The following is a 221048-nucleotide window of genomic DNA, read 5'->3' as shown; positions in this document are numbered from 1 at the left end:
CATGGGTGTCGTTCTCGGCGGCATCCGTTCGTCGTCCCTGTGACGGCGCCATCCGGGTGCCAGGGGAGGCGCGATGCGAGCGATGCCGCAGCTCACCGAATCGGCCGTGGAGTCCGCGGAGGTCGCGTGGCTCGTGAGCAAGCGCGCGGCGGCGATCCGATCGCGCGACGCCGAGTACCTCGCGTCGCGCTACGCTCCCGACGCGGTGACCTTCGGGGTGGCACCGCCCCTGAGCCCGTTCGCCGACGAGGCACGTCGGATCGCGTGGATCCGCGCCTGGTTCCGCCGCTTCCCCGATGCCATCGACCATCGCGTGCTCGAACTGACCGTGAGTGTCGCCGGCGACCTCGCGTTCTGCCACAGCCGGGACGTGCTCGTCACCGGGCCGCCGTTCCGGCCGCGACGTGCGGTGCACTTCGAGACGGTGCTCGGTCTGCGCCGGGTGGACGGCGTCTGGCTCGTGGAGTGCGAGCGGGTCGTGCCGGCGACCGAGGCCGTCGGCACGACATCCGTCGGAGCTAGGAGGCGATGGCCTTGGCGATCTTGTCGCCGCCTTCGTTGATCGCCTTCTCGAGCTGCTCGTAGTCGTCGCGGTCGATGGCCTTGTTCACGTTCTTCACGGCCTTGCCCAAGGCCGCGTCGATACGGTCGAGATAGCGGTCGTCGATCACGGCGACGATGGCGGAGGAGCCCTTCGGCAGGTACTCCTCGAGCTCGAGGCCGACCTGCTTCTCGTCGCGCTTCTTCGCGATGTTGCCGGCGATCGCGCCGACGCCCGCACCGATCGCGGTCGCCGCCAGCAGCGGCGGGGCGAAGAGCCCGAGCACGAGTCCGGCGGCGCCGCCGATCCACGCGCCCTTCGCGACGTGGCCCGTGCCATGCTCGTCGACCTCGACCCCGCCGTCTTCGCCGCGATGCATCACGACCGACGACACCACCTCGAGGTCGGACGCCGACTCGGCGGCCTTGAGCGACTTGTAGTCCTCGGTGGCTGCGTCGGCCGTGTCGTAGGTGGCCACGTACAGCGCCAGGTTGTCCATTCCCATGGTGGTTCCCCTCGTCGAGCGCTCCCCGATACCGCCCCGGGAGCTGGTGATGGCTCCCACCATATGGAGGCCCTCCCATGGCGGCAAGGACGCGCCGGTTTCCGATCGGAATACGCTCGGCGGCGACGGGGTTACAATTACTTGTGACTACAACCAATGGTGCGGCGCCGAACGCCGGACTCCTCGCGGCCGACACCGGGATGGGCGCCGTGACGCTGCGCGTGGGCGACCTCGACGGCATGATCCGCTACTACCGCGACGGCGTGACCCTCGACCTCCTGAGCCACGACGGCCCCGTCGCCGTGCTCGGCCGGGGCACCACGCCGGTGGTGATCCTGCAGCACGCGCCAGAGCTGCGGCACGCTTCGCCGCGAGAGGCCGGCCTGTTCCACACCGCGATCCTCTTCGACACCCGCGAGGCGCTCGCCACCGCGATCTTCTCCGTCGCCTCCAAGTACCCGGGCACCTTCACGGGCAGCGCCGACCACCTCGTGAGCGAGGCCTTCTACTTCACCGACCCCGAGGGCAACGGCGTCGAGCTCTACTTCGACCGCGACCGCTCCACGTGGAGCTGGACCCACGGGCAGATCGAGATGGCCACCATCTTCCTCGACCCCAACGCGTATCTGCGCGACCACCTCACCGAGGGGGCAGCGGATGCCGCGGCATCCGGCCTGGGCGTCGGCGACGCCGTCGTAGGGCACGTGCACCTCTCGGTCGGCGACATCGCGAGCGCGCGCGAGTTCTACGTCGACCGGCTCGGATTCGAGACGACGGCGAGCCTGGGCGGCTCGGCGCTCTTCGTCTCGGCCGGCGGCTACCACCACCACATGGCCATGAACACGTGGAACAGCGCCGGCGCCGGCCGACGCGGCCTCGCGCTCGGGCTCGGCAAGGTCGAGATCGTCGTCCCCGGCGGCGACGACCTCGGCGAGCTCGGCGAGCGGATGACGCACTACGGCGTCCCGGTGCGCCACGACGGTCGCGTGCTCGCCTTCGACGACCCGTGGGCGAACCTCGTCGAGGTGCGCGCCGCCGCGGCATCCGGCGCCTGAGCCCCCGTATTTCCGCCACGACGCGCAGGAGGCGGTCGGCGCAGGCGGGGAGTCCGTCGGTGCCGGCCGCGGGTCACTCGCGAGGCGTCGAGCGTGGACCCTTCGCGTGCGACATGTCGTGGAACTCGCCGAACGCCTGGCCGTCGCCCGGCAGCGGCGTGAGATCGGGACGCGCGCGCAGGCCGTCGAGCACCACGGCGAGCTGTCGGCGCCAGTAGGGCAGGTAGGCGCCGCCGTACTGGCCGACCGATCCGAGCATGTCGACGAGCACGCTGATGTCGACTGCGGTGACGTCGGGGCGCAGCGCACCCTCCGCCTTGGCCCGTGCGACGATCCCGTCGATCACGTCGGCGAACTCCGCGCCGGGCTGATGGCCGGGGTCGAGTTCGGCGACGCGCCGCATCACGCCAGGCAGGTACGGCGATTCGGCCACCCACGAGCCGAGCCGCTCGAGCCAGAGCTCGATCGAGCGCCATCCGGTCTCGGCGCCGAGGATCTCGGGCGCGAAATCGTGCAGTTCGCCGATCGCCGTGTCGTAGAGCTCGCGGATGAGGGCATCGCGGTTGGGGAAGTGCCGGTAGACGGTGCCCGCGCCGACGCCGGCCCGGGTGGCCAGTTCGTCGAGCGGGGCGTCGATGCCGCGCTCCGAGAAGAGGATCCGGGCCTCGGCGAGGAGTCGTTCGTGGTTGCGTCGCGCGTCGCGACGCGGCGACGCCGTCGGGTTCACGAGTTCACTGTACGCCCTGGGTGGGCTATCATTCGGAGAGTCGACTCCGTTTCCTTGCGGTTCGGAGTCGGCTCCTCTTGGGGGAGAGGGATGCGGCGCGGCGGGCAATGGGCCGGTCTGACCGGCGGGGATGCCCGCCGCGCCCGCTCCGCGCGCTGGCATGATGTCGGAATGGACCAGGACGAGATCTGGGATGCCGACACGGCGCGCCGCTACGACACCCCGGGCGTCGGCATGTTCGCGCCCGAGGTGCTCGATCCGACGGTCGACCGTCTCGCAGCGCTCGCCGACGGCGGCACGGTCGTGGAGTTCGCGGTCGGCACGGGTCGCGTGGCGATCCCGCTCGCCGAGCGCGGCATCCACGTGGCCGGCATCGAGCTCTCCACCGCGATGATCGAGCGGCTCCGCGAGAAGGCCGACGACGACACCGTTCCCGTGATGCAGGGCGACATGACGACGGTGCGCGTACCGGGCGAGCACACCCTCGTCTACCTCGTCTTCAACACGATCTCGAACCTGTTGACGCAGGACGAGCAGGTCGAGTGCTTCCGGAACGCGGCGCGCCACCTGTCGCCCGGTGGCCGGTTCGTCATCGAGCTTTGGGTGCCGCAGTTGCGCACGCTGCCGCCGGGACAGGGCGCCTCGGTGTTCGCGATCGAGCCCGGCTACATCGGCCTCGACACCATCGACGTGCTCGAGCAGCACGTCGTCTCCCACCACTTCCACTTCGGCGAGGGCCACGAGGCCCGGTTGGATCGCAGCCCGCACCGCTACATCTGGCCGTCGGAGCTCGACCTGATGGCGCGTCTCGCCGGTTTCGAACTCGAGACCCGGCACGCAGACTGGGCCGGGTCGCGCTTCACCGCGGAGTCGACCTCGCACGTGTCGGTCTACGTGCTTGCGCACCGAGAAGAGTGAGTGTACAGTCACTCATATGCGAACGAAGCTCTCCACCGCCGAGGAACGGCGCCCCCATGTCACGAGTGCGGCCGTGGCCGCGTTCGCGCGTACGGGCTACCGCGGCACCACCGTGGCGGATGTCGCGCGCGAGGCGGGCATCTCGTCGGCCTACGTCTTCAAGCTCTTCCCGAGCAAGGAGCAGCTCTTCGTCGGAGCGCTCGACGCCTGCTTCGACGAAGTGGTCGACGCGCTCGGCCGCGGCGCAGAGGCGACGTCCGACCACACTCCCGAGGGCGTGCTCGATGCGATGGGCCTCGCCTACGCCGAGCTCATCGCCGATCGCTCGCTCCTCATGCTCCAGGTGCACGCGCAGTCGGCCGCCGAGGTGCCCGAGATCGGCGCGGCCCTGCGCCGCGGCTACGCCCGGGTCACCGAGTTCGCCGCCACGCGATCCGGTGCCTCGGATGCCGCGGTGCAGCGCTTCATCGCATTCGGGCAGCTCTGCCATCTCGTCGTGACGCTCGACCTCGACGACGCACCCGAGCACTGGGCTCGCACGCTCGCGCTCGGAATCCGTCACCCCGAGTTCGGCGCAACCACGCCCGCCGAGATCACGGAAGGAGGCGACTCGTGAGACCGTCGGGCCTGGTGCCCTGACCTCGACGCCGGCCGCCTTCGGTCGGCGATGCTTTTGGCCAATTTGGTGACTGACCACTCACTCACACTATCGCCGCGCGGCAGCGACCGCGCAGAAGAGGAACACGCTCATGACTCCCATCTCCGTCTCCACTGCTCCGACGCCCACCGGATCGGCGCCCGCCGTACCCTCCGCACCGCCCTCCCGGCGCTGGTGGGCGCTCGCCGCGCTCGCCCTCGCCCAGTTCCTCGTGGTACTCGACGCCTCGATCGTGAACATCGCCATCCCCACCCTCGGCGCCGACCTCGGGCTCGGCCCGGGCGCGCTCGCCTGGGTGATCACGGCCTACGTGCTGCCGTTCGGCAGCCTGCTCCTCTTCGGCGGCCGCCTGGCCGACCGGTTCGGGCACCGCCGCATCTTCCTGATCGGCACCGGATCGTTCATCGGCGCATCCGCCCTCGCCGGCCTGGCGGTGTCTGGAGAGATGCTCCTCACCGCCCGCGCACTGCAGGGGGCCTCCGCCGCATTGCTCGCCCCGGCGTCGCTCGCCCTCGTCACCCGCCTCTTCACGTCGACCCGCGACCGCGCCCGGGCGCTCGGCATCTGGGGCGCCGTCGCCGGCGCCGGCAGCGCTGCCGGAGTGCTGCTCGGCGGCGTGCTCACCGCTGCCTTCGGCTGGCAGGCCGTGTTCTTCGTCAACCTGCCGGTGGGCGTCATCGTGTTCGTCGCCGTCCCGTTCCTCATCCGCCGCGACCTGCCGGGCGCAGGCATGCGGCTCGACCTCGCCGGCGCCGCGACCGTCACCGGGGCGCTCGTCGCCCTCGTCGCAGGCCTCACGAGCGCCGAGCAGCTCGGCTTCGCGAACCCCGTCGTGCTCGGCCTGCTGGGCGCGGCGATCGTGCTCGGTGCCGCTTTCGTGGTCGTCGAACGACGCACGGCGGAGCCGCTCCTGCCGCTGTCGACCTTCGCGAACCGCTCGGTCAGCGCGGGCAACGTCGTGATGCTCCTGCTCGGCGGCGCGATGGTGGCGCTCTTCTTCGCCCTCTCCGTGTACCTGCAGGAGGTCATGCACCTCGACTCCCTCGGCGCCGGGCTCACCCAGCTGCCGCTCGCGATCGCGCTCGTGGTCGTCGCCGGGGCCGTGCCGCCCCTCGTCGCCCGGTTCGGCGTGCGCCCGACCCTCGCCGTCTCGCTGCTGGTGTTCGCGGGCGGGCTGGCCTGGCTCGCCGCCGCGCCGGCCGACGCCGTCTTCCTCGTGCACGTGCTCGGCCCGACCCTGCTCATCGGCATCGGACTCGGCGGCGCCTTCGTCACCGCGACGCAGCTCGCCGTGCACGGAGTCGAGGGCGGTGAGGCCGGACTCGCCGGCGGACTCGTCAACACGAGCCAGCAGGTGGGCGGCGCGCTGGGCATGGCGGTGCTCGCCACGCTCGCCGCCTCGCGCACCGAGTCGCTCGCCGCCGGTGGCGCCACGACCGAGGCGGCCCTCGCCGGCGGGTTCTCGCTCGTGTACCTCGGCGCGGCCGGGCTCGCCGTCGTCGCCGCGGTGATCGCGCTGGTCCTCCGCGGAGGTGTCGGCGCCGGCACGACGCGCTGACGCCCGGCTGCGGCATCCGTCCCGCATCCACCCCTCACTGCGCCTCGCTCGTCCCATCCGGAACGAGCGGGGCGCAGGCGCGCGGCTAGGCTGGCTGCGTGGCCGAATCCGCCGAGAACGCCGAACCCGAGCAGCCCGTCGCGGCGAACACCCGCCGCATCGAGGCATCCGTCGTCACCGACTTCAGCGATCGCATGAGCTACGGCGGGTACCTCGACCTGCCCACGCTGCTCTCGGCGCAGCGCCCGATCTCGCGGCCCGAGCACCACGACGAGCTGCTGTTCATCATCCAGCACCAGACCACCGAGCTGTGGCTGAAGCTCGTGCTGCACGAGCTCGAGACCGCGCGCGACCTGCTGCGGGCCGACGAGCTCGCCCCGGCCCTCAAGTGCGTCGCCCGGGTCAAGCACATCCAGCGCACCCTCACCGAGCAGTGGTCGGTGCTCGCGACGCTCACGCCCACCGAGTACGGGCAGTTCCGCGGCGTGCTCGGCAACGCGAGCGGGTTCCAGTCCTACCAGTACCGCGCGGTCGAGTTCGTGCTCGGCAACAAGAACGCGAAGATGATGCAGGTCTTCGAGTCGGATGCCGCGGCGAGCGCGATCCTGCGCCACGCGCTCGACTCGCCCAGCATCTACGACGAGTTCCTGCGACTGCTGGCCCGCGCCGGGTACCCGATCCCCGCGGCGATCCTGGAGCGGGACGTGACCCTCGCGTGGACGTTCCAGCCTGAGCTGGTGCCCGTGTTCGCGGCGATCTACGCGAACCCCGAGGAGCACTGGGCCGCCTACGAGACGTGCGAGGAGCTCGTCGACCTCGAGGACAACTTCCAGCTCTGGCGGTTCAGGCACCTGAAGACCGTCGAGCGCATCATCGGCTCGAAGACCGGCACGGGTGGATCGAGCGGTGCGCCCTTCCTGCGCCGCGCCCTCGAGCTCACGTTCTTCCCCGAGCTCTACGCCGTGCGCACGGAGATCCCTGGTTGACGGATGCCACGAGCCGATGACTCCCGCACCGAGGCCGTGCTCGACCTGGGCCCCCTGGCGTCGGCGGTGCGTCGTTCGCTGAACGGCGACCACCCCGGCGAGACGGGCACGATGCTGCCGCCCCTCGTCGACCACCACGTGCACCTCATGATCATCGGCGAGGACGCGCTGGCCGACACGGCGATCGCCGGGTTCGTCGACCTCGGCGCGCCGCCCGACCTGGTCGCCGCGCGGCGTCACCGCGGCGGCCTGCCGCGGGCCGACTTCGCCGGGGCGTTCCTCACCGCTCCCGGCGGGTATCCGGTGGGGCGGACGTGGGCGGCACCGGGATCCGCCCGCGAGATCGCCGCGGAGCACGGCGACGGACGGTCGGCGCTGCCGTCGGCCGCCGAGACGGCCGTGAGCGAGCAGCACGCGTTCGGAGCATCCGTCATCAAGGTCGCCCTCAACGCGGCCGCGGGCCCCGTGTTCGACCGGGCGACGCTCGACGCGATCGTCGCATCCGCCCACCGGCTCGGCCTGCCCGTCGTCGCCCATGTCGAGGGCGACGGGATGGCCCGGCTCGCCGTCGACGCCGGCGTCGACGCACTGGCGCACACGCCTTTCACCGAGGTGGTCGACGACGGGCTCATCGCCCGGGCCGTCGCGATCGGGCAGCGCTGGATCTCGACGCTGTACGTCGCCGGGTACGGTGAACCGACGCCCGACGCCGAGCGCGCCGCCGACAACCTGCGCCGCTTCGCCGCGGCGGGCGGCCGGGTGCTCTACGGCACCGACCTCGGCAACGGCGACCAGCCGCTCGGGGTGAACCCCGCCGAGCTCGCCCTGCTGGCATCCGCCGGGCTCGATGCCGCCCACCTCGTCGCCGCCATCACCGACCCGTGGCCTCGCCGCGCCCGTGCCGAGGGCATCGCGACGTTCGTTCCCGGGCCGCCGCCCGCGACCACCCACGACCTGCCCGAGTGGCTCGCGACCGCGTGCGTCGTGCCCACCGAAGACCTGGAGCTCCTGTGACCCTCGACCCGCATCTCGCGTACGCCCGCCGCATGGACCGCGCCGACGGCCTCGCCCACTACCGTAAGCGCTTCGCCGGCACCGACACCGACCTCGTCTACTTCGACGGCAACTCGCTCGGCCGCCCGCCGGTGTCGGCGATCGAGCGGGTCGAGCGCTTCCTGCGCGAGGACTGGGGCGGCCGGCTCATCCGCGGCTGGGACGAGTCATGGATGCAGCTGCCGTTCGAGATCGGCGACCGCATCGGTCGCGCCGTCATCGAGGCCAAGCCCGGGCAGACCGTCATCGGCGACTCCACGACCGTGCTCCTCTACAAGCTCTGCCGCGCCGCCGTCGACGCGCAGCTCGCCCGCGACCCCGCACGCCGCGAGATCATCGTCGACAGCGACAACTTCCCGACCGACCGCTACGTGCTCGAGGGCATCGCGGCCGAGCGCGGCATGCGGCTGCGCTGGATCGAGGTCGACCCGGCGTCGGGCGTGACGCCCGAGCAGCTCGCCGAGGCGGCCGGCCCCGAGACGGCCCTCGTCGTGCTCAGCCACGTCGCCTACCGCTCGGCCTACCTCGCCGACGCGCCCGAGCTCACGCGCATCGCCCACGACGCCGGGGCGCTCATCCTCTGGGACCTCTGCCACTCGGCTGGATCGGTGCCGATCAAGTCCGACCTCTGGGGCTTCGACCTCGCCGTCGGCTGCACGTACAAGTACCTGAACGGCGGTCCGGGATCCCCGGCCTTCGCCTACGTGCGCGACGACCTGCAGGGCGTCCTCAGCCAACCGATCCACGGCTGGATGGGCACGGCCGACGTGTTCAGGATGGGTCCCGGATACACGCCCGCCACCGGCATCCGTCGCTTCATCAGCGGCACCCCGCCCATCATCGGGATGATCGCCATGGAGGAGACCCTCGCGATGATCGAGGAGGCCGGCATGCCGGCGGTCCGCGCGAAGTCGGTCGCGCTCACCTCGTTCGCCATCACCGTCGCCGACGAATGGCTCGGCCCGCTCGGCGTCACGCTCGCCTCACCGCTCGACCCCGACGAGCGCGGCGGGCACGTGACGGTCAACCACCCCGCGATGCGGGAGGTGACCGCGCGGCTCTGGCAGCAGGACGTCATCCCCGACTATCGCGACCCCGGCGGCCTGCGGCTCGGCCTCTCGCCACTGTCGACGAGCTTCGAAGAGGTGCACCGCGGCCTCGAGGCGACGCGCGACACGCTGAGGACGGTGCTCACCGAGCGGGCCGGACTGGCCTGAAGGGGGTCGGGTTCTACTCGCCGCGCTCGGGGCTGTCAATCGGCTCGACCGCCGTCGGGCACCCTCGCATGCTGGCCCCAGGAGCCGTCGAGCCCGTCGACGGCGGAAAGGGGCGACATGCCACGGCAGATTCGAACGACCATGATCATCCTCGGGGTCGTCGGCATCGTGGCCGCGCTCGGCCGGCGGTTCGCGCCGCGGCTGCGGGAGTACTCGGTGGCGAGCGAGGCGTTCTGGACCAACCCGAAGGTCATCAAGGCCCGCGAGAAGGCCTGGGCCCAGGCCCGTCGCCAGGTCGGCGCCCAGACGGCCGGCGGTCGCGCATGAGCGAGATGAACGGCACGACCGCGAGGACCGATGCGGATGCGCACGGCGGTCCGACGATGAGCGAGATGGCCGCGGGCGGAATCGGCACCAGCGGCAGCAGCACCGGCACCCGGCAGGAATCCCCGGCCGGTCCGGGCCAGACGGGCGACGAGCGGCGCGAACCCGTCGACTCGGTCGGCGGGTCGGAGGGGCTCCCCGGTCGCGCGCTCGGGATGCTCCGCGAGCGGCCGGTCGCGGTGGGCAGCGCCGTGCTCGTGTGCGTCGCCGTCGTCGTGCTCGTGGTCATCCGCGCGCTGCGGCGGACCTAGGTGCCGCAGCGCGATCACGACGAGCGGGGCGGATGCCGCGGCGCGACGCCGCGGCATCCGCTGGGCTACTCGGCTCGGGCCGCCTCGTCGGCGGGCTGGCCCATCGCCTCGCCGGAGCGAACCGCCGCACCCCAGTCGACCGTCAGCTTCGGCTTGGCGTAGAACAGCACGACGATCGCACCGACGGCGAAGCCGATGATCGGCAGCCACATCGACTGCGACATCGCGGCCGTGAAGCCCTCGAGCACCTGCGGCGGCATGCCGCTCGAGCCCGCGCTCGCCTGCTCGGCGGCCTGCGTGTCGAACCCGGGCAGCTCTGCCGCGAGGCGTGCATTCAGCAGGGCGGCGATGGCCGCGCTCCCGAGCACCGCGCCGACCTGGCGGGTGGTGTTGTAGACGCCCGAGCCGGCTCCGGCCTGCGACGGCGGCAGGTTGCGGGTCGCCGACGACGCGAGCGGCGCCCAGATGCCCGAGAGGCCGAGGCCGAGCAGGCCCGACGGGATGAGGAGCACCCACAGCTCCTGGTCGGGGGTGAGGAGCGTCGACGTCCACCAGAGCGCGAGCGCGGTGACCACGAACCCGCTGAATGCGATCCACTTCGGGTCGACGCGGTCGATGAGGCGGCCGACGAAGGGGGCGGCGACACCGGTCACGAGGGCCATCGGCACGAGCATCAGCGCGGCCTGCGTCGGCGTGAGCCCACGGGCGACCTGGTAGTAGAAGGCGAGCGGCAGGGGCATGGCCACGATGGCGAAGCCGACGAGCGAGATCGCGACGTTCGACAGCGAGAAGTTGCGGTCGCGGAACAGCGGCAGCGGCAGCAGCGGCTCGGCGGGGTTGAATCGCTGCCACACCACGAACCCGACGAGCACGACGATGCCGGTGACGATGAGGCCCCACACCGTGATCGGGCCGACGATGGTGCCCCAGTCGTAGGTCTCGCCCTCCTGGATGCCGAAGACGACGAGGAACATGCCGACCGCGCTGAGCGCGACGCCCAGCCAGTCGAAGCGGTGCGAGTGGGTCTCGAGGTTCGGCACGAGCCGCCAGGCGAGCAGGAACGCGATGATGCCGACGGGCACGTTCACGAAGAAGATCCACTCCCAGCCGAGCGAGTCGACGAGCACGCCGCCGAGGATCGGCCCGACGAGCGTCGCCACGCCCGCCACGGCACCCCAGAGACCCATGGCGGCGCCGCGCTGGTTGGGCGGGAAGATCCGGGTGATCACGGCCATCGTCTGCGGCGTCATGAGCGCGGCGCCGAGGCCCTGCACGGCGCGCGCCGCGATGAGCATGGTGATGTCGCCGGAGAACCCGCACCAGAGCGACGCGAGCGTGAAGACCACGAGGCCGATCATGTAGACACGCTTGGGCCCGAACCGGTCGCCGAGGCGGCCGGTGATGAGCAGGGGCACCGCGTAGGCGAGCAGGTAGGCGCTCGTGGCCCAGAGCACCGCCGTGATGTCGGTGTCGAGGTCGCGCAGGATCGCCGGGTTGGCGATCGAGACGATCGTCGAGTCGACGAGGATCATGAAGAAGCCGATGACGAGCGCCCACAGGGCGGGCCAGGGCTTGCGTTGCGGTTCCATCGTGTCTTCGTTTCCGTTCGTTGTCGTCAGTCGGTCGCGGCCGTCAGGCGGCGCGCGGGTCAGTCGGTGGGGGCGGTCCAGTGCAGCCGACCGCTGCGGAGCTCGTCGATCGTGTGCTCGAGCCAGTCGAGCTCGGCCATGAGCATGGCGCGGGTGTAGTGCACGTTGAGCACGTAGTGCCGCGCGACGCCCTTCTCGGCGATGTGCGCGAGGCCGGCGTCGATCAACGCGGTGAACTCGCGGATGCGCGCGACGCGCTCGGCGAGCAGCTCGGCGACCCGGTCGGGCGGCAGGTTGTGGGCCTCGCCGACCGCCACGGGGAACTCGGGGAACTCGTTGACGAACTCGCCGAGCATCTGCTCGAGGGTCGAGCGCACGGCCTCGCGTCCGGCGGCGGTGATGGCGTAGACCGTGCGCTCGGGGCGGTTGCCCTCGCGCTCCACGCCGGTCTCGGCGATGTACCCGTCGGCGGCGAGGCGTTCCACGGCGCGGTAGAGCGATCCCGCGCTCACCTTCACGACGCGGTCCTCACGACGCAGGAGCATCAGCTGGTACATCTCGTAGGGGTGCATGGGACGCTCGGTGAGCAGGGCGAGCGTCGAGAGCGCCAGTGGGGTGAGTCGAGACATCCGCGCCCCCTCCGCTCGATCCCAGTAAGTATTCCGTGCGGAATAGTACGCGCGGAACTCCGCGCACGCAACCTCGGCCCGAGGCATCCGTGCACGCCGACGGCGGAGGCCACGAGCCAGTAGCACCCGCCTCACCGCGTTGCAACCCCGGCCCCCCTTTCGACCGCCCCGAGGTGGCGCGCGTAGCATGACGGCATCGCAACGACGGAAGGTGGAACCATGACTGACACGGACCGCAACATCGCCGACGCGACCACGCCAGGCAGCGCAGCAGACCACACGGCCAACCTGGCGGCCGGCACGGCGGAGGACGTCGCCGGCGGCGTGCGCGACGCGACGCGCGACGCCGCGGAGGCGGCGGACGACGCGAAGGAGCAGGTCGCCGGTGCCGTCAACGACGTGATCGACAGCGCCAAGGCCAAGGCCGCGGACGTCGCGGAGAAGGCCGCCGACGCCGCCGAGACCGTCACCGCACAGGCCAAGGACGCCTACGCGAACGCCAGGAGCGCCGCGGACGAGGGCGTCGGCTACGTGAAGGCGCGCTACCGCGAGAACCCCGGCCTGGTCATCGGCGTGGCCGTGGCCGCACTGGCGGCGGTCGCCCTCATCGTGCGGGCGATCTCGCGACGTTGACGTGGCGCTGACCGCCCGGGCTGACGCCCGGCGAGGGGCATCCGCGGTCTCCCGATAGAATCGAGGCATCCACACCCTCGACACCGGACGGAGAACCGCGGTGCCCACCATCGTCGTCGAAGTGATGCCCAAGGCCGAGTTGCTCGACCCCCAGGGGAAGGCCGTCGCCGGCGCCCTCGCCCGCACGGGCCGCAGCGGGTTCTCGGGCGTGCGCATCGGCAAGCGCTTCGAGCTCACCGTCGACGGCCCCGTCGACGACGCCCTCAAGGCCAGCGTGCAGCAGATCGCCGAGGAGATCCTCTCGAACTCGGTCATCGAGGACGTCGTGGGCATCCACTACGAGCAGTCCAACGCCGAGCTGGCCGAGGAGGCCGCGCACGAGTCCGCCGAGCACTCCGACTCGGGCTACGTCGCCCCCGCGGGCGAGACGCACTGAGGCGGGCTGACATGCGCATCGGCGTCATCACGTTCCCCGGCTCGCTCGACGACCGCGACGCGCAGCGCGCCGTGCGGCTCGCCGGCGCCGAGCCAGTCGCCCTCTGGCACGGTTCGCACGACCTCGACGGCGTCGATGCGCTCATCCTCCCCGGCGGCTTCAGCTACGGCGACTACCTGCGCTGCGGCGCGATCGCCTCGCTCAGCCCGATCATGACCGAGGTCGTGGAAGCAGCGAACGCCGGCATGCCCGTGCTCGGCATCTGCAACGGCTTCCAGATGCTCACCGAGGCGCACCTGCTCGAGGGCGGCCTGATCCGCAACGACCACGGCGCGTTCATCTGCCGCGACCAGGTGCTGCGCGTCGAGAACACCTCGACCGACTGGACGAGCGGCTTCGACGCCGGCCAGCAGATCACCATCCCGCTGAAGAACGGCGAGGGCGGCTTCATCGCCGACGACGACACCCTCGACCGGCTCGAGGGCGAGGGGCGCGTCGTGTTCCGCTACGTCGATGTGAACCCCAACGGCTCGCTCCGCGACATCGCGGGCATCTCGAATGCTCGCGGCAACGTGGTCGGGCTCATGCCGCACCCCGAGCACGCCGTCGAGCCCGGCTTCGGCCCCGACACCGCCGCCGCGATGCGGTCGGGGGTCGACGGCCTCGGGTTCTTCACCAGCGTCGTGCGCCGGGCACTCGTCGAGGCGTAGTCGCGGCTCGCGGGCGGATGTCCCCGGGCGCGATTCGGAGCGGATTCATGGACTGCTGAGAGGACCCGCATAGGCTCGGGTCGCATCCTGCGGTGAGGTGCGGGGATCACGCCCCGCCTCGTCCCGGAGGATTCCACCATGAGTGCCACCGCCCCAACGCAGCCCGTCGCACCTCGGCCCTTCGCACCCGGTACGCCGCCTCCTGCCGGATACGCCAGCGTGCCGCCGAACGCGCCGCCAGCGGACGCTCACCGCGTGCCGTGGTACCGGCGCGCCTGGGTGCTCGCCGTCGGCGCGGTGCTGCTCGCCCTGCTCTGCTTCGCAAGCGGGTTCGTCGCCGGCACCGCGGCGTCGCTGCTCGACGGCTTCGGCGGCGGCCCCGGCCGCGGCGTCGTGCAGGACGGGCGGGGCTTCCCCGACGACGGCTTCCGGCCGGGCGACGGTTCGCGGGGCGACGGGGGATTCCCGCTCATGCCCGGCGACGGCGACTCCGGCTCGCAGCAGGGCTGACTCCAGGCCGCGCAGCGCGGCAGGATGGGACGATGACCGACGCGCACCGACTCGAACCACTGACCCCCGAGCTCGAGGCGACCATCGCCGAGATCTTCGCGGGTCGCGACCGCGAGCACATGCAGCCGACGATCGACGCCTTCCTCGCCCTGCTCGCCGAGCATCCCGACCAGCCCGAGGTGCTCTACGAAGTCGGCGGCGCCTACGACACCGCAGGCGAGGAGGAGACCGCCGCCGGCTACTACGAGTCCGCGCTGGCGGCCGGGCTCGGCGGAGACACGCTGCGCAAGTGCCTGCTGCAGTACGGCAGCACGCTTCGCCTGCTGGGCCGGCTCGACGAATCCGTCGCGGTGCTCGACCGGGCCCTAGCCGGCTGGCCGGAGTCGCCATCCGTGCGGGCGTTCCACGCGCTGGGCCTGCACGCGGCGGGCCGGAGCGACGGCGCCGTTGGGGAACTGCTCGCGCTCGTCGCGGATGCGGTGCGCACCGCCGACGTGGTGCGCTACGAGGCGGCGCTGCGGGGCAACGCGGCGTACCTCACCGGCCTCGACGCCGAGGGGCGGATGACCGCGGGCTCGAGCCGCGACTGACGGGCGGTCGCATGCCGCGGCCGGCCCGTGCCCGCTGCGGGCCGCCCGCGGCATCCGCTCAGTATCGGAGCAGCGAGAAGACCTCGTAGCGGTCGCCGAGCGCCTCGCGGCCCCCGAGCCCCTCGAGCTCGAGGGCGACCGCGATGCCCGCGACGCGCCAGCCTGCACGTTCCACGAGGCGTGCCGCGGCACCGACCGTGCCGCCCGTCGCGAGCACGTCGTCGACGATGAGCACCCGTGCGCCGGGCGGGAGCTCCCCCTCGTGCACCTCGAGCGCGGCGGTGCCGTACTCGAGCGAGTACTCCTCGCGCAGCACTGCTCGGGGCAGCTTCCCGGCCTTGCGCACGGTCAGCACGCCGGCGCCGCAGATGGCCGATGCGGCACCGGCGATGAGGAACCCGCGCGCCTCCACCCCGCCGATGTCGTCGAACCGGCCGGCGAAGGGCTCGGTGAGGCTGGTGCCGAGCGCGTGCAGCGCCGGACCGCTGGCGAAGACGGGCGTGAGGTCGCGGAACGTGACGCCCGGCTCGGGGAAGTCGGGGATCGACCGGATGAGGCTCGAGACGAGCTCGCGTGCGGATGGCTCGGTGGGCTCGGTCGGCTCGGTCACCCGCAACAGGCTACCCGCGTTCATCCGTTCGTTCGATGACTCCCCACTGGTGCGACTGCGACGATGGAAGCATCCCGACCCTTGGAGCCTCCCCCGTGTCACCGAAACGCCTCTTCCGCACGCTCGCCCTCGCCGAGGCGGTGACCTGGACGCTCCTCATCGTCGCCATGATCCTCAAGTACGCGGGCGGCATCGAGGCGGCCGTGCTCGTCGGCGGCTCCATCCACGGGTTCGTGTTCCTGGCCTACGCGTTCCAGGCGGTGCTCGTCGGCGTGAACCAGCGCTGGAGCGTCGGCCTCATCGCATTCGCCGTGCTCACCGCGATCGTGCCGTACGCCACCATCCCGTTCGAGATGTGGCTCATGCGCCACGGCCGGCTCGACGGCGACTGGCGACGCGAGACGACCGAGCACCCGGCCGACGGCAGCTGGGTGAACCGGATGCTGCGCTGGTTCCTCGCCCGTCCGGTGCTGCTCACCGGGCTCGCCGTCGTCGGCGTCGCGGCCGTGTTCGCCGCCCTGCTGGTGGTCGGGCCGCCCGGAGGCCGCGAGGCCTGAGCGGCGCGCGGCCGTCCTGAGCGCGCGGCGGTCCGCCCGGCGGCGCCCGGGCGCCAGCTGCGAGCGGCCGCCCGCGGCATCCGGCACCATTGAGGTCATGCCCATCCTCAACAAGGACATGTCGGTCTGCATCTCGCTCGCGGCCCGCCCGTCGAACCTCGGTACGCGCTTCCACAACTTCCTCTACGACGAGCTGGGCCTGAACTTCATCTACAAGGCGTTCACGACCGACGACATCGAGGGCGCCGTTCGCGGCATCCGCGCCCTCGGTATCCGTGGCTGCTCGGTGTCGATGCCGTTCAAGGAGGCGGTGATCCCCCTCGTCGACGTCATCGAGGAGTCGGCGGCCGCGATCGAGTCGGTGAACACGATCGTGAACGACGGCGGCGTGCTCACCGCCTCCAACACGGACTACGAGGCCATCGCGATGCTCGTCGCCGAGCACGGCATCGACCCCGGCGAGCGGGTGCTCGTGCGCGGCTCGGGCGGCATGGCGAAGGCGGTCGTGGCGGCGTTCCGCGGGGCCGGCTTCGGCGAGGTCACGGTCGTGGCGCGCAACGAGGCCGCGGGCGCGGCGCTCGCCGCGAAGTACGGCTACGCCTGGGTGGCGGAGGACCCCGCGCCCGCGTTCGACGTCATCGTGAACGTCACCCCGCTCGGCATGCACGGGGCGGATGCCGCGGCGCTGGCGTTCTCGCCCGCGTTCGTCGAACGCGCGACCACGGTGTTCGACGTGGTGGCGTTCCCCGCCGAGACGCCGCTCGTGGCGGCCGGGCGCGCGGCCGGGAAGCGCGTGATCTCGGGGGCCGAGGTGATCGCGCTGCAGGCCGCGCGGCAGTTCGAGCGCTACACCGGCGTGCCGCTTACCCGCGAGCAGGTGGAGCGGGCGTCGGCGTTCTCGCGGGCGGAATAGCGGCGGCGGGCGGCATCCGCGCTCGGCCGACGGACGTGCCGGGCGGCCCGGCGAGGCGCGCTCAGTGCACGAGCGAGCCGAGCCAGATGACGAGCAGCCCGAGGCTCCCGGTGACCACGGCGCTGACGACGCGCAGGTACCAGGGGCTGCCACGGCGGGCGGAGGCGAGGTAGCCGAGCACCGCGAGCACGGCCACGCCCACCCAGAGCGCGGCGTAGTACGCCACGTACTCGTCGACCCACCCGACGACGGCGAGCAACAGGAACACGGCGGGCAGCACCATGGCCAACAGCAGTCCGGCCGTGTGCCGGATGGCACCGCGAGCGGCGATCAGGACGGCGCGGAGTCGCGGCTGCGTGTCGTCCTCTCGCGCGAGCACGCCCGAGTAGATGTGCGCGAGCCAGAACACGCCCACCGATCCGAGCACGAACAGCAGCACCTCCAGGTCGGTGTCGTCCTCCCAGCCCACGGCGATCACGGAGCTGACGAGCACGGTGCCGTAGATCGCGTACTCCGTGCGGTAGGCCGACAGCGCCTTCCGCACGGGGGTCCACACGGCGTGCATGGCGGTTCCTTCCACCGGGCGCAGGGGATCCTGCGTGCGACGGACTCTACTCGCGACGGCCGGGGCGCACCACGCACCCCGGCCGTCGTGGGTCATGCTGCGGCGTCGTCGACGGACGCGGTGGCGGCGATCAGCTGCGCGCCGAGGCCCGCGTCGACGTTGGTCCAGTACGCGAAGAACCGCGCCCGGATCTCGCCGACCGTGATGGCGGCCGCCTGGCCGGCGAGCGTCTGGACGAGCCGCTCCTTGGCCGCGGCCGAGTACACGTCGCGGTAGAGGGTGCCGGCCTGGCCGAAGTCGCTGTCCTCGGCGTGCAGCGTCGCCGCCGACCGCACCAGCTCGCCGTCGCTCTCCCAGCTGCCCTCGCCCGCCGCAGCCGCGTCGGCGACCGGACCGCCGAACGAGTTCGGTGCGTACACCGGCGTCGTCGGCGCGTTGTACGCGTGGCGCTGCGCGCCGTCCTGCGAGTAGTTCTGCACGGATGCCGCGTGCGGCGCGTTCACGGGGATCTGGTTGTAGTTCGTGCCCACCCGGTAGCGCTGCGCGTCGGGATAGCTGAAGACTCGGGCCATGAGCATCTTGTCGGGGCTGATGCCGATGCCCGGAACCGTGTTCGCCGGCGAGAAGGCGGCCTGCTCGATCTCGGCGAAAAAGTTCTGCGGATTGCGGTCGAGGGTGAGCGTGCCTACCGGGATCAGCGGGTAGTCCCCGTGCGGCCACACCTTGGTGAGGTCGAACGGGTTGAAGCGGTAGCTCTTCGCGTCCTCGTAGGGCATGACCTGCACGTGCAGGTCCCACTTGGGGAACTCGCCCCGCTCGATCGCGTCGAAGAGGTCGCGGCGGTAGTGGTCGGCGTCGGCCCCGGCGATCGCCTCGGCCGTGTCCGCGTCGAGGTGCAGGTCGCCCTGTCGCGAACGGAAGTGGTACTTGACCCAGAAGCGCTCGCCCTCGGCGTTGATCCACTGGTACGTGTGCGAACCGAAGCCGTGCATCTCGCGCCACGACTTCGGCAGGCCGCGGTCACCCATGAGGTACGTGACCTGGTGGGCCGACTCGGGCGACAGGGTCCAGAAGTCCCACTGCATGTCGGCGTCGCGCAGTCCCGAGCCGGGCAGGCGCTTCTGCGAGTGGATGAAGTCGGGGAACTTGATCGCGTCGCGGATGAAGAACACCGGGGTGTTGTTGCCCACGATGTCGTAGTTTCCCTCGGTCGTGTAGAACTTCACCGAGAAGCCGCGAACATCGCGCCACGTGTCGGGCGAGCCCTGCTCACCGGCGACGCTGGAGAACCGCAGGAGCGTCTCGGACTCGACGCCGGGCTGGAACACGGCGGCGCGCGTGTACGCGGAGACATCCGCCGTCACCTCGAAGCGGCCGAAGGCGCCGCCGCCCTTCGCGTGCACGATGCGCTCGGGGATGCGCTCCCGGTTGAACTGGGCGAGCTTCTCGACCAGGTAGCGGTCGTGCAGCACGGTGGCGCCGTCGGCGCCGGCCGTGAGGGAGTGCGCGTCGCTCGCGACCGGGGTTCCGGTCTGCGTCGTCGTGGGTTCCGACATGTGTCGTCCTTCTCTCTCTGAGGTGGTGGTGCGGGGGTCGGTGGTGCGGGGTCGGGGGTGCGGGAGCGGTGGTGCGGGGTCGGGGAAGGCGCGCCGAACTCCGCCTCGACGAGGCGAGGGCGCTGGCGGCGCGGCGGGCGGTGAGCGCCGTGCGGATGCCGCGGGCTAGCCGGACTCGGCCGGAGCGTGTCGTTCGAGCTCGGCGACGGCTTGCCGGCAGTCGGCGCAGAGGCCCCAGAAGGTGACCTCCGCCGTGTGGATGGCGAAGCCGGCGGTGTCGGCCGGCACGAGGCAGGGCGGCTCGCCGATCACGCAGTCGACGTCGGCCACGGCGTGGCAGCGGGTGCAGACGACGTGGTGGTGGTTGTCGCCGATGCGGCTCTCGTAGAGCGCGGGCGAGCCCGCGGGCGCGATGCGGCGCAGCAGCCCGGCGTTCGAGAGGTCGCCGAGCACGTTGTAGATCGATTGCAGCGACACGCTCGGGTGATCGGCGGCGACGCGCGCGTGCACCGCGTCGGCATCGAGGTGGCCGTGTCCCGTGACCGCGTCGAGCACCGCGATGCGTGGCACCGTGACCTTGAGCCCCGCCGCGCGCAGGTGCGCCTCGGCCTGCTCACGGTCGGATGCGCTGCTCATATCCTCGACCGTAGCAGTTGTTTTGAATCACTCAAAACAACGAGGCCTGCTCAGGTGAGCACCCCGGGTAGACTTGCACGGTCAGGCATCCGCCCCCGCGGCATCCGCTCGCCGCCGTTCTCTGGAGCTCGCCACTCGTGACCATCGAAGCCCCCGCCACGACCGCTGCCCCGACGACCCAGACGCCGGTGCTCGACACCGTCGAGGTCGCCGCGGCCACGCCCGAGAAGGAGCAGCCGTACGCCGCGCTCGGGCTGAAGCCCGACGAGTACGAGCGCATCCGCAACATCCTCGGCCGCCGCCCCACGAGCGCCGAGCTCGCGATGTACTCGGTCATGTGGAGCGAGCACTGCTCCTACAAGTCGTCGAAGATCTACCTGCGCCAGTTCGGCAAGAAGGTCACGCCGGCGATGAAGCAGCACCTCATGGTGGGCATGGGTGAGAACGCCGGCGTGCTCGACATCGGCGAGGGCTGGGCGGTCACGTTCAAGATCGAGTCGCACAACCACCCGAGCTACATCGAGCCGTTCCAGGGCGCCGCGACCGGCGTCGGCGGCATCGTCCGCGACATCATCTCGATGGGCGCACGCCCCGTCGCGGTCATGGACGCGCTGCGGTTCGGTGCGATCGACCACGCCGACACCGCCCGCGTCGTGCACGGCGTCGTGTCGGGCATCAGCTTCTACGGCAACTGCCTCGGCCTGCCGAACATCGGCGGCGAGACCTGGTTCGACCCCACCTACCAGGCGAACCCGCTCGTGAACGCGCTCGCCGTCGGCGTCATGCGCCACGAGGACCTGCACCTCGCCAACGCGAAGGGCGCCGGCAACAAGGTCGTGCTCTTCGGCGCCCGCACCGGCGGCGACGGCATCGGCGGCGCGTCGATCCTCGCCTCCGACACGTTCGCCGAGGGCGGTCCCACGAAGCGCCCCGCCGTGCAGGTCGGCGACCCGTTCGCCGAGAAGGTGCTCATCGAGTGCTGCCTCGAGCTCTTCGCCGGCGACCTCGTCGAGGGCATCCAGGACCTCGGGGCGGCGGGCATCTCGTGCGCGACCTCCGAGCTCGCGTCGAACGGCGACGGCGGCATGGCGATCGTGCTCGACGACGTGCTGCTGCGCGACCCCTCGCTCACGCCTGAGGAGATCCTCATGAGCGAGAGCCAGGAGCGCATGATGGCCATCGTGCGCCCCGAGAAGCTCGACGGCTTCCTCGAGGTCGTGAAGAAGTGGGATGTCGAGACGAGCGTGCTCGGCGAGGTCACTGAGACCGGCCGCCTCTCGATCATGTGGCACGGCCAGGAGATCGTGAACGTCGACCCGCGCACGGTCGCTGTCGACGGCCCGGTATACGAGCGCCCGGTCGCCTACCCGTCCTACCTCGATGCGCTGCAGGCCGACGGGGCATCCGCCCTCGAGCGCCCCTCGACGCCCGAGGCGCTGCGCGAGCAGTTCGTGCAACTGGTCGGCTCGGCGAACCAGGCGGATGCCGCATGGGTCACGAACCAGTACGACAAGTACGTGCTCGGCAACACGGCCCTGAGCTACCCCGACGACGCGGGCATGGTGCGCGTCGACGAGGAGTCGGGCCTCGGCGTCTCCGTCGCGACCGACGCGAACGGCCGCTACTCGCAGCTCGACCCGCGCCAGGGCGCGAAGCTCGCGCTCGCCGAGGCGTATCGCAACGTCGCCGTGAGCGGCGCCAAGCCCATGGGCGTCTCCGACTGCCTGAACTTCGGCTCCCCCGAGAACCCCGAGGTCATGTGGCAGTTCTCCGAGACGGTCGAGGGCCTGAGCGACGGATGCCTCGAGCTCGGCATCCCCGTCACGGGCGGCAACGTGTCGTTCTACAACCAGACCGGCGACGTGCCGATCCACCCCACCCCGGTGATCGCCGTGCTCGGCGTGATCGACGACGTCGCCCGCCGCATCCCGTCGGGCTGGCAGGACGACGGCCACAACATCTACCTGCTGGGCGACACGGCGGCCGAACTCGACGGCTCGGCCTGGGCCGGTGTCGTGCACGACCACCTCGGCGGTCGTCCCCCGGCCGTGGACCTCGGCCGCGAGAAGGCACTCGCCGAGCTGCTCGCCGCCGCCGCCCTCGAGGGGCTCATCGACTCGGCGCACGACCTCAGCGACGGCGGCCTCGCGATCGCCCTCGCCGAGGCGGTCGGCCGCTTCGGCGTCGGCGCACGCGTGGTGCTCGACGAGGTGATCCAGGACGCCGGCATCGACGCGGCGACCGCACTCTTCTCAGAGTCGACCGGGCGCGTCATCGTGTCGGTCCCCCGCGAGGACGACGTGAAGTTCCGCGGGCTCTGCGAGGGCCGCGACTACCCGGTGCGCCGCATCGGCGTGACGGATGCCGCGTCGGGCTCGCTCGAGGTGCAGGGCCTGTTCACCGTGCCGGTCGAGGAGCTCCGCAGCGTGAACCGCGCGCCGCTCGCCGACGCGTTCGGCCCGATCGTCGGGTACTGACACCGACTCGACCGGGTCGGCGACGGAGGCGAACCACACGATGGACGACGAGCGGCAGGCGTACTCCGACGAATACGCCGCCGAGCACGGCCGCTTCGCGCTGATCCCCGCCGCCTACGTGTTCCTGCTCGACGGCGAGCGCGGCGACGCCGGCGAGCGCGTGCTCCTCCAGCGGCGGGCGGGCACCGGCTACTACGACGACTGGTGGGCTGCCGCGGCCGCCGGGCACGTGGAGCAGGGCGAGACCGTGTTCGCGGCCGGCGTGCGCGAGACGGCGGAGGAGCTCGGCGTCGACGTCGTCGAGGCGGCCCTCGAGCCGCTCACGGCCATGCACCGCACCGGGGGCACCGGCCGGCCCGTCGACGAGCGCCTCGACGTGTTCTTCGCCTGTCGCTCCTGGCGGGGCACGCCGTCGCTCATGGAGCAGAAGGCGACCGGGCTCGAGTGGTTCCGGCTCGACGCGCTGCCCGATCACGTGGTGCACCACGAGCGATTCGTGCTCGAGGGCTACCGCGACGGCACGCTGCTACCGCTGACGGCCTACGGGTTCGGCGGCGAGCCGGGTCTCGCCGACGCCGTTGCGGCTGCGGGCGCAGGAGGCGGCCCCGCGGCATCCGGAACCGACGCCGGCCGGTCGCTGTGGACCTCGCTCGGCTTCACGGAGCAACCCGCGTGGCGACGGTGGGTGAGAACGCCATGGAGCTCGTGATCGGGGCGCTGGCCGCGCTCTTCGGCCTCGCGCTCGTCGTCGGCATGACGGTGCGGGCCGTCATGGCCCCGCGCGGCCGGCGGGTGCGCGCGGCGTTCGGCCCATTGATGGGCGCCGGCGAGACGTATCAGGAGCTGCACACCGGCCAGAAGGGCCTGCAGGACTCCGTGATCGAGTCCATCCAGGAGTCCGAGGTGCGCCCGTCCCGCACCGACGGCGACGACTAGAGGAGACGGAAGCCCGACGCCCCGACCGTCATCACGAGCGCGGCGGATCCGACCGCGGCGACGGCGATCATCGAGAGGCGCTGCACGAGGGGGCGCGACGCCGTCGGGAGCAGGTACGTCAGCGCGACCCCGAGCGAGGCGACCGCGAGCACCAGGACGCCGCCGGTCATCGCCGCCGAGCTGCGCGCGCCCGTCACGCACGCCGCACCCGTCCCGGCCAGGTCGACGGTCGCGCAGACCTCGGGCATGAGCGCGGCGCCGACGAGCAGCATCCAGAAGACCAGCGCGGTCGCGACCGTGGGAACCCACGCGCGGTCGGTCGACGTGATCGACGCCATGTGCCCGACCTCCCCCGCAGCGGTCACCGAACGGCCGACGGATGCGCCGACCGCAAGAGCCATGATTCCGCCTCATTCCCGGGCGACACCCCGAACGGGGCACATCGTTGCCGGAGCGATGCCGGATCGTTGCCGAAGCGAGATCGACGGCGTGTGCTTCACTGATCGGATGCCGCAGACGACCCCGCTCGCCGAGACCCGGCGGCTCCGCGTACTCGCCGTCGTCGCGGCATCCGGATGCCTCGTGCTGGGCCTCGCCCTGCAGCTGCTCGCCCGCACGCCCCTCATCGACGTGCTCGGCAGCATGCTCTACGTCGTCTTCTTCGGCCTGCTGATCGTGCTCGTGTGGCCGAGGCTCTCGGCGCTCACGGTCACCGCCATCGCCCTGGCGGTCGCCATGGTGATCGAGCTGCTGCAGCTCACCCCCGCGCCGGCGGCGATCGTCGCCGCCCTGCCGGTGTCCAGGCTCCTCTTCGGCAGCGCGTTCGACCCGATGGACCTCGCGGCCTACGTCGCGGGCGCGGTGCTGCTGTGGCTGCTGCTCGCGCTGCTTCGCGTGGGTGCTGCCCGCGTTGCTCGGGGCGGGCGCTAGGCGCCCTGCGGCGGGTGCGCCAGCAGGTCGACGCGGTCGGTGAGGTAGCGATCGAGCGGCATGAGCGCGTCGGGCTGGGCGTGGCTCCAGCGCACGAGCACCTCGCCGTCGCGCAGCACGAGCGGGCCGGATGCCCCAGCGCGGCCGAGCTCGTCGAAGTCGATCGGTCGCGCGTCGAACGCCACCGTCTCGCCCTCATGGATGCCGCCCTTGACGGCCGCGGCCCGGAGGGCGCGCTGCTCGGCGACCGCGGCAGCCGTGATGCTCTTGCGCGCGACCCGCTCGGCCCGCACGACCCGCCCGGTGTCCCAGGCGCCGCCCGACTCGTCGAGCAGCAGCACGCCGAGCCGCCAGACCCGCCCGAGCGGGGTCATGCGCGCGGCGCGCGGGATCCCGAGCACACGGCGTTCGGGCACGAGCTCCGCGAGCACCTCCTGGCGGGCCCCTGCGTCCCGCAGCGCGGCGACGGCGTCGGCCACGAGCAGCCTGGCGCGCGCGACGGAGGCCGCGGCCGCGGCATCCGTCATCTCGACCTGCCGATGAGCTCGAGCAGTGCCAGCCCGTACGCCTCGGCCGGGTCGGGATGCTCGAAGCGCATGCGCGACCCGCCGACCTCGACCTCGACCTCGAACGCGTCGTCGAGGCGGGTCAGCGACCGGAACGTCGCCCGCAGCAGCTCGCGCAGCTGATCCTCGCGGGGCAGCCACACCGCATCGGCGAGCGCGACCGAGTCGAGCGCCCACTCGGTCGTGCCGTTGAACGCGAGGATCGTGCCCGTCGGGTACCGCCGCGCCTCGATCGTCATCTCGCTCACCGTGAAGACATCGGCCTCGACCTCGGCCTCGACGTTCTCGGCCAGGTCGAGCTGGAAGCGGTCGCCGGACTCCGGATGCCACGTGAGGCCCGCTTCCCGGAGCGCGAGCGCCAGCTCCCTGCTGATCATCACCCCATGCTGCCCTGAACCGGACGCGGCGTCACGCCCCCGCATGGCGCGGCGTGGGACCGCTCACACGGCTCGTCGTCCCGGCGCGACGCCGACCCGCACGTACCGGCCCGTCGCGGCCTCCGCGAGTGCCTCGTCGAGTTCGACCAGCGGATGCGTGGCACCCACGAGCTCGTCGAACGGCACGCGCCGCCACGAGCGCTCGAGGAAGTCCACGGCCCGCCGCAGCTGCGACCCCGTGTAGTCGTGCACGGCGCTGACCGTCACGAGGCGTCGAACGAGCGAGTCGGGGTCGAGGCACACCTCGGATCCGGGCGGCACGCTGCCGACGAGCACGGCCGTGCCGCCCGCACCGAGGGAGCCGATCGTGGCGCGCACCGCCGACGGCGCGCCTGACGTCTCGACGGCGGCCAGCACCTCGGGCAGACCCCGCCGTTCGAAGTCGGCGAGCGCGTGGTCGAGCCGCTCCGGCGAGGCCGACCGGGCCGTCGGGTCGACCGGGACAGCGCCGATCTTGCGCGCGAACGCCCGCCGCGAGGCATCCGGCTCGGAGACGATCACCTCGGCACCCGCTTCGATCGCCAGCGCGGCCACCGTGAGCCCGACGAGCCCCCCGCCGGTCACGAGCACGAGGCGGCCGTCGAGGTCGAGCCGAGCGGATGCGGCGTCGAACGCCGCCACCGCCGTCGCCGTCGCGCACGACACCGGTGCGAGCACCCGGCTCGGGATGTCCTCGCCCACCCGCACGATGTCGGTGCCGACGCGCAGCTGCACGTGGGTGGCGAAGGAGCCCGAGAGCTCCCAGCCGCGGTGCACGCGTTCGTGCCCGTAGCGGGCGAGCTCGCGGCACCGCTGCGGCAGGCCGCGCGCGCAGCGGTCGCACGTGCCGCAGGCGACGAGCACCGACCACACGACACGGTCGCCGAGCTCGAGCGGCACGCCGTCGGCCCGGCGGGCGCCCTCGCCCACGGCGACGACCCGCCCCACCTGCTCGTGCCCGAGCACCAGCGGACGGTGCGCCGGACGTTCGCCGAGCACGGTGCGCACGTCGGACGGGCAGATGGTGGCGAGCTCGACCTCGACGAGCGCCTCGCCCGGCGAGAGCCGTACGCCCGGCGCCGCGATCGCGTCGTGCGGGCGACCGGGGTCGTTCCAGACCATGGCGACGGGGGAGGGCTTCACGATGACGTCGAGCTCGCCGACGTGCTGCACGGTGTGCACGCGTGCGCCCTAGCGCCGGCCGAGGCCGAGCAGGTCGACCAGCAGGTCGATGTCGTGTTCGTCGGCGCTGTCGAGTTGCTCGAACAGGTCGACGAGCATGGTGTGCCTGGACATGGCTGGGCCTCCTCAGACGGCCCCGGTTGGGTGAGGCCGCTCCGCCGCGCGGAACTCCGCCCGCGATACCTTGCCCCGACGCTATGCAGCGGCCGCCAACGCCACCCGACGTGAGGGTTGCGCGCAGGTGAACCGCGCCCGTCCGGCGGCTGCGGCGTTCGCCGTGGCGCGTCAGGACCGGCGGCGTGCCGGGCCCGCCGTGCCGCGTCAGGACCGGCGGCGTGCCGGGCTCATCGCTGCGCCCAGGCCTACGACGACGACCGCGACGAACAGCAGCCCCCACCGGGCCGTCACCAGCGCCAGCAGCGCGATGACCACGCCGACGACCACCACGACGCGGGCCAGCAGCATTCGCACGCGCGGGGTGAACCACCGGGCGCCCGCACGCCGCTCCGCCGTCACGCGCCGACCACGAACGGGCGACCCGTCGCCTGCTCGGCGAACGCCCACACGCGCGCGCCGATCGCCGGGTCGGACGACACCCGGGTCGGCTCCTGCAGCGTCGGCTCGCCACGCGTCAGGAAGCGGGGACCCCAGAACTGGCCGCCCTCCACGTCGGCGGCGGTCAGTGCGTGCAGCACGACCTCGGCGCCCCGGTGCTTGCCCTGCGCCCACGCGGCCTGCAGCGCGTCGCCGAAGCGTCCGCCCCGGCTCGGCTCGTTGACGCCCGGCACCGTGGGCGTGCGCCCGCTCACCGAGTAGCCCGGATGCGCGACGACGCTCGCCACGGAGCTCCCGACAGCCCGCAGTCGCCGGTCGAGCTCGAACCCGACCGACTGCGCCGCGATCTTCGACTGCGCGTAGGCACGCCACCCGTCGTAGCCGCGCTCGAGCTGCAGGTCGTCGACCCGGAACGTCGACAGGCGCGTCGCCAGGGACCCGAGCGACACGACTCGGGCGCCGGGCGCGAGGTGCCGCACCAGCCCGCCGAGCATGGCGAAGTGCCCGAGCACGTTCGTCGCGAGCACGAGCTCGTTGCCGTCGACCGACTCCTCGCGGTGGCGCGGTGGGTGCACGATGCCGGCGTTGGCCACGATCCCGTCGAGGGGCGCCTCGGCCAGCAGCCGGCCGGTTGCGTCCGCCACCGCGTCGAGCGACGAGACGTCCATCACGAGTGTGTCGACGGATGCCGCGGGCCGGGCGCCGCGGATCGCCGCCGCCGCGGCATCCAGCCGTTCGGGGCTGCGCCCGCTCAGCACGACGTGGGCTCCCGCACCGGCGAGCCGCGCCGCGGTGAAGAACCCGAGCCCGGCGTTCGCGCCGGTGACGAGGTACCGCCGCCCAGTCAGCGACGGGAGCGCGAGCGGGTACCAGGTCACAGGCCGTCGCCGGCGGCGCCGTTGCCGGCGAGCTCCTCGTGGTGCTGGATGACCTCGGCGACCACGAAGTTGAACCACTTCTCGGCGAACGCCGGGTCGAGGTGCGCGTCCACCGCGAGCGCCCGAAGCCGAGCGATCTGCCGCCGCTCGCGTTCGGGATCGCTCGGCGGCAGTCCGTGCTGGGCCTTCAGCCGCCCGACCTGCTGCGTGAACTTGAAGCGCTCCGCGAGCAGGTGGATGAGGGCCGCGTCGATGTTGTCGATGCTCGAGCGGATGCCGAGCAGCTCGCTCATCGCGGCATCCCGTTCGTCGATCGCCCCGTCAGTCATGCATCGAGCGTACCCGCGTGGCCGGGTCCGGATCACCCCGTCGCCGCACGCGCCAGCACCGGTCGCGTCGACAGCAGTCCGAGCCACACGATGCCGATCCCGATGGCCAGCACGCCCGCGATGACGAGCAGCGACGCGGGCGCGACGATGAGCGTGATGCCGGTCAGCGGCAGCATCACGACGGCGGCGGTGACGGCCGAGCCGATCGCCGTGATGCGCAGCGGCGACATCACCGAGCGGCGGCGCGCGGCATCCATCGTGCCGACCGGCATGCCGAGCATGTCGAGGCTGCGGTAGAGCTCGCCTCGGTCGAGGATGCCGGCGGCCTGGTTGACGCCCACCGAGCACGCGACCATGAGGAACGATCCGATCACCGTGATGAGGATGCCGGTGCGGATGTCGGCCATCAGCACGTCGGAGTCGGCGTCGCCACCGGTGCCGAGCGCGTCGAGCACGGCGACGCCCGTGCCGGCGAAGACCGCCATGAAGCTCGTCATCGCCACGCCGCCGACCTGACGCCACGCACCCTTCGGCGACTCGAGCACCGTGCGTGCGGCGAGCAGCCGGCCCGGCGTCTTCGCCCGCTTCGCCTGCCCCTTCGCGACGAGCCGGATCGCCCACGGGCCGACCAGGTTCAGCACCGCGAGGGAGGCGCCGAACCCGAACGCGAGCATCGCGAGGATCACCATCACGCTGCCCGCCACCTGCAGCACCGACATCACGCCGAACGCGAGCGCCACGACCGCCACGGCGACGACCGCGCGCACCCAGTGCATCCGCGGCGCCTCCTGGCGGGTGCGCACGCCCAACGGGGAGATGACGACCTGCCGCAGCCCGAGCACGGCGCTCAGCGCGGCGAGCGCGGCGATCGCGAACGGCACGGCGACGAGCACCCACCACGGCAGCAGCACGCCGGATGCCCCGAGCGGCTCGCCGCGGAACTCGATGAGCCCGAGCAGCGGCACGATGGCGAGGTACACGGCCACGCCCGCGACCGCGCCGACGAGCGCGAGCACCGACGACTCGATCACGGCGAGCGCCGAGACGGTCGCCGGCGTCGCCCCGAGCAGCCGCAGGGTGGCGAGCCGGTCATCGCGCCGTCGGGCCGACAGCCGCGCGGCCGCCCCGCCGAGCGAGACGAGCGGCACGACGAGCAGCACGAGGGCGATGACCGCGAGCGCCTGGTAGAGGATGCCGTCGTCGTCGGTCCACGTCCAGAAGGTCTGCGCGCCGCCGATCACTGTGAGCAGCAGCGCCGTGACGATCCCGAACGCGGTGACGGGCAGCACGGATGCCGCGGCGCCCGCCGAGCCCGGACGTGCGAGGAGCCACGCGACCCGGGCGATCATGCGGGCACCCGCTCCCCGACGATGCGGCCGTCCCGAACGTCGACGATGCGCGAGCAGCGCGCGGCGACCTCGGCGTCGTGCGTCACCACCACGAGCGTGCGGCCCTGACCGGTCGTCGAATCGAGCAGCGCCCGCATCACCTCGGACGATGTCGTCGAGTCGAGCGCGCCGGTCGGCTCGTCGGCGAAGATGACGGATGCCCCGGTCACCTGCGCCCGGGCGATGGCGACGCGCTGCGCCTGCCCGCCCGAGAGCTGCCCGATGCGACGGTCCTCCATGCCCGCGAGGCCGAGGGCGGCGAGCCAGCCGCGCCCGTACTCCTCGGCGCGGGCGCGCGGCATCCCGTTCAGCATGAGCGCGAGCGCGACGTTCTCGACCGCCGTGAGCTCGGGGATGAGCAGCCCCTGTTGGAACACGAACCCGAAGGCCTCGCGTCGCAGCCTCGACCGCTCGCGCTCGCTGAGGGCGGTCACCTCGACGCGCCCGGCGCCCGAGTGGAAGCCGACCGTGCCCGCGTCAGGGCGCGTGATGCCCGCGAGGCAGTGCAGCAGCGTCGTCTTGCCGGAACCGGAGGCGCCCATGATGGCGACGGACTCTCCGGTTCGCACCGAGAGGTCGACGCCGGCGAGGGCGTGGGTGGACCCGAAGGTCTTGCTGAGGCCGGCGGCCTCGATCACGAAGGAACTCATGCTCCGAGCCTCGCGCCGGCGGGCGTTCGCTCGCGTCGCACCCGAGGTGGATTGAGGCGGCTCGGCGTCATCCTCGGGGATGACCCGCTCGGGTCAGCGGGGCGTGGCCCGCCGGATCACCGCGTAGCCGCCGATCGCGCACACCAGGGCGAGCCCGAGCACGACGGTGAACACCCCCACGATGCCGATCCCCCCGAACCACTCGAAGATCGCCGGCCAGCTCTCGGTGAAGGTCGCGATGGCGACTCCGCCGAGGAGGAGTGCAACCGCGCCCAACGCGAGGGTCAGCATGCCGCGCATCCGCCACCGCAGGTACACGGTCGTGACGCTCGCCCCGATGAAGAGCACGAACAGCTGGAGCGCGAGCGTCGTGTAGAAGTCGACCAGCCAGCCGTTCTGCCCGTACCAGAGCGCGTCGAACATCGAGACGTTCAGCCACCAGCCGTTCGTGGCCATCTCGAGCTGCACCAGGGTGGCGATGGCGATGGCGTTCAGCAGCGAGACGATCCCGAACATCGCGCTCGTCCCGAGCCAGAAGTCCCGTCGCGTCGCGCCGAATCCCAGGGCGAACGACATCGTGAGGCCGATCGCCTGGACGCCGACGGCGACGAGGTACCACTGGGGCGACAGCACTGCCCAGCTGTAGCGCATGCCCTCACCCATCTTCTCGGTGTCCGCACCCGCGGCCCCGGCGATGATGCCGATGACGATCATCACCAGCCATGCCGCCCCGAGGATGATCCACGGGATGCCGAAGAACACCGACGGCGTGAGGGCGTGCAGGCGCACGACGCGCCACACCTCGGTGAATCGAGTCCGCGGCTCGGTGCGGACGGTGGATTGTTCGATCACGGCGGTCATGCTGCGACCTCCTGTTCGGTCGAGTCGGTGCGGAGGTCGGCGCCGGTCATGTGGACGATGAGTTGCTGGAGTGAGACCGGTGCGAGCTCGAGGCCGAGCTCGGCGGCTCGGATGCGGTCGGCCTGGTCGAGCCGGCCGTCGATCGTGACGGACGCCAGGCCGCCGAGGCTCTCGCGACCGATCACCGCGCGATCGGCGACGAACGACTCGACCGCCGCCCGCCCGCCCGCCACGGTGGTGGCGGACCCGCGCACCTCGTCGGCGTCGCGGTCGAGCAGGATGCGTCCCTGGTCGATGATCAGCAGGTGCTCGAGGAGGTTGGCCACCTCGTCGATCAGGTGCGTCGAGAGCACGATCGTGCGGGGGTGCGCGCTGTAGTCCGCGAGGAGCCGATCGTAGAAGATCTGCCGCGCCACCGCGTCGAGGCCCAGGTAGGGCTCGTCGAAGAACGTGAGCGGCGCGCGCGAGGCGAGGCCGACGATGACCCCCACCGCCGAGAGCTGGCCGCGCGAGAGCTTCTTGATGGGGCGATCGAGCGGAAGCCGGAAGTCGTCCACGAGTCGCTCGGCGAACTCGGCATCCCAGTTCTCGAAGAACCACGGTGCCGCCTTCAGCACGTGCGAGGCGTGGAAGGCGTCGGGGTATCGCTGGGACTCGGCGATGAAGCAGAGTCGTCGCAGCACGTCGGCGTGCTCGGCCGGCGTGCGGCCGAACACCTCCAGCTCGCCGTCGTTCGGGAAGATCTGGCCGGTCAGCATCTGCATCACGGTGGTCTTGCCCGCGCCGTTCCGGCCGAGGAGGCCGTAGATGCGGTGCTCCTCGAGCGTGAAGTCGACGGCGTCCACCGCCGTGAATGAGCCGTAGCGCTTGGTGAGTCCGCTGGCGCGGACCACGGTGCGGGTCATGAGTCGATCCTTTCCGCGCGGAGGAGCCCCGCGAGTTCGTCGATGTCGATGCCGAGCTTCTCGGCCTCGATGATGAGCGGCCGGAGGTATTCGGCAGCGAAGTCGGCCCTGCGACGTTCGACGAGCCGTGCCCGCGCGCCCTGGGTCACGAACATGCCGATCCCCCGTCGCTTCTCCACGATTCCGTCGTCGACAAGGCGATTCACCCCTTTCAGTGCCGTGGCCGGGTTGACGCGCAGGAAGGTCGCGAACTCGTTCGTCGACGGGATCTGGCCGCCCTCGGGGAGCGATCCCTCGATGATGTCGTTCTCGACCTGTTCAGCGATCTGGATGAAGATCGGGCGTGATTCGTCCAATGCCGGCCCATCTGGTCGTGCGTTCTGGTGCGGTGCGCGAACCTCATTGGTTCATTACTTGTGTAACTAACCAACCATGCACTGATGCTGCTGTCAAGACCCTCGGTTCCGCGGCTGGTGTGCGCGGGGCCAACCGTGCCGGATCGGGCGCCGGCGGCATCCGAAATGCAGGAAGAACGCGCGCCACCGCGGCGCGTCGGGCCCTCCGCGCTGGCGCGTCGCCGAGAAGTTCCTACATTTCGGCCGTGGAGGGAGGGGACGGCCAGGCGGCGGGGAGGTGAGGGGGAAGGCGGGCGGCGGGGCGCGTCAGACCGCTGAGGCGGCGGCGGCGCGCCGCGGGAGGCGGAGGCGCCCCTGCGTCAGCAGGATGCCGAGCAGCACGAGCACCGCACCGACCGGTTCGTGCCAGCTGAAGCGCTCGCCGAGCAGCAGCACGCCCAGGGCGACGCCGACGACCGGGGTCACGTACGTGACCGTCGAGGTGCCGGTCGGCCCCCAGGCCCGCAGCACGTTGATGTTCCAGATGTAGGCCAGGCCGGTGCCGAGCACGCCGAGGGCCAGCAGCGAGCCCACGATGGTCCAGTCGAGGTCGACCGGGGTCAACGCGATGAACGGCGTGAGGGCGAGCATCACGACGGCCGAGACGCCGATCGAGAGGAACGCGAAGGTCGCCGGCGCGATCGGCCGCTGGCTGAGGAACCGGCGCTGGTAGCCGAACGTGAAGCCGTAGCAGAGCGTGGCCACGAGGCAGGCGAGCTGCCCGGCGAGGCTGCCCGTGAGCGCCTGGTACTGCCACGGCCCGATGATGACGAGCACGCCCACGATGCCGATGCCCACGCCCGCCCACCGGCTCAGGCCGAGTCGCTCGACGCGGAAGACCAGGGTGGCCATGAGCGCGGTCATGATGGGCGTCGTCGCGTTGTAGATCGACGCGAGGCTCGACGACACGTACTGCTCGGCCCACGCGAAGCACAGGTAGGGGATGACGCAGGTCGTGAGCGACACGACGAGGAAGTGCAGCCACACCACCCGCTCGCGCGGCAGCACCGGGCCCGGCGTGCCGTCGGCCCGAGGCACCCGCGGCCGCGTGACGAGCACGATCGCGCCGAGCGCGAGGGCGCCGAGCAGCGTGCGCGTCCACGCGACCTGCCCGAACGACACCCCCTCGAGCGCGACCTTCATGAAGAGGAAGCTCGCCCCCCACACGACTCCCATCGCGAGGAACTGCACCCACGTCGACAGCCGTCCCGATGGACTGGGGCCGGATGCCGCGACGGCGGTCTTCGCGCTGGTGCTCGTGCTCACCGGTCGAGCGTACGCCCGGCCGCCGGCGGCGGTCGCGCCTCCGCAAGGTCCTTGTCCGGAATCCGCCGGAGGTCGGCAGGATGCTTCCGCCGCCCGACCCGTGCCCGACCTGATGACCGCCGGGGCCGCGCGGGAGTAGCCTGCTTCCGTATCGGTTCCGGGCCAGTCTCCCCGGAACCGCCCGGGAGCCGCTGGTGAGCGCGATCATCGAGCTGGAGATCGGACCCGGCGGGGAGCCGGGCACGTGGACCGTCCGCGTGCTCCGATCGGCCGGGGCGGACGCGGCATCCGCGTCGTTCCGGCTGGACGTCGACACCCTCATCACCCGGTTGCCGTTCATGGACTCCACGGTGCTCGCCTCGGCGGTTCCGGCGCGGCGGGTGCTGACCGAGGGCGAGACCGAGATCCAGCGCGTGGGCACGGAGCTGTTCTCCGCCGTCTTCACCGGCGAGGTCGAGGAGGCGTATCGCACGAGCCGTGCCGTCGCAATGGGCCGCGGGGAGAGCCTCCAGGTGCGCCTGCGGCTCGTCGCGCCGATGCTCGCCGCCCTCCCGTGGGAGTCGCTGTTCGACCCCCAGGCCGGCGTGTACGTCTGCCGCAAGGAGCCGCTGATCCGTCAGATCCCGACGACGGACGCGATGGAACCGCTGAACCTCGACCCGCCGCTGCGCGTGCTCGCGATGGTCGCCGCGCCCAGCGACCTGCCGGCGATCGACGCCGCGGGTGAGCGGATGCGCCTCGAGACGGCGCTCGGGTCCCATATCGCCCGGGGCCGGATCCTCGTCGAGTGGCTCGACGACGTCACGTGGACCAACGTGCACGAGAAGCTGCTCTCGGCGCCGTGGCACGTGCTCCACTTCGTCGGGCACGGGTCGTACGATTCCTCCTCCGAGGAGGGCGTGCTCGCGTTCGTCGACCCCGACGGGCGGGCGGAGTACGTCGACGCGTCGGCGCTCGCCGACCTGCTGGACCAGGCCGAGCCGACCCCCCGGCTGGTCGTGATCAACTCGTGCATGTCGGGTGCCGCGAGCACGAACGAGCTGTACTCCGGCACGGCCGCGGCGCTCGTGAACAGTGGCATCAACGCCGTCGCCGCGATGCAGTTCACGATCAGCGACGCGGCGGCCGTCGCGTTCTCGCAGGGCTTCTACTCGGCACTCGCCTACGGCTGTCGCATCGACGAGGCCGTGGTCAGCGGCCGGATCGCGATCCTCGGCCTCGGTCGGGACACGCTCGAGTGGGTGACGCCGGTGCTCTGCCTCCGAGGCGACGACACCCGCCTGTTCATCGTGCCGAAGTCCGCGGACGACCCGGATGACGCGGCGGACATCCCGGGAATCCCCGCCGCCCCGCCCGAGCCCACGCCGACTCCGAAGCCCGACCCGCGCCGGGTACGACTGATCGCCGCCGCCGCGGCCGGCGCCGCGCTCCTCCTCGGGATCGGCGGCACCGTCGCGGTGATGGCGGCGCTGAGCGGGGCCGGCGGCGACGACGGCGGCGCGGCCGACGTCGCGGCGGTGACGCTCCCCGCCGAGATCGAGGTCCGAGGGGACACGGCGTGGACGCCGACCGGTCTCGAGTGCACCGGCGGCCGTCGTCTCCTCCTCAACGCCACCGGCGAGGTCGAGGTCGAGGACCTCGGCGGCATCGCGCTGACGCCCGAGGGCGCCGAGCAGCAGTACTCCGTGATCGATCCGCAACCGTACGCGTCGCACGCCTCGCTCATCGGGCGCGTGAGCGACTGTGGCCTGCCGTTCGTCGTCGGCTCACGGCTGGCGATGGAGTGCCCCGTCGACGGCGACCTCCAGCTCGGCTTCAACGACTCGGATCCCGGCGGCAACGTGGGATCCTTCACGGTGACGGCCTCGGATGCCACCGAAGACGCGACCATCACGCTCGACGCCCTCACGCCCATCACCGTCGACGTGCCGGCCAGTGCCGCCGACTGGGTGCCCACCGGGATCACCTGCCTCCCGGGCGCCACCTACTCCGTCTGGGGGAACGGCGTGATCATGTGGGGCGAGGACCAGGAGCTCACGTCGGTGGACGCCGACGGCGCGGAGGTGTTCACGCAGCAGGCGGACGATCCGAGCGACAACGTGCCGGGCCTCGAGGACGCCGAGCACGGCTCCCTGATCGGAGCCATCGACGGCCTGCCGCCCTATGTGGGACTCGGCACCGAGTCGTACTTCGACTGCTACGGCGGCGGCGGTCGGATCGGCCAGGTCGTGCTGGGCGTGAACGATCTCGCCCGCGACGACAACACGGGCCAGTTCACCGTCATCATGTCCCGCATCACCCCTCCGTCGGGCTGATCACCGGTGGGGGGCGCATCCCACCCGTGACGCGGGAGCGCTCCCGACCTAGGCTGGCCCGCATGAGCGATTTCGACGTCATCGTCCTCGGCGCGGGCCCCGGCGGCTACGTTGCCGCGATCCGCGCCGCGCAGCTCGGCCTGAAGGTGGCCGTCATCGAGGAGAAGTACTGGGGCGGAGTGTGCCTCAACGTGGGATGCATCCCCTCGAAGGCGCTGCTGCGAAATGCCGAGCTGGCGCACATCTTCCACGACCAGGCCACGACGTTCGGGATCTCGGGCGAGGTGCACTTCGACTTCGGTGCCGCGTTCGACCGAAGCCGCCAGGTGTCCGAGAAGCACGTCAAGGGCGTGCACTTCCTGATGAAGAAGAACGGCATCACCGAGGTCGACGGCCGCGGCGCCTTCCGGGACGCGAACACGCTCGACGTGACGAAGGCGGACGGGTCGGTCGAGACGATCGGGTTCCGCACCGCGATCATCGCGACCGGCTCGCGGGTGCGGTTGCTCCCCGGCGTCCAGCTGTCCCAGAACGTCGTCACCTACGAGGAGCAGATCCTCACCCGCGACCTGCCACGTTCGATCGCGATCGTCGGCGCCGGCGCCATCGGCATGGAGTTCGCCTACGTGCTGCGCAACTACGGCGTCCAGGTCACGGTCATCGAGTTCCTCGACCGGGCCCTTCCCAACGAGGACGTGGAGGTCTCGAAGGAGATCACGCGGCAGTACCGCAACCTCGGCATCCCGATCCTCGCCTCGACCAAGGTCGAGACGGTCGTCGACCACGGGGCATCCGTCACCGTCTCGTACACGGGGGCCGACGGGCAGCCCGGGGCGCTCGAGGTCGACAAGGCCCTCATCTCGGTGGGCTTCGCCCCGAACGTCGAGGGCTTCGGCCTCGAGAACACGGGCGTGCAGCTCACCGAACGAGGCGCGATCGCGATCGACGAGCGGATGCGCACGAACGTGCCGCACATCTTCGCGATCGGCGACGTCACCGCCAAGCTCATGCTCGCCCACGTGGCCGAGGCGCAGGGCGTCGTCGCCGCCGAGACCATCGGCGACGCCGAGACCCTGGAGCTCGGCGACTACCGGATGATGCCGCGGGCGACGTTCTGCTCGCCGCAGGTGGCGAGCTTCGGGCTCACCGAGCAGCAGGCCCGCGACGAGGGCTACGACGTGGTCGTCGCGAAGTTCCCGTTCACCGCGAACGGCAAGGCGAACGGCCTCGGCGACCCGGTGGGCTTCGTGAAGCTCGTCGCCGATGCGAAGTACCTCGAGCTGCTCGGCGGCCACCTCATCGGCCCGGATGTCTCGGAGCTGCTGCCCGAGCTCACCCTCGCCCAGAAGTGGGACCTCGGCGCGCTCGAGCTCGCCCGCAACGTGCACACCCACCCGACGCTCTCCGAAGCCCTGCAGGAGGCGTTCCACGGCCTGACGGGGCACATGATCAACATGTGATTGTGCTGTTGTGAGCGTCCAGACTTCGTCGCAATGTGTCGACGGATTTGCGTTCGGTCAGCACGTTTGCCCGCCTTCACGCGGGATAACTTGCTTGTGCTTGAGAGCGGGGACCCGTACTCCGAGTCCTACTGGCGAATCCCTGTCGTATGGAACGGCCGGTCGGGCGATGCGGCGCATGTCTTCCGGCGAGAGCCAGCGTCGCAGGTGGGCAAGGTTCGACGGAATTCCGCGCGTCGACGCATGGCGCGCTCAGACGCACTGTGCCGATGCGAGAGCAAGCAAGCCGAGGGAAGCCGTCGGTCGCAGCATGCTCACCGTTCGGCGTCAGGCGACACGGTGTTCGCGGCCCCGATCGCTTCGCGGAGTGCCCTGATCTCGATCATCAACTCCTCAACGTGTTGGCGAGTCAACGCCTCCTCAGCCGCTTCGTTCGCACCCACCTTCTCTACGATCCACGACGCCAGCGTTGCCGTGACCACACCGATCAGCGCGATGCCGCCGAGCATCACACCGACTGCCACGAACTGGCCGGTCGGAGTAACCGGGAAGTGGTCCCCATACCCCACAGTTGTGATGGTCACGAACGCCCACCAGAGCCCCTGCCCGAGCGTCTGAATGCTGCCGCCCGAATGACGCTCAGCGTCGAGCACAGCGAGCGCAGCGACGTACACGAGCAGCGACGCGGCAGCCGCCACGTAGACGATCACCCGCCCCCGGAATGCGGCACCCGCCGTCCGTTGCACCACAGCGAGAATCGTCACGAGACGAAGCAGCCGCAGCGGACGAAGCATCGGCAACACCACAATCGCGAGGTCGAACAAGTGCGTGTAGAACCACCGCCATCGATGCTCAGCAAGCACGAGATTGACGATGTAATCGACCAGGAAGATGAGCCAGGTCACCGCGATCACGATCTCAGCGACCAGCAATCCAGTCCCCGTGAGTTCCGCAATGACCTCCCACGAGTACGCGAGGAGAAAGGCAACCGCAGCAAAAACAAGCGGCCATTCTGTGGCGCGTTGCCAACGCTCTTGCTTCATGGCTGCGAGCGTAGGACAGGTCGGGGGCGTCCACATCTCAACGAACCCGCCGCGAGGCGAACAGGATGCGACGACGGGGAACGGCAACAGGGGCGGATGCTGCGACGCGAGGTCGCGGCATCCGCCCCTGGTGTTCCATCGACGCGGCCGGGCAGGCGTTCCTGCCGCGTCGAATGACGCCCCGGCGGCGGAACTTCCCAGCCCGCCGCCGGAACCCTCTAGTGCTGCACCGCCTTCTCGGCGCCGACGCCCGTAAGCGAGCGCACCTCCATCTCGGACTGCTTGGCCGGGTCCTCCGTGCCCTTGTCGAGCACGGTGCCGAGCCAGCCGAGGAAGAAGGCCAGCGGGATCGAGATGATGCCCGGGTTGGACAGCGGCACGATGTCGAAGTCGGCGCCCGGGATCATCGAGGTGGGAGTGCCCGACACGACGGGCGAGAGCGCGATGAGCACGATCGCCGAGCCGAGGCCGCCGTACATGCTCCAGAGTGCGCCCTGGGTCGTGAACCGCTTCCAGAACAGCGAGTACACGATGGTGGGCAGGTTGGCGGATGCCGCGACGGCGAAGGCCAGGGCCACGAGGAACGCCACGTTCTGGCCGTTCGCACCGATGCCGCCGACGATCGCGATGATGCCGATCACGACCACCGTTCGACGGGCGACCTTGACCTCGGCACCCGGCTCGGGCTTGCCCTTCTTCACGACGCTCGCGTAGATGTCGTGCGCGAAGGAGGCCGCCGCCGTGATCGTGAGCCCGGCGACGACCGCGAGGATCGTCGCGAACGCGATCGCCGCGATGAGGCCGAGCAGGATCGGCCCGCCGAGCTCGAACGCGAGCAGGGGAGCGGCCGAGTTCGCGCCACCGGGGGCCGCGGCGATGACCTCGGGGCCGATGAGGGCCGCGGCGCCGTAGCCGAGCACGAGCGTGAACACGTAGAAGATGCCGATCAGCCAGATCGCCCAGACGACCGACTTGCGCGCCTCCTTCGCCGTGGGAACGGTGTAGAACCGCATCAGCACGTGCGGCAGGGCCGCGGTGCCGAGCACGAGCGCGAGGCCGAGCGAGAGGAAGTCGAGCTTCGCGACCTCGGAGACGCCGTACTTCAGGCCGGGGTCGAGGATCGCCGGGTTGCCGGCGGTCGCGACCGCGTTGTCGAGCAGGGTCGAGAAGCTGAAGCCGTTGATCGCGAGCACCCACACGGTCATCACCGCGGCGCCCGCGATGAGCAGGCCCGCCTTGATGATCTGCACCCAGGTCGTGCCCTTCATGCCGCCGATGAGCACGTAGAGGATCATGAGCGCGCCGACGACCGTGATGACCACGGCCTGGCCGAGCTTGTCGCCGATGCCGAGGAGCAGCGACACGAGCCCGCCCGCTCCCGCCATCTGGGCGAGCAGGTAGAAGAAGCACACGACGAGCGTGGTCGTGGCCGCGGCGATGCGCACCGGGCGCTGCTTGAGCCGGAACGAGAGCACGTCGGCCATCGTGAAGCGGCCGGTGTTTCGCAGCAGCTCGGCGACGAGCAGCAGCGCGACGAGCCACGCCACGAGGAAGCCGATCGAGTAGAGGAACCCGTCGTAGCCGGTGACGGCGATCGCGCCGACGATCCCGAGGAAGGACGCCGCCGACAGGTAGTCGCCCGCGATCGCGGCGCCGTTCTGCCCACCCGTGAACGAGCGGCCCGCGGCGTAGTAGTCCGAGGCGGTCTTGTTGTTGCGGCTGGCGCGGAACACGATCACCAGCGTGATCGCGACGAACGCGCCGAAGATGGCGATGTTGAGCCAGGGGTCGCCGGGCGAGGCGGCCGCCGCTTCCGCAGCGAGGTGCGTGTGGGTCTGCGTGTGCGTCATCATCGGTTCGCCCCTTCGGTGTCGGATGCCGCGGCGGCATCCGCTTCGATGCCCTCACGGATGTCGGTGGCGAGCGGGTCGAGGCGCCGGTTGGCGAAGGCCACGTACCAGGTCGTCACGGCGAACGTCGTGAGCACCTGTGCGATGCCGAGCACCATGGCCACGTTGACGCTGCCGAACACCGGCGTCGACATGAAGTCGTGCGCGTAGCTGGCGAGCAGCACGTAGGCGAAGTACCAGACGAGGCAGGCGGCCAGCACCGGGAACACGAAGCCCCGGTGCGTGCGGCGAAGGGTCTGGAACTCCGGTGATTGCTGGATGGCGGGGTAATCGACGTCGGCCAGTGCCGTCGACGTGTCCGCGCTCAGGGCGTCGTTGCCCATGGCGTCTCTCTCCTTCGAGGGGGGTCTCGGCGGACCGTCCGCCGCGCCGCTGCACCGAGCCGTCAGGGCGGCGGGGCGATGCAGTGGCACCATGCTGGCGCTCGCTCCCGGGGCGCCGGGGCTGCTCGCCGTTCGTCGTCGCTGAACGGCAGGCATCGTGCGACGAACGGCTCCGCCGTGACGACGAACGACGGCTACGCTGACCTGCATGCCCGAGTCGATGCTGCTCGCCGCTGCCGCCGGAGTGGTGGCGGGGGCGCTCGCCGTCGGGGTGGTGCTGCTCCTGCGACGCATCGTCGGATCCTCGAAGGAGCTCGGCACCGACGTGGAACAGGCGACGTACCAGACCCTCCACCTCGCGAGCCGCGCGGCGAAGCACCTGCGCGGCGGCATCGACGAGGTCGACGCGGTTCGGGCGGTCCGCTACCTCCGGGCGCTGCTCGGCAGCGAGACGCTCGCGCTCGTGGATCGCTCGGGTGGGGTCGTCGTCGAGGGTGAGGACGCCGTGCGCGCGGTGGCCGGGCGTCTCGCCGCGGAGGCGAGCGCCTCGGGCAGGTCGCAGGTGCAGCGACGCATCCCCCTCGGCGACCGCGAGACCGACGCCGTGGCGGCCCCGATCCGCGCCGGCGGCCGGGCGGTGGGCGCGATCGTCGCGTTCGGGGCGCCAGTGCGGGCCGGCCTCGTGCGAGCGACCGGGGAGGTCGCCGACTGGGTGGCCGCCCAGGTCGAGCTGGGTGAGCTGGATGCCTCGCGCGCGGCGCTCGCCGAGGCGGAGGTGCGAGCCCTGCGGGCCCAGATCAGCCCGCACTTCATCTACAACTCGCTGAACGCCATCGCGTCGTTCATCAACACCGACCCGGCGCAGGCGCGCGAGCTCGTGCTCGAGTTCGCCGACTTCACGCGCTACTCGTTCCGCCGCCACGGCGACTTCACGACCGTGGCCGAGGAGCTCCGCTCGATCGACAGCTACCTCCGGCTCGAGCGGGCCCGCTTCGGCGACCGGCTGCGGGTGACGCTGCAGATCGCGCCCGAGGTGCTGTCGACCGTGGTGCCGTTCCTCTCCATCCAGCCGCTCGTCGAGAACGCGGTGCGGCACGGCCTCGAGTCGAAGGAGGGCGGGGGCCGCATCACCATCACCGCGTCCGACCTGGGTGCGTTCGCCGAGATCAGCGTGGAGGACGACGGGGTCGGCATCGATCCCGAACGGCTCGAGACGGTGCTCGCGGGCGGCGCCCCGGGCGAGCACGTGGGCCTGCGCAACGTCGACGCTCGCCTCCGTCAGGTCTACGGCGAGGAGCACGGGCTCGTCGTCGAGACGAACGTCGGCGCTGGCACGCTCGTGCGGATGCGGGTGCCGAAGTCGCAGCCCGGCCGCGTCGCGGCATCCGCAGACGCCTCGCGCAGTCCCGGTGCCAACCGAAGTCCCGGTGGAAGACTGGAACGATGACGATCTCCGTGCTCATCGCCGACGACGAGCAGCCTGCGATCGACGAGCTGGCGTTCCTGCTCGGACAGGACCCACGCATCGGCGTCATCCACCAGGCCGCGTCGGGCGCCGAGGCCATCCGTCTGCTCACACGGGAGCCGGTCGATGCCGCGTTCCTCGACATCCACATGCCCGGCCTCAACGGGTTCGACCTGGCCCGGGCGATGCAGCGCTTCGAGCGGCGGCCCGCCCTCGTGTTCGTCACCGCCGACGAGGAGGGCGCGCTCGAGGCGTTCGACCTCGCCGCCGTCGACTACCTGTTGAAGCCCGTGCGCACCGAACGCCTGCACCGCTCGGTGACCCGCATCGTCGAGGCGCTCAAGGCCTCGGCGGCCGTGCACGCCGGCGCCGCGGCATCCGATGCGCAGCCCGAGATGATCGCGGTCACCCTGGGCGGCACGACGCGGATGATCCGCCGCGACGAGGTGCGCTACGTGCAGGCGCAGGGCGACTACGCGCGGCTGCACACCGAGGAGGCGAGCTACCTCGTGCGCGTGCCGATGTCCGACCTCGAGCGGCAGTGGAGCGACGCATTCGTGCGGGTGCACCGCTCGTACCTCGTGGCGATCCCGCACCTCACGCGCATCCGGCTCGGCGGCGACCACCCGAGCGTCACGGTGGGCGCGGCCGAGCTGCCCGTGAGCCGGCGGCTGCTGCCCGCCCTGCGCGAGCGGCTCGAGTCGGCGACCATCCGGCCGAGATCATGAGCGACGACGACCGTCGATCGGATGCCGCGGGGCCGGCGCGTCCTCCCGGTTCCACCGATGGCCGGAGGCCGCCCGCCCGGGTACGCGTGACCGCACCCCACGCCGGCTCGCCCGGGGCATCCGCTCGCCCGCACACCCAGGCCGGACGCGAGGCGCCCACGAGCGACATCGCAGGCGTGTACGTGCGGTCGTTGATCCGGTCGCAGCTGCGGCTCGGCGTCGTGTTCGCCGTCGGCTTCGCGGTCGCGACGGCGCTGTTCGTGCTGGCCATCGCGCTCGTGCCGCAGCTCGACACCACGTTCGTGATCGGCGTGCCGCTGTCATGGCTGCTCCTCGGCGCGGGCGTCTACCCCCTCGCGATCACCGTGGGCGCGCTCTACGTGCGCGCCGCCTCGCGCAACGAGGCTCGCTATCGCTCGCTCGTGGAGGAGGAGTGAACCCGGTCATCGGCTACACGGCGATCATCGTGGTGGCCCTCGCGTCGGCGCTCATCGGGTTCTACGGACTGCGCGTCTCGCGCACGACGAGCGACTTCTACGTCGCCAGCCGCACGGTACGGCCGTGGTGGAACGCGTCGGCGATCGGCGGCGAATACCTGTCGGCCGCGTCGTTCCTGGGCATCGCGGGCCTCATCCTGCTGACCGGATCCGCGGCGCTGTGGTTCCCGATCGGGTACACGGCGGGCTACCTGATGCTCCTGCTGTTCGTGGCGGCGCCGCTGCGCCGCTCGGGCGCCTACACGATCCCCGACTTCACCGAGGCCCGGCTCGAGTCCACCGCGGCGCGGCGCGTGACGAGCCTGCTCGTGATCGTCATCGGGTGGTTCTACATCGTGCCGCAGCTGCAGGGCGCCGCCTTGACCGTGCGGATCACGACGGGACTGCCGGCGTGGGCGGGGTCGCTCGCGGTGGCCGTCATCGTGGCGGTCGTCGTGGCGGCCGGCGGCATGCGGTCGATCACCTTCGTGCAGGCGTTCCAGTTCTGGCTGAAGCTCACCGCGCTCGCCGTGCCGGTGTTCGTGGTGCTGCTCGTCGTGAACGGCGGGGAGCCGCCCGCGCAGCTCACCCCGGCCGAGGCGTTCCCGGCATCGGCCGGACCGGGCGACCTCGACGGCTACCGCACGGTGTCGCTCATGGTGGCGTTGCTCTTCGGCACCCTCGGGCTCCCCCACGTGCTCGTGCGCTTCTACACGAACCCCGACGGGGTCGCCGCGCGGCGCACCACGGTGATCGTGCTCGTGCTGCTCTCGGTGTTCTACCTGTTCCCCACGGCATTCGGGTTCCTCGGGCGGGCGTTCGCGCCCGACCTGGCCGCGCCCGGCGAGTCCGATGCGCTCATCCTGCTCCTCCCCGACCGGCTGGTGCCCGGGCCGGTCGGCCAGGTGCTCACCGCGCTCGTGATCGCCGGCGCCTTCGCGGCATTCCTCTCCACGTCGTCGGGCCTCGTGGTGTCGCTTGCCGGCGTGATCAGCCAGGACCTCCTCGGCGGCAGCGTGCGCGGCTTCCGCATCGCCGCGGTGATCTCCACGTTCGTGCCGCTGGTGGTGGCGCTCGCGACCGAGTCGACGGGGCTCGCCGGCAGCGTGGGACTCGTGTTCGCGTTCACCGCGTCGACGCTCGCACCCGTGCTCATCCTCGGGATCTGGTGGCGCGGGCTCACCGCGCGGGGCGCCGTCGCGGGCATGCTGACGGGCGCGGTGCTCTCGGGGGCGGCGATCCTCGGCGGCTCCGCGCTGGCGACGTGGGCGCCCGGCATCCGCCCGTTCCTCGAACAGCCCGCCGCCTGGACGGTGCCGCTCGCCGTGCTCGTCACCGTGCTCGTGTCGCGCAACGACCGCCGCGGCGCGCCCCGTGGTGCCGATGCGTTCCTGACCCGGCTGCACGTTCCCGAGGCGGCGCGGCACCGCGGGGCCGCCTGAGGCACGCCGGCGCCGCGCCCACGGGCGCCAGTAGGCTTGCCCGGTGCTCCTGCCCGTCGCCGTCTCGGTGCTCGTGGGTGCGTTCGCCCAGCGCGTCACCGGCATGGGGTTCGCCCTCATCGCCGCGCCCGCGCTCGTCGTGCTCCTCGGGCCGTTCGACGGGGTGATCATCGTCAACGCCTGCGCCGTGCTGTCGTCGCTCCTGATCCTGCCGCGGGTCTGGCGGCACATCGACTGGCCGCGGTTCCGCTGGCTGGTCGTGCCCGCCGTCGCCGGCACGGTCATCGGAGCGCTGGTCGCCGCGCGGCTGCAGGGGCCGGTGCTGCAGCTCGGCATCGGCATCCTGGTGATCGTGGCGCTCACGGTGTCGCTGGCCGTGACCCGCACCGAGCACGTCGCCACGGGGCGGACGCCCGCGATCGTCGCGGGTGCGACATCCGGATTCATGAACGCCGCCGCCGGCGTGGGCGGGCCCGCCCTGAGCGTCTATGCCGTCGCGACGCGCTGGCCGCAGGCGGGCTTCGCCGCGACCGCGCAGCCGTACTTCGTGGTCATCGGCCTCAGCTCGCTCGTCGGCAAGCTCGCCGCGTCGGGCTGGGCGATGCCCGAGGTCGACGCGGGTGTCTGGCCGGTCTCGATCGCCGCGCTGCTCGTCGGGCTCGCGCTCGGTGAGCTGCTCCACGCGCGCATCGGGCACCGTGCCGCCCGCGCCGGCGTCATCGCGATCGCCTACCTGGGCGGTGTGGTCGCCATCGTCGACGGCGCGATCAACCTCGCGGGCTGACCTCGAGCAGCACGGGCTCGCCGCCCCGGGCGTCCAGTCGTGCCTCGAGCCCCGCGCGCACCGCCGGCCACTCGTCGACGATGATCGAGAAGATCGCCGAGTCCCGCCAGGTGCCGTCGGCCCGCGGCTTGTGCCGGCGGGCGAGCCCCTCGAACTGCGCGCCGAGCTTGAGGATGGCCGCACGGGATCGCGCGTTGCGCGCGTCGGCCTGGAGCTTCACCCGGCCGAAGCCGTGGTCGAACGCGAGCCCGAGCAGCAGCAGCTTCGCCTCGGGATTCACGGCGGTGCCCCAGACCCTCGGGTCGTAGCCGGTCCAGCCGATGTGCGCCGACTCGTTCGGCAGGTCGAGGTCGCCGAGCTTCGTGGCGCCGACCACGGTGCCGTGGTCGGGTCCCCCCTCGAGGCGCACGGTGAACGGGAGGGCGTCGGACGCGGGCGCGTAGGAGCGGAGCGCGAACGCCTCGAACGCGGCGAGATCGGTCGGCTGCCCAGCCGGTCCGCCTCCGAACCCACCGGCGAACACCTCGGGGCGTCCCAGCGCGCGGTACAGCTCGGGGATGTCGTCGTTCGAGAACGGCGTGAGGCGGATGTATCGGCCGACGAGCGGCTCGTCGGCAGGGCGGCGGGCGGTCATGTCGCGCCTCAGTCGAGCAGGTCGTGCAACTGCACGATCTCCTCGCGGCCGGGGCCGACGCCGATCGCCGAGATGCGGGACCCGCTCATGGCCTCGAGCTCGCGCACGTAGGCCTGCGCATTCGCGGGCAGCTCCTCGAACGAGCGTGCACCCGAGATGTCCTCCTGCCAGCCGGGGAACTCCTCGTAGACGGGAGTGGCATGGTGGAAGTCGGACTGCGACACCGGCACCTCGTCGACGCGCTGGCCGTCGACCTCGTAGGCCACCGCGACCGGGATGCGCTCGAGGCCCGTGAGCACGTCGAGCTTCGTCAGCACGAAGTCGGTGACGCCGTTGACCCGCGACGCGTAGCGGGCGATGGGCGCGTCGTACCAGCCGGTGCGGCGGCGACGCCCCGTGGTGGTGCCGAACTCATGGCCCTTCTCGCTGAGGAACTCGCCCCACTCGTCGAAGAGCTCGGTCGGGAACGGGCCGGCGCCGACGCGGGTGGTGTAGGCCTTCACGACCGCGATGACCCGGTCGATCCGGTTCGGCGCGATGCCCGAGCCGGTGACCGCGCCGCCGCTCGTGGCGTTCGACGACGTGACGAACGGGTACGTGCCGTGGTCGACGTCGAGCATGGTCGCCTGGCCGCCCTCGAAGAGCACGGTCTCGCCGCGCTCGAGCGCTTGGTGCAGCAGCAGCGACGTGTCGGTGACCATCGGCCGCAGTCGCTCGACGTAGCCGAGCAGGTCGTCGACCACCTCATCGACGCCGATGGCACGCCGGTTGTAGACCTTCACGAGCAGGTGGTTCTTCTGGTCGAGGGCGCCCTCGACCTTCTGCCGCAGGATGTTCTCGTCGAAGAGGTCCTGCATGCGGAGGCCGACGCGGTTGATCTTGTCGGCGTAGGCCGGGCCGATACCGCGGCCGGTCGTGCCGATCTGGCGCTTGCCGAGGAAGCGCTCGGTGACCTTGTCGAGCGTGCGGTGGTACTGGGTGATGAGGTGCGCGTTCGCCGAGACGCGGAGCTTCGAGACATCCACCCCACGGCTCTCGAGCCCCTCGAGCTCCTCGAACAGCACCTCGATGTCGACGACCACTCCGTTGGCGATCACCGGCACGACGCCCGGCGTGAGGATGCCCGACGGCAGCAGGTGCAGGGCGTACTTCTCGTCGCCGACGACGACCGTGTGCCCGGCGTTGTTGCCGCCGTTGAACTTCACGACGTAATCGAGCCGGGAACCCAGCAGGTCGGTCGCCTTGCCCTTGCCCTCGTCGCCCCATTGCGCTCCGATGAGTACGGCTGCGGGCATGTCAGTCCTCTCCTGCCGCGTCGACGGCGGTGGGTTCGGCGAGCGGCTCGCCGGTGGGGGCATCGAATCCGGTGGCCGGTTCGAAGCGACCGGCGGATGCCACGATCGGCATCATCTGCGTGGGGGTGAACTCCGACGCGATGCGCGCCGGCGCGGACGCGTCGGCCGCGGCCAGCTCGTCGGCCAGGCGGGCGGCGTGCCCCTCGAGGCCGAGGTGCTCGGCGGCCCGGCGCTGCGCGTCGAGCGCCCTGAGGTAGGCGCGGTTCGGCTCGTCGGACCAGCTCACGGCGCCGCCCGGCTGCCACCCGGCGGCCGAGAGTTGCTCGCGGGCGAGCTCCACGGCGACGGCCGCGTACGCGAACGCATCGATGGCATGGCCTTCGGAATCGGCCAGGTCGGCCAGCTCGGCCCACGCGAGAGGTGACGACGGATGCCCCGACACGACCGACGCGACGGATGCGCGATCGGCTTCGGCCAGTGCCTGCCGCACCTCGGGTTCGTCGGCGAGTGACGCCTCGCCCTCGGGTGCTGATTGGTCTGCGGTCACACTCAACCTTATCGTGGGCCCCTTCGGCGGCCCATGATGGACGCGGCGGCATGCACGAGGGGCCGGACCTCTCGGCCCGGCCCCTCGCGGCGTCATCCGCTCAGGTCGCTACTGCACGACGTTGAGCGCGTTGACGTTGCCGGCTCCGTAGAAGGAGTTGCGCTCGCCGCCGGTGCACGTGGCCGGGAAGCCCGGACGCGGCTCGTACACGCCGACGGGGCACTCCAGCGGCGTCGCCGTGCGCTCGAGGAACGAGGCGAGCTGCCCGGGGTTCATGCCCGGGTGGGCCGAGAGGGCGAGCGCCGCGACACCGGCCGCGTGCGGGCCGGCCATCGACGTGCCCTGCTTGTATCCCCACCCGTTCCCCGTCACCGGGCTCCACGTGGTCGAGAGGATGCCATCGGTGAGCGTCGACGAGGCGCCGCCGGTGCGGAACCGGGTGTCGCCGCCGGGAGCCGTCACGTCGACGACGCCCTGGCCGTACGACGAGTAGTAGCTCTTCTGCTCGGTGGGGCCGACCGCCGACACCGTCAGGACGCCGGCCGCCTCAGCCGGCAGGTCGCGGCAGGCACCGGTGATGGTGCGGTCCTCGATGGGGTAGCTGCCGTCGTTGGGGCTCGAGGAGTCGACGAACTTGTGCTGGAGGTCGACGTTGCTGTTGCCCGCGGAGGCGACCGTGAGGGTGCCCTGCGCCGACGAGTACCGCAGCGCCCGCTGCACGGCCTGCCAGACCGGACGCTGGCGCGGGTCGTTCACGCAGTTGAACTCCCACGGGTCGATGAAGTAGCTGTTGTTCGTGATCGGCATGCCGTGGTCGGCCGCCCAGAGGTACGCGCAGACCGCGGCCTCGGGGTAGATGAACCCGTCGTCATCGACGACCTTGACGGAGGCGACCTTCACGCCCGGCGCGACGCCGGCGATTCCCACGCCGTTGATGGCGCCAGCGATGGTGCCCGCGACGTGGGTGCCGTGGTCGGAGGTCGTCGGGCTCCACGCCGCGACGCTCGTGTCGACCACGCCGCCGATGCACGAGGCGCTCTGGTCGAACGCGATCTGCGAGGCGAGGTCGGGGTGCGTCGGCGAGATGCCGGAGTCGAGCACGCCGACCACGATCGACGGGTCACCCGTCGTGATGGCGTGCGCTGCGGGCACGTCGATCTGGGCCATGTCCCACTGCGAGTTCCACAGCGGCTCCTGCGTGGGGTCGCCCGTGGCCTCTGCCGTCGCGCTGCCGACGACGTCGCTGACCTCGTCATCGATGAGCGTCGTGCCGAGCCCATCGGTGGCGGCGATCGACTCGACGCCCGAACCGGCCGCTGCGGCGGCGAAGCGGGTGTTCGTCGACTTCGCGACGAGCACGCCGATCTGGTCGTAGGCGGCGACGACGGTGCCGCCAGCTGCGGTCACGCGGGCCGCGGCCTTCGCCGTGCTCTTGCCCTGCGGCGCGAGTACGAGGTATGTGGATTCGGGTCCGGTAGCGGCTGCGGCCGGTGCGACCGCGGCCCCCATCAGGCCGATGGCGATGGCCACGGCGGATGCCGCGCCGATCACCGTGTGCTTCTGCATACGTGTGCTCCTTCGTGTGGAGTGCACCGCCGGCCGTGGGTCGGTCGGCGGCCCGGACCGTCCAGTGGATGCGACGACGGCGACGTCGATGGTGCCGCGCGACCGGTGGCGTGAGTCTATTGGCGGCGTCGTCGCCGGGGAAGAGGCGCAAGTAGGCTGGTGGGCATGTCGAAAGTCCTCTCCAGCCTGCCCGTCGGCGAACGCGTCGGCATCGCCTTCTCCGGCGGCCTCGACACCTCGGTGGCGGTCGCGTGGATGCGCGAGAAGGGCGCGGTGCCCTGCACGTACACGGCCGACATCGGCCAGTACGACGAGCCCGACATCGCCGCGGTGCCCGAGCGCGCGAAGGAGTACGGCGCCGAGATCGCCCGCCACGTCGACGCGAAGGCCCCGCTCGTCGAGGAGGGCCTGGTCGCGCTGCAGTGCGGCGCGTTCCACATCCGCTCGGGCGGCAAGACCTACTTCAACACCACGCCGCTCGGCCGGGCCGTCACCGGCACGCTCCTCGTGCGCGCCATGAAGGAGGACGGCGTCGACATCTGGGGCGACGGCTCCACCTACAAGGGCAACGACATCGAGCGGTTCTACCGCTACGGCCTCATGGCCAACCCGCGCCTGCGCATCTACAAGCCGTGGCTCGACGCGGCGTTCGTGACCGAGCTCGGCGGGCGCAAGGAGATGAGCGAATGGCTCGTCGCGCGTGGCTTCCCCTACCGCGACGCCACCGAGAAGGCCTACTCGACCGACGCGAACATCTGGGGCGCCACCCACGAGGCGAAGCGCCTCGAGGAGCTCGACGCCGGACTCGACATCGTCGAGCCGATCATGGGCGTCGCCGCCTGGCGCGACGACGTCGAGGTGGCCACCGAGGAGGTGTCGGTGCGGTTCGAGGCCGGCCGCCCGGTCGCCATCAACGGCGCGGAGTTCTCCGACGCCGTGGCCCTCGTCTACGAGGCGAACGCCATCGGCGGGCGGCACGGCCTGGGCGTCTCCGACCAGATCGAGAACCGCATCATCGAGGCGAAGAGCCGCGGCATCTACGAGGCGCCCGGCATGGCGCTCCTCCACATCGCCTACGAGCGCCTGCTCAACGCGATCCACAACGAGGACACCATCGCCAACTACCACGCCGAGGGCCGCCGCCTCGGTCGCCTGATGTACGAGGGCCGCTGGCTCGACCCGCAGTCCCTGATGCTGCGCGAGTCCATCCAGCGCTGGGTCGGCTCGGCCGTCACCGGCGAGGTCACCCTTCGCCTGCGTCGCGGCGACGACTACACGATCCTGAACACCGAGGGTCCTGCGCTCAGCTACCACCCCGAGAAGCTGTCGATGGAGCGTGTCGGCGACGCCGCCTTCGGCCCCGAGGACCGCATCGGCCAGCTGACCATGCGCAACCTCGACATCGCCGACTCCCGTGCGCGTCTCGAGCAGTACGCGCTCCAGGGCATCGTGGGCGGCGCGACGGCCGAGCTCGTGGGTGATCTCGAGGCCGGCGAGGCTGGCGAAATCACCGCGGGCGAGGTCGAGACCGACCTCGAGGCGGCGACGGATGCCGCGAACGAGGCCGCGGCGTTCGACCTCGGCACCGACTGAGCGTCCCGCTGCGTCACTCGAGCGCGGCGACGCTTTGACGGCCGCGATGCCGGTGCCATACTCAGACAACCGACCGGCCGTCTGAGCGAGGCGGGCGGCGAGAGCGACCGTACTGGGGAGGGCGCCATGGCCGGTGCTGCAGCGACACATCGAACGACCGGGCGTTCGTGAGCGCCGAGACTGCCACCATCATCGGGTGGATCCTGGTCGCGGCGGACTTCGTCATCCGCATCACGGCGCTCATCATCATCCCTCGCGACCGCAAGCCGACGGCCGCGATGGCGTGGCTGCTCGCGATCTTCCTGATCCCGTTCGTGGGCATCCTGCTGTTCCTGCTCATCGGCAACGTGAAGCTGCCGAAGAAGTGGCGGGTGCGTCAGGCCGAGGTGAACCGGCTGATCAGCGAGCGCGCCGAGGGCGTCGACCTGGCCCCGGATCGATCGCAGTGGCCCACGTGGTTCGCCACGATCGCCGAGCAGAACCAGCGGCTCGGGGCGCTTCCCGTCATCGGCGGCAACCGGGCGACGCTGATCGGCGACTACCAGGCGTCGATCGACGCGATGACCGCCGACATCGAGACGGCCGAGCGCTTCGTGCACGTCGAGTTCTTCATCGTGTCGCTCGACGTGACGACGAAGGAGTTCTTCGCCGCAATGGAGCGTGCCGTGCAGCGGGGCGTCACGGTGCGGGTCCTGCTCGACCACATCTCCACGGGCCGATCGGCCACCCACAAGGAGACCTACGCCGAGCTCGACCGCATCGGCGCCAAGTGGAGCTTCATGCTCCCCGTGCAGCCGTTCAAGGGCAAGTTCCAGCGTCCCGACCTGCGCAACCACCGCAAGATCGTCGTCGTCGACGGACGCGTCGGCTACACCGGCTCGCAGAACCTCATCGACCGCAGCTACAACTCCAAGAGCAACATCAAGCGGGGCCTGCAGTGGCAGGAGCTCGTGGCGCGGGTCACCGGGCCGACGGTGACGGCGCTGAACGCGGTGTTCCTGTCGGACTGGTACGCCGAGACCGACGAGCTCCTCGTCGACGATGAGAACGTGCCCGCCACCGCCATCGCGTTCGACACTTCGCCCGACGCGCTCGACTGCCAGATCCTGCCGAGCGGCCCGGCGTTCGACGGCGAGAACAACCTGCGACTGTTCCTGTCGCTCGTGAACGCGGCGCAGGAGCGCGTGATCATCACGAGCCCCTACTTCGTTCCCGACGAGGCGATGATGTACGCGATCACGTCAGCGCGGCTGCGCGGCCTCGACGTGCAGCTCTTCGTCTCGGAGATCGGCGACCAGGGCTCGGTCTGGCACGCGCAGCGGTCGTACTACGGCGCGCTGCTGCGCGCGGGCGTGCAGATCTGGCTCTATCCCGGGCCGTATATCCTGCACGCGAAGCACCTGTCGATCGACGACGACGTGGCGGTGATCGGCTCGAGCAACATGGACATCCGCTCGTTCAACCTGAACTTCGAGGTGATCATGCTGGTGCGCGGGGCCTCGTTCGTGGCCGACATGCGCGAGGTCGAGGCGGGCTATCGAGCCGTCGGCCGGCAGCTGACGCTGGAGGAGTGGGAGCGGGAGCCCGCGTCGGCGACGTTCCTCGACGGCATCGCGCGGCTCACCTCGGCGCTGCAGTAGGCGAGACCGGATGCTGCAGGCCATCGGTCACATCCTCCCGATCGCGCTCGCCGTGGCGATCAGCTCGGTCCCCATCATGGCGACCATCGTCATCCTCCTGTCGCCGAAGGGAGCGCAGACGGCGCTGCCCTTCCTGATCGGCTGGGTCCTGGGCATGGCGACGATGGTCACCATCTTCACGCTCGGCGCGCAGGCGATCCCGTCGCCTCGATTCGATCGGCGGCCCGACACGGTCATCGCGATCATCGAGATCCTCGTGGGCATCGCGCTCGTGGTGATCGCGAGCATCGAATGGCGTCGTGCGCTGCGACATCCCTCCGATGCGATGCCCAAGTGGCTGAACTCGGTCGACAAGCTGGGGCCGTGGAGCGCCTTCGGCATCGCCTTCGCACTGAACGTCCGGCCGAAGGGACTGCTCCTCGCGATCGCCGCCGGGCTCGCCATCCGAGCGCCCGACCTGTCTGTCGGCCAAGCGGCGATCGTCATCGGGATCTACACGGTCATCGGGGCCTCGACCGTGGCGGTGCCGGTGATCCTCTCCCTCGCGGACCGCAAGGGGATGGAACCTCGGCTCCTGGCCATGAAGGACTGGATCAGCCGCAACAGCACCACCGTCACCGCCCTGATCGTCATCCTCATCGGCGTGTTCATCATCGGGACCGGGCTGACCGAACTCTGACCGCGTGCCGACCAACGTCGCGGTCGCCCTAGCATCGCGGTCCCGGCGGCGGATCAGCCGTGCCCGCCCCCGCCGCCTCCGACGCATCCGCGCTCAGCGAAGGCCGCGTCGCCGCGACCCTCGAACCAGGTCGGGGTGCCGTGGTCGTCGTACCAGAAACCGGGGTACACGTCCTCGAGGTCCTGATGCTTCTCGTGCGCGCGCACGACCGCGACCTTGTCGGTCTCGATGAAGACGAAGGGGTTCTTCTCGCTGTGCGTGGCGTGGCAGTACGGGACCCGGTGGTCCCCGTCGACCGGCGACGTGGCGTTGGCGGCGAGACCGGCGCCGAGCACGCTGATGGCCACGAACGGCAGGGCGGCGAGGCCGGCGACGAGGCGTGTGGTGGAGGTTCTGGACATCGAGGTGTCTCCTCTCGGTTTCGACACGTCGCCAGCCAAGCACCGGCTGCAATTCGGCCACAAGAGCAATCCTCAGGTCGTGCCCCTTCGGCCGCGCCCCAAAGCGAGTGCCACTCGTTCGGGGCTGGAATGGGGGACACGCCTGCACAAGTTGCACATCGGTGTGCAATTTCGTAGACTGGCGTCATGTCCGACATCGACGCGGGCCGTCGCGCGCCACGTCGAGACGCGACCGCCAACCGCGAAGCCCTGCTCGCCGCCGCCGCCGACACGCTCGGCGAGGCATCCGACGCCCCACTCGAGCGCATCACGAGTGCCGCCGGCCTGACCCGGCGTGCCTTCTACGGCCACTTCGCCAACCGCGACGCGCTCGTCGTCGCCGTCATCGACGTGGGGGCGGCGCGCCTCAACGCCGTCGCGGCCGCCACCGACCACCCGCACGCACCCACCGCCATCGCCCTGCTGGGCGCGCGGCTGTGGGGCGCGGTCGCACACGTGCGCATGCTCGCCGGCATGGCCGTGCGCGAGCCCTACGCCGCCCACGCCGGCGAGGCCCTCCAGCCCGTGCGCGAACGGCTGCGCACGCTGGTCGAGCGCGGCATCGCCGAGGGCACGGTGCGCCCCGACATCCGCCCCGAGGTGCTCGCGCGCCTCATCGAGTCCGCCGCGATCTCGGTGCTGCTCGAGGCCGCCGCAACCGGCATCGACGACGTCGAGGGCCGCCGCCTCGTGATGCTCGCCGTGCTCGGCACCGCGGGCCTCGGGTGGCAGGACAGCGCCGACCTCATCGCGCGGGCACCCGAACTCTCGGTCGACGGCGCCACCCCCGCCGTCGCCGACGACCAGCAGGAGACGCACGCATGAGGATCGAACTCCGCGGCGTGAGCAAGGGCCGAAACGGCCAGGCGCTCGCCCCCACCACGGTCGGCTACGAATCCGGCCGCGCCACGCTCGCCCGCGCCGAGACCGAGCAGCGCCCCACCGTCCTCGGACTGCTCGCCGCAGGACGCATGCGCCCCGACGCCGGTTCCGTCACGATCGACGGCCGAGCGGATGCCGCGGCGATCCGCCGCACCGTCGCCCTCGTCGACGCGCCCGGCGTGTCCGACCCCGCTCCCGACATCACGCTCGCGGGCGTCGCCGCCGAGGAGCTCATGTTCGCCGGCGTCCCCTCGAACCCGGTCTCGGTGTCGCGCTGGCTCGACGACCTCGGCCTGCGCGAGTTCGCGCGCGTGCCGGTCGCGAACGTCGACCCGGTCGTGCGCCTGCGCCTGCTCACCGAGCTCGCCATCCTGCGCGACGGGGTCGAGGGGATCGTGCTCGTCTCACCCGACCGCCACGGCGGCGACCCGCAGGAGTGGTGGACGCTCGCTCGCGGCCTCGCCGACCGCGGATACGCCGTGCTCGTCATCGCCGGAGACGCCTCCGCGGCGGCCATCGGCGCCGCCGCGATGATCGCCCGCATGCAGGCCGACGAGGTCGACGAGACCGACGAGCAGGCCGCCATCGCCGAGGGAGGCCTCGCGTGAAGGTCCCGCAGATGATCGCCGCCGAATTCCGGCGGCTCACCTCCACCCGCATGTCGGTCATCGCGCTCCTCGCGCTCATCGCCGTACCCGTGCTCTACGGCGGCCTCTACCTCTGGGCCAACCAGGACCCGTACGCCAAGTTCCCCGAGGTGCCCGTCGCGCTCGTCGTGGAGGACGAGGGCACGCCCGGATCCGACGGCGGCGCACCGCGCAACGTGGGCGACGAGGTCGCCGACGAGCTCATCGCCGACCAGGCCTTCGACTGGCACCGCACCACGGCGGCCGAGGCGCAGGCCGGTCTCGAGGCATCCGACTACGACTTCGTCATCACCATCCCCGCCGACTTCTCCGACGCGCTCGCCTCGGTGAGCACCGACGCCCCCCGCCAGGCCGAGCTGACCCTCGAGACCAACGACGCGAACAGCTACCTCGCCGGCACCATCGGCAAGCAGGCCATCGAGCAGATCCGCACCACCATCGCCCAGACGGTGAACCGAGAGGCTGCGTCGATGCTGCTCGGCTCGATCTCGACCATCCGCGGCAACCTCGTCGAGGCGGCCGACGGCGCAGCCCAGCTCGCCGACGGCGCCACGCAGGCCGCCGACGGCGCCTCCCGGCTCGGCGCGGGCGCCACGCAGCTCGCCGACGGCACCGCACAGCTCGCTGCGGGCAACGAGCAGCTCGCCACGGGCTCGGCCGAGCTCGCCGAGGGCGCGCAGCAGGTCGCGGCGGGCAACGCGCAGCTCGCAGCATCCGCGGACCGCGTCGGCAGCGCCGTCGGCGACGCGACGGCTGCGCTCCCCCAGGTGCGCGCCGACATCGCCGCGCGGCTCGCCGCCCAAGGCGTCGACCAGGCCACGATCGACGACGTACTGGCCCGCCTCGACCCGCTCGGCGACGACATCGAGACGGGCAACGCGCGCGTGCAGCAGGTCGTCGGCCAGATCGACCAGCTCGCCGCCGGCAGTGCGCAGGTGGCCGACGGCTCGGCCCAGCTCGCCGCGGGTGCGCGCACCGCGGCCGACGGCGCGGCGAGTGCCGCGAGCGGCGCCGGTGCGCTGCGGGACGGCATCGGCACCCTCGAGGGCGGCCTCGACACCCTCCGCGACGGCACGGGCACCCTGCGCGACGGGCTCGACGACGGCGTCGCGGCCATCCCCGACTCCGACCAGGCCACGCGCGACGCGCAGGCCGACACCATCTCGGATCCGATCGCCCTGCACACGTCGGCGCTCACCCAGGCCGGCAACTACGGCGCCGGCCTCGCCCCGTTCTTCGCGGCACTCGCCGGCTGGATCGGCATCTACGCGCTGTTCCTCATCGTGAAGCCGATCTCGCGACGGGCGGTGACCGCGCTGCACTCCCCGATCCGCGTCACGCTCGCCGGCTGGCTCACCCCCGGCCTCCTCGGTGCGGTGCAGATGGTGATGCTCTTCGTCGTGCTCGCCGTGACCCTCGGCTTCCCGATGGCGAATCCGGTCGGCACCCTCGGGGTCATGCTGCTGGCGTCGGTCACGTACGCGGCGATCATCCTCGCCCTCAACGTGTGGCTCGGCTCGGTCGGGCAGTTCCTCGGGCTCGTGCTCATGGTGCTGCAGCTCGTCACCGCGGGCGGCACGTTCCCGTGGCAGACGCTGCCGACCCCGCTCGCCGCTCTGCACCACGTGCTGCCCATGGGCTACGTCGTCGACGCGATGCGCCAGTTCATGTACGGCGGCGACCTGTCGCGCGCCGGGGTCGACGCGCTCGTGCTCCTGGCCTGGCTGGTCGGCGCCCTCGTGCTCGCCGCCGTCGGCGTCACCCGCATGACGCACTATCGCACCCTGCGCGACCTGCAGCCGAGCCTCATCGGCTGAGCGGAGCCCCGCGGGGCTGCGTCAGACGGACGCGGCAGGCGGCCACGTCAGGCGGATGCCGCGGCCACAGCCGTCAGGCGGGAGTCTGCTGGTGCGCGGCGACGTGCCAGGCGCCGTCGTCGTAGAGGTAGGTCGTCGACATGCGGAGGTTCACCGTGTCGTCGCCACGCCGTGCGACCGCGCGGTACACGACCACGCCGGCGTGGTCGCCGAGTCGGATGACGGCGGGCTCGTGCAGCTCGTACGAGTCCCACGGCGGGGTGGTGCGGAACGCGGCGAGGATCTCGTCACGGCCGAGCATCGCCCCCTCGACGACCATGAGCGCGTCGCGGGTCATCGCGCGCTGGTAGTGCTCGCCGCCGCGACCGTCGAGGATCGCCTTCCATCCGGCGTGTTCCTCGTGCAGCAGACGGGCGGGCAGATCGTCGGTGATCTCGGTCATGCCGCAACGCTAGCCGCGGCATCCGCTCAGAGCCAGCCCCTGCGCTTGAAGATGAGGTAGAGCGCGCCCGCGAAGCCGAGCATGAGCGCGATCGCGAACGGGTAGCCCCAGGGCTGGCCGAGCTCGGGCATGTACCGGAAGTTCATGCCGTAGACAGCGGCGATGAGGCTGGGCGCGAAGATGATGGCGGCCCAGCTGGAGATCTTCTTCGACTGCTCGCTCTGCGCGAGCGCCGTCTCGGAGAGCACCCGGGTCTCCTCGTTCTGCCGCTGCGCCACCAGCGTCGAGTGCACCTGCAACGCGTTCTGCAGCAGCTGGCGGAACGTGTCGCCGCGCTCGATGATCCGGATGACGTGGTCCTTCACGTCCCGCAGGTAACGTTGCAGCTCGAGGTCGACGGCGTACTTCTCGAAGCCCCGCTCGAGGCCGTCGAACATGGCCACGAGCGGTCGGGTCGCCCGCTGGAACTCCATGACCTCGCTCGCCAGGTCGTAGATGCGCCGGGTCACCTCTGGGTCGCCCGAGAACAGCTGCTCCTCGATCTCGTCGATGTCGTTCTCGAGACCCGCGTCGACCGGCGAGTACTCGTCGACGACCTCGTCGAGCACCGCGTAGAGCACCGCCTCCGGACCCTTCGCGAGCAGGTCGGGCGAGGACTCGAGCCGGCGGCGGACGCTGGCGAGGTCGGGGGACTCGGCGCGGCGGATGGTGATGGCGAAGTCGGGCCCGATGAACACGTGCAACTCGCCGAACTCCACCTGCTCCTGCGCGTCGAGGTAGCGGGCGGGACGCAGCACGACGAAGAGGCTGTCGCCGTAGCGCTCGAGCTTCGCCCGCTGATGGCCCTTCTTCGCGTCCTCGACGGCGAGCGGGTGCAGGCCGAACTCGCTCGCCAGGGCGTCGAGCTCGGCGTCGGTCGGGCGGTAGAGGCCGATCCACGCGAAGCCGCCGTGCGTCTCACGGGTCTCGAAGGTCTCCTCGAGCGAGGCGGGGGTGGCGACCCGGCGGCCGCCCGAGTAGATCGCGTTGTCGACGACGGGCATCGGCCCAAGTCTGGTCGGCCGCGGCATCCGCGGGCCCATCGACACGCGCACGAGGGCGACGGATGCCGCGTGGCCGGGCATGCGAGGGCCACGGATGCCGCGTGGCCGGCGCCCGGCGAGACCGCGCGTCAGCCGTAGATGCCCTCGGCGTACCGGGGGCCGTAGTACTCGTCGAGCGCGTCGAGCGACTCGCCCTGGCGTTCCACCGCCTGCGCGATCACCGCACGACGCGGTGCGGCGTCAGGCGTCCACGTCTCGGGCTGCCACGCCTTCGAGCGCAGGAACGCCTTCGAGCAGTGGAAGAAGACCTCCTCGATGTCGACGAGCACGGCGAGGGTGGGACGGTGGCCGCGCACCACCATGCGGTCGAGGAACGGGGCGTCGCGCACGATCGTCGCGCGACCGTTGACGCGCAGCGTGTCGCCCCGCCCCGGGATGACGAAGATCAGCCCCACGCGAGGGTTGCGGAGGATGTTGTGGAAGCCGTCCGCGCGGCGGTTGCCCGGGCGCTCGGGGAGGGCGATCGTGGTGTCGTCGAGCACCGTCACGAAGCCCGCGGGATCGCCCTTCGGCGACACGTCGAGGGCGCCGCGCTCGTCGGAGGTGGCGACGAACGCGAGCGGTGCCGCCGCGAGCCAGGCGAGGTCGACCTCGTGCAGGCGGGAACGGGACTTGCCGGCCGCGGCCGGCAAGGGCCTGCCGACGATCGCCTCGAGCTCGCCCGCCGAGGTGATGGGCACGCCGCGTTCGCTCTGCTCGACCATGCCCCCACGGTATGGCCGCCGGCCCGGCACACGCCATCGGATGGCGTGTTCCTCGCGGCATCCGACGCGATCGTTGCGACCCTCAGCGCACCGCGTGCATGAGCACCCACGAGTGCATCGCGATCGCCGCTGCCGCGCTCGCGTTGAGCGACCGGGTCGACCCGTACTGCGTGATCTCGACGACGGCGTCGGCGGCGGCGGTCGCCTGGTCGGAGAGGCCCGGTCCCTCCTGGCCGAAGAGCAGCACGCATCGCTCGGGCCACTCGAACGCCTCGATCGGCACGGCACCCTCGACGTTGTCGACCGCCACGATGGGCACGGATGCCGCGTGGGCCCACTCGGCGAAGGCGGCGACATCCGGGTGGTAGCGGAGGTGCTGGTACCGGTCGGTGACCATGGCGCCCCGCTTGTTCCAGCGCCGGCGCCCGATGATGTGCACGGTGTCGGCGGCGAACGCGTTCGCGGTGCGCACGATCGAGCCGATGTTCATGTCGTGCTGCCAGTTCTCGATGGCGACGTGGAACGGATGCCGCCGCGTGTCGAGGTCGGCGACGATCGCCTCCATGCGCCAGTACCGATAGCGATCGACGACGTTGCGGGTGTCGCCGTGCTCGAGCAGCTCGAGGTCGAAATGCGGATCGGCCGGCCAGGCCGAGGGCCCGCCGGGCCACGGGCCGACGCCGTGCGGAAGGGTCGGCTCGGCGGGTTCCGTCGGTTCGGCGGCATCCGCTCGCTCATGCGCGTCGACGGCGCGGTTGGGGTCGGCTGTATCCACGAGGCAAGGCTAGCCGGGTGGAACGAGGCCGACCCCGGCGCGCTCGCGCCGGGGTCGGTCGGTGGTGCGGAAGCGCATCACCCTCCGAACTCGACGCCGCCGCGGCAGGCGTCACCGGGGCTCGGCACGACGTCCTTGTATCCGCCGCGGACCCACTGGCCGTAGCTCTGCACGTGGCCGCCGGTGACGAAGTCGTCATCGAAGCCGGGCGGGTTGCCCTCCATCGCATCGGGCACATCCTGCCCCGAGTATGCGCAGGCCGAATTGGCCGTTTCCGCTCCGGGGACCGGTTGGCCGTGGCCGCCGGTCTCGCCGGCGAATGCCGCTCCGGCACCGCCGCCGAGCACGAGGCCCAGTGCGACGGCGCAGCCGATGACTGCTCGTTTCATGATGTTCCACCTCCGGGTGATGTGCCGGACGACCACGATGCTCCCCAACATGGTGGGGCCCCGGCCCAGTGCAGGCCGTCCGATGCGACGCACCATACTCCTGTCGCGGCGAGACCGTCAGGCTTTTCGGGTCACCGAAATCTGTGTAATCTTTCGGCATGCCGAAATCAGCGGATGCCGCGACGACGCGGTCCCCGACGCGGGCAGCTGCGACCGCAGCCGGCGGCCCGCCGGCCTCGCTGCCCCGGCTCGCCTGGCTGATCGGCCCGGCGCTCGTGGCGGGCGTCGCCTACCTGGATCCGGGCAATGTCGCGAGCAACATGACCGCCGGCGCGCAATACGGCTACCTGCTCGTCTGGGTGGTGGTGCTCGGCAACACCATGGCGTGGCTCATCCAGTACCTCTCGGCGAAGCTCGGCGTCGTCACCGGCAAGAGCCTCCCCGAAGTGCTCGGCGAACGCATCGGCAACCGCTGGGGACGGCGGGCCTACTGGCTGCAGGCAGAGCTCGTCGCCATGGCCACCGATCTCGCCGAGGTCATCGGCGGGGCGGTCGCGCTCAACCTGCTCTTCGGGATTCCGCTCGTCTGGGGCGGACTCATCACGGGCGGCGTCTCGCTCGTGCTCCTCGTCATCCAGTCGCGCCGCGGAGCACGACCGTTCGAGTTCGTGATCATCGGCCTGCTCGTCATCATCACGATCGGCTTCAGCGTCGGCGTCTTCGTCGCCCCGCCCGACGCCGCCGGGGTCATCGGCGGGCTCGTGCCGCGGTTCGCCGACGCCAACTCGGTGCTGCTCGCGGCATCCATCCTCGGCGCGACGATCATGCCGCACGCCATCTACGCGCACTCCGCCCTCAGCCGCGACCGCTTCTCACCCCAGGCGCGCCCCTTCGGGGAGCCGCCGGCGGGGGTCGCAGCGGACGCCGGCGACCCCGTCGAGGCCGGACGCCGCATCCCCACCCGCCGCCTGCTCATCGCCACCCGCTGGGACGTCTCGATCGCGATGGCGATCGCCGGCACCGTGAACCTCTGCATCCTGCTGCTCGCCGCGGCGAACCTCTCCGGAGTCGCCGGCACGAACAGCCTCGAGGGCGCGTACGCCGCCCTGCAGGTCTCGCTCGGACCGCTCGTCGCCACCCTCTTCGCGGTCGGCCTGCTCGCCTCGGGGCTCGCCTCGACCTCGGTCGGCGCCTACGCCGGCGCCGAGATCATGCGCGGGCTGCTGCACGTGCGCGTGCCGCTGATCGCCCGCCGCCTCGTCACCCTCATCCCCGCGCTCGTCATCCTCGCGCTCGGCTTCGACCCCACGGTCTCGCTCGTGCTGAGCCAGGTAGTGCTCTCGTTCGGCATCCCGTTCGCGCTCATCCCGCTCGTGTCCGTCACCGCGCGGCGCAGCGTGCTCGGGCGCTATGCGAACCACTGGGGCACGACGGCCGCCGGCGTCGCGGCATCCGTGTTCCTCATCACCCTGAACGGCCTGCTGCTCTGGCTGGTCTTCACGGGGGCGTGACCCGAGCGTCCGATCAGGCGATGCCGGATGCCGCGTGCGGGCGTGGGACCGCCCCGGGTGCCGGCACGGAATTGCGGTACCCGGGGCGGTCGTCTGGTGCGGCCGAGCGACGGAGCGTTGCGAACCCGTGCGGCTCGCGGCATCCGTCGCCCGACCGGGCCTTCGGACGGTCAGTCGTCGAACGACACCGTCCACTCCGCCGTCGCGCCGCCGGCGATGCGGTACCAGGGCGACGGCACGGCCACGACCGTGGCGTCGCCGACGACCGCGACCTTGCCGTTCGCCGAGGTGACGAGCTCGCCGTTGACGTAGTAGTCGACGCCGGTGCGGTCGTTCGGCACCTGGACCTCGTCCTTCTTCGTGCCGGGACGGTCCTTGAACTTCGGCTCGCCGGGCGTGACCGGGGTGGTCAGGATCGGCACGTTCGCGAAGTCCATGTCGCTCGCCAGGTAGAACGAGGTGTACGCCGGCTGGTTGTACGTCGTCTGCTGGCGGGCGGTCTCGGCCCGGTACTGCACGTCGTGCATCAGCGTGGGCAGCTGGTGCGTCGTGACCTCGGTCGACGTGTAGATGCGCAGTGCGCTCGAGTCGGTCGTGCGAAGGAGCAGCTCCTCACGCCAGTCGCCGAACACGTCGGCGACGAGCGACGGGTTGCCCTTCGTGCCGTTGTTCGTGAACGTGCCGGTGGCGGTGAGCAGGTTGCCCCGGGTCCAGTCGTCGACGGTCGGGGTCACCTGCACCTGCGGGTTGCCGGCCAGGCCGCCGCCCACGATCTGCGTCGTGAGGTCGGCCGCCCAGCGGATCGACATGTTCGTGCCGGGCGTGGCCGCCGAGAGGATCTCGCCCTTCGCGCTCAGCAGTCCGCTCGCGTCGGTGCCGCCGGGCAGGCTCGACCACACCTCGATGCCGGGCACGTCGCTGCGCACGTCGCCGATCATCGCGCGGCCGGTGTCGCGGCCCGAGTAGGCGCCGAAAAGCACCTCGCCGGTCGCGGCATCCCGCATCGCCGAACCGTAGGGGGCGCCCGTCGCGCCCTCGTGGGCGGTCCACACCTCGATGCCGTCGCGCGACGGGTCGATGTCGGTCACATGCATGGCGTCGCCGTGGCCGAGGCGCACCGTCGCGCCCGGGTTGGCGCTACCGGGGGGCAGCACGTCGAACGAGCTGTACAGCAGGCTGCCGTCGTCGTCGATCGTCGCCGAGCCGTAGACGAGCTCCTGCTTGCCGTCGTCGTCGACGTCGGCGAGGCTCAGCGAGTGGTCGCCCTGCGTGGTGATGGTCGCGAACTCGGGGTTGGTGCCGTCACGACCGTGGGGTCCGTCGTTGAACGGGTTCGTCATGGGCACGTGGCCGCTGTCGACCTGCCACCGCTGGCTCAGCGTCTCGCCGTCCCAGTCGAGCGTGGTGATCGTCGTGCGCGTGTAGTAGCCGCGAGCGAACACCGCCGACGGGTGCTGGCCGTCGAAGTACCCGACGCCCGAGAGGAACCGGTCGACCCGGTTGCCCGGCTCGATGCGGGACATCGCGTAGTCGCCCCAGAGCAGGCCGTCGTCGCCGCGCCCGGTCGGGTAGGCGATGGTCTGCAGCTCGTCACCCGTGGCGCTGTCGAACACCGTGAGGTACTCGGGGCCGTCGACGATGAAGCCCTCGAACTCGCGCAGCTTGTTGTTGGCGCTGCGGCTCGGGGCGTACACGTCGATGAAGTAGTCGGCGAGCTCCTGGGCGTCGGCCTCCGAGAGCGGGTACTCGTGCGTGACGGGGATGCCCCACGCCTGCTCGAGGGTCGCCGGCCAGTGGCCCGCCACCACCTCGGGGTGCTCGGTCCAGCCCTGGAACAGCTCGACGAGGTGCTGCTCGTAGTCGCCGGCGCTCATGCGGTAGTCGTCGGTGTGCGCGTAGCCCGCGGCGACATCCGCCTCCGGCATCGTGATGTACCGCTCGCTCGCGACCGAGCCGTCGGCGTTGTACGTGATCGACTTCGTGCCGGGCGCCGTCTTCAGCATGGTCTCCGACCGGCCGTCGCCGTCGAAGTCGTAGACGAGGAACTGCGTGTAGTGCGCGCCGGCGCGGATGTTCACGCCGAGGTCGAGCCGGTTCAGCAGGGTGCCGTCGAGCTCGTAGGTGTCGAGGTAGACGGGGCCGGTCCAGCCGCGCTGCGAGACGTCCTTGGAGTTCGACGGGTCCCACTTGACGACGTACTCGTACGCGCCGTCGCCGTCGACGTCGGCGACCGAGACGTCGTTGGCCGAGTACGTGTAGGTGGTGGGCTGGTTGGGGATGACGCTCGGCGGCGTCACGCCGTCGGCGGGCTTCTTCAGCGGCAGGTCGGTGTAGCCCTGCGCCCACGCCGACACCGCGTCGGATGCCTCGAGCTCGATGCCGTTCACCACGGGGGCGATCGTGTACTGCGCGGTCGCCGTGCCCGCGGCATCCGCGTAGTTGGTGCTGTCGCTGACGGTGGCGATCTTCGTGCCGTCGCGGTAGACCGCGAAGTCCGGACCGGCGACGCCGGTGTCGGTCGCACCCGTCGCCTCGGAGGCGAGCAGGCGCCAGCTGAGGAAGACGCCCTCGGACGTGGAGACCGCGACGAGGCCGCGGTCGAGCTGCTCGAGCTGTGGCACGCCCTCGGGCACGGGGGCCGGGGCGGTGGCGCGGTTCGTCGCCGCGTTGGTCGCCGGGTTCGCTCGGGCGGAGTCGAGGGGCGCGGCGGCCGCGGACTGGGCGGCACCGGCGATCAGGCAGCCGGCGGCGGCCACCGCCAGCACAGCGCGGAATGGATGTTGACCGAGATTCATCGTCGAATCCTTCTCTGGGCTCATGGCCCGTCGGTGGGATAGCGCTTTCCGTGCAGGGTCGAAGGTATCCCCCGTACGGGGACGGGTCAACCCTTCGCGAACAAATTGACACGATTCAGAGTCGCGGGCGTCGGCCGCGTCGCGTGACCGCTCCCGATATCCTGAGGCCGATGCCAGCCACCAGCCCCGCGATCGAGGACTACCTCAAGACGGTGTACGCCCACACCGAGTGGCAGCCCGACGCCATCACCCCCAAGGTGCTCGCCGACCGGCTGGGCGTCGCGCCCTCGTCGGTCACCGAGATGGTGAAGAAGATGGCCGCGGCCGGCCTCGTCTCCCACGTGCCCTACGGCGCGGTGCGGCTGACGGATGCCGGTCGGGCTCGCGCGCTCGCGGTGGTGCGACGGCACCGGCTCATCGAGACCTGGCTCGTGCAGGAGATGGGCTACGGCTGGGACGAGGTGCACGACGAGGCCGAGATCCTCGAGCACGCGATCTCCGACCGGCTGCTCGAGGCCATCGACGACCGGCTCGGCCGCCCCGCCCGCGACCCCCATGGCGATCAGATCCCCTCGGCGGCCGGCATCCTCGAGGCGCGCGACGCCGTGCTCCTCGCCGACGCGCCCCCCGGGCACTCGGGCGCCGTCGTCCGCATCAGCGACCGCGACCCCGCCGTGCTGCGCGACCTCGACGACGCCGGCATCGGCCTCGACACCGTGCTCCGGGTGACGGATGCCGCGGCGGCATCCGTGCACGTGACCGTCGGCGTCGCGGGCGGGGCCGGCGAGCCGCCCGCACGCACGCTGCCGCGCGCCGCCGCCGAGGCCATCTGGGTCACGGCGTAGGCGCTGCATCCGACGGTCATGGACCGCCCATCTCGTCGGCCTAGGCTTGGCGCATGGGACGACGTGATGAAGTCGAGTGCTGGCTCACCGACATGGACGGCGTGCTCGTGCACGAGAACCACGCCCTGCCAGGCGCCGCCGAGCTGTTGCAGCAGTGGGAGGACGCCGGCACGCCCTACCTCGTGCTCACGAACAACTCGATCTTCACCGCCCGCGACCTCTCGGCGCGGCTGCGGGCGAGCGGGCTGCACGTGCCCGAGGACCGCATCTGGACCTCCGCGCTCGCGACGGCCGACTTCCTCAAACAGCAGCTGCCCGGCGGCACGGCGTTCGTGATCGGCGAGGCCGGCATCCTCACGGCGCTGCACGAGGCCGGCTTCGTGATGACCGAGACCGCGCCCGACTTCGTCGTGGTCGGTGAGACCCGCAACTACTCCTTCGAGGCGATCACCAAGGCGATCCGCCTGATCGGCAACGGCGCCCGGTTCATCGTCACCAATCCCGATGCCACGGGGCCGTCGGCCGACGGCCCGCTCCCCGCGACCGGGGCGATCGCCGCGCTCATCACGAAGGCGACCGGCAAGGAGCCCTACGTCGTGGGCAAGCCGAACCCGATGATGTTCCGCTCGGCGCTCAACAAGATCGGTGCGCACTCCGAGAACACGGCGATGATCGGCGACCGCATGGACACCGATATCGTCGCCGGCATCGAGGCCGGCCTGCACACGGTGCTCGTGCTCACGGGCATCAGCGACCAGGCAGAGATCGAGCGGTACCCGTTCCGGCCCGAGGAGATCCTCTCGGGCGTGCACGAGCTCGTGCGGGCGGAGCCGGTCGAGGTCGAGCTCTAGGACGGGCGCTCGCGGATTCAGGCGATCGGCCGCCATTCAGGACGATTCGGCGCGTGTCGGCCTGAGCAGTCGCCGTTCGCCTGAATCGCGGCCGTTGGGCGCGGCCTGGTCGAGGCGAACTCAGGCGAGGCGCGAGACCGCCGTCGCGAGCAAGCCCCAGAAGCGGTCGACGTCGAGGGCCGTCGCGACCCACGCGTTCGGCTCGCGGCGGAGCATCCCGTCGAGGTCGACGCTCGTCGCGCCCGCGGTCTCGGCGCCGGCGACTTCGACGTCGAGCCGCGTGTGCACGACCTGCACGCACGCCGGGTCGGCCAGCACGGCCACGGCGACGGGATCGTGCAACGGCCCGTCGGCCATGCCGAACACCTCGTCGTTCGTGCGGCAGAAGAACTCGAGCAGCTCGTCGCCGAAGGCGGCGGTCGCGTTGCCGACGCCGGCCAGCCGCTCGCGCACCCCGGCCGTCACGAGCGCCTGGTGCGTCACGTTCAGTCCGACCATCGTGAAGCGGATGCCGCTGCCGACGACGAGCGCGAGCGCCTCGGGGTCCACCCACGCGTTGAACTCCGCGTACGGCGTGACGTTGCCCCGCCCCGTGGAGCCGCCCATCCACACGATCTCGCGGATGCGGTCGGCGACGTCGGGGCGATCACGCAGCAGGATCGCCACGTTCGTGATCGGTCCCGTGGCGACGATCGCCACCGGCTCGGCGGCGGCGAGCAGCGTGTCGGCCATGAGCTCGGTGGCGCCCCGCGGGTCGAGCTGCACGCTCGGCTCCGGCAGCACAGGTCCGCCGAGCCCGTTCTCCCCGTGGATCCATTCGGCGGTCTCGAGCGTGCGAGCGAGCGGGCCTGCGGCTCCGGCGGCGACGGGCACGCCGGCGACACCCGCGACGGTCAGCGCGATGCGGGCGTTGCGGCTCGTGTGCTCGATCGGCACGTTGCCGCCGACCGTCGTGACGGCGAGCAGGTCGAGCGACGGATGCCCCGCCGCGAGCCACAGTGCGAAGACGTCGTCGTGCCCGGGGTCGCAGTCGACGATCACGGGCACCGTCATGCGGATCCCTCGGGCGCGTCGCCGGCCGGCGGAGCGTCGGCGAGCCCGGCCGCCCGCAGCACGGCCGCCCGGCCGGCGTAGGAGTCGACCGTGCCGCGCGCCTGCACGGCCAGCGCGCCGGCGGCGACGGCCACGCGGACCGCCTCGTCGAGCGAACGCCCTTCCGCGAGCATGGCGGCGAGCGCACCGGTGAAGCCGTCGCCGGCCCCCGTGGTGTCGACGGCGTCGACGCGGGGGGCGGCCGCGACCCAGGATCCGTCGCTCGCCGCGGCGACGGCGCCCGCGGGGCCGAGCGTCACGACCACGGATCGGGCGACTCGACCGACGGCGGAGGCCGCGGCCGCGCGCCAGGCGTCGATCGGCCCGCCCGCGGCATCCGGGTCGCGCGTGTCGTCGGCGGCGTCGGCGGCGGCGGCGGCGTCGGCGGCGGGCGCGATGCCGACTGCGCGCGCCTCGTGCTCGTTCACGACGAGCGGGTCGGCGGAGCGCAGGGTCGCCCCGCTGACCGGGGCCGGCGGTGCGAGGTTGAGCACGAACCGCGCGCCCGCCTCGTCGGCGACCCCGGCGAGGCGCTCGATCGTCGCCACGGGCAGCTCGCCCTGGGTGAGCACCACGGACGCCGCCGCGACGCGATCGCGCTCCGCATCGACGACCGCCGGCGTGAGCGCGAGGTTGGCGCCGCCCGTGACGATGATGGTGTTCTCGCCCGAGTCCGCGACCGTGATCTGGGCGACGCCGGTCGGGGCATCCGTCTCGCGGTCGATCGCGTTCGTGGGCACACCGAGCCGCTCGAGGGTCGCGAGTGCGAAGTCGCCCGCGGCATCCGCCCCGATGCGGGCGACCAGGTCGACGGATGCTCCGGCGACGTGCGCGGCGACGGCCTGGTTCGAGCCCTTGCCGCCGAGCGCAACCTGGAACGCGTGCGAGAGGATCGTCTCGCCCGGCGCCGGGAAGGTCTCGACGTAGCTCGTCGAATCGACGTTGAGCGAGCCGACGACCACGACCCGGGCGGATGCCGCCACGTCAGGCCGCGGGGCCGGGGCCCGCGATGCTCGCCGTGAGCGGTTCGCCACCCGAGCGGTTCGCGAAGCAGTAATAGGTGCGCTCGCCTGCGGCCCACTGCTCCTCGGTGACCGGGAACGCCGCCTGCACCTGCAGGTCGGTGATGCCCGAGATCGCGGCCTGGTCGATGACGCCGTCAGCGGTGCAGAGCAGGCCCATCTGCGACGCGATCTCGGCCTCGCCGGGGAAGGGCGCCGCCGCGTCGCCGGGGAGTGCGCCGCGGTAGACGAGCTGTGCGGCGTGCGGGGCCGCGCAGTCGACGACCGTGAACTCCTCGGCCCACGGATTCGCGTACGGGTCGACGCACTCGCCGCCGAACAGCGTGTTCCAGGCGTGCACGCCGGCCGGCTGCGGGCCCGTGGGCGCGGCGACCGGAGTCTCGGTGGCATTCGACGTGGCCGAGGGCGACGCCGCCTCGGTCGATCCGCCCGATCCGCCGCCCGACAGGAGGGTTCCGAGGTAGAACAGGCCGGCGAGGACGAGCAGCACGGCCAGTCCGCCCGCGACCCAGATGAGCGTGCGCACGGTGCGCTTGTCACCGGAGCTCTTGGCGCCGGAACCGCCCGCGCCGGAGCCTCCCACGCCGGAGCCGCCGGAGCCGCGTGCGCCGGCGCTGCCGGACGCGCCACCGGTCGCGGTGCTCGACGCTCGCGCGGTCGCCGCAGGCGTGGATGCCGGGACGGTCGGCTGCTGGCGGGCAGGCGTTGCCGACGCTGGCGCGGCGTTCACGGCCGGGCTCCACGCGTCGGTCGGCGCCGCGGCTGCGGCAGCGCCGCCGAACAGCGCGGCGAGCGGGTCGCCATCGTGAGCCGCGGATGCCGCGGGGGAAGCGGGGGAAGCGGGTTCGGGAGCCTGCGGGAAGCGGGCGGTAGCGGCGTCGTCGCCGCGGTACCCCGCGCTCGGGTCGTCGGTGCGGTACCCCGCGGTCGCGTCGTCGGTGCGGTATGCGGCCGTCGGTGCGTCGTCGCCGAACCGCCACTCAGACGAGGGCTCCGCTTCGGGCTCGGTCTGCGCCTCAGGCCCGACGATGGGATCGCCCGGCCCGGCTTCGGAAGCATCGACATCGGAGGCGTGCCCATCGGTGTCGAACCCCGCCGCCACGAACGGCAACGGCCGTTCGAGCCCGTCGGCGTCACGCTCGCGATCGGCCTTGGGGTCGGGCGCTGACGGATCGGGCGTCAGGTTCCAGAAGTAGCCGGTCTCCTCGATCTCACGCGCGATCTGGGATCCATCGCCGGCCGCTTCGCCACCCAGTTGGTCGGCGTGCGTGGCCTCATCGACGTCGTCGAGGGAGCGGTCGCGTCCGAAGAGGCGACCACGGGGCGCGCGCGGCGGTTCGGGCTCGTCCACGTCGTCGTCATCGTCGTCGCCGTCGAAGCCGAGGCCGAGGGCGCCGAGCGCGTCGTCATCGCCGGGGGGTGGGGTGCCACCACGGGCAGGCGTACCAGATCCGAACGCGTCGGATGGCACATCGACGTCGGCGCGCTCGTCGTCTCGGGAGCGACCGGAGGCGGAGCCGGAACCGAGCGCGGCCAGGAGGTCGTCCACCGGCTCGCCGGTCTGCGGGGGTCGCTGGGGCTCATCGTCACGGGCCGACGCGAACGCCGGGAAGGGCGGTCGACGGTTGGCGGCCCCTTCGGCGCGAAGGCCGGCAGGCTCGGAGACCGGGGCGCCGGCAGCGCCACGCACCTCGATGAACGGGAAGCCGGTGCCGCCGACCGGCGTCTGGCCCCCGTCGGCGTTCGCCTCGGGTCGGGAGGCGGGCGACTCGGATGCCGCACCGGGGCGTCCCGCGTCACCGGATGCCGCGACCGGGCCCTGAGACGACGGACGGTCGGCGAACAGCGCGCTGAAGGGGTCGGCGGTCTCGGCTGCGAAGGCGGTGAACCGGCCCGTCGGCGTCGGATCGACCACCGGCGTCGGATCGACCACCGGCGTCGCCTCGGGCACCCGGCCCGTTTCGGACGCCGCGGCGGCGCTCGTCGGCGCCACGGCCGGCTCGTCGGGAGTGGTGAGCGCCGACCAGAGTTCCGCGTCGAAACCCGCGGCGGGAGCCGACGTGCCGAACGACGCCGGCGGAGCGGGGGTCACGGGCGTGCCGAGCGGGGCCGACGTCGCCGCGCGCTCGTCCCACCCGGCGGGGGCGGTCGACGGTGCGATCGGATGCCGCGGAGGGTCCGCCGGTGGGGACGAGGGTCGTTCGTCGAAGGCGCTGGACTCGGGCGCCGCGGGCGTGATCGGCGGGACCGACGTGGGCCCGGTGGGGACCGGCGTGAAGGACTGGCGTGCCACGGGGGGCGGGGTGTAGCCGGCGAACGGCGACTCGGCAGCCGGCTGGGGCGCCGGGGCAGGCGTCTCCGCGGACACGGCGGGCGATCCGGGTTCGGACAGGCTGCGGAAGGCAGCGCGGATCGCATCCTCGTTGTCGAGATCACCGGAGCCCCAGGTGAGCGCGAACGGCGCCGTCGGGGTCACCGGTCCGGGCGGCGGCGCTGCGGACGCAGGCGGCACGGGCGCCACCGGCCCGGCGGGCGCTACCGGCCCGGCGGGCGCCACGGGCGCGGCCGGCGCGAACGAGGGCGGCACGGACCCCACCGGCGGCTCGACCGAGGTGAGCGACGAGGCTGCGGGAGCGGCCGGCACGTCGGGGCGTCCGACGGTGAACGGCGGATTCCACGACGGATACCCGGCGGTGGGCTCGGCCGGTGCGGGAGCGGCTCCGCCCGGGAACGCCGGCGGCTCGGGAGCAGTGGGCCCGCCCGTGGTCGGCGCGAGCGGCCCTCCGATCACGGGAAGCGCGCGCGTGGCGGCATCCGGAGCAGCAGGGGGCTCGGCGAGCGAGAACCAGTCGAGCACCTCCTCGCGCCTGGGCACGGACGGTGGTGCGGAGGCGGGCGGCACGGCAGACGCCCGCGGTGGGACCGGCGCCGACGTGGCATCCGGAATCGCGGGGGACATGGGAGGCGGCGCGACAGGCGGCTCCTGACGTGCCGGCGGCTGCCCGTTCGCCAGTTGCGCGAGCAGCCAGTCGGCGTCGTCGTCGTTGCGCCCGTCGCCGTTCATCAGGCCAATCCCAGGTCTTCGAGGCCGATCGCGGCCAGGTAGGGCACTCCGGCCCCTTCGATCACTTCACGTGCACCCGTGGCGCGGTCGACCACGACGGCGACGGCGACGACCTCGGCCCCGACGGCGCGCAGCGCCTCGATCGCCTTGAGCGGCGAGCCGCCGGTGGTCGAGGTGTCCTCGAGCACGATGACGCGCTTGCCGGCCACGTCAGGGCCCTCGACCTGCTTGCCGCGGCCGTGGTCCTTCGGCTCCTTGCGCACGACGAAGGCGTCGTAGGAGCGGCCGCGAGCGGCGCCCTGGTGCAGGATGGACGCCGCGATCGGGTCGGCGCCCATGGTCATGCCACCCACGGCGGCGACATCGGGCACCTCGGCGATGAGGTCGAGCATGACCTGCCCGATGAGCGGGGCGACGCGGTGGTCGAGGCTCACCTTGCGCAGGTCGACGTAGTACGACGCCTTCTTGCCGCTGGTCAGGGTGAAGTCGCCGTGGAACACCGCATCGGCCGAGATGTAGTCGATGAGCTGTCGGCGTGCATCGGTGCTGCTGGTCTGGGGGGCGAGGGTCACCCGAATACTCTACGGCCCCGCTGCCTGAGAGGAAGGGGCGGATGCCGCCGGCGGGCCGTGCCTCGGCGTGCGCGCTGCGGCGACCGGCGCTGGAGCACGGCGAAGGGCCGCTCCGCGGGGTGTCCCTCCCCCGCGCAGCGGCCCTGCTCCCGGACGCGCCGGGATGTCGCGGCGCCCTAGACGGTGCGCGCGAACGTCTCGCGGTGGCGGCGGCCGTAGCCGTCGCGCGAGGAGACGACGATGGAGCCGGCGATGCCGGCGACGGAGATGACACCGAGGATGGCGAGGAGCGTGAACACGTGGGTTCCTTTCGAAAGAAGAGCGGCTCGTCGAGCGACGGATGCGCCGTTGCACGTGTTCGACTCCCTCATTCTCGCGCGCGGGATCATGCAGCACAAGCGCACAATACTTCAATGACGATGTAGTCTGGCTACATGGACGTTCGCCGCCTCGACCTGCTCAGGGAACTCGCCGAACGCGGCAGCGTCACGGCTGTCGCCGAGGCCACCGGGCGCACCCCATCCGCGGTCTCGCAACAGCTCAAGGTGCTCGAGCGCGAGGCCGGCATGCCGCTCACCGAGCGCAGCGGCCGGGGCCTCGTGCTCACCAGCGCCGGGCACGCGCTCGCCCGCAGTGCGGCCGATGTCGCGATCGCGCTCGAACGGGCTTCCGCCCTGTGGGACGAGTTCCGCAACCACCCGAGCGGCGAGGTCACGCTGCTCACGTTCCCCACGGTCGGCGCAACCCTCCTGCCGAGCGTGCTGAGCGACCTCTCCCAGGTCGCGGGCCTCGTGGTCCGGTGCACCGACCTGGACCCCGAGCTCGCCGAGTTCCCCGACCTGACGTCGGACTACGACATCGTGCTGGCGCACACCATGCCCGGCGTGCTGCCCTGGGGCGGCCGGGGGCTCAAGGCCGTGCCGCTGCTCACCGAACCGCTCGACATCGGCCTGCCCGCCGACCACCGGCTCGCGTCCAGGTCGCACGTGACACCGGCCGACCTCGTCGACGAGACCTGGCTCGGAGTGCCGCCGGGGTTCCCGTTCGAGCGCATCCTGCACGCCATCGAGCAGGAGGGCGGCAAGCGGGTGCAGGTCAGCCAGCGCTTCAGCGACATGCGCATCATGGAGGCGTTCATCGAGGCCGGCCTCGGCATCGCGTTCGTGCCACGGTTCACGTCGGGCACGGTGCCGTCGGGCATCGTGCTGAAGCCGATCCGAGGTGTCGCGTCCGCCCGGCAGATCGTGGCGCTGGTGCGGCCGGATGTCGCAGAGCGCCTCGCCGTGCGCACGGTGCTCGACGTGCTCGTGGCCCGCGCCTCCCGGCTCGAGCAGGCATATGGACACCCCTCCCGCGGCCGCGGCGCTCCCGCCACGGGGAGCGCGGCCTGACCCGTCACCGCCACCGGCACCGGCTCCATCGCCGGATTCAGTGACGTCCCTGATGTCCCACGGCTTCGCCATGCGGTATGTTCCGACCCATGTCGAAGCGACGCGCCGCCGCCCTCGTCCATCCCTGGCTGCGATCGGGGTGCTCGCCGCGTGCGCAGGCGGCCCCGGCGCCACCTCGTCACCGCCCGTGACGAGCGCGCCGCCGACGACGCCCGCACCCGAGCCCGAGCCGGCCGCGGCATCCGTCGCCATCTCGGCCGAGGCCATCACGGTGCTCGACGCCGACGGCACGACCCTCGCGAGCTTCGACTACTTCCAGCCCGACCACCGAGGTGGTGGCCGGCCTCACCGAGTACCTCGGGGCCCCCGTCGACAGCCCCAATGCCGGCGGCATGGAGTCGTCCCCCGGCATCGACCACGAGTGGGGAGGCCTTCGCCTCTACGACACCGATACCCCCGGCACCCCTCCCGAGAACCCCAACCACTACGTCTTCGTCGAGGGGCCGATGGCCGGTCCCCTCCCCGTCGCGACCGCGGCCGGCATCGGATCGGCGACCGGCGTGGCCGTCGGCGACGCACCCTCGGAGATGACGATCGGCGTGGAGACGACTCCGCCCTATACCGACCCCACCACCGGACGCATCGTGACGGTCTCGCGGGTCGGAATCGTGACACTGCCGCCCAATCCGGCCGACTCCATGGAGCGCAACTTCGGCGTGATGGTGCTCAGCTACGACGACACTGGAGTCATCGAGCGGCTCTCGGCGCCGAGCGCGAACTTCGGCGTCTGAGCGGGCAACTAGACTCCTCGACCATGAGCGAAGCGGCCAGCGGCGAGGCGATCCTGTTCGAGGTGCGTGACGGGCTCGCCCACATCACGCTCAATCGCCCGTCGCGGCTCAATGCGATGGACCCCGAGGCGATCCACCGGTGGCGAGACCTCGCCGTCGAGGTCGCCGAACGCGACGACGTCGGCGCAGTGCTGTTCGACGCGGTCGGGCGCGCCTTCTGCGCGGGCGGCGACGTGCGCGCGATGTCCGAGCTCGCCGGCACCACGGATGCCCCGGGCCGGACGATCACCGCGCTCGCCGACGTCATCCACGCCGGTCACCGCGCGCTCCGCGAGAGCACCAAGCCCATCGTCGCGGCGGTGCAGGGGCCGGTGGCCGGCGGCGGACTCGGATTCATGCTCGTGGCCGACCTCATCGTGGCGTCCGACCGGGCGACCTTCGCAAGCCGCTACTCCGACGTCGGCCTGACCCCCGACTGCGGCGTGAGCACCCTGCTTCCGGAAGCGATCGGCATGCGACGAGCCCTCGAGCTCACCCTGACGTCGCGGACGCTCGGCGCCGCCGAAGCGCTCGACTGGGGGCTCGTGACCGAGGTCGTCGCCCCCGAGGAGCTCGCCGACCGCGCTCGTGAGATCGCGGACTCCTGGCTGCGCGGGGCCACCGGTGCGTTCGGGCAGGCCAAGCGCCTCGTGCGCTCAGGACCGTCGCGCTCCTTCCAGGAGGCGCTCGACGACGAGGCCCGCACGATCGGCGCCGCGTTCGAGACGCCCGACGCGCAAGCCGCCGTCGCCGCGTTCGCTGCGGGCTCGGGCCGGTCGTCAACCCGCTGACACGCTGGCGGCGGCGAGTTAGCGTCGAGGGATGCAGGATCCGGCTGACAAGTTCGAAGATCTGGCGGAGGAGATCGCCCGCAGGGCACAGGCGGCCGGGCTGACGGTGGCCGCGGCGGAATCGCTCACCACGGGCGCGATCTCGAATGCGCTGGGCGCCGCGCCCGAGGCATCCGAGTGGCTGCGTGGGGGTGTGGTCGCCTACGCGACCGAGGTCAAGCGGGCGCTCCTCGGGGTCACCGCCGAGAAGGTCGCGTCCGCGCAGTGCGCCAGGGAACTCGCGCAGGGCGTGGCACGGGCGCTCGAGGCGGATGCCACGGTCGCCGTCACCGGCGTGGGCGGACCCGACCCCGACGAGGGAGAGCGCCCGGGCAGCGTCTACGCGGCGGCGAGCGTGCGCGGTGAACTCCGCGAGGCGCACTGGCAGTTCGACGGCGACCCCGCCGAGGTCGTGCACCAGACGGCGGGCGCGGCGCTGGAACTGCTCCGCGATGCGCTGCCGCGCGCGTCCGAGGGCTAGGCGCACTCGCGCGCGATTCAGGCAGACGGCCGCTGCTCAGGCTGATTCCGCGGGAATCGCCCTGAATGGACGCCGTTCACCTGAATCGGGCACGCGGGCACGCGGGCACAGGGCAACGGGCGGCGAGCGGCGCGTACCGCCGGCCACACGCCGCCCGGCCAGCCAGTCCGCCGCTCAGTCGTGCTGCGGGAAGCCCAGGTTGAGGCCGCCGTGGCTCGGGTCGAGCCAGCGCGAGGTGATCGCCTTCTCCTGCGTGAAGAAGTCGAACCCGCGCGGGCCGTAGGCCTTGGCGTCGCCGAACAGCGAGTCCTTCCAGCCGCCGAACGAGTGGTAGGCCACGGGCACCGGGATCGGCACGTTGATGCCGACCATACCGACCGTCACCTCGCGCTGGAACCGCCGCGCGGCGCCGCCGTCGTTCGTGAAGATCGCCGTGCCGTTGCCGTAGCGCGAGCCGTTGATGAGCTCGAGCCCGTCCTCGTACCCCTCGACGCGCAGGACCGACAGCACCGGTCCGAAGATCTCGTCGCGGTAGACGGCCGACGAGGTCGGCACCCGGTCGACGAGGGTCGGTCCGAGCCAGAACCCGTCGGGCTCGCCGTCGACGTCGGGGTCGCGTCCGTCGACGACCACTGATGCGCCGTCGGATGCCGCGACGTCGAGGTAGCCCGCGACCTTGTCACGGTGCTCCCGGGTGATGAGCGGCCCCATGTCGCAGCCGCGGGTGCCGTCGCCGGTCGTCAGCCGCGACATCCGCTCGGCGATCTTCTCGACGAGCTCGTCGGCGATGGAGTCGACCGCGAGCACCGCCGAGATCGCCATGCATCGCTCTCCCGCCGAGCCGAAGCCGGCGTTGACGGCGGCGTCCGCGGCGAGGTCGAGGTCTGCGTCCGGGAGGACCAGCATGTGGTTCTTCGCACCGCCGAGCGCCTGCACGCGCTTGCCGTTCGCGGTGGCCGTCGAGTAGATGTACTGCGCGATCGGCGTGGAGCCCACGAACGAGATCGAGCGCACGGTCGGATGCTCGAGCAGCGCGTCGACGGCGACCTTGTCGCCGTGCACCACGTTGAGCACGCCGTCGGGGAGTCCCGCCTCCTGCATGAGCTGGGCGAGCCACACCGCGGCCGACGGGTCCTTCTCCGACGGCTTCAGCACCACGGTGTTGCCCGTCGCGATCGCGAGGGGGAAGAACCACAGCGGCACCATCGCCGGGAAGTTGAACGGGCTGATGATGCCCACGACGCCGACGGGCTGGCGCAGCGTGTACACGTCGATGCCCGTCGAGACGTTCTCGGAGTACTCGCCCTTGGTGTAGCCCGGCATGGCGCAGGCGAGCTCGACGACCTCGAGTCCGCGCGCGATCTCGCCCGCGGCATCCGACGTCACCTTGCCGTGCTCGCTGGTGAGGATCGCCGCGAGTTCGCCGGTGCGCGCGTTCAGCAGCTCGCGGAACGCGAACATCACCTGCTGGCGCTTCGCGATCGACGTGTCACGCCAGCCGGGGAACGCCCGGGCGGCGGCCTGCACCGCGAGGTCGACGTCCTCGGTCGACGCGAAGCGCACGCGCTTCTGCTCGACGCCCAATGCGGGGTTGTAGACGGGTCCGCTGCGGTCGGACGATCCGGCGACGGATGCTCCGTCGATCCAGTGCTCGACGGTCGTCGTGGCGGCGGCCGACGCCTGGGATTCGGTCAGTGTCTGGCTCATGAGTCAGCCCTCTCCTTCGAGTGCGGTGCTCAGTACCTCATCGTAGATCGGCATCGCCTCGGCGACATCCTCGACCGTGACGACGCACGGGGGCACCACGTGGATGCGGTTGTCCTGGATGAACGGCAGCAGGCCACGCGCCACGAGGCCGGACTTGATCCGGCCCATCGCGGCGGGCGACAGCGGCTCGCGGGTCTCGGGGTCGGCGACGAGCTCGACGGCCCAGAAGACGCCCTCGCCACGCACCTCCCCGATCACGTCGTGGCGTTCGGCGAGCTCGGCGAGTGCGGGCCCGATCTCGGTCTCGCCGATCGCGCGGGCGTTCTCGACGATGCCCTCGGACTCCATCGCGTCGAGCGTGGCGACGATCGAGGCCATGGCGAGCGGATGCCCCGAGTAGGTGAGTCCGCCGGGAAACACCCGGTCGTCGAACGTCGCCGCGATCGGGTCGGAGATGATCACGCCGCCGACCGGGATGTAGCCCGAGTTCACGCCCTTCGCGAAGGTGATGAGGTCGGGGCGCACGTCGTAGCCGTCGAACGCGAACCAGCGTCCGGTGCGGCCGAAGCCCGCCATCACCTCGTCGAGGATGAGCAGGATGCCGTGCCGGTCGCACAACTCCCGCACCCCGGCGAGGTAGCCGGGGGGCGGGATCATGATGCCCGCCGTGCCGGGCACGGTCTCGAGCAGCACGGCGGCGATCGACGAGGGCCCCTCGGCCTCGATCATGCGGCGCAGGTGGTGCAGCGCGCGCTCCGATTCCTCCTCGGGGGTCGTCGCCCAGAACTCGGAGCGGTAGAGGTAGGGCCCGAAGAAGTGCACGTGGGCGCGCGCGAACTCGTTGGGGATGCGGCGCCAGTCACCCGTCGACACGATCGCCGCGCCGGTGTTGCCGTGGTACGAGCGGTAGGTCGAGAGGATCTTGTCGCGCCCGGTGTGCAGGCGCGCCATCCGGATCGCGTTCTCGTTCGCGTCAGCGCCGCCGTTCGTGAAGAACACCTTGTGGAACCCCGCGGGCGCGCGGGCGATGATGCGCTTCGCGGCCTGGCCGCGCGCGAGGCTCACAGTCGACGGTGCGATGGTCGTCAACAGCTCCGCCTGTTCCTTGATCGCCTGCACGACGGCCGGATGCTGGTGGCCGATGTTGACGTTCACGAGCTGACTCGAGAAGTCGAGGTACTCTCGGCCGGCATGGTCCCAGACGCGGCATCCCCGCCCGCTGGCCACGACCAGCGACGAGAGCTGCGACTGCGCCGACCACGAGTGGAAGACGTGCTCGCGGTCGAGCGATCGTGCGAGCTCGTCGAGGTCCTCTACGAGGTTCTCGGTCATGGCTTCGGTGCCTTTCGTTCGCGTGCGGTGATGCGGTGTGAGGGTGATGCCGGCGGATGCCGCGTGGCCGGCCGGGACTCACCGGCCACGCGGCATCCGGCCGACTAGTTGCCGCCCTCCTCGAGGGTGACGTCGATGGGCTCGAAGTTCTCGCCGGTGAGGTCGAGGTCTTCGCCCTCGAGCTCGTCGAGCGCCTTCTGGATCCAGTCGTTCGTGTACGCGGTCGACGGCGGCTCCTCGGTGATGAGGTGCGCGCCCGACTCGTTCACGGCCGCGAGCGCGCCCGCGACCGTCTTGTCCCACGCGTCCTGGTTGATGATGCCGATGCCGTCGGGCGAGGGCCAGATGAGCTTGTTCGTCTCGTTGACCATCCACAGCTCGTGGCTGGGACCCCAGCCGGAGCCGGCCGCGATCGTGATGTCCGAGGCCTCCTGCGGGTTCTCGGCCGCGTAGACCCAGCCCTTGATGACGGCCTTCAGGAACTTGACCGTCGTGTCCTGGTAGTCCTCGTCGTCGGCGAGGCGCTCGGTGTCGGCCCAGATGGCGTCCTGGAGCATGGCGCCCTCGGTGTCCTCGTAGCTGATGACGTTGAAGTCCTCGGGCTGGTAGAGCTCGCCCGTGTCGGGGTTGGTCGTCTCGAGGAGCTGGGCGTACTCGTTGTAGGTCATCGCCTGCGCCGCGTCGATGTCACCCTGCAGGAAGGCGTTCATGTTGAAGTCCTGCGTGATGATCTGCACGGTCGTGGAGTCGAGGCCCTCGGCGGCCATTGCCGCGAAGATCTCCCACTCGTTGCCGAAGCCCCACGAGCCGATCTTCTTGCCCTCGAAGTCGTCGACGGAGTCGATGCCCGAATCGGCCATGGACACCTGGAGCGTGCCCGACTTCTGGAAGATCTGCGCGATGTCGGTGAGGTTGGCGCCCTGTTCGATCGAGCCGAGCACCTTCGGCACCCACGCGATGGCGTAGTCGACGTCGCCGTTGGCGAGCGCGTCCTGCGGCACGATGTCGCCGCCGGAGGGGATGATCTCGACGTCCAGGCCCTCCTCCTCGAAGTAGCCCTGGTCGGCGGCGGCGAAGTAGCCGGCGAACTGGCCCTGCGGCAGCCACTGGAGCTGCAGCTTCACCGGGGTGAGGTCACCGCCGTCGGCGCTGTCGGTCTCCCCCGACCCGCCGGATCCGGAGCATGCGGTGAAGGCGAGGGCGGTCGCGAGTGCGAGCCCGCCGATCGTCGCGACGCGACGTCTGCTGTGGTTCATGTCAGTCCTCTCGATGCATTTCGGGTGTTCTCGGTGCGGTGCGGGTGGTGCGGTGGTGCATTCGGTGCGGGTGGTGCGGTTCCCCGGGGCCCTCGGCCCCGGTGGTCTGGTGGTCAGGTGCGTCGTCGCTCCTCGACGGGTCGGCGTTGCAGCAGTCGCTCGAGCGCGAGGGTGGCGAGGTAGAAGAGCAGGCCGAGGGCGATGGATGCCAGGACGTAGGCCCAGGCCCGGGCGTAGGCGCTCGACGCGGCCGACGTCGAGATGAGGCCGCCGAGTCCGCCGCGCGGGCCGCCGAAGTACTCCGCGACGAGCGCGGAGATCACGGCGAGCGACGAGGCGATGCGGATGCCGGTGAGGATGAACGGTCGCGCCGTCGGCAGCGTGAGCGTGCGCAGCACCTGGCCCGAGTTCGCCGCGTACGCCTTCATGAGGTCGCGGTGCACAGGCGCGGTCTGCCGGAACCCGCGCAACGTGTTGATGAACACGGGCACGAACGAGGCGAGGGCGGCGATCGCCTGCCGGCCGAACTGGCTGTCGGCGCCGAACATCGAGTTGAGCACTGGCGCGAGGGCCACGATGGGGATGACCGCGAGCGACGCGACGACTGGCGCGCTCATCTGGTCGATCGCGCGCCACCGCGCGGCCAGTGCGGCGAGCAGGATGCCGAGGATCGAGCCGACGACCAGGCCGACGAGCGCGTTCGTGCCCGTGATGACCATGGCCTGCGCGATCGACGGCCAGTACGCGATGAACTCCTCGATGATCGACGCCGGGCTCGGCAGCAGGTAGTCCGAGACGCCGACCACGCTGACGAGGAACTGCCACGTGCCGAGCACGATGAGCCCGACGGCGATCGGCGCCACGATGCGCAGCGTGTTCTCGGTGCGCGGGCTCCAGCCGTGCGAGCGGGCCCGCGGCGGGCGCCCGGTCGCGCCGCTGGGTGGCGGCGGCGGCGAGGCGGCGGATGCGGCGGCGGCGGTCATCAGCGCGTCTCCACCCCGCGCGGCCCGGTGCCGACGGGGGCTCCCCCGTGCAGCGCCTCGCGGACCGCGGTGACCATGTCGAAGAACGCCCGCTCCTCGCGGAGCTCCTCGGTGCGGGCGGCGCGCTTGGCGTCGGCGCCGAGCCGCATGGGCACGATCTCCCGGATGCGCCCGGGCCGCGGCGACATGACGACGACGCGGTCGGAGAGGAACACCGCCTCGGGGATCGAGTGCGTGACGAACACGACGGCCGCGCCGGTCTCGGCCGAGATGCGCACGAGGTCGGACTGCATCTTCTCGCGCGTCATCTCGTCGAGGGCGCCGAACGGCTCGTCCATCAGCAGCAGCCGCGGTTGCTCGGCGAGCGAGCGGGCGATGGCGACTCGCTGCTGCATGCCGCCCGAGAGCTGGTCGGGGTAGCGGTCGGCGAAGTCGGCGAGGCCCACCATGTCGAGCAGTTCGGCGACGCGGGTCGAGCGAGCTGCGGATGCCACGCCGTGCAGCTCGAGCGGCAGGGCCACGTTCCCGGCGACCGTGCGCCACGGCAGCAGCCCGGCCGACTGGAACGCGATGCCGTACTCCTGGTCGAGCCGCGCCTGCCGTGCGGTCTTGCCGAACACCGTCAGGGTGCCGGCGGTCGGGTCGTCGAGGTCGGCGATCAGCCGCATGAGGGTCGACTTGCCGCATCCGCTCGGGCCGATGAGCGAGACGAACTCGCCGGCGGCGACCGTGAGGTCGATCGCGTCGAGCGCCTGCACCTGTCCGCTGCGGGTCTCGAACACCTTGTCGACCCCGCGCACCTCGACCGCGGAGGTGGCAGCAGCGGCAGCGGAAGCGGTCTGGGCCTGGGGGTCGCTCATGCGGCCTCCTCCGTTCGTCGGTAGTTCTTGAGGATCACGCCGAGCAGGGCGATCGAGCCGGCGGCCACGAGGCCGAGCACGATCGCGCCGAAGATCGGCGCCCACGCCTTGGCCGGGTCGCCCGATGCCTGGCCGGCGAACTGGATGAGGATGCGCCCGATGCCGCCCTGCAGGCCGGTCGACACCTCGGCCACGACCGCGCCGATGACCGCATTGGCCGCGCCGAGGCGCAGCGCGGGCAGGAGGTAGGGCACGGATGCCGGGAACCGCAGCTTCACGAGCGTCGTCCAGTAGCCCGCCGCGTAGGTCTGCATGAGCTCCTCGTGGATGCGGTCGGGCGACTGCAGGCCCTTCAGGGCGCCGATGGCGATGGGGAAGAACGCCAGGTAGCTCGCGATGAGGGCGACGGACATCCAGTCCTGCCACTCGAACGAGCCGATCTCGACGCGCGACCCCCAGCTCTTCACGACGGGCGCGAACGCGATGAGCGGCACGGTCTGGCTGATGATGATCCACGGCAACAGGCCCCACTCGGCGAGGCGCCAGCGCTGCATCACGAGCGCGAGGCCGATGCCCACCACCACGCCGACGAGCCACCCCACCGCCGCGATGCCGAGCGTGGTGAGCGCCGACAGCGCGATGACCGCCCAGAGCGGCTGCGCCGTCGGCGAGCGCGTGACCGGCTCGCCGAGTCGGCCGATCATCTCCCACACGTGCGGCATCGCGAGGTCGGTGGTGCGCGGCAGCACGCGGGTGGTGCCGAGCACCACGCCGTCGGCCGGGCCGAGCAGCTTGTACGCCTCCCAGATGAGCACGACCGCGAGGATGCCAGCGAGGCCCCAGCCCCAGCGGGCGAGCGCCCGGCGACCGCGGCCGCCACGGCCGCCACGACGAGGCGAGCGGATGCCGCGGTCGGGCGCCGCACCCGCGGCATCCGTCACCGCGGTCGTCTCGCTCACGCCGGCCTCCGTCATGCCTTCGCCGTGATGTGCTCGGAGAGCGCCGGGATCACGGTCTCGCCGTAGACCCGCAGCGTCTCCTCCTTGTTGTCGTGCTGGAGGTAGCCTGCGAACTGGTCGACGCCGAGGTCGGCGAGCGCCTTGAGCTTCGCGATGTGCTCGTCGGCGGTGCCGAGCACGCAGAACCGGTCGACGATCTCGTCGGGCACGAACGACGTGTGCGTGTTGCCGGCCCGGCCGTGCTCGTTGTAGTCGTAGCCCTCGCGGCCCTTGATGTAGTCGGTCAGGGCCTGGGGCACCGCCCCGCTCGAGCCGTCGGAGCCGGTGCCGTACTTCGCCACGATGTCGGCGACGTGGTTGCCCACCATGCCGCCGAACCAGCGGCACTGGTCGCGCATGTGCTCCCGGTCGTCGCCGATGTACATGGGCGCGGCGACGCAGAACTTCACCGACATCGGGTCGCGGCCCACCGCCTCGGCGGCGTCGCGCACGTGCTGGATCATCCACGCGGCGATGTCGAGGTCGGCGAGCTGCAGGATGAACCCGTCGCCAACCTCGCCCGCGAGCGTCAGCGCCATCGGCCCGTAGGCGGCCACCCACACCTCGAGCTCGGAGCCGCGCGACCACGGGAACTGCAGCTGCGAGCCCTTGTACTCGACCGGCCGCGAGTTCGCCAGCTCGCGGATCACGTGGATCGACTCGCGCAGCTCCTTCAGCGTGGTCGGCTTGCCGTTCGTCACGCGCACCGCGGAGTCGCCGCGGCCGATGCCGCAGATCGTGCGGTTGCCGTACATCTCGTTGAGCGTCGCGAAGATCGACGCGGTCACCGTCCAGTCACGGGTCGCCGGGTTGGTGACGAAGGGGCCCACCTTGATGCGGTGCGTCTCGGCGAGGATCTGGCTGTAGATGACATATGGCTCCTGCCACAGCAGGTGCGAGTCGAACGTCCACGCGGTGCTGAAGCCGTACTGCTCGGCGAGCTTCGCCAGGTGCACGGTGCGCGATGCCGGGGGGTTCGTCTGGAGGACGACTCCGAAGTCCATGGGGTGCTCCGCTCGGTTGGGGGTCGGCTCGGGGGTTGGGGGTCGACTCAGATGAGGTACTGGCTGAGGCCGCGCCTGAGGAAGCGGCCGTCGCCCTTGGCACCGAGGTACTGGTCGTCGTCGACGATGACCTTGCCCCGGGACAGCACCGTGTCGACGTGGCCGTCGATCTCGAAGCCCTCCCACGCGGAATAGTCCATGTTCATGTGGTGCGTCTTCTCGAGGCCGATCGACGTGTGGCCGTTCGGGTCGTAGACGACGACATCGGCGTCGGCGCCGGGCTGGATGACGCCCTTCGTGCCGTACAGGCCGAACATGCGCGCCGGCGTGGTGCTCGTGAGCTCCACCCAGCGCTCGAGGGTGATCTCGCCGGTGACGACGCCCTGGTACATGAGGTCCATGCGGTGCTCGATCGAGCCGATGCCGTTGGGGATCTTCCGGAAGTCGCCGAGGCCGAGCTCCTTCTGGTCCTTCATGCAGAACGGGCAGTGGTCGGTCGAGACCATCTGCAGGTCGTTCGTGCGCAGCGCCTGCCACATCGACTGCTGGTGGCCCTCCTCGTGGGAGCGCAGCGGGGTGGAGCACACCCACTTGGCGCCCTCGAAGTGGCCCCACTGCTCGCTCGACGCGCCGAGCTGCTCCTCGAGCGACAGGTAGAGGTACTGAGGACACGTCTCGCCGTACACGTTCTGCCCCTTGTCGCGCGCCCACGCGAGCTGTTCGACGGCCTGCTTCGCCGACACGTGGACCACATAGAGCGGCGCGCCCGTGAGCTTCGCGAGCATGATCGCGCGGTGGGTCGCCTCCTCCTCCATCTCCCAGGCGCGGGCGACACCGTGGTAGTACGGATCGGTCTTGCCCTGCTCCACGAGCTGGGCGGCGAGCACGTCGATCGCCGGGCCGTTCTCGGCGTGCATCATCGTGAGCATGCCCGTGTCGCGCGACACCTGCATGGCCTTCAGGATCTGCGCGTCATCCGAGTAGAAGACCCCCGGGTACGCCATGAACATCTTGAAGCTCGTGATGCCCTCGTCGGGGAGCCGGCGCAGCGTCGCGAGCGACGCCTCGTTGACGTCGCCGACGATCTGGTGGAACCCGTAGTCGATCGCGCAGTTGCCGGCCGCCTTCTCGTGCCACGCGGCCAGCCCGTCCTCGATGCGCTGCCCGTAGGTCTGCACGGCGAAGTCGATGATCGACGTCGTGCCGCCCCAGGCCGCCGCCCGCGTTCCGGTCTCGAAGGTGTCGGATGCCTCGGTGCCGCCGAACGGCAGCTGCATGTGCGTGTGCGCGTCGATGCCGCCGGGGATCACGTACTTGCCCGTCGCGTCGATGACGCGGTCGACGGATGCCGCGACATCCGTGCCGAGGATGCTGCTGCCGGGTTCCAGCACGGCCCGGATGGTCTCGCCGTCGATGAGCACGTCGGCCGCGGCGCGTCCGGTCGCACTGACGACGGTGCCGCCGCGGATGAGGGTGGTGGCCATGTTCGCTCCTTCGCGTGGCTCGTCGGGTTACGGCTTCGGAATGGAGGTGTAGGAGTCGGGCCGGCGGTCGCGGTAGAACTGCCACGCGTTGCGGACGTTCCGGATCATGTCGAGGTCGAGGTCGCGGATGACGACCTCCTCCTCGGTCTCGGAGCCGTAGGCGCCGACGATGTTGCCCTGCGGGTCGACGAACTGGCTCTTGCCGTAGAAGTTCACGGCGAGGTCGCCGTACTCGTTGTCCTCGAGGCCCACCCGGTTCGCCGCGGCGACGAAGTAGCCGTTCGCGGCGGCCGCGGCCGGCTGCTCGATCTCCCAGAGCCGGTTCGACAGGCCGGGCTTCGTGGCGTTCGGGTTGAACACGATCTGCGCGCCGTTGAGGCCGAGCTCGCGCCAGCCCTCGGGGAAGTGCCGGTCGTAGCAGATGTACACGCCGATCGGCCCGACCGCGGTGTTGAAGATGGGGTAGCCGAGGTTGCCTGGCCGGAAGTAGAACTTCTCCCAGAACTTGTCGAGGTTCGGGATGTGGTGCTTGCGGTACGAGCCGAGGATCGTGCCGTCGGCGTCGACCACCACGGCGGTGTTGTAGTAGACGCCGGGCTGCTCCTCCTCGTAGATCGGCAGCACCATCACCATGCCGAGCTCCTTCGCGAGCGCGGCGAAGCGCTGCACGATGGGGCCGTCGGCGGGCTCGGCGTAGTCGTAGTACTTCACGTCCTCGGTGATGCCGAAGTAGGGGCCGTAGAACAGCTCCTGGAAGCAGATCACCTCGGCGCCCTGCTCCTTCGCGTCGCGGGCGAACTGCTCGTGCTTGTCGAGCATGGACTCCTTGTCGCCGGTCCAGGTCGTCTGCGTGATGGCCGCTCGGACGATCGTCATGTTGCCTCCTGAGTCGGTCGGCGTCGTTGCCGTCCGCTCGGTGCGCCTGGCGGGACTGTGCTCAGGTGCGACCGGGCGATGCTGCGACGCCGAGGGTGGTGCGGACTGCCGAACGGGGCTCGCGACCCGTTCTGTTATTGTTCGGCGTGAACATTTCTCTTATGTTTCACTCTGTGTCGCTGTGGTGAATTCATACTGTCCCTTGCGTCGTGAGGAGGCAATGGTCGTGTCAGGTATTCCTGTGACGGTGCTTCGATGAACGGCGATCGAGCGGATGCCGCTGCGCTGGTCGCGCGGGCCCAATTCCCTGACGCGACACCACGCGGCATCGCCGGCGTGATCGCTCGGCGCGTGAGCTCGGGCGAGCTCGCGCCGGGCGAACGCCTGCCAACCGTCCGCGACCTCGCCGCCGTGCTGGGCGTGAGCCCCGCCACGGTGAGCCAGGCGTGGCAGGCGCTCGCGCGCGCCGGCATGATCGAGTCGCGCGGCCGCGCCGGCAGCTTCGTGCGGGGCGGAGCATCCGCTCGGGGGGCATCCGCTCGGCTGGCGCCGCGGATGCGCGGGATGGCGGCGCCCGACGACCCCGTGCGCCTCGACCTCTCCCGTGGCACGCCCGACCCGCTGCTGCTGCCCGCGCTGGGACCGGCGCTCTCGCGGGTGTCGGCTCGCGCCGAGACGGGGAGCTACCAGGCCGAGCCCGTCATCCCGGCGCTCGCGACCGTGCTCGCCGACTCGTGGCCGTCGCCCGCAGGCTCGATCATGGTCGTCGACGGCGCGCTCGACGCGATCTCGCGCACCCTCGAGCAGCTCGTGCGGTTCGGCGACCGCGTCGTCGTCGAGAGTCCGGGGTTCCCGCCGTTCCTCGACCTGCTCGACGTGCTCGGCGCCGAGGCGGTGCCCGTGCGGCTCGACGCGCACGGCATGGTGCCCGAGGCGCTCGCCCGCGCGCTGCGTGGCCGGCCCGCCGCCGTGCTGCTGCAGCCCCGCGCGCAGAACCCGACGGGGGCGTCGATGACCGCCGAGCGTGCCGAGGCGCTAGCGCACGTCATCCGCTCCGCCGCCGACGTCGACGACCTCGTCGTCATCGAGGACGACCACTCGGGGCTGATCTCGACCGAGGGCGACGTGACCCTCGGCACCTGGCTGCCCGACCGGGTCGTGCACGTGCGGAGCTTCGCGAAGTCGCACGGGCCCGACCTGCGCATCGCGGCGCTCGGCGGCCCGCGCGACCTGGTCGACCGGGTGGTCGCCCGCCGCATGCTCGGCCCCGGCTGGACGTCGCGGATGCTGCAGACGATCCTGCTCGACCTGCTCACCGACGGCACCTCGATCGACGCCGTCGCCGAGGCCCGGCGCCAGTACTACACGCGGCAGAGGGCGCTCGGCGATGCACTGCGGGCCCGGGGTGTGCCCGTCGCGCCCGCCGACGGCATCAACGTGTGGGTGCCCGTGCTGAGCGAGCGGTCGGCGCTCGTGCAGTTGGCGGCAGCCGGGATCCGGGTGGCGGCGGGCACGCCGTTCCTCGCGGCATCCGACACCGCGGATGCCGCGAACGGCGCCCGTACCCGCCCCGGCGGCGACTTCGTGCGGGTCACCGTCGGCGCGCTCCGCGACGGCGCCGACGACGTGGCCGACGCGCTGGCGACGGCGGCGCAGCACGTGGCGGTCGGCGGGTACTGAGCGGCGGGTGGGCGCGGGGCGGGGCCGCGGCATCCGCTCAGGCCGTGACGCCGCCGGGCGCGCGAGCGTAGCGGTCGGGGGTGATCGAGAGCTCGGCCTGGCCGCCGGTGATCGAGCGGAGGTCGAGCACGTAGCGGGCGAGCTCGGCCTCTGGGACGTCGGCGATCACGCGGGTGCGGCCGTCGTCGGTGGTCTCGGTCGCGCTGACGCGGCCGCGGCGTCCGGACAGGTCGGTGAGCACGGTGCCCTGCAGCTCGGCCGGAACCGTCACGGTCACGACCGACACCGGCTCGAGCAGCACCGTGCCGGCCTCGGCGAGCGCCGCCTTCACGCCGATCGACGCCGCCGTGCGGAACGCCATCTCCGACGAGTCCACCGAGTGCGACTTGCCGTCGAAGAGCTCCACCTTGACGTCGACGACCGGATGCCCCTGCGGGCCGCCCGTGGCGAGCGCATCCCGCGCGCCCTTCTCGACGGCGGGGATGTAGGTGCGCGGCACGGCACCGCCCACGACGGAGTCGACGAACTCGAAGCCGCTCCCCGACGGCAGCGGTGAGACGCGCAGGTGCACGACCGCGAACTGCCCATGGCCGCCCGACTGCTTCTTCAGCTTGCCCTCGACCTGGGCGTGTCCGGCGATCGTCTCGCGGTAGGCCACGGGCGCCGGCGAGGTCGTGACGTGCACGCCGAAGACGCGGGCCAGCCGCTCGACGGCGACCGCGAGGTGCATATCGCCCAGGCCGCGGAGCACCGTGTGGCCGCCAGTGCGGTCGATGACGAGCGTCGGGTCCTCGGCGACGAGCCGCGTGAGTGACGTCATCAGCTTCTCGTCGTCGGACTGCGTCGCCGGGGCGAGGCTCACCGCGAAGACCGGCTCGCGCCGCGGCAGCGGCAGCGGACGGGCGACGCCGTTCGCCCGCGACCAGAGCAGCGACCCCGACGGCGACCCGGTGAGCTTGGCCACGGCTCCGACCTCGCCGGCCCGCAGCACGTCGGCCGGCACGTGCTCGGCGCCGCGCAGGCGGAAGAGGCCGTGGATGCGCTCGTCGGCGCCGGTGGTCGCGTTGTGCAGCCGGTCGCTCGGACGCACGACACCAGAGAGCACCTTGAACGTCGAGACCTGGCCGACGAACGGGTCGGCCACGGTGCGGAACACGTGCAGCAGCGCCTCGCCGTCGGGGTTGGGCGCGACGGCCAGTTCGGTTCCGGATGCCGCTCCGCTGCCGTTGCCGCCTGCACCACCGCCGCCGCCGCCGCCGAGCACGATCCGGCTGTCGTGCCCGCGACCCGAGGGAGCGAGCGCGCACACCAGGTCGGCGACCCGGTCGACGCCGGTGCCCGTGACCCCCGAGCAGACGACGACCGGCACGGCGTCGCCGCTCGCGACCTCCCGGGCAAGGGTGCGCTCGAGGTCGGGCGCCGAGGGCTCCCGGCCGTCGAGGTACGCCTCGAGCTGCTCGTCGTCGTGCGACACGATCTCCTCGGTCACGTCGACGTGCATGCGGTGCTCCTCCGCCTCGGCCTCGGCGGGCAGCGGCTCGTCGTGGTGCCGGCCGGTCTCGTCGTAGACGAGCGCCTGCTCGCTCAGCACGTCGGCGATCGCGCGGAACGCCTGCTCCTCGCCGAGGGGCAGCTCGAGCGCCACGAGCCGGTCGCCGAAGGCGGCGTGCAGGTCGGCGAGCACCCGCCGGAAGTCGGCGCGGGCCTTGTCCTCCTGCGTCACGGCGATGATGCGGGGTACCCCGGCCGCCTCCGCCGCGGCCCACGCCGAGCGGGTCCCCACGGTCACGCCGTCGACCGCGCTGACGGTGATCACCGCGACATCCGCCACCGACATCGCGGTGTCGACGCCGCCGACGAAGTCGGGATGGCCCGGCGCATCGGCCAGGGTCAGGTCGTACTCGACGCCGTCGGGCCCGGTCCACTGGAAGTACGCGAGCGCGAGGCTGAGGCTCATGCCCCGCGCGACCTCCTCGGGGTCGTGGTCGCACACCGTGCTGCCCTGCTCCACGGTCCCGGCGCGCGGGATGGCGCCGGCTCGCAGCAGCAACGCCTCGGCCAGGGTGGTCTTGCCCGAGCCTGCCGCGCCCACGAGGGCGACGGTGCGGTGGGTCGTGGTGGGTGCCGAGTTCATGGGGCCTCCCGCGCCGGTGCGGTTCTCCCGTCCATCGTGGACCCGTCGCGCGATGAACACCAGAGGGTGGCGTCGACCGCGTGGTGATGCGTTCGTCTCGATCAGGCGGTTCCGGATGCCGCGGGCCGCCGCACGCGGCATCCGGAACCCTGCGCTCGTCAGCGTCGACCGAGGCGGCGCGCTCCGATCCGTGCGGCCGCGGCGCCGGCCAGCAGCAGGGCCAGTGCGGCGAGCAGAGCGCCCTGTGTCTCAACGCCGGTCGACGCGATGCCCGAGGCGCTGCCCGTGCCCGTGGTCGACCCGGATCCTGAACCGCCGGAGCCCGAACCGCCACTTCCGGAGCCACCGGGCGTTCCCGGGTCGCCGGGGCCGCCCGTGCCCGGATCGGTCGTCGCGTTCACCGTGATGGTGAACGTGGCGGCGATCACCGCGAAGAGCATGACCTCCTCGGGCGGCGCGGAGTCGGTCGCCGTGCAGGTGATCGTGGTCACGCCGATCGGGTAGAGCTCGCCCGAGGCGTGGTCGCAGCTCACCGTGATCGGGGCGACGCCGCCGGTGGTCGTCGGCGGGTCGAAGACGACGGTCACGCCCGGCTCGCCGGGAGGCGCGTCCACGACGATGTCGTCGGGCACGTCGATCGTGAGCGGATCGGGCTCGTCGACGAGGAGCGCGTATCGCACGGTGTTGTCGGTGGACGTCGACGCAGCACTGGGGTTCAGCGCGGCATCCGTCGCCACACCCGCGGCGATCGACGCGGTCAGGACGCCGTCGCCCGTCAGCCCGTTCACCGACACCGTGTACGTGCCCGGCGTCCCACCGGGCACGACGGTCGCCGCCGGAGTGCCGGTACCGGTGAAGGCCAGCGTCAGGTCGGCATCCGTGAACCCGATCACGGGCTCGCTGAACGCCACGTCGAAGACGATTGGCAACACGTCCGTCGGATCCGCCTGCGTCCCGCCCTGGTCGATCGTCACCGTCGGCGCCGTCACGTCGGGATCGCCCTCGTCGAAGTCGTAGGTCACCGTGTCGTCCGTCGAGGTCGACGCAGCACTTGGGTTGAGCGCCGCATCCGTCGCCACGCCCGCCGCGATCGACGCGGTCAGGACACCGTCGCTCGTGAGCCCGGTGACCGACACCGTGTACGTGCCCGGCGTGCCACCCGGCACGACGGTGGCCGCGGGGGTGCCGGTGCCCGTGAACACCAGCGTCACGTCGGAGTCGGTGAACCCGACCACCGGCTCGCTGAACGCCACGTCGAACACGATCGGCAGCGCCGTGGCCGGATCCACCTGCGTCGCACCCTGGTCGATCGTCACGGTCGGCGCCGTCACGTCACCGTCGTCGAGGTCGAACGTCACCGAGTTGTCGGTGGACGTCGAAGCAGCACTGGGATTCAGCGCGGCATCCGTCGCCACCCCCGCGGCGATCGACGCCGTGAGCAGGCCATCGCTCGTGAGCCCGTCCACCGAGACGACGTACTGGCCCGGCGCCCCACCCGGCACGACGGTCGCCACCGGCGTACCGGCACCCGTGAACGCCAAGGTCACGTCGACCGCGGCGAACCCGAGCACCGGCTCACTGAACGCCACGTCGAACGCGATCGGCAGCACCGGCGCGGGATCCACCTGCGTCGCACCCTGGTTGATCGTCACCGTCGGCGCCGTCGTGTCGGGCTCGTCGGCGGACTCGTAGGTCACCTCGTTGTCGGTCGAGGTCGATGCCGAGTTCGCGTTCAGCGCGGCATCCGTGAACGCCCCCGCCCCGATCGACGCGGTGAGCACGCCGTCACCGGTCAATCCGGTTACGGTCACCGTGTACTCGGTCGGCGAGCCGCCGGGCACCAACGTCGCGACCGGCGTGCCGGTTCCGCTGAACGCGAGGTCGACGTCGGTCGCGTCGAGCCCGACGGCCGGCTCCGAGAGCTCGACGTCGAAGGTGATCGGCAGCGTCGACGTCGGATCGACCTGCGTCGCGCCCTGCTCGACCGTCACCGTCGGCGCCGTCGTGTCGGGGGGAAGGTCGTCGTCGCCGATGGTCACGAGCGCCGACGGATCCGACGACGTGAGCCCGTAGCCGGGCGGATCGGCGGGGAGCGTGACGGAGACCGTGTAGGTCTCGCCCGGGTCGTACACGGCGTCGGCGAGCGCGTCCACGGGGATGTCGACGGCCGCGGCATCCGCGGGCACCGGGATCGTCGTCGCCGCGAGCGAGGTGTAGTCGACGTCGGCCGTCGTCGGCGCGACGGGTGCGGTCGACACCGTGAGATCGAAGGCCGGATGCTCCGCCGGCGTGATCGTGACGGGCACCGTGCCCGTCGCGCCCTCCGCCACGGGCACGTCGGTCGGCAGCGTCACGTCGACCTCGGTGCCGGCGCCGACCTGCACGACCACCTTCTCGGTCGTCGGGACATCGTTCGTGTCGAGGTCCAACCCGAAGAACGGCACCTGCATGCCGTAGGGCGGGTCGCCGAGGTACTGCAGGGGGAGGCCGTTGTTGCCGAGGTCGGAGACCAGGAACCGCACGGTGCACGTGACGTCGGTCAGGCCGGTCGCGAGGAACTCCACCTGGTCGAGCGCGTAGTTGAGGCTGTCGATCGCGTTCAGCCCGCTCACCACGCCGGCGAAGGCGCTGTGCGGGTCGCTCGGATTGCCGGTGGCGAAGGGCAGGTTCTTCACCTCGTCGGGCAGCGCGTTCATCGCCCCTTCGACGACGAGCGCCCGGTTGGCCTCGTACTCGGCGAACTCGGGATCGGCCGGATCAGGCGAGACCGCCAGGTCGAGGGTGTCCTCCATCAGCTCCTCGAGGTCGTCGTAGATGGTGAACGGCGACGCGGGCATCGCGAACATGCCGCAATCCGTCCACGCGATGAGCAGCCACTCGTCGCCCGGCCCGTCGATGGTGTCGTCCCCGTCCTGCTCGTCGTTGTCCTCATCGACGACATTCCAGTCCTCCTCGTCGGGCTGTCCGGCGTCGTCGCCGGCATCGCCGAGGAAGCCCGACCCGCCCGACGGCACCTGGAAGACCTGGTCGGGCACCTCGACCTCGGGGAAGTCGTTGAGCTCCTGCACGCGGATCTGGATGTCCGCCTGCGCGGTGCTGAGCGCCGGGTCGCCGGGCACGAGCGTGACGGCGAGCGTCTCTGGATTGGACCCGTTGTAGAAGTACGGGTCGTCGGCGGTGCCGTCGTCGTCGGAGTCGTCGTCGGGCGTGTAGACGAGGGTCTTCAGCGCGTCGTTCACCTGCTGGGTCGTGCCGATGACTGCGACGACCGGCGCGGGCAGGTCGCTGAGCGCGCTCTTGTCGCGCACGAGGGCGCCGCTGGGCAGCTGCAGCACGTCGATGCTGCTGTCGGAGTCGTCGACGACGGATGGCGGGTCGCTGAAGTCGAGGGTGCCGTGCGACACCGAGAGCTGGACCGCCGTGCATCCGGTGAGGTTCCATGGGTCGGCGTTGACGCAGCCCGCCTCGGCCGATTCGACCGCGATGGTGCGCACGTCCTGCGAGATGAGGTCGGTGGCGCCGTCGAACGCGAGCTCCCCCTCGGGGATGAACGTCGGGAAGCCGGCGGGAAGGCTCACCGGCAGCGATCCGGCGGGAGCCATGTACAACCGGGTCGGCGGGTCGACGAACGACGGCGCCGCCGCCTGCGCGGGCACCACCAGCGTGAGGGCGGCGACCGCCCCGAGTGCCGCGCCGAGTGCAACGGTGCGGATGCCACGCCGCCGTCGCGGCGCGCGGCCGCGCGTGAGCCACCCCATCGTCATACGTCCCCCCGGTCGCGACGCGAACTGCTGCGTTCGGGGGACACGCAACCAGTCCCCGACGCCGCCGTCAAGGCGAACGTGAGAATCCGTCGCGGTTCGGCCGCCCCACTTCGGGGTACGCGTGGGCGAGGTGGTCGGATGGACCGCGCCGGCCCACCCTTCGCGCGCGGGTAGCGTGGCAGGGTGCGGATCACAGTGCTCGCGGGCGGCGTCGGAGGGTCGCGCTTCGTGCGCGGGGTGCGCGAGGAGTGCGCGCGGCGCTGGCCCGACGGGAACGGCGGCTCGGCGGCATCCGTCACCGTGATCGTGAACACGGGCGACGACCTGTGGCTCGCGGGGGTACGGCTCATGCCCGACTTCGACTCGCTCCTCTACTCGCTCGCGGGCGTCAACGACACCGAGCGCGGCTGGGGCCGCGCCGGCGAGACCGAGCGGGTCGCCGCCGAACTGCGGGAGTGGGGCGTGGGCTGGCCGTGGTTCACACTCGGCGACCTCGACCTCGGCACGCACCTCGCCCGCACGGCCTGGCTGCGCGAGGGTGCGACGCCCTCCGAGGTGGCCGCCCGCCTGCAGCGCCGCTGGCCGCTCGGCGTGCGGCTGCTGCCCGCGACCGACACCGAGGTCGACACGCAGGTGCTCGTGGCCGACGCCGATGAGCTCGACGGCGAGCGCGAGATGCACTTCCAGGAGTGGTGGACCAGGTACCGCGCCGCCCTTCCGGCGATCGAGTTCCGGCAGCGCAACCTCGACCACGCCCACCCGGCGCCGGGCGTCGTCGAGGCGATCCGCGGCTCCGACCTCGTGCTCGTCGCCCCGTCGAACCCCGTCGTCTCGATCGGCACCATCGTGTCGATCCCCGGCATCCGCGAGGCCGTGCGCGAGACCCACGCCCCGGTCGTGGGCGTCTCCCCGATCATCGGCGGCAAGGTCGTGCGCGGCATGGCCGACGCCTGCCTCCCGGCGATCGGCGTCGACACGACCGCCGAGGCGGTCGGCCGGCACTACGGCGCGCGCTCGGCCGGCGGGCTCATCGACGGCTGGCTCGTCGACGACGCGGATGCCGCGGCCGTCGAGCCGCTCACGGAGACCGGCCTCGTCGCGGCATCCGTGCCCCTCTGGATGCGGGACCTCGACACGTCGGCGGCGCTCGCGGGACAGGCCATCGACCTCGGCGAGCGCCTGCGCGACCACGCGACCGGGCGTGAGTCAACCCGGTGATCGACGCCGCCTGCTGACGTAACGTGCATCGGGCGACGCGATCGGAGGGCCCATGCGCCTCGTCATCATCGGAGCCACCGGCAACATCGGCACGGCAGTGCTGCGCCGACTGCGCGACAGCGACGCGGTGACCGAGGTGGTCGGCGTCGCGCGTCGACAGCCCGAGTCGCGGGCGGAGCCGTATCGCGGTGTCGACTGGCGCGCGGTCGACGTGTCGCAGTCCGGCGTCGCGCCCGAGCTCGCGTCGATCCTCGAGGGCGCCGACGCGGTGGTGCACCTCGCGTGGCTGCTGCAGCCCAACCACCGAGAGCGCGAGTTGTGGGCCACGAACGTCGACGGCCTGCGGCGCGTGCTCGCCGGGGCGGCCGCGGCGAGGGTGCCGCACGTCGTCGTGGTGTCGTCGGTCGGCGCCTACAGCCGCGGTCCGAAGCACACCCGCGTCGACGAGAGCTGGCCGACGGGCGGCATCCACACCTCGCACTACAGCCGTCACAAGGCGGTCGACGAGCGGCTCCTCGACGAGTTCGAGGGCGAGCATCGCGACGTCGTGGTCACCCGCGTGCGACCCGGGCTGGTGTTCCAGCGCGGCGCGGCGAGCGAGATCGCGGGGCTCTTCGCCGGCTCGCTGCTGCCCGTGCGGTGGCTCGGCCGGGTGCGGATCCCCATCCTCACCGTGCCGTCGCAGGTGATCTCGCAGGCGGTGCACGCCGACGACCTCGCCGACGCCATCGTGCGCATCGTGGAGCAGCGGGCGGGCGGCGCGTTCAACGTCGCCGGCGAGCCGGTGCTCGACCCGCAGGCGCTCGGCCAGGTCGTCGGCGCACGTCGCGTGGTCCCCGTGCGGCTCGTCGTCGTGCGGGCCCTCATGTGGATCACATGGAAGCTGCGCCTGCAGGCCTCGGATCCCGGGTGGCTCGACATCGCCGCGAACGTGCCGGTCATGTCGACCGAACGGGCGCGGTCGGTGCTCGGCTGGAGTCCGCGGCACCGCTCGACCGACGCGATGCGCGAGGTGCTCGACGGCCTGGCCGACGGCGCCGGCGTGGAGGCCTCGCCGCCGCTCGCACCGCGGGCGTAGCGGATGTCGGCGGTGCGCGTCAGACTGTCGCGGTGCTGCTGATCGTCGTGCTCGCGCTCGGGGCCGCGCTGCTCTACGGCACCGCGGACTTCTTCTCGGGCGTCGCGGCACGCCGCATCGCGGTGCTCGTCGCGACGACGATCAACTACGCCGTCGCCACGGTCGTGCTGGTGATCGTCGTGCTGACGGTCGGCGGCGTGTGGTCGACCACGGCGATCGCGAGCGGCGTGACGGCCGGGCTCCTGGCCGCGGTCGGGTTCCTCACCTTCACCGCGGCGCTCGCCGCCGGGCCGATCTCGCTCCTGACGCCGCTCATCGCGCTGCTGAGCTCAGCGGTGCCCGTCGTGGTGGCCCTCGTGCTCGGCGATCACCTCGCGCCCATCGCGTGGGTCGCGGTCGTCGTCGCGATCCTCGGCTCGGTGCTCATCGGGCTCGAGCGGCGGGTCGACACCCGGAGCGCGAAGCCGCGCACCCTGCTGTTCGCGGCGATCTCGGGCCTGGCGTTCGGCTTCGCCACGGTGGCACTCGACCTGGCACCCGGCGACGCCGGCATGGTGGCGGTGTTCCTCGACACCACCTCGGGTCTCGTGCTGCTGCTCGTGCTCCTCGGCCTGGCACGCGTGGTCCCGGCGATGCGGCGCGCGATGGCAGTGCTCGACGCGCATCAGGCCGACGATGAGCCGGCGACGGGTTCGGCTCAGCGCGCCGCGGTGGCCGCGGCCGACCCCCGACGTCGCGCCCGCCTGCTCGCCGCTGGCGCCGGCCTGCTCATCGGCGGCGCCAACGTGCTGCTTATGCTCGCCCTCCACGAGGGCAGCGTCGCGGTCGTCGCCGTGCTGGTGAACCTCTATCCGGTCGCCACCGTGCTGCTGGCCTGGATCGTGCTGCGCGAACGCATCAACGCCGTGCAGGGCACCGGCGTCGTGCTGGCGGTCGCCGCGTCGGTGATGCTCGGCCTCGTCTAGCGGCGAGCCGCCCGCCGAGGCCGACACCGCCGGCCGTCGCAGGTCTACGATGGACACGACCGCCGATCTGGATCTGATCGGTGCGTGTGGCCCGGGATTGGGCCGCGAGTCCCCGACTTCGTCGGAACGTCACTTGCACACCGTCCCGGAGGCCCCATGCCCACTCGCACTCCCGTCGCCATCGTCGCACTGCCCCTCGCCGCCCTCCTCCTCGCGGGCTGCGCGAGCGGGTCGACGGCCGCGCCCGCATCGCCGGCCGGCTCAGGCGAGACGGATGCCGCGGCATCCGGCTACCCGCTCACCATCGACAACTGCGGCACCGAGGTCACGTTCGAGCAGGCTCCCGAACGCGTGGTCACGATCAAGTCGTCGACGCTCGAGCTGCTGCTCGCGCTCGGACTCGAGAACCGCATCGTCGGCGCCGCCTTCACCGACGGCCCCGTGCCCGACGAGTTCGCCGACGCGGCATCCGGCATCGACCTGCTGTCCGACAAGGTGCCGTCGCAGGAGGTGACGCTCGCGGCCGAGCCCGACCTCGTCTTCGCCGGGTGGGAGTCGAACCTGTCGGCCGAGGGCGCGGGCGACCGCGACACGCTGGCGAAGCTGGGCGTCGCCAGCTACGTCGCCCCCGCGGCGTGCAAGGGCGAGGGCTACATGCCGAATCCGCTCACCTTCGACGAGGTCTTCGCCGAGTTCGAGGAGGCGGGCGCGATCTTCGGCGTTCCGGATGCCGCGGCCGATCTGGTTGCGACGCAGCGGGCCGAGCTCGACGCGATCGAGCCGAGCGACGCCGGCCTCACCGCCCTCTGGTACAGCTCGGGCGACGACACGCCCTACGTCGGCGCCGGCATCGGCGCGCCGCAGATGATCATGGACGCCGCCGGGCTCGAGAACATCGCCGCCGACGTCGAGGACACGTGGACGTCGATGGGCTGGGAGGCGATCGTGGCGGCGAACCCAGACGTCATCGTGCTCGTGGATGCCGCGTGGAACACCGCCGAGCAGAAGATCGCGCACCTCGAGTCGAACCCCGCGACCGCCGCGCTGCCCGCCGTGCAGCAGGGGCGCTACCTCGTCGTGGACTTCCCGGCGACCGAGGCCGGCGTGCGCAACGTCGGCGCCGTGTCGTCGCTCGTCGACCAGCTCGGGGAGCTCGACCTGCGATGAGCGCGACGCGGGCGGAGTCGGCAAGCGGCGCGGCAGGCACCGGCGCTCCGGTGGCGGATGCCGCTGGGCCCAGGCCGGGGCCGGGGCCGGGGCACACCGCTGCCCGCCCCCGCACCGGCCTGCGCACGGGCGCGTGGGCCGTGGCCCTCGGCGCCCTGCTCGCGGCATCCGTCGTCATCGCCGTCACCATCGGACCGGCCGGACTCAGCCCGGCCGACGTGTGGGCGAGCGTGCTGGCGCACCTCGGCATCGGGGAGCCGACGCTGAGCCCGCTGCGCGACGGCATCGTGTGGGAGCTGCGGATGCCGCGGGTGCTCACCGCCGCGGCGGTCGGGGCGGGGCTCGCCCTCTGCGGCGTGGTGATGCAGGCGCTGACGCGCAACCCGCTCGCCGACCCATACCTGCTCGGCCTGTCGTCGGGCGCGTCCGTCGGCGCGGTGGCCGTGATCGTGCTCGGCATCGGACTGCTGCTGCCGGTCGCGGCCTTCGCCGGCGCACTCGTTGCGCTGATCGCGACCCTCGCCCTCGCGAACGCGGCGGGCGCGCTCACGCCGACACGCACGGTGCTCGCGGGGCTCGCCGTGTCGGCGGTGTTCGGTGCGGTCACGAGCCTCGTCATCTTCTGGAGCGCGACGGGCGACAGCTATCGCGAGATCCTCAACTGGCTGCTCGGCTCGCTCGCCGGTACCGACTGGGGGTCGGTCGCGCTCGCGGGCGGTGCCGTGATCGTCGTCGGCATCCCGCTGCTCGCGAGCGCACGCACGCTCGACGCGTTCGCGTTCGGCGACTCCGCCGCGGCGGCGCTCGGCGTGCACGTCCGCCGCAGCCGGGTGCTGCTGCTCACGGGCACGGCGCTGCTGACGGGCGCCCTCGTCGCGGTGAGCGGCGCGATCGGCTTCGTCGGGCTGATCCTCCCCCACGCCGTGCGGCTGCTCGTCGGGTCGCGCAACCGCGTGCTGCTGCCGCTGTCGGCGCTTGCGGGCGCCATCTTCCTGGTCTGGGCCGACACGGCCGCGCGCACCCTGTTCGACCCGCGCGAGCTCCCCGTGGGCATCGTGACGGCGCTCATCGGCGGCCCCATGTTCGCCGTGCTGATGCTACGGAACCGGAACCTCGCATGACCGACGCCCTGCACACCGACCGGGTGCGCTTCACACGCGGTCACCGTCTCATCATCGACGACGTCGACTGCACGGTGCCGGGCGGCGCCGTCGGCGCACTGCTCGGACCGAACGGCGCGGGAAAGTCGACGCTCCTGCACCTCATCGCCGGCGTCGAGCGAGCGGATGCCGGGACGGCGCGCCTCGGCGACCGTGACCTCGCCGCGCTTCGACGTCGCGACCGCGCCCAGGTGATCGCCCTCGCCGAACAGGAGGTGTCGGATGCCCCGGGGCTGCGCGTCGCGGAGGTCGTCGCCCTCGGTCGCACCCCCTACCTCGGCGCATTCGCCGGGCCTGGCGAGCTGGACCGCGGCACCGTGCGGCGCTGCCTCGAGGACGCCGGACTCGTGGAGCTCGCCGACCGCTCGTACGAGACCCTGTCGGGTGGCGAGCGCCAGCGCGTGAACCTCGCCCGCGCGCTCGCGCAGGAACCGGAGCTGCTGCTGCTCGACGAGCCGACGAACCACCTCGACGTACGGGCGCAGTTGACCATGCTCGGCCTTCTGCGCGAACTCGCCGGCGGCGGGTTGACGGTGCTCGCGGCCCTCCACGACCTCTCGCTCGCCGCCGGCTACGCCGACCACGTGATCGTGCTCGCCGCCGGCCGGGTGGTCGCCGCGGGGGCCCCTCGCGAGGTGCTCACGCCCGGCCTGATCCGCGAGGTGTGGGGCGTCGAGGCGCTCGTGTTGGAGCATCCGACCACCGGCCGGCCGCTGATCGCGTTTTCGGAGGTGGCGGCGGAGGTTCGCGCCGAGGTGTGAGCGCTTGAGCGCGCTTGGGTGCTTGAGTGTTTGGGTGCTTGGGTGCTTGGGTGCTTCAGTGCTTGCCCGCGCGGGGAAGGTCGGAGTAGCTTCTCGAAAGCAGTTGCGGATCGCAACTGGATGCGATGGTCCACCGAGGAGCGAGCGATGACCAAGTACCTGATCTCCTTCCCGAGCGCCGCCATGGTCGTGCCCGACGGCGAGCTGCCGGCCGTGGCGGATGCCGCGCACGCGGTCATCGAGGAGGCCAAGGACGCCGGCGTTTACGTCTTCGGGGGCGGCATCAACGAAGCCGTCCCACCGGTCATGGTCGACGGCGACGGCACGGTGACCGAGGGCACCTACCCGCGGACCACGCAGCTCGAGGGCGGCTACACCGTGCTGGAGGTGCCCTCTCGGGAGGCGGCACTCGAGTGGGCGGCGAAGATCGCAGTGGCCTGCCGGTGCGCGCAGGAGGTTCGCGAGTTCCAGTACGACCCGGCCAGCTGAGGGTCCGGTCCACTCCTGTCGGTGGAGCGGCCTAGGCTCGCGATGTGGCCACCCTCGACGACCTGCGCCGCACCGCCGCCGGCCTGCCCGGCAGCGAGGAGCGCGCGACGACCGGGGGCGCCGCGTGGTTCGTGCGCGGCAAGCTGTACGCCTGGGAGTGCCACCCCTGGCCGAGCATTCCCGCAGACATGCGCGAGATCATCGCGGCCGAACTCGTCGTCGGCGTGAAGGTCGCAGACCCGATCGACGCACTGGCCCTCGTCCAGATGGCGCCCCAGGTGTTCCTGCGCACCACGACGCCCTGGGGTGAGCCGAAGGTCGCCTTCCGCATGGCGCGCATCGACGACGATCACCTCGCCGAGCTGGTGACCGACGCGTGGCGCGTCCAGGCGCCGAAGTACCTGCGCCGCGAGCTCGACGCCATCGGCGGCTAGGGCGCGTCTGACATAGATGCGCCTGCCCCTGGGTCGATGCTGGCTGTCGTGTCGCGATTCCAGATGCTCTCGGACGCTCAGTGGATGTTGACTGCTGACGACTTACTGCGGTCGCGGATGCGGCTGGCGCAGTGGACTGGTCCGTGTCGGTCGGCTCGACCATCGCTCGAGCGCACCAGCACGCGACCAACGTGAGGCGGGTCACAGGGGGCTGGGTCGAACTGAAGAATCCGGTGGTCGAGCCGCCTGATCACGCGCTCGCGATCCGCGCTCACCTGTGCAGCCGGGGCATCAAGGCAGTGATTCCGGAGCCGGCCGACGGGTCCGGGCACAGAAGACGGCGTGGTCCAACGGCACCTCGCTGGCCGGCCCGTACACCGCAACTGAGCCATCAGCAGTCACGACATTCTCGCCGTCTGCATCGAGCAAGGGCGCCAGTACGCGCTGCCCAACCGACTCACTGCGATCCGCCGGGGCGTCCGAGAAGTCTTGGAGGAAGATCTCGAAGCTCGTGGTGTCATCATCGTCGAAGCCAGCTCGCCTCGGCAGCAACCGTTCTCAGACACGCCCTAGGGCCGACGCCTCCGAAGAACGAGGCCGACGACCGTCAGGATGACGACGATTGCGCCTCCGGGCGGCCCGAATGGCAGGTCGAAAGCCAGCCAGAACACGGCCTGAAGAGCCGTCGCAACGAACGCGAGGATCGCGCCGACGACGGCCGTCCTTCGAATCCACAGGAGGATCGCGGCGATCAACCCGACCTCGCAGGTGGTGACGAAGGCGAGGATCGCCGGGATGACGCCGACCTCGATGCCCCAGCGTTCGAGGCCGACCGGATCGTAGGTCGGGAACCCCGAATCGGCGCCCCAGATTCGACCGGTCCGGGCGAAATACTCAGCGCCGAGCACCCCGGCGATGCCGAATCCGACGGAAAGCAGGGCGAGCTGCGCCGCCGCGATCCGGAATGCGATCATCATGCAGGAATGCCACTCTCGAGTGGCAGTCGCACCTGCCTGACTCCGAGCCGAGACTCCCCACACGGGTTCGGGTGATGAGGACCGACATCGATCCCGCTGCTGCCGCCGACGATGAAGTCTTCAAGATGGATATCGAAGCTCATGGTGTCATCATCGTCGAAGCCGGCTCGCCTCGACAGCAACCTTTCTCAGACACCCCCTGGGTGCGTTCAGCGCCCCTTGACCGGGCATCAACGCGGGCGGGTCTTGCGGGAATCACGGCAGTGCTGAGTGGTCGGGGACCCGCGCCAGCTCAGCGCGTGCCCCTCGAGTGCATCTGGCGCTGGATGGTCCGGTACACGGTCGAGCGCGCGACATTGAAGAGCTCGGCGAGTTCTGCGGTGCTGTGGGTGCCTGCCTTGTAGACCTCCATCAGGTGGTGCTGCTGGGGAATAGAGAGCGTTGGCTCCTTGCCGCGGAGGCGGCCTTTCGATCTCGCGACTTCCATGCCCTCTCGAGTGCGAGCGCTGATCAGGTCGGATTCGAACTCCGCGACCATCGCGAGCACGTTGAACAGCAGTCGTCCGACCGGGTCGATCGGATCGTGGACGGAGCCGCCGATGCTGAGCTTGACGTGCTTGGCGGTGAGCTCGTCGACGATGTCCTTCGCGTCGCGTAGGGAGCGCGCCAGCCGGTCGAGCTTCGCCACAACGAGCGTGTCGCCGTCTCGGCACGCGGCGAGTGCTTCGCGGAGACCAGGTCGGGCCCGATTCGTTCCGGTCAGCCCGTGGTCGGTGAAGATGTAGGCGGGGTCGACCCCGAGTCGCTCGAGGGCGACCCGTTGTGCGGTGAGGTCTTGTTCGTATGTGGACACGCGCGCGTATCCGATCAGTAGTGCATTCATACGCGAAGCCTCGCCCCGGAAGTTCCCATTGGCCACAGACAGCGTCAACAGGACGTCCCGGTGATCGACCGGCTCAAGAAGGCGCATGGGACGTGCCTCGACAGGAGCTACTCTGGTGACGAGCCCGCCCAAAGCGCATCTACCCGGTAAGGATGCGTCCACCCCGCAGCCAGGCGAGGGTGGCCGCCCGTTCGAGCCGGGCCGGGTCCGGGAGGCTCACCGCGCTGCGGGCGCGATCGGAGCTTCCACCAGTGACAATCCACCGATGCGCAATGCGAACCCTGAGGGATCCGCTACCGGCTGCATGCCACGGGCCGCAGAATGGCTCCGATGAACAACAAAGGACCCGACCGACCCGGCGGAGCATGGTGGGCGGTTGTTCTTGACCGACCCGAGGTGTCGACGCGGCCGCCTGCGTCCCGCGCGGAACTGAACGCGGCCGAAGCGAAGGTCGACACCGCACTCCCGCTCGCACTCCGCGACCTGTACCTGCAGACCGATGGCGTCTGGGATCGAGCAGGGCAGTGGTACGTCATTTGGCCACTTGAACATCTCCTCGCCCGGAACGGCGGCACTGCCGCCGAACGCACCGGGGTCGCGTTCGGCGACGACGGGACAGGAAACGCGTTCTGCATCCACACGGACGGCAGTGTCAGCTACTGGTCAGAGATCGACGCGAAGCACACATGCCTTGCGCCGGACCTGGAGTCCTTTTGGACGGCGTGGGTCCATGATGACCTGCCTCCCCACTAGCCACCCGGTAGCGGATGGCTCGTGGGTCTATGCGATCCTCGGCGCGGCCGTCAGCGTCATCAACGCGCTAGATTTCTATCGGTAGGCGTGACGTTCAGGTCGGGGGGCCGAATGAAGTTCCAAGAGACCTACGCCATGCAACATCGACCATTGCAGACCACCTGGGCGAGTGGGTTGATGGCTGTATCCGGTGGGTTCTTCTTGATTCCGTTCATCGGCACGCTCATCTTCGGCGCGCTCGACGGCCTCGCGCCCGGCTCGTTGTTGTTGCTCCTGTTCATCACCGCCGTCGGTATAGCTCAAGTGAGCATCGCAGTGGGTGCATGGAAAGGGAGGGCGTGGCCGCGATGGCTCGCCCTGTTCGTCGTTGCCGCAAGCATCGTCGGCCTGATCGTCGGTTACCTATTCCTCGCCCTGGCCGTGTTGCTTGTGGGTTCTGCGGCGATCTTGTTGTGGCGCCCCGCCGCACGACGCTGGTCAGCCGAGATGACCCAGGCGCGCCGTTGAGGGCAAGTCCTCGTCGCCCGCTGCGGCTCGGGCGAATACGCGATGAGGGATCCCTCTTGTGGACGTCGGGCGTAGCACCTTGAGGGAGTCGGCGCGGCAACCATACGATGTCGATCACTCGGTTCTCCAAGTCTGTGCGTTCGGGCCTGAGGGTTGTTCTACTGAAGATCGGACGTCAGCGTGAAACGTAACGGCCGCCGCTGCCGCGGTAGTCGAGTTCAAAGCTTCGACGGCGCACGACCGAAGATAGTCGTCATCGCCGCGGTGGCACTCGTCGTGACAGCGGGCCTGAACTGCATCATCACTGCCTTCAACATCGTGCGCCTGCTCGGCCAAGGTTTCGACACGTCATCCACCGTGCTGTTGCTTTCAATTTCCGCAGTCGGCGCCCTGTTGGCTGTGGGTGTTCCACTCTGGATTGCTCGCGCAGCTCTCCGCAGATCAGTCGGGGCCGCCTACTGGTCGATCTTCTTCCTGGTCGCGCTGATCCTCTTCACCATTCAAGGAAACCCCTGGGGCTACATCGGCTGCCTCCTAACCCTGGGATCGTTGGTGCTCCTCTGGATGCCGGCAAGTCGGACCTTCTCGACATCAGTCGGATTGCAGCCGCGATAGCTACCTCGCACTTACCCATGGATGTGCCGCGGAAGCAGCGCCTGGGTGCGCGCTCGCATCCTTGCGCGCCGCGCATGAATCGACGCGAGATTGACGACGTTCCGGAGGGCCGATCCGTTTGCGGGCGGCCGACGACAGACGACTCCTGAAGCCTTGGCGAAAATCAACCAGCGATAATCGTCCAATTGATCGAGGCGGCGATCGCGGCGAAGATCCCCAGGACAAGCCCGGAGGCCAACACACGTCGGTGACGGGCCCCCCTTACAACGAAGTAGGCGATCAGGGCCACGACTGTACTGAGCAGAATCGCTGTAACCCAGAGCGTCGGATCCGTGCCGGGATCCGTGTAGCCACCCGATGCGTCGCCAAAGAGCGGGGCGTTCCGCGCGCCGATCACCCAGAGCCGAACGACAGCCACGCACGATGGAACGATGACACCTGCGATGAACACAACGAACGCGAGCGACCTTGAGAGCTCGATGTCGCGGTCGTTGCGTACCTCCTCGTTGAGCGGCCCGGTCACAGCGGATCTGTGTACTCGATGGGTGCAGGGCATGCTTCGTGCATCTGCTCGAGCGTCAAACCCGTCCGTTTCTCGACCGCGCGTGGACCGTTCTGGATAGCGTCGTAAGCAGACCAGAAGTCGGGAGCCGCCTCGATCCGATCGATGAACGCTTGTCGGGTCGGGGCGGGGTCGACCTCCACCCCGTAGTCCTCCATGCACTCCAAGGTCGCGACCTCGTAGTCGTACAACCGAGACAGTTGCGCATCCGAGGCCACGGGGTCGCTAGTGCCCCATCCCGTCCGCTCGCTGCAGGCCCGGTAGTCCTCCCAGATCACCGGTGTCTGGTCTTGGGTCTGGCCAGGGACCTGGAACGACTCCGTTCCCACGACGTGGATGGTCCACCCGGCGTCCTCCATGCAGGCGACGGTGGCCGCGAAGGTGGCGGCCCGGCGCTGCAGGCCAGCCTCGATCGAGGCGATCAGCTCGACGTCGACAACAGCCGGTGACGGGAGAGGCGTGTCGACGGGCGCAGGAATCATGCTCCATGCCGCCGCGCCCACCCCGGTCGTCGCGGCGACGGCGAGGATCACTGCGTTCGCGCGGATCACGAATCTCAGTGCTGGGCTTGCGGCCTTTCGATGCTCGATCCGCCACGCAAGATCTGAGGGGATGCCCCGGAGCACGCGCCGCCGGACCGACCGGGCGAGCTGGGGTGCGGACAGCCCGTGCTCTTCAGCCCAGGCGGCGTGCTCGTGCAGATCGGAGGCGATCTCATCTCGACGGGTGCCCGCTACGTGACCGTTGAGGCCGCGCGTGTACACAGTCGACCAGCGAAGGGCGACCCGAGCGGCGCGCCGGTACTCCGGCGTCCGTTCAAGCGTCACGCCAAGCCCAACTTTCGGTCCGTGATGGCGCTGGTCACCGGGGGGTTCGCCTGAGCTGCGAGCGTCCGGGCCCCGTCCGCCGTCAACCGATACAGCCGTCGTCGAGGCCGGCCCTGACCCTCCGACGCCGCGGCATCCTCCCACTCCGCTTCAAGCAGGCCGGCGGCCGCCAACCGGTTCAGCACCTTGTACAAGGTGCCCTGCGCGATGAGGGCATCGCCGTCGCCTCCGGCGAGTTCACGCGCGACAGCGAAGCCGTAGAACGTTCCCTCGGCGCGTTGCAGCGCACTCCCGGCTTCCAGGATTCGCACCTCAAGTGGGAGGAGCACACCAGCTCGTCGTCTCGGCATACCCGAACTATAGGAAGGTAGGTGCCAATAAGGCAAGCGTCCCGTTGGATCAGCGCATGCGGCCCCTCGGCATGTTGACCGCAAGCGGATTGGTTCGAGGTCAGGCGGTCGCGTAGACCAGGACGCCTTCACGCTCCATAAGCTCGAGTGCGTTCGAAACGCGTTCGAGTGTCGCCGGCCAGGACACTCCGATCAGATGCTCCGAGTACACGTCCACGACGCACCCCGCGGCAGCAAGCTGCTCCACTGGAGCGCGCCATGTGCCGCCTCCCTCTTCGAACCAGAGGCGAGCGCTCGAGTACCCGCCGCGAGCGGCGATCGACGTCACCACCAACGCGCCCTCACCAGACTGGATCACGTCGACGGAGTCGCCGAACGCCACTTGGGCGAACAGCGCCGGCGACGCCCAGACCCGGTAGACGTCACCTTCGACCTGCGCCGCGTTCAGCGCCTCCCAGACTGCGTAGTCGCGTGGAATGTCCGGGTCCGGCGGCACTACGAACCAGACCACCGATTCTGCAGCGGATGCTTCGGCGGCCGGCACGAGCTCTTCGCCGTTCCAAACGCATGCCTTCGAGGGGTGCTGCCGGTATTGGTCCACGTCCGAGACGCTAACAGCCGGACGGACGGGTCTAGCTCCGAAGACGGGCGGGCGGACGAGTCGCACGCGGGGATCGCTGAGCGCTTCAACGCGGTCCGCACTGGTGGAGGCCCCGATCGCGCCCGCAGCGCAGTGATAGCGTCTGTCGAAGATCGGTCGTATCCGCGGGCGTTAGTTGAGGGCCTGGCCCGCGATCATTGCTCCAGTGTCCACTATGTCGCCGACATCGCAGCATCACCCGCGGACGGGTATCTCCTCGAGGCCGAAGTACACCGGGATGCCGCGACGCCGGGCGATCGCGACATCCGTGTCGGCGCCCGAGGATTCGCCGGGGAGTCGCAGCACCGCGTCGCAGTGCTCGAGGAGGCGGGCCGCGGTCTCGTACATGACGTCGGCGCCGTCGCCTTCGCCCGTGCCGTCGAGCGTGCCCTCAGCACCGCGCAGCACCGGGAGGGCGACCCACTCCCCGATCATGGGCACGTGCCCGAGCTCGAAGATCGGCCAGGCTGCCTCCTCGAGCCGGGCGAGGTTGCGGGCGATGGCTTCGTGGTCGCCGCCAGTGCCGGATCGATAGGGACCGGCGATGAGGATCTGCAGTGGAGTGGTCATGCGATCCACTGTAGGTTCAAGCGTGCAGAATCGTGCAACTCTAGGAAAGAAGCCGCATGCTCACCGCCCAGCGCAAAGATCATCTCCTCGCCCTGCTCAAGGCTGACGGGCGAGTCGTGACCAAAGACGTCGCCGCGGAACTCGGCATCTCCGAAGACAGCATCCGCCGCGACCTCCGCGAGATGGACGCGGCGGGGCTCTGCCAGCGCGTCTACGGCGGGGCACTCGCGGCATCGCCCGCGGCGCGGCCCTATGGCGAGCGACTCGAGCTCGCGACCGAGAGCAAGGAGCGGGTCGCGCGGGCAGCCGTGCGCCTCATCCGACCCGGCTCGACGATCATCCTCGACGCCGGCACCACCACGCTCGCGATGGCGGGGCTTCTGCCCGCCGAGCTCGAAGTGACGGTGATCACCCCGAGCCCGTACGTCGCGATCGCGCTGGCGGAGCATCCGCTTGCCGAGGTGTTCCTCATCGGCGGCAGGCTCTCGCGGCACTCGATGGTCACTGGCGGGGCGCTCGCGCTCGAGGCGATCCGGCGCCTCAGGGCCGACCAGTTCTTCATGGGCGTCACGGGCGTGCACCCCGAGGCCGGGCTCACGACGGGCGACATCGACGACGCGGCCACGAAGCGCGCTCTCGCCGCCCAGGCGTCGGAGACCTACGTGCTCGCGAGCCGTGAGAAGGTCGGCGTCGCGTCGGCGTTCCCCGTGATCGAGCGCGATCGCGTGGCCGGCATCATCGTCGACCCCGAGGCTGCCTGAGCCTCACGCTGCGGCAAGTAGTCCCGCTCGCCCGCGTTACCGGTGCGCCTTGCTCGCACCGGCGTGACGAGTTCACCGCACCGCTGCGTGCAACGTGCACGGGAAAGCGAGTCGCCGCACTGCACGATCCCGGTCGCGGCGAACTCCGCGAGGGCTTGAGCGACCGCCGCGTCCGCGTCCGTAAGCGCAGCGCATCCGCTTGCGCTCCCTCGACTCGAGATGGCGACCGTCGCGAATGGCGAGTGAGGCCGGGACGAAAGGCAGGCGACCGATGCTGTCGCTAGCTGTGCAAGCTCTCGTTTCGACGGTCATCAGACGACCGTTTCACTGGGGAATCGTCATCGTGGCTGATCAGGAGTATGGCGGACAGATCCCTGACGTGGACCCAACAAATCTTGTGTCCGCGAATGAGCACGGCATTGTCGCCTCCATTCGGCACGCCCAGGACGTCGATTCGTTTGCCGGGGAGTTCGATTGGGCCGAAGCTCAGGTCATCGTTCGCCTCCTGCCTCATGAAGCGCTGGCGACGACGACTCGGCGCGAAGTGTTCCGAGGAACGATCCTGGTTCCTGGCGGCAGGATCGCCATCGGCGATGCGGACGGCGACGTAATTCACCCTGCGCACCGGGGGTGGAACCAACTGGTCGTCACAGTGGATGCGGACGTGCAGGTCACCGATCTCTCGCCCGACGAAGTGCGGATAGACCTTTTCCCCTCGGCGTAGATCGGCGACAGGACAACCCACAAGCGGATGGAGTTGTGCGAGCCGTGTTCGCATCGGAGCCCACAGTGGCACGACTTGAGTTCCGGCGACGGACCACATGCGGTCGACGCTCTCCGGGCCCTCGGCCGCCGACCGTGGGGCCCGCCGAATTCATTCATCGCGTCAAGTCCCAGTAGTGGATGAGGCTTCAAGTCGCCGAACTCGCTAGCGTCGCAGGCATGTTGCCCTTAGGCGGCCGGTTGGGGGGCTCTATGGCTATTGCCCGAATCGCCACTCGGAAGATCACGTCCAATGGTGAGAACGTGCTCATTCGCGTTCAACGGCGCCAATTTCATCAAGTCACCCACCGCCTTCGGCCATACGCTGTCCTCTCAGCGTGAGCACGCAAGCGAAGTCAAGAAGCGCATGGAAGATCACGTCGATCATGCTTGCGTTCGCCGGAACGATGATGTTCCTGTTCGGCGCCATCGCGCAGTACTGGTACAACGTGCGCAATCCAACAATCGCGTGCTCTGACCTCCAGAACTCTACGGCCCCTGCCGAGGCGCTTCGGCATTCGTCCGTGACCTGGTGGCCAGTAGGGATCCGCTGCGAATACGCCTCCGGCCCCGAGCAGATTATGTTCCAGTCAGACTGGACCCTCACCCTCGTCATGCTGTTGGGGACGGCACTTGTTCTCGTAGCTATCGCGATGTGGCGCGCCAGTGCTCGGCACCCACGGTTAGGCGAGGCATGAATATCAAAATGGTTCGCGACGAACCCGGCACCTTTCAACTGAGACTCGGGCCTTGACCCCACTGGACCATCCGTCACCGGACGGCCGCAAGCGGATCGTTTGTGGCCATCGGACCGGGCGGCAGCCCGGCTCTATCTGGCCGGCCGCGAGTCTGTCGCTCGAGGCGTTACCGGATCGTGAAACCGCCGCGGTGTCGCCTGCGATAGCGTCCGATTCATGGTTCTCCAGCGGGTGGGAATGAGTGTTGCTGCGGCTGCGGTCGTGCTGATCGGGGTCGTGGGCTGCTCGGTAGCGCCACAGCAGGAGGACGCGAAGACCACCACACCGAACCAAGCCGCGCCCGACCGGAACCTCACCCTGGATGTTGGCACCGTCATTTATCCTGACGGAACCGTTGAGTACGTCGGCCGCAATGTGACCCTGGGGGTGGGCGCGGTCATTCATCCCGACGGGACGCCCGACTACCGCGGCAACCAGCCAATCGACGCGAGTACGCTCCTCGAGGCGTCGACGGGTCAATGACTTCGACCGCGGCCCGCAGTCGTGCCATCGCCGGCGTGGTGGCGGCCGTCGCGATCGCCGGGATCGCTGTCATCGCTATTTCCTCCGCGGCGTCCAGCGGGCCGGAGTTTCACGCGGACGGTTCGAAGGCTGAACGGGTTGTGAAGGGGCTGCCGAAGGGGTGGGAAGGAACAGGGCCGGATCTCCTCAGCGGGTCTCCAACGGCCGGGTGGGTGAACGAGGACGAATTCGGAATCGTCACCATCGGAAGCAGCAGCTGTCCGCCAGTCGCCGGCGACCTTCAGGTGATGGCACCAGACCAGGTAACGATCTCATTCAGCCCGTCACCCCATGACGCGTGCACGGCCGACATGGCAGCGACCACTCATGTGTTCAAACTTCCGCCGTCTGCCGACGGTCGGCCCCTCATCGTCACCGTGCAGAACGAGAGCCAAGGTACCGAGTACGTGCTCAACCTGCCGTAGTCGCTAAACGATCCGCTTAAGCGCGCCCCGGTCAGAGCTGACCGAGGATCTCAGCGCGTTTGGCCGCGTACTCCTGTTCGGTGATCTGCCCGTTCACCCGCAGGTGCTCGAGCTGCGAGAGCCGAGCCGACGGCGCTTGGACGTTCGGCTGCGAAGGTGCGGCAACACGCCTGCTTGCGACGATTGCGACGACGATCACGGCCGCAACGACTGCCGCGATGACCAGCAGCACGGCCAAGATGACGAGGATATGCCAGCCGGTGAATCCGTAACCCATGGCGGCAGCCTATCGGCGCCATCCGCTCCGCCCGCAGCAGCATCAGGCGGCTCTAGCCTCGGTGGTGCATCCGTTTCCTGGCTTGGCTGGACCGGGGTCGCGAGCGCTCATGCTGAAGTTCATTCGCTCGTCACGCGCGGGAGCCCTTAGCGGTGGGCTTTGTGCTGCTACGACGGGGTTGATGGTCGCTCTGATAATGGCCGGCCCACTGGGCGGGTTCGGTCCCGCATTCTGGACAGGAGTCACAGCATCCGCCGTCGGAGGAGTAGCCGTGGCTGCCTGGGCCCTCCACTGCGCAGGGGCGGATGTCGACGAGTAGCCTCGCCGGACTGGACCCAGCGTCGTGACTTCGCGCTGAAGGATCCTTCAGCGATCGCCTTGCGGTCAAAATCGATCGTTTGTCGCGGCCCGACGGGAATTTACGAGATCGCGCTGTCGAAGTCGGCGCTGGTCGAGATACTGAGGCATGGGGAATCTCGAGTATGACGATCAGCAGGATTTCGGGGATGCGGAACGGGGACCCGTGACCGACGGCCTCCCCGGCCGCCTCAACGGACTGGCGATGGACGGCGACGTGCCGGCACGGGAGGCGATCCCGACGATCTTCGACGAGCTCGACTATCAGCTCGCCTGCCAGGCGTACCTCTGGGCTCTGCCGCTGGTGTCGTACGCGCAGTGGAAGACGCAGCACTACGACGTCTTCGGTGCCACCCGCAGCGACCTCGTGCGCTACCTCAGCTATCGGGACCGGCTGGGCTTGATCACGGCGAATGCGACCACGCCGTACATCCTCAACTTCTTCGACCTTTCCGACACCGGCCCCCTCGTCATCGAGTTGCCCGCCGGTCCGACCGCCGGCGGTGTCTCGGACTTCTGGCAGCGCGAAGTCGGCGCGATGGGCGAGATGGGCCCGGATCGCGGGCAGGGCGGCAAATACGTCATCCTCGCTCCCGGCGTCGACGCCCCCGACGGCCTCGCAGAGGACTACCGCACCCTCCGCTCGTCCGGCGTGAACATCATGTTCGGGTTCCGCACCCTCGACCCCGATCCGGCGCATGCCGACGCGCTGGTCAGGGCGGTACGCATCTACCCGTACGCCGACCGCGAGAACCCGGCGCCCACTCGGATCGTGTCGCCCGACGGCCGCGCCTGGACGGGAGACCAACCACGCGGCCTCGACTACTGGCGGCGCCTGCACGAGATCTACCAGAGCGAGGTGGTCGACGAACGCGACCGCTTCTACCTCGCCATGCTCAAGCAGCTCGGCATCGAGAAGGGCGAACCGTTCGCACCCTCGGAGCGGCTCATTCGCATCCTCGAGGACGGTGCCGCCGCCGGCGAGCTCATGGCCCAGGCCAACACCTTCGCCAAACGGTTCGCGCAAGGGACCTACTGGCCCGATCGGGCCTGGGAGCAGGCGATCGTGCTCGACAACTCAGCCCAGCGAGGCAACGGATACGACGAACTGCTCGAGCGAGCATCCTGGTTCTACGAAGCCGTCAGCTTCTCCGAGGCCATGAAGAGCACCACGCCCGGCGTCGGCCAGGCCTATCTCGGCTCGTACACCGACGCCGAGGGCGAGTGGCTCGACGGCGGACGCGACTACACGCTGCATGTGCCGGCCGATGTGCCGGCGAAGCTGTTCTGGTCGGCCACCGTGTACGACGTCACGACGCGTTGCCTCATCGACAATGCGCAGCAGCGTGGAGACCGCGGCTCGCGCGACGCCGAACTCGTCGCCAACGACGACGGCTCCGTCGACCTGTACTTCGGACCGGAAGCCCCCAGAGCCGGCGAATACAACTGGGTGCAGACCATCCCCGGTCATCACTGGTTCTCGTACTTCCGCTTCTACGGCCCACTCGAACCCTATTTCGACCGCAGTTGGAAGCTCGGAGACATCGTCGCGGCATAGGCGTTGCTGGAAGCTCCCAAACGATCGGCATGCGGTCAGAATCGATCGACTCTGACCGGTTCGAGCTCACGGTGCAGCATGTCCGCAAGCGGATTGGGCTGCGGGCGGCGCGCGCGCAGTCCGTATGCTCGGCGCTGTGCCGGGAGCGTCTTGACTACCGTGGAGCACGGCCGAAATCAGGGAGCAGGACATGGGTGCATGCCCGAAGAAGGAGCTCCCGGCGGCATACTGGGTCGCACTCGTTCTGGCATGCGTGTCGATGCTGTGGTACATCCCTCGGATCGTCGCATCGGTCGCCGCTGATGGGGGCCCGCACGGTTTGATCCGTCACCATGCCGTTCGTACTGTCCCGCGGTGCTAAGTGGTGGAAGACGCTCAAGGGTGACGAACTCTCCGCTGTGCGAGTAGTACTACAGCGGAGCTTGACGTCCCGCGCGGAGACTCACGAGGTCTAGCGCACGAAATCCCACCCGGTCATGCCGGAGTGACGTTGCTGGACAGGGCATCAGCGGCGGGCGTACGGTGAGCGGAGCGCTGGTACCCGACCCGCCGGCAGGACGGCACCTCATGTCAGAGCACCGCGCCACCCTCAGATCCTTCCGGCACCGCCGTATCGTGATGTCATCGTTGGCCGTGTTGCTCCTGGCACCGGCGATGCTGGCCGTTCCGCTGAGCGCGACAGCGGATGAGGGCGAGGATCCGCCGACCGCCGAGGTGGCGGTGCCCGAGGACAACGGTGGCACCAGCACGCCCGAAGCCACGGAAATCTCAGCGATAAGTGATCCCGGCAAGGCGTCGGGCGCGGCTCCCCTCATCTCCGAAGTCGAACCGCTTGCGCTCGAAGACCACCCCGCAGTGTCGAATGTCGAACCGGCCGTCCTAGAAGCCGCGGCCGGCGATCCGGCTCCTGTCACGCCGACCATCCTCACCCTCGAGGTTGATGTCGCCAACGGGGAGTCCACACCCGCTCAATGGTCCGTCAACGCTTATACGCCTTTCGACAGTGGCGCCACGCCTGGGCCTGCGGGTCCTTCTGGCGCGACCGGCGAAGTGACACCTGGGGCTCCCTACAGCCTGATCGCTGATGGCGACATACGCTACGCGGTTGGCACCTGGAGGTGCCTGCAAGTGGACGCGAACGGTGCCGTCATCCCCGGGTACGCTGACGGCCTGAACAGCGTGGTGACCGTGCCGTTGGGGTTCTCGGTCGTATGCACTGTGACGGTGGAGGCAGCTGAACTCACCTTGGCGAACAAGGTCATCGACACAGGTGAGGGTGTTACCGAATCCGACTTCGTCTTGACCGCAACCCCGTTCTTCCTTTCGACGTTGCCTCCCGAAACCGTGACCGGTTCGACGGGCGGGAGCACGATCACGGTGTCGGTTTTCGAGAACCACGACCTGTCGATCAGCGGTCCCCCCGGCTATGCGACGAAATCCATCGAATGCAACACCGGCCCTGCAGGGGCATGGGTGGCGGTGACGTCGCTGCGGCTCGCGCCGCTCGCAGATGTCACCTGCTTGTTCGTCAGCCGGTCCACGACACCGTTGAGCGCGACGATCACCGGTGACCTGAACGTGGGCGGTGCTGTCACGGTCATCGGGCACAGCTTTGAAGTCGGGGAGAGCGTGACCGGAGTGCTGCAATCCACGCCGGTCGCACTCGGTTCACGCATCGTCGGCCCTGAGGGGACGGCGGTGTTCGCGTTCGTGTTGCCGTCTGGCATCGAACCCGGCCCGCACACAGTTACACTCACCGGTGCGACCAGCGGCGAGGTGGCTGTGGCATTCACCGTCGGCGCCGCGCTGGTCGTCGCACCGGCACCCACAGCGGCTGCTGTCGTCGCACCGGCACCCACAGCGACTGCTGTCGCCGCCACCCCTGCCCTCGCCGCCACCAACGTCGGAGGGATGTGGCTGGCACCGTTCGCCATCGCGCTGCTTCTCGCCGGCGCCGTGATGAGCCGGATGCGGAACCGTAGGCGAATGGGCTGAGAGCGGCAAGATAGCTGCATGACCGGTGGCCGATCCTGTTGTGCACTCGAGTGCCGCACTGGCGGTGCGTACGCACTGCGGGGAGCAGTCACCAGGTCGTCGCCGCAGGGGGCAGAAATGAACAATGGATGACTCGTCTCCGTGCCCGCAGGTCGACCTCTCGCTGCGTAACCTAGCCCTTGCGGGTCTGGGGCCTGCAACCGACGAGGGAGTCTTCGATGGCCACGATCCACGACACGATGGAGTACGGGTACGACCCCTCCGTGCCCGAACCCGGGCCGGTGAGTGTGCCACCGGCCGTGGGCACGCTGCCGCCCAGCGCAATGGTGAACGCCGCCTTCCTGCCGCCCGTGGGAAAACAGGACACGCCGAGTTGCTTCGTCTGGTCTTCAACCTACGGCCTCACCACCTTCGCCGCGGCGCAGGCAGGGCTGATCACCGATCCCCGATCCAGCGCGCAGCAAGCGAGTCCCTACTACACGTATGTCCAGATGCTGGGGCAGTCCGACATCCCCGTCGACACGTGCACGGGCGGCCAGATCATCGCCTGCCTGAGATACCTCGACAGCAATGGCGGCACACCGTCGATGCAGGCGGCTCCCGAGCCCGCGCCCGGTTCGAGCGCCTGCGACGCAGTCTGGACCGCATACGGCACTGCTCAGCTCTCCCCCGATACGAACTTCCAGCCGACCGCGTGGTTGAACGTCAGCGTGCTCGGCGAGACCGGGCTGAACAACATCCGCAACATCGTCTCGCAGGGTCACGCGCTCGCCTACGGCACGCGGCTCTACACCGACTTCGCGAAGTACGACGGCACGCCCAACCCATATGTCGGCAACGGCATCATCGCGACGAAGCCGAACGGCCAACTGGTCGGGCACTGCATGTTGATCATCGGCTATGACGACACGACACAGGCGGTGCTGATCCAGAACAGCTTCGGTACGGATTGGGGAAGCGACGGATACGTCTGGATGGCCTACCAGACGTTTCAAGCGCTCGCGCAAGGCACCGCCGTCTACATCACCGCGATGCAATAGCTCCGTCCCGAGAAGGGGTGCGGCTGATTGACTGGTGCCCATGGATGGCGTGGCGATGTTCCCGCTGGGCAGTGTGCTGTTCCCATACACACCGCTGGTGCTGAGGGTGTTCGAGCCGCGCTACCTCACCATGATGGGACATCTGCTCGACCAGGAGGATCCTGAATTCGGGGTGGTGCTCATCGAGCGCGGCTTTGAGGCCGGCGGTGGCGATCAGCGCGCATCGATCGGCACCATGGCGCGCATCCTGCGCATCGAGGCGGGCGCGGCGGACCTGTACGTGGTCGCGCTCGGCGGGGAGCGGATCTCCGTCGACAGCTGGCACGAGGATGACCCGCACCCGGTGGCCGACGTGTCGACGCTGGCCCCGCTCGTCTGGGACGACGACCTCACGCCGCTCCACCGCGAAGCGGAGCAGGTGGTGCGCCGCCTCGCCACCCTCGCCTCCGCGCTCGATGAGGCTCGATGGGATGCCGGGACGCCGCTGTCCGATGATCCGGTGGAGTCCGCCTGGCAGCTCGCCGCGATCGCTCCGCTCGGCGAGTACGACCGATTCCGTCTGCTGAACTCGACCAGCCTCGGAGGACTTCTCCGCGGCATCATCGATTCCTGCCTCGAGGAGGAGCCCGTGCTCATCGCCCGCGCCGCCGATGCGCGCGACGAGGATGACGGCGCCGTCTAGGAGCTGCCGCCCATGCATCAGCGACTGACGTCGGCTACGCCTGGGGCTGGGATCAGTTCGGCGTTGCGCACCGACCCCGCAAGTACCCACGCCACCGCGGGCACGAGCAAGCAGGCGGCGATCGCCACCCGAAGGCCGGCCCACTCGGCCAGCGCACCCACCAGCAACGGCGAGGCGAGGAGGCCCACTCGCATCACGGTCGCCGCCGCCGCCAGACCTGCGCCGGTATCCAGGCCGGGAGCGCGGTCGGCGGCATCCATCGCGAGCGGGATCATCGGAGCGATCCCCAGGCCGAGGATGCCGAGTCCAACGGCCACGACCCACGTCTCGGGCGCGAAGGCAGCGGTGAGCAGTCCGACGAGGGCGGCCACCGAGCCGACCCGGAGCGTTCCGACCGACCCGATGCGGTCGACGAGTGCGTCGGAGGTGAATCTGCCCAGCGTGAGCGCACCCATCAATGCGACGAAGGGGATCGCTGCTTCGGCGACGTTGGCACCGGTTTCGGAGACCACGTAGATCCCACCCCATGTGGAACCGACGTCTTCGAGGAACCCGCCGATGGCGGCGATGGCGCACGCCGCGATGAGAATCGCACTGAACCGACTGGTCCGATGCGACGGCGACCGCGTCTGCGACGACGGCGCCATGGGCAGGCGCACGAGCGGGAGCGCACAGACACTGCCGATGACGATGATCGCTCCCATGGCCGGCAGATGGATCTCGATGGGCAACGCATACCGAAGCGCACCCGCTCCGAGGAGGGCGCCGGCGATCGCCCCGGCACTCCAGGCCCCATGCAGGCCGTTGATGATGGATCGGCCCATCAGTCGCTGGATCGCAAGCCCGTGCGCGTTGTTCCCGACGTCGCCTGTTGCATCTGCGAAGCCGATGACGAACAACACCGCGCCGAGAATCATCGGCCCGCTCGTGAAGCCGGCCACCATGAGCAAGACGCCGAGCAGCACGGAAGACGTCACGGCAACCGATACGGCACCCAGGCGCGCGACCAGCCGACCCGCGATGATGCTCCCGACTATCGAACCCAGCGGGCCGCACGCCACCATCAAGCCGAACGTCAATTCGGTGAGGTCGAACCGGTCCTTCAGCTCCGGATACCGGGTCACGATCGTCGCGAACACCAACGCGTTCGCGACGAAGAGCATCGCGACGCCGAAACGCGCGGCGGACACGCGTGGAAGGACCGCCGGCGAATTCATCCTCGGCATTCTACTGACCGGCATCCCGCGCCTCAGGCTGCCGACTGACGGATGCCGCGACGCCAGACTTCGCGCACGTTCAACGTGTCGCTGATCGTGGTGGTCGGATCGCCGTCGACCAGAAGGAGGTCCGCACGCTGGCCCACGGCGATCGTGCCCCGATCGGTGAGACCGAAACGACGAGCCGTCACCGCCGTGGCAGCGCCGAGCGCCGTCGTCGGGGTCAGCCCCGCATCGACGAAGTACTGCAGCTCCTGATGCACGCTCGCACCGTGCGCGAGACCGCCGAGGAAGGGCAGCGGCTGGGACACGTCGGTGCCGATGAGAAGGTCGACTCCGGCGGCCTCGAGAGCACGAACCGTGGCCAGAACGTCTTCGAGCCGACCCTGCGGATAGTGGTTGAAGCTGCTGCGCAGCGTCGCGTCCCACTCCGGGGAGAGCTTGTCGGCGACCCTGGGGTCGTCCGCGAGCGCCGATCCGGTGATGCCCATCATCGAGGCGTCGAGCACGACGCAGGCGATGACGAACGCGCCCGACTCTGCGATGGCGTCGATGATCGCTGGCGTGTGCGGACGGTCCATGAACAGGTGCGCCAGGCCGTCGATGCCCGCCTCGATGCTCATCTGCGTGGCCTCGATGGTGAGCGCGTGCGCCACCGTCAGCATGCCGAGGCGGTGGGCTTCGGCGACGCCGGCGTCGAGCGTCGCCTGGTCGAGCATGGGCAGGCCGGGGTGTCCCTCCACGCTGCCGTCGTCGACCATGAACTTGATGTAGTCGGAGCCGGCCCGGGCGAGCCGACCGACGACATCGACGGCCTCCTCCGGCGTGGTGACCTTCGCGTGCACGATCGGATCGACTCGTTCGCGAGTTCCAGGGCGGCCACCCGGACCGCCACGGCCACCGCCGCGCTGGGGGTTGAAGTCCTTGGGGAACAGCTCCTCGGGGTGCCCTCCGGGAGGAGTGAGACCGAACCCCGCGGAACGCACGTCGGCCAGGGTGTCATCCTGAGTGATGTGAGCGCGGTCGCGGGCCGTGTTCGCTCCCTGCATCTCGAGCTCCGTCGTCACGCCGAACTGCAGTGCCAACCGCAGCCCTGCGGGATCAGTGTGCACGTGCGCGTCGATGAGACCGGGCAGCAGCGTCGCGCCAGGCGCTTCGACGACCTGTGCGTCTGCGGGTGTGCGGTCACCGATGGACTCGATGAGCCCATCGGTGATGACCACCGTCTTCGGGCCGAGGATCTCGGTGCCGTCGAAGACCCGACCGGCGACAATTGCAGTGCGCATACGACTTCTTCCATTCATCCACCAGAGAGCACTACCGGGCGGCGGCCCATCTACGTGTAAAGTAGCACGTATGTGCAGATTGCACATATCTAGGAGATGCGATGACGAGTCACGACGACGCTGCCGCGACCACCCCCGGCGATGAGGAACTGCTCGAGTCCATCGGGACCGCCTTCTCGAGACTGCGGCGGCGCACGAGCGGCGTGCCGATCGACCCGCCCATGGCTCGAACCGACGTGCGCCGCGACCTCCTGCTGGCGATCGTGGAGGAGTCGGACGGAATGCTGAGCGTCAACGCGGTGGCGGCCGCAATGGGAATGGAACGAACCGCGGTCAGTCGCCTCGCAGCGTCGTGCGTCACCGACGGGCTGGTCGAACGCGTGGCATCCCAGACCGACGGGCGCAGCATCACCCTGCGTCTCACGTCCCGCGGCCGTGAGGTGCTCGCGAACTCCCGGCAGCAGCAGCGCCGTGCCTTCGAGTACATCACCAAGGACTGGGACGACGACGAACGGCTGGTATTCGCCCGACTGCTCCACAAGTACGTCGACGCCGCGAGCCGGGAAACGTCCGAGTAGAAACGCCGGGCGGGGGCACTGTACTCCCGTCGTCGAGGTCTGTGAAGGCCCTCCAGGCTTCGATCGGACGAGCCTAAGGTGGGCCGCATTCCGACCCGAGGGCGCTTCTCGGAGGGATCCACGAGACCGCATGCGAAACCAGGGAACGACGGCTACCCGTTCGGACACGAGCCGCGCGGTGGCCTTCAGCGACGCGATCATCGCGATCGTCATCACGCTCCTCGTGCTCGATCTCAGGCCGCCTGACTCCAAGCCGGGTGGCTTGCTGGCCGCCCTGCTCGGAGAGTGGCCGACGTATCTGGCGTACGCGGCCTCGTACATCTATCTGGCCGTGATCTGGTTGAACCACAAGGCCGCCTTCGCTCGCATCCAGGAGATGGACCGCGGCCTGCAGTGGGCGAACCTGGGGATCCTCGCGACGCTCGCGCTGGTGCCCTGGCCGACGGCGGTCATCGCCGAGACCGCCAGGACGGGCAACCTGGCGGACGAGCGCGTCGCGGTCGGGCTCTACGCGATCATCGGGGCGCTGCTGTGCCTGTCATGGTTGGTGTTCTTCTCGCACCTGGCGCGGCATCCCGACCTCACCAAGGAGGAAGTGGATGATTCGTACTTCGCGCGTGAGCGTCCGCGCGCCCTCGTCGGGGTGGTGCTGTACTTGGCAGCGGGAACGGCGGGGGTCCTCATCAACCCGCTGGTGGCGTCGGTGATCTTCCTCCTCCTGCCCGCCTTCTACGGTCTCACCAGCCACGGGATCGACCAGGGGCCCGCCCTGCTCCGTGGCGGGGACCACGACAGTGACAACTCGCCGAAGGGCGGCTGACCAGCCGTCAGCCTTGACTCGTGAATGAGACAGTGGCCGACCTACCAGATCGTGCCCCCGCCGACCGAGATGCCGGCCCAGGTGAGCGCGATGAAGATCGCGGCGAACACGACCGGCGCGATGCCCTTGCCGTCGCGTGCGATGCCCTTGAAGAGGGCGATCACAGCGAGGACCGCCGCGATGATCGAGAGGCCGCCGCCGACGATCAGCCCGATGAAGAGGGGGATGGGCATGAGCACGAGGCCGGCCAGCGCGACCCAGAATGCGGCCCATGCAGTGGGATTGGAGCGGCGTTCGACAGAGGAGGACATACTTCATTATTTCGTGTCCACACGCCGCAGCCCGCGAGACCCGCCAGCCAACGCCGGTCCTGCGGCTTCGCCGCCTCCTTCCTCACCCCGTCGATGCAGCGGCCATGGCGCACTGCGTCCGCCTCGCCCGACTAGCATTCGGGGATGACGAATCCGACCCCCATCGAGGACGTCCCGATCGGCGGTGAGGTCATTCGCCTCGGGCAGTTCCTGAAGCTCGCCGGGCTCCTCGACTCCGGGGGAAACGTGAAAGTCGCCATCGCCGAGGGCGACGTGGCCGTCAACGGCGAGGTCGACCGCCGACGCGGGCGGCAGTTGCAGCCCGGCGACATCGTGACCTTCGACGGACGTCGGGTGCGCGTCTGCTCGTGAGGGTGTCGAGAAGGCTTCTGCCGGTCACACCCGTCCGAGGCTGTCCTGCCAGCGCCGCTGTTCACGCATGAACAGCACGGCGAAGATCGCCCAGATCCCGATGTCGTCACCGAATCCCAGCGGGCCGAGCACGAGTTCGGGGATCAGGTCGATCGGCACGAACGCGTAGACAACGGCGGCGATGCCGGCGATCCACGTCGTCGGCGCCAAGCGGTGCTCGCGATCCTTGATCGCCCTGAGGAACTTGCGCATACCACTAGTCTGCGACAGAACTCCGGCGAGCGCGATCATCACGGAACAGGAGTACGCGGCGAAGCGCGCCGAGATCCTCGGTCGGATCTGATCGGCGGGAGCCTCGGCCCTCAGGTGCGCAGCTCGTGCCGCACCGGCTTCAGCCGGGCGGGAGCATCCGCCACCGGCATCCATTCGCAGGTGAAGCTGCCGTGGTAGCCGAACAGGAAGCCGAAGCGGTCGTTGCGCACCTCGAGGGCGACCTGGAACCGCTCGTCGGTGTCGTCATATCGCTCGCGCAGCGTCGCCCGACCACTGAGGAGCATCGGGAACCGGAAGCCCACGACACCTTCGTAGAACCGTTGCGCACCCGAGGTGAGAAGGAGCCCTCCCTCGGGGTCGACCTCGAGGTCGAGGTCGACAGCCAGGTGCTGGTGCGTGCCGAGGTAGTCGACGATCCGATCGCCGACGAGGATCATCGTCGCGTCGAACCGCCGCCGCCGTCCGCTGACGACGTACTCGCGCACGAACGTGACGGTCTCGCGGCCGAACGGGTCGACGTAGGGGCAATTCTCGATCGTGAACGGAACGTCGGTCCCGACATCCGGCACCAGGATGTTGCGAAGCCGCCCGACCTGAAGGAACGGCACGGTCCACCACGGCCCGCGCCGGATCTCGGTCATGATGCCACGCCCGAAGCAGGCCTCGCCGCGCGCCAGTCCCACGCCGAACCGGCGTTGCATCATCGGATGCAGCCGCGCGAACTGCTGGGCACCGAGCGCCTGCTCGAACATCGACGTCATCGAGTCGCCCCCGGGTCGGGCAGTTGCGCGAGGGTCGCCGGCGCCGAGCGCACGTGGTCGGCATGTCGGCGCCCTCCTCGGGGTGCACGCCGGCACCTCGACGCCCTCGGCCGATCCGGGCGCCAGAACCAGGCGACGCTCGCCAGCGGCCAGCGCTCGGGTGGGCGGCCGTCCTCGAGCCAGATCCGGAGCCGATCGAAGCTCCAGGCCGTCGCCCACCCCAGCAACGGCCTGACGAGGACGTCGAGTGGTCCCCAGCCGGCCTCATAGTCGTACCCGGTGATGAAGCGGATGCCGCCGGGCACCGGCTCGTACCGCCAGTACCCGCGCCCCGAACGGATCGGTGACCATCGATCCCAAGTCGAGAAGCGCAACGCCGACGTGCGGATGCCGCCGGGGCGGGACGCCTCGCCGAGGCTCACGCCCGTGCCGCGGACCGTGTGGAACCACGTTCGGCGCGCGTACTCGAAGCGCGCGGCACCGCCGTCTGTGACGCCGGTCGGTGCGATCTCGGAGAAGCGGATGTCCCAGCGGACGTGCTGCGACGGATCCTGCGTCGCCGTCCACACCGCATCCACGTCTGCCGAGATGACGGTCTCGACGTAGATGCTGCGGGAAGGCACGACTCGACAGTAGACGAGGACCGGCCGCTGCCATGAGGCGCGCGTCAGGAAGACCGCCGGCCAGCGGTCGCAGGCGGCGATCGTGGCTCGGCGAGCCTGGCGCTGAAGGCGCTCAGTTCTCGCGAGGCGTGAGTTGCAGGACCGGGATCCGACGATCGGTCTTCGTCAGGTACTCGCCGAACTGCGGCGCCTCCGCGGCGATGGCGCTGTACGCGTCACGCCACTCGTCGCCCGTGATCTCGGTCGCCGTCACCGGCACCGTCACGACCTCGCCGTCCACGAGCGCCTCGATGTCGAACGACGGGTTCGCGCGCAGGTTGTGGTACCAGGCCGGGTTCTCGGGCGTGCCGCCCTTCGACGCCACCACCCGCCAGCCGTGCTCGTTGCGGAAGCCGACCACCGGGTTCAGACGCGTCTTGCCGGACTTCGCCCCGATCGAGTGCAGGACGATGAGCTTGGGACCCCAGTAGTTCTCGGTGCCCTTGCTGCTGCGGAACGTTTCTATGACGTCGTCATTCCAACCCATACGAGCGACAACGTGGGCACCGCCTGGAATCTTCCGACACCGGCCGGATCGACATCCACCGACCCGCCGGCCTCACGCCTCGTGTCCCGCGCGTGTCCCCGAGGGGACCGCTTCGGAGAGATAGGCGAGCCCGGTCAGGTCTTCCGACCTGCTCCAGAGCGCTGCGGCCGAAGCGTGGTCGGTGGCCGGCGACGCGTAGGGCGAGCCGAGCGCGTCGGGATGCCGCTTCGATCCGGCAGGCCCCCAGAAGAGTTCGGGCGTGGCCTGCGTGCTGAGCGCCGCGGCGAGGATGCCGACGGCTGCAGGTTCGGGATCGCGGCCGATCACCCTGGCGAGCGTGGCGGTGACGGCTCTCGTGACCGCCGACGGATACGTGGCGTGCAGCGGCGTGCGGGCCATGCCGGGGTGGGCACCGAAACTGCGGGCCGTGCTGTCGGCTGCTGCGAGTCGGCGGTTCAGGTCGGTGGCGAACATCGTGTTCGCGAGCTTCGACCGGATGTAGGCGCGTCCCGGAGAGTATCCCGCCGGGTCATCCAGTCGCGCGAGATCGAGTGTCGCGCTGGTGTACAGCGCCGACGACACGGTCACGATGCGCGCCTCGGGTGCGGCCAGGAGTGCGGGCAGCAGCCGGCCGGTCAATGCGAAGTGCCCGAGGTGGTTCGTCGCGAACTGGCTCTCCGTGCCGCTCCGGTCGCGCTGGAACGGCACGTTGCTCATGGCGGCGTTGAGCACCAGCGTGTGGACGGGCCCGTCTCCGACGCGGTCGACGAACCGGTGGATGGAGTCGGGGTCGATGAGATCGAGGTGGACGATGCGAATCCGATCGCGGGGAACGTCGAGTTCGGCGAGCAGCCCATCCCGGACCTTCTCGGCGCGCTCCGTGCCGCGCGTCCCCACGATGACGTCGGCGCCCGATGCTGCGAGCATGCGCGTGGTGACGACGCCGATGCCGCCGGCGCCGCCGGTGACGATGGCGCGAGTCCCGGTCAGGTCGCGGACCTCGGAGAACGGATCGGTCAGTCGTGTGCGTGGTGTGCGTGTCGTCATGTGGGCAGCGTAAAGTCTGACATCAGCGTCAAGGTCAAGAGGAGGCGGCATGAAGATCGGCGAGCTCAGCGAGCGCACCGGGGCGAGCCCCAGGTCGCTTCGCTACTACGAACAGCAGGGGCTCCTGTCCCCCGACCGCAGCTCGAACGGGTACCGGGAGTACCCGTCGAATGCGGTTGCCACGGTCGAGACGATCCGGGCACTCCTCGAGATCGGGTTGCCGAGCTCGCTCGTGCGAGAGGTGCTTCCCTGCACGGTGGCCGACCGGTCCGAGGCGGCCTGCCACGGACTCCTCGCCCAGATCGCCGAGCTTCGCGACGACGTGCGTTCGAAGGCGGCACGGTTGCAGGCCGTCGAGGCCTCGTTGTCGTCATACCTGGAGGACAACGCCGCCTGACCTCGGCGCCCGCTCACGGGGTGATCGTGCCGGTGAAGACCTCTCGACCCGAGTCGGGGTCCTCGCTGTCGAACACGGCCACCATGGATCCGCCTCCGTGCAGGCCGTCGAAAACTCCGGTTCCACTCACGACCATCCAGGCGGCGCCTTGGACCAGGCTGCGCTGGGTCGGTGCGTACTGCACTGTGAGCGTGCCCTCCGCGCAAGTGAACGTCGTGGTGATCGTCGGGCCCTGGCTCGAGCCGCTGCTCGCTCCCCCGGAGCAGAAGGCCGACTCGCCGATGAGCAACGCACCGAGGATTTCGCCCGTGTGCCGTCTCGCGTCGGTGACCCGCGTCTCGATCAGGATCGCGTCGCCGGTCATCGGCACGAGGGTCGCGGCCGGCGAGACTGGCGTCGCAGTCGCGGCATCCGACCGGCCACCGCCGTCGCTCCGTGCACAGGCCGAGAGGCCGATCACCGCGATCGTCACGACCAGCACGAGCCAGGCCTTGGTCATGGCCTGATTCTGTCCCATTCTGCCCCTGCGGCTACACCTCTTCGCCGAAGAACGCTGCGATCCGCCGCTGCCAGGCCACGAGCACGCGCGGGCGGCGGACCGACGCGTGGTTCCGCCTGCCGACGGACGGATGGCGCCGAGCACTGGACGCCTGGGCCAGGCGCGAGTGATGCGTGGTTCCCTGGTGGCCGGCTGGCCGGTCCTCATGGCCCGAGACGCCAGGGAGGCGATGCGTTGCCTCGTGCAGTGCGTCGACGAGCGAGCCCTTGTCAGTCATCGTTGCGTCTCCCTCTCGTGGTCCTTCTCAGTGATCGTGAGCAATCTATCACCGATAGGGACGGTCCTCAATCGTTGATAGAGTGGCCGCGGAGGTGGGGCGGGTGGCGCTGGATCGACGACAGATCGTCACGGAGGCCCTGGCGCTGCTCGACGCCGACGGCCTCGACGGCGTGACGCTGCGCAGGCTCGCGGCCCGGCTCGGGGTGCAGCAGCCGACGCTGTACTGGCACCTGCCGAACAAGGCGTCCCTCATCACGGCGATCGCCGATGCGATCCTCGAGGCCGAGTTCCCCGAGATGCTGCCGCCGAAGCCTCACGAGCCGTGGCAGGCGTGGCTGGTCGCACTCGCCGAGCGGTTGCGTCACGCGCTGCTCGCGCATCCCGACGGCGCCCGGATCATCTCCACGTCGCAGGCCTCCCTGAGGATGGCCGCCATCTCCGAGCTCGCGATCAGCTCCCTGGTCGCCCGCGAAGTTCCGCTGCGACAAGCCCGACTGATCGTGCTGACCGTCGAGCACTTCACCGTCGGCCATGTCCTCGAGGAGCAGACGCGTCCTCAGTCTACGGACCCCACGCAGGACTTCGACCTCGAGGCCTTCACGAACGCCTATCCGACCGTGGTCGCCGGGATCGGCGAGTACTTCCAAGGTGGCCGGACCCCCGACGACCTCTTCAGCGATTGCCTCGGCGTGATCATCGAGGGCGCCACGGCGACCGCCGGTCCGACCTCCTGACGGCGCCGGGGCATCCGGCGAGGGCATCGAGCGGATGCCGCGTGCGACGGTCGCCGACGGGCGCGTTCAGGCCCTGCCGAGCCACTCCCGGGCTGCCGCGACCAGGGCGACCACCCCCGCCTCCAGGGTCGGGTCGATGAGCGGCGCGAAGTGCGGCGAGTGGTTCGACGGGATGTCGTCGGGCATGCGCCCGGTCACGAGCGCATCGCCGAAGAGCGAGGGGTCGGCTCCGCCGAGGAACCAGTAGACGAGCGGTACGCCCGCCGCCGACGCGAGGATGCCCACGTCCTCGCTCCCCGAGACGACACCGGGATCGATGACCCGATCGTCGCCGAGCGCAGCGCGCAGGGCGGCGGCGGTGCGCTCGGTCGCGGCCGGTTCGTTGACCGTGAGCGGGAACCCCTCGTCGAAGACGATCTCGGGCTCGCGGGGTGCACCGGATGCCGCGGCCTCCGCCTTCACGATGCGCTCGATCGAGGCCAGCACCTTCGTTCGCACGTGCTCGTCGAAGCTGCGCACGCTGAGCCCGAGCGTCGCCTCGGCGGGGATGATGTTGTGCTTCGTGCCGGCGTGGAGCTGGCCGACCGTGACCACCGCGGCATCCGTCGCAGCGAGCTCTCTGGCGACGATCCCCTGCAGACGCATCGTGGTCGCGGCGGCGAGGTACACGGGGTCGACCGTCGTCTCGGGCCGGGAGCCGTGGCCGCCGGCTCCGTGCAGGTGCACCGTGAGCGAATCGGCCGCGGCCATCGCGACGCCCGCGTGCACGGCGGCGAAGCCGGCCGGGAACGGCCCGACATGCTGGCCGAGCACCACATCGGGCGTGGGCACGCGACCGTACAGGTCGTCGTCGACCATCGCCTGCGCGCCGCCGCCCCACTCCTCCGCGGGCTGGAACAGGACGACCAGCGTGCCCGTCCACGAGCCGCGGTCGGCGACGAGGCGCTCGCCGGCGCCGAGCAGGCAGGTGACGTGCACGTCGTGGCCGCACGCGTGCATCACCGGCACGTCGTGGCCGTCGGGGTCCGTGCCGCGCGCGGTGCTCGCGTAGGGCAGCCCGGTCGCCTCGAGCACGGGGAGACCGTCCATGTCGGCACGGAGCAGCACGGTCGGTCCTTCACCGTTCTCGAGCACGCCCACGACGCCGGTGCGGCCGATGCCGGTGGTCACGTCGAACCCGAATCGGCCGAGCGCCTCGGCGACGACGCCGGCCGTGCGGTGCTCCTGGAACGACAGCTCGGGATTGGCGTGCAGGTCGCGATAGACGGCGTCGAGGTCGAGGCTCATGCCGTCAGCCTATGGCCAGCCGTTCGCCTCGGACGACGACTCCCGGTCGACGTCCGGTGTCGCATCAAGCGCCGCGAGGAGGTACGCGTTTCGGCGTCGGATGAGCCGGCGGAGGTAGGGGACGAGCACGAGGCGTTCCGCGAGCCGACCGAAGATGGGCGACGCGATGGTCAGCGTGTCGACCATGACGGTGGCCGCGGCATCCGGAGCGAAGGAATGCTCGTGCCGGAACGAGCGGAACGGCCCGCGCACCTGCTCGTCGACGAAGCGGTGGGGTCGCTCGAGGCTGGTGATGCGCGAGGTCATGGTGAACCAGATGCCGAAGTGCCGGGCGCGCCACGTCACCGACTCACCGAGGCCGATCGACCCGCTGACGACGCCTCCGACGGCCTGCTCGCCCGACCGGTCCATCGACGCCACGTGCTCGTCGATGCTCAGCGACACGTCGAACAGCTGCTCGACGGGCGCGTTCGCGCGAGTGACGAGGGTGAACGAGCTGGCCATGCCTCGATCCTGCCAGCCGATCCGATACGCGCCGGCTCGTGCTAGCGTTCTGGCAATCGTGACCGACCAGCTGGAGGTGAGACCCATGAACGCAGTATCCGTACTGGGTGCTCCCCGGCAGTCCACGATGCCGCGACGGAGGTAGTCGCAACCGGGAGCGCCGACAGGCACATCGCGAAAGGCGACTCCCATGCACACCACACCTCCTTCGAACCTCACACCTCCGTCGACGTCGCCCCTCGACTGGACGACCTCGCCCACTCGCGCGCTGGTACTCGCCGGCGCCGGAGCGGCCGGCAACGCCTGGCAACTCGGCCTCATCGCGGGCCTGTGCGAGGCCGGCGTCGATCTCACCGAGGCCGAGCTCATCATCGGCACGTCGGCGGGCTCGACCGTCGCCGCCCAGATCACCAGCGGCATGCGTCCGGCCGAGCTGTACGCCGCCATCCTCGCGGAGCCGCCGCAGCAGCCGCGGCCGCCGCGGGCACCGGCCGGCTCCCCCGCGTCCGACGCCGGACGCCCAGCGCAGCTCTCGGGACCGGGGTACATGAACTGGTCCGACGAGATCATCGCTGCGGCGACGGATGCCGCGGACATGCGTCGCAGGATGGGCGCCGCCGCGCTCGAGCGCGACACCTCCGGTGGGGCATCCGGTGCCCGCTGGCGCGACATCGTCGCGGCCCGGCTCCCGAGCCACGAGTGGCCGGAGCGGGCGGTGCTGATCCCGGCGCTGGACGCGCAGACCGGGGAACCGGCGGTGTTCGACCGCTACTCGGGCATCGACCTGGTCGACGCCGTCGCCGCGAGCACCTCCGCGATGACGCCCTACCCGATCGGCGAGCACCGATACCTGAACGGCGGCTATCGACGCAGCTCGAACGCCGACCTTGCGGCGGGCTCGGCCCGGGTGCTCGTGCTGGAGCCGTTCGGCGGCAGGTCGCGAACGCCGCTGGAGTGGGGCATGGACCTCGCCACCCAGGTGGGCGAGCTCCGGGCCGGGGGCAGCGAGGTCGAGACGGTCTTCCCGGATGCCGGGTCGGGCGACGTGTTCAACGCGAACGCGTTGGACCCGTCGACCCGCCTCCCCGCGGCGCGAGGTGGCTACGAGCAGGGCCGGGCGCTCGCCGGGCAGCTCGCCGCGTTCTGGCGCTGAGTCCGGGGCGCCCGGCCAGGCCGCTACTCCGCACGTTCCACCGGCAGCCACAACTCGCAGGTCGCCGTGCTGAAGTCTGCGTCACGCTCGCGGATGGCCACCATCGAGGGACCCGGCCGTAGCCGCCACGGGTTGGAGGGGAACCAATCCGTGGCGGTTGCGGCCCACGTGGACTGCAGGGCAGCGGGGTACGGGCCCGAGGTGTGGAAGACCGCCCAGGTGCCGGCCGGCACCTCGATCGCATCGAGGTCGTCGGGGACGGGCGTCGCCCCGGAGACGGCAACTCCGTGCAGGTAGGTCAGCTCGCTGTCCTCGGCGTAGTCGGGGTCCACGTCGGCGCTCACCTGGAGGAGGCCCGCGGGCTCGGTGTCGCCGAGTTCCTTGAGGCGCGCGTGCTCGGTCGCCGGGAGCGACGCGATATGCGCTTGGATGTGCGGATTGGCGCCGTGGTGGATGAGCGGCACGCGGGTCGAGTGGCCGACGAGCCGGAACGCCGGTCGTTCGGCGATGCTGGTGTCCATCGTGGTGTTCCCTTCTACGGTCAGGCGGAACCTGAGCTGCGGTTGCGTTCGAAGGGGACCGCCGTTGCGGCGCACGTCGCCGGGACCGACGCCGTGGACCGATCGGAAGGCTCGGTTGAATGCCTCCGTGGAGCCGTAGCCGTACCGCACCGCGATCCCCAGCAGGTCGCCGTCGCCGAGCACGTCGGCCGCGGCGACGGCCATGCGTCGCCGCCGGATGTACTCCGACACCGGCATGCCCGCCAGCGATGAGAACATCCTCCGGAGGTGATACTCCGTCGTGCCGAGACCGGCTGCGAGGCCGGCGATGTCGATCTCCTCGGTGAGGTGGTCTTCGATGAACTCGACGAGCCGGTTGAGCGCTGCGATCACGGTGTCCCCTTTCAGCATCCAGCCTGCTCGTCGAAGCGAGCGCGCACCCGACTCTCGCGGTCCGATGCGGTCGGACCTCACTCCCGCCCGAACCAACGCGTGAGCGCGGCGGCGAGCGGCTCGCCCGCTCCCGCGTCCACCCAGGCCACGTGACCGTCGGGCCGCACGATTACGACCGACGGGGGCGGCACCTCCCCGAGCACCGGCAGTTCCCACGCTCCGGAGTACCGCACGTCCAGGGCGCGCACCCGGTCGGACCACGGCCCGACGTCGATCCGGCCCGGCTCGGCGAAGTTCAGCAGGACGGGCTCGCCCCGGTGCAGCAGCTCGAAGACCCGGGCGGGGCCGGCCGTCGTCTCGAGGTCGAGGTCGGGCATCCGCCGTCCGAGCAGCGGATGCCCCTCGCCGAGGTCGTACGCGACGTCGAGGCCGTGGATGCGCGCGGCCACCTCGATGCGGGCGGCACCCGTGTCCATCACGTCGCCGAGGATGCCGTTGAGCGCCGCGGTGCGCGGGTCGTTGCGCTGCAGCACCGTCTGCGCCATCGACAGGTCGAGGGCCCGCGCCCCGGCCGGATGCCGCTCCGCGTGGTACGTGTCGAGCAGCGAATCGGGCAGGGTGCCGGTCACGACCCGGGCGAGCTTCCAGCCGAGGTTCACCGCGTCCTGGATGCCCAGGCCGATCCCCTGTCCGCCCGCGGGGTAGTGGATGTGCGCGGCGTCCCCGACGACCAGCACCCGGCCGGCGCGATACGTCGCGGCCTGGCGCGTGGCGTCCGTGAATCGGGAGATCCAGGTCGGGTCGTGCACGCCGAAGTCCGTGCCGTACACCGCGATGAGCGCGGCGCTGAGATCGTCGAGCGTCGCCGCCTCCGCCCCGCCAAGCTGCCGCTCGGTCGTGACCACCCGATACCTGCGCCCGTCCTCCATGAGGCTGAGCGCGTGGATGCCGAGCTCGTCCTGGACGAAGCCGGCCGGCGGCTCCTCCGTCACCTCCACCTCGGCGATGAGGTTGCTGCGCGTGGCATCCCAGCCCGGGAACTCGATGCCCGCCGCCTTGCGGATGACGCTGCGGCCACCGTCGGCGCCCACGACGTACGCTGCCCGCCGAATTTCGCCGTCAGCGAACACGGCCTCGGCGCCGTCCTCGTCCTGCGTGAGGCCGGTCACGTCGCGTCCGTGCTCGACATGGACGCCGAGCTCCTCGATCCAGCCGGCGAGGATCGGCTCGATCTGGTTCTGGAAGAGCGCGAGGCCGTACGGATGCCGCGTGGGGAAGTCGCTGATGTCGAGCACGGAGGTGCCGAACCGCGCGGTCTGCGCCGTGCGTCCCGCCGCGAGGAAGCGGTCGGCGATGCCGCGCTGGTCGAGGAGCTCGATCGTGCGCGAGTGGAACCCGCCCGCCCGCGATCCGGCGAGCTCAGCGCTCGTGCGGCGCTCCACGACGGTCGGAACGACCCCCGCCAAGGCCAACTCGCCCGCGAGCATCATGCCGGCCGGCCCGCTGCCGACCACGATCACCTCACCCATCGCCATCCCCTCCCCGCCGCCCCGGGTGATCAGCGTATTGCGCTCGCCCGACTTCCCGGGTGACGGTGGGATCCCGCCGGTGGCCGGCACCGTGGGCGGGCGTAGCCTTGATCCATGGCTGCTGAGCTGAGCGACGAGCGGCGCGCGCTGCTCGACTGGATCGCCCTCGAGTTCCTGCACAACTCGTGGGCCGGACGACGGCTCGTCGCCGTCGAGGGGGCCACCGACGGGCCTGCGGCCCGCTTCGCGGACGACCTCGCTGACCTGCTCCGCGAACGCGGGCAGGCGGTGCTGCGCCGATCGCTCGGCGACGTCGACGAGGCCACGCTTCGGCGCGACACCGTCGAGCCGTTCCGAGGGGGCACGCTGCCCGGCGCCGAGGGCGAGGCGGGCGCCGAGACGGTGCTCGTCGTCGACGGCCGCCGCCTGCTCAACGACGCGGTGCGCGGGATCTGGCACTTCACCGCGTGGACCCTCACGGGCGACGAGTTGCCGAAGACCAACGTCAACGTGAACGTCGACGTCACCGACGAGGCCGCGCCGAAGCGGTACTTCTACGACTACTGCGCGATCCCGCCGAGTTTCGGCGAGCGCCGGGCCTCGACCGCGACGCCGGCAGCCGCACCGACCTCCGCCACCACCGACGGGCGCTAGCAGGACGGACGCCGCAGCACGCGGCATCCGTCACGACAGGATGTCCTTGGTGAGGAACCGGCCGGCGGCGAGCGCGCCGAACACGATCACGTAGCCCGCCTGCAGCACGGCGTTGTCGACGAACGAGTCCCACACGGGCGGGTCGCGCAGCAGGTCGCCGAAGCCGAGCCAGTAGTTCGTGAAGAGCCAGGGATGCAGCCACTCGAGCTGCGGCAGCGCGCCCATGATCTGCGCCGCCACCGCGAGGATCGCCGTCGCGGCCATCGCGCCGACCGGCACCGTGGTCAGCGTGGAGAGGAACACGCCGATCGCCGACATCCCGAGCAACGACACCGCGACGTAGGCCGCGATGGCGAGGAAGCGCAGGAGGCCCTCGCCGACGCTCACGGTCGTGCCCGAGAGCAGCGTCACGGGGCCGATGGGGAACAGCACCCAGCCCACGATCGTGCCGACGACGACCACCGTGAGCGCTGCGGCCGCGCAGAAGACGGCGGCCACCAGGTACTTGACGACGAGCAGGCGGATGCGTCCGGCGGGCGCGATGAGCAGGTAGCGGAGGGTGCCGTGGCTGGCCTCGCCGGCGATCGCGTCGCCGGCCACCACTCCGATCGTGAGCGGCAGGAAGAGCGGGGTCGCGACGATGACGGCGACCATGCCCACGAAGAGCCCGTTCTCGGTGACCTGCCCGAGGAACGCGGGGCCACGCCCGGCCGGCGCGTCACCCGCCACCCGGATCGCGACGCCGATGAGCACCGGGATGAGCGCGAGCGCGCCGAGCAGCGCCCAGGTGCGGCGGCGGCGGAACAGCGTGAGCAGCTCGGAGCCGAAGAGGCCGATCGACGCGCCGGGGCGCGCCGTCGCCGTCGCGACCGGCTCTCCCGCACGCTCCGCCGATCCTGCCGGCACCGCCTCACTGGACAACGTCGAACCCCTCGCCCGTGAGCTCCACGAACCGCTGCTCGAGGCTCGCGTGCACGGTCTCGAAGCCGCGCACCCGCACGCCGGCCTCGACGAGGGCCGCGACGACGGTCTCGGGCGCCACGGTGCCGAGACGGGCGGAGACCTCGTCGGCGTTGCCGTCGAGGCGAGCGCCGCGGCCCTCAGCCTCGCCGCGCTCCCCGCCCCCATCGCCGAGCCCGAGCCCGAGCCGCCCCAGCACCTCGCGCGCCGGCCCGACGTCGGGCGTGCGCACGAGCACCTGGGTCTCGCCCTCGTCGCGGAACGCGTCGAGCGTGCCCTGCGCCACCAGCCGTCCGGCACTCATCACGCCGACGTGCGAGCACACCTGCTCGACCTCCGCCAGCAGGTGGCTCGACACGAACACCGTCGTGCCGTCGTCGGCGAGGGCTCGGATGAGGGACCGCACCTCGCGTGTGCCCTGCGGGTCGAGCCCGTTGGTGGGCTCGTCCAGCACGAGCAGCTCGCGGCGCATGAGCAGCGCGTTCGCGATGCCGAGCCGCTGCTTCATGCCGAGCGAATAGGCGTGCACCTTCTTGCGCGCGGCGTGCGAGAGCCCGACCCGGTCGAGCGCGTCGGCCACGCGAGCCGCGCGGGTGCGCCCCGGCGCACGCCGATCCGCGGCATCGAAGCGGCGCAGGTTCGCCTCGCCCGAGAGGTACGGCGAGAACGCCGGCCCCTCCACGAGCGCGCCCACGCGCGGCAGCACCGAGTCGACGTGCTTCGGCATGTCGGCGCCGAGCACCCGGGCGTCACCGGCCGTCGCCGCGACGAGGCCCAGCAGCATCCGGATCGTCGTGGTCTTGCCCGAGCCGTTCGGGCCGAGGAATCCGAAGACCGCGCCCTCGGGCACCGCGAGGTCGAGGCCGTCGACTGCGAGCTGCGAGCGGAAGCGCTTGGTGAGGCCGTGCGTCTCGATCGCCAGTGCGGTCACGCGCGGCGCCCGTCAGCGACCGCTCGCGGCGGCGTCGATCAGGCGCTCGGGCGTCACCGCGCCGACGAGCACGCGCCCGTCGTCGGCGAAGAGCACCGACACGAGCGAGGTGCTGAGGATGCGTCCGCCCTCGACGGGCTGGGTGAGCGTGTCGAGCATGCCGGATGCCTCGCCGAGGCCGCCGCCTGCGGCATCCGCTGCGCCCATGCCCGCCGGAAGCACGACCACCGACGACCAGCCCTCGCCGAGCACCTGCGGCTGCGGCTCGGCGGACCACGCGTCGGCGCTGCCGTCGGCCTGCGCCTTGGCCTCGGCCTCGGCCTGCCACTGCTCGAGCTCGGCCGGCGTCGGCACGGCCACCTCGTGCTCGGTCACCGTGGTGCCCTCGGGCGGGGTGAACGCGAACACCGAGGCATCCGGCGCCTCGAACGACACCTTCGTGAACGCGACGCTGAACGCCGGGTCGTCGGCGCCGCGAGCGGTGACGGACGCCGCGAGCGGCACGCCGTGCTCGCCGTCGACCGCCACCGACACCTCGCCGACGAGCGTGTCGTCATCGCGGGGTTCGAGCACGAGCTCGTACACCTCGCGACCGGCCACCCGGGTGTCGGTGCCGACCGAGACCTCGGTGGACTCGTCGAGCTTCGCGAGCGCCTGGTCGAGCACCTCCTGGGGAGTCGGCAGCGGCGCTCCGAGCTCGGCTTCGAGCTCCTGCTGCCACTCGTCGGCCCGCGACGCGGCCTCGGCATGGAGCGCGTCGAGGGCCGCGCCGTCGACGGTGACGTGGGTGGCGGCCTCCTCGCGGAAGTCGTAGACCCAGGCGCCGTCGTCCGTCACGTAGACGTTGCGCTCCCCCAGCTGGTCGAGCACCTGCAGGCGGGCGTTCTCGCCGTCGAGGTACACGCGGGCCGTGTGCGTGCCGGTCGCGAGGTCGAGGAGGTCCTGCAGGTCGGTCGGCGACGCGGATGTCCCGTCCCCATCGGCGCCCGATCCGTCGGCGGCTCCCTGCGACACTCCGCCTCCGGCGCCGCCCATGGCTCCTGCCAGCCCCGACAGGTCGGGCAGCCCGAGGTCGGACGTCTGCTCGATCGTGCCCGACAGCGCGTCGACGTCGCTCGAGGCGACGAGGTCGAGGAGCTCCTCGGGCGTGAGGTCGGGCAGGTCGACGGCGGCGTTCGCCTGCATCGGCACGAGCACGACGGCGGCGGCGATCGCGATGGGAGCGGCGATGGCGGGGATCCAGCGGCTGAGCCTGCGGGAGGCCCCGGTGTCACGGGGGCGCATGGATTCAGGCTACGCCTGCCCGCGGCATCCGGCGCCGTTCGATGGTGAACACACAGGATCGACGGACGCCGCGCGTCAGCAACCCGTTGTCAACGGCAGGCGGCCGGGTCTACGGTGAGCCAGTACGCGAACTGTGACCATTTCGGGGGGTTCCTCATGGCCGATGTCGTCCGTCGTCGTTCCGCGCGCACCGCGCCGCGGGTCGCCGCCATCTCGCTCGCCGCGGTGGTGACCGCAGCCCTGGTCGCGGCCGCCGCGCCGGCATTAGCTGCGCCGGCAGCGACCGCCGTCGGCGCCGGGGCCGTGACGGGGCGGCCGACCCCGCCTGCACCGTCGACCTCCACCGGCTACGGGGGTGCGGTTTCGTCGGTCGACGCCGAGGCAAGCCGCGTCGGCCTCGAGGTGCTGCGCGACGGCGGCAACGCCGCGGATGCCGCGGTCGCCACGGCCGCGGCGCTCGGCGTCACCGAGCCGTACAGTGCCGGCATCGGCGGCGGCGGCTACTTCGTGTACTTCGACGCCGCGAGCGGCGAGGTCACCACCATCGACGGACGGGAGACCGCGCCCGCGGCCATGCCGAGCGACGCGTTCATCGTGCCGGGCAGCGTCTCTGCGACGGCACCCTACGGGGTGGCGTACCCGTTCGCCGACTTGGTGTCGTCGGGGGTCTCGGTCGGCGTGCCCGGAACCCTCGCCACCTGGGAGACGGCGCTCGACCGATTCGGCACCGAGTCGCTGCGCGACATCCTGAAGCCGGCGACCCTGCTCGCGACGAGGGGCTTCACCGTCGACCAGACCTTCCGCCAGCAGACGCTCGACAACCAGGCCCGGTTCGCGGCGTTCCCCGCGACCGCCGAGGTGTTCCTGCCCGGCGGCGAGGCCCCCGAGGTCGGCTCCGTCTTCAAGAACCTCGACCTCGCCGCGACGCTCCGCGAGATCGGCAAGCGCGGCACCGACCTGTTCTACGACGGCCCCATCGCCGACGAGATCGCCGCCGTCGTGCAGGACCCGCAGACGAGCCCCGACACGACCCTGCCCGCCTTCCCGGGCTACCTGACCGCCGACGACCTGGCGGGCTACGACGTGGTCGTGCAGGATCCGACGCACGTCGAGTACCGCGGCCTCGACGTCTACGGCATGGCGCCCTCGTCGTCGGGCGGCACGACGGTCGGCGAGTCGCTGAACATCCTCGAGAACCACGAGCTCTCGACCGCGAACATCGGCCAGAGCCTGCACCTCTACTTCGAGGCGACCGCGCACGCGTTCGCCGACCGCAACGCCTACGTCGGCGACCCGGCGTTCGTCGACGTGCCGACCGAGACCCTGCTCAGCCAGGAGTTCGCCGACGCGCGCGACTGCACGATCGACCCCGACTTCGCGTCACTCCGGCCCGTGCCGGCGGGAGCGCTGGATGCCGCGGGCTGCGACGCGGTGGCCTTCGACGAGCCCGTCGACACCGAGAACGTGTCGACCACGCACCTCTCGGTCGTCGACCGGTGGGGCAATGCGGCGTCGTACACGCTCACCATCGAGCAGACCGGCGGCTCGGGCATGGTGGTTCCCGGACGCGGGTTCCTGCTTAACAACGAGCTGACCGACTTCAGCGCGGTGCCGAACCCGACCGACCCGAACATCATCGAGCCGGGCAAGCGCCCGCGGTCGTCGATGTCGCCGACGATCGTGCTCGACGACGGCGACGTGAAGTTCGTCGTCGGCTCGCCCGGCGGCGCGACGATCATCACGACGGTCACGCAGATCCTCATGAACCGCATCGACCTCGGCATGACGCTGCCCGAGGCGGTGGCGGCGCCGCGCGCCTCCCAGCGCAACTCGGCGGCCCCGACGCCGGCCGAGGACGCGTTCATCGCCGCCTACGCCGACGACCTCGCGCCGTTCGGCCAGGCGCTGACGCCTGTGCAGGGCACCGCCACGAGTCCGCTCTCGAAGGAGATCGGCGCTGCGGCGGCGATCGAGGTGGATCCGGGAACGGGACTCATGACCGCGGTGGCCGAGCCCGTACGCCGTGGCGGCGGCACGGGCCTGGTGGTGAAGCCGGCCGGCTGACGGTCGGCTCATAGGCCGGCCGGCCGAACCGGCAGGCCTGCGGCCCGGCGGGCTCAGCGCGCCCGCAGCCATGGCGCGGCGGCGTCGGGCGCGCCCGCGGCGTGGACGGAGCAGCGGTCACCACCGCCGACACGTGGAAGGAGTTTCGCGCGGGCGGAGGACTGATCTCGCGGACGCGACCTCCCCCGGCGTGGAACTCCTCCCGCCGCGCAGGCCTCTCGCGTCAGCGCGCGCGCAGCCTCGGCGCCAGGTCGCGCTCGAACAGCTCCAGGAACCGGCGCTGATCGTGCCCGGGAGCGTGGAAGACCAGGTGGTTGAAACCCCAGTCGATGTACTGCCCGATCTGCGCCACGACCTCATCGGGGTCGGTGCCGACGATCCAGCGCTTCGCGATCTCCTCGATCGGCAGCGCGTCCGCGGCGCGCTCCATCTCGACCGGGTCGGTGATGTCGTGCTTCTGCTCCTTCGAGAGCGACAGCGGCGACCAGAACCGCGTGTTCTCGAGGGCGGCCTCCTCGGTCTCCTCGTAGGACAGCTTAATCTCGATCATGCGGTCGAGGGCGTCGAACGAGCGGCCGGATGCCTCCACGCCCTCCTTCACGGCGGGCAGCAGCTGGTCGACGTAGAGCTCGGCGCCCTTGCCCGACGTGCAGATGAACCCGTCGCCCGCGCGGCCGGCGTACTTCGCGACCGTCGGACCGCCCGCCGCGATGTAGATCGGCACGCCGCCCTCGGGTCGGTCGTAGATCGAGGCATCGTGCGTGGAGTAGTACTCGCCCTCGAAGCTGACCTGGTCCTCGCCCGTCCAGAGCGCCCGCATGAGCCGCACCGACTCGCGCAGGCGCGCGAACCGCTCCTTGAACTCGGGCCAGTCCTGCTCACCCGCCCCGCGGAATCCCGTGGCGATCTCGTTGAGCGCCTCGCCCGTGCCGAACCCGGCGATGATGCGGTCGGGGTAGAGCACGCCGAGCGAGGCGAACGCCTGCGCGAGCACGGCCGGGTTGTAGCGGAACGTCGGCGTCATCACGCTCGTGCCGATGCGCACGGTCGACGTGCGCTCGCCCACCGCGGCCATCCACGCGAGCGAGAAGGGCGCGTGCCCGCCGGTGTGCCGCCACGGCTGGAAGTGGTCGCTCGTCCACACCGACTCCATGCCGTGCCCCTCGGCCGCGACGGCGATCTCGACGAGCTCGCGCGGGGCGAACTGCTCCGCCGAGGCCTTGTATCCGAGTGTGAGCGTCATGCTGTTCCCTTCCGATCGGCGAGCCGGGCCACGGCTTCGGCGGTGTGGTCGCCGACTCCATGGTGCAGCACGATTTCGAGGCCGTCGACCGTGTCGACGTCGCGGGTGAGGCCGGGCAGGTCGGATGCCGCGAGCTCGACGAATCCGGCGGCGACGTGCCGCGCGGCCGAGTCGGGCCCGAACCGCGGCTCGAACGCCACCCCGTCGGACGCGGTCGCGAGCGTCGAGCCCGTGCCGTCGGCGTCGCGCACGAAGGCGAGCGGATGCCGCGCCGCGGCCTCGAGCGCCCGGTCGAGCTCCTCGGGATGCAGCCCGGGCAGGTCCCCGAGCAGCACGGCCACAGCCACGGGCGCCTCGGCGCGAGCCGCGTCGGCTCCCTGCCGGACGGCGGCGAGCAGCCCGCGCGGCCCGACCCCGGCGGCGGGAGCAGCACCGCCCTCACGCACGAACTCGGCACCCGCGACACGAGCGACCTCGGGATCCACGCCCACGACGAGCACCCGGGAGACCGACGGGGTCGCGACCGCCGCGGCGATCGTGTCGAGCGCGAACGCCCGCGCGAGCACGGCCCGCGCGTCGTCGTCGACCGCGGGGCCGAGGCGGCTCTTGGCGGCGGGCGCCCCCTTCACGGGGATCACCACCGTCCACCTCATGCGCGCAGCCCGGGCAGCACGTCGCGGCCGAACACCTCGAGGAACTCGGCCTGGTTGCGACCCACGTTGTGCAGGTAGATGCGGTCGAAGCCGAGGTCGAGCAGCCGCTGGATGTCGGCGCGGTGCACGTCGGGATCGGCCGAGACGACCATACGGCCCGCGAAGTCCTCGGGGCGCACGGTGCGCGCGAGCTGGTCGAACTCGTAGGGCGAGCGGATGTCGCTGCGCGGGAACCGCATGCCGCCGTTCGGCCACTCGACGAGCGCGTTGCGCATGGCCTGCTCGTCGGTCGGCGCCCACGAGAGGTGCAGCTGCAGCACCTTCGACATGGTCGCGGCGTTCCGGCCGGCCTCACGGGCGCCCTCGGCGAAGCGCTGCAGCAACGGCGCGAGCCGGTCGGTCGGCGCGCCGGTGGTGATGAACCCGTCGACGCTGCGGCCCGCACGGCGGGCGGTCACGGGTCCGGATGCCGCGACGAGGATCTCGGGCGCCACCTCGGGCATGGTCCACAGACGGGTCGACTCGAGCTTGAAGTGCGGTCCGGCGTGGCGCACGTCCCGGCCGGAGAGCGAGCCGGCGAAGAGCCGGCGGATCACGTCGACGGCCTCGAACATGCGGTTGATCCGCTCGGGCGCCTCGGGCCAGTACTGGCCGACCACGTGCTCGTTGATGGCCTCGCCCGATCCGATGCCCAGCCAGTGGCGGCCGGGATAGAGCGCCCCGAGCGTGGCGCTCGCCTGGGCGACGACGGCCGGATGCATCCGGAACGTCGGCGTCGTCACGCCTGGCCCGAGGTCACCCGTGGTGCGCTCGCCGATCGCGGCGAGGACGCTCCACACGAACGACGACTCGCCCTGCGCCGGCACCCACGGCTGGAAGTGGTCGGTCGCCATGACCCCCCGGAAGCCGTGCGACTCGGCGAGCGCGGCGAGCGCCACCGCCTCGGCGGGCGGGAACCGCTCGAGCATCGCGGCGTAGCCGATGTGCGCAGACACCCCACCATCCTCCCCCGTCGGGAGGCGGGTGTCATTCCGAGGCGAGCGGTCCCTCGGCCTGCGACTCGTCGAACCCGTCGCGGTAGCCCTCGTTGTAGGCCTCGTCTGCGCCCACCCGGAACAGGTCGCGCTCGGCCGGACGGATGATGCTGCGGGCGCCGGGCAGGTCGAGCGGGCCGACGTACCGTCCGAGCCCGCGCACCACCGCGACCGGCACGCCCGACGACTTGCCCTTCACGAGCTCGGCGGCGCCGGCGATCTCGTCGGCCACGCACGGCATGGTGACGGCGAGCGGCTTGCCCGAGGCATCCGCCGACCCCCGCAGGTCCTCGAAGACGTGCACGCCCGCGGCACCGATGGCGATGTCGGTCTGCCCCTCGCGCCAGGGACGCCCGAGCGTGTCGGAGAGGATGACGCCGACCGCGGCGCCGGTGAGCGCACGGATGCCGGTGGCGAGCGCCCGCGCGGAGCCGTCGGGGTCGACCGGGAGGAGCAGCACCGTGCCGTGCGGCGCGTTCGACGCGTCGACGCCCGCCGCCGCCCCGACGATGCCCTGGCGGTTCTCGACGATGCGGGTCACGCCGCCGTCGTAGGCGCGGGTCGCGACGACGCGCACCGTCTCGGCCGTGATCGCGGCCTCGCGGTCGGCGGCCTCGACGATGCGCCCCTCGGACTTGGACACGATCTTCGAGGTGACGACGAGGATGTCGCCGTCGCCGAGCTCCACGGCCCCCGCGATGAGCGCGGCCAGGTCGTCGCCGCGCTGCACCTCTGGCAGGCCTTCGATGCCCTCGACGCTGAATCCCACGGCCATACGGCTGCCCCGTCCCACTCGATCGCCTGCGTTTGCGCGCGGGTCGCCCGCACCTGCCCGCGCGTTCCCCGCACCCGATCCTTGCAGCATCCGGCGCCCGGCTGCCAGAATTCGGCCAGCGGAGCGACGGGCGAACGCGGGTCGGGGGAGCGCATGACCGAGGCAGTGCAGCCGTACGCGGCATCCGCAGCACCGAAGCGCCCCGTCGTGATGTGGGACCTGGTGCTCACCATCGTGCTGCTCGTCGTCATGATCGGCGCAGCACTGCTCGCGTCGTTCTTCGCGGTGTTCCTCGCGTTCGCGGGCGACTCCTGCGGCGCCAGCACGGTGTGCGACTACGACCGCATGGGCACCGGCATGCTCATCGCGCTGGTCGGCCCGCTCGTGGTCGGCCTGCTCACGCTGATCGCCGCGGTCATCGTGCTGGTCCTGCGGCGCATCGCCTTCTGGATCCCCATCGTCGGGATCGTGCTCGTCGCCGCCGTCTTCTTCGGCGGCGCCGCCCTCACGATCTCGGGGGTCGAGGGCGCGACGTTCTAGGGCTGTGCCGACGTGCGGCGCAAGGGCTTGTCCGCCGCCGGGCCGGCGTGGCTACCATCGAGCATGAACGCGCGACACGCCGGACCGCCCGTCTCCGACGCACTCGGCCGCGTCGACGACGCCCCATCGCCCGACGGCAGCCCCCGCCGCAGCCCGACGCCGGCGCACGACGAGGACGTCGCGCCGGGCGATGGACGGAATGAGACCCCCAACGAGCGGAGCGACCGCAACTGGAGCGACATCCTGCAGGAGCTCCGGGTCGCGCTGACGGGCACGCAGCTCATCGGCGGGTTCCTCCTCGCGGTCGCCTTCCAGCAGCGGTTCGAGGAGCTCGACCAGTACCAGCTCGTCCTCTACCTCGTGCTCGTCGCACTCGCCGGTCTGGCGACGATCGTGGGCCTCGCGCCGGTGACGCTGCACCGCACGCTGTTCCGGCACCAGGTGAAGGAACGCATCGTGCGCACCGGCAACCGGCTGCTCATCGCGCACCTTGCGGTGGTCGCCCTGCTGGTGCTCGGGGTCACGACCCTGATCTTCGACTTCGCGGTCTCGCGGGCCGCCGGCATCATCACCTTTGTGGTCGGCGCGATCGTGCTCGTGCTGCTCTGGCTGGTGCTGCCGCGATTGCAGGAGGCGAAGGACGGCGACGACCCCGAGGTGGTGCGTTCGGAGGCAGAGGCCGAGGCCGGGGACGAGCGCAAGGGTGTCGGCGCGCCGTCCTAGGCTTGCTTCCATGCGCATCGCCACCTGGAACGTCAACTCGATCCGCACCCGCGTCGACCGCGTCGTCGACTGGATGGTGCGCGAAGACGTCGACGTGCTCGCGATGCAGGAGATCAAGTGCAAGCCCGAGCAGTTCCCGGCGGCACAGTTCGAAGACGCCGGCTACGAGCTCGCGCTGCACGGCTTCGACCAGTGGAACGGCGTCGCCATCGCGAGCCGGTCGCCGATCGAGTCGGTCGAGACGAGCTTCCCGGGCATGCCCGGGTTCTTCAAGGGCCTCGAGGGCCCCGACCAACCGCAGGAGGCGCGGGCCATCGGCGCGACCGTCGACGGCGTGCGGCTGTGGAGCCTCTACGTGCCCAACGGCCGCTCGCTGGGCGACCCCCACTACACCTACAAGCTCGACTGGCTCGAGGCGCTCACCGAGTACACCCGCGAGCAGACCACGTCGTACCCCGAGGTGCCGTTCGCGCTCATGGGCGACTTCAACATCGCCCCGTTCGACGTCGACAACGGCGACCCGACGGTCGTCGTCGGTCGCACGACCCACGTCTCCCCTGAGGAACGCGCGGCGTTCTTCGCGCTCGAGGCGGCGGGCGTCAGCGACGTCGTGCGCGCCCGGGTGCCCGAGGGACTCTTCACCTACTGGGACTACAAGCAGCTCCGGTTCCCCCGTAACGAGGGCATGCGCATCGACTTCGTCCTCGGCTCCGCGGCCTTCGCCGGGGCGGTGACGGATGCCTCGATCCACCGCAACGAGCGCAAGGGCGCGGCGCCGTCCGACCACGTGCCGGTGCTCGTCGACCTGGCGCTCGAGCCGGTGGTCGACGACTCGCCGATGATCTTCGGCTGAGGCATCCCGAGCCTTCCAGGGGCATCCCGCCCCTTCCAGGGGCATCCCGAGCACTACCAGACGGCGACCGGCGCGGCCACCCCACCCCTGGTCCGGGCGGTGCCCGACGACGGCGACTACCCTCGATGGGGTGAGCAGCACCCCGAACAGCGTGATGGGCGACGCCTTCACCGGCGCCACGCTGGGCGACCGCTACCGGCTCGAGGGCCTCATCGGTCGTGGCGGCATGGCGACCGTGTATCGCGGCGTCGACCTCGCGCTCGGCCGCCCCGTCGCGGTCAAGGTCTTCGCCGCCGAGGCGGAGGGCCTCGACGACGCGCAGCGTCGACGATCCGAGACCGCGCTGCTCGCGAGCCTCTCGCACCGCGCCTTGGTGCGGCTGTACGACGCCTCCCGCGACCCGGCGACGGGCCGCGAGTTCCTCGTGATGGAGCTCGTCGAGGGCCGCGACCTGCGCGAGACGCTGCGGCTCGGCCCGCTCGGCCCGGCGGATGCCGCGGGGCTGCTGGCCGACCTCGCCGAGGCGCTGCACGTCATCCACGATCGCGGCATCGTGCACCGCGACGTGAAGCCCGCGAACGTGCTCCTCGAGCCCGCGCACCTGCCGAGCCGCACGTGGAACGCGAAGCTCGCCGACTTCGGCATCGCCCGCCTCATCGACGACGCCCGCATCACCCGCGCGGGCCTGCTCGTGGGCACGCCGGGCTATGTCAGCCCTGAGCAGGTGACGGGCCGGCCCCCATCGCCGGCGAGCGACGTCTACTCCCTGGGACTCCTCGTGCTCGAAGCCCGCACCGGCGAGACGCCCTTCCCCGGGCCCGCCGTCGAGGCGGCCGGCGCCAGGCTCGCGCGCGATCCCGACATCCCCGCCGCCCTCGGCGAGGACTGGGTCGCACTGCTGCGGGCGATGACCGCCCGCGAACCGGGTGACCGTCCGAGCGCGCTTGATGTCGCGGTCGTCGCCAGCACGCTGGACACGACGCCGGTCACCGACGCGGATGCCACGGCGCCGACCATCGCGTTCACCCAGGTCGCCGACCAGCCCACTGAGGCGATGCCCGCGGGCGCGGCTCCGGCGCCTGCGGCGTCCGAGCCCGCCGCGGACGAGACCATGGCCACTCGCGTGCTCCCGACGCCAGACCGCTCGTTCTTCGCGGTGCCCGGCGCCGCTGCCGAGACTTCCAACGCGGCCGCGACCGCCCGATCGCCGCGCGCCGAGCGCCGCTCCGCCGGAGACCACGACGACGATCGCCGGCGCTGGGTGCGTCCCGCCATCGCGGTCGCACTGCTGCTGGCGATCGCCGGGGTGGTGACCGCGGTGGTGCTCTCGGCGTTCAGCGCCCCCGCGCCCGAGGCGACGCCCGAGCCGCTGCCCGCCGTGCCCGGAGACCTCGGCGTGCACCTCCAGCAGCTCGACGAGGCGGTGAGCGGATGATGCGCCGGCTCGCCACGCGTCGCGCCGTGCTCCCCGCCGCGACCGTCGCCCTCGCGCTGGTCCTCGGCCTCTCGTCGTGCGCGGCCTCGGCCGACAACACCGCGGCCGCGATGCACGAATCGGTCGTGCAGATCTCGACCCGCGCGGCGGAGGGCGACTATCCCGGAGCGCTCGCCGAGCTCGCCCTGCTCGAGCGGGATGTCGACGCCGCGGTCGAGGACGGTGCCGTCGACGCAACGCAGGAGTCCGACATCCGTGCCGCGATCGATCTCGTGCGGGCCGATCTCGAGGCGGCCGACGTGGCGAGCACGCCGACGCCCGCTCCGGCCCCGGCACCCGCCGGTGATGACGGCGGCCAGCCCGGCAACGACGACGACAAGGGCAAGGGCAAGGGCAACGACGACAAGGGCAAGAAGGGGAAGGGCGACGGCTGACACCTGGCCGCCTGCGCGATTCGCGGCGGGCACCCAGCTTGCAGGGCTACCTTCACCGCATGACTCCCGAACTCGTGCCCGTGATCGCCGCGGCCGCCCTGGCGGTGTCGCTGTCCATCGGCGTGATCGCGCATCGCCTCCGCCCGCAGCCTGTGCGGGTGCGGGCTCAGTCGCGGCCGGTGAATCGCTCCATCGAGCGGTAGACGCCGAAGCCGTCGCCCACGACCCGGTCGAACACCCGGGTGGGCAGGAGCCCCCGGAGCGCCCGCGACAGGCCGACGCTCCACGGCAGCTCCACGAGCGGCGTGCCGGCGAGCATCGCCTTCCAGACCCGGTCGACGACGAACTCGGGGTCGAGCACCGGGGTGAGCGTCGGGCCCTTGGCGCCGGCGAACATGCCCGTCGAGATGTAGCTCGGCGTCACGGTCGTGACCTTCACGTTGCCGTGATCGGCCTGCTCGAGCTCGAGCCGTAGCGACTCGCTCCAGCCGATGAGGGCGGCCTTGGAAGCCGCGTACACCGCCATGCGCGGATTCGCGAGCGTGCCGGCGGCCGAGGCGATGTTCACGATCCGCGACGCCCGATAGGCGTTCGCGATCATGCCGGGGATGAACTCGCGCGTGATGTACATGGGCGCGAGCGCGTTGACCTGCATGGTCGGGCGGGTGTCCTCGCCGTTGTCGGTCTCCCAGAAGTACCGGTTGCCGCGCACGATGCCGGCGTTGTTGATGAGCACGTCGGGATTGCCCACCTCGCGTCGCACCCGCTGGGCGGTCTTCGCGATGGCGCCGAGGTCCCCCACGTCGACCACGTACGACTGCACCCGGCTGCGACCGCGCGAGACGGCACCGAGTTCGTCGGCGGTGCGGGCAAGCGCCGGTGCGTCGCGGTCCCAGAGGGTGACGGATGCCGCGTGCTCGGCCACCGCGCGTTCGGCGTACATGCGGCCCATGCCCGCCGCCGCGCCCGTGATCAGCACGTTGGCACCCTGCACCGTTCTCGTCATCGTTCCATCTTCGCGCACGCCGGAAGGACGGCCGCCCGCCCGCCGATGACACGGGGCGGCGACACCGCGAGCTTCAGCGACGCCGAGCCGGCCGGATTCGGCGGAGAACGAGGAACGCCGCGCCGAGCGCCACGAGGAGCAGGGCGATCGCGGCGGTCGCGCTCCCCTCGACACCGCTGTGCGCGAGTCCGGTCGACGCACTCGCCGCTGGCGGGATCGCGGCGGGCGGTTCGGTGCCGGGCAGGGCGACCTCGACCTCGTCCTGATTACCCTGGACGGGCTCCCCGTCGGGGCCGGTCGCCGTCGCGCTCGCGGTGAGGTCGATGCGGCCGGCCGCGGCATCCGCCTCGGTCGTGAGGTAGGTCGCCGTGCAGACGACGCGCTCGCCGGGTGCCACGTCACCGGTCGGGCACACGATCGTGGGCACCCCACCGGACCCGGTGAAGTTCACGCCTGTGATGCCGACGTCGCTCAGGGTGACGGTGCCGGTGTTCGTCACCGTGAACGTGTAGTTCACCGTCTGCCCGGGGCCGCTGACGACCGGGGTGTCGACCGTGATGTCGAGCTGCAGTGCCTCGACTCCTTCGACCTCGACCGTGGCCGGCTCGCTCTCGACCGAGGTCACCGGCACCTCCAACGGCGTGATGCCGCTCGCCGTGGCGGTGTTCACGATCGCGTCACCCGCGTCGAGGTCCGCTTGCGTCGCCACGTAGGTGGCGGAGCAGATGAGGTCATCGCCGGGCGCGACGGGGTCGGCCGGGCAGTCGATCGCCGAGATCGTGCCGGTGCCCGTGAACTCGCCTTCGGCGATCACGACGTCGTGGAGCGTGACGTTGCCGGTATTCGTCAAGACGAACGAGTAGGTGACGACCTGGCCGGCCGCGGTCACCGTGACGGGCGACGCTCCCTTCACGACCTCGAGGGCCGGCGCCTCGTCCACGGTCACCGCAGCGCTCGACTCCGGCGACGTGCCCGGGGGCGCGTTCGGCGGCGTGCTCGAGGCGGTCGCGGTGTTCGTGACCCCGCCCGCGTCGACGTCCGCCTGCGTCAGCACGTAGGTGGCCGTGCAGGTGACGTCCTCAGCGGGTGCGAGGCTGGTCTCGGGGCAGTCGATCCCCGAGATCGTGCCCGTACCGGTGAACTCCTCGTCGTTCACACCGATCTCGGTGAGGGTGACGTTGCCGGTGTTCGTGATGAGGAACGAGTACGTCAGCTGGTCGCCGGCCCGGGTGGCGGCGGTCGGGCTCACCGTCTTCAGCAGCGTCCATGCCGGGGAGGCCACGATCGTGATCGGGAACTCCGACGGCGGTGCGCTCACCGGGAGCCCGATCGGCGTGGAGCCAGTCGCATCGGCGGTGTTCGTGACCCCGCCCGCGTCGACGTCGGCCTGGATGAGCGTGTAGGTGGCGGTGCACGTCACGTCGTCGCCGGGCGCGAGCGAGTCGACCTCGTCGGCGGGACAGGTCACCGCCGGCGGGACGCCGTTGCCGGTGAACTCGAGCTCGGCGACCGCGACGTCGGTCAGGGTCACGTTGCCGGTGTTCGTGACCACGAACGAGTAGGTGATCTGCTGTCCGGCCTCGGTCGGGTCGTCGGGCTCTCCCGTCTTCGCGATCGTCAGCGCCGGCGCCGGAGCGATCGAGACGATCTCCGTGTCGGACGGCGACTCGAGGGGGTCGCCGGCCGCGGTGCCCTGCGCGTTCGCGGTGTTCGCCACCGACCCGTGATCGACATCGGCCTGGGTGAGCTCGTAGGTCGCCGTGCAGGTCGTCGTCGCACCGGGCAGCAGCGTCGTCGCATCGCAGGCGACGGGCGAGAGCGTTCCCGAGCCCGTGAACGGCCCGGCATCATCGGCAACGGCGATGTCGGCCACGGTGACGTTGCCCGTGTTCGTCACGAGGAACGAGTAGGTCACGACCTGGCCCGCCTGCGTGAACGGGCCACCGCTCGAGGACTTGTCGATCGTCAGCGCCGGAGCGGCGTCCACCGGGATCGGAGCGCTGTCCTCGGGCGACACGACCTCGTCACCGTTCGGGTCGATGCCCGACGCGGTCGCGGTGTTGTCGATCCCGCTCGCGTCGACGTCCTCCTGGAGCACGGTGTAGGTGGCCGTGCACGTCATCTGCGCCTGCGGCAGCAGCACGGGCGTGACCGGGCAGTCGACCGCCAGCGCGGGGCCGTTCCCGGTGAACTCGACCTCCACGACTTGGGGATTCTCGACGGTCACGTTGCCGCTGTTCGTCACCACGAAGGAGTACGTGATCTCGGTTCCGGGCACGAAGCTGGCGGCGTCCGACGGCGAGGCGGACTTCACCAGGGTCAGCGCGGGCGCCTGGGGGACCGGGACCGTCTCGACATCCGTCACCGGCGTCGGTACCTGATCGGCGACCGCCGAGCCCGTGTTCACGACCTCGCCGGCATCGGCCTCGGCCTGCGTCACCACGTGCGTCGTCGACAGCACGCACGTGCCGAGCAGCAGAACCGACGCGCACGTCTGCGAGTCGCCGGTGAGATCATCCGAGACCACGACGCCGGTCAGGGTGATGTCACCGGTGTTCGTTCCCGTCAAGGTGTACGACAGGCTGTCGCCCACGCTCACCGTGCCCGAGCCGTCCTCGTCCGCATTGCCGACGAGCACCTTCACGATGGACAGCGACGGATGCTGCGGAACGGGCACCGTCTCGGTGTCGGTCACCGGATCGGGCGTCTGCGGTGAGACGACGGAGCCCGTGTTCACGACCTGGCCGGCGTCGGCCTCGGCCTGCGTGACCACGTGCGTCGTCGACAGCACGCACGTGCCGGCCACCGGCACCGCCGCGCACGTCTGCGACGCCCCGGTCAGGGCATCGGACACGACCACGTCGTCGATCGCCACATCGCCGACATTGGTCGCGGTCAGCGAGTACGACAGCGTGTCGCCTACACTCACCGTGCCCGAGCCGTCCTCGTCGGCATTCCCCGTCAGCACCTTGTCGAGGCTGAGCTCGGGGCTGCCTGCCGTGTTCGTGACGGTGCACGTCACCGCGTCGCCGATGCCGAGGACGATGGTCTTCGACGTGCCGGAACCCGAAGGGAGCACCGTCGTGGAGGCGGTGTTCTCATTGGTGCACGACCACGACTCGAGGTACTCGTCGAGGGGCGTCGATCCGGCGGTCGGCGTCTCCGCGAGCGTGAACGGCTGCGACCCGGGGAGCAGGGTGATCGGCCCCGTCGTCGATGAGGCCCCGGCGCCGGTCGTCGCACTCCCGAGCACGGTGCCCTGCGCCGAGGTGATCGTGGTGTCGAAGGAATCAGCCGGGTTCACCCGCCCGTTGACCGCCTTGTTCAGGGTCAGCGTCGCGGTCTGGAATCCGAACACCGCCGCCTCGGTGCCCAGTTGCGTGTTGACCAGCGAGACCGTGTAGGACGTGGGGTTCTTGGTCGCGAACACCGCGGTGCCGTATGCCCCCGGGAACTGCGGGTTGACGCCCTGACACCTGACGGTGTTCGTGCCCAGCCCGGTGATGGTCGCCCCGCATCCGTACTGGGTCTTGGTGACCAGGGTCCACGGCGTCCCGGTCGTCGAGAACGAGAGGCTCTCGCTGAAACCCGTCGACTCGCCATCGCCGGCGACCATGCCGAAGTTCGGGACGGCGACGCCGAGGGAATCGGTGACGCCGAAGTTCCGCAACTGCACCGTGGTCGTTCCCGTGGTGTTGCGCTGGAGGATCGGCCGGCCGGTCACGCCGGGGTACGCCGTCGCCCAGACACCCGAGTTGCTGCCCTGGGCACCCGCGTTCAATCCCGCGGCGTTGGCACCGCCGGTGAAGATGTTGAAGTTCGCCGTGTACCCGCCCGGGAGGCCGAGCGCGAAGTCCTGCCCGGTCGTTCGCGCGGTCGTCGCGTTGAATCCGGCGAAGTCGAGCCAGCAGATGTTGGCCGCCTGCACACCGGATGTCGCATAGCTGCATCCGGTGGCCGCAGCGGCCGCCGCGAGCTGCGGTCCGGCGGCGACGGCCGCGAGCCCCTCCGCCTCGAGGCTCATGGGCGCCACCCCGGCCGGTGGCGTCGTGCCATCAGCCACCTCGGGCGCCGGCGCATCGGTCGGCGGCGCTTCAGTGGCGGGCACGTCCGTGGCCGGGGCATCCGTCGCGGGGGCATCGGTTGCCGGGGCATCCGTCGCGGGGGCATCGGTTGCCGGCGCATCCGTCGCGGGGGCATCCGTCGCCGGCGCATCCGTCGCGATGTCGCTCGGCGACGCGGCATCCGGAGGCGTTTCGGCGGACCAGGCGACCCCGCCGCCCGACCACATCGCCGTGGCGAGCGCGAAGCCCGCCGCGAGCGCGGTGACCTGAAGGACCCTTCGGCTGCGTCCCCCCCGGGCAACACCGATCCTCCCCCCTGCGCGCATGACGGCCCCCTCACCGAGTGCAGCAACTGAGTCGGGCTCACGGTAGCGCGCGGAGGAATGCCTCCGCTAGTGGCGGGCGAGCTCGAGCGGCTCAGGCCCCGCGTTCGGTGCGGCGCATCCGCACGATCTCCTGCGACATCCGCGTGATGAGTTGGTACGGCACGGGCTTGGCGAATGGGAAGTTCACCGTGTCCTTCTTGGAGCGATACGGCGCGACCTCAGCCTCGAGCGCGCCGTCGAAGGCGGGCACCGGGTAGAGCCCGACGTGGTGCTTCCACCCGGCGAAGTGGATCGCGTAGCGGCCGCCGAGCATGACCGCGCCCATCCCGTAGCGGACCTTCTCCGCGCCGTCGGGCACCCCCGCGTGGATCGCGGCCCGCACGCGCTCGAGCACCTCGCGAACCTCGGGCGGGAAGGACGCGACGTAGTCGTCGACGGTCTCGGGAGCGGCGGCCATGCCGGCAGTCTACGTCACTGAACCGAATGGTTCAATGACGTCGTCCGCAGCTCGTGGCAGCATGGTCGGATGGCGACCCCAGACTTCCGACTCGTCCCGAAGACCACCGAGCAGACCGCCGCCTGGCTGCCCGTCGCGATGAGCGCCTACCAGCAGGCGCGGCAGCAGGCGGGCGAGGACGCCGAGCAGGCCGCCGCCGCCGCGCGCGCCTCGCAGGACCAGTTCTTCCCCGACGGGCGGCTCATCGACGGCCACTTCCTGTTCACCGTGGAAGCCGACGGCGAGGACGCCGGCTGGCTCTGGCTCGGCCCGGTGAAGGACACGTCCACCTGGTACGTGTGGGACGTCGCGGTGCACGAGTCCTTCCGGGGCCGCGGCGTCGGCCGGGCGACCATGGCCCTCGCCGAGGAGTTCGCGCGATCGCAGGGGGCCAGGACGATGCAGCTCAACGTGTTCGCCTACAACGAGCCCGCGATCGGCCTCTACGGGAGCCTCGGCTACGCCGTCACCTCGATGCACATGCAGAAGCCGCTGTAGCGCCTCACCCCGCCTCATCCGTCGAGACCACCGCGAATCCGCCTGATGGAATCCGCACCGTCGCCGACCCGTCGACCACCACCTCGCTGAGCAGCGCCCCGTCGGGGCCGTAGACCCGAGCGATCGCGCGCCGCCCCTCGAAGCCGACGGTCACTCGCTGCGGCGACGTCGCGGAGACATGCACCAGCTCGGTCGCGCCGCCGTCGCCCGCGAGCTCGAGGTGCGACACGACCGGACGCACGAGCAGCGCGTCGAGCGTCAGGTCGCCCTTCACGACGCGAGCCGTCAACTGCGACTCCGACGCAGCGACGCCCACCTGGAGGTTCCGCGGCAGGAGCACGCCCGGCACGGGACTGATGCCCTGCGGCTCGCCGCGGCCGTCGAGCGTGCCGGCACCCGTGCCGTCGCTCTTCCAGATCGAGCGACCCGAGCCGTCTTCGGGGATCCACGCCACGGGTTCGACCGAGCGGTCGACGGTGTCGGTGCCCAGGTCCCACGTCGCCGTCTCGCGGCGGTCGAGCACGAGCGTCGAGCCGGAGTACAGCGACTCCTCCGTCCAGGCCGACGCGGGTGTCACGACCTCGCCGGTCGTCGATGCGGCCGCCTCGGCCTCGACCGTGGTGAGTCCGTGCCGCGAGACGATCCCATTGACGGAGGTCGCGCGCTCGGCCAGGTCGGGCCGTGCGTCGAGCGCGAGCATGGTCAGCAAGCCGTGGATGGTGCTCTCGGCGCCGCTGTTGCGGTTGATGGCGCCGTCGGGCTGGATGCCGTCGTACGTGACGCCCGTCGCCGGGTCGTACACGGCCTCGCCCGCACGGTTGGCGCCGAAGAACCAGGCCGCCTGGATGGCCGCGAGCTCCGCGAAGCCGGTCGACCCCGACGCGTCGGCGACGGCCAGCAGCGACTGCACCCGCGAGTCGGCGCCGTAGGCGATCTGCACCCGGTCGGCCGGCGTCGGGAACCACCCGTTGTCCGGCCCGCCCGCCGTGAGCAGCGTCGGCGTGAACGAGGAGGAGTCGAGCAGTGCCGGTTCGAGCAGCGACCCGTCGCCGAGCACCTCGGATGCCACGGCGAGCGCCGCCGGCATCTGCGACGCCCAGGCGTGCCACATCGATCGCGACTTCGCCCAGGGCAGGATCGCGCCGTAGGGCCAGGAGTCCACATCGCCGGCCGACATGACCGCGATGCCCTCGGCGAGCATCCGCAGCGACTCCGCCGCGGCCGCGTCGTCGGGGGCCGCCTGCACGTAGGCCGCGAGTCCGAGCACCGCCTCGGCACTGGCATCCGCTCCGTCGACGATCAACCAGAGCGGCACCCGCATGCCGTCAGCCGTGCCGTACTGGCCGTAGCGCGTGAGCACCTGCCGATCGACCGCCTCGCGGGCGAGCGACATCCGCTCACCGAGGAAGGCCGTGAACGCCGGGTCGGCGCCGTCGGCCGCGAAGGCCGCGTAGCCCTCGCCGAACGCCCAGAGCGCTCGGGCGAGCCAGTAGCTCGGCCCGGAGTCCGACGGGTCGGGCAGCTCGACGACCACGGGGCTCGGGTTGAGCTGCCCGTCGGGCTGCATCCAGAGCACCACGTTGCCCGCGTTCGGGCCGTCGACGGTCTGCAGGTAGGCCAGCGAGCGCAGCAGCTCGTAGGCGGTGTCGCGGCTCGTCGCGGCATCCGTCAGCTGCCAGTGCCGCAGGTAGACGACCGCCGCCCGCGCGATGTCGTCGGCGTTGTACGCGCCCTGCTTCCAGTGGCCCGTCACGGGGTCGACCGGGCTGCCGCCGCCGACCCGCTCGAACGTGCCGCCGGGTCGCGCATCGGCGTAGGTCCACGGCATGGTGAGGTCGGGCTCCTCGGCGAGCCGGTAGGTCGTGTGGCCCGGCACCTCGGCCGGGGTCGCGGTGTCCATGAGGAAGTCGAGGTGCGCGAGATTCGTGAGCGGCGCGGATGCCGCCGGCGCGGCCGGCACCGCGGCCGGCACCCCGCTCGGCATCGCCGCGACGGCCGGCGCCGCCCCGCCGATCGCTCCCGCCGCGAGCGCGACGGCGGCCACCCAGGCCGCCACGTGTGTCCTGGTCATTCCGCTCCTCCTCCGGTGCGGTCGAGGCGGGCCGCCCCGATCTTCGAATCGGCCATTCCGTAGAAGACGTAGTGCACGCCGTCGATCTCCTCGATCGCCGTGGGGAAGACCACGTTCGGCACGATGCCGCTGCGCTCCTCCTCGGTCTCGGGCGCGAGGATCGGCTCGCGGGTGCGGGCGAGCACGGTGCTCGGGTCGTCGGCGTCGAGCAGCATCGCGCCCGCCGCGTAGTTCACGTGCTGCTGCTGGGAGAAGGCGCTCTCGAGCTTGCCGGTGACCCCGTGGTGCAGCAGCAGCCAGCCCTCCGGGACCCGCAGCGGCGGCGGCCCGCCGCCGATCTTCAGTTCCTCGAACGCGTACTGCGGGCCGGCGACGAACCGATGCTGCTCCCAGAGCGTGATCGCCGACACGTCGTCGATCACCCGGTCGAGCGGCACGTAGCTGATCCAGATCGACTGCCGGGTGTCGCTCACCCCAGCGGGGACGCGCACGCCCTGCCCCGGCTTCGTCTCGCTGAGGTCCCACATCGGCCGGTGCAGCACGGCGAGGCTCGGGGTGCCGTCAGGCGCCGTCACGGGCTCGGGGAAGAACGTCGTGTCCTTGTTGTGGAACAGGTTCAGGTCCATGTCGAGCGCGTCGTCGTAGGCGAACAGCACCGGTCCCAGCCGTCGCCACTCGCGCAGGTCGGGCGAGACGGCGATCGCGGTGCGGGGGCCGAGCGGCCCGTACGCCACGTACGTCATCACGTGGAGCCCGAGCACCCCCATCCACGTGACGCGCGGGTCCTCGACGCCGGCATTGCCGACGCCCCGCTCCCATCCACGGTCGGGCTCGAGCACGACGCCTTCGCGCTCGACGCCGACGGGCACGCCGTCCTCGATCACCACGCGGGCCAGGCCCACACGGGACACGTTGCCCGCCGCCACCAGGCGCGGCAGCAGGTACAACGTCCCGTCGGGCGTGCGGCCCGACCCGGGGTTCAGGACCCCCTCTGCCTCGAAGGGCTGGTCGGGATGCGGCGTCATCACGACCCCGACCCGCGTCAGCGAGTAGGGCACGGTTGCGGCATCCATCGTCATCCCTTCACGCTCGAGCCGAGATCCGTCGAGACGAAGTAGCGCTGGAAGAACAGGAACAGGACGATCGCCGGAATGGACAGCACCACCGCGCCGGCCATCATCGCCCCGAACGGGTTCGAGGTCGACGCCGCGATGTTCGAGATGAAGTTGGCGAGCGACACCGCGAGCGGCTGCAGCGCCGCCTCCTTCGTGATGAGGAACGGCCACAGGAACTCGTTCCACGGTCCGATGAAGGTGAGGATGATCGTCGTCAGCACCGCCGGGCGCACCAGTGGGAGCGCCACGCTCCACAGCACCCGCAACTCGCCGGCGCCGTCGATGCGGGCCGCCTCCCAGAGCTCCTTGGGCAACTGCAGGAAGTACTGCCGGAAGATGATCACCGCCGTCGAGTTGATGAAGAACGGCAGGATCATGCCGCCGTACGTGTCGGCCAGGCCGAAGTCGCGCGCGATCATCACGTACAGCGGGATCATCAGCAGCTGGAAGGGCACCACCTGCACGAGGAGCGCGAGCGCGAACACGACGCCGCGACCGCGCCAGTGCAGGATCGCCAGCGCGTAGCCCGCGAGCACGCCGAAGACGACGGTGCCGATCAGCACGCCGCCCGTGAAGATGCCCGAGTTCACGAGGCCCTGCAGCAGGTTGATGCGCTCGTTGATCGCGACGTAGTTGTCCATCGTGATGTTCCCCGGCTCGGGGAACGCCCCCGCAACCGATGGGTCGACCTTCGCCTGCAGGGAGCCGACGACCATGTAGTAGAACGGGAACAGGAACGTGAACGCGCCGAGCGCGAGCACCACGTACAGCAGCACCTTCCGCCCGCGGCCGGCCTCGTTCGGGTTGTGCGTGCGCCGCGAGTGGCGGCGCTCGGTCACCATCGCGACGGTGTCGGTGTTCACCGGAAGATCGGGATGGGACATCAGTCTTCCTTTCCCACGAAGGTGCGCTGGATCCACGCGATCAGCAGCACGAGGATGATGAGGATCACGCCGATGGCGGACGCGACATCGGGATTCCCCTGCTCGATGCCCTTCTGGTACATCAACAGCACGGGCGACGACGAGGCGCCGTTGGGCCCGCCGCCCCCGGTGAGCAGGTAGGGCTCGGTGAACAGGTTCGCCCCCGTGATGGTCGCCAGCAGCAGCACGAGGAACGTCGCGGGACGCACGCCCGGCACGGTGACCGAGAAGAACTTGCGCACCCGGCCCGCTCCGTCGACGGATGCCGCCTCGTAGAGCTCCTTCGACACGTTCTGCAGCGCGGCGAGGTAGAGGAGGATGTAGAACGCCATGCCCTTCCACGTGACGAAGAGGGCGATCGTCGGCATGGCCAAAGACGAGTTCACGAGCCACGACGGATCGGGCGCGAGCGGTCCGAGCAGGTGGTTCACGAGCCCGTCGCCGCTGAACAGGAACAGCCACACGGCCACGATGGCCACCGAGGCGGTGACGTACGGCACGTAGTAGCTGATCCGGAAGAAGATGCCGGCATGCACGATGGTGTTCAGGCCGTAGGCGAGCAGCAGCGAGAACACGACCGTGAGCGGCACGTTGATGAGCAGGAAGATGCCGACGTTGCCGAAGGACTGCCAGACCTTCGGGTCCTGCAGCACCGCGACGTAGTTCGCGAAGCCGACGAACGGCCGGTCGACGACGGCGCCCGGAGCCGCGAAGAAGTAGTCCTGGAACGACATCCACACGGCGAAGACGATCGGGTACGCGAACACGACGAGCACGAACACCAGGTATGGCGCGCTGAACACGAGCCCGAGGGGATTCTCGCCGAGCCACCGGCGGCGGCGGCGCTGGGGCGCGGCATCCGCCCCATCGCTCGTCGCCACCCGGGGCGGCGGAGTGCTGACCGCAGTCATCTCGGAGCTCCTCAGCCCTGCGAGGCGAGGGAGTCGGCCTTGTCGGCCGCATCCTTCAGGAAGGTCGACACGTCCTCCTCGCCGAAGATCACGGCCTTGGAGTACCCGTCACGGAACTCCTGCCAGATCTCGACCGAGTTGGGCACGTTGGGCACCTCGACGGTGCGCGCCGCCTGGTCGCCGAACTGCTCGTAGGCCGGGTTCGCCGAGAAGTAGTCGGGGTACGTCCCTGTCAGGTCCTGGCGCAGCGGCATCTGGCCGGTGGCCTCGAGCCACTTGCCGTCCTGCTCCTCGCTCGTGGAGAACTTCAGCACGTCCCACGCCGTGGCCTGGTTCTTGCAGGCGGTGAACATGCCGATGTTCTTCGCGTCGCTGAAGGTGTAGACCTCGGACGGGTCCATCCCGTCCTTCGTGGGAACGGGCACCGAGCCCCAGTTCACGCTGTCCCCGTAGACCGCGATGGCCCAGGGCCCCACGATCGACATGGCCGACTGCTTGTCGGCGAAGGCGTCGCCGTTGTACTGCTCCGTGCCTGCCAGCTTCTCCGAGTACATGGTGGCCCAGAAGTCCGCGACGGCCTCGCCGTTCTCATCGTTGAAGGTCGCCTTGCCGTCCTCGAGCAACTGCGTGCCGCCCGACTGCGCCGCGTAGAGCGGGTAGAAGTCGAACCAGCTCTGGAAGAACTCGCTCGTCGGCGCCGGCCAGATCGCGTACTTGGCGGCACCCGATTGCACGAGCTTGCGGGACGTGTCGAGGAACTCGTCGTACGTGGCCAGCGGCGGGTTCTCGGGGTCGAGCCCGGCCTGCGTGAACATGTCCTTGTTGTAGAAGATCGTCACCGGGTTGGACTTCCACGGCATCTGGTAGAAGTCGCCGTCGCTCGAGCGGTACTGGTCGGCGACATCCCCCGAGCGCTCGGTGATGTAGTCGTCGCCGTCCTTGAACTTCGACAGGTCGACGAGGCCGCCCTGCTTCTGGAAGCCCGGCACTGCGGCGGGCGACGTGTTGTAGACGAGGCAGGGCGCGTTGCCCGCGGTGATCGCCGCGCCGATGGTCTCCTCGCTGGAGGCTCCGGCCGGGATCTCCTGCGCCTTGATCTGCTCGTCGGGGTGGTCGGCGTTCCACGCCTCCACCATCTGCTTGCCCCACTCGATCTCGGCCTCGTTGTTCGAGTACCAGATCGTGATGTCGCCGCGGCTGTCGCTGCCGCCCTCGTTCCCTCCCGCACTGCACGCCGAGAGGGCGAGGAGGCCGACCGCCCCGAGGGCGGTGGCGGTGATGATGCGTCGTCGCATGATCGTTGTTCCTTTCCGGGTGCGGCCGAGCCGCGTTGACAGGTCAGGTCGGGGCGTCGGTGGTCGACTCCCTGACGACGAGGCGTGGAGCGTCGAGGTCCACGTCGGCGGGCGATTCGCCCGCGATCGACGCCAGCAGCGTGCGTGCGGCGACCGCGCCCCAGGCGGCGGCATCCGTCGCCACCGAGGTCAGTGATGGGAAGACATGGTCGGCGAGCTCGGTGTTGTCGAAGCCCGTGATGGAGAGCGCCTCGGGCACGGCGATGCCGGCGCGCCGGGCTGCGGCGAGACCCGCGATCGCCATGTGGTCGTTGGAGTAGACGATCGCGGTGGGGCGGTCACCGCGCGCGAGGAGCTCGCGGGTCGCGCGGGCGCCGGCGCTCGCCGAGAAGTCGGTCTCGACGACGAGCGTGGCATCGAGTCCGGCCTCGCGAACGGCGTCCTGGAACGCCACCGCGCGTCGGTGGCCGTGCAGCATGACCGAGGGACCGGCCACGTGCGCGATGCGCCGGTGCCCGAGCGACACGAGGTGCTCCACGGCGGTGCGGATGCCGGCGCCGTCGTCGACCGCGACGGCCGGGAACGGCGAGGGATGGTCGGCCCGCCCCAAGGTCACGGCGGCGAGGCCGAGCTCGGACACGAGCGGGATCCGCTCGTCGCCGGCCCTGAGGTCGGTGAGGATGACACCGTCGACCCGCTTGTCGGCGGCGAGGCCACGGTAGGTCTCCGCCTCTGCGCGTCCGGGCGTCGCCGCGGCGAGCACGAGCACCTGACCCGACGTGGAGAACTCGCTCTCGACGCCGGCGATGAAGGCGTGGAAGAACGGGTCGGCGGCGATGACGTCAGGACTGCGGCCGATGACGAGGCCCAGCGCGAACGACCGGTCGACGCTGAGCGATCGTGCCCGCACGCTCGGGCGGAAGCCGAGCTCCTCGGCCACCGCGAGGATGCGGTCCCGTGTGTCGGCGCTGACGCCGGGGCGATCGTTGAGCGCGAAGGAGACGAGGCCCTTGCTCACTCCGGCCCGCGCCGCGACATCGGCGATCGTCGGCCGAGCTGCCTTGGGTGCGGCCGCGGCAGGCGCGACGCCGTCTGCGTCCATCGCATCCGTCATGTGCTGCATGGCCTCCGCCTCGAGGACCGGTCACACCGTCGCCTAAACCGGTTTAGGGCGAACGTACGCCCGGCCGCACCCCCAGACAAAGGGCTTGACATCTGCCCCTGCGCTTTGCTATCTACGGCCACTGTTACGTCCCGGGTCACGCCCGGCTGACAGTCGCGACGGGCGTGGGTAGCGTCGGGGCATCCACCCCGAGCTCGCCCGCGAGGAGCAGCCATGACGGCGACATCCGAGACCGGCCGCGACACCACGGCCCGCACGGCCGCGCGTGCCGACGCCTCGGCCGCCGCCCCGGTGGCGTTCCGCGGCGTGGGTCGCACCTTCGGGAGCGGCCCCGACGCCCGCATCGTGCTCCGGGACGTCGACCTCGAGGTCACGGCGGGCGAGATCGTCGCCATCCTCGGTCCGAGCGGATGCGGCAAGTCGACGCTCCTGCGCATCGCCGGCGGCCTCGACGCTCCGACGGCGGGCGAGGCCACGATCGATGGCACCGCGGTGGCCGCCTACGACCGGCGGTCGGCGGTCGGATTCCAGGAGCCGCGCCTCCTGCCGTGGCGCACCATCGCCGCGAACGTCGCCCTCGGCCTCCCCCGTGGCACGCCGCGTGCGACGGCCGCTTCCCAGGTCACCCGGCTGCTCGAGCTCGTCGGACTCGCGGACTCCGCCGGCCACCGCCCGCGCGAGGTCTCGGGCGGCATGGCGCAGCGCACCTCGCTCGCACGGGCGCTCGCCCGCAACCCGGCCGTGCTCCTGCTCGACGAGCCGTTCGGCGCGCTCGACGCGCTCACGCGCCTGAAGATGCAGGACCTGCTGCTCGACGTGCACGCCGCCGAGCCCACCACCGTGCTCCTCGTCACCCACGACGTCGACGAGGCGCTGCAGCTCGCCGACCGGATCATCCTGCTCGGCCGCGACGGCGACGAGCCGGGCGCCCTCATCCGGCAGACCATCGTCGTTCCGGGCCACCGGCCGCGCGACCGCGGCTCGGCCGAGCTCGCCGAGCTCCGCGGCCGCCTGCTCGACGGCCTCGGCATCGACCGGCACGGCGCCGCCCGCGGCGTCGAGACCACCACGACCATCCCGCACTACCCCTACTGACGGCACACCACAGCACCGCGCCGTCGCATCCACCGCACCAGTCAAGGAGTCGCATGTCCCGCATCCCCTTCCTCCGTTCCGCGCTCGTCGCGGGCGCCGCCGCCACCGCCCTGCTCCTCTCGGGCTGCGTCGCCGGCGAGGGCCAGGCCGCCGAGCCCGAGCCCACGTCGACCGCCTCGGGCGAGGCCGTCTCGCTCGAGGGCCAGACGCTGAACATCGACTTCGCCACCTACAACCCCTTGAGCCTCGTCATCAAGGACCAGGGCTGGCTCGAGGACGCCGGCCTCACGGTCAACTGGGTGCAGTCGGCGGGCTCGAACAAGGCCAACGAGGCCCTGCGCGCCGGCGCCATCGACGTGGGCTCGACCGCCGGCTCGGCCGCGCTCCTCGCCCGCTCCAACGGCTCGCCCATCCAGGTGATCGACATCTTCTCCCAGCCCGAGTGGTCGGCGCTCGTCGCGCCCGACGGCTCCCCGATCACGTCCGTCGAGGACCTCAAGGGCAAGCAGGTCGCCGCCACGAAGGGCACCGACCCCTACTTCTTCCTCCTGCAGTCGCTCGAGGCCGAGGGGCTCGAGGCATCCGACATCACCGTGCAGAACCTGCAGCACGCCGACGGCTGGGCTGCGCTGCAGAACGGCTCGGTCGACGCCTGGGCCGGACTCGACCCGATCATGGCCGGTGCCGAGGAGCAGGGCGCGAACCTCTTCTACCGCAACGTGGACTTCAACAGCTACGGGTTCCTCAACGCCACCGAGTCGTTCCTGGCCGACAAGCCCGAGGTGGCGCAGGCCGTCGTCGACGCCTACGAGACGGCCCGCGCCTGGGCCGCCGAGAACCCCGACGAGACCGCCGAGATCCTCGCCGGTGTCGCGGGCCTCGACGCGGCCGTCGCCAGCAAGGTCATCACCGAGCGGTCGAACCTCGACGTCGACCCGGTGCCCGGTGACGCGCAGGTGAAGGTGCTCGAGAAGATCGGTCCGATCTTCGTCGAGCTCGGCGACGTGCCCACGCAGCAGCAGGTCGACGACGCGCTCGACACCATCATCAACGACGAGTTCGTCACGAAGGCCGACGCCGGCCGCTTCAGCTGATCCGCCCCCAGCTGACCTGCTCCACCCGGGAGGGACCATGACCGACACGGATGCCGCGGCCGAGCCGATCGCCGACCCCACCGGCACGAGTGCCCGCACCTCCGACGGCACGACCGTCGTGGTCGGGCGGTACGGGTCGTCGGTGGTGGCCCCCGCGGCGCGGGACCGCCGCGGCGGCGGCGAGGCGCCCGGTCGCGGCCGCACCGGCCATGCCGCGGCATCCGTGCCCCTCACCCGCCGGCGATGGTTCGTCATCGTCGGCGGGGCGATCCTCCCCATCGCGCTGCTGCTCACCTGGCAGCTCGTCTCGACGACCGGTGCGGTGCCGGTGTCGCAGCTGCCGTCGCCCGAGATGGTGTGGCTCGCGGCGGTCGACCTCGCCCAGCGCGGGCTGCTCGGTCTCTACGTGGCCATCTCGACGCAGCGGGTGCTCATCGGCTTCGCGTTCGGCGCCGCCATCGGCCTGGTACTCGGCGCGATCGTCGGCCTGTCGCGGCTCGGCGACATCCTGCTCGCCCCGACGCTCGGCGCGATTCGCGCGGTGCCCTCGCTCGCGTGGGTGCCGCTGCTGATCCTGTGGTTCAAGATCGGCGAGGAGTCGAAGATCATCCTCATCGCGATCGGCGCGTTCTTCCCCGTGTACACGATCGTTGCCGCCGCGCTGAGGCACGTCGACCGGCAGCTGCTCGAGGCGGGGCGCGCGTTCGGCCTGCACGGCGTGCGGCTGTTCACCACCGTGCAGCTGCCCGCGGTGGTGCCGTCGGTGCTCGCCGGCCTCCGGCTCGCGCTCGCGCAGGCGTGGCTGTTCCTCGTGGCGGCCGAGCTCATCGCGTCGTCGATGGGCCTGGGGTTCCTGCTCAGCGACTCGGGGAACACCGGGCGCATCGACCGCATCATCCTCGCGATCATCCTGCTCGCCCTGCTCGGCAAGCTCACCGACTCGATCCTCGGGCTCGTGGAGCGCTGGGCGGTGCGCCGCTGGGCGTAGCGGTCTCGCCACACAAGGTTTCGACGGATGCCGCAGGGCGGGCGGATGCCGCAGGGCGGGAGGGTGCCGCAGGGGCGGGCGGATGCCGCGGCGCCGGCCGTTCCGCGGGAGCGGGTCGTCGCGCTACGCCTCGCGGGTCACCAGGGCTCGCCGGCCCCGGGGACCAGAGCGCGAACCTTCCCGACGGCGTCGGGGAAGCAGGCTTCGAGCACCTCGGTCGCTGAGACCTCGTTGCCGTAGTCGCCCGTGAGGCGCAGGCCCACGATGGCGTTGATGAGCATGCCGGTGGCCATGAACTGCCGCGTCTCCTCGGCGGACATGCCGGCCTCGTCGCGGAGGAATCGCCAGATGTCGCTGAAGCCCGCGCGCGCGACCCGGCCGATCTCGGGCTCCCCGCCGAGCGCGGTGGAGTTGGCGATGACGGGGAGCATGCCCCGTTCTTCGAGGAGGCTGGTGTAGGCGGTGCCCATACGTTCGAATCGCCCCTCGGGGTCGCCCGGCATGGCCGCCCGGAAGACGTCGATGAGATGCGCGTACGCCCGCTCGATCACGGCGATGAAGAGCTTCTCCTTCGTGCCGAAGAGCCGCACGACATAGGGCTGGCTGACGCCGGCCGCGCGGGCGACCTCGTCGGTGGTGGTGCCGACGTAGGTCTTGGCCCCGAAGACCGCCGTCGCAGCCGCGAGGATGAGCTCGCGTCGGTCAGCGGCCTTCATTCGTGCAGCGGGTGCGACGTCTTCGATCGTCATGCTTGACATGTTATCAGTCGATTACTACTGTGCAAGTAATCATTCGATAACAACCAAGGAGCGCCGCCGTGTCATCCGTCACCGAAGTCGCCGCCGCATCGCCTGCCCGGGCCGCCGGCCGCCGGCCGAGCCCGCTCTGGCTCGTGCTGATCGCCACCGCACTGCCCATGTTCATGGCCACGCTCGACAACCTGGTCATGACGAACGCCCTGCCCGTGCTGCACGCCGAGTTCGGGGCGTCCGTCGAAGAGCTGCAGTGGTTCATGAACGCCTACACGCTCGCGTTCGCGAGCACGATCCTCATGGCCGTGGCCTTGGGCGATCGGTTCGGCCGCCGAACGCTGTTCCTCATCGGCATCGCCGTGTTCACCCTGAGCTCGGCGTTCGCGGCACTGGCCGCCGACCCCGGGCAGCTCATCGCGGCCCGCGCGCTGCAGGGCTTCGGCGCCGCGGCGATCATGCCGCTCTCGCTCACGCTGCTCGTCGGGTCCGTGTCGCTGGCCCGGCGCCCGCTCGCCATCGGCATCTGGGGCGGCGTCGCCGGCCTCGGCGTCGCGACCGGGCCCCTGATCGGCGGCGCCATCCTCGAGGGCTGGGCCTGGCAGGCGATCTTCTGGATCAACGCGCCCGTCGGCGTCGTGTCCGTCGCCCTGGCCCTGCTCGCGCTCCCGAACAGCTTCGGCGCCCGGCTCCGCGCCGACATCGTGGGCCTGATGCTCTCGGGGCTCGGCCTGCTCGCCCTGGTCTTCGGTATCGTGCGCGGCAATCCCGCCGGATGGGACAGCCTCGAGGTGATGGGCAGCCTCGTCGCGGGCGGCATCCTGCTCGTCGCATTCGTGCTCTGGGAATGGCGGGCGAAGGCGCCGCTCCTGCCGCTGCGGCTCTTCCGCGATCGCAGCTTCAGCGTGGCGAACGTCGTCGGCTTCGGGTTCAGCTTCGCGGCCTTCGGCTCGATCTTCATCCTGATCCAGTTCCTGCAGGTCGTGCAGGGCGCGACCCCGCTCGAGGCGGCGCTGCAGACCTCGCCCTGGACGCTCGCACCCATGGTCGTGGCCCCGATCGCCGGGCTCATCGCCCCACGCGTCGGCACGCGCACGCTCATCGTGACCGGCCTGCTCGCCCTCGGCGGCGCGCTGTTCTGGCTGTCGGGCCTGCTGGAGGCCGACGTCACGTATGCCACGTACGTGCCGCCGTTCATGATCGCCGGCATCGGGATGGCGCTGGTGTTCGCCCCGTCGGCGACCGCCGTGCTCGCCACGATGGCCCCCGACGACCACGCCAAGGCGAGCGGAACGAACTCGATGCTCCGCGAGGTCGGCGTCGCACTCGGCATCGCGGTGTCGACCGCCGTGTTCACCGGAGCGGGCGGCGAGCTCAACCCGGTCGACTACGCGGTCGGCGCCCAGCCCGCGGTGCTCGTCGCGGCGGCGGTGCTCGGCGCGACGGCGGTGGTGGCACTGCTGCTGCCCTCAGGCAGGGCCGTGAAGGCCGCGCCCGGGGTGGTGGCCTCCGAAGCGGCACCGACCGCGTCGTCGGTCGAGCCGGTCGCGGGCGAGCCGGTCGCCGCCGCGGCATCCGCGAGCTGAGCCCGCGGCATCCGCACGACGAAGGCCCCGTCCCGCTCGGTCGAGCAGGACGGGGCCTCCGTTCCGAGTGGGGCTAGGCCCTCGCCAACATTCCCGAGAAGGCGAAGATGCCGAAGATGAAGGCCAGGATGATCGACACCAGGCCGATGATGATCGCGGCGTTGGCGAGGCCCTTGCCGCGCTCGCCCGACTTGCCCACCTGGTTGAGGGCGATGAAGCCCAGGATGACCGCGATGATGTTGAACCCCAGGAGGGAGATCACGAAGGCGACGATCGAGAGGACGTTCCACTTGTCAGACGACGGGGCGGGCTGAAAACGGGGATCGTATTCGGACATGGGGCCCTCCCTGGTGGGTCGACGTCGCAGAACTGCATCGTGACAGCACGCCGTACGGGTGTCAACGACCCACGCGCACGACCGAGCCCCGGTCGCCATGCGGCGGCCGGGGCTCCCGTTCGTACGACGACTAGTTGACCGTGACGTTCGGGTTCGCCGCGATCACCGCGACGAAGACGATCCAGAAGATGATGCCGATCACGATCGACACGAAGCCCAGGACGATCGCCCAGATGGCGAGCCCACGACCCCGCTCGCCGGTCTTCTTGATCTGGTTGAGGCCGATGAAGCCCAGGATGATCGAGATCAGGCTGAAGCCGAAGAAGACGATGATGAAGGCGATGATGGACAGGATGTTCCACTTCTCACCCTGGGCCGGAGCGGCCGTCGGCTGAGGGGGAACGGGTGCGGGTGCAGGTGCGGGTGCGGAGTCAGTCATGTGAGCGTTCCTCGTGATCTTGGTGGACGATTGGCCTTCCGCATACTGGCAGCAGCGAGCCGACCGCGTCAACGACCCAGAACGGGCGTCTCGTCATGCGGCGTCACTCGCATCCCGCCCCGTCATCGCCTCGCGCGGTACGCGGCTCGTTCCGCAGGGGTCAGGTGCTCGGTCGCGTACGAGAGCATCGTGCGCGGCATCCGCGGGGCGTGTTCGTCGAGGAACCCGGTGAGCAGGTCGCGGTCGACGCGCTTGCCGACCTCGCGCAGCATCCAGCCGACCGCCTTCTGGATGAGGTCCTCCCGGTCGTCGAGCATGCCCGCCGCGAGTCGCAGGGTCGGTCCGGCATCGCCCGCCCTGATGTCGGCGAAGGTCGCGATCACCGCGACCCGGCGCTCCCACAGCGAAGCGGATGCCGCGAGCCGGTCGAGGAGGGACGCGTCGCCGATCCCGTCCCTGACCATCTCGCCCACGAGCACCTCGGCCGTGCTGTCGACGAGGTCCCAGTTGTTCACCCGCCCCTCGCGGACGGCGTCGAGGTACGCGTGATGGAGCGCCTGGCGCGCCACCTCGTCATCGGTGCGGGGGCGGCGGGCGACCTCCGCCTGCCGCACCATGACGAGCAGTGCGGCGAGCCGATGCTCGTGCACCGGACTCGCGAGGAGCGCGACGGCCTCGGCGAGCGGCATCCGCTCGTATCGCTTCACGACGGCCCGGGTGGCCGGCACTCGGACGCCGACGAAGATATCGCCCTCGCCGTATTGACCCGAACCGGTCTTGAAGAAGCGCTGCAGGAAGGCGGCGTCGTCGGGATCGCCGGCCGCGTCGATGGCGGCGGCGAGGGCCGCGGCGGTGAGCGCCGAGTCGGTGAGCCGGGGAGCGTCGTCGTGCACGAGGGCACTCTAGACGCGGGCGTCGCCGGCCCGCGAGGGGACGACGAGGCGGGTGCGGGGCCGTGTTCGGCCTCGCACCCGCCGGGGGCGCAGGGATCGCGCGCTCATTCGGTGCCGTCGTGCAGCGGCGAGAGGTCGTCGTCGACGGTGACGGGCTGCGAATGCAGTTCCCGGCGTGCGTCGTCCGAGAAGCCGGGCGTGACGCCGGCCTCGGGCTGCGAGTGCAGCTCCCGCCGTGCGTCGGCGGAGAACGCCCGTGCGGCGTCGGACTGCATGCCCCGCTCGATCGCCCGCTCGATCCGGTCGGCGACGACCGGGGAGACGGCGAGGTCGCCGCGCTCGACCACGTGGCCTCGGGCGAGTGCGATCGCGGCCGCCTGGGCGGGGCGGAGGTCGTCGCGGACCTGGCCGCCCGCTGCGGCCAGGCCTGCGGAGCCGCTCGTGAGAACCATCAGTGATGCGGCGACGATGAGCACCGGGGCCGCCGTGCGTGTGCGCATGGCTTCATTCCTTTCGGGTTTCGGGTTACCACCCGTTCGGGGGTGATCTGAAACTACGAACCCCCGGCACCGGCCGAATCCGGGCGTGCACCCCCGCCCGCCTCCGAATATTCCTGAGCATTGCTCAGTGCATGGCGGGCCAACCGGCTCCGAATGGACGACGTGGGCCCTGAGAGAAGCGCAATGGCACGCTCCTGCGCGACGCGGCGAAGACCTCCGCGAAATCTTGCGTCCACGCACGAAAGCGGCGCGGGGCTGCAACACATCGCGAGAAGGCTGCGTCTAGCCTTGAGTGGGCGGCCGATCGGCCGCCATCGCATCGCACTCGCGACCACGCCCGGGAACGGAGGTTCACATGTCGAACATCACGATCGACGCCATCATCGGCGAACCCGAGGTCCTCGAGGACGAGGTCTCCGCCGCCGTCATCGCGCTCGCACTCGGCGTCGAGACCGACCCGGCCTGGCTGCGACTCAAGGAGTCGGCCACGCGGCTGCAGTCCCTCCAGGTGAAGGACGGCTCGGTGCCCGAGGAGGCCGACCGGTCCGAGGCATCCGCCCTCGTCGACGCGATCATCGAGTCGATCGAGGCGCTCGCGCCGCGGTTCCCGCACGAGGCCGCCTACCTCGCGGCATCCGTCGCCGACTTCCGCCGGTGGCAGGCCGAGGGCTTCGGCGTGCCCGACTTCCTCGACTCGCTGGTGGAGTTCCAGCCGCAGAAGCACCGCATCGACGGCATCCGCCACCTCGTGGTGTTCCCCATGGTGACCCAGAACGGCTCACCCGACCGGCACGTCGAGGCGCTCGTCGTCGAGACGATCTGGCCCGAGTTCATCGCCGCCCTCGAGGCCGGCGACTACTCGAACAAGCTGTTCGTGAGCCTGCGGCTCGTCGACTTCACGCCCGGGTACGACACGAACTCGGCGGTGCTGTTCCCCGAGACGGTCGCCATGCGCGAGATCCCGCCCTTCACGTGGGGTGCGATCTTCCAGGACCGCGAGGCGGCGCGCTACCGCAGGGTCGTGCGTGCGGCATCCGAGATCACGAAGCTCGAGCTGCCCGCCGACGCGGCGGCGCTGCTCGACGACCAGGAGCTCACCGAGCGCACGTTCGTGATGTGGGACATCATCCACGACCGCACGCACATGCGTGGCGACTTGCCGTTCGATCCGTTCATGATCAAGCAGCGCATGCCGTTCTTCCTCTACTCGCTCGAGGAACTGCGGTGCGACCTCACCGCGTTCCGCGAGTCGGTGAAGATCGAGCGACAGCTGCGCAAGCGAGCGGATGCCGACGAGTACCTGACCGCGGTCGAGTCGCAGCTGCTCGAGCAGGCCAAGCTCGTGCAGTACGCGGTGATCTTCGACCGGATCTTCCGGTTCGCGATCACGGGCTCGCGGGTGCGCAACTACGACGGGCTCGGCGGCCAGCTGCTGTTCGCGTGGCTCCACCAGAAGCACGTGCTCGAGTGGACGGATGTCTCGCTCAGCTTCGACTGGGACGCCGTGCCCGACGCCGTGGTGGAGCTCGGCGACGCGATCGATGAGCTCTACTGGAAGTCGATCGACCGCCCGAAGACCGCGCACTGGCTCGCGGCCTACGAGCTGGTGACGAGCGTCGTGACGCCCAACCCCGCCTCGGTGTGGGCGCAGGGCCTGCCGCGCGAGGTGCTCGCGGGTGCGCCGAAGGGCTACACCGACCTCGTGATGGACGACGAGTTCCCGCTGTCCATGTTCTACGAGGCGCTCGACAAGAAGATGAAGCCGGTCATCGAGTCGACGGTGGGCATCACCGCGACGTCGGAGCGCTGACCATGTCGGTCGCCGGCCGGACGGTGCTCATCGCGGGTGCGACGAGCGCGTCCGGCCAGGCGGTCGCCCGCGCGCTCGTCGACGCGGGCGCCGGCGTGGTGGTCGTGGGCAGCGACCAGGGCCGCCTCGACGCACTCGTCGCCGAGGTTCCGGGGGTGGTGGGAGAACTCGCCGACCTCACCGACGGCGACGACGTGCTCGAGCTCGCGATGCGCGTGCACGCGCGGGTCGGCGACCTCGACGGCGTCGTGCACCTCGTCGGCGGCTGGCGCGGTGGCGGTGGCATCCTCGGGCAGTCCGAGGAGGACTACCGCGTCCTCGAGCGGTCGTTCACCGCGCTCCGGTACGTGAGCCGCGCGTTCTGGACCGATCTCGTGGACTCGCCGGCCGGGCGCATCGCCATCGTCTCGTCGACGACGGTCGCCGCGCCCTCGGCGGGCAGCGCCAACTACACGGCGGTCAAGGCGGCGAGCGAGTCGTGGATGCAGGCCCTCGCCCAGGGGTTCGCGAAGTCGCCGGATGCCGCAGCCGCGGCCGTGACGTTTCGCGTGCGCTCGCTCGCGGGGCTCGAGGACGTGCTCGCCGACGCCGTGGTCGCCCTCTGGGACGCGGAAGCGGATGCCGCGACGCTCAACGGCTCGGTGACGGAGCTCGTCGCGCGAGCCTGAGCGCCGGCGCCGCGCCTGCCGCCTCAGCCGTCGTGCGTGCCCTCAGTTCGTGCCGCCGGTGGCGTGCACCGCGTAGCCCCAGCAGCCGGCGTCCTCCCATCGGTAGTCGTCACCCGTGCCCGCTTCGCCGTCGAGGGCGAGCTCCCACGCGGCGTACTCCTCGGGGGTGAGGTCTGCGGGCATCGCCGGGAAGCGGTTGGAGGCGTCGGGCGCGGGGTTCCACCACTCCCACTCGAGGTACTCCTGCCCGGCGTCGGCCATGCAGTCGCGGACGATCTGCTGGAAGGCCAGCCACGTCTGCTTCTCGGCGTCGGTCGGCCGGGCGGCACCCGGGGTCGGCGCGGGTGCCGGGCCGCCGGGCGCCTCGGGCTGCCCGGTGAGCGGCGGGCGCAGGTCGGGTGAGGGCGTCGACCGCGGCCCGGGCGTCGGCGCCGGAGTCGGGGCGGGGGTGCCGAGCCCACCGCCGACGGGGGGCGTCGGCGGTGGGCTCGGCGGCTGGGGGGTGGCGTCGGGGCTCGTCACCGGGGACTCGCCGGCGTCCGCTTCGTCGACGGAGCCGGCCGGCCCGCCGGACGGCGCGTCGTCGCCCTCGGCGATCTCGTATCGCTCTGCGCCGCTGGTCGCCGGGGCCGGGTACCGCGCGTCGTAGAAGACGGGTGCTCCCGTGGTGGCTGCGGCCGCGCCGACGAAGATCGCCGCGACGAGGGCGACGGCCACGCCGCCGCCGAGCAGCAGGATCCTGGTGCGCATGTCGCCTCCCCCGTCGTCGACCGGCGCGCCGTTTCGCGGCACGTGCGTCCGGACATGCTAGCCGTGATTGTTGCCCCCCGAAAGGGGCACAATGGGGGACCGCCCCTGCGCGTGCTCGCGCGCCACCCGCTCGCCCGCGGGTCAGGGGGTCGGCGTCGCGGCATCCGTCGCCGGCTCGTCGCCCGCGGGCGGCGCCGACGTCACCTCGACGACGGTGTCGGCGGTCGGATGCTGCGCCCGGCTGAGGAGCACGAACGGCGCGGCCACCGCCGTGATGAGACCGCTCCAGAGCATCGACCCCGCGTAGCCGGAGAGGTCGGCCGAGCGACCGAGGATCGGCTGGAACACCGCGCCGCCGGCGCTGCCGAGCAGCGAGTCGAACGAGAGCACGGTGGCCCGCTGCTTCGACGGGATCATGTCGTTGAGGTACGCCCGGTGCACCGGATCGTCGACGGACGACGCGATGCCCCACACCGCGAGCAGCACGATGGCGACCCAGAAGTCGTGCGTGAACGCGAGCGCCACGAGCACGATCGCGCTCGAGATCGTGGCGAGGAGGATGGCCGAGGTGCGCTTGCGGAACAACCGCCGCACGAACGGCGCGAGCACGCCGCCGACGATGCCCGCGCCCGAGAGGATCGCCGCCGCGAGGCCCGCGATGGAGTAGGCGCCCTCGTCGCCCCAGAGTTCGAGCAGGTACGGCTGCAGGGCGTAGAACACGTAGATGCCGACGCCCGCCGTGAACGGGGTCGCGAGCATGAGCCAGCGCACCGGCGGGTTGCCCAGCCCGTACTTCACCGAGGCACGAAGCACCGTGCCGGTCGCCTTGATCGGCCCCTCACCGCGCTCGGGCGTGAAGCCGAGGTCGCGCATGGTGAGCGCCGCCACCACGAACATGACGGCGAGCACCGCGCCGCGGATGAGGAACGGCACGCCGAGGTTCGTGAGCTGCGCGATCACACCGCCGAGCACCGATCCGGCGAGCATCGCCGCCCCTCCGACGATCATGGCGCGACCGAACACCGTCTCGAGGCTGCCCCGGTACTCCGTGGCGCGGAGGGCGTCGACGAGCCAGGCGTCGACGGCGCCCGAGAAGAACGTGAACCCGAGGCCCAGGAGGACGGACACCAGTGCCCACGCCCAGAACGGCGACTCCCACACCCACAGCAGCCAGTAGAGCACCGTGGTGACGGCGAGGGTCACGGTGCCGAGCAGGTAGGACGCGCGACGCCCGAGCGTGTCGGCCACGACGCCCGTCGGGATCTCGAAGAGGAACATGCCGGCGCTGAAGAACGCGTTCGCGGCGAACGCCTCCAGGTTGGTGAGCCCCGCGTCGAGCAGGAACAGGGTGTTGATGCCCCAGATGAACGAGGCCGCAAGGGTGTTCCCGAGCGTGAGCGTGTAGTAGACCGCCTGCACGCTTCGGGGCGTCGGGGTGCGGGCCGGCCGGGTCGCCGTGGTCACGAGTCGCTCCGTTGAAGCCTCACCCGATCATCTTGCTCCGGTGCCGGGCGCGTGCCAAGAGGCGCGGCGTGCGCGCGCCGAGCCGCCGTGGCGCGGCGCATTGACCCGGGCCGGATGCCGCCGATAGCCTCCGCACATGGTGCGCTTCCTCATTCGTGCTGCGGTCTTCCTCGGCACCGCGGCCCTCGGGCTCTTCCTCGCTGCGCTGCTCATCCCCGGATTCCACGTGCACCTGGCCGGATTCCTCGTGGCGATCATCGTGTTCGCGCTCGTCCAATGGCTCATCGAGTGGCTGGTCGCGAAGATCTTCCACCGGTCGGCGCCGACGGTCGCGGGCATCGCCGGCCTGCTGTCGACGTTCATCGCGCTCTGGATCGCCACAATCATCACCGACGGCCTCAGCTTCGACGGGGTCGGCGCGTGGATCCTCGCGGCCGTGGTCGTCTGGCTCACGACCGCCGTGCTCGGCTGGCTGGCGGCCAAGTTCCTGCTCCACGACCGGGCCGCAGCGCGCCAGCGCTGAACGAGGCACCGTTGCCCACCATCACGAGTTCCGACGGCGTCTCGCTGAACTACATCGAGACCGGCGACCCGGCGGCGAGACCCGTGGTGCTCATCGCCGGATTCAAGGCATCGGCGGCGAGCTGGCGCTACCAGCTCAAGCCCCTCGCCCGGGCCGGCCATCGGGTGATCGCGTTCGACCGGCGCGGCCACGGCGCCTCGGGCATCGGTGCGGGCGACCACACCATGGACCGCCACGGCGCCGACATCCACGAGCTGCTCACGGCGCTCGAACTCGACGACGTCACCCTGGTCGGCCAGTCGATGGGCGGCAACGCGATCTGGGCACTCGTGCAGCAGTTCGGCGCGAGCGGCATCCGGGACATCGTCATCGTCGACCAGACTCCCAAGATGCTCAACGCCGGCGACTGGGCATACGGCTTCTACGACTACGACGAGTCGAACGCCGACACGTTCTTCGCCAACGGAATCCCCGACCCCGGCCGCCATCCGGCGAAGTCGAAGGGGCTGGTGCGCATCGCGCGCGTGCTGAAGGCGATGGAGCTCCCCAAGGGCGGCAAGCCCACGTTCACCGCCGCCGAGCTCGAACTGCTGCACGACCACGCCACGCGCGACTGGCGCGACGTGATCGCCGGACTCGACCGGCCCGCGTTCTTCGTCGCCGGCGCCGAGAGCGAGTTCTGGCCGGCCGAGCATGCCGCGGCATCCGCTGCCCTGAACCCGGCGGCCACCTCGGCCGTCATCGAGCGCGACGGCCACGCCGCGAACATCGAGCAGCCGCAGAAGTTCAACGACGCGCTGCTCGGGTACCTGCGGCGCTGAGGGCTGAGCGCTCGAACCCCCGGCGGCGGGTTCACTGCCGCTGACGCACCCACTCGCGCGCATCCTGGTGCGCGCGATGCACGGCTTCGCCGATCCACTCCGAGCTCGCGTACACCCGGTCGGCGCCGATGCGCTCGAGCAGGCCGCCCGCGGCGAGCAGCTCGCGCACGCGATCGCCGGTGACCACCAGCCAGAGCGACGAGTCGTGGGCCTCGAGGTCGTCGAGGTAGCGCTCCAGTACGGCCACCGACGACAGGCCCAGCTCGTCGATGCCGCGGAGACGCACGATGACGGCCGAGCCGACCGAGTCGTCGGCGACCGCGGGCAGCTGCGCCTCGAAGACCGGGGCGCTCGCGTAGAACAGGTTGCCGTAGGGCTGCAGCACCACGACCTCGTGCGGGGGAACGGTGGTGACCGGATCGATCTCGCGCACCCGGCCATCGTCGTGGAACTCGAGCTGGCGCACTCGGAGCCGGTTCGACTGCTGGGCGACGAACAGGATGATGCCGAGGCCGACACCCACGAGCACCGCGAACTGCAGCGGGATGAGCAGGGTCAGGACGAAGGTGACCGCCATGACCGTCGCCTGGATGGCACCGGTCCTCATGACCGAGATGATGCGCGCCGGCTTGATCGCCCCCGCGCCGACGACCATCAGCAGGCCGGCGAGGGCGGGCATGGCGACGAGCGAGACGACGCCCGACGCGACGAGGATGACGAGCGTCATCACGATCGCCGCGATGAAGAGCGCCAGGCGGGTGCGCGCGCCGGCCGCCCGCACGAGTGATGAGGCCGACATCGAGCCGCCCACCGGCATGCCGCGGAACACGCCGGCGACGATGCTGCCGAGCCCCTGGGCGATGAAGTCGCGTGACGCGTCCGCCGGCTTGCCGTCGGCGTTCGGAACGGCTCCGGCGACGGCCGCGCCCTGCACCAGTCCCACGAACGCCAGCGACAGCGCCGGCAGCGTCAGGTACGCCAGGTCGCCGAAGGTGGGCAGGACCGGAGCGGGCAGCCCGGTCGGCACGTCCGCGACGTCGCCCACCGTCAGCACGTCCCAGCCGAACACGAAGGTGAACAGGGCGGCGAGCGCCGACCCCGCCGCGATCGCCACGACGAGACCGAGCGAGCGGAGCCGCGTCCGCGTCAACACCACGATCAGCGCGATCGTCACGAGCCCGACGGTGAGCGTGGGAAGGTCGATCAGCCAGAAGTGGGTCAGGGTGTCGACGGCGCGCGTCACGCGATTGGCTCCGAGCCCGGCGTAGCCCGTGAGGTTCGTGAGCTGGCCGAGCACGATGTTCACACCGACCGCGGTCACGAAGCCGACCATCACCGCGGTGGGTACGAAGCGCAGCATCCGCCCGCCCTTGAGCACGCCGGCGATGATCATGAAGACGCCCGTGAGCATGGCGAGCGTGAACAGCCCCCGATCGGGGTCGGGCAGCGCGCCGAGATCGGTGTCCGAGACGATGAGGGCCATCGCCCCCGTGGCCTGCACGGCCATGAACGTGCTGCTCGTGAGCACGGCCGCGCCGACCATGCCGAACAGGAACGCGTAGATGCCGGCGACCGGGTTGACGCCCGCGAGCAGCCCGATGGCCAGCCCGTCAGGGACGCTCTCGATGCCGAGGATGGTGCCGGCCAGCGCGTCCTTGCCGAGCGTCTCGCGCCGGAACACGTTGCGCACGCTGCGCCACCACGCGGCGAGCCAGGGCACGCGGGGCGGCGCGTTCGTCATGGACCCGACCCTAGCCCCCGGGGACGCGCGTGCGACAGGTGCGCGACGTCGCTACGCCGGGAACGCCTTGCCGGGGTTCAGCGTGCCGAGCGGATCGAGCGCCTGCTTGATCGCCGCGTGCATCGCGATCACCCGCGGCCCGAGCTCCTCGGCGGCGCCCGGCAGCTTCAGCAGGCCCACGCCGTGCTCGCCCGTCACGGTGCCGCCGAGCTCACGGCAGTCGTCGACGATGCGGTCGAACGCGAGCTTCGCCCGGGCCTTGGCAGCCTCGTCGCCCTCGGGCGCGATGATCAACGGGTGCAGGTTGCCGTCGCCGGCGTGGGCGATGTTCGCGATGACCACGTCGTGCGCGGCCGCGGTCGCCTGGATCCGCGACAGCATCTCGGGCACCGCGCCGCGCGGCACGCAGATGTCCTCGGTGAGCACCGGCCCCAGGCGCTCGAGCGCAGGGTAGGCGAGGCGGCGGGCGAGGAACAGGCGGTCGATCTCCTCGGCGTCGGTCGCCCGCTCGACCGTCACGGCACCGGCATCCGTCATGATGCGGGCCACGGATGCCGCGAGCTCCTCGCCCGCGGCCCCCACCTCGTCGACCTTGGCGAGCAGCATCGTGTCCACTCCGTGGGGAAGCCCGAGGGACTGCCACGCGTCGACGGCCTCGACGCAGGTGCGGTCGATGAGCTCGAGCGCAGCCGGGACGATGCCGGCCGCGGTGATCTCGGCCACGGCGACACCCGCTTCGCGGAGCGAGCCGAACGAGCCGACGATCGCACGCTCCTCGCGGCCGCCGAGCGGCAGCAGTTGCAGCGTGACCTGGGTGACGACGCCGAGGGTGCCCTCGGAGCCCACCATGAGCGCGGTGAGGTCGTAGCCCGTGACCCCCTTCGCCGTGCGCCGTCCGAGGTCGACCACGTCGCCGTCGGCGAGGACGACCCGCATGCCGATCACGTAGTCACGGGTCACCCCGTACTTCACGCAGCAGATGCCGCCCGCGTTCGTCGCGACGTTGCCGCCGATCGTCGAGATGCGGTAGCTGGCCGGGTCGGGCGGGTACCAGAGCCCGTGCGATGCCACCGCCTCGCGCACCGTGTCGTTGATCACGCCCGCCTCGGCGACCACGTAGCGCTCGGCGACGTTCACCTCGACGATGCGCGTCATCCGCTCCAGTGAGAGCACGATGCTCTGCGCCACGGCGTTCGAGCCGCCCGAGAGGCCCGTGCCCGCCCCGCGCGGCACGACGCGAGCACCGGATGCCGCGGCGAGGCGCACCACGGCCGACACGTCGTCCTCGTGCTCGGCCAGCACCACGGCGAGCGGCCGCTCGCACGGCGCCCACTCGGCGTCGTCGTGGGCGTACGCGTCGAGGGACGCGGCATCCGTCAGCACCTGGTCGGCGCGGAGCATCCGGAGCAGCTCGGCGATGACCGTCTCGTTGGCCTGCATGCCGGCTAGCTCCGTGCCAGCGGATGCAGCAGCGAACGCCAGTCGTCGGGGACCCGGTCGCGGGGCGCCGGGGCACCCTGCGCGGTCGGCCGGCTGTCGGGCGCGGCGAGCTTCGGGCCGTCGACCGAACGGGCGGCCGCGTAGTCCCAGAACCAGTCCTCGCCGGGCTCGAACGACTGGGCGATCGGATGCCCCTGCTCGCGCGCGTGACGGGAGGCGTGCTGCTCGGGCGAGCTGTCGCAGCATCCGACGTGCCCGCACTGCGCACAGCGCCGCAGGTGCAGCCACCAGCCGCCCGCAGCGAGGCACTCGGCGCAGCCCTCGCCGGACGGCGGAACATCGGGATCGATCGCCGGGGTCTCGTCGGTCATGCGAGCGAGCCTAACCCGGCGTCGCTCGCCCCGCGCCCGTCAGAAGGTGCGGGCGAACGGCAACGGCCTGCGCATGCGCACGAGCAGCAGGATCGGGATGAGCACGTACGGCAGGTTGAAGGCGAGGAACTTGACCGGGTTGGGCGTGATCCACTCGGGCTCGCCGAAGAACTCGACGCCGAAGACGATGATGCCCGTGATCGACGCGATCATCGTGGCGTAGATCACGCTGGGCAGCTGGATCCAGTTCCAGCCCTTGACGATCGAGATGACGAGCAGCACGTAGAAGACCGGGTAGACGAACGCCGAGAGCCCCGTGACGAATCGCATCCACACCGGCGGCTGCATGAACAGCGGGTCGGTGTCGTGCGCGTACCACCAGTTCGCGTTCACGAGGAAGTTCGGCGAGGGCTCCGAGAAGTCGATGCCGAGCGTCGGCACCATGTCGCTGATCATGCTCGTCACCGCGAACAGCGAGAACACGACGAGGAAGAACCAATCGAACGGGCGCTCGCGCAAGGGCAGGTTCGGCGGGCGGCACGGGTCGGCGGATGCCGCGGCGGCGGGCGCACCTGCGCGGGCCGCCTCGACGTCGGGGCTGGGCGGGGCGGTCATGGGGCACGAGCGTAGCGGCGCGGCGGCACCTTCGTCCACGCGGTCTTCGTCGGGGCGGTCTTGGTCCGGGCGGTCTTCGTCGGGGCGGTCTTCGTCGGGGCTGTCGATTCCGGTCGGTCGACCGCGTCGGTATGGTGACGGCGCGAATCCCGCGCCGGAGCGAGAGGATGACGACATGTCCAAGTACCTGATCCTGATCTTCCAGGACGAGGCGGCCGCGCAGCCGTCCGGCGACTCCGTGAGCGCCAACTACCGCGCCTTCATGGAGAAGCACGCCGGGGCCCTTCGGGGCGGGGTCGCCCTCGAGAACCCGGCGACGGCGACGTCCATCCGGCGCGACGAGTCGGGCGAGTCGATCGTGACCGACGGCCCGTTCGCGGAGTCGAAGGAGGCGCTCGGCGGCACGTTCCTCATCGAGGCGGCCGACCTCGACGAGGCGCTCGCCATCGCCAAGGAGGTGCCCGCGGGCATCGGCGTCGAGGTGCGGCCCGTGCGGGTCGTCAGCTGATGCCGACGGCCGCCGGTGCCGAGGTCGCACTCGCGCTGGAGCAGGCGCACCGCGAGTGGGGCTTCGTGCTGGCGGCCACCATCCGCGTCGCGGGCGACATCGACTCCGCGGAGGAGGCCGTGCAGGACGCGTATGCCGTCGCCCTGGCCACGTGGCCTGATCGCGGCATCCCGGCCAACCCGGCCGCGTGGCTGACGGTGACGGCCCGGCGCCGCGCGCTCGACGTGCACCGCCGCGAGGCGACCGCCCGTCGGGCGCTGCCCAAGCTGGTCGACCCCGAGCCGGAGCCGATCGACGAGCAGGTCGAGGCGATGGACGGCATCCCCGACGAGCGGCTGCGACTCATCTTCACGTGCTGCCATCCGGCCCTCGCGCCCGAGGCCCAGGTCGCGCTGACCCTCCGCCTCGTCTGCGGCCTCGCGACTCCCGAGATCGCACGGGCGTTCCTCGTCCAGGAGGCGACGATGGCCGCTCGCATCACGCGGGCGAAGCGCAAGATCCAGGTGGCGAACATCCCGTATCGCGTGCCCGAGGGCGACGAGCTGCCGGCGAGGCTCGAGCAGGTGCTCGACGTCGTGCACCTCGTCTTCACGACGGGGCATTCCGCGCCGTCGGGTGCGCAGCTCACGCGGGGCGACCTCGCCGAGCGCGGCGTCGAGCTCGCCCGCATGCTGCGTGCCCTGCTGCCGTCCGATCCGGATGTCGCGGGGCTGCTCGCACTCGTGCTCCTCACCGATGCGCGGCGGGCCGCTCGCGTCGACGTCGCCGGCCGGCTGGTGCTGCTCGAGGAGCAGGACCGCGCCACCTGGGATCGCGCGGCCATCGCCGACGGAGCCTCGCTCGTCGCGGAGGCGCTCGGTGCGGTGCGGCCCGGCCGACCGCCCGGGCGGTACGCGGTGATGGCCGCGATCGCCGCCGTGCACGACGAGAGCCCCACGTGGGCCGACACCGACTGGGACGCGATCCTCGCCCTCTACGACGTCCTGCGCGTGACCTGGCCGACGCCCGTGGTCGAGTTGAACCGGGCGATCGCGCTCGGCTTCGCCGACGGGCCCGCGGCCGGCCTCGCCGAGCTCGACGACCTCGCCGCGGATCCGCGTCTCGCCAGGTATCCGTACCTCGCCGCGGCCCGAGCCGACTGCCTGCGGCGGCTCGGTCGCACCGCTGAGGCGCGGATCGCCTACGACGAGGCGCTGATCCTCACCGACAACGAGGTGGAGCGCGAGTTCCTCGCAAGACGCATCAGCGCGCTCGGCGGGGGCTGAAACCCACCGCTCAGCGGCGCGTATCGACGGCCTTCACGCCGTCATCCGCGATCGCGTCCGTCGGCGCCGCCACGCGGAGCTGGACGCCCACCTCGGCGAGTCGTTCGAGCTCGCCGGTGTCGGCTCGGGCATCCGTCACGAGCGTGTCGATCCGCTCGGTCGGCACCGTCTGCACCATCGAGTCGACGCCGATCTTCGTGTGGTCGGCGAGCACCATCACCCGCTTGGCCGACTCGACGGCCGCTCGGTCGACGCTCGCGACGTGCATGTTCGGGGTGCTGAGGCCATTCGCCGCGGTCAGACCGTTGCCCGAGAGGAAGAGCTTGTGGAATCGCAGCCGCGACACGGCCTTCTCGGCCTCACCGCCGATGACACCGCGGATGCTCCCGCGAAGAATGCCGCCGATGAGCAGCACCTCCACATCCGCGGCATCGAACAGCGCATTCGCGACGAGCACCGAGGTGGTGGCCACCATGAGACGCCGGCGAGTGAGTCGCTGTGCGAGTGCCTGGGTGGTCGTGCCCGCGCACAGCATGATCACGTCGCCGTCGTCGATGAGCTCTGCTGCGAGCTCCGCCATCGCGAGCTTCTCGTCAGCGGCGACGACCGCCTTCTCGCGATAACTCGGTTCGTCCATGCTCGAGCGGCCGACGGATGCCCCGCCTCGGTGTCGCACCACGAGGCCCGCCTCCTCGAGCGCCTTCAGGTCCCGCCGGATCGTGATCTCCGACGAACGGACCATCCGGGAGAGATCGGCGACCGACGAGGACCCGTGCACCGACAGCGCGGAGAGGATGACCTGGCGCCGTTCCTCGGTGAACATGCGGCCTCCCCTCACGATGCGGCCGCCGTGCGGCACGGCCGTCGACCAGCCTAGGCAGGATCAGCGCGGTGGGCACCGGCGCCGCGGCATCCGGTGCCCACCCTGGTCACCCGGCGTTGCAGGTGACCTTGGCGTCGGCCCAGTCGGCGTGGTCGTAGTTCTTGCCGTTCGTCGCCTCATCGGCGACGAGCCGAAGCCGCTTCACGCCGGTGACGTCGACGTGCAGCGGGAAGGCCGGGTCGTCGTTGGTCAGCACCGTCGTCTCGGCGAGCAGCACGTCGTCGCCGTAGACGCGGAACCGGACCGAGCCGATGCCGCTCTCACCGGGCGTCTCGAGCACCTCGTCGTCGATGCCGACGATCGCGTCGAAGGTCGAGCAGGTGGCGCCGAGCCACGCCGTGACCGAGCCGGTCGCGTGCATGCCGACGCCCTTGGCGAAGACGACGTCGTCGATCTCGATCGGCCGGCCGTCGCCCGCGGCCGCCTGACCGTTCGACTGGTCGCGCTCGACCGGACCGTAGCCGTTGGACTGCTCGAGCCATTCGAGGTCGGAGACGAAGTTCACGCCGTCGAGCGGCTCGGGCGTGACCCACAGCGTGGACTGCGTCGCCGCGGTGCGCTCCTCGTCGCGGTCGACGCGGTAAGACGCCTCGATGGGGATCTCGACGGTTCCGCTGACGCCGTCGGCGGGGACGGTGAGGGTCCAGGAGCCCTCGAGCTCCCGCCCAGCGGCCAGCTTCTTCGCTGTGACGGCTCCGCCCTCGACCGTCCACCCTTGGGGCACGACCGGGGTCACCGTGACCTTCGTGGCATCCGCCTCGACGGAGAACGACGCCGTCAGTTCCACCGTGGAACCCGGTGCGACCTCAGCGGACGACGGTTCGACCGCCAGGTCGACCGCGGCCCACGGCTCCGCCGGGTCCAGGCAGCTGTCGCGGTGCGGCTTCGCCAGGCAGACCACGGCCGCGAACCCGCCGTTGTCCGCCGTCGGGATCGACAACGTCTGGTCTTTCGTCGTGCGCGTCGTCGTGAGCAGCGTCGCGGATCCGTTCGCGCCGTCGTCGGTCAGGAGGTCGACGATGAGGTGCTTGCCGCCGAACTGCTCGAGCGGCAGCTGCAGCGGTTCGCCCGATCCTGCGCGCATGCCGCCGACGTACCAGCGGTCGCCGGCTCGCCGAGCGAGCACCACGTCGGAGGCCGGGGTTCCGCTCACCAGCTGGGTCTCGTCCCAGGTCGTGGGGAGGTTCTGCAGGAACCGCTCGGCATTCGGCTCGGCCGCGTAGGCCTCGGGCTTGTCGGAGAGGTGCTGCCAGCCCGACTCGTAGACGATGCTCATCGCGACCTCGTGGGCCTTCGAGGAGTTGCCGTTGCCACGGGAGAAGGTGACCGGGGTCCAGTCCATGGAACCCACCACGTTGCGGGTGAACGGAACCATGAGGCTCCGGGCGGGGCTGATGCCGTTCTCGGCACCGCGCACGGCCTCGTAGCTCATGATGTGCGGCCACGTGCGCTGCAGCCCCGTCGGGAGGGAGGCACCGTGGAAGTTGATCATGAGGTGATTGGCCGCGGTGTCGGCCGCGATCTGGTCGTACCACTGGTGGATCGCCTGGCTGTCGGTGTCCATGAAGTCGACCTTGATGCCCTTGACGCCCCACGACGCGATCCGCGGCAGCCACTCGTCGCGCTGCTCCTGCGTGCGCAGGTCGCGGCTGTGGAACCAGATGATGACGTCGACGCCCTTCGTCTCGGCGTAGCGCACGGTGCGCGGCACCCAGCTCGCGTCCCAGCCCTCGTCGAGCAGCACGTACTCCCAGCCGTTGCGGGCCGAGAGGTCGACGAAGTCCCGCTGACGGGCTTCGTCCTTGGGGCTGTTCCAGTCGGTCAGCCAGCTCCAGCTCGAGACGCCGGGCTTGATCCACGACGTGTCCTGGCCCTCGAGTGCGTTCGGCGTGGCGAGATCGTCGACGATCGTCGACTCGACCACCGTGTCGAGGCCGCCGACGATCGCGACGCGCCATGGGGTCGAGAGGTCCCCCTGGGAGGTCACCGGGGCGCCCTGGAAGAGGTCGACGCCGTAGCGCAGCGTGCCGGGCGTGTGCGCGAGGTGGGAACCCGAGTAGTCGCCGTGCACGTCGGACTCGGTGAGCAGCACGTAGTGCTCGCCCTGCTGGAACAGCGCGGGGTATCCGACGCTGCCCGTTCCGTTCGACGCGGCCGCGGTCGTCTGCATCCATTCGGCTTCGTAGTTGACCGCGTAGGACCGCTGCATCCATGCCGCGCCGTCCGCCGGCATCTCCCATGCGCCCGACTCGTCGTCCACGCGGTGCTCGCCGTCGCCGGCGATCAGGTATCGGTAGGCGGCGCCGTCATCGGAGAGCCGCACGGCGATCGAGAACCGCGCACCGTCCGCGTTCTCGAACTCGAACACGGACTCCTGGAACGTGTACGACCGCTCCTGCTCCTTGCCGGTGGTCATCTCGTAGACGTCCGCGACGAGATGGTCGTCGCGTCCAACGAAGACCAGCCCGTCGCGGAAGTCGCCGTCGCTCCCGGTGAGGCCGAGCCTCGTGGCCTGCACCACCGTCGTCTCGCCGTCGACCACGTCGAGCGCGACACGTCCCGCGGAATCGAGCTTCACGACGCCATCCAGCGGAGACCCCTCGGGCCCGTCGATCGCCCACTGCTCGACGACCACCGGCTCCTCGGGCACGTCGTCGTCGCAGGTGACCCTGGCGTCCGCCCAGTCGGCGTGGTCGAAGTTCTTGCCGTTGGTCGACTCGTTCGCCACCAGGCGCAGGACGTCGACACCCGAGACATCCGCCGTCAGCTCGACCGCCGCGTCGTCGCCCGTGACGACCCCGGTCTCGGCGAGGAGCGTGCCATCGCCGTACAGCTGGAACTGCACGGTGCCGATGCCCGACGTCACCTCGTCGTCGAGGCCGACCATCGCGCTGAAGGCCGTGCAGTTCGCACCGAGCTCCACCGACAGCGCCCCGGTGGCGTGCATGCCGACCCCCTTGTCGTAGACGACGCCGCCGACGGTGATCGGCTTGCCGTCGCCCGGCGCCGACTCGCCGTTGGACGTGTCGCGCTCGACCGGACCCCACCCGTTCGACTCGTCGAGCCAGGGCAGGTCTGAGATGAACACGTCGCCGACGGGAACGTCGGCGCTGGCGGGCAGTGCTCCGGAGACGGCTGCGAGCCCGCCTCCCAACAGGCTTCCGCTGACGACGAGCGCGGTGGTGGCGGCTCGACGGCGATGGGTGTGACGGGGCACGAGGTCTCCTTCGACGTTCGCGATGGCCCTCATCCGAGGGTCTCGACGTCAGGCTAGGAACCCGTGATCGAAACGGTCAACGACCTGTTCGGTATCGATCGCTCGTGGCCTTCAACCGGTCAGTAGCGATCACCTCGACGGCCGGAGAAGTCCGTCGCGCGAGGGATCCGGGCCGCCGCCGCCGGTCGCTAGCGTGGAGGGATGTCCGTCTCAGCAGCGCCGCCCGTGCTCGACGGCGTCGAGTGGGTGCGACCGCGACCGCTCCGGGCGGCGTACCGATACGACCTCATCCTGGCGCTCGTGATGGCCGTGGGCACCGCCGCGAGCGTGGTGCTCTCCCGCATCACCGGATGGGGCGAGGATGCCCCGTGGTGGGGTTCGGTGCTGTGGGTCGCCGCGATGAACCTGCCGCTCGCCGCGCGGCGGCGCTGGCCCGAGATCGTCGCGCTCGTGGCATCCGCCGCCTTCGTCATCGGCGCCGTCACCGAGGTCGGTGAGGTGCTCTTCTCGAACATCGCGCTGTTCATCGCCATCTACACGGTCGGTGCGTGGGGCCGCAGCCGGCTGCGCGCCAACGTGGTGCGCGGCGTCATCGTCGTGGGCATGTTCGTGTGGCTGTTCTGGGGCCTGATCGTCGGCTCACTCACACCCGACCAGCTGCCCGAGATGTCCCGCGAGGGCGTGATCTCGCCGTACCTCGCCTACGGGCTCATCAACGTGCTCACCAACCTGCTCTACTTCGGCGGCGCCTGGTACTTCGGCGACTCCGCCTACCGCTCGGCTCGATCGCGAGCCGAGCTCGAGCAGCGCACCGCCGAGCTCGCCGCCGAACGCGAGCGCACCCGCGCCCAAGCCGTGGCCATCGAGCGCCTTCGCATCGCCCGGGAGTTGCACGACGTCGTCGCGCACCACGTCTCGGTCATCGGCGTGCAGGCCGGCGCGGCGCGGCGCGTGCTCGCGAAGGATCCGGATGCCGCGGCGGCGGCGCTCTCGGCCATCGAGTCGAGCGCCCGCGACGCCGTCGAAGAGCTGCACGGGCTGCTCGGCACGCTGCGCAGCGACACCGGGCCGGTCGTCGCGCCGGCCGCAACGGGTCCGGCCGCATCGGCGCCAGCCGCTGAGCCCGCCGTGACCAGCACGAGCACGCGCGGCATCGACCGCCTCGATGAGCTCGTGGCCGAGTCGGTGGCCGCCGGCGTGCGCACCGAGCTCGCCATCGTCGGCGAGGCGCGCCCGGTGTCGGCGGTGATCGGCGTCAGCGCGTACCGGATCGTGCAGGAGGCGCTCACGAACGTGCGGAAGCACGCCGGCGCGTCGACGAGCGCCGAGGTGCGGGTGCGGTGGTCGGATGCCGCGGTCGAGGTCGAGGTGACGAACACCGGTGTCCGTGGCGGTGGTGATGGCGGCAGCCGCCGTGGTGGCGACCGCTCGGGCGATGGCGGCGATGGAAGTCCGGCCGTCGGCGCGGGACTCGGCCAGGTCGGCATGCGCGAACGCGTCGCCGCGGTCGGCGGCACCCTCGAGCTCGGCCCCCGCGCCCGCGGCGGCTACCTCGTGCGCGCGGCGTTCCCGCTCCGGCGCGAGGAGGTGCGATCGTGATCCGCGTGCTCGTCGTCGACGACCAGGCCCTCGTCCGCGGCGGCTTCCGCACCATCCTCGACTCGGAGGACGGCATCGAGGTCGTCGGCGAGGCGGCCGACGGGGCCGAGGCGGTGGCGGCCGTCGCCGAGCTGTCGCCCGACGTCGTGTGCATGGACGTGCAGATGCCCGGCATGGACGGGCTCGAGGCCACCCGGCGCATCACGGCGGATGCGGCATCCGCTGCGGCCGTGCTCGTGCTCACCACGTTCAACCGCGAGGACTACCTCTTCGCGGCGCTCGAGGCCGGTGCCAGCGGGTTCCTGCTCAAGAACTCCAGCCCAGAGCAGCTCATCGAGGCGGTGCAGGTCGTGGCGCGCGGCGACGCGCTGTTGTCGCCGGATGTCACGCGGCGCGTGATCGAGGCGGTGGCGGCATCCGGCGGCCAAGGGCTCGATGCGGCTCGTTCGTCGGCGCGGTCATCGACCGCGCCGACCGTGCGGCCGACCCCTCCCGCGACGGAGACGGCCCGCTCGGCACCGCCCGCGCTCGCGACGCTCACCGAGCGCGAACGGGAGGTGCTCGAGCTGCTCGCCCTGGGCATCTCGAACGCCGAGATCGCGCAGCGCATGTGGGTCGGCGAGGCGACGGTGAAGACGCACGTCTCGAAGGTGCTCATGAAGCTCGGCCTGCGCGACCGCGTGCACGCCGTCGTCTTCGCCTACGAGCACGGGGTGGTGCGCCCGGCGTCGTGACGGCGTCTCGCCTCGGTCGGCGATCCCGGCGCGGCGTGGAGCCCGCTCGCGGAGCGAGGCGACGGTCGTGCGGCGCGCCTCAGTCGAGGTCTCGAAGCTGCGCGGTGCGTTCGCTCGGGGTGTCGCCCGTGTTCACGGTGCCCTGCGGCTCGATGAGGATCGCCGACACCTCGCCGTCGGCGCGCGGGCAGTGCTCGACGCCGCGCGGCACGACGTAGACGTCGCCAGGCCCGAGCCTCACGTCGCCGTCGCGCAGCTGGATGACGAGGTCGCCCGAGATCACCATGAAGAGTTCGTCAGTCTCGGGGTGGCTGTGCCACGTGAACTCGCCGAGCAGCTTCACCACCTTCACGTCGTAGTCGTTCACGCTCACGAGGCGCCGGGGCTGCCAGGGCTCCGAGAACGAGTCGAGGGCGGCCTGCACATTGCGCACCAGATCTGCCATGTCCCGATCATTCCGGATGCCGCGGCCGGCGGCATCCGCGTCAGCACGAGCTTCCGCGCCTCGATGGAGGAACTCGTGCGCCTTCGGCGGCGTGTCGCGCCACCTCCGACGACGCGTGGCACGGGAGTTCCTCCATTTCGGCGACGGGGTTGACGTCGCATCCGACCCGACCTATGGTTAAGCAGATCATTAAATAAGGAGTTGCTTACATGGTCGGTGCGACGGACGAGCTGAGCCTCGTGTTCCAGGCCCTCGCCGATCCGACGCGGCGCGCGATCATCTCGCGCCTCCGCGGCGGGCCGACGACGGTCGGGGAACTGGCCGCGCCGTTCGCGATGAGCCGCCCCGCGATCTCGCAGCACCTCAAGGTACTCGAGCGCGCCGGCCTCATCGAACGCACCGCCGACGCGCAGTGGCGCCGCTGCACGCTCCGCACGGAGCCCCTCGACGAGGCATCCGCCTGGGTCGACCGGCATCGTGACGCGTGGAACGAGCGCTTCGACCTGCTCGACGAGCGACTCCGCGAGCTGAAAGGAGAGACGGATGCCTGAGCAGACCGCCACCAGCACCAAGCAGTTCACCATCACGCGCGTCTTCGATGCGCCCCGCGAGACCGTCTGGCGCATGTGGACCGACCCCGACGAGGCGGCCACGTGGTGGCACCCGCGCGGGCTCACCACCCCGCGCGAGTCGGTCGAGATCGATCTACGGCCGGGCGGACGCTACGCCTACACGATGGTCGCGCCCGACGGCAGCGAGTATCCGACGGGCGGCACCTACCGCGAGATCACGCCGCCCTCGCGGCTCGTGTTCACGTGGGCCGACCCCGACGATCCCGACGACATCGCGCCGCTCATCACGATCGACCTGGCCGAACACGGGGAGCGCGGGGAGCAGACGCTCATGACGTTCCACGTGCGGGGCATCGACGCGGCACCGGGCGACGAGAACGTCTACGACGGATGGGCGTCCGCGTTCGACCTGCTCGACGAGCACCTCGCCGGCGCGCGCGAGGCCGACGCGACGGGCCGGCTGCCGACGGGCGGGGCCGACTGATGGGCCGGCTCACCGTCGAGCAGATCGTGAGCGTCGACGGCTACGGGGCGGATGCCGACGGCGGCCTCGGATTCATCCAGACCGCCCGTGGGGGCAACCCGAACGATGCCGACCAGCTCGCGTTCCTCGACGGCATCGATGCCATCCTGCTCGGCGCGACCACCTACCGGATGTTCGCCGAGTACTGGCCCGTGGCCGACCCCGAGGTGGAGGTGGTCGCCGAGCCGATCAACCGCCTGCCGAAGTTCGTCGTGTCGAACACGCTCGAATCCGCACCGTGGGGCGAGGGATCGATCGAGATCCTCCGAGGCGACGCCGCCGAAGCGACCGCCGGGCTCAAGGAGCAGTACAGCGGGATCGTCGTCTGGGGCAGCTTCATGCTCGCGGACGCGCTCTTCGCCGCCGGCCTCGTCGACGACCTGCGCCTGCGCGTCGTGCCGGTGCTCATCGGCGAAGGACGGTCCATCACCCCGGTCGGCCTCGGGGAGCGCCGGCTCGAGCTCGACCACGTGGCCACGCACCCGAGCGGCCACCTCGGCCTCTCCTACCGCGTGCGCTGAGCGGCCTCGCCGGCAGCGGAAGCGTCCGCCTCGCCGGCGTCGGAAGCGGCCTCGGCCTGCTCCGACGCCGGCGCCCGCTGGTACTCGACCGACAGCAGGCGGTACGACCGGGTCGTGAAGGCGAGTAGTGCGAGCACCACCATCACGAGCCCCGAGAACAGGAACACGAGCGCGATGCCGCGGGCGTCACCGTCGCCGAGCAGCCAGCCCCACGTCTCCTTGCCGCTGCCCGACTCCATGTAGGGGATGATCCAGAACTGCGCGATCGGCGCGATGAGGAACGCCGTGACGGGAGCCGCCGCCGACTCGATCGCGGCCGCGAGGCCGAAGACCCGGCCCTGACGTTGGAACGGCACCACCTTCTGGATCACCGTCTGCTCGGACGCCTCCACCACCGGGATGAGGCACATGTAGGCCCAGATGCCGAGGCCGTAGAGCACCCACGACTCGCGGATCGTGAACAGCGACCCGAGCAGGCCCATGCCGATCACGACCAGCAGCATCGTGCGGATCGGGTTCTTGCCGAGGCCGAACTTCGCGACCACGAGCCCGCCGATGATGAAGCCGGTGGCGGTGACCCCGAGCACGATGCCCCACACTTCGACCGAGAAGATCGTGAGGCCGTACGGGTCCATCAGCGCCATGTACACGCCGCCGATGAGGTTGTTCAGCGTCGAGAAGAGGATGAGCGCGAACAGTCCGGGCGCCCGGCGCACCGCCGCGATGCTGCCCTTGAAGTCGATCGTCGATGCCCGCTCGCCCTCGGCCGGCACCGGCTGCTCCTCGGGCACGCGCAGGAAGAGCAGGTGCACGAGTGCCACGAGGGTGAGCGTGATGGCGATCACCAGGGTCCACCCCATGCCGAGCAAGCCGATCGCGAGGCCGCTGAACACGCTCGTGACGATGAAGGCGAGGCCCTGCACCGTGCCGACCAGGCCGTTCGCGTTGGCGTGCCGCTCTTCGGGCACGAGGAGCGTGACGGTCGTCGACAGTGCGATGTTGCGCATGTGCTCGACCACCGAGCCGAAGAGGATGACGCCCGCGAACGCCCAGAACCACGGCCCGCCGAGGTCGAGCAGCGCGGACTCGGGCTGCAGCAGGTAGAGCACCCCGGCGATCACGAACGACCCGAGGGTGAGCAGGCTCGAGAAGACCATCACCCGGATCTTGCGGTGGCGGTCGACGATCGAGCCGAAGAGCATCGCGAAGAACGCGATGAGCAGCATGTAGGCGCCGCCGATGATGCCCGTGGCGAGCACCGACTTCGTCTCGAGGTACACCCAGAACGTCAGCGCGAACCAGAGGAAGCTCGTCGTGATGTTCGCGATCGCGGTGTTGACGAGCACCTGCACGAACGTGCGCATGCCGCCGGGCGGCGGCGTGACGTGGTCGCCCACCGGGCTGCTGCTGTGCACGTGCTCCTCGGACACGGTTGCGAGGATAACGAGCCCCTCCGACATCCGGAACCCCTCCGCCGCACGACGGAGTCGCCGAAACCCGTCGCACGGCGGATGCCGCCGGCCACGCGGCATCCGTACGGTGGCCCCATGCTCGAACTCCACGACGTCACCAAACGCTACGGCGAGCGCCTCGCCCTCGACGCGGTCACGTTCGCCGTCGGCGACGGCCGCCTCACCGGATTCGTCGGCGGCAACGGCGCCGGCAAGACCACGACCATGCGCATCATCCTCGGCGTGCTCGCGGCCGACCGCGGCACGGTGACGCTCGACGGCCGCCAGGTCACCGAGGCCGACCGCCGCCGCTTCGGGTACATGCCCGAGGAGCGCGGCCTCTACCCGAAGATGCGCGTGCTCGAGCAGACCGTCTACCTCGCCCGCCTGCACGGCTGGAACCCGGCCGCCGCGCGCCGCAACGCGCTCGAGCTGCTCGATCGCCTCGGCCTCGGCGAGCGCACGAACGACACCATCGAGAGCCTCTCGCTCGGCAACCAGCAGCGCGCGCAGATCGCCGCGGCACTCGTGCACCGCCCAGAGGTGCTCGTGCTCGACGAGCCGTTCTCGGGCCTCGACCCGATGGCCGTCGAGACGGTGCAGTCGGTGCTGTCGGATGCCGCGGCATCCGGTGCGCCCGTGCTGTTCTCGTCGCACCAGCTCGACATCGTCGAGCGCCTCTGCGACGACCTCGTGATCATCGCCGACGGACGGATCCGCGCCGCCGGCACCGGCGACGAGCTGCGCGCCGAGCACGGCACCGAGCGGTGGGAGCTGCTGATGTCCGGCGACGCGGGCTGGCTGCGGCAGGCGCCCGGCATCCGCGTGGACGCATTCGACGGCGGCTGGGCCGTCTTCGAGGCCGAGTCGGATGCCGCACGGCGGGCGGTGCTCAGCGAAGCCGTCGCCCGCGGCGAGGTCGTCTCCTTCAGCCGCGAGCACACGACGCTCGCCCAGATCTTCCGGGAGGTCGTGCGATGAGCACCCAAGCGAACCCCGCCCACACGACGACTGCGCCCGAGCGCCACACGCCCCGCTTCGTCGACGGCGTCGGACTGATCGCCGGCCGCGAGATCACCATGCGGCTGCGCAGCAAGGCGTTCCTCTGGTCGACGGGCGTGCTCATGCTCGCCGTGCTCGCCTCGGTCGTGCTCGGCAGCATCTTCGGCGCGCAGGAGTCGACCACCAAGGTCGCCGTCGTGGCGGGCGCGTCGGCCGTCGTCGACGACAACCCGGCGCTCGAGCCGGTCGCGGCATCCGACCAGGACGACGCCGAGCGGATGCTGCGAGCCGGCGACGTCGACGCGATCGTCGCGCCCGCGGCATCCGAACCGCTCGGCATCACCGTGTACGGGCTGGACTCGCCGCCCGATTCGGTGGTCTCGGCACTGTCGGTCGAACCGAACGTCGAGCTGCTCGAACCGGCCGCCACCGACCCGACGCTGGCCTACCTGGTCGCCTTCGGCTTCGGACTCGTCTTCTTCATGTCGGCGATCACGTTCGGCTCGACGATCGCGCAGTCGGTCGTGGAGGAGAAGCAGACGCGCATCGTCGAGATCCTCCTGTCGACGGTGTCGGCGCGGGCGCTGCTCACGGGCAAGGTCATCGGCAACAGCGTCATGGCGATGGCGCAGATCGTGGCGATCGCGGTGCTCGCGATCCTCGGGCTCATCGTGACGGGGCAGCGGGTGCTGCTCGGCGGCCTCGGCGGGTCGGTCGTCTGGTTCGTCGTGTTCTTCGCCGTCGGGTTCGTGATGCTCGCCGCCCTGTTCGCCGCGACGGCCGCGATGGTGTCGCGGGCGGAGGACATCGGCTCGGTCACGACGCCCGTGACGATGCTCGTGATGATCCCGTACTTCCTCGTCATCTTCTTCAACGACGACCCGACGGTGCTCACGATCATGAGCTACGTGCCGTTCTCGGCGCCCGTGGGCATGCCGATGCGAGTGTTCCTCGGCGACGCGCAGTGGTGGGAGCCCTTCGTCTCGCTGGCGATCCTCCTCGCGACCGCGGCGCTCGCGGTGTGGATCGGCGAGCGCATCTACCGCAACTCGCTGCTTCGCACCGGCCCGCGGGTGAAGCTCGCCGAGGCGCTGCAGGGCTGAGCGGCCGTCGACGGCTCGCTCGCGGCATCCGCTCGGCCATCGAAGTTGCGCGTTCGGTCGGTGGTTCGTCGCCGCACCCGCCGAACGCGCGATCTCAGCGCACGGATGCCGCGAGTGGGCGATCTTGGCTGGATCTCGCCCTGGCCGCCGCCAACTTCGCCCACTCGCGTCAGCGCCGCGCACCGCCGGACGGGCGGTTCATGATCCGCTCGGCCTTCTCCTTGACACCGACCTCGTGCATGACCTCCTGCCGTACGAGGTCCATGATGTTGTCGAACTGCGCTTGCGAGGCCGCCGCGACGGCACCGGCATCCGGCGACGGCGGCTCGTTCCCGCGACGCTGGCCGTTCGTCTTCGTGGCGCTGCCCTCCTTCATCTGGTTCTCGGCGCGGATGGCATCGACGGTTCGCGTCACCGCGTCCTTGCGGGCCGTCTCGACGGCACCTTGGATCCGGGCGAGCGCGTCGTCCGCGTCGCGGTCGGCCAGTCCGACCTGTCCTGAGACACGGCCGCGCTGGATTCGCTCCACGATGCCGGAGTCGACCAGCAGCGATTTGACGGTGTAGCTCATGGCGTTGTCGGCCGGGGTCTTGATACGCGCGGCGCGCTCGTAGATCATGATCGTCGTCTGCCGGTTGTCGGCCCGGGAACCGCGCCACGGCATGTACTGGCGCAGGGCCGCCCAGACCGACTTGCCCACGGCGAACGGGATGACATGCTCGGACTCCGTCCAGTGCAGCCGATGGCCGCCGCGGTTGCTCGGCGGCTTGGCCCCGTGCACGCCGGTCGTGCCGATCCCCGCCGCGGGTGCGCCCGGATCGCCTCGGCTCTTCCGGCCTCCCGTCGTCACGAAGGCACGGGTGGCGTCCACCAGCTGGCGGAACAGTGAGTCGGCCTGGTCCTTGAGCACCTCCGCACGGGCCTTCATCGCGGCATCCTGAGGCGAATCATCCATGCGCTTGACAGTGAGGACGTACTCGTCGATCGTCGCCCGGTAGCGGCGATCGAGGTCCTTCACGGTCGGCGTCGGTGCGGCCTGCGCGCTGGGCTGCGGCGTCGATGCCGTGTACAGCACCTGCGGAGCGCCCTTCTTCGAGTACACCGAGTGCTGCTCGCCGTCGGCGACGAACGTCTCGCGAAAGGCGATCCCGAGCATCCGGTCCTTGAGCTTGCGCAGCGCAGCCCCCGCGCCGGCGACCTTTCCCTTCGCCCACTTCTTCCCCGCCTCAGCCTTGCCCTTCACCCAGGCCTTGCCCGCCGCGACCTTGGCCTTCACCTTCGCGCTGATGCCCTTGGCCGCGCGGATGACCGGGCCGGCGAGCTTCAGTCCGGTCTTGATCACGAAGTCGAGCGCCTTGTTCACCGGCCGCTGCAGCGCCTGGATGATCGAGCGGATCTTCTCGCCGATGCCGCCGATACCCAGCACGCTCGCGATGAACCCGATGAGGATGGGCACCATCTGGCCGAGCGCGTTCTCGACCTTGTCGACCACCGCCGACACGTTGCCCTTGGCGATGTCGACGACGCCGTCGATGACGGTGTTCACGAACTGGGCGATCCGGGCGGCGTTGTTCACGAAGAACATCACGACGTCGTAGATGAGCTTGCACGCCTTGATGAAGGCGGCGGCGGGGTTGAGCAGGCTGATGAGCCACGTGATGCCGGCGGTGATGATCTTCGTGATGACGAAGTCCTCGAGCTGGGTGAGGATCATCTCCTTGATGTCGCCGATCTTCTCGACGAGCTTGTCCCACAGGCCGGCGATGCCCTGCTCCTTGATGACCTGGAAGATCTCGACGCCCTTCTCAACGGCCGCCATGGCGGTCTCGCCGATCTGGCGCACGATCCGGCCCCGGATGTTGGCCCAAGTGAGCCCGAACACCGACGCGAGCAGCTTCACGACCCCCTTGAGGTCGAACGTGTCGGGGATCTCGATGCCGGCGTCGCCGAGCTGGCCGAAGAGCCAGCCGACGAGTCCCTTCTTGAGGTGCGTGGTGATCTTCGAGAAGAACTTATCGATGCCGCCCTTGATGCCGCTGATGAGGTTGCCGAGGAACCCGACCGGGTCGGCGATGATGTCGCCGATGACGCTCGCCGCCCTGGCGAGCACGTTGCCGAGCATCGCGGCGAGCTCGCGGATGGTGTTGATGACGCCCTTGATCGCCCCGATCGCCTTGTCGACGAGGCCCTTGTTCTCGGCCTGCAGTGCCTCGATCCGCTCGTCGAGGTCCTTGCGCGCCTCGACGTACTTCGACGCGAGCGTCTCGACGACCTCGTTCTCCTTGTCCTTGACCTCGCTCTCGAGCGCCTCGAACTTGTCGCCGATGTCCTGCGCGGCCTCCGAGCCGACCTTCTGCAGGTCCTGCGGGAGCGACTTCACGTACGTGGCGATCTCGGCGCGACCGCTGGCGATGCGCTGCTTGGCCGCCGTGAGGTTCGAGCCGACGATGTCGGCGACGCGAGAGATCACGCCGTCCATCTGCTTCAGGTACATCTCGCGCCCGGCCTCGTAGAACTCGTTGACCTTGTCGGGCATGCCGACGAGCTTGTCCTTGGCCCAGCGCAGCCCGCCGAGCCATCCGCTGTACCGGTCCTTCTTGTAGGCCGACATCTTGGCCGCGACATACGACTCGAAGGACGCCTTCGCTCGGGCCTCGCCGGTCTCGAACTCGGTCTCGACCTTCGGGTCGATGCCCTCGAGGATCTTCTTCACGTCGGTCTCGGTCGCGGTGAAGATGGACTGGATCTTCGTCGTCACCTCGGCGCGACGCTGCTCGTCCTTCGACTTCGTCGCGCCCTTCGCCGCGACGAGCTTGGCGAGCGCTGCACCCTTCGCCCCCTGCATGCCCTGGACGCCCGCTGCCGTGACGGCACCCGCCTGCGCCTTGCCCTGCGCGATGGTCGCCTGCTCCTGGGCGCGGTACTCGGCGGGCGCCGCGTCGGCGTGGGCGGCGGCGGTCTGCTTCTCGGCGAGGGCGCCCTGGAACTCGGGCTCGCCCGACTTCGCCAGCTGCTCGTCGGTGACCTTGGCGTCGGTCATCTCCTGGTCGACCTCGTGCTTGCCCGCCTCGAGGTTGACCTGCTCGGCGGGGGCGGGCTTGGGCACGGCGCCGGTCGCCGGGATGGGCACGGCCTGCCCGGGCGCCTCCTGCGCCATCGGGGTCACCGGTTTGGCGACCGCCTTCGATGTGTCGGGTGCCGCCTCGGTCGCCGCCTCGATGTCGTGCGCCGAGCCTTCCTTGCCCTTCGTGACGAGGCCCTTGACCTCGCCCTTCACCTCGCCGGCCTTGCCCGATTCCGCGTACTCGTCGGCCTCGGTGAGCGTCTTCGGCGACTTCGCCTCGATCGCGGTCTTCACCGCGGCGATGAAGGCCTGCTTGTCGAATGAGCCCGGCTGCTGCGCGTCCATGGTGTCGGCCTTGGCGGCCTTCGCCTGGCCCGCGAGGTCGTCGGCCGGCGCGAGCGCGGCATCCTGCGCCTCCTTCGCCTTCGACGCAGCGGGCGGATGCGCGCGCTTGGCAGCGGCGAAGCCCTTCACGCCGCCCTTCACCTGGGCGAACGCGGGATCCTGGGCGGGTTTCACGCCGGGCGGCGGCACCGGCGGCAGCAGCAGCTTGTCCCGGCCGAGCGGGGCCGCGACGGCGGCGGTCGCGGGCGGGGCCCCGCCCGCCCCTGCGAGCTGCGGAGCGGCACCCCCGCCGCCGCCGCTCGGCCCGGCGATCTTCGGCTTCGCCGTCACGGCCTTGGCGAGCGGGGACACGGCGGGCACCGGCTTCGGTGGCGGCACGGGCGTCTTCGGCGCGACCGACCCCGGACCGAACCCCGTCTTCGTCACGGCGAGCGCGGAGGCGGGTGGCTTCGGCCCCTCGAGCTCGACGGGGATGCCGACGGCCTTGGCCTGCTTCAGGCCCCGCTCGACCGCGTCGAGGCCGGGCTCGTCGCGACGCAGTTCGGCGAGCGCGCCGTCGATGTCGACGATCGCCGCCTCCCCCGGCGACTTCAGCTTGGCCGCCATCAGTGCGCTCACCGCCGAGTTGCCGGCGTCGCGCTGCAGCGCCATGATCACACCGGCCGGGCCAGCGGCCGCGCGCGACGACCCGCCGACGGCCCGTGTGCGGGCGTCGGCGAGGGCGCGGGTCATTCCCGACCGACTGGAATCGGCCGCCAGTCGCGTGCCGGCCATGTGCCGAGCCTCCCGGATGCCGCGTGCTGGGGCGGTGCCGCCTGGGCATCCGAACGGGCAGGCAGCGCGACCCGTTCGGGCAACTCCGACCCGGATGCGAGGATGGTCCGGTGACCGATCAGCTCCACGACACCGCCGTTCGCGGCTTCGCCTCCGACAACTACTCCGGCGTGCACCCCGAGGTGCTCGCCGCGATCGCCGCCGCCAACGGCGGCCACCAGGTCGCGTACGGCGAGGACCAGTACACCGAGCGGCTGCAGCAGGTGTTCGCGAAGCACTTCGGCGAGGGCGTCGAGGTGTTCCCGGTGTTCAACGGCACCGGCGCGAACGTCACCGGACTGCAGTCGATGCTTCCCCGCTGGGGCGCGGTCATCTCGGCGTCGACGGCGCACATCAACTCCGACGAGGGCGGCGCACCCGAACGGGTCGGCGGCATGAAGCTGCTCACGGTGCAGAGTCCCGACGGCAAGCTCACCCCCGAGCTCATCGACCAGGAGGCGTGGGGCTGGGGCGACGAGCACCGCGCGCAGCCGCTCGTCGTGTCGATCACGCAGACGAGCGAGCTGGGCACCGCGTACACGGTCGAGGAGATCCGCGCGATCGCCGACCACGTGCACGAGCGCGGCATGAAGCTGCACATGGACGGCGCCCGCCTGTCGAACGCGGCCGCCTCCCTCGGCCTGCCGTTCCGCGCCTTCACCCGCGACGCGGGCGTCGACGTGCTGAGCTTCGGCGGCACCAAGAACGGGGCGCTCGGCGCCGAGGCGATCGTGGTGCTGAACCCCGAGGCATCCGAGGGCCTGAAGTACCTGCGCAAGCTCAACATGCAGCTCGCCTCGAAGATGCGGTTCGTGTCGGCGCAGCTCATCGCGCTGCTCGAGGGCGACCTGTGGCTGCGGAGCGCGTCGCATGCGAACGCGATGGCCCGGCGCCTGCGCGACGCGCTCGACGCGGGCATCGCCGCGGGCGACCTGCCCGGCCTGGGCTTCAGCCAGGAGACGCAGTCGAACGGCGTCTTCGCGGTCGTGCCGGCCGGAGTGGCCGACCGACTGCGCGACCGCGGCTTCCGCTTCTACGACTGGGATGCCGCGAAGGGCGAGGTGCGCTGGATGTGCTCGTTCGACACGAGCGAGGACGACATCGACGCCTTCGTCGCGGGCATCCGCGAGGAGCTGCACCGCGCCGCGTGAGGCTTGGCTCGAGCGCCCAGGGGGAGCGGCACGCCGGATGACGCGCTGTTGCAGCATCCGGAATACGCCCAGCCTCGATGCGTTGTAATGGAACGGGACGACGGCGCCCCGGCATCCGTTCCTCGCACGAAAGCAGCACCACCATGACGCTCGTCACCGATCTCACGTCCCGCCGCGCCGACACCACCGCGCAGCTCATCAACCCGCTCGTGGAGCGCTGGAGCCCGCGGGCCTACGACCCCGCCGCCGAGGTCTCCACCGACGCCCTGCGCACGATCCTCGAAGCCGCCCGCTGGGCGCCGTCGGCGAACAACGTGCAGCCGTGGCGCTTCATCGTCGCCCGGCGCGGCACCGCCGCCTTCACGACCGTGCACGACGCGCTGCTGGGCTTCAACCAGGCGTGGGCCGACTCGGCCGCCGCGCTCATCGTGAACATCGCCGAGACCGTCGACGCCGAGGGCAAGCCCCGCCCGTGGGCGCGCTACGACCTCGGCCAGGCGGTCGCGCACCTCACCGTGCAGGCGCAGCACGAAGGACTGCACACGCACCAGATGGGCGGCTTCGACGCCGCGCGTCTGCACGACGCGTTCGGCCTCAACGCGAGCCTCGAGGTCGTGTCGATCACCGCGATCGGCGTGCTCGGCGACGTCGACACGCTGCCCGACCCGCTCCGCGAGCGCGAGGTCGCCCCCCGCCTCCGCAAGCCGCTCGAGGAGCTCGTGCTCGTCGGCGAGTAGCCCCCTCGCCCATCACCCGAGAAACGCGACGAGCGGATGCCGCGGCAGCACGCCGAGGCATCCGCTCGCGCTCGCTCTGCGCCGCTGCCCCGCTGCGCCGCAACGCCGCCTCGCTGGTTCGAAATGTAGGAACAATCGGGCGACTCGCCCTCCGAAGCCCGCACGGCGCACGGCGCGCCGCCCGGAAGTTCCTCCATTTCGCCGCACTGGAGCGCATTGGAGCGCCGTGCGCGGCCGCGGCGGTGCGAGGTCAGCCCGCGCGCTGCTCCGCCAGGTGCGCGCGCAGGTGCTCGACCGCGAGGTCGTGGTCGTCCTGCTGCGGCAGCCCTGAGACGCCCACCGCGCCGATGACCGCGCCGCCGGCCACCCGGATCGGCACGACCCCGCCGTGCGCGGCGTACTCCCGCGGGTCGAGCCGCGCGTCGGCGTCGAAGTCGCCGCCGTCCGCGCGGAACGACTCCCCGACGAGCATCGAGGCGTGGCCGAAGCGCTCGGCGACACGGTGCTTGCGGTCGAGCCAGCCGTCGTTGTCGGCCGAGGACCCGGGGAGCGCCGCGTGGAAGACCCGCTGCGGGCCGAACCAGATCGCGATCGCGACGGGGAGCCCGCGCTCGGCCGCCGCGGCACGGAGCCGCACCCCGAGCGCCCACGCGTCGTCGAGCGTGAACCGGTCGAAGACGAGCTCGGCCTCCTCGGCGATGAGTCGTTCGCGCAGCTCGCTCATGGCCGCAGCAGCACCTTGATCGCGCGGCGCTCGTCCATTGCGGCGTACGCCTCGGCCGCGTCGGCCAGCGGCAGCTCGAGGTCGAACACCCGGCCGGGCTCGATCGCGCCCGACAGCACGTCGGGGAGCAGCTCCTCGATGTAGCCGCGCACGGGTGCGACCCCACCGTTCACGCCGACGTTGCGGTTGAAGAGCGGTCGCACGGGCAGCTCGGGGCCGCCGTTCGGCACGCCGACGTAGCCGACCATGCCACCGGGACGGGCGGAGCGGATCGCCTGGTCCATCGACTCCTTGGTGCCGACGCACTCGAGCACCCGGTCGGCGCCGATGCCGCCGGTCAGCTCCTGCACGGCGGCGACGCCCTCGTCGCCGCGCTCGGCCACGATGTGCGTAGCGCCGAACGCGCGCGCCAACTCCTGCCGCTCGGGATGCCGCGACATCGCGATGATCGTCGTCGCACCCAGCCGCTTCGCCGCGATGACCGCGCAGAGACCCACTGCCCCGTCGCCGACGACCACGACGGAGTCGCCCGGCTGCACGCCCGCGCTGACCGCGGCGTGGTGGCCGGTGCCCATCACGTCGGACAGGGTCAGGAGCCCGGGAACCAGGTCGTCGGTGATCGGGCCGCCGACGGGCACCAGCGTGCCGTCGGCGAGCGGCACGCGCACGCGCTCGCCCTGGCCGCCGTCGGCGAACCCGCCGAACCGGTCGTCGCCGCCCCACCAGCCGCCGTTCACGCACGACGTGGAGACGCCGTTGCGGCAGTTGACGCAGGTGTTGTCGCAGACGTAGAACGGCGCGATGACGAAGTCGCCGACCGCGATGTGCTGCACATCGTGGCCGACCGCCTCGACGACGCCGACGAACTCGTGGCCGATGCGGTGCGGCTCGTCGGTGGGCGTGACGCCCCGGTACGGCCAGAGGTCGGAGCCGCACACGCACGCGGCGACGACCCTCACGATGGCGTCGCCGCCGGTCGACAGCTCGGGGTCGGGAACGGTCTCGACGCGGATGTCGCGTGGCGCATGGATGATCGTGGCAAGCATGCGTTCGAGCCTACGCGCGGCCCCTCACACGTGCGGCACGAACTCCTGCCAGGCGATCCGCTTCGCGCTGCGCGGGTCGAGCTCGACGCGGTCGGCCCGGTCGAACACGAGCGTGCGCCGGTCGGCCTCGTCGTAGACGGGCCACGAGGGGTCGGGTGCGCCGGATGCCGCGAACGAGGTCCAGTGCTGCTGCATCCGTCGTCCGACCTCGCGATAGAGACGGCGCCCGCCGAGCAGCGTGAGCCCGGCGCCGGTCAGCGTGTCGAACTTCTCGAACAGGGCGAACAGGTCGAGGCCGTGGGTCGCGTCGAGGCCGATCAGGCGCGGCATCCGTGGGGCCGCATCGAAGCGGTAGAAGTAGACCGGCGCGTGTCGCGAGTGCCGCTCGCCGACCTTCACGCTCGGGAACCAGAACGTGAAGTCGCCCGCGAAGTCGGCGGCCGGGCGCCGTTCGGGCAGCCCCGGGTACTGGCGCTTGATCGCCTTGCGCGACTTCTTGCGCGTGTTCGCGAAGATCGCGCGGATACGCGGCTTCGTCGTCGGCAGGATGCTGATGCGCCCGACGAACAGCGACCCTTCGCGATCGTTCGTGCCGATGATCAGCGGAACGCGGTGCGCCGTGCCGTCGGCGAACGCGTCGAGGGGCCGCTGCGGCAGGAACTCCCCGTCGATCACGGCGGCGAGGCTGATGGTGCCGGGATTCTCGTCGGGGGTCCGCAGCGACAGCTGGGTCGTCGCCTCGGCGAGCAGCACCGGGTCCGCGGTGTGCAGCATCGCCGCGGCATCCTCGCTCGAATCGCTCTCGAGGTCGTCGTCGTCGACCAGCCGGCTGAGGGTGCGCACGTACTCGGCCGCCCATCTCGCGGCGACCTCGGGCGTGTACACCGCGTTCGCCGGCGAGCTCTGCGCGATGGCGCGCGCGAAGAGCCCCTCGGCCGCCGGCACGGCCATGAGCGTCGTCACCGAGTTCGCGCCCGACGACTCCCCGAACAGGGTCACCCGGCCTGGATCGCCGCCGAACGCGGCGATGTTGCGTCGCACCCATTCGAGCGCCGCGACCTGGTCGCGCAGGCCGAGATTGCAGTCGAACGGATGCCGCGCCGACGCGTACGCCCGGAAGTCGAGCCAGCCGAGCGCACCGAGCCGGTAGTTGAGGCTGACATAGACGATGCCGTGCCGACGCACGAGCCCCTCGCCCTGCCGCGGGTACTCGTCGGACGAGCCCACGCTGTACGCGCCGCCGTGCAGGAACACCATGACCGGGCGGCCGCCGACCGGCTCGTCGGGCGCGATCACGTTGAGGCGGAGGCAGTCCTCGCTGCGCGGCAGCCGCGGATGCGCGCCGATGAACTGGCCCTTCCGGTTCTGCGGCGCGACCGGCCCGAACTCGACGGCGTCGCGCACGCCGTCCCACGGCGTCACTGCGGCCGGGGCGAGGAAGCGCTGCCCGCCGCCCGTCGTGCCGGCGTACGGGATGCCGCGCCACATGCGGAGCCCTCGCCGACGCACACCGCGCACGGCGCCCGCATCGGTCTCGACGACGAGTCCGTCGCCGACGAGCACGGGTCCCTCGCGCAGCATGGCGGGAGCCTACCCCCGTCTGGTGAATGCGGGACTGGGATGGCGTGAACGCAGACCGCCGCCGATGTCGTATTCGGCGCCAACCGATGTCGTGGGCCTGCGGCAGAATGTCACGGTGGTCGGAATGCGGAGCTTCTGGGGGGCACTCCCCACCGAGGGTCGATGGCTGCTGTCGACGGTCGCGATCCAGACGCTCGGCCGCGGGCTGACGCTCCCGTTCACGATCATCTACCTGCACGAGGTGCGCGGCTTCGACCTCGGGTTGTCGGGCGCGCTGATGAGCCTCATCGCCATCACCGGGCTCGTCGTCACCGGCCCGGGCGGCACCCTCATCGACCGCTACGGCGCCCGCACCATCCTGCTCGCCGGTCTCACCTCGATGATCGCCGGCTGCACGCTGCTCGCGTTCGCGACCCACCCCGCCGTCGCCGCCGTGGCGCTCGTGCTGATCGGGGTGAACTTCGGCGTCTCCTGGCCCGGGTTCAACGCCCTCATCGCCACCGTCGTCCAGGGCGACCTGCGGCAGCAGTACTTCGGCGTGAACTTCGCGCTCGTGAACCTCGGGATCGGCATCGGCGGCATCCTCGGCGGCTTCTACGTCGACGTCGACGCGCCCGAGACGTTCACCGTGATCTTCCTCGTCGACGCGGCGACGAGCCTCATCCCCATGGCCCTGCTGCTCGGTCCGCTGCGGCACGTCCGCACGCAGTCCGAGCCGTCGCCCGACGCGCCTGCGACCGGCGGCTATCGCGAGATCCTCCGCCAGCCGGCCGTGCTGTGGGTCACCCTGCTGACGTTCATCGCGATGTTCATCGGTTACGGCCAGATGGAGGCCGGCTTCCCGGCGTACGCCCGGCAGGTGGCCGAGGTCTCAACCCAGGTGATCGGGTTCGCGTTCGCCGTCAACACCGCGGTCATCGTGCTGCTGCAGTTCACGGTGCTCAACCGCATCAGCGGCCGCCGACGCACCCGCGTGATGATGGTCATGGCCGGCGTGTGGGCGGCGTCGTGGCTGATCCTCGGCGCCGCGGGCCTGCTGCCCGACACGGTGGCTGCCGCGATCGGCGTGCTCGCCTTCATGGGGGTCTTCGCCTTCGGCGAGACCCTGTTGCAGCCGACCGTGCCGGCCGTCTACAACGACCTCGCCTCAGACCACAACCGCGGCCGCTACAACGCGATCAACTCGGCGGCGTTCCAGGGTGGTGCGATCACCGGCCCCATCGCGGCGGGCCTGCTGCTCGCCAACGGCCTCGAGGCGTGGTACATCGCGGTCATGGTGATCGGATGCCTCGGCATCGGCGTGCTCGCGCTCGCGCTCGAACGCCGCATCCCGGCCGGCGCCAACGGTGTGTCGGCGCCCGCGCCCGTCGAGGGCTGACGAGTCCGCGGGCGCGACGCGAACGGCGGAGCTCCGGCTGAAGCGCGTCCCGCCGTCGACGCCGGCTACTCCTCGACGATCTCCGCGTCGATGACGTCGTCCTCCCCGGCGCCGCCGGCGCCGTCACCGGTCGCACCCCCGGGCGCCTCGTCGACCTCGGCGCGTGCCACGGTGAGCGACTCCCCGTCGGGAGCCAGCTCCACCATCACGCGGTCGCCGTCGCGGATCTCGCCCGTGAGCAGGGCCCGCGCGAGGCGGTCGTCGATCTCGTGCTGCATGAGCCGGCGCAGCGGGCGCGCCCCGTAGAGCGGGTCGTACCCGCGCTCGGCCAGCCACGCCCTCGCGTCGGGGGTGACCCCGAGGTCGAGGCGCCGCTCGCGCAGTCGCGTCGAGAGCCGGTCGATGTAGAGGTTGACGATCTCGCCGAGCTCCTCCTCGCTGAGCGCGGAGAACACGACGATGTCATCGAGGCGGTTGACGAACTCGGGCTTGAACGCCTGCCGCACCGTCTGCAGCACGGCCTGCTCCTTCTCGTCCCAGCTGAGCGTCGGGTCGATCAGGTACTGCGAGCCGAGGTTCGACGTGAGGATGAGGATCACGTTGCGGAAGTCGACCGTGCGACCCTGGCCGTCGGTGAGGCGCCCGTCGTCGAGCACCTGCAGTAGCACGTCGAACACCTCGGGGTGCGCCTTCTCGACCTCGTCGAGGAGGATCACCGAGTAGGGGCGACGGCGCACCGCCTCGGTGAGCTGGCCGCCCTGTTCGTAGCCGATGTATCCGGGCGGCGCGCCGACGAGCCGGGAGACGGAGAACTTCTCGCCGTACTCCGACATGTCGATGCGCACCATGGCCCGCTCGTCGTCGAAGAGGAACTCGGCGAGCGCCTTCGCGAGCTCGGTCTTTCCGACCCCGGTCGGGCCGAGGAAGAGGAACGAGCCCGTGGGCCGGTTGGGGTCGCTGATGCCGGCGCGCGAACGACGCACGGCGTCGGCCACCGCGGCGACGGCCCGCTTCTGCCCGATGAGCCGCTTGCCGAGCTCGGTCTCGAGGTGCAGCAGCTTCTCGGTCTCGCCCTGCAGGAGCCGGCCGACGGGGATGCCCGTCCACGCGGCGATGACCTGCGCGATGTCCTCCTCGGTGACCTGCTCGTTGACCATGCGGGGCTCGTCGGACGCGTCCTCGGCCTGCTCGGCCGCCTCGAGCTCCTGCTGCAACCGCTTGATCGTCTCGTATTCGAGCTTCGACGCACGGGCGTAGTCGGCCTCCCGCATGGCACGGTCCCGCTCGGTGATCGCCTCGTCGAGCTTCTTCTTCAGCTCGCCGACGCGGTTCAGGCCCATGCGCTCACGCGACCAGCGTGCCTCGAGCTCGGCGAGTTCGCGCTCCTTCTCGACGAGCGTCTCGCGGAGGCGCGCCAGGCGCTCCTTCGAGGCCTCGTCCTTCTCGCGCTTGAGGGCGAGTTCCTCGAGCTTCATGCGGTCGACCTGGCGCTTGAGCTCGTCGATCTCGACGGGCGACGAGTCGATCTCCATCTTCAGCCGCGACATCGCCTCGTCGATGAGATCGATCGCCTTGTCGGGCAGCTGCCGGGCGGTGATGTAGCGATTGGAGAGGGATGCCGCGGCGACGAGCGCGGCATCCGAGATGGTCACGCCGTGGTGGGCCTCGTACCGGCCCTTGAGCCCGCGGAGGATCGCCACCGTGTCCTCGACGCTGGGCTCGCCGACGTAGACCTGCTGGAACCGGCGCTCGAGCGCCGCGTCCTTCTCGATGTACTCGCGGTATTCGTCGAGGGTGGTGGCACCGATGAGGTGCAGCTCGCCGCGCGCGAGCATGGGCTTCAGCATGTTGGATGCCGCGACCGACCCCTCGCCGCCGCCGGCGCCCATGAGCAGGTGCAGTTCGTCGACGAACGTGATGATGCCGCCCTCGGCATCGTTGATCTCCTTGAGCACGGCCTTGAGCCGCTCCTCGAACTGGCCGCGGTACATCGCGCCGGCGACGAGCGCCGAGATGTCGAGCGAGACGAGCTGCTTGTCCTTCAGCGACTCGGCGACGTCGCCCTCGACGATGCGCTGGGCGAGCCCCTCGACGACCGCGGTCTTGCCGACGCCGGGCTCGCCGATGAGCACGGGGTTGTTCTTGGTGCGTCGGGTGAGCACCTGGCTCACCCGACGGATCTCGGCGTCACGGCCGATCACCGGGTCGAGCTTGCCCGCCTTCGCGAGGTCGGTGAGGTTCACGCCGTACTGTTCGAGCGCCGACTTCTGCTCCTCCTGGGAGTTCGGCGCGCCCTGCATGTTGGCCACAGGCATCCCTTCGTCAAACTTGAGTCTACTTGACTCAACTTTGCACCGAAGGCGGATATTCCGGATCGAGCGGCGGAATCCGCCCGTCACTCACGGTAGACGGATGCCCCGGCGACCGCCACCGTCTGGGCGCGTTCGTCCTCGCCCGCCTCAGTCGACCTCGACCTCGTCGCCCACCATCGTCGTGCGATCGATTCCGCCGGAGTCGGCCGGCTGCTCGTACCGCACGGGCATCCCGGGGTGAGCGGGCGAGAACCAGAACGTCGCGACGGCGGCGCCATCGACGACGGATGCCTCGGGCCGCACGTCGAACCGAACGCACTCGACCGTGCCGATCGGCAGCTCGAGGGTCTCGCGCGACGACGTCGTGCGGTCGGCCGGGAACGCCGCGTGCCGCTGGAGGTCGAGCCAGCTCGTGCGCTCGTGCTCGACCTCGCCGTCGACCAGCCCGTCGGGGCCGACCCACCAGCGCTCGAGCGTCGCTCCCGTCTCGTCGGCCTCGACGAAGCGGTTGACCCGCTCGAACGGCTCGCCCTCGGCGGGCTCGACGAAGAGCCGGATCGTGCGCCCGTCGGGGCAACCGGTGCGGATCTCGTCGGCGGTGAAGGGCGTCGGCAGCAAGCCGGGTCCGAGCAGGTGCGGGTCGGTCATGCTCGCCATTCTGCGGCATCCGCTCGATTCCGGATACGGCCGGGCCGCGTATGGTCGAAGAGAGATCGAGGAGGTTCCATGCCACTGGAAGGCGAGTACGAGCCGAGCACGTCGGGATGGGCACGCAGGCAGGCCGAGACGTTCGAGGCGTCGAACGGCGAGCAGGCGAACACGCTCCGCGGATTGCCGATCGTCCTGCTCACGAGCGTCGGCGCGAAGACCGGCAAGCTCCGCAAGACCGCGCTCATGCGCGTGGAGCACGACGGGGCGTACGCGGTCGTGGCATCGCTCGGCGGCGCCGCGAAGCACCCGGTCTGGTACTGGAACCTGAAGAAGCACCCGCACGTCGAGCTGCAGGACCGCGCCGAGCGGCACGACTACGAGGCGCGCGAGCTCGAGGGGGCGGAGCGCGAGGAATGGTGGGCTCGCGCGGTCGAGGCATACCCGCCCTACGCCGACTACCAGCGCAAGACCGACCGGCTGATCCCGGTGTTCCTCCTCACGCGCGTCGTGCTCTGAGCCTCGCTAGAGCCAGCGCATCGTGAACGCCCGCGCGAGCACCGCTCGAAGCGGCGGCACCGCGAGCGTGCGCACGATGCCGTTGCGGGCGCGCAGACGAAGACCCGCTGCCGGCGCGCCCATGCGCATGTTGAACGCCGCCTGGCGGATGGCGCGGCGCGCGGCGGGCCGCCGCACCCGGTCGTACGTCTCGAACGGCTCGTAGGGCGCGCCCACCGCAAGCGCCGCGGCGAGGTCGTGGTCGAGTCGTATCGCGTCGATCCAGCCGAGGTTCATGCCCTGCCCGCCGATGGGGCTGATCTCGTGCGCGGCGTCGCCGGCGAGCGCGACGCGGCCCTGCGACATCCGACCGGCCAGGTGCTGGCGTGCCTCGAACCCGCTCGGCTCGGATGCCGCGTCGATGTCGAAGACCCCGCCGGCGCGGGTGCGCACGATCGTGGCGAGCTGCGCCGACGTGGGCGCCGCGAGCGGTCGGCGCACCCAGGCCACCCAGCGCCGCAGCCCGCCGGGCATCGGGAACGACTCCACGACGCCCGCGGGCTCGAAGTGCAGCAGGGCGCTGCCGGGCTCGCCCGTGTCGTCGCGGGTGTCGCCCATCACGTAGTGCGCGCGACCGCGGTGCGCCACCCAGTCGACGCCCACCATGCTCCGGATGCCGCTGCGCACGCCGTCGGCCCCGACCACGTACCGCGCGGCGACGACGGGCAGCCGCTCGCCGCCCTCGGTCACGGCGACGTCAAGCTCGACGTGCGTGCCGCGGTCGTGCAGGCCGCGCACCTCCATGCCGCGCCGCAGTGACCCCGGGCGCACCTCCGCCAGCCGGCGCTCGAGCAGCTCCTCCGTCTCGAGCTGCGGCAGCGACAGCACGGTGCCCGCCTTCGCGAACGACATGGCGCCGAGCGTGCGCCCCTCGCAGGTCACCCGCCCGTCGTGGATCTCGATCGCCCTCGACCGCACCTCCTCCTCGACGCCCGCGCGAGCGAGTGCCCGCAGTCCAGGAGGGTGGATGCCGATCGCCCGCGACCGGTCGGAGCGACCCGACCGACGCTCGAACACCACGACGTCGAGGCCGCGCTGGGCGAGCAGGCACGCGAGCAGCAGGCCGACGGCACCGCCGCCCACCACGGCCACGTCGTGCCGCGCCTCGGGCGGCACGTGCGCCGCGGCCTCGTGCTCAGGCATCCGCCTCCCACACCACCTCGAGTCGCGACGGGATGCCCCGCCGAACGCGCCATCCGGGCGGCAGCACCGCCGCCAGCTCGGCCGCGGTGTGGCTGCGCCGGATCGAGGTGAGCCCGTCGGCGCGGATGTACGAGCCGGCGAGCAGGTTGCGCGAGAACGGGAGGGTGCCGAGCGCGAACCCGGCGTAGCCGTATCGCGACCGCTCGATGTCGGCATGCACCGCGATCCCGCCGTCGGCCGCGAGCCGCTCCGAGTCGGCGAGCAGCGCCCCGAACTGGTGGCCGTCGAGATGGTGCAGCACGTGGTTCGACGTGACCACCTCGAACCGCTCGCCCGCGTCGGCGAGCTCCGAGCTCGACACGCGCCGCAGCACGAGCCCCGGGTCGGCAGGCTGGGCGAGCGCCCAGTCGAGCGATCGGGCGTCGGGGTCGATCGCGGTCACCTCGAGCCGCAACCCGTCGGCGCGCGCCCACCGCAACAGGGCGCGGGGCAGGTCGGCGCCGCCGGTGCCGATGTCGAGCACCCGGCGCGTCTCGGTCGGCGAGAGGCATGGCCGCACCCACCGGCGGTACACCGCCCGCTGGTTCGACACGACCGCGTTCACCAGGCGGAACCGCTCGTACGTGCGGGCGAGCGCCGCGACGTCGCCGTCGTGGTCGTCCATCAGCTCGGTCGCGGTGTCGTCGCGCTGCCGCAGGAATCCCGAATCGAAGAACCCGGGCACGGTGCTCATCGGGTCAGGTGCCCATCGGTTAGGCGCGCACCGTCATGAGCGCCGACTCGACCGTGAGGCCGGGGCCGAACGCCATGGCGACGACGCGATCGCCGTCGTCGGCGGCATCCGAATCGAGGATGTTCCGCAGCACGAACAGCACCGTCGCGCTCGACATGTTGCCGAAGTCGCGGAGCGTCTCGCGCGCGGGCACCAACTGCGCCTCGGTGAGCCCGAGCCGCGTCTCGACCTTGTCGAGGATGCTGCGGCCGCCGGGATGGATCGCCCAGTGCTCGATCGCCTCGCTCGCGGCGTCGGTCGCCAGCGCCTCCGTCAGCGCCTCGTCGTGGTCGAGCAGCGGTTCGATGGCGCCGGTGATGTGGTCGTCGATGATCGTCGGCACCGCGTTCGAGAGCACCATCTCGAAGCCGTGGTCGCCGATCTTCCACGCCATGTCGTCCTCGCCGTTCGGCGTGATGCGCGTCTCGAACCGGTCGAGGTCGAAGGCGCGCTCGCCGTCGGCGAGGGGCCTGGCCGTCACGATCCCGGCCGCGGCGCCGTCGGCGAAGAGCGACGAGGCCACGATGGTGTCGGGATCGTTCGAGGTGCGCAGGTGCAGCGTGCAGAGCTCGGCCGAGACCACGAGCACGACCGCCGCGGCATCCGCTTCGCAGAACTGCTTCGCGGTGCGGAGCGCGGGCATCGCGGCGTAGCACCCCATGAACCCGAGGTGGTATCGCTGCACGGCCGGGCCGAGGCCGAGCTCGCGCACCAGCATGAAGTCGGGCCCGGGCGCGTAGAAGCCGGTGCACGACACCGTGACCACATGGGTGATGTCGGATGCCTCGATGCCGGGGCATCCGTCGATCGCCGCCTGTGCGGCCCGCACGTAGAGCTTCGTCGCCTCGGTGGCGTAGATCTCGTTGCGCACCTTGGTGCCCGGCAGGAGCAGCTCGCCGCTCGCGAGGTCGAAGAAGACGGGCTCCTGGGTGCGAGGATCCCAGCTGAGCTCCTCGAGCACCGTGTGGCGCGTCTCGATGCCCGACACGTTGAACGAGGTGGCGACGATCCGCTGCGCCAGCCGGTTGAGTCCCGGCTGGGCGGCGAACACGTCGCGCACCTGCTCCTGTACGAGCACCGTGGGTGGCACTGCCGTGGCGACCGCCCGAAGCGCGACGGTCACCCGAGCAGCTTCGCCTTGGCCGCGGCGAACTCGGCGTCGCTGAGGATGCCCTGGTCGCGCAGCGCCCCCAGCTTCTGCAGCTCGCCGACGAGGTCGGTGCCGGCGGGCGCAGCGGGCGCGGGCGCAGCCGGCTGGGCCGCGTAGCCCATCGCGGCCTGCTGCTGCGCGACGGCCTGCTGCGCCGCCGCCTGCATCTGCGCCTGCTGCTGCTGGGCCTCGTACTGCTGCTGCTCGTACTGGTCCTGCTGCTTGTTGGCCTGGTGGCGCTGGATGCCGCCGCTGACCGCGGTGGCGGTGCCGGCGACGACGGCCGTGCGGGCCGCCAGCCCGACGAGGCCCGGACGACCCATCCTGCGGAACGGCATGCCTACTCCCCTTCCGCCTCGGCCAGCGCGGCGTTCACGACCGGCGCGGGGATGCGCTCGGTCTGCAGCACGATGCCGCCGGACGCGGCGAACTTCGACGCGAGCTTCTTGGCCCACAGCAGCTCGATCGCGAAGATCGCACCCGACGTGCCCGGCGGGATGCCCTGCGCGAACTCCTGTGCGTCCTCCTCGGCGACGAGTCCGATGGCCGCGAGTTCGATGTCGCCGAACCCGTACTCGTCGCTGATCTCGTCGTAGTCGGTGATCAGCACCGACCCGTCGTCTTCTCGCGAGATCACGAGCAGGTCGATGAGGCGGATCTCGCCGCCCTCCACCAGTTCCCGGATCGCGTCGAGGGTGGCGTCGTCAGGACGGTCCCCCTCGAATCCGACGAGATACAGCTCGACCGGGCCGTATTCGAACTCCGCCATGTGGTCCCCCTTGATCGGTGTGATTGCAGACTAGCCCGGGCCTCGAAGGCGGCGCCAGCATCGCTCGCGAATCCTCGGCGAACATGCGGATTGCCCGGTTCTCCCGTGTTCTAGGGCGCCTGCGGATCGCCCGTGAGGTGTCGCAACGTGCCCGTGCGCGGGTCGGGCTCGAGCAGCAGCGCCCGCACCAGCAGCGTCAGCGGGATGCAGAGCAGCGCGCCCATCGGCCCGAGCACGAGCGTCCAGAACACGACCGAGACGAACGTGATCGTGAGCGTGAGGCCGACGGCGTCGCTCACGAACTTCGGCTGCACGAACTCCTGCAGGATCACGTTGATGAGCGAGTAGGCGAGCACCACGGTGAGCGCCAACGGCCAGCCCCCGATGACGAGGGCGAGGACCGCCGGTGGGATGAGGCCGATCACGAACCCGATGTTCGGGATGAAGTTCGTGACGAACGCGAGGATCGCCCAGGTGATCGGCACGGGGATCCCGAGCGCCCACAGCAGCAGGCCGTCGAGCACGGCGACGACCGCTCCGAACGAGGCGTTCACCACGTAGTAGCGGCGCACGCCGGAGAAGTAGCGCGCGCCGATCGCGTCGGCGGCGGCCCCGCCGAACACGTGCCGCCCGGCGCGGGAGAAGCGCGAGGCATCCGCCGCCATGAACAGCACGTAGGCGAGCACGAAGAAGAACGCCGTCGCGGCGCCGAGCACGGCATCGGCCACACCCGTCGCCACCGCGAGCAGCTGCTCGGGATCGATCGCCGACGCCGCCGACCCGGCCGCGTCGGTCGAGAAGCCCAGCGACTCCAGCCAGCCGAGCATCCCCTGCGCCGTCGCCTGCAGCTCGTCGGCGTAGTCGGGCAGCATGCCGACGAACTGGGCGGATGCCACGACGAGCAGCGCCCCGAGCACGGCGAGGATCGCGTATCCCACGAGGATGACGATGGTGGTGGCGAGCCAGCTCGGCCAGCCACGGCGCTCGAGCGGGCGGCGCACCGGGTGGGCGATGATCACGACGACCGCCGCGACCGCCACCGGCACGAGAATGTCGCGGGCGAACCAGATGCCCACGAAGACGATGACCGCCGCCGCGACGGTGAGCAGCACCCGGGTGCCGCGGGCGAGACCGGGCGGCGCCACCGCCTCGTCGGTCATGCTCAGAAGCTCCCGATGCCCTTGCCGATGACGACGACGCCGATGACGAGCAGCAGCACGGCCATGACGGTCGCATTGTTGTGCACGAGCCAGCCGCGCAGGGCCTCGAGCGGGCCCGCCATGCGCTTCGACGCCACGAGGTAGGCGATGACCGGGATGGCCACGGTGCTCGCCGCGATGAGCACGAACACGAGGATCACGACCGCCGCCTCGCCAACGGCCAGGCCGGCGGTGCCGATGATCACGCCGGCGGCGACCGCCATCAGCAGGTTCTTCGGGTTGACCGCGGACAGCAGGAATCCGAGCACGAGACCGCGGCCGGCCGTCATCTGATCGATGGCCGCCATCCACTTCGGAAGCTCGGGCTCCTCGCCGGGCTTCGGGCGGCTGCGCCACTGCCGCAGGGCGAGGAACAGGAGGGCGATGCCCAGCACGATCTTGATCACGCCGGAAACGGGCTTCGAGGCATCCGGGTCGTTCTCGGGGATGACGGAGGCGAGCAGCGTGAACAGCACGACGGCGACGACGATGCCGAGCACCCACCCGATGAGGAAGCCGACGCTCGTGCCCTTCGCCTTCGGCGAGAGCAGCATGAGGATTGCGGCGATGATCGGGATCGGGCTGATCGCGATGCCCAGCGCGAGCGGCAGGATGTCGCCGATGATCGGGCCCATGTGGTGCTCCTTCCGTGCGGCGGCGCCGCGTGACGTCTCAGCTCGCGGGTGCTGCGAGCGCCGCGACCGCGGCCCGGTTGGTGTCGTAGACGGCGTGGTCGCCGAGGAGCCCGAGGTGCGCGAGCCGGGCGCGGGCGTCGGGCCGCACGCGGCTGAACCCGAGCTCGATACGCCGCTCCTTCAGCCACGACTCCAGCGCCTCGAAGCTCTCGGCACCGGTGACGTCGACGTCGGTCACCGCCTCCATGTCGATGACCACGTGGTGCACGGATGCCTCGGGCGCGGCCGTGACCGCACGCTTCACCGCGTCGCCGAACACCGAGCCGTTCGCGAAGAAGAGGGGTGCGGCGAGTCGGACGACGATGACGCCCGGAGCGGTGACGCTGCCCTCGGGCGCCTCCTCGAGCAGCGACTCGGTGGGCTCGCCGCTGGCCGCGAGCACGTCGATGGCCGGGTTCGCCGCCCGCTTCGCCAGGTTCACCAGCGCCAGGACGAACGCCACCAGGATGCCGGGGATCGAGCCGATGAACAGGGTGACGAGGAAGCAGGCTGCGGCGACCGCGAACTCGAAGCGATCGGCCCTCCAGAGCGCCGCGAACTCGCGGACGCCGAGCAGCGGCACGATGGCGACGGCGACGATCGCGCCGATCGCAGGTGACGGGATGTCCTCGAGCAGTCCGGTGCCGAACACCAGCAGGACGAGTGTGCCGAGCGCGGTGACGAGCGACGGGAGCTGCGTGCGCGAGCCCGCCTGGTCCATCGCAGCGGTGCGCGACGTCGACGAGCCGATCGTGAAGCCACCCGTCGCACCGGCGGCGATGTTGCCGAGCCCGAACGCGAACAGGTCGCGGTTCGGGCGGGTCGAGTAGTCGTGCCGTTCGCCGTACGAGCGGGCGACGAGCAGCCCCTCCGCGGTCGTGACGAGCGTGAGCGCCATCGCCGACGGCACGAGCACGAGCCACGTGCTCCAGTCGAGGACCGGCCAGGTCAGCGTCGGCGGCCCCGCCTCGACCGGGCCGAGCACCGCGACGCCGGCGTCGTCGAGGTCGGCGATCACCACGCCGACGGTCGCGAGCACGAGGACGACGAGCGCCCAGGGCACCGCAGGGGCCACCCGCCGACCGACGAGCAGGATCGCGAGGGAGACCGCCGAGATGAGCACCGACCACCAGTTCACCCCGTCGAGTCCGGTGACGAGCCCCGAGACCTTGTCGACGAACTCGCCGCCCGAGTCGATCTTCACGCCGAGCATCTTCGCGACCTGCGCCACGAGGATGTCGAGGGCGAGGCCGCCGACGAACCCCACGAGGATCGGCTTCGACAGGAAGTTCGCGAGGAAGCCGAGCTTGAAGACGGCCAGCAGCAGGAACATGATGCCGCCGAGGATCGCCTGCGCGAGTGCGAGGGTCAGATAGTCGGCGCTGCCGGCCACCGCCAGCCCGCCGATCGACGAGGCCACGAGTGCAGCGGCCGCGGCATCCGGAGACGCCACCAGCTGCCGCGACGACACCGTCAGCGCGTAGACGACCGAGGGCACGACGAGCGCGTAGAGGCCGGCGGTCGGCGGCAGGCCGGCGATCTGGGCGTAGCCGATGTTCAGCGGGATCGCGATGGCGAGCAGCGTGACACCCGCGACGAGCTCGCGGACGAGGTTGTGGCGGGTCAGCCCTGCCAGCGGTCGCGGCACGGTTCCTGCATCGGGGCCCGGCATCTAGCGGCCGCTGGGATCGGGGCTGGTCGGTGCCGGGGAGGGCTCGGGCGCCGGCTCGGGCGCGGCCGGCGGCACGATGCGGAACTCGGGGGCGCGGGAGACCAGCAGCCATGCCGGCAGGATGATCACGCAGAGCACTGGCAGCAGCGTGATGTCGGTGGGGATGGCGACGCCGAGGAAGAGCGCCAGCCATCCGTCGCGGCTGATGACGAGGACGACGCCGAGGACGCCGCACGCGACGGCGAGACCGAGCGGCATGCTCGGGATCAGCACGTGCCCGAGCATGCCGAGCGCCACGCCGATGAACGCGGCGGGGAAGATGCGGCCGCCTCGGAACAGCGCACTCGCCGCCACCAGGAGGGCGAGGATCTTGATGCCGGCGATCACGGCGAGCTGAGTGCCGTCGTAGTCGTCCACGTTCGAGAGGAGCTCGCCCATCTGCGTGAGGCCCTTGAACATCGTGATCGGACCGCCGATGAGGCCGAGGATGCCGAGCAGGAACCCGCCGACGAGGGGGATCAGGATCGGATGCCGCAGCGCGTGCAGCCCGCGCCAGAAGATGGGGAACGCAACGAGCGCGGCGAGGCTGATGACCACGGCCCCGCATGCCACGAGGGAGCCGGTGAGCAGGTCGATCGCCTGCGGGCTGCCGTACGGCGGCAGGTCGAACGCCATCGGCGGCTGCCCCAGCAGGTGCATCGTGACCGCGCCCGCACCGGCTGCGGCGACCGGAAGGAACAACCGGTCCCACAGCGAACCGCCACCCTTCGCCGCGGCGACGATCCCCGTGAAGAGCAATGCTGCGGCCACCGGCGTGCCGAAGAGGGCGCCCACCGTCGCGGCGCCGGCGATCAGCACCGAGATCTGCGCGGGAACCTGCGGCAGCAGCCTGGCCAACAGCGCCACGGTGATGGCGACGTTGATGGCGATGATGGGGTTCTCGGGGCCGAGGCTCACGCCGCCCGCGAGGCTCAGCACCGTCACCACGGCGAGGCCTGGCAGCACGCGCAGCTTCAGCGGCGGTGAGATCAGCTCCGTCGTCGCGGAGTCGGGACCGCCGTGGCCGGGGAAGAAGCGCAGCCCGATTCCCACGGCCAGGCCCGTCAGCGTGAGGACCAGCACGATCCACCACCCGTTCGGGTCGACGCCGAGCGCATCGGGCAGGTTGGTCCACAGCACGTCGCTCAGGAGGTCGGCCAGTTTCTCCAGCGCCCACAGGATGACCGCCGCCAAGGCGCCGAGCACGATCGCGGGGATCGCCAGCACCAGGAGCTGGCGTGGTGACGCCCCGCCGTCGGTCGGCGTTCGCGCAAGGCTCATCGTGGGCTCCTCCCCATCGGATGCGGCGCATGGGCGATCGACTGGAGCCCCGCCGCGCACGATCCCTCCGCGATGAGCGTAGCGTCGCGCATCGGTGGACGACCCCTCGCGCCACGCGGTAGGTTCACCTCAGCAGCGCTCACTGGGGGGCGCTCGAGCACATCGAAAGGCTGCGAATGAATTTCTGGAACAGTTTCGGAGACGTCATCTGGTGGTTCCTGTGGGCGTTCGTCTTCATCGCCTACCTCATGGCGCTGTTCGCGATCATCGGCGACCTCTTCCGCGACCACACGCTGAACGGCTGGTGGAAGGCGGTGTGGGTGATCTTCCTGATCTTCCTGCCGTTCCTCACGGCACTGGTCTACCTGATCGCGCGCGGCAAGGGCATGGCGGAGCGTTCCCAGCAGGAGGCCAAGCAGTACCAGGCCGCCACCGACGCCTACATCCGCCAGACGGTCGCCACCGGGACGAGCCCGTCCGACGAGATCGCGAAGGCCAAGGCCCTGCTCGACGCCGGCACGATCAGCCAGGCCGAGTACGACCAGCTGAAGGCCAAGGCGCTCGCCCACTCGGCGTAGTCGTCTAGCTCGAGACCGGAACGGGGTCGGATGCCGCGGCATCCGGCCCCGTCCGCATGTCTGCGGCAGTGACGGCGGCGCCCTCAGCCGCCATCGCGGCCTGCGAGCCGTGCACCTGCATGCTGCCGGCGCTGCGCAGGAACACGATGATCCAGCTGAAGATCAACACGCCGGCGACGAGCTCGACGGCCGTCAGGTTGTAGTACCCCACGGCGAAGAAGATCGCGAGCAGCACGATCACGCCGACGAAGACATAGCCGAGCAGCACGAACACCCGCGGCATCGCCGGAACGAGCCACCGCAGGCCCACGACGAGGGCTGCGAAGATGACCGCCATGCCGGTCGCCACGGTGTTGTGGACCGCGAAGAACTCGTCCACCGGGAAGATGCCGACGCACGCCAGGAAGATGCCGATGAGGATGAGGCCGACTCGCAGGAGGTTGCGGCCCCGAAGCTCCTGGCGTGTGCCGGTGGGCAGCGACGCCGTGGCGTAGCGGGCGATGATCGTGACCATCGCGCCGGCGACGATCAGCGTGACGTTGAAGGCGAGAGCGGATGCCTCGTCGCTCATGCCGAGGGCACTGAGGTTCGTCTTCCACCACTGGGGGTCGCTCGCGCTGAGCATGGCAGCGAGCGCGCCCACAACCAGGAACGTCGCAAGCACGAGCGAGAGCAGCATCGGCGTCAGGTGCACGGAGGAGAGGAACGACACGTAGGACGTGACCGCGAACGCGACGCCGGCGAGGATGGCGCCGGCGAGCGGGAACACGACGGCGCCCACGAAGCTCCGTTCGAGCAGGTTGGCCAGGCCGATCCAGCCGAGCAGCGCGATGGCGCCGTGTGCCACGGCGAGCGCGGCGACGTCGAACCAGTGCAGGCGCGCGCCCGGCATGTTCAGTCCGGGCGACGGGTCGCGCAGGACCGCGGGGTGCCGGTGACTGGCCATCAGGATCCGCCCGAGCACGAACGCGATGAGCGCGGTCAGCGCTCCGCCGATTCCGACGTACTCGCCGAGCGACCCCGGGCCCGAGATGGGGAGGTCGCGCCCCCAGAACACCACGAACGAGATCGCGCCGCCCACCACGAAGAAGGCCGCCCCGAGCAGGAGCGCGATCGACTCGAGCGACTCGGCAGTGGCGGCCGGATGCCGCAGCACCCGGGAGATCGACGACGATTCGGCCACGAAGCACCCCGTTCGCTCGTGCGGCCGCCTGGGGGACGGCCGCGTCTGGCACCACACTGCCAGCCCGGGAGTCGCGTGTCCACGACGCGGCCGCGCGAGCCGGGGTCGGAGCTCAGGAGTCGATCGGGTCCAGCACCTCGAGCATCGAGCCCTGCACGAATCCCGCCCATTCGTACGCGGCACGGAGGTAGTCGTCACGGGTCTCGTCGGCGCCGTCCTCGCCCTCCTCGACGACGCCGACCCGTTCGGCGAGGATGAGCCGGAGGTCGGTGAGGAACGTGAGCCAGCCCCACGCCTCGGACTGGTCGAGCTCGATCTGGACGACGGTGTCATCGCCGTCCTCCACCGCGGTCGCGTCGCGCACCCGCTGTGCGGCCTGCCGCTTGCCGTCGACGAGGCTGTCGCGCGTGTAGCGGGCGAACTCGTGCGAAGCGGCGGCGTCCTCGGGGTAGGCGTTCGGCAGGAGGCGCCCGAGCGCGGGGTCGTCGGCCTCGCCGAGGAGGAGCACGGAGTCGACCTGGTCGGCGAGCTCGGACAGCAGCATGGCCTCCTCGGCTTCGAGCACGATGCGCACGCCCTCGCCGCCGCTGCGCCCGGCGACGATCACGCCTCTGCCCTCGACACGGTCGCCTGCAGCCCATAGGCGTGCATCGCCTGCGCGTGCCGCTCCATCGCCTCGCGGTTGCCCGTGGCCACCACCGCGCGGCCCTCGGTGTGCACCTGGAGCATCAGCCGCTCGGCCTCGTCGCGGGGGTATCCGAAGTAGCTGCGGAACACGTAGCTCACGTAGGTCATGAGGTTCACGGGGTCGTCCCATACGATCGTGCGCCAGGGCACGTCGGCCACGACGACGGTCGCCGCATCGGCGGACGGGTCGGTGTCGAGCTGCTCGAGGGTCGCGGTCACCTCTCCAGCCTGACACGACGGCTCGCTCGGCGGAACCCGCGCGAGGCGGACGTTCGGCAGGCCGGAGGCCGCCACCGGTTCCGTCACCGCATAGTGGACGGATCGAAGCGGGTCAAGCCCCCTTGACATTGTCGTCGCGACCCTCTGCTCGGAACGGCCCGCGGGTAGTGTCGGACGTGATGGAGAGCCCCCACTCCGCGCCCGGTTCGCCGGGGCCACACGACAGACCCCCGGCAGGAACCCCATGACCTTCACGGCCCCCCGCGCCCAGACCGACGCGCTCCGGCGGAACAACGTCACGGTCTCCGGAGACCCGAACGGGCGTCCGATCGTCTTGGTGCACGGCTTCGGCTGCAGCCAGGCGATGTGGCGATCGGTGGCCCCGATCTTCGAGGCCGACCACCGCGTCGTGCTCCTCGACCTGGTCGGTGCAGGCGGTTCCGACCGCGACGCCTACGATCCCGTGAAGTACGACTCGCTGCACGGCTATGCCGACGACGTCCTCGAGGTCCTCGACGCGCTCGACCTCCACGACGTGGTCTACGTCGGACACTCGGTCGCGGCCACCATCGGCGTCCTCGCCGAGACCACGGACGCCTCCCGGTTCGGGGCGCTCGTGCTCGTCGGCCCGTCGCCGCGCTACCTCGACGACGAGGACTACCGCGGCGGGTTCGCGCGGTCCGACATCGACGGGCTCCTCGACGCGCTCGACGCCAACTACCTCGGCTGGTCGGCGGACATGGCGCCCGCCATCATGGGCAATCCCGAGCGGCCCGAGCTCGGTCGCCAGCTCACGGAGAGCTTCTGCGCGGTCGATCCCCAGATCGCCCGCCACTTCGCCCGTGTGACCTTCCTCTCGGACAACCGCCGCGACTTCAGCGCCGTGCGCACGCCCACGCTCGTGCTGCAGTGCTCCGACGACGTCATCGCCCCCGTCTCGGCCGGCCGATACGTGCACGAGCAGATCCCGGCGAGCCGGTTCGTGCAGCTCGCCGCGACCGGCCACTGCCCCAACCTGTCGGCACCCGACGAGCTGGTGCGCGAGATCAGGTCGTTCCTGCCGTGACGATCTCCGACGCCGCGCCCCTCGACCGGGAGCGCGACGACCGCGACACGCGCATCGGCGCCCCAGCCGCCGAGCGCCCCCGCGCCGACGACCCGTATCTGGAGCTGTTCGAGGACGCGCCCTGCGGCTACCTCGAGACGACCCCCGACGGCACGATCACCCGCGTCAACCGCACTTTCGAACGATGGACCGGTCTTGACCGGCGTGCCCTCCTGGGCACCGCCTTCGTCGACCTCCTCACCTCGCCGGGGCAGCTCTTCTACGAGACCCGGTACGCCATGGTGCTGAGCCTCGCGGGGGAGGTGCGCGAGGTCTCGCTCGCCGTCCGCTGCGCCGACGATCACGAGCTGCCCATCCTGGTCAACGCCGTGATGGTGACGGGCGCCGACGGCGGACCGCACGCCATCCGCACGGCGGTCTTCGACGCGACCGAACGCCAGGACTACGAGCGCCAGCTGCTGCTCGCCCGACGCGATGCCGAGGCGTCCGAGGCGCGGGTCCGCGTGCTGCAGGACGCGTCGAGCGCCTTCGGCCTCGCCACGACGGCCCAGGAGCTCGCCGCCGCGCTGCTCGCGAGTGCCGGCTCGGCGCTCCGGGCCTCGAGTGCCGCCGTCCTGCTCTCCGACGGGTCGGGTCCGCTCGAACTCGTCGAGGGCGACGACGTCACCATGGCACTGCTGCCCGAGGGCCTCGAGGCGCTCGCCGAGCAGGCGATCGGCAGCGGCGAGATCATCACCGTCTCCAGCCTCTCCCAGGCCGCCGCCATCATGCCCGGACTCGACGACGCCCTGCACCGGCATCGCCTCGCCGCCCTCAGCATCATCCCCCTCCGCACCGATGAGCGGGCGGCCGGGGTCGTGATCTCCCTCTTCGGACGAGATCGCACCTTCGACGCCGAGAGTCGCGAGATCCAGGCCGCGCTGGCACGCCAGGCCGGCCAGGTGCTGCGCCGGGTCCGCCTGCAGGAGGAGCTCGCCCACCGCGCGCTGCACGACCAGCTCACTGGGCTCGCCAACCGCAAGCTGCTCGAGGAACGGCTCGACGCCGCCATCTCGACGGCCACCCGCAACGAGCGCCCGCTGTCGGTGGTCTTCGTCGACCTCGACGGCTTCAAGGCGATCAACGACACCCTTGGCCACCGGGTCGGCGACGACGTCCTCGTCGAGGTCGCGGCCCGGCTGCGGTCGGTGGCGCGGGCGGGCGACTCGGTCGCCCGGTACGGCGGCGACGAGTTCGTCATCATCTGCGAGGACACGGCCGCACCGGCGAGCGCCACCGTCGCGGAGCGATTCCGCGAGGCGGTCGGGCGACCCCTCGGCAGCGTGCCTCCGCGCTACGACATCGCCGCCAGCATCGGCGTCGCGGTGTGGGAGCCGGGCGAGCGCCCCGAGCCCACGCCCGACCTCCTGCTGCGCCTCGCCGACGAGGCGATGTACGCGTCGAAGGATGCGGGCCGGGATCGCGTCACGATCGTGATGGCCGACGAGACGAGCTCCACTGACACTGCACACGACCCCCGAGCGGAGGCTTCATGGGAACACTGAGATACGACTCCACCATCACCGCGGAGTTCGACGATCGCACGCTCACCCACCTGCAGGTGGTGATCTGGTCGAAGCTCCGCCGCGGCGAGCACTTCGCGTTCACCTTCGGTGACGAGGCGCCGCCGGCGAAGCGCACGTCCGTGTGGTGCAGCCCCACGGTGCCGATGGCCTTCCAGTTCGACGAGCCCGGTGATCCGTCGGAGCTCAACCCGCGGTGGCTCGAGGTGCTGACGAAGTCGGCGAACTCGGCCGGTGGGCTGCGGCCGGTGCCCGAGCCCGAGGCCGCCGCATGAACGGATGCCGCAGCACGACCACCAGTGCACGAGGAGGAATGCCATGGGCCAGTTGATCTACGGCGGAGCGCGCATCTCGGAGTTCGAGATCGAGGACCGCGTGCTCGCCCACCTGCAGTTCGTCGTGGCCACCAAGCTGCGGCGCGGTGAGCAGTTCATGCTCACGTGGAATCATGGGGTCGAGCGAGGCAGCGGGCGCAGCTCGATCTGGATCAGCGCGTACGTGCCGGTGCACTTCAAGTACAACGGCAACCGGCCGCCGAAGCTCAACCGGGCGTGGCTGGAGCTGATGATCGACGGCGCCAACAGCCCGGCGGGGCTGCATCCGATCCCCGAGGCGGCTGCCGGGGCCGGGGTGCCCGAATGAACGACGAGCGTCGAACCAGCACACGAGAGAACGGAGGTGCGGTGTGAAGATCCACCGCCTGACAGTCGACGGCCGGGACTACTTCCTGCCCGAGCCCATCGACGCGCTGCGCGCCGAGATCCTGAAGGCGATCCAGGCGGGCGGCGGCTACGTGAACGTGCCGCCATTGCGCGGCGGACCCGGCATCGACATCCTCTTCTCCCCGGGGATGCCGGTCACCTGGTCGCAGATCGACGTCGGCGGTGAGCCCGAAGAGGCCGTCAGCTCCGACGAGGACGAGGCCTACCAGGACCCGCCCTACGGCGCGCTCTGAGCGATTCGACCCCCGGGCGGCACGCCCGGCCCCGGCACGCCCGGTGCGGTTGCGACTGCACCGGGCGCTGCCGTGCGTCCGCCGGGCACGCCCGGCGCCGTCGCGACCGCGAGGCGGGCTGAGATGCTGCGCTCGGGAGCCGGCCGACCGAACAGGTAGCCCTGCGCCCGATCGAATCCGAGCTCCCGCACGGCCACGAACTGGGGCTCGGTCTCGACGCCCTCGGCCACCGCGCGCAGGCCGTGATCGCGTGCGAACCCGACGAGTCGGGCCGCCACGCTCCGGTCCCCGGGCAGGAGCGTGATGACGGAGCGATCGACCTTGAGCTCGGTGATGGGGAGCGACCGCACTCGGAGCTCCGCCTCCTCCACCGTGCGCACGTCGTCGACCGAGATACCGATGCCGGCGGCGCGGATCCCCTCGAGGGTCTCGGCGGCCTCCTCGGGCACGGCCCTCGTCTCCGTGAGCTCGAGCGTCAGGA

Annotated in this window: 225 protein-coding genes and 2 pseudogenes (1 of these 227 running past the window's edge); 104 read left to right on the top strand and 123 right to left on the bottom strand. The window is 71.0% G+C overall.

The window, feature by feature from the left end; genetic code table 11:
* The first annotated feature begins 82 nt into the window (after positions 1 to 82).
* Positions 83 to 562 carry a nuclear transport factor 2 family protein gene (locus J2X63_RS09440; protein WP_309976418.1) on the top strand — a complete coding sequence of 160 codons (480 nt, stop codon included), beginning with the start codon at positions 83 to 85 and terminating at the stop codon, positions 560 to 562.
* Here the strand turns inward: J2X63_RS09440 and J2X63_RS09435 are convergent.
* Positions 519 to 1046, bottom strand: coding sequence for a DUF1269 domain-containing protein (locus tag J2X63_RS09435; protein WP_309976415.1), 528 nt, complete (start codon positions 1044 to 1046; stop codon positions 519 to 521). The genes J2X63_RS09440 and J2X63_RS09435 overlap by 44 nt on opposite strands.
* Positions 1047 to 1246: 200 nt before the next feature.
* On the opposite strand from J2X63_RS09435, the gene J2X63_RS09430 reads away from it, so the two are divergent.
* The gene (locus tag J2X63_RS09430) at positions 1247 to 2101 is read left to right on the top strand and encodes a VOC family protein (protein WP_309977886.1); all 855 of its coding nucleotides are present in this window, start codon (positions 1247 to 1249) and stop codon (positions 2099 to 2101) included.
* 73 nt (positions 2102 to 2174) lie between these two features.
* Here the strand turns inward: J2X63_RS09430 and J2X63_RS09425 are convergent, their stop codons facing one another.
* Positions 2175 to 2828 (bottom strand): TetR/AcrR family transcriptional regulator, encoded by a 654-nt coding sequence (locus tag J2X63_RS09425; protein ID WP_309976413.1) that lies wholly within the window; start codon positions 2826 to 2828, stop codon positions 2175 to 2177.
* A gap of 171 nt (positions 2829 to 2999) precedes the next feature.
* Here J2X63_RS09425 and J2X63_RS09420 point away from each other — a divergent pair, with 171 nt between their 5' ends.
* The 8 genes from J2X63_RS09420 to J2X63_RS09385 all read left to right on the top strand — a co-directional run bounded on the left by J2X63_RS09420 (position 3000) and on the right by J2X63_RS09385 (position 9853).
* Positions 3000 to 3746: a class I SAM-dependent methyltransferase gene (locus tag J2X63_RS09420; RefSeq protein ID WP_309976411.1), complete on the top strand. Its 747-nt coding sequence runs from the start codon at positions 3000 to 3002 to the stop codon at positions 3744 to 3746.
* Between the two features lie 16 nt (positions 3747 to 3762).
* Entirely contained in the window at positions 3763 to 4362 is a 600-nt protein-coding gene (locus tag J2X63_RS09415) for a TetR/AcrR family transcriptional regulator (RefSeq protein ID WP_309976409.1), read from the top strand.
* Positions 4363 to 4495: 133 nt separating this feature from the next.
* The gene (locus tag J2X63_RS09410; RefSeq protein ID WP_309976407.1) at positions 4496 to 5962 is read left to right on the top strand and encodes a DHA2 family efflux MFS transporter permease subunit; all 1467 of its coding nucleotides are present in this window, start codon (positions 4496 to 4498) and stop codon (positions 5960 to 5962) included.
* A gap of 98 nt (positions 5963 to 6060) precedes the next feature.
* Positions 6061 to 6948, top strand: a complete 888-nt coding sequence (kynA, locus tag J2X63_RS09405; RefSeq protein ID WP_309976405.1) for a tryptophan 2,3-dioxygenase — start codon at positions 6061 to 6063, stop codon at positions 6946 to 6948.
* Between the two features lie 3 nt (positions 6949 to 6951).
* A complete protein-coding gene (locus J2X63_RS09400) occupies positions 6952 to 7962 on the top strand; it encodes a hypothetical protein (RefSeq protein ID WP_309976403.1) in 1011 nt (336 codons plus the stop codon).
* Positions 7963 to 7994: 32 nt separating this feature from the next.
* Positions 7995 to 9218: an aminotransferase class V-fold PLP-dependent enzyme gene (locus J2X63_RS09395; protein WP_309977884.1), complete on the top strand. Its 1224-nt coding sequence runs from the start codon at positions 7995 to 7997 to the stop codon at positions 9216 to 9218.
* A gap of 117 nt (positions 9219 to 9335) precedes the next feature.
* Positions 9336 to 9545 carry a hypothetical protein gene (locus tag J2X63_RS09390; protein WP_309976401.1) on the top strand — a complete coding sequence of 70 codons (210 nt, stop codon included), beginning with the start codon at positions 9336 to 9338 and terminating at the stop codon, positions 9543 to 9545.
* A complete protein-coding gene (locus J2X63_RS09385; RefSeq protein ID WP_309976399.1) occupies positions 9542 to 9853 on the top strand; it encodes a hypothetical protein in 312 nt (103 codons plus the stop codon). Before J2X63_RS09390 ends, J2X63_RS09385 begins: the two co-directional genes overlap by 4 nt.
* A 65-nt stretch (positions 9854 to 9918) precedes the next feature.
* Here the strand turns inward: J2X63_RS09385 and J2X63_RS09380 are convergent, their stop codons facing one another.
* Both J2X63_RS09380 and J2X63_RS09375 read right to left on the bottom strand, forming a co-directional pair.
* Complete coding sequence (locus J2X63_RS09380) at positions 9919 to 11442, bottom strand: DHA2 family efflux MFS transporter permease subunit (RefSeq protein WP_309976397.1); 1524 nt, start codon at positions 11440 to 11442, stop codon at positions 9919 to 9921.
* 59 nt (positions 11443 to 11501) lie between these two features.
* Entirely contained in the window at positions 11502 to 12071 is a 570-nt protein-coding gene (locus tag J2X63_RS09375; RefSeq protein WP_309976395.1) for a PadR family transcriptional regulator, read from the bottom strand.
* Between the two features lie 219 nt (positions 12072 to 12290).
* Here J2X63_RS09375 and J2X63_RS09370 point away from each other — a divergent pair, with 219 nt between their 5' ends.
* The 5 genes and pseudogenes from J2X63_RS09370 to J2X63_RS09350 all read left to right on the top strand — a co-directional run bounded on the left by J2X63_RS09370 (position 12291) and on the right by J2X63_RS09350 (position 14950).
* Complete coding sequence (locus J2X63_RS09370) at positions 12291 to 12704, top strand: hypothetical protein (RefSeq protein WP_309976393.1); 414 nt, start codon at positions 12291 to 12293, stop codon at positions 12702 to 12704.
* A 100-nt stretch (positions 12705 to 12804) separates the two neighbouring features.
* Positions 12805 to 13038, top strand: a pseudogene (purS, locus tag J2X63_RS09365) (phosphoribosylformylglycinamidine synthase subunit PurS); the annotation flags it as partial.
* Between the two features lie 113 nt (positions 13039 to 13151).
* Positions 13152 to 13850 carry a phosphoribosylformylglycinamidine synthase subunit PurQ gene (gene purQ, locus J2X63_RS09360; RefSeq protein WP_309976391.1) on the top strand — a complete coding sequence of 233 codons (699 nt, stop codon included), beginning with the start codon at positions 13152 to 13154 and terminating at the stop codon, positions 13848 to 13850.
* Positions 13851 to 14105: 255 nt separating this feature from the next.
* The gene (locus J2X63_RS09355) at positions 14106 to 14360 is read left to right on the top strand and encodes a hypothetical protein (RefSeq protein WP_309976389.1); all 255 of its coding nucleotides are present in this window, start codon (positions 14106 to 14108) and stop codon (positions 14358 to 14360) included.
* A gap of 32 nt (positions 14361 to 14392) precedes the next feature.
* The gene (locus tag J2X63_RS09350) at positions 14393 to 14950 is read left to right on the top strand and encodes a tetratricopeptide repeat protein (protein WP_309976387.1); all 558 of its coding nucleotides are present in this window, start codon (positions 14393 to 14395) and stop codon (positions 14948 to 14950) included.
* Between the two features lie 58 nt (positions 14951 to 15008).
* Here J2X63_RS09350 and J2X63_RS09345 read toward each other — a convergent pair whose 3' ends face one another.
* Complete coding sequence (locus J2X63_RS09345; protein ID WP_309976385.1) at positions 15009 to 15560, bottom strand: adenine phosphoribosyltransferase; 552 nt, start codon at positions 15558 to 15560, stop codon at positions 15009 to 15011.
* 95 nt (positions 15561 to 15655) lie between these two features.
* Between J2X63_RS09345 and J2X63_RS09340 the strand changes: the two genes are divergently transcribed.
* The gene (locus J2X63_RS09340) at positions 15656 to 16117 is read left to right on the top strand and encodes a DUF3817 domain-containing protein (RefSeq protein WP_309976383.1); all 462 of its coding nucleotides are present in this window, start codon (positions 15656 to 15658) and stop codon (positions 16115 to 16117) included.
* Between the two features lie 97 nt (positions 16118 to 16214).
* Positions 16215 to 17030: a shikimate 5-dehydrogenase gene (locus J2X63_RS09335; protein WP_309976381.1), complete on the top strand. Its 816-nt coding sequence runs from the start codon at positions 16215 to 16217 to the stop codon at positions 17028 to 17030.
* 61 nt (positions 17031 to 17091) lie between these two features.
* On the opposite strand, the gene J2X63_RS09330 is transcribed toward J2X63_RS09335, so the two are convergent.
* The 3 genes from J2X63_RS09330 to J2X63_RS09320 form a co-directional block, all read right to left on the bottom strand.
* Positions 17092 to 17595, bottom strand: a complete 504-nt coding sequence (locus J2X63_RS09330; protein ID WP_309976379.1) for a hypothetical protein — start codon at positions 17593 to 17595, stop codon at positions 17092 to 17094.
* A 92-nt stretch (positions 17596 to 17687) separates the two neighbouring features.
* On the bottom strand, positions 17688 to 19151 hold the full coding sequence (locus tag J2X63_RS09325; protein WP_309976377.1) for a catalase: 1464 nt from the start codon (positions 19149 to 19151) through the stop codon (positions 17688 to 17690).
* Between the two features lie 165 nt (positions 19152 to 19316).
* Positions 19317 to 19787: a Fur family transcriptional regulator gene (locus J2X63_RS09320; protein WP_309976375.1), complete on the bottom strand. Its 471-nt coding sequence runs from the start codon at positions 19785 to 19787 to the stop codon at positions 19317 to 19319.
* Between the two features lie 137 nt (positions 19788 to 19924).
* On the opposite strand from J2X63_RS09320, the gene purL reads away from it, so the two are divergent.
* Genes purL through J2X63_RS09305 form a run of 3 tightly spaced genes read left to right on the top strand, consistent with a single transcriptional unit; the run spans position 19925 to position 23200 of the window.
* On the top strand, positions 19925 to 22264 hold the full coding sequence (gene purL / locus J2X63_RS09315) for a phosphoribosylformylglycinamidine synthase subunit PurL (protein ID WP_309976373.1): 2340 nt from the start codon (positions 19925 to 19927) through the stop codon (positions 22262 to 22264).
* A gap of 40 nt (positions 22265 to 22304) precedes the next feature.
* Complete coding sequence (locus J2X63_RS09310; protein WP_309976371.1) at positions 22305 to 22973, top strand: NUDIX domain-containing protein; 669 nt, start codon at positions 22305 to 22307, stop codon at positions 22971 to 22973.
* Entirely contained in the window at positions 22961 to 23200 is a 240-nt protein-coding gene (locus J2X63_RS09305) for a hypothetical protein (protein WP_309976369.1), read from the top strand. Before J2X63_RS09310 ends, J2X63_RS09305 begins: the two co-directional genes overlap by 13 nt.
* Here J2X63_RS09305 and J2X63_RS09300 read toward each other — a convergent pair.
* Positions 23197 to 23601, bottom strand: coding sequence for a hypothetical protein (locus tag J2X63_RS09300; RefSeq protein WP_309976367.1), 405 nt, complete (start codon positions 23599 to 23601; stop codon positions 23197 to 23199). The genes J2X63_RS09305 and J2X63_RS09300 overlap by 4 nt on opposite strands.
* A gap of 106 nt (positions 23602 to 23707) precedes the next feature.
* Here J2X63_RS09300 and J2X63_RS09295 point away from each other — a divergent pair, with 106 nt between their 5' ends.
* Positions 23708 to 24130: a DUF2809 domain-containing protein gene (locus J2X63_RS09295; RefSeq protein WP_309976365.1), complete on the top strand. Its 423-nt coding sequence runs from the start codon at positions 23708 to 23710 to the stop codon at positions 24128 to 24130.
* On the opposite strand, the gene J2X63_RS09290 is transcribed toward J2X63_RS09295, so the two are convergent.
* From J2X63_RS09290 to J2X63_RS09235, 12 genes are all read right to left on the bottom strand, one after another.
* Positions 24127 to 24657: a hypothetical protein gene (locus J2X63_RS09290; RefSeq protein WP_309976363.1), complete on the bottom strand. Its 531-nt coding sequence runs from the start codon at positions 24655 to 24657 to the stop codon at positions 24127 to 24129. The two genes, J2X63_RS09295 and J2X63_RS09290, sit on opposite strands and share 4 nt — an antisense overlap.
* Positions 24654 to 25073 (bottom strand): pilus assembly protein CpaE, encoded by a 420-nt coding sequence (locus tag J2X63_RS09285; protein WP_309976361.1) that lies wholly within the window; start codon positions 25071 to 25073, stop codon positions 24654 to 24656. The genes J2X63_RS09290 and J2X63_RS09285 overlap by 4 nt, the downstream gene beginning before the upstream one ends.
* A 63-nt stretch (positions 25074 to 25136) precedes the next feature.
* The gene (locus tag J2X63_RS09280; protein ID WP_309976359.1) at positions 25137 to 26294 is read right to left on the bottom strand and encodes an alcohol dehydrogenase catalytic domain-containing protein; all 1158 of its coding nucleotides are present in this window, start codon (positions 26292 to 26294) and stop codon (positions 25137 to 25139) included.
* A gap of 321 nt (positions 26295 to 26615) precedes the next feature.
* Positions 26616 to 26765 (bottom strand): hypothetical protein, encoded by a 150-nt coding sequence (locus tag J2X63_RS09275; protein ID WP_309976357.1) that lies wholly within the window; start codon positions 26763 to 26765, stop codon positions 26616 to 26618.
* A gap of 41 nt (positions 26766 to 26806) precedes the next feature.
* Positions 26807 to 27727: an SDR family NAD(P)-dependent oxidoreductase gene (locus tag J2X63_RS09270; protein ID WP_309976355.1), complete on the bottom strand. Its 921-nt coding sequence runs from the start codon at positions 27725 to 27727 to the stop codon at positions 26807 to 26809.
* Positions 27724 to 28056, bottom strand: coding sequence for a chorismate mutase (locus tag J2X63_RS09265; RefSeq protein ID WP_309976353.1), 333 nt, complete (start codon positions 28054 to 28056; stop codon positions 27724 to 27726). Before J2X63_RS09265 ends, J2X63_RS09270 begins: the two co-directional genes overlap by 4 nt.
* Positions 28057 to 28088: 32 nt before the next feature.
* Positions 28089 to 29405 carry an FtsX-like permease family protein gene (locus J2X63_RS09260; RefSeq protein WP_309976351.1) on the bottom strand — a complete coding sequence of 439 codons (1317 nt, stop codon included), beginning with the start codon at positions 29403 to 29405 and terminating at the stop codon, positions 28089 to 28091.
* Complete coding sequence (locus J2X63_RS09255) at positions 29402 to 30094, bottom strand: ABC transporter ATP-binding protein (protein ID WP_309976349.1); 693 nt, start codon at positions 30092 to 30094, stop codon at positions 29402 to 29404. The genes J2X63_RS09260 and J2X63_RS09255 overlap by 4 nt, the downstream gene beginning before the upstream one ends.
* Positions 30095 to 30187: 93 nt before the next feature.
* Entirely contained in the window at positions 30188 to 30955 is a 768-nt protein-coding gene (locus tag J2X63_RS09250; RefSeq protein WP_309976347.1) for a hypothetical protein, read from the bottom strand.
* Positions 30952 to 31860 (bottom strand): ABC transporter ATP-binding protein, encoded by a 909-nt coding sequence (locus J2X63_RS09245; RefSeq protein ID WP_309976345.1) that lies wholly within the window; start codon positions 31858 to 31860, stop codon positions 30952 to 30954. Before J2X63_RS09245 ends, J2X63_RS09250 begins: the two co-directional genes overlap by 4 nt.
* Positions 31857 to 32216: a GntR family transcriptional regulator gene (locus J2X63_RS09240; protein WP_309976343.1), complete on the bottom strand. Its 360-nt coding sequence runs from the start codon at positions 32214 to 32216 to the stop codon at positions 31857 to 31859. The genes J2X63_RS09245 and J2X63_RS09240 overlap by 4 nt, the downstream gene beginning before the upstream one ends.
* A 306-nt stretch (positions 32217 to 32522) precedes the next feature.
* Positions 32523 to 33431 (bottom strand): DMT family transporter, encoded by a 909-nt coding sequence (locus J2X63_RS09235; protein ID WP_309977882.1) that lies wholly within the window; start codon positions 33429 to 33431, stop codon positions 32523 to 32525.
* 284 nt (positions 33432 to 33715) lie between these two features.
* On the opposite strand from J2X63_RS09235, the gene J2X63_RS09230 reads away from it, so the two are divergent.
* Together J2X63_RS09230 and lpdA are read left to right on the top strand one after the other, a co-directional pair.
* A complete protein-coding gene (locus J2X63_RS09230; protein WP_309976341.1) occupies positions 33716 to 35836 on the top strand; it encodes a CHAT domain-containing protein in 2121 nt (706 codons plus the stop codon).
* Positions 35837 to 35898: 62 nt separating this feature from the next.
* Positions 35899 to 37296 carry a dihydrolipoyl dehydrogenase gene (lpdA, locus tag J2X63_RS09225; protein ID WP_309976340.1) on the top strand — a complete coding sequence of 466 codons (1398 nt, stop codon included), beginning with the start codon at positions 35899 to 35901 and terminating at the stop codon, positions 37294 to 37296.
* A gap of 314 nt (positions 37297 to 37610) precedes the next feature.
* Here lpdA and J2X63_RS09220 read toward each other — a convergent pair whose 3' ends face one another.
* The 3 genes from J2X63_RS09220 to J2X63_RS09210 form a co-directional block, all read right to left on the bottom strand.
* Positions 37611 to 38339: an ion channel gene (locus tag J2X63_RS09220; protein ID WP_309976339.1), complete on the bottom strand. Its 729-nt coding sequence runs from the start codon at positions 38337 to 38339 to the stop codon at positions 37611 to 37613.
* Between the two features lie 218 nt (positions 38340 to 38557).
* Entirely contained in the window at positions 38558 to 40192 is a 1635-nt protein-coding gene (locus J2X63_RS09215; protein WP_309976338.1) for a cation acetate symporter, read from the bottom strand.
* The gene (locus J2X63_RS09210; protein ID WP_309976336.1) at positions 40189 to 40572 is read right to left on the bottom strand and encodes a DUF485 domain-containing protein; all 384 of its coding nucleotides are present in this window, start codon (positions 40570 to 40572) and stop codon (positions 40189 to 40191) included. Before J2X63_RS09210 ends, J2X63_RS09215 begins: the two co-directional genes overlap by 4 nt.
* Before the next feature lie 208 nt (positions 40573 to 40780).
* Here J2X63_RS09210 and J2X63_RS09205 point away from each other — a divergent pair, with 208 nt between their 5' ends.
* The 5 genes from J2X63_RS09205 (at position 40781) to J2X63_RS09185 (ending at position 45467) form a co-directional block, all read left to right on the top strand.
* Positions 40781 to 42019: a histidine kinase gene (locus J2X63_RS09205; RefSeq protein ID WP_309976335.1), complete on the top strand. Its 1239-nt coding sequence runs from the start codon at positions 40781 to 40783 to the stop codon at positions 42017 to 42019.
* Positions 42016 to 42765, top strand: coding sequence for a LytTR family DNA-binding domain-containing protein (locus tag J2X63_RS09200; protein WP_309976333.1), 750 nt, complete (start codon positions 42016 to 42018; stop codon positions 42763 to 42765). Before J2X63_RS09205 ends, J2X63_RS09200 begins: the two co-directional genes overlap by 4 nt.
* Positions 42766 to 42851: 86 nt before the next feature.
* The gene (locus tag J2X63_RS09195; RefSeq protein ID WP_309976332.1) at positions 42852 to 43202 is read left to right on the top strand and encodes a hypothetical protein; all 351 of its coding nucleotides are present in this window, start codon (positions 42852 to 42854) and stop codon (positions 43200 to 43202) included.
* Entirely contained in the window at positions 43199 to 44683 is a 1485-nt protein-coding gene (locus J2X63_RS09190; RefSeq protein WP_309976330.1) for a cation acetate symporter, read from the top strand. Before J2X63_RS09195 ends, J2X63_RS09190 begins: the two co-directional genes overlap by 4 nt.
* 43 nt (positions 44684 to 44726) lie before the next feature.
* Positions 44727 to 45467 (top strand): sulfite exporter TauE/SafE family protein, encoded by a 741-nt coding sequence (locus tag J2X63_RS09185; RefSeq protein WP_309976328.1) that lies wholly within the window; start codon positions 44727 to 44729, stop codon positions 45465 to 45467.
* On the opposite strand, the gene J2X63_RS09180 is transcribed toward J2X63_RS09185, so the two are convergent.
* From J2X63_RS09180 to J2X63_RS09165, 4 genes are all read right to left on the bottom strand, one after another.
* Positions 45451 to 46101, bottom strand: coding sequence for a GNAT family protein (locus J2X63_RS09180; RefSeq protein WP_309976326.1), 651 nt, complete (start codon positions 46099 to 46101; stop codon positions 45451 to 45453). The two genes, J2X63_RS09185 and J2X63_RS09180, sit on opposite strands and share 17 nt — an antisense overlap.
* An 8-nt stretch (positions 46102 to 46109) precedes the next feature.
* The gene (locus J2X63_RS09175) at positions 46110 to 47396 is read right to left on the bottom strand and encodes an adenylosuccinate synthase (protein ID WP_309976324.1); all 1287 of its coding nucleotides are present in this window, start codon (positions 47394 to 47396) and stop codon (positions 46110 to 46112) included.
* Position 47397: 1 nt separating this feature from the next.
* On the bottom strand, positions 47398 to 47943 hold the full coding sequence (locus tag J2X63_RS09170; protein WP_309976322.1) for a DUF3151 family protein: 546 nt from the start codon (positions 47941 to 47943) through the stop codon (positions 47398 to 47400).
* A 108-nt stretch (positions 47944 to 48051) separates the two neighbouring features.
* The gene (locus J2X63_RS09165; RefSeq protein WP_309976320.1) at positions 48052 to 49509 is read right to left on the bottom strand and encodes a S8 family serine peptidase; all 1458 of its coding nucleotides are present in this window, start codon (positions 49507 to 49509) and stop codon (positions 48052 to 48054) included.
* Between the two features lie 165 nt (positions 49510 to 49674).
* On the opposite strand from J2X63_RS09165, the gene argG reads away from it, so the two are divergent.
* The 3 genes from argG to J2X63_RS09150 all read left to right on the top strand — a co-directional run bounded on the left by argG (position 49675) and on the right by J2X63_RS09150 (position 53421).
* Positions 49675 to 51102 (top strand): argininosuccinate synthase, encoded by a 1428-nt coding sequence (gene argG / locus J2X63_RS09160; RefSeq protein ID WP_309976318.1) that lies wholly within the window; start codon positions 49675 to 49677, stop codon positions 51100 to 51102.
* A gap of 167 nt (positions 51103 to 51269) precedes the next feature.
* Positions 51270 to 52742, top strand: a complete 1473-nt coding sequence (cls, locus tag J2X63_RS09155; RefSeq protein WP_309976316.1) for a cardiolipin synthase — start codon at positions 51270 to 51272, stop codon at positions 52740 to 52742.
* A gap of 10 nt (positions 52743 to 52752) precedes the next feature.
* A complete protein-coding gene (locus J2X63_RS09150; protein ID WP_309976314.1) occupies positions 52753 to 53421 on the top strand; it encodes a GAP family protein in 669 nt (222 codons plus the stop codon).
* A gap of 53 nt (positions 53422 to 53474) precedes the next feature.
* Here J2X63_RS09150 and J2X63_RS09145 read toward each other — a convergent pair whose 3' ends face one another.
* Positions 53475 to 53822, bottom strand: a complete 348-nt coding sequence (locus J2X63_RS09145; RefSeq protein WP_309976312.1) for a hypothetical protein — start codon at positions 53820 to 53822, stop codon at positions 53475 to 53477.
* 186 nt (positions 53823 to 54008) lie between these two features.
* Here J2X63_RS09145 and J2X63_RS09140 point away from each other — a divergent pair, with 186 nt between their 5' ends.
* From J2X63_RS09140 to J2X63_RS09130, 3 genes are read left to right on the top strand one after another with little or no spacing between them, the layout of a single operon-like run.
* A complete protein-coding gene (locus J2X63_RS09140; protein ID WP_309976310.1) occupies positions 54009 to 54686 on the top strand; it encodes a TetR/AcrR family transcriptional regulator in 678 nt (225 codons plus the stop codon).
* Complete coding sequence (locus tag J2X63_RS09135; protein WP_309976308.1) at positions 54683 to 55351, top strand: hypothetical protein; 669 nt, start codon at positions 54683 to 54685, stop codon at positions 55349 to 55351. Before J2X63_RS09140 ends, J2X63_RS09135 begins: the two co-directional genes overlap by 4 nt.
* A complete protein-coding gene (locus tag J2X63_RS09130; protein ID WP_309976306.1) occupies positions 55348 to 57207 on the top strand; it encodes a YhgE/Pip domain-containing protein in 1860 nt (619 codons plus the stop codon). Before J2X63_RS09135 ends, J2X63_RS09130 begins: the two co-directional genes overlap by 4 nt.
* 73 nt (positions 57208 to 57280) lie before the next feature.
* Here J2X63_RS09130 and J2X63_RS09125 read toward each other — a convergent pair whose 3' ends face one another.
* The 5 genes from J2X63_RS09125 to J2X63_RS09105 all read right to left on the bottom strand — a co-directional run bounded on the left by J2X63_RS09125 (position 57281) and on the right by J2X63_RS09105 (position 60620).
* Positions 57281 to 57649 (bottom strand): nuclear transport factor 2 family protein, encoded by a 369-nt coding sequence (locus tag J2X63_RS09125; RefSeq protein WP_309976303.1) that lies wholly within the window; start codon positions 57647 to 57649, stop codon positions 57281 to 57283.
* 26 nt (positions 57650 to 57675) lie between these two features.
* Positions 57676 to 58692, bottom strand: a complete 1017-nt coding sequence (locus J2X63_RS09120) for a magnesium and cobalt transport protein CorA (protein WP_309976302.1) — start codon at positions 58690 to 58692, stop codon at positions 57676 to 57678.
* Positions 58693 to 58820: 128 nt separating this feature from the next.
* Complete coding sequence (locus J2X63_RS09115; RefSeq protein ID WP_309976300.1) at positions 58821 to 59456, bottom strand: MSMEG_1061 family FMN-dependent PPOX-type flavoprotein; 636 nt, start codon at positions 59454 to 59456, stop codon at positions 58821 to 58823.
* Positions 59457 to 59538: 82 nt separating this feature from the next.
* Complete coding sequence (locus J2X63_RS09110) at positions 59539 to 60231, bottom strand: TrmH family RNA methyltransferase (RefSeq protein WP_309976298.1); 693 nt, start codon at positions 60229 to 60231, stop codon at positions 59539 to 59541.
* 77 nt (positions 60232 to 60308) lie between these two features.
* Positions 60309 to 60620: a hypothetical protein gene (locus tag J2X63_RS09105; RefSeq protein ID WP_309976295.1), complete on the bottom strand. Its 312-nt coding sequence runs from the start codon at positions 60618 to 60620 to the stop codon at positions 60309 to 60311.
* A gap of 158 nt (positions 60621 to 60778) precedes the next feature.
* On the opposite strand from J2X63_RS09105, the gene J2X63_RS09100 reads away from it, so the two are divergent.
* Positions 60779 to 62131 carry an Nramp family divalent metal transporter gene (locus tag J2X63_RS09100; protein ID WP_309976293.1) on the top strand — a complete coding sequence of 451 codons (1353 nt, stop codon included), beginning with the start codon at positions 60779 to 60781 and terminating at the stop codon, positions 62129 to 62131.
* Positions 62132 to 62301: 170 nt separating this feature from the next.
* Here J2X63_RS09100 and J2X63_RS09095 read toward each other — a convergent pair whose 3' ends face one another.
* The gene (locus tag J2X63_RS09095) at positions 62302 to 64926 is read right to left on the bottom strand and encodes a rhamnogalacturonan lyase (protein WP_309976291.1); all 2625 of its coding nucleotides are present in this window, start codon (positions 64924 to 64926) and stop codon (positions 62302 to 62304) included.
* 170 nt (positions 64927 to 65096) lie between these two features.
* On the opposite strand from J2X63_RS09095, the gene J2X63_RS09090 reads away from it, so the two are divergent.
* Both J2X63_RS09090 and J2X63_RS09085 read left to right on the top strand, forming a co-directional pair.
* On the top strand, positions 65097 to 65771 hold the full coding sequence (locus tag J2X63_RS09090; protein WP_309976289.1) for a metal-dependent transcriptional regulator: 675 nt from the start codon (positions 65097 to 65099) through the stop codon (positions 65769 to 65771).
* A 53-nt stretch (positions 65772 to 65824) separates the two neighbouring features.
* A complete protein-coding gene (locus tag J2X63_RS09085; RefSeq protein WP_159606683.1) occupies positions 65825 to 66622 on the top strand; it encodes an HAD-IIA family hydrolase in 798 nt (265 codons plus the stop codon).
* A 120-nt stretch (positions 66623 to 66742) separates the two neighbouring features.
* Here the strand turns inward: J2X63_RS09085 and J2X63_RS09080 are convergent, their stop codons facing one another.
* The 5 genes from J2X63_RS09080 to J2X63_RS09060 all read right to left on the bottom strand — a co-directional run bounded on the left by J2X63_RS09080 (position 66743) and on the right by J2X63_RS09060 (position 72671).
* Entirely contained in the window at positions 66743 to 67675 is a 933-nt protein-coding gene (locus J2X63_RS09080) for a nucleoside hydrolase (protein WP_309976286.1), read from the bottom strand.
* Positions 67672 to 68697, bottom strand: a complete 1026-nt coding sequence (locus J2X63_RS09075; RefSeq protein ID WP_309976285.1) for a ribokinase — start codon at positions 68695 to 68697, stop codon at positions 67672 to 67674. Before J2X63_RS09075 ends, J2X63_RS09080 begins: the two co-directional genes overlap by 4 nt.
* A 1-nt stretch (position 68698) precedes the next feature.
* A complete protein-coding gene (locus J2X63_RS09070) occupies positions 68699 to 71800 on the bottom strand; it encodes a septum formation family protein (protein ID WP_309976283.1) in 3102 nt (1033 codons plus the stop codon).
* Positions 71800 to 72372, bottom strand: a complete 573-nt coding sequence (gene pyrE / locus J2X63_RS09065; RefSeq protein ID WP_309976282.1) for an orotate phosphoribosyltransferase — start codon at positions 72370 to 72372, stop codon at positions 71800 to 71802. Before pyrE ends, J2X63_RS09070 begins: the two co-directional genes overlap by 1 nt.
* 176 nt (positions 72373 to 72548) lie before the next feature.
* Complete coding sequence (locus J2X63_RS09060; protein WP_268891260.1) at positions 72549 to 72671, bottom strand: hypothetical protein; 123 nt, start codon at positions 72669 to 72671, stop codon at positions 72549 to 72551.
* Between the two features lie 135 nt (positions 72672 to 72806).
* Between J2X63_RS09060 and J2X63_RS09055 the strand changes: the two genes are divergently transcribed.
* The 4 genes from J2X63_RS09055 (at position 72807) to J2X63_RS09040 (ending at position 75904) form a co-directional block, all read left to right on the top strand.
* On the top strand, positions 72807 to 73763 hold the full coding sequence (locus J2X63_RS09055) for a LysR family transcriptional regulator (RefSeq protein ID WP_309976280.1): 957 nt from the start codon (positions 72807 to 72809) through the stop codon (positions 73761 to 73763).
* Between the two features lie 335 nt (positions 73764 to 74098).
* The gene (locus tag J2X63_RS09050; protein ID WP_309976278.1) at positions 74099 to 74554 is read left to right on the top strand and encodes a hypothetical protein; all 456 of its coding nucleotides are present in this window, start codon (positions 74099 to 74101) and stop codon (positions 74552 to 74554) included.
* A 23-nt stretch (positions 74555 to 74577) separates the two neighbouring features.
* The gene (locus J2X63_RS09045) at positions 74578 to 75384 is read left to right on the top strand and encodes an enoyl-CoA hydratase/isomerase family protein (RefSeq protein WP_309976276.1); all 807 of its coding nucleotides are present in this window, start codon (positions 74578 to 74580) and stop codon (positions 75382 to 75384) included.
* Positions 75385 to 75415: 31 nt separating this feature from the next.
* On the top strand, positions 75416 to 75904 hold the full coding sequence (locus J2X63_RS09040) for a CinA family protein (RefSeq protein WP_309976275.1): 489 nt from the start codon (positions 75416 to 75418) through the stop codon (positions 75902 to 75904).
* 174 nt (positions 75905 to 76078) lie between these two features.
* Here the strand turns inward: J2X63_RS09040 and J2X63_RS09035 are convergent, their stop codons facing one another.
* The 9 genes from J2X63_RS09035 to J2X63_RS08995 all read right to left on the bottom strand — a co-directional run bounded on the left by J2X63_RS09035 (position 76079) and on the right by J2X63_RS08995 (position 86404).
* The gene (locus tag J2X63_RS09035; protein WP_309976273.1) at positions 76079 to 77611 is read right to left on the bottom strand and encodes a CoA-acylating methylmalonate-semialdehyde dehydrogenase; all 1533 of its coding nucleotides are present in this window, start codon (positions 77609 to 77611) and stop codon (positions 76079 to 76081) included.
* A gap of 3 nt (positions 77612 to 77614) precedes the next feature.
* Positions 77615 to 78943 (bottom strand): aspartate aminotransferase family protein, encoded by a 1329-nt coding sequence (locus tag J2X63_RS09030; protein ID WP_309976271.1) that lies wholly within the window; start codon positions 78941 to 78943, stop codon positions 77615 to 77617.
* A 104-nt stretch (positions 78944 to 79047) separates the two neighbouring features.
* Positions 79048 to 80199, bottom strand: coding sequence for an ABC transporter substrate-binding protein (locus J2X63_RS09025; protein WP_309976270.1), 1152 nt, complete (start codon positions 80197 to 80199; stop codon positions 79048 to 79050).
* Between the two features lie 113 nt (positions 80200 to 80312).
* Complete coding sequence (locus J2X63_RS09020; protein WP_309976268.1) at positions 80313 to 81182, bottom strand: ABC transporter permease subunit; 870 nt, start codon at positions 81180 to 81182, stop codon at positions 80313 to 80315.
* Complete coding sequence (locus J2X63_RS09015; protein ID WP_309976266.1) at positions 81182 to 82042, bottom strand: ABC transporter ATP-binding protein; 861 nt, start codon at positions 82040 to 82042, stop codon at positions 81182 to 81184. The genes J2X63_RS09020 and J2X63_RS09015 overlap by 1 nt, the downstream gene beginning before the upstream one ends.
* Positions 82039 to 83001 (bottom strand): ABC transporter permease, encoded by a 963-nt coding sequence (locus J2X63_RS09010; protein ID WP_396133127.1) that lies wholly within the window; start codon positions 82999 to 83001, stop codon positions 82039 to 82041. Before J2X63_RS09010 ends, J2X63_RS09015 begins: the two co-directional genes overlap by 4 nt.
* A gap of 11 nt (positions 83002 to 83012) precedes the next feature.
* On the bottom strand, positions 83013 to 84044 hold the full coding sequence (locus J2X63_RS09005; RefSeq protein WP_309976264.1) for a TIGR03842 family LLM class F420-dependent oxidoreductase: 1032 nt from the start codon (positions 84042 to 84044) through the stop codon (positions 83013 to 83015).
* A gap of 47 nt (positions 84045 to 84091) precedes the next feature.
* Positions 84092 to 85528 carry a dihydropyrimidinase gene (gene hydA, locus J2X63_RS09000; RefSeq protein WP_309976262.1) on the bottom strand — a complete coding sequence of 479 codons (1437 nt, stop codon included), beginning with the start codon at positions 85526 to 85528 and terminating at the stop codon, positions 84092 to 84094.
* A gap of 27 nt (positions 85529 to 85555) precedes the next feature.
* Positions 85556 to 86404, bottom strand: a complete 849-nt coding sequence (locus J2X63_RS08995) for a nitrilase-related carbon-nitrogen hydrolase (protein WP_309976260.1) — start codon at positions 86402 to 86404, stop codon at positions 85556 to 85558.
* Between the two features lie 255 nt (positions 86405 to 86659).
* On the opposite strand from J2X63_RS08995, the gene J2X63_RS08990 reads away from it, so the two are divergent.
* Entirely contained in the window at positions 86660 to 88084 is a 1425-nt protein-coding gene (locus J2X63_RS08990) for an aminotransferase class I/II-fold pyridoxal phosphate-dependent enzyme (protein WP_309976258.1), read from the top strand.
* Positions 88085 to 88121: 37 nt separating this feature from the next.
* Here the strand turns inward: J2X63_RS08990 and J2X63_RS08985 are convergent, their stop codons facing one another.
* Together J2X63_RS08985 and J2X63_RS08980 are read right to left on the bottom strand one after the other, a co-directional pair.
* Positions 88122 to 90218 carry an elongation factor G gene (locus J2X63_RS08985; protein WP_309976256.1) on the bottom strand — a complete coding sequence of 699 codons (2097 nt, stop codon included), beginning with the start codon at positions 90216 to 90218 and terminating at the stop codon, positions 88122 to 88124.
* 158 nt (positions 90219 to 90376) lie between these two features.
* On the bottom strand, positions 90377 to 93976 hold the full coding sequence (locus tag J2X63_RS08980; RefSeq protein WP_309976255.1) for an HYR domain-containing protein: 3600 nt from the start codon (positions 93974 to 93976) through the stop codon (positions 90377 to 90379).
* 189 nt (positions 93977 to 94165) lie between these two features.
* Between J2X63_RS08980 and cofD the strand changes: the two genes are divergently transcribed.
* The 9 genes and pseudogenes from cofD to J2X63_RS08935 all read left to right on the top strand — a co-directional run.
* Positions 94166 to 95200, top strand: coding sequence for a 2-phospho-L-lactate transferase (gene cofD / locus J2X63_RS08975; RefSeq protein ID WP_309976253.1), 1035 nt, complete (start codon positions 94166 to 94168; stop codon positions 95198 to 95200).
* Between the two features lie 52 nt (positions 95201 to 95252).
* Positions 95253 to 96278 carry an NAD-dependent epimerase/dehydratase family protein gene (locus J2X63_RS08970; protein ID WP_309976251.1) on the top strand — a complete coding sequence of 342 codons (1026 nt, stop codon included), beginning with the start codon at positions 95253 to 95255 and terminating at the stop codon, positions 96276 to 96278.
* A gap of 32 nt (positions 96279 to 96310) precedes the next feature.
* Positions 96311 to 97243: an EamA family transporter gene (locus J2X63_RS08965; protein WP_309976249.1), complete on the top strand. Its 933-nt coding sequence runs from the start codon at positions 96311 to 96313 to the stop codon at positions 97241 to 97243.
* 156 nt (positions 97244 to 97399) lie between these two features.
* Positions 97400 to 98410, top strand: a complete 1011-nt coding sequence (locus tag J2X63_RS08960) for a putative F420-0 ABC transporter substrate-binding protein (protein WP_309976247.1) — start codon at positions 97400 to 97402, stop codon at positions 98408 to 98410.
* On the top strand, positions 98407 to 99531 hold the full coding sequence (locus J2X63_RS08955) for a putative F420-0 ABC transporter permease subunit (protein ID WP_309976245.1): 1125 nt from the start codon (positions 98407 to 98409) through the stop codon (positions 99529 to 99531). Before J2X63_RS08960 ends, J2X63_RS08955 begins: the two co-directional genes overlap by 4 nt.
* On the top strand, positions 99528 to 100331 hold the full coding sequence (locus tag J2X63_RS08950) for an ATP-binding cassette domain-containing protein (RefSeq protein WP_309976243.1): 804 nt from the start codon (positions 99528 to 99530) through the stop codon (positions 100329 to 100331). The genes J2X63_RS08955 and J2X63_RS08950 overlap by 4 nt, the downstream gene beginning before the upstream one ends.
* Before the next feature lie 147 nt (positions 100332 to 100478).
* Positions 100479 to 100820 (top strand): YciI family protein, encoded by a 342-nt coding sequence (locus tag J2X63_RS08945; protein WP_309976242.1) that lies wholly within the window; start codon positions 100479 to 100481, stop codon positions 100818 to 100820.
* 44 nt (positions 100821 to 100864) lie between these two features.
* Positions 100865 to 101254, top strand: a complete 390-nt coding sequence (locus J2X63_RS08940; RefSeq protein WP_309976240.1) for an MmcQ/YjbR family DNA-binding protein — start codon at positions 100865 to 100867, stop codon at positions 101252 to 101254.
* Between the two features lie 98 nt (positions 101255 to 101352).
* Positions 101353 to 101616 (top strand): annotated as a pseudogene (locus tag J2X63_RS08935) (hypothetical protein); the annotation flags it as partial.
* Positions 101617 to 101823: 207 nt separating this feature from the next.
* Here J2X63_RS08935 and J2X63_RS08930 read toward each other — a convergent pair.
* Entirely contained in the window at positions 101824 to 102231 is a 408-nt protein-coding gene (locus J2X63_RS08930) for a hypothetical protein (protein ID WP_309976239.1), read from the bottom strand.
* Between the two features lie 292 nt (positions 102232 to 102523).
* The gene (locus J2X63_RS08925; protein WP_309977879.1) at positions 102524 to 103114 is read right to left on the bottom strand and encodes a recombinase family protein; all 591 of its coding nucleotides are present in this window, start codon (positions 103112 to 103114) and stop codon (positions 102524 to 102526) included.
* Between the two features lie 330 nt (positions 103115 to 103444).
* Here J2X63_RS08925 and J2X63_RS08920 point away from each other — a divergent pair, with 330 nt between their 5' ends.
* From J2X63_RS08920 to J2X63_RS08910, 3 genes are all read left to right on the top strand, one after another.
* On the top strand, positions 103445 to 103867 hold the full coding sequence (locus tag J2X63_RS08920; protein ID WP_309976238.1) for an SMI1/KNR4 family protein: 423 nt from the start codon (positions 103445 to 103447) through the stop codon (positions 103865 to 103867).
* A gap of 111 nt (positions 103868 to 103978) precedes the next feature.
* Positions 103979 to 104374, top strand: a complete 396-nt coding sequence (locus tag J2X63_RS08915) for a hypothetical protein (protein ID WP_309976237.1) — start codon at positions 103979 to 103981, stop codon at positions 104372 to 104374.
* A 180-nt stretch (positions 104375 to 104554) separates the two neighbouring features.
* Positions 104555 to 104989: a hypothetical protein gene (locus J2X63_RS08910; protein WP_309976236.1), complete on the top strand. Its 435-nt coding sequence runs from the start codon at positions 104555 to 104557 to the stop codon at positions 104987 to 104989.
* Positions 104990 to 105152: 163 nt separating this feature from the next.
* Here J2X63_RS08910 and J2X63_RS08905 read toward each other — a convergent pair whose 3' ends face one another.
* The 5 genes from J2X63_RS08905 to J2X63_RS08885 all read right to left on the bottom strand — a co-directional run bounded on the left by J2X63_RS08905 (position 105153) and on the right by J2X63_RS08885 (position 107938).
* Positions 105153 to 105512 (bottom strand): hypothetical protein, encoded by a 360-nt coding sequence (locus J2X63_RS08905; protein WP_309976235.1) that lies wholly within the window; start codon positions 105510 to 105512, stop codon positions 105153 to 105155.
* Positions 105509 to 106378, bottom strand: a complete 870-nt coding sequence (locus J2X63_RS08900; RefSeq protein WP_309976234.1) for a hypothetical protein — start codon at positions 106376 to 106378, stop codon at positions 105509 to 105511. Before J2X63_RS08900 ends, J2X63_RS08905 begins: the two co-directional genes overlap by 4 nt.
* The gene (locus J2X63_RS08895; protein ID WP_309976233.1) at positions 106375 to 106728 is read right to left on the bottom strand and encodes a helix-turn-helix transcriptional regulator; all 354 of its coding nucleotides are present in this window, start codon (positions 106726 to 106728) and stop codon (positions 106375 to 106377) included. Before J2X63_RS08895 ends, J2X63_RS08900 begins: the two co-directional genes overlap by 4 nt.
* Before the next feature lie 100 nt (positions 106729 to 106828).
* On the bottom strand, positions 106829 to 107329 hold the full coding sequence (locus J2X63_RS08890; RefSeq protein WP_309976232.1) for a DUF4265 domain-containing protein: 501 nt from the start codon (positions 107327 to 107329) through the stop codon (positions 106829 to 106831).
* Positions 107330 to 107563: 234 nt separating this feature from the next.
* A complete protein-coding gene (locus J2X63_RS08885) occupies positions 107564 to 107938 on the bottom strand; it encodes a DUF4406 domain-containing protein (RefSeq protein WP_309976231.1) in 375 nt (124 codons plus the stop codon).
* Positions 107939 to 107994: 56 nt separating this feature from the next.
* Here J2X63_RS08885 and J2X63_RS08880 point away from each other — a divergent pair, with 56 nt between their 5' ends.
* The 5 genes from J2X63_RS08880 (at position 107995) to J2X63_RS08860 (ending at position 111145) form a co-directional block, all read left to right on the top strand.
* Entirely contained in the window at positions 107995 to 108699 is a 705-nt protein-coding gene (locus J2X63_RS08880; RefSeq protein WP_309976230.1) for a DeoR/GlpR family DNA-binding transcription regulator, read from the top strand.
* 343 nt (positions 108700 to 109042) lie between these two features.
* On the top strand, positions 109043 to 109423 hold the full coding sequence (locus J2X63_RS08875) for a hypothetical protein (protein ID WP_309976228.1): 381 nt from the start codon (positions 109043 to 109045) through the stop codon (positions 109421 to 109423).
* A 376-nt stretch (positions 109424 to 109799) separates the two neighbouring features.
* Positions 109800 to 110159, top strand: coding sequence for a hypothetical protein (locus J2X63_RS08870; RefSeq protein WP_309976226.1), 360 nt, complete (start codon positions 109800 to 109802; stop codon positions 110157 to 110159).
* 216 nt (positions 110160 to 110375) lie between these two features.
* Positions 110376 to 110681 (top strand): T-complex 10 C-terminal domain-containing protein, encoded by a 306-nt coding sequence (locus J2X63_RS08865; protein ID WP_309976223.1) that lies wholly within the window; start codon positions 110376 to 110378, stop codon positions 110679 to 110681.
* The gene (locus J2X63_RS08860) at positions 110678 to 111145 is read left to right on the top strand and encodes a hypothetical protein (protein WP_309976221.1); all 468 of its coding nucleotides are present in this window, start codon (positions 110678 to 110680) and stop codon (positions 111143 to 111145) included. Before J2X63_RS08865 ends, J2X63_RS08860 begins: the two co-directional genes overlap by 4 nt.
* Before the next feature lie 31 nt (positions 111146 to 111176).
* Here J2X63_RS08860 and J2X63_RS08855 read toward each other — a convergent pair whose 3' ends face one another.
* The gene (locus tag J2X63_RS08855) at positions 111177 to 111422 is read right to left on the bottom strand and encodes an SHOCT domain-containing protein (protein ID WP_309976219.1); all 246 of its coding nucleotides are present in this window, start codon (positions 111420 to 111422) and stop codon (positions 111177 to 111179) included.
* Between the two features lie 523 nt (positions 111423 to 111945).
* Here J2X63_RS08855 and J2X63_RS08850 point away from each other — a divergent pair.
* The 4 genes from J2X63_RS08850 (at position 111946) to J2X63_RS08835 (ending at position 117054) form a co-directional block, all read left to right on the top strand.
* Entirely contained in the window at positions 111946 to 113337 is a 1392-nt protein-coding gene (locus J2X63_RS08850) for a DUF1254 domain-containing protein (protein WP_309976217.1), read from the top strand.
* A gap of 567 nt (positions 113338 to 113904) precedes the next feature.
* Positions 113905 to 115332 (top strand): hypothetical protein, encoded by a 1428-nt coding sequence (locus tag J2X63_RS08845; protein WP_309976215.1) that lies wholly within the window; start codon positions 113905 to 113907, stop codon positions 115330 to 115332.
* A gap of 218 nt (positions 115333 to 115550) precedes the next feature.
* On the top strand, positions 115551 to 116372 hold the full coding sequence (locus tag J2X63_RS08840; protein WP_309976214.1) for a C1 family peptidase: 822 nt from the start codon (positions 115551 to 115553) through the stop codon (positions 116370 to 116372).
* A gap of 40 nt (positions 116373 to 116412) precedes the next feature.
* Entirely contained in the window at positions 116413 to 117054 is a 642-nt protein-coding gene (locus J2X63_RS08835) for an LON peptidase substrate-binding domain-containing protein (protein WP_309976212.1), read from the top strand.
* 17 nt (positions 117055 to 117071) lie between these two features.
* Here the strand turns inward: J2X63_RS08835 and J2X63_RS08830 are convergent, their stop codons facing one another.
* Together J2X63_RS08830 and J2X63_RS08825 are read right to left on the bottom strand one after the other, a co-directional pair.
* The gene (locus J2X63_RS08830) at positions 117072 to 118271 is read right to left on the bottom strand and encodes an MFS transporter (RefSeq protein WP_309976210.1); all 1200 of its coding nucleotides are present in this window, start codon (positions 118269 to 118271) and stop codon (positions 117072 to 117074) included.
* Between the two features lie 32 nt (positions 118272 to 118303).
* The gene (locus J2X63_RS08825; RefSeq protein WP_309976208.1) at positions 118304 to 119557 is read right to left on the bottom strand and encodes an amidohydrolase family protein; all 1254 of its coding nucleotides are present in this window, start codon (positions 119555 to 119557) and stop codon (positions 118304 to 118306) included.
* Between the two features lie 101 nt (positions 119558 to 119658).
* On the opposite strand from J2X63_RS08825, the gene J2X63_RS08820 reads away from it, so the two are divergent.
* Positions 119659 to 120135, top strand: coding sequence for a MarR family transcriptional regulator (locus J2X63_RS08820; RefSeq protein ID WP_309976206.1), 477 nt, complete (start codon positions 119659 to 119661; stop codon positions 120133 to 120135).
* Between the two features lie 178 nt (positions 120136 to 120313).
* On the top strand, positions 120314 to 120955 hold the full coding sequence (locus tag J2X63_RS08815; RefSeq protein ID WP_309976204.1) for a TMEM175 family protein: 642 nt from the start codon (positions 120314 to 120316) through the stop codon (positions 120953 to 120955).
* 41 nt (positions 120956 to 120996) lie between these two features.
* On the opposite strand, the gene J2X63_RS08810 is transcribed toward J2X63_RS08815, so the two are convergent.
* Positions 120997 to 121266, bottom strand: coding sequence for a hypothetical protein (locus J2X63_RS08810; RefSeq protein ID WP_309976202.1), 270 nt, complete (start codon positions 121264 to 121266; stop codon positions 120997 to 120999).
* A 144-nt stretch (positions 121267 to 121410) separates the two neighbouring features.
* On the opposite strand from J2X63_RS08810, the gene J2X63_RS08805 reads away from it, so the two are divergent.
* Complete coding sequence (locus J2X63_RS08805) at positions 121411 to 121638, top strand: RNA-binding S4 domain-containing protein (RefSeq protein ID WP_309976201.1); 228 nt, start codon at positions 121411 to 121413, stop codon at positions 121636 to 121638.
* 24 nt (positions 121639 to 121662) lie between these two features.
* Here the strand turns inward: J2X63_RS08805 and J2X63_RS08800 are convergent, their stop codons facing one another.
* From J2X63_RS08800 to J2X63_RS08780, 5 genes are all read right to left on the bottom strand, one after another.
* The gene (locus tag J2X63_RS08800; protein WP_309977877.1) at positions 121663 to 121929 is read right to left on the bottom strand and encodes a DUF1232 domain-containing protein; all 267 of its coding nucleotides are present in this window, start codon (positions 121927 to 121929) and stop codon (positions 121663 to 121665) included.
* Positions 121930 to 122000: 71 nt separating this feature from the next.
* On the bottom strand, positions 122001 to 122672 hold the full coding sequence (locus J2X63_RS08795) for a DUF4166 domain-containing protein (RefSeq protein WP_309976199.1): 672 nt from the start codon (positions 122670 to 122672) through the stop codon (positions 122001 to 122003).
* The gene (locus J2X63_RS08790) at positions 122669 to 123295 is read right to left on the bottom strand and encodes an SRPBCC family protein (RefSeq protein WP_309976197.1); all 627 of its coding nucleotides are present in this window, start codon (positions 123293 to 123295) and stop codon (positions 122669 to 122671) included. The genes J2X63_RS08795 and J2X63_RS08790 overlap by 4 nt, the downstream gene beginning before the upstream one ends.
* Before the next feature lie 112 nt (positions 123296 to 123407).
* Positions 123408 to 123821: a nitroreductase/quinone reductase family protein gene (locus J2X63_RS08785; RefSeq protein WP_309976194.1), complete on the bottom strand. Its 414-nt coding sequence runs from the start codon at positions 123819 to 123821 to the stop codon at positions 123408 to 123410.
* A gap of 72 nt (positions 123822 to 123893) precedes the next feature.
* A complete protein-coding gene (locus J2X63_RS08780; RefSeq protein ID WP_309976191.1) occupies positions 123894 to 124868 on the bottom strand; it encodes an SDR family NAD(P)-dependent oxidoreductase in 975 nt (324 codons plus the stop codon).
* 49 nt (positions 124869 to 124917) lie between these two features.
* Between J2X63_RS08780 and J2X63_RS08775 the strand changes: the two genes are divergently transcribed.
* Positions 124918 to 125265, top strand: a complete 348-nt coding sequence (locus tag J2X63_RS08775) for a MerR family transcriptional regulator (protein ID WP_309976189.1) — start codon at positions 124918 to 124920, stop codon at positions 125263 to 125265.
* Between the two features lie 13 nt (positions 125266 to 125278).
* Here J2X63_RS08775 and J2X63_RS08770 read toward each other — a convergent pair whose 3' ends face one another.
* Positions 125279 to 125764, bottom strand: coding sequence for a hypothetical protein (locus J2X63_RS08770; protein ID WP_309976187.1), 486 nt, complete (start codon positions 125762 to 125764; stop codon positions 125279 to 125281).
* A 380-nt stretch (positions 125765 to 126144) separates the two neighbouring features.
* Here J2X63_RS08770 and J2X63_RS08765 point away from each other — a divergent pair, with 380 nt between their 5' ends.
* Positions 126145 to 126777 carry a TetR/AcrR family transcriptional regulator C-terminal domain-containing protein gene (locus J2X63_RS08765; RefSeq protein WP_309976185.1) on the top strand — a complete coding sequence of 211 codons (633 nt, stop codon included), beginning with the start codon at positions 126145 to 126147 and terminating at the stop codon, positions 126775 to 126777.
* A gap of 66 nt (positions 126778 to 126843) precedes the next feature.
* Here the strand turns inward: J2X63_RS08765 and J2X63_RS08760 are convergent, their stop codons facing one another.
* Both J2X63_RS08760 and J2X63_RS08755 read right to left on the bottom strand, forming a co-directional pair.
* Complete coding sequence (locus J2X63_RS08760; protein ID WP_309976184.1) at positions 126844 to 128064, bottom strand: amidohydrolase; 1221 nt, start codon at positions 128062 to 128064, stop codon at positions 126844 to 126846.
* Between the two features lie 9 nt (positions 128065 to 128073).
* The gene (locus tag J2X63_RS08755) at positions 128074 to 128568 is read right to left on the bottom strand and encodes an SRPBCC family protein (protein WP_309976181.1); all 495 of its coding nucleotides are present in this window, start codon (positions 128566 to 128568) and stop codon (positions 128074 to 128076) included.
* Between the two features lie 190 nt (positions 128569 to 128758).
* On the opposite strand from J2X63_RS08755, the gene J2X63_RS08750 reads away from it, so the two are divergent.
* Positions 128759 to 129721 carry a patatin-like phospholipase family protein gene (locus J2X63_RS08750; protein WP_309976179.1) on the top strand — a complete coding sequence of 321 codons (963 nt, stop codon included), beginning with the start codon at positions 128759 to 128761 and terminating at the stop codon, positions 129719 to 129721.
* 23 nt (positions 129722 to 129744) lie between these two features.
* Here the strand turns inward: J2X63_RS08750 and J2X63_RS08745 are convergent, their stop codons facing one another.
* Both J2X63_RS08745 and J2X63_RS08740 read right to left on the bottom strand, forming a co-directional pair.
* Positions 129745 to 130614, bottom strand: coding sequence for an AraC family transcriptional regulator (locus tag J2X63_RS08745; RefSeq protein WP_309976177.1), 870 nt, complete (start codon positions 130612 to 130614; stop codon positions 129745 to 129747).
* Positions 130615 to 130691: 77 nt separating this feature from the next.
* Positions 130692 to 132143 carry an FAD-dependent monooxygenase gene (locus tag J2X63_RS08740; protein ID WP_309976175.1) on the bottom strand — a complete coding sequence of 484 codons (1452 nt, stop codon included), beginning with the start codon at positions 132141 to 132143 and terminating at the stop codon, positions 130692 to 130694.
* Between the two features lie 114 nt (positions 132144 to 132257).
* Here J2X63_RS08740 and J2X63_RS08735 point away from each other — a divergent pair, with 114 nt between their 5' ends.
* Positions 132258 to 132797: a hypothetical protein gene (locus J2X63_RS08735; protein WP_309976173.1), complete on the top strand. Its 540-nt coding sequence runs from the start codon at positions 132258 to 132260 to the stop codon at positions 132795 to 132797.
* A gap of 30 nt (positions 132798 to 132827) precedes the next feature.
* Here the strand turns inward: J2X63_RS08735 and J2X63_RS08730 are convergent, their stop codons facing one another.
* The 3 genes from J2X63_RS08730 to J2X63_RS08720 are packed head-to-tail and all read right to left on the bottom strand — an operon-like array spanning position 132828 to position 135972.
* Positions 132828 to 133703: an ABC transporter permease gene (locus J2X63_RS08730; RefSeq protein WP_396133126.1), complete on the bottom strand. Its 876-nt coding sequence runs from the start codon at positions 133701 to 133703 to the stop codon at positions 132828 to 132830.
* Between the two features lie 4 nt (positions 133704 to 133707).
* The gene (locus J2X63_RS08725; protein WP_309976170.1) at positions 133708 to 134688 is read right to left on the bottom strand and encodes an ATP-binding cassette domain-containing protein; all 981 of its coding nucleotides are present in this window, start codon (positions 134686 to 134688) and stop codon (positions 133708 to 133710) included.
* A 12-nt stretch (positions 134689 to 134700) separates the two neighbouring features.
* Positions 134701 to 135972, bottom strand: coding sequence for a hypothetical protein (locus J2X63_RS08720; protein ID WP_309976169.1), 1272 nt, complete (start codon positions 135970 to 135972; stop codon positions 134701 to 134703).
* A gap of 156 nt (positions 135973 to 136128) precedes the next feature.
* Here J2X63_RS08720 and ggt point away from each other — a divergent pair, with 156 nt between their 5' ends.
* Positions 136129 to 138036, top strand: a complete 1908-nt coding sequence (gene ggt / locus J2X63_RS08715) for a gamma-glutamyltransferase (RefSeq protein WP_309976167.1) — start codon at positions 136129 to 136131, stop codon at positions 138034 to 138036.
* Positions 138037 to 138259: 223 nt separating this feature from the next.
* Here ggt and fgd read toward each other — a convergent pair whose 3' ends face one another.
* Genes fgd through cofE form a run of 4 tightly spaced genes read right to left on the bottom strand, consistent with a single transcriptional unit; the run spans position 138260 to position 141741 of the window.
* Positions 138260 to 139279, bottom strand: a complete 1020-nt coding sequence (gene fgd, locus J2X63_RS08710; protein ID WP_309976165.1) for a glucose-6-phosphate dehydrogenase (coenzyme-F420) — start codon at positions 139277 to 139279, stop codon at positions 138260 to 138262.
* Positions 139276 to 139932, bottom strand: coding sequence for a 2-phospho-L-lactate guanylyltransferase (cofC, locus tag J2X63_RS08705; protein WP_309976162.1), 657 nt, complete (start codon positions 139930 to 139932; stop codon positions 139276 to 139278). The genes fgd and cofC overlap by 4 nt, the downstream gene beginning before the upstream one ends.
* On the bottom strand, positions 139929 to 140927 hold the full coding sequence (locus J2X63_RS08700; protein WP_309976160.1) for a TIGR03557 family F420-dependent LLM class oxidoreductase: 999 nt from the start codon (positions 140925 to 140927) through the stop codon (positions 139929 to 139931). The genes cofC and J2X63_RS08700 overlap by 4 nt, the downstream gene beginning before the upstream one ends.
* A 31-nt stretch (positions 140928 to 140958) precedes the next feature.
* Positions 140959 to 141741 (bottom strand): coenzyme F420-0:L-glutamate ligase, encoded by a 783-nt coding sequence (gene cofE / locus J2X63_RS08695; RefSeq protein ID WP_309976158.1) that lies wholly within the window; start codon positions 141739 to 141741, stop codon positions 140959 to 140961.
* Here cofE and J2X63_RS08690 point away from each other — a divergent pair.
* From J2X63_RS08690 to J2X63_RS08670, 5 genes are all read left to right on the top strand, one after another.
* Positions 141691 to 142281 (top strand): DUF6264 family protein, encoded by a 591-nt coding sequence (locus J2X63_RS08690; protein WP_396133148.1) that lies wholly within the window; start codon positions 141691 to 141693, stop codon positions 142279 to 142281. The two genes, cofE and J2X63_RS08690, sit on opposite strands and share 51 nt — an antisense overlap.
* A gap of 63 nt (positions 142282 to 142344) precedes the next feature.
* Entirely contained in the window at positions 142345 to 143004 is a 660-nt protein-coding gene (locus tag J2X63_RS08685) for a DUF6328 family protein (RefSeq protein ID WP_309976154.1), read from the top strand.
* Between the two features lie 10 nt (positions 143005 to 143014).
* Positions 143015 to 143857: an exodeoxyribonuclease III gene (locus J2X63_RS08680; RefSeq protein WP_309976152.1), complete on the top strand. Its 843-nt coding sequence runs from the start codon at positions 143015 to 143017 to the stop codon at positions 143855 to 143857.
* A gap of 130 nt (positions 143858 to 143987) precedes the next feature.
* Complete coding sequence (locus J2X63_RS08675) at positions 143988 to 145292, top strand: serine/threonine-protein kinase (protein WP_309976150.1); 1305 nt, start codon at positions 143988 to 143990, stop codon at positions 145290 to 145292.
* Positions 145289 to 145726 (top strand): hypothetical protein, encoded by a 438-nt coding sequence (locus J2X63_RS08670; protein ID WP_309976148.1) that lies wholly within the window; start codon positions 145289 to 145291, stop codon positions 145724 to 145726. Before J2X63_RS08675 ends, J2X63_RS08670 begins: the two co-directional genes overlap by 4 nt.
* Positions 145727 to 145892: 166 nt before the next feature.
* On the opposite strand, the gene J2X63_RS08665 is transcribed toward J2X63_RS08670, so the two are convergent.
* From J2X63_RS08665 to J2X63_RS08650, 4 genes are all read right to left on the bottom strand, one after another.
* Positions 145893 to 146732: an SDR family oxidoreductase gene (locus J2X63_RS08665; RefSeq protein ID WP_309976146.1), complete on the bottom strand. Its 840-nt coding sequence runs from the start codon at positions 146730 to 146732 to the stop codon at positions 145893 to 145895.
* Between the two features lie 73 nt (positions 146733 to 146805).
* Entirely contained in the window at positions 146806 to 150756 is a 3951-nt protein-coding gene (locus J2X63_RS08660; protein WP_309976144.1) for a hypothetical protein, read from the bottom strand.
* Between the two features lie 70 nt (positions 150757 to 150826).
* On the bottom strand, positions 150827 to 151021 hold the full coding sequence (locus J2X63_RS18950) for a Cys-every-fifth RiPP peptide CefA (RefSeq protein WP_396133125.1): 195 nt from the start codon (positions 151019 to 151021) through the stop codon (positions 150827 to 150829).
* Between the two features lie 192 nt (positions 151022 to 151213).
* A complete protein-coding gene (locus J2X63_RS08650; RefSeq protein WP_309976140.1) occupies positions 151214 to 151579 on the bottom strand; it encodes a DUF1801 domain-containing protein in 366 nt (121 codons plus the stop codon).
* Positions 151580 to 151648: 69 nt separating this feature from the next.
* Between J2X63_RS08650 and J2X63_RS08645 the strand changes: the two genes are divergently transcribed.
* The gene (locus J2X63_RS08645) at positions 151649 to 152116 is read left to right on the top strand and encodes a GNAT family N-acetyltransferase (RefSeq protein WP_309976139.1); all 468 of its coding nucleotides are present in this window, start codon (positions 151649 to 151651) and stop codon (positions 152114 to 152116) included.
* A gap of 4 nt (positions 152117 to 152120) precedes the next feature.
* Here the strand turns inward: J2X63_RS08645 and J2X63_RS08640 are convergent, their stop codons facing one another.
* The 6 genes from J2X63_RS08640 to J2X63_RS08615 are packed head-to-tail and all read right to left on the bottom strand — an operon-like array spanning position 152121 to position 159554.
* Positions 152121 to 154187, bottom strand: a complete 2067-nt coding sequence (locus J2X63_RS08640; protein ID WP_309976137.1) for a hypothetical protein — start codon at positions 154185 to 154187, stop codon at positions 152121 to 152123.
* The gene (locus J2X63_RS08635; RefSeq protein ID WP_396133124.1) at positions 154184 to 155260 is read right to left on the bottom strand and encodes a glycosidase; all 1077 of its coding nucleotides are present in this window, start codon (positions 155258 to 155260) and stop codon (positions 154184 to 154186) included. The genes J2X63_RS08640 and J2X63_RS08635 overlap by 4 nt, the downstream gene beginning before the upstream one ends.
* Before the next feature lie 2 nt (positions 155261 to 155262).
* A complete protein-coding gene (locus J2X63_RS08630; protein WP_396133123.1) occupies positions 155263 to 156186 on the bottom strand; it encodes a carbohydrate ABC transporter permease in 924 nt (307 codons plus the stop codon).
* Positions 156186 to 157136, bottom strand: coding sequence for a sugar ABC transporter permease (locus J2X63_RS08625; protein ID WP_309976133.1), 951 nt, complete (start codon positions 157134 to 157136; stop codon positions 156186 to 156188). The genes J2X63_RS08630 and J2X63_RS08625 overlap by 1 nt, the downstream gene beginning before the upstream one ends.
* An 11-nt stretch (positions 157137 to 157147) precedes the next feature.
* Entirely contained in the window at positions 157148 to 158431 is a 1284-nt protein-coding gene (locus J2X63_RS08620; RefSeq protein WP_309976131.1) for an extracellular solute-binding protein, read from the bottom strand.
* 43 nt (positions 158432 to 158474) lie between these two features.
* Entirely contained in the window at positions 158475 to 159554 is a 1080-nt protein-coding gene (locus J2X63_RS08615) for a LacI family DNA-binding transcriptional regulator (RefSeq protein ID WP_309976129.1), read from the bottom strand.
* A 213-nt stretch (positions 159555 to 159767) separates the two neighbouring features.
* On the opposite strand from J2X63_RS08615, the gene J2X63_RS08610 reads away from it, so the two are divergent.
* The 3 genes from J2X63_RS08610 to J2X63_RS08600 are packed head-to-tail and all read left to right on the top strand — an operon-like array spanning position 159768 to position 162731.
* Positions 159768 to 160649, top strand: a complete 882-nt coding sequence (locus J2X63_RS08610; protein ID WP_309976127.1) for an ABC transporter ATP-binding protein — start codon at positions 159768 to 159770, stop codon at positions 160647 to 160649.
* Between the two features lie 53 nt (positions 160650 to 160702).
* A complete protein-coding gene (locus tag J2X63_RS08605; RefSeq protein WP_309976125.1) occupies positions 160703 to 161743 on the top strand; it encodes an aliphatic sulfonate ABC transporter substrate-binding protein in 1041 nt (346 codons plus the stop codon).
* A gap of 37 nt (positions 161744 to 161780) precedes the next feature.
* A complete protein-coding gene (locus tag J2X63_RS08600) occupies positions 161781 to 162731 on the top strand; it encodes an ABC transporter permease (RefSeq protein ID WP_309976123.1) in 951 nt (316 codons plus the stop codon).
* A 137-nt stretch (positions 162732 to 162868) separates the two neighbouring features.
* Here the strand turns inward: J2X63_RS08600 and J2X63_RS08595 are convergent, their stop codons facing one another.
* The gene (locus tag J2X63_RS08595; protein WP_309976122.1) at positions 162869 to 163480 is read right to left on the bottom strand and encodes a TetR/AcrR family transcriptional regulator; all 612 of its coding nucleotides are present in this window, start codon (positions 163478 to 163480) and stop codon (positions 162869 to 162871) included.
* Between the two features lie 68 nt (positions 163481 to 163548).
* On the opposite strand from J2X63_RS08595, the gene J2X63_RS08590 reads away from it, so the two are divergent.
* Positions 163549 to 165066 carry a DHA2 family efflux MFS transporter permease subunit gene (locus tag J2X63_RS08590; protein ID WP_309976120.1) on the top strand — a complete coding sequence of 506 codons (1518 nt, stop codon included), beginning with the start codon at positions 163549 to 163551 and terminating at the stop codon, positions 165064 to 165066.
* 73 nt (positions 165067 to 165139) lie between these two features.
* On the opposite strand, the gene J2X63_RS08585 is transcribed toward J2X63_RS08590, so the two are convergent.
* The 4 genes from J2X63_RS08585 to J2X63_RS08570 all read right to left on the bottom strand — a co-directional run bounded on the left by J2X63_RS08585 (position 165140) and on the right by J2X63_RS08570 (position 167235).
* Positions 165140 to 165403 (bottom strand): DUF4190 domain-containing protein, encoded by a 264-nt coding sequence (locus tag J2X63_RS08585; protein WP_309976118.1) that lies wholly within the window; start codon positions 165401 to 165403, stop codon positions 165140 to 165142.
* Positions 165404 to 165533: 130 nt separating this feature from the next.
* Entirely contained in the window at positions 165534 to 165842 is a 309-nt protein-coding gene (locus tag J2X63_RS08580) for a DUF4190 domain-containing protein (RefSeq protein ID WP_309976116.1), read from the bottom strand.
* A 122-nt stretch (positions 165843 to 165964) separates the two neighbouring features.
* Positions 165965 to 166735, bottom strand: coding sequence for a DNA alkylation repair protein (locus J2X63_RS08575; RefSeq protein WP_309976114.1), 771 nt, complete (start codon positions 166733 to 166735; stop codon positions 165965 to 165967).
* A 104-nt stretch (positions 166736 to 166839) separates the two neighbouring features.
* Positions 166840 to 167235 (bottom strand): hypothetical protein, encoded by a 396-nt coding sequence (locus J2X63_RS08570; protein ID WP_309976113.1) that lies wholly within the window; start codon positions 167233 to 167235, stop codon positions 166840 to 166842.
* A 355-nt stretch (positions 167236 to 167590) separates the two neighbouring features.
* Between J2X63_RS08570 and J2X63_RS08565 the strand changes: the two genes are divergently transcribed.
* Together J2X63_RS08565 and J2X63_RS08560 are read left to right on the top strand one after the other, a co-directional pair.
* Complete coding sequence (locus J2X63_RS08565) at positions 167591 to 169045, top strand: DUF6421 family protein (RefSeq protein WP_309976111.1); 1455 nt, start codon at positions 167591 to 167593, stop codon at positions 169043 to 169045.
* Positions 169046 to 169047: 2 nt separating this feature from the next.
* Positions 169048 to 169713 (top strand): SDR family NAD(P)-dependent oxidoreductase, encoded by a 666-nt coding sequence (locus J2X63_RS08560; protein WP_309976109.1) that lies wholly within the window; start codon positions 169048 to 169050, stop codon positions 169711 to 169713.
* A 42-nt stretch (positions 169714 to 169755) separates the two neighbouring features.
* Here J2X63_RS08560 and J2X63_RS08555 read toward each other — a convergent pair whose 3' ends face one another.
* Both J2X63_RS08555 and J2X63_RS08550 read right to left on the bottom strand, forming a co-directional pair.
* A complete protein-coding gene (locus J2X63_RS08555) occupies positions 169756 to 170463 on the bottom strand; it encodes a hypothetical protein (protein WP_309976107.1) in 708 nt (235 codons plus the stop codon).
* Positions 170464 to 170604: 141 nt separating this feature from the next.
* Complete coding sequence (locus J2X63_RS08550; protein WP_309976105.1) at positions 170605 to 171927, bottom strand: MFS transporter; 1323 nt, start codon at positions 171925 to 171927, stop codon at positions 170605 to 170607.
* Between the two features lie 136 nt (positions 171928 to 172063).
* On the opposite strand from J2X63_RS08550, the gene J2X63_RS08545 reads away from it, so the two are divergent.
* A complete protein-coding gene (locus J2X63_RS08545) occupies positions 172064 to 172450 on the top strand; it encodes a phage holin family protein (RefSeq protein WP_309976102.1) in 387 nt (128 codons plus the stop codon).
* 11 nt (positions 172451 to 172461) lie between these two features.
* The gene (locus J2X63_RS08540) at positions 172462 to 173271 is read left to right on the top strand and encodes an alpha/beta hydrolase (protein ID WP_309976100.1); all 810 of its coding nucleotides are present in this window, start codon (positions 172462 to 172464) and stop codon (positions 173269 to 173271) included.
* A gap of 31 nt (positions 173272 to 173302) precedes the next feature.
* Here J2X63_RS08540 and J2X63_RS08535 read toward each other — a convergent pair whose 3' ends face one another.
* From J2X63_RS08535 to J2X63_RS08520, 4 genes are read right to left on the bottom strand one after another with little or no spacing between them, the layout of a single operon-like run.
* The gene (locus tag J2X63_RS08535; RefSeq protein ID WP_309976098.1) at positions 173303 to 175012 is read right to left on the bottom strand and encodes a SulP family inorganic anion transporter; all 1710 of its coding nucleotides are present in this window, start codon (positions 175010 to 175012) and stop codon (positions 173303 to 173305) included.
* A 51-nt stretch (positions 175013 to 175063) separates the two neighbouring features.
* Positions 175064 to 176452 carry an FAD-linked oxidase C-terminal domain-containing protein gene (locus J2X63_RS08530; protein WP_309976096.1) on the bottom strand — a complete coding sequence of 463 codons (1389 nt, stop codon included), beginning with the start codon at positions 176450 to 176452 and terminating at the stop codon, positions 175064 to 175066.
* A 5-nt stretch (positions 176453 to 176457) separates the two neighbouring features.
* Complete coding sequence (locus tag J2X63_RS08525) at positions 176458 to 176823, bottom strand: UBP-type zinc finger domain-containing protein (RefSeq protein WP_309976093.1); 366 nt, start codon at positions 176821 to 176823, stop codon at positions 176458 to 176460.
* A gap of 39 nt (positions 176824 to 176862) precedes the next feature.
* Positions 176863 to 177438, bottom strand: coding sequence for an emopamil-binding family protein (locus J2X63_RS08520; RefSeq protein ID WP_309976091.1), 576 nt, complete (start codon positions 177436 to 177438; stop codon positions 176863 to 176865).
* 175 nt (positions 177439 to 177613) lie between these two features.
* On the opposite strand from J2X63_RS08520, the gene J2X63_RS08515 reads away from it, so the two are divergent.
* Together J2X63_RS08515 and J2X63_RS08510 are read left to right on the top strand one after the other, a co-directional pair.
* A complete protein-coding gene (locus J2X63_RS08515; protein WP_309976089.1) occupies positions 177614 to 177946 on the top strand; it encodes a YciI family protein in 333 nt (110 codons plus the stop codon).
* Positions 177946 to 179211, top strand: a complete 1266-nt coding sequence (locus J2X63_RS08510; protein ID WP_309976087.1) for a DUF6596 domain-containing protein — start codon at positions 177946 to 177948, stop codon at positions 179209 to 179211. The genes J2X63_RS08515 and J2X63_RS08510 overlap by 1 nt, the downstream gene beginning before the upstream one ends.
* A gap of 10 nt (positions 179212 to 179221) precedes the next feature.
* On the opposite strand, the gene J2X63_RS08505 is transcribed toward J2X63_RS08510, so the two are convergent.
* A complete protein-coding gene (locus J2X63_RS08505) occupies positions 179222 to 180034 on the bottom strand; it encodes a DeoR/GlpR family DNA-binding transcription regulator (protein WP_309976085.1) in 813 nt (270 codons plus the stop codon).
* 106 nt (positions 180035 to 180140) lie between these two features.
* The gene (locus J2X63_RS08500) at positions 180141 to 183311 is read right to left on the bottom strand and encodes an NPCBM/NEW2 domain-containing protein (protein ID WP_309976083.1); all 3171 of its coding nucleotides are present in this window, start codon (positions 183309 to 183311) and stop codon (positions 180141 to 180143) included.
* 201 nt (positions 183312 to 183512) lie between these two features.
* Here J2X63_RS08500 and J2X63_RS08495 point away from each other — a divergent pair, with 201 nt between their 5' ends.
* Positions 183513 to 184910, top strand: a complete 1398-nt coding sequence (locus J2X63_RS08495) for a histidine kinase (protein ID WP_309976081.1) — start codon at positions 183513 to 183515, stop codon at positions 184908 to 184910.
* Positions 184907 to 185644 (top strand): response regulator transcription factor, encoded by a 738-nt coding sequence (locus J2X63_RS08490; RefSeq protein WP_309976080.1) that lies wholly within the window; start codon positions 184907 to 184909, stop codon positions 185642 to 185644. The genes J2X63_RS08495 and J2X63_RS08490 overlap by 4 nt, the downstream gene beginning before the upstream one ends.
* 79 nt (positions 185645 to 185723) lie before the next feature.
* Here the strand turns inward: J2X63_RS08490 and J2X63_RS08485 are convergent, their stop codons facing one another.
* Positions 185724 to 186089, bottom strand: coding sequence for a cupin domain-containing protein (locus J2X63_RS08485; RefSeq protein ID WP_309976078.1), 366 nt, complete (start codon positions 186087 to 186089; stop codon positions 185724 to 185726).
* 209 nt (positions 186090 to 186298) lie between these two features.
* Here J2X63_RS08485 and J2X63_RS08480 point away from each other — a divergent pair, with 209 nt between their 5' ends.
* Genes J2X63_RS08480 through J2X63_RS08470 form a run of 3 tightly spaced genes read left to right on the top strand, consistent with a single transcriptional unit; the run spans position 186299 to position 187705 of the window.
* The gene (locus J2X63_RS08480) at positions 186299 to 186640 is read left to right on the top strand and encodes a metalloregulator ArsR/SmtB family transcription factor (protein ID WP_309976076.1); all 342 of its coding nucleotides are present in this window, start codon (positions 186299 to 186301) and stop codon (positions 186638 to 186640) included.
* On the top strand, positions 186633 to 187145 hold the full coding sequence (locus tag J2X63_RS08475; RefSeq protein WP_309976075.1) for an SRPBCC domain-containing protein: 513 nt from the start codon (positions 186633 to 186635) through the stop codon (positions 187143 to 187145). The genes J2X63_RS08480 and J2X63_RS08475 overlap by 8 nt, the downstream gene beginning before the upstream one ends.
* The gene (locus J2X63_RS08470; protein WP_309976074.1) at positions 187145 to 187705 is read left to right on the top strand and encodes a dihydrofolate reductase family protein; all 561 of its coding nucleotides are present in this window, start codon (positions 187145 to 187147) and stop codon (positions 187703 to 187705) included. The genes J2X63_RS08475 and J2X63_RS08470 overlap by 1 nt, the downstream gene beginning before the upstream one ends.
* Here the strand turns inward: J2X63_RS08470 and J2X63_RS08465 are convergent.
* The gene (locus J2X63_RS08465) at positions 187690 to 189069 is read right to left on the bottom strand and encodes an MFS transporter (protein ID WP_309977871.1); all 1380 of its coding nucleotides are present in this window, start codon (positions 189067 to 189069) and stop codon (positions 187690 to 187692) included. The genes J2X63_RS08470 and J2X63_RS08465 overlap by 16 nt on opposite strands.
* A gap of 183 nt (positions 189070 to 189252) precedes the next feature.
* On the opposite strand from J2X63_RS08465, the gene J2X63_RS08460 reads away from it, so the two are divergent.
* Both J2X63_RS08460 and J2X63_RS08455 read left to right on the top strand, forming a co-directional pair.
* Positions 189253 to 190137: an ATP-binding cassette domain-containing protein gene (locus tag J2X63_RS08460; protein WP_309976072.1), complete on the top strand. Its 885-nt coding sequence runs from the start codon at positions 189253 to 189255 to the stop codon at positions 190135 to 190137.
* Positions 190134 to 191261 carry an ABC transporter permease gene (locus J2X63_RS08455; protein ID WP_309976070.1) on the top strand — a complete coding sequence of 376 codons (1128 nt, stop codon included), beginning with the start codon at positions 190134 to 190136 and terminating at the stop codon, positions 191259 to 191261. Before J2X63_RS08460 ends, J2X63_RS08455 begins: the two co-directional genes overlap by 4 nt.
* Positions 191262 to 191430: 169 nt before the next feature.
* Here the strand turns inward: J2X63_RS08455 and J2X63_RS08450 are convergent, their stop codons facing one another.
* Positions 191431 to 195444: a hypothetical protein gene (locus J2X63_RS08450; RefSeq protein WP_309976068.1), complete on the bottom strand. Its 4014-nt coding sequence runs from the start codon at positions 195442 to 195444 to the stop codon at positions 191431 to 191433.
* Between the two features lie 110 nt (positions 195445 to 195554).
* On the opposite strand from J2X63_RS08450, the gene J2X63_RS08445 reads away from it, so the two are divergent.
* Complete coding sequence (locus J2X63_RS08445) at positions 195555 to 196634, top strand: low specificity L-threonine aldolase (protein WP_309976066.1); 1080 nt, start codon at positions 195555 to 195557, stop codon at positions 196632 to 196634.
* Positions 196635 to 196777: 143 nt separating this feature from the next.
* Positions 196778 to 197371 carry a nitroreductase family protein gene (locus tag J2X63_RS08440; RefSeq protein WP_309976065.1) on the top strand — a complete coding sequence of 198 codons (594 nt, stop codon included), beginning with the start codon at positions 196778 to 196780 and terminating at the stop codon, positions 197369 to 197371.
* Positions 197372 to 197621: 250 nt separating this feature from the next.
* Here the strand turns inward: J2X63_RS08440 and J2X63_RS08435 are convergent, their stop codons facing one another.
* Genes J2X63_RS08435 through J2X63_RS08425 form a run of 3 tightly spaced genes read right to left on the bottom strand, consistent with a single transcriptional unit; the run spans position 197622 to position 200722 of the window.
* A complete protein-coding gene (locus J2X63_RS08435) occupies positions 197622 to 198095 on the bottom strand; it encodes a heme-degrading domain-containing protein (RefSeq protein WP_309976063.1) in 474 nt (157 codons plus the stop codon).
* Positions 198092 to 199141 carry a zinc-dependent alcohol dehydrogenase family protein gene (locus J2X63_RS08430; RefSeq protein WP_309976061.1) on the bottom strand — a complete coding sequence of 350 codons (1050 nt, stop codon included), beginning with the start codon at positions 199139 to 199141 and terminating at the stop codon, positions 198092 to 198094. Before J2X63_RS08430 ends, J2X63_RS08435 begins: the two co-directional genes overlap by 4 nt.
* 24 nt (positions 199142 to 199165) lie before the next feature.
* Positions 199166 to 200722 (bottom strand): carboxylesterase/lipase family protein, encoded by a 1557-nt coding sequence (locus tag J2X63_RS08425; protein ID WP_309976060.1) that lies wholly within the window; start codon positions 200720 to 200722, stop codon positions 199166 to 199168.
* 124 nt (positions 200723 to 200846) lie between these two features.
* On the opposite strand from J2X63_RS08425, the gene J2X63_RS08420 reads away from it, so the two are divergent.
* Positions 200847 to 202100 carry an MFS transporter gene (locus J2X63_RS08420; RefSeq protein WP_309976057.1) on the top strand — a complete coding sequence of 418 codons (1254 nt, stop codon included), beginning with the start codon at positions 200847 to 200849 and terminating at the stop codon, positions 202098 to 202100.
* A 65-nt stretch (positions 202101 to 202165) separates the two neighbouring features.
* On the opposite strand, the gene J2X63_RS08415 is transcribed toward J2X63_RS08420, so the two are convergent.
* Both J2X63_RS08415 and J2X63_RS08410 read right to left on the bottom strand, forming a co-directional pair.
* Positions 202166 to 204400, bottom strand: a complete 2235-nt coding sequence (locus tag J2X63_RS08415) for an AAA family ATPase (protein WP_309977869.1) — start codon at positions 204398 to 204400, stop codon at positions 202166 to 202168.
* Positions 204401 to 204559: 159 nt separating this feature from the next.
* Positions 204560 to 205060, bottom strand: a complete 501-nt coding sequence (locus J2X63_RS08410) for a hypothetical protein (protein WP_309976055.1) — start codon at positions 205058 to 205060, stop codon at positions 204560 to 204562.
* Positions 205061 to 205138: 78 nt separating this feature from the next.
* Between J2X63_RS08410 and J2X63_RS08405 the strand changes: the two genes are divergently transcribed.
* Positions 205139 to 205579 (top strand): nitroreductase family deazaflavin-dependent oxidoreductase, encoded by a 441-nt coding sequence (locus tag J2X63_RS08405; RefSeq protein ID WP_309976053.1) that lies wholly within the window; start codon positions 205139 to 205141, stop codon positions 205577 to 205579.
* 6 nt (positions 205580 to 205585) lie between these two features.
* On the opposite strand, the gene J2X63_RS08400 is transcribed toward J2X63_RS08405, so the two are convergent.
* From J2X63_RS08400 to J2X63_RS08360, 9 genes are all read right to left on the bottom strand, one after another.
* Positions 205586 to 206761, bottom strand: a complete 1176-nt coding sequence (locus J2X63_RS08400; RefSeq protein WP_309976051.1) for an NAD(P)/FAD-dependent oxidoreductase — start codon at positions 206759 to 206761, stop codon at positions 205586 to 205588.
* Complete coding sequence (locus J2X63_RS08395) at positions 206754 to 207494, bottom strand: methyltransferase domain-containing protein (RefSeq protein ID WP_309976048.1); 741 nt, start codon at positions 207492 to 207494, stop codon at positions 206754 to 206756. Before J2X63_RS08395 ends, J2X63_RS08400 begins: the two co-directional genes overlap by 8 nt.
* A 19-nt stretch (positions 207495 to 207513) precedes the next feature.
* Positions 207514 to 208656, bottom strand: coding sequence for a type III polyketide synthase (locus J2X63_RS08390; protein WP_309976046.1), 1143 nt, complete (start codon positions 208654 to 208656; stop codon positions 207514 to 207516).
* Complete coding sequence (locus J2X63_RS08385) at positions 208653 to 209021, bottom strand: SHOCT domain-containing protein (RefSeq protein ID WP_309976044.1); 369 nt, start codon at positions 209019 to 209021, stop codon at positions 208653 to 208655. The genes J2X63_RS08390 and J2X63_RS08385 overlap by 4 nt, the downstream gene beginning before the upstream one ends.
* A 2-nt stretch (positions 209022 to 209023) precedes the next feature.
* Positions 209024 to 209452 (bottom strand): DUF6325 family protein, encoded by a 429-nt coding sequence (locus tag J2X63_RS08380; protein WP_309976042.1) that lies wholly within the window; start codon positions 209450 to 209452, stop codon positions 209024 to 209026.
* A 110-nt stretch (positions 209453 to 209562) separates the two neighbouring features.
* Complete coding sequence (locus J2X63_RS08375) at positions 209563 to 210612, bottom strand: AI-2E family transporter (RefSeq protein WP_309976040.1); 1050 nt, start codon at positions 210610 to 210612, stop codon at positions 209563 to 209565.
* A 2-nt stretch (positions 210613 to 210614) separates the two neighbouring features.
* The gene (locus J2X63_RS08370; protein WP_309976038.1) at positions 210615 to 211286 is read right to left on the bottom strand and encodes a GAP family protein; all 672 of its coding nucleotides are present in this window, start codon (positions 211284 to 211286) and stop codon (positions 210615 to 210617) included.
* A 37-nt stretch (positions 211287 to 211323) separates the two neighbouring features.
* Entirely contained in the window at positions 211324 to 212973 is a 1650-nt protein-coding gene (locus J2X63_RS08365) for a SulP family inorganic anion transporter (RefSeq protein ID WP_309976037.1), read from the bottom strand.
* A 24-nt stretch (positions 212974 to 212997) separates the two neighbouring features.
* Positions 212998 to 214317, bottom strand: a complete 1320-nt coding sequence (locus tag J2X63_RS08360; RefSeq protein ID WP_309976036.1) for an ion channel protein — start codon at positions 214315 to 214317, stop codon at positions 212998 to 213000.
* A 176-nt stretch (positions 214318 to 214493) separates the two neighbouring features.
* Between J2X63_RS08360 and J2X63_RS08355 the strand changes: the two genes are divergently transcribed.
* Positions 214494 to 214895 carry an SHOCT domain-containing protein gene (locus J2X63_RS08355; RefSeq protein ID WP_309976034.1) on the top strand — a complete coding sequence of 134 codons (402 nt, stop codon included), beginning with the start codon at positions 214494 to 214496 and terminating at the stop codon, positions 214893 to 214895.
* Positions 214896 to 214899: 4 nt separating this feature from the next.
* Here the strand turns inward: J2X63_RS08355 and J2X63_RS08350 are convergent, their stop codons facing one another.
* From J2X63_RS08350 to clpS, 3 genes are all read right to left on the bottom strand, one after another.
* Positions 214900 to 216078: a DUF998 domain-containing protein gene (locus J2X63_RS08350; protein ID WP_309976031.1), complete on the bottom strand. Its 1179-nt coding sequence runs from the start codon at positions 216076 to 216078 to the stop codon at positions 214900 to 214902.
* A 112-nt stretch (positions 216079 to 216190) separates the two neighbouring features.
* Positions 216191 to 216685 (bottom strand): DUF2017 family protein, encoded by a 495-nt coding sequence (locus J2X63_RS08345; RefSeq protein ID WP_309976029.1) that lies wholly within the window; start codon positions 216683 to 216685, stop codon positions 216191 to 216193.
* Positions 216682 to 216984 (bottom strand): ATP-dependent Clp protease adapter ClpS, encoded by a 303-nt coding sequence (gene clpS, locus J2X63_RS08340; RefSeq protein ID WP_396133122.1) that lies wholly within the window; start codon positions 216982 to 216984, stop codon positions 216682 to 216684. The genes J2X63_RS08345 and clpS overlap by 4 nt, the downstream gene beginning before the upstream one ends.
* A gap of 244 nt (positions 216985 to 217228) precedes the next feature.
* On the opposite strand from clpS, the gene J2X63_RS08335 reads away from it, so the two are divergent.
* From J2X63_RS08335 to J2X63_RS08315, 5 genes are read left to right on the top strand one after another with little or no spacing between them, the layout of a single operon-like run.
* Positions 217229 to 218050 (top strand): alpha/beta hydrolase, encoded by an 822-nt coding sequence (locus J2X63_RS08335; RefSeq protein ID WP_309976027.1) that lies wholly within the window; start codon positions 217229 to 217231, stop codon positions 218048 to 218050.
* Complete coding sequence (locus J2X63_RS08330; protein ID WP_309976025.1) at positions 218047 to 219594, top strand: diguanylate cyclase; 1548 nt, start codon at positions 218047 to 218049, stop codon at positions 219592 to 219594. The genes J2X63_RS08335 and J2X63_RS08330 overlap by 4 nt, the downstream gene beginning before the upstream one ends.
* Complete coding sequence (locus J2X63_RS08325) at positions 219582 to 219887, top strand: ATP-dependent DNA ligase (protein WP_309976023.1); 306 nt, start codon at positions 219582 to 219584, stop codon at positions 219885 to 219887. Before J2X63_RS08330 ends, J2X63_RS08325 begins: the two co-directional genes overlap by 13 nt.
* Before the next feature lie 43 nt (positions 219888 to 219930).
* Positions 219931 to 220254, top strand: coding sequence for an ATP-dependent DNA ligase (locus tag J2X63_RS08320; RefSeq protein ID WP_159602010.1), 324 nt, complete (start codon positions 219931 to 219933; stop codon positions 220252 to 220254).
* Between the two features lie 43 nt (positions 220255 to 220297).
* Positions 220298 to 220567 carry a hypothetical protein gene (locus J2X63_RS08315; protein WP_309976020.1) on the top strand — a complete coding sequence of 90 codons (270 nt, stop codon included), beginning with the start codon at positions 220298 to 220300 and terminating at the stop codon, positions 220565 to 220567.
* Here the strand turns inward: J2X63_RS08315 and J2X63_RS08310 are convergent.
* A protein-coding gene (locus tag J2X63_RS08310) for an EAL domain-containing protein (RefSeq protein WP_309976018.1) crosses the window boundary here: on the bottom strand, positions 220552 to 221048 show its 3' portion. Its footprint extends 373 nt past the window's final position; 497 of the gene's 870 nt are visible here — the last part of the coding sequence; the start codon falls outside the window, past its right edge — the gene reads right to left on this strand; it ends in the stop codon at positions 220552 to 220554. The two genes, J2X63_RS08315 and J2X63_RS08310, sit on opposite strands and share 16 nt — an antisense overlap.

The organism is Agromyces sp. 3263 (genome assembly GCF_031456545.1).
Classification (GTDB): domain Bacteria; phylum Actinomycetota; class Actinomycetes; order Actinomycetales; family Microbacteriaceae; genus Agromyces.
This window is presented reverse-complemented; position numbering and strand designations above follow the sequence as displayed.

Excerpts from the sequence above, each read along its gene's own strand:
- J2X63_RS08885 (WP_309976231.1), bottom strand. The coding sequence starts at position 107,938 with ATGACCACTCCACTGCAGATCCTCATCGCCGGTCCCTATCGATCCGGC.
- J2X63_RS08855 (WP_309976219.1), bottom strand. The coding sequence starts at position 111,422 with ATGGGTTACGGATTCACCGGCTGGCATATCCTCGTCATCTTGGCCGTG.
- J2X63_RS08810 (WP_309976202.1), bottom strand. The coding sequence starts at position 121,266 with ATGTCCTCCTCTGTCGAACGCCGCTCCAATCCCACTGCATGGGCCGCA.
- J2X63_RS08930 (WP_309976239.1), bottom strand. The coding sequence starts at position 102,231 with ATGATGATCGCATTCCGGATCGCGGCGGCGCAGCTCGCCCTGCTTTCC.
- J2X63_RS08335 (WP_309976027.1), top strand. The coding sequence starts at position 217,229 with ATGACCTTCACGGCCCCCCGCGCCCAGACCGACGCGCTCCGGCGGAAC.
- J2X63_RS08820 (WP_309976206.1), top strand. The coding sequence starts at position 119,659 with ATGACGAGTCACGACGACGCTGCCGCGACCACCCCCGGCGATGAGGAA.
- J2X63_RS08630 (WP_396133123.1), bottom strand. The coding sequence starts at position 156,186 with ATGTCCCATCCCGATCTTCCGGTGAACACCGACACCGTCGCGATGGTG.
- J2X63_RS08520 (WP_309976091.1), bottom strand. The coding sequence starts at position 177,438 with ATGACCGCCCCGCCCAGCCCCGACGTCGAGGCGGCCCGCGCAGGTGCG.
- J2X63_RS09285 (WP_309976361.1), bottom strand. The coding sequence starts at position 25,073 with ATGATCAGCAGGGAGCTGGCGCTCGCGCTCCGGGAAGCGGGCCTCACG.
- J2X63_RS09385 (WP_309976399.1), top strand. The coding sequence starts at position 9,542 with ATGAGCGAGATGAACGGCACGACCGCGAGGACCGATGCGGATGCGCAC.
- argG (WP_309976318.1), top strand. The coding sequence starts at position 49,675 with ATGTCGAAAGTCCTCTCCAGCCTGCCCGTCGGCGAACGCGTCGGCATC.
- J2X63_RS09015 (WP_309976266.1), bottom strand. The coding sequence starts at position 82,042 with ATGAGCGACCCCCAGGCCCAGACCGCTTCCGCTGCCGCTGCTGCCACC.
- J2X63_RS09410 (WP_309976407.1), top strand. The coding sequence starts at position 4,496 with ATGACTCCCATCTCCGTCTCCACTGCTCCGACGCCCACCGGATCGGCG.
- J2X63_RS08720 (WP_309976169.1), bottom strand. The coding sequence starts at position 135,972 with ATGCGCCCCCGTGACACCGGGGCCTCCCGCAGGCTCAGCCGCTGGATC.
- J2X63_RS08990 (WP_309976258.1), top strand. The coding sequence starts at position 86,660 with ATGAACGGCGATCGAGCGGATGCCGCTGCGCTGGTCGCGCGGGCCCAA.
- J2X63_RS08370 (WP_309976038.1), bottom strand. The coding sequence starts at position 211,286 with ATGGGCCCGATCATCGGCGACATCCTGCCGCTCGCGCTGGGCATCGCG.
- J2X63_RS08795 (WP_309976199.1), bottom strand. The coding sequence starts at position 122,672 with ATGACGTCGATGTTCGAGCAGGCGCTCGGTGCCCAGCAGTTCGCGCGG.
- J2X63_RS08830 (WP_309976210.1), bottom strand. The coding sequence starts at position 118,271 with ATGAATTCGCCGGCGGTCCTTCCACGCGTGTCCGCCGCGCGTTTCGGC.
- J2X63_RS08565 (WP_309976111.1), top strand. The coding sequence starts at position 167,591 with ATGTCGAACATCACGATCGACGCCATCATCGGCGAACCCGAGGTCCTC.
- J2X63_RS09005 (WP_309976264.1), bottom strand. The coding sequence starts at position 84,044 with ATGGACTTCGGAGTCGTCCTCCAGACGAACCCCCCGGCATCGCGCACC.
- J2X63_RS09030 (WP_309976271.1), bottom strand. The coding sequence starts at position 78,943 with ATGACCGAGAACCTCGTAGAGGACCTCGACGAGCTCGCACGATCGCTC.
- J2X63_RS08495 (WP_309976081.1), top strand. The coding sequence starts at position 183,513 with ATGTCCGTCTCAGCAGCGCCGCCCGTGCTCGACGGCGTCGAGTGGGTG.
- J2X63_RS08610 (WP_309976127.1), top strand. The coding sequence starts at position 159,768 with ATGACGGCGACATCCGAGACCGGCCGCGACACCACGGCCCGCACGGCC.
- J2X63_RS08650 (WP_309976140.1), bottom strand. The coding sequence starts at position 151,579 with ATGGCCGCCGCTCCCGAGACCGTCGACGACTACGTCGCGTCCTTCCCG.
- J2X63_RS09250 (WP_309976347.1), bottom strand. The coding sequence starts at position 30,955 with ATGACCGCCGTGATCGAACAATCCACCGTCCGCACCGAGCCGCGGACT.
- J2X63_RS09165 (WP_309976320.1), bottom strand. The coding sequence starts at position 49,509 with ATGCAGAAGCACACGGTGATCGGCGCGGCATCCGCCGTGGCCATCGCC.
- J2X63_RS08925 (WP_309977879.1), bottom strand. The coding sequence starts at position 103,114 with ATGAATGCACTACTGATCGGATACGCGCGCGTGTCCACATACGAACAA.
- J2X63_RS09390 (WP_309976401.1), top strand. The coding sequence starts at position 9,336 with ATGCCACGGCAGATTCGAACGACCATGATCATCCTCGGGGTCGTCGGC.
- J2X63_RS09325 (WP_309976377.1), bottom strand. The coding sequence starts at position 19,151 with ATGTCGGAACCCACGACGACGCAGACCGGAACCCCGGTCGCGAGCGAC.
- J2X63_RS08530 (WP_309976096.1), bottom strand. The coding sequence starts at position 176,452 with ATGCAGGCCAACGAGACGGTCATCGCCGAGCTGCTCCGGATGCTCCGC.
- J2X63_RS08410 (WP_309976055.1), bottom strand. The coding sequence starts at position 205,060 with ATGACCGACCCGCACCTGCTCGGACCCGGCTTGCTGCCGACGCCCTTC.
- J2X63_RS09375 (WP_309976395.1), bottom strand. The coding sequence starts at position 12,071 with ATGTCTCGACTCACCCCACTGGCGCTCTCGACGCTCGCCCTGCTCACC.
- J2X63_RS08880 (WP_309976230.1), top strand. The coding sequence starts at position 107,995 with ATGCTCACCGCCCAGCGCAAAGATCATCTCCTCGCCCTGCTCAAGGCT.
- J2X63_RS09125 (WP_309976303.1), bottom strand. The coding sequence starts at position 57,649 with ATGACCGAGATCACCGACGATCTGCCCGCCCGTCTGCTGCACGAGGAA.
- J2X63_RS08985 (WP_309976256.1), bottom strand. The coding sequence starts at position 90,218 with ATGAACTCGGCACCCACCACGACCCACCGCACCGTCGCCCTCGTGGGC.
- J2X63_RS09295 (WP_309976365.1), top strand. The coding sequence starts at position 23,708 with ATGCCGCAGACGACCCCGCTCGCCGAGACCCGGCGGCTCCGCGTACTC.
- J2X63_RS08470 (WP_309976074.1), top strand. The coding sequence starts at position 187,145 with ATGGGCCGGCTCACCGTCGAGCAGATCGTGAGCGTCGACGGCTACGGG.
- J2X63_RS09070 (WP_309976283.1), bottom strand. The coding sequence starts at position 71,800 with ATGAACGGCGACGGGCGCAACGACGACGACGCCGACTGGCTGCTCGCG.
- J2X63_RS09235 (WP_309977882.1), bottom strand. The coding sequence starts at position 33,431 with ATGGGAGTCGTGTGGGGGGCGAGCTTCCTCTTCATGAAGGTCGCGCTC.
- J2X63_RS08455 (WP_309976070.1), top strand. The coding sequence starts at position 190,134 with ATGAGCACCCAAGCGAACCCCGCCCACACGACGACTGCGCCCGAGCGC.
- ggt (WP_309976167.1), top strand. The coding sequence starts at position 136,129 with ATGGCCGATGTCGTCCGTCGTCGTTCCGCGCGCACCGCGCCGCGGGTC.
- J2X63_RS08835 (WP_309976212.1), top strand. The coding sequence starts at position 116,413 with ATGGATGGCGTGGCGATGTTCCCGCTGGGCAGTGTGCTGTTCCCATAC.
- J2X63_RS08595 (WP_309976122.1), bottom strand. The coding sequence starts at position 163,480 with ATGACGATCGAAGACGTCGCACCCGCTGCACGAATGAAGGCCGCTGAC.
- J2X63_RS08665 (WP_309976146.1), bottom strand. The coding sequence starts at position 146,732 with ATGACGAGAACGGTGCAGGGTGCCAACGTGCTGATCACGGGCGCGGCG.
- J2X63_RS09380 (WP_309976397.1), bottom strand. The coding sequence starts at position 11,442 with ATGGAACCGCAACGCAAGCCCTGGCCCGCCCTGTGGGCGCTCGTCATC.
- J2X63_RS09310 (WP_309976371.1), top strand. The coding sequence starts at position 22,305 with ATGGACGACGAGCGGCAGGCGTACTCCGACGAATACGCCGCCGAGCAC.
- J2X63_RS09115 (WP_309976300.1), bottom strand. The coding sequence starts at position 59,456 with ATGGTCGAGCAGAGCGAACGCGGCGTGCCCATCACCTCGGCGGGCGAG.
- J2X63_RS08325 (WP_309976023.1), top strand. The coding sequence starts at position 219,582 with ATGGGAACACTGAGATACGACTCCACCATCACCGCGGAGTTCGACGAT.
- J2X63_RS08740 (WP_309976175.1), bottom strand. The coding sequence starts at position 132,143 with ATGGGTGAGGTGATCGTGGTCGGCAGCGGGCCGGCCGGCATGATGCTC.
- J2X63_RS09320 (WP_309976375.1), bottom strand. The coding sequence starts at position 19,787 with ATGAGCAGCGCATCCGACCGTGAGCAGGCCGAGGCGCACCTGCGCGCG.
- J2X63_RS08460 (WP_309976072.1), top strand. The coding sequence starts at position 189,253 with ATGCTCGAACTCCACGACGTCACCAAACGCTACGGCGAGCGCCTCGCC.
- J2X63_RS09145 (WP_309976312.1), bottom strand. The coding sequence starts at position 53,822 with ATGTCCAGAACCTCCACCACACGCCTCGTCGCCGGCCTCGCCGCCCTG.
- J2X63_RS09260 (WP_309976351.1), bottom strand. The coding sequence starts at position 29,405 with ATGATCGCCCGGGTCGCGTGGCTCCTCGCACGTCCGGGCTCGGCGGGC.
- J2X63_RS09175 (WP_309976324.1), bottom strand. The coding sequence starts at position 47,396 with ATGCCCGCAGCCGTACTCATCGGAGCGCAATGGGGCGACGAGGGCAAG.
- J2X63_RS08560 (WP_309976109.1), top strand. The coding sequence starts at position 169,048 with ATGTCGGTCGCCGGCCGGACGGTGCTCATCGCGGGTGCGACGAGCGCG.
- J2X63_RS08750 (WP_309976179.1), top strand. The coding sequence starts at position 128,759 with ATGCACACCACACCTCCTTCGAACCTCACACCTCCGTCGACGTCGCCC.
- J2X63_RS09135 (WP_309976308.1), top strand. The coding sequence starts at position 54,683 with ATGAGGATCGAACTCCGCGGCGTGAGCAAGGGCCGAAACGGCCAGGCG.
- J2X63_RS08320 (WP_159602010.1), top strand. The coding sequence starts at position 219,931 with ATGGGCCAGTTGATCTACGGCGGAGCGCGCATCTCGGAGTTCGAGATC.
- J2X63_RS08400 (WP_309976051.1), bottom strand. The coding sequence starts at position 206,761 with ATGCCTGAGCACGAGGCCGCGGCGCACGTGCCGCCCGAGGCGCGGCAC.
- cofC (WP_309976162.1), bottom strand. The coding sequence starts at position 139,932 with ATGAGGTGGACGGTGGTGATCCCCGTGAAGGGGGCGCCCGCCGCCAAG.
- J2X63_RS08680 (WP_309976152.1), top strand. The coding sequence starts at position 143,015 with ATGCGCATCGCCACCTGGAACGTCAACTCGATCCGCACCCGCGTCGAC.
- J2X63_RS08840 (WP_309976214.1), top strand. The coding sequence starts at position 115,551 with ATGGCCACGATCCACGACACGATGGAGTACGGGTACGACCCCTCCGTG.
- J2X63_RS09220 (WP_309976339.1), bottom strand. The coding sequence starts at position 38,339 with ATGAAGCAAGAGCGTTGGCAACGCGCCACAGAATGGCCGCTTGTTTTT.
- J2X63_RS08625 (WP_309976133.1), bottom strand. The coding sequence starts at position 157,136 with ATGACTGCGGTCAGCACTCCGCCGCCCCGGGTGGCGACGAGCGATGGG.
- J2X63_RS08585 (WP_309976118.1), bottom strand. The coding sequence starts at position 165,403 with ATGTCCGAATACGATCCCCGTTTTCAGCCCGCCCCGTCGTCTGACAAG.
- J2X63_RS08755 (WP_309976181.1), bottom strand. The coding sequence starts at position 128,568 with ATGGCCAGCTCGTTCACCCTCGTCACTCGCGCGAACGCGCCCGTCGAG.
- J2X63_RS09095 (WP_309976291.1), bottom strand. The coding sequence starts at position 64,926 with ATGAATCTCGGTCAACATCCATTCCGCGCTGTGCTGGCGGTGGCCGCC.
- J2X63_RS08760 (WP_309976184.1), bottom strand. The coding sequence starts at position 128,064 with ATGAGCCTCGACCTCGACGCCGTCTATCGCGACCTGCACGCCAATCCC.
- J2X63_RS08580 (WP_309976116.1), bottom strand. The coding sequence starts at position 165,842 with ATGACTGACTCCGCACCCGCACCTGCACCCGCACCCGTTCCCCCTCAG.
- J2X63_RS09305 (WP_309976369.1), top strand. The coding sequence starts at position 22,961 with ATGGAGCTCGTGATCGGGGCGCTGGCCGCGCTCTTCGGCCTCGCGCTC.
- J2X63_RS09205 (WP_309976335.1), top strand. The coding sequence starts at position 40,781 with ATGCCCGAGTCGATGCTGCTCGCCGCTGCCGCCGGAGTGGTGGCGGGG.
- J2X63_RS08620 (WP_309976131.1), bottom strand. The coding sequence starts at position 158,431 with ATGCGACGACGCATCATCACCGCCACCGCCCTCGGGGCGGTCGGCCTC.
- J2X63_RS08570 (WP_309976113.1), bottom strand. The coding sequence starts at position 167,235 with ATGCGCACACGCACGGCGGCCCCGGTGCTCATCGTCGCCGCATCACTG.
- J2X63_RS08735 (WP_309976173.1), top strand. The coding sequence starts at position 132,258 with ATGGCTGCTGAGCTGAGCGACGAGCGGCGCGCGCTGCTCGACTGGATC.
- lpdA (WP_309976340.1), top strand. The coding sequence starts at position 35,899 with ATGAGCGATTTCGACGTCATCGTCCTCGGCGCGGGCCCCGGCGGCTAC.
- J2X63_RS09140 (WP_309976310.1), top strand. The coding sequence starts at position 54,009 with ATGTCCGACATCGACGCGGGCCGTCGCGCGCCACGTCGAGACGCGACC.
- J2X63_RS08770 (WP_309976187.1), bottom strand. The coding sequence starts at position 125,764 with ATGACCAAGGCCTGGCTCGTGCTGGTCGTGACGATCGCGGTGATCGGC.
- J2X63_RS09045 (WP_309976276.1), top strand. The coding sequence starts at position 74,578 with ATGAGCGAAGCGGCCAGCGGCGAGGCGATCCTGTTCGAGGTGCGTGAC.
- cofE (WP_309976158.1), bottom strand. The coding sequence starts at position 141,741 with ATGGCCGTGGGATTCAGCGTCGAGGGCATCGAAGGCCTGCCAGAGGTG.
- J2X63_RS09150 (WP_309976314.1), top strand. The coding sequence starts at position 52,753 with ATGCTGCAGGCCATCGGTCACATCCTCCCGATCGCGCTCGCCGTGGCG.
- J2X63_RS09215 (WP_309976338.1), bottom strand. The coding sequence starts at position 40,192 with ATGATGACGCACACGCAGACCCACACGCACCTCGCTGCGGAAGCGGCG.
- J2X63_RS08430 (WP_309976061.1), bottom strand. The coding sequence starts at position 199,141 with ATGCTTGCCACGATCATCCATGCGCCACGCGACATCCGCGTCGAGACC.
- J2X63_RS09245 (WP_309976345.1), bottom strand. The coding sequence starts at position 31,860 with ATGACCCGCACCGTGGTCCGCGCCAGCGGACTCACCAAGCGCTACGGC.
- J2X63_RS08450 (WP_309976068.1), bottom strand. The coding sequence starts at position 195,444 with ATGGCCGGCACGCGACTGGCGGCCGATTCCAGTCGGTCGGGAATGACC.
- J2X63_RS09085 (WP_159606683.1), top strand. The coding sequence starts at position 65,825 with ATGGGACGACGTGATGAAGTCGAGTGCTGGCTCACCGACATGGACGGC.
- J2X63_RS09440 (WP_309976418.1), top strand. The coding sequence starts at position 83 with ATGCCGCAGCTCACCGAATCGGCCGTGGAGTCCGCGGAGGTCGCGTGG.
- purQ (WP_309976391.1), top strand. The coding sequence starts at position 13,152 with ATGCGCATCGGCGTCATCACGTTCCCCGGCTCGCTCGACGACCGCGAC.
- J2X63_RS08645 (WP_309976139.1), top strand. The coding sequence starts at position 151,649 with ATGGCGACCCCAGACTTCCGACTCGTCCCGAAGACCACCGAGCAGACC.
- J2X63_RS09415 (WP_309976409.1), top strand. The coding sequence starts at position 3,763 with ATGCGAACGAAGCTCTCCACCGCCGAGGAACGGCGCCCCCATGTCACG.
- J2X63_RS09300 (WP_309976367.1), bottom strand. The coding sequence starts at position 23,601 with ATGGCTCTTGCGGTCGGCGCATCCGTCGGCCGTTCGGTGACCGCTGCG.
- J2X63_RS08865 (WP_309976223.1), top strand. The coding sequence starts at position 110,376 with ATGGTTCTCCAGCGGGTGGGAATGAGTGTTGCTGCGGCTGCGGTCGTG.
- J2X63_RS08405 (WP_309976053.1), top strand. The coding sequence starts at position 205,139 with ATGCCACTGGAAGGCGAGTACGAGCCGAGCACGTCGGGATGGGCACGC.
- J2X63_RS08420 (WP_309976057.1), top strand. The coding sequence starts at position 200,847 with ATGCGGAGCTTCTGGGGGGCACTCCCCACCGAGGGTCGATGGCTGCTG.
- J2X63_RS08980 (WP_309976255.1), bottom strand. The coding sequence starts at position 93,976 with ATGGGGTGGCTCACGCGCGGCCGCGCGCCGCGACGGCGGCGTGGCATC.
- J2X63_RS08970 (WP_309976251.1), top strand. The coding sequence starts at position 95,253 with ATGCGCCTCGTCATCATCGGAGCCACCGGCAACATCGGCACGGCAGTG.
- J2X63_RS09430 (WP_309977886.1), top strand. The coding sequence starts at position 1,247 with ATGGGCGCCGTGACGCTGCGCGTGGGCGACCTCGACGGCATGATCCGC.
- J2X63_RS08425 (WP_309976060.1), bottom strand. The coding sequence starts at position 200,722 with ATGCTGCGCGAGGGACCCGTGCTCGTCGGCGACGGACTCGTCGTCGAG.
- J2X63_RS09080 (WP_309976286.1), bottom strand. The coding sequence starts at position 67,675 with ATGACGGTGCCCGTGATCGTCGACTGCGACCCCGGGCACGACGACGTC.
- J2X63_RS08800 (WP_309977877.1), bottom strand. The coding sequence starts at position 121,929 with ATGATCGCGCTCGCCGGAGTTCTGTCGCAGACTAGTGGTATGCGCAAG.
- J2X63_RS08685 (WP_309976154.1), top strand. The coding sequence starts at position 142,345 with ATGAACGCGCGACACGCCGGACCGCCCGTCTCCGACGCACTCGGCCGC.
- J2X63_RS08660 (WP_309976144.1), bottom strand. The coding sequence starts at position 150,756 with ATGAGCCTCGAGGCGGAGGGGCTCGCGGCCGTCGCCGCCGGACCGCAG.
- J2X63_RS08945 (WP_309976242.1), top strand. The coding sequence starts at position 100,479 with ATGACCAAGTACCTGATCTCCTTCCCGAGCGCCGCCATGGTCGTGCCC.
- J2X63_RS08535 (WP_309976098.1), bottom strand. The coding sequence starts at position 175,012 with ATGACGAACGCGCCGCCCCGCGTGCCCTGGCTCGCCGCGTGGTGGCGC.
- J2X63_RS08950 (WP_309976243.1), top strand. The coding sequence starts at position 99,528 with ATGACCGACGCCCTGCACACCGACCGGGTGCGCTTCACACGCGGTCAC.
- J2X63_RS09105 (WP_309976295.1), bottom strand. The coding sequence starts at position 60,620 with ATGAAACGAGCAGTCATCGGCTGCGCCGTCGCACTGGGCCTCGTGCTC.
- J2X63_RS08785 (WP_309976194.1), bottom strand. The coding sequence starts at position 123,821 with ATGGGTTGGAATGACGACGTCATAGAAACGTTCCGCAGCAGCAAGGGC.
- J2X63_RS08860 (WP_309976221.1), top strand. The coding sequence starts at position 110,678 with ATGACTTCGACCGCGGCCCGCAGTCGTGCCATCGCCGGCGTGGTGGCG.
- J2X63_RS08605 (WP_309976125.1), top strand. The coding sequence starts at position 160,703 with ATGTCCCGCATCCCCTTCCTCCGTTCCGCGCTCGTCGCGGGCGCCGCC.
- J2X63_RS08545 (WP_309976102.1), top strand. The coding sequence starts at position 172,064 with ATGGTGCGCTTCCTCATTCGTGCTGCGGTCTTCCTCGGCACCGCGGCC.
- J2X63_RS09290 (WP_309976363.1), bottom strand. The coding sequence starts at position 24,657 with ATGACGGATGCCGCGGCCGCGGCCTCCGTCGCGCGCGCCAGGCTGCTC.
- J2X63_RS08360 (WP_309976036.1), bottom strand. The coding sequence starts at position 214,317 with ATGAGCCTTGCGCGAACGCCGACCGACGGCGGGGCGTCACCACGCCAG.
- J2X63_RS08555 (WP_309976107.1), bottom strand. The coding sequence starts at position 170,463 with ATGCGCACCAGGATCCTGCTGCTCGGCGGCGGCGTGGCCGTCGCCCTC.
- J2X63_RS08375 (WP_309976040.1), bottom strand. The coding sequence starts at position 210,612 with ATGACCGACGAGGCGGTGGCGCCGCCCGGTCTCGCCCGCGGCACCCGG.
- J2X63_RS09420 (WP_309976411.1), top strand. The coding sequence starts at position 3,000 with ATGGACCAGGACGAGATCTGGGATGCCGACACGGCGCGCCGCTACGAC.
- J2X63_RS08640 (WP_309976137.1), bottom strand. The coding sequence starts at position 154,187 with ATGACCAGGACACACGTGGCGGCCTGGGTGGCCGCCGTCGCGCTCGCG.
- J2X63_RS09210 (WP_309976336.1), bottom strand. The coding sequence starts at position 40,572 with ATGGGCAACGACGCCCTGAGCGCGGACACGTCGACGGCACTGGCCGAC.
- J2X63_RS08895 (WP_309976233.1), bottom strand. The coding sequence starts at position 106,728 with ATGCCGAGACGACGAGCTGGTGTGCTCCTCCCACTTGAGGTGCGAATC.
- J2X63_RS08995 (WP_309976260.1), bottom strand. The coding sequence starts at position 86,404 with ATGACGATCGTCCGAGCGGCCATCACGCAGACGACCTGGACCGGCGAC.
- J2X63_RS08385 (WP_309976044.1), bottom strand. The coding sequence starts at position 209,021 with ATGCCGTTCCGCAGGATGGGTCGTCCGGGCCTCGTCGGGCTGGCGGCC.
- J2X63_RS09090 (WP_309976289.1), top strand. The coding sequence starts at position 65,097 with ATGCCAGCCACCAGCCCCGCGATCGAGGACTACCTCAAGACGGTGTAC.
- J2X63_RS08485 (WP_309976078.1), bottom strand. The coding sequence starts at position 186,089 with ATGGCAGATCTGGTGCGCAATGTGCAGGCCGCCCTCGACTCGTTCTCG.
- J2X63_RS08435 (WP_309976063.1), bottom strand. The coding sequence starts at position 198,095 with ATGAGCGAGCTGCGCGAACGACTCATCGCCGAGGAGGCCGAGCTCGTC.
- J2X63_RS09255 (WP_309976349.1), bottom strand. The coding sequence starts at position 30,094 with ATGAGTTCCTTCGTGATCGAGGCCGCCGGCCTCAGCAAGACCTTCGGG.
- J2X63_RS08955 (WP_309976245.1), top strand. The coding sequence starts at position 98,407 with ATGAGCGCGACGCGGGCGGAGTCGGCAAGCGGCGCGGCAGGCACCGGC.
- J2X63_RS08960 (WP_309976247.1), top strand. The coding sequence starts at position 97,400 with ATGCCCACTCGCACTCCCGTCGCCATCGTCGCACTGCCCCTCGCCGCC.
- J2X63_RS08415 (WP_309977869.1), bottom strand. The coding sequence starts at position 204,400 with ATGCAGGGCGCGCCGAACTCCCAGGAGGAGCAGAAGTCGGCGCTCGAA.
- J2X63_RS08600 (WP_309976123.1), top strand. The coding sequence starts at position 161,781 with ATGACCGACACGGATGCCGCGGCCGAGCCGATCGCCGACCCCACCGGC.
- J2X63_RS09040 (WP_309976275.1), top strand. The coding sequence starts at position 75,416 with ATGCAGGATCCGGCTGACAAGTTCGAAGATCTGGCGGAGGAGATCGCC.
- J2X63_RS09335 (WP_309976381.1), top strand. The coding sequence starts at position 16,215 with ATGCCCATCCTCAACAAGGACATGTCGGTCTGCATCTCGCTCGCGGCC.
- J2X63_RS09025 (WP_309976270.1), bottom strand. The coding sequence starts at position 80,199 with ATGAACCACAGCAGACGTCGCGTCGCGACGATCGGCGGGCTCGCACTC.
- J2X63_RS09395 (WP_309977884.1), top strand. The coding sequence starts at position 7,995 with ATGGACCGCGCCGACGGCCTCGCCCACTACCGTAAGCGCTTCGCCGGC.
- J2X63_RS09020 (WP_309976268.1), bottom strand. The coding sequence starts at position 81,182 with ATGACCGCCGCCGCCGCATCCGCCGCCTCGCCGCCGCCGCCACCCAGC.
- hydA (WP_309976262.1), bottom strand. The coding sequence starts at position 85,528 with ATGGCCACCACCCTCATCCGCGGCGGCACCGTCGTCAGTGCGACCGGA.
- J2X63_RS08510 (WP_309976087.1), top strand. The coding sequence starts at position 177,946 with ATGCCGACGGCCGCCGGTGCCGAGGTCGCACTCGCGCTGGAGCAGGCG.
- J2X63_RS09055 (WP_309976280.1), top strand. The coding sequence starts at position 72,807 with ATGGACGTTCGCCGCCTCGACCTGCTCAGGGAACTCGCCGAACGCGGC.
- J2X63_RS08915 (WP_309976237.1), top strand. The coding sequence starts at position 103,979 with ATGAAGTTCCAAGAGACCTACGCCATGCAACATCGACCATTGCAGACC.
- J2X63_RS08355 (WP_309976034.1), top strand. The coding sequence starts at position 214,494 with ATGAATTTCTGGAACAGTTTCGGAGACGTCATCTGGTGGTTCCTGTGG.
- J2X63_RS09435 (WP_309976415.1), bottom strand. The coding sequence starts at position 1,046 with ATGGGAATGGACAACCTGGCGCTGTACGTGGCCACCTACGACACGGCC.
- J2X63_RS08440 (WP_309976065.1), top strand. The coding sequence starts at position 196,778 with ATGACGCTCGTCACCGATCTCACGTCCCGCCGCGCCGACACCACCGCG.
- J2X63_RS08635 (WP_396133124.1), bottom strand. The coding sequence starts at position 155,260 with ATGGATGCCGCAACCGTGCCCTACTCGCTGACGCGGGTCGGGGTCGTG.
- J2X63_RS08775 (WP_309976189.1), top strand. The coding sequence starts at position 124,918 with ATGAAGATCGGCGAGCTCAGCGAGCGCACCGGGGCGAGCCCCAGGTCG.
- J2X63_RS08670 (WP_309976148.1), top strand. The coding sequence starts at position 145,289 with ATGATGCGCCGGCTCGCCACGCGTCGCGCCGTGCTCCCCGCCGCGACC.
- J2X63_RS09100 (WP_309976293.1), top strand. The coding sequence starts at position 60,779 with ATGCCGAAATCAGCGGATGCCGCGACGACGCGGTCCCCGACGCGGGCA.
- J2X63_RS08525 (WP_309976093.1), bottom strand. The coding sequence starts at position 176,823 with ATGACCGACGAGACCCCGGCGATCGATCCCGATGTTCCGCCGTCCGGC.
- J2X63_RS09035 (WP_309976273.1), bottom strand. The coding sequence starts at position 77,611 with ATGAGCCAGACACTGACCGAATCCCAGGCGTCGGCCGCCGCCACGACG.
- J2X63_RS09330 (WP_309976379.1), bottom strand. The coding sequence starts at position 17,595 with ATGCACGCCGTGTGGACCCCCGTGCGGAAGGCGCTGTCGGCCTACCGC.
- J2X63_RS09200 (WP_309976333.1), top strand. The coding sequence starts at position 42,016 with ATGACGATCTCCGTGCTCATCGCCGACGACGAGCAGCCTGCGATCGAC.
- J2X63_RS08480 (WP_309976076.1), top strand. The coding sequence starts at position 186,299 with ATGGTCGGTGCGACGGACGAGCTGAGCCTCGTGTTCCAGGCCCTCGCC.
- J2X63_RS09120 (WP_309976302.1), bottom strand. The coding sequence starts at position 58,692 with ATGCCCGTCGTCGACAACGCGATCTACTCGGGCGGCCGCCGGGTCGCC.
- J2X63_RS08475 (WP_309976075.1), top strand. The coding sequence starts at position 186,633 with ATGCCTGAGCAGACCGCCACCAGCACCAAGCAGTTCACCATCACGCGC.
- J2X63_RS08615 (WP_309976129.1), bottom strand. The coding sequence starts at position 159,554 with ATGCAGCACATGACGGATGCGATGGACGCAGACGGCGTCGCGCCTGCC.
- J2X63_RS09350 (WP_309976387.1), top strand. The coding sequence starts at position 14,393 with ATGACCGACGCGCACCGACTCGAACCACTGACCCCCGAGCTCGAGGCG.
- J2X63_RS08920 (WP_309976238.1), top strand. The coding sequence starts at position 103,445 with ATGAACAACAAAGGACCCGACCGACCCGGCGGAGCATGGTGGGCGGTT.
- fgd (WP_309976165.1), bottom strand. The coding sequence starts at position 139,279 with ATGACGCTCACACTCGGATACAAGGCCTCGGCGGAGCAGTTCGCCCCG.
- J2X63_RS08465 (WP_309977871.1), bottom strand. The coding sequence starts at position 189,069 with ATGCGCACGTTCGTGCAGGTGCTCGTCAACACCGCGATCGCGAACATC.
- J2X63_RS09370 (WP_309976393.1), top strand. The coding sequence starts at position 12,291 with ATGACTGACACGGACCGCAACATCGCCGACGCGACCACGCCAGGCAGC.
- J2X63_RS08505 (WP_309976085.1), bottom strand. The coding sequence starts at position 180,034 with ATGTTCACCGAGGAACGGCGCCAGGTCATCCTCTCCGCGCTGTCGGTG.
- J2X63_RS08805 (WP_309976201.1), top strand. The coding sequence starts at position 121,411 with ATGACGAATCCGACCCCCATCGAGGACGTCCCGATCGGCGGTGAGGTC.
- J2X63_RS08780 (WP_309976191.1), bottom strand. The coding sequence starts at position 124,868 with ATGACGACACGCACACCACGCACACGACTGACCGATCCGTTCTCCGAG.
- J2X63_RS09400 (WP_309976403.1), top strand. The coding sequence starts at position 6,952 with ATGCCACGAGCCGATGACTCCCGCACCGAGGCCGTGCTCGACCTGGGC.
- J2X63_RS08395 (WP_309976048.1), bottom strand. The coding sequence starts at position 207,494 with ATGAGCACCGTGCCCGGGTTCTTCGATTCGGGATTCCTGCGGCAGCGC.
- J2X63_RS09265 (WP_309976353.1), bottom strand. The coding sequence starts at position 28,056 with ATGACTGACGGGGCGATCGACGAACGGGATGCCGCGATGAGCGAGCTG.
- J2X63_RS08515 (WP_309976089.1), top strand. The coding sequence starts at position 177,614 with ATGTCCAAGTACCTGATCCTGATCTTCCAGGACGAGGCGGCCGCGCAG.
- J2X63_RS08825 (WP_309976208.1), bottom strand. The coding sequence starts at position 119,557 with ATGCGCACTGCAATTGTCGCCGGTCGGGTCTTCGACGGCACCGAGATC.
- J2X63_RS09180 (WP_309976326.1), bottom strand. The coding sequence starts at position 46,101 with ATGACCGCCCGCCGCCCTGCCGACGAGCCGCTCGTCGGCCGATACATC.
- J2X63_RS08380 (WP_309976042.1), bottom strand. The coding sequence starts at position 209,452 with ATGGCGGAGTTCGAATACGGCCCGGTCGAGCTGTATCTCGTCGGATTC.
- J2X63_RS08845 (WP_309976215.1), top strand. The coding sequence starts at position 113,905 with ATGTCAGAGCACCGCGCCACCCTCAGATCCTTCCGGCACCGCCGTATC.